Source organism: Comamonas sp. 17RB, from assembly GCF_030056555.1.
Taxonomy (GTDB): Bacteria; Pseudomonadota; Gammaproteobacteria; order Burkholderiales; family Burkholderiaceae_C; genus Comamonas; species Comamonas terrigena.
This window is the reverse complement of the sequence record NZ_JASHHY010000011.1, coordinates 1-186,950: the sequence shown is the minus strand read 5'-3', so window position 1 is coordinate 186,950 and position 186,950 is coordinate 1. Positions and strand designations below refer to the sequence as shown.

At 64.9% G+C, this 186,950-nt stretch carries 172 protein-coding genes, 1 tRNA gene, 3 pseudogenes and 1 riboswitch; of the genes and pseudogenes, 71 read left to right on the top strand and 105 right to left on the bottom strand.

The annotated features are described in order from the left end of the window. Positions 1–174: 174 nt before the first annotated feature. Positions 175–582, bottom strand: a pseudogene (locus QM470_RS19540) (LysR family transcriptional regulator); the annotation flags it as partial. A 186-nt stretch (positions 583–768) separates the two neighbouring features. Here QM470_RS19540 and lysA point away from each other — a divergent pair. Together lysA and QM470_RS19530 are read left to right on the top strand one after the other, a co-directional pair. After that, entirely contained in the window at positions 769–2,016 is a 1,248-nt protein-coding gene (gene lysA, locus QM470_RS19535; protein WP_283340412.1) for a diaminopimelate decarboxylase, read from the top strand. 317 nt (positions 2,017–2,333) lie between these two features. Then, positions 2,334–3,296, top strand: coding sequence for an aldo/keto reductase (locus QM470_RS19530; RefSeq protein WP_283340411.1), 963 nt, complete (start codon positions 2,334–2,336; stop codon positions 3,294–3,296). Between the two features lie 118 nt (positions 3,297–3,414). Here the strand turns inward: QM470_RS19530 and QM470_RS19525 are convergent, their stop codons facing one another. From QM470_RS19525 to QM470_RS19510, 4 genes are all read right to left on the bottom strand, one after another. Continuing rightward, the gene (locus tag QM470_RS19525) at positions 3,415–4,404 is read right to left on the bottom strand and encodes an NAD(P)H-dependent glycerol-3-phosphate dehydrogenase (protein WP_283340410.1); all 990 of its coding nucleotides are present in this window, start codon (positions 4,402–4,404) and stop codon (positions 3,415–3,417) included. 270 nt (positions 4,405–4,674) lie between these two features. After that, the gene (gene secB / locus QM470_RS19520; protein WP_066539427.1) at positions 4,675–5,133 is read right to left on the bottom strand and encodes a protein-export chaperone SecB; all 459 of its coding nucleotides are present in this window, start codon (positions 5,131–5,133) and stop codon (positions 4,675–4,677) included. A 128-nt stretch (positions 5,134–5,261) separates the two neighbouring features. After that, a complete protein-coding gene (gene grxC / locus QM470_RS19515; RefSeq protein WP_066539428.1) occupies positions 5,262–5,519 on the bottom strand; it encodes a glutaredoxin 3 in 258 nt (85 codons plus the stop codon). A gap of 82 nt (positions 5,520–5,601) precedes the next feature. Continuing rightward, on the bottom strand, positions 5,602–6,009 hold the full coding sequence (locus tag QM470_RS19510) for a rhodanese-like domain-containing protein (protein ID WP_283340409.1): 408 nt from the start codon (positions 6,007–6,009) through the stop codon (positions 5,602–5,604). Between the two features lie 169 nt (positions 6,010–6,178). Between QM470_RS19510 and gpmA the strand changes: the two genes are divergently transcribed. From gpmA to QM470_RS19490, 4 genes are all read left to right on the top strand, one after another. Continuing rightward, positions 6,179–6,922, top strand: a complete 744-nt coding sequence (gene gpmA, locus QM470_RS19505) for a 2,3-diphosphoglycerate-dependent phosphoglycerate mutase (protein WP_066539430.1) — start codon at positions 6,179–6,181, stop codon at positions 6,920–6,922. A 104-nt stretch (positions 6,923–7,026) separates the two neighbouring features. Beyond that, complete coding sequence (locus QM470_RS19500) at positions 7,027–8,463, top strand: S41 family peptidase (protein WP_066539431.1); 1,437 nt, start codon at positions 7,027–7,029, stop codon at positions 8,461–8,463. A 92-nt stretch (positions 8,464–8,555) separates the two neighbouring features. Further along, positions 8,556–9,299, top strand: coding sequence for a HesA/MoeB/ThiF family protein (locus tag QM470_RS19495; protein WP_280012864.1), 744 nt, complete (start codon positions 8,556–8,558; stop codon positions 9,297–9,299). Positions 9,300–9,431: 132 nt separating this feature from the next. Then, the gene (locus QM470_RS19490) at positions 9,432–9,809 is read left to right on the top strand and encodes a response regulator (RefSeq protein WP_066539435.1); all 378 of its coding nucleotides are present in this window, start codon (positions 9,432–9,434) and stop codon (positions 9,807–9,809) included. 64 nt (positions 9,810–9,873) lie between these two features. Here QM470_RS19490 and QM470_RS19485 read toward each other — a convergent pair whose 3' ends face one another. Then, entirely contained in the window at positions 9,874–10,506 is a 633-nt protein-coding gene (locus QM470_RS19485; RefSeq protein WP_066539560.1) for a response regulator, read from the bottom strand. A 143-nt stretch (positions 10,507–10,649) separates the two neighbouring features. On the opposite strand from QM470_RS19485, the gene QM470_RS19480 reads away from it, so the two are divergent. The 5 genes from QM470_RS19480 (at position 10,650) to QM470_RS19460 (ending at position 14,531) form a co-directional block, all read left to right on the top strand. Then, positions 10,650–12,005 carry a CHASE3 domain-containing protein gene (locus QM470_RS19480; RefSeq protein WP_066539437.1) on the top strand — a complete coding sequence of 452 codons (1,356 nt, stop codon included), beginning with the start codon at positions 10,650–10,652 and terminating at the stop codon, positions 12,003–12,005. A gap of 195 nt (positions 12,006–12,200) precedes the next feature. Continuing rightward, positions 12,201–12,365, top strand: a complete 165-nt coding sequence (locus tag QM470_RS19475) for a DUF1328 domain-containing protein (protein ID WP_083520533.1) — start codon at positions 12,201–12,203, stop codon at positions 12,363–12,365. Positions 12,366–12,397: 32 nt separating this feature from the next. After that, positions 12,398–12,823: a hypothetical protein gene (locus tag QM470_RS19470; protein ID WP_225608758.1), complete on the top strand. Its 426-nt coding sequence runs from the start codon at positions 12,398–12,400 to the stop codon at positions 12,821–12,823. A gap of 119 nt (positions 12,824–12,942) precedes the next feature. Beyond that, positions 12,943–13,263, top strand: a complete 321-nt coding sequence (locus QM470_RS19465) for a BON domain-containing protein (protein WP_066539439.1) — start codon at positions 12,943–12,945, stop codon at positions 13,261–13,263. A 143-nt stretch (positions 13,264–13,406) separates the two neighbouring features. After that, positions 13,407–14,531, top strand: coding sequence for a zinc-binding metallopeptidase family protein (locus QM470_RS19460; RefSeq protein ID WP_283340408.1), 1,125 nt, complete (start codon positions 13,407–13,409; stop codon positions 14,529–14,531). A 68-nt stretch (positions 14,532–14,599) separates the two neighbouring features. Here the strand turns inward: QM470_RS19460 and coaD are convergent, their stop codons facing one another. From coaD to QM470_RS19440, 4 genes are all read right to left on the bottom strand, one after another. Continuing rightward, entirely contained in the window at positions 14,600–15,094 is a 495-nt protein-coding gene (gene coaD, locus QM470_RS19455) for a pantetheine-phosphate adenylyltransferase (protein ID WP_280024056.1), read from the bottom strand. A gap of 165 nt (positions 15,095–15,259) precedes the next feature. Next, complete coding sequence (gene rsmD, locus QM470_RS19450; RefSeq protein WP_283340407.1) at positions 15,260–16,021, bottom strand: 16S rRNA (guanine(966)-N(2))-methyltransferase RsmD; 762 nt, start codon at positions 16,019–16,021, stop codon at positions 15,260–15,262. Next, entirely contained in the window at positions 16,018–17,373 is a 1,356-nt protein-coding gene (locus QM470_RS19445; RefSeq protein WP_502846861.1) for a M16 family metallopeptidase, read from the bottom strand. The genes rsmD and QM470_RS19445 overlap by 4 nt, the downstream gene beginning before the upstream one ends. 20 nt (positions 17,374–17,393) lie before the next feature. After that, a complete protein-coding gene (locus tag QM470_RS19440) occupies positions 17,394–18,851 on the bottom strand; it encodes a M16 family metallopeptidase (protein WP_283340406.1) in 1,458 nt (485 codons plus the stop codon). A gap of 28 nt (positions 18,852–18,879) precedes the next feature. Here QM470_RS19440 and ftsY point away from each other — a divergent pair, with 28 nt between their 5' ends. After that, positions 18,880–20,055: a signal recognition particle-docking protein FtsY gene (gene ftsY / locus QM470_RS19435; RefSeq protein ID WP_283340405.1), complete on the top strand. Its 1,176-nt coding sequence runs from the start codon at positions 18,880–18,882 to the stop codon at positions 20,053–20,055. Between the two features lie 112 nt (positions 20,056–20,167). Here ftsY and cutA read toward each other — a convergent pair whose 3' ends face one another. Together cutA and QM470_RS19425 are read right to left on the bottom strand one after the other, a co-directional pair. Further along, positions 20,168–20,551 carry a divalent-cation tolerance protein CutA gene (cutA, locus tag QM470_RS19430; protein ID WP_218332767.1) on the bottom strand — a complete coding sequence of 128 codons (384 nt, stop codon included), beginning with the start codon at positions 20,549–20,551 and terminating at the stop codon, positions 20,168–20,170. A 418-nt stretch (positions 20,552–20,969) separates the two neighbouring features. After that, complete coding sequence (locus QM470_RS19425) at positions 20,970–21,722, bottom strand: GntR family transcriptional regulator (protein WP_283340404.1); 753 nt, start codon at positions 21,720–21,722, stop codon at positions 20,970–20,972. A 285-nt stretch (positions 21,723–22,007) separates the two neighbouring features. On the opposite strand from QM470_RS19425, the gene QM470_RS19420 reads away from it, so the two are divergent. From QM470_RS19420 to QM470_RS19405, 4 genes are all read left to right on the top strand, one after another. After that, positions 22,008–22,988, top strand: a complete 981-nt coding sequence (locus QM470_RS19420) for a Bug family tripartite tricarboxylate transporter substrate binding protein (protein WP_283340403.1) — start codon at positions 22,008–22,010, stop codon at positions 22,986–22,988. 27 nt (positions 22,989–23,015) lie between these two features. Beyond that, on the top strand, positions 23,016–24,212 hold the full coding sequence (locus QM470_RS19415) for an amidohydrolase family protein (RefSeq protein ID WP_283340402.1): 1,197 nt from the start codon (positions 23,016–23,018) through the stop codon (positions 24,210–24,212). A 558-nt stretch (positions 24,213–24,770) separates the two neighbouring features. Further along, positions 24,771–25,721 carry an RNA polymerase sigma factor RpoH gene (rpoH, locus tag QM470_RS19410; RefSeq protein WP_218332771.1) on the top strand — a complete coding sequence of 317 codons (951 nt, stop codon included), beginning with the start codon at positions 24,771–24,773 and terminating at the stop codon, positions 25,719–25,721. Positions 25,722–25,869: 148 nt separating this feature from the next. Continuing rightward, complete coding sequence (locus QM470_RS19405) at positions 25,870–26,859, top strand: Bug family tripartite tricarboxylate transporter substrate binding protein (protein WP_376750743.1); 990 nt, start codon at positions 25,870–25,872, stop codon at positions 26,857–26,859. Positions 26,860–26,996: 137 nt separating this feature from the next. Here QM470_RS19405 and QM470_RS19400 read toward each other — a convergent pair whose 3' ends face one another. The 4 genes from QM470_RS19400 to QM470_RS19385 form a co-directional block, all read right to left on the bottom strand. Next, the gene (locus QM470_RS19400; RefSeq protein ID WP_283340401.1) at positions 26,997–28,598 is read right to left on the bottom strand and encodes a methyl-accepting chemotaxis protein; all 1,602 of its coding nucleotides are present in this window, start codon (positions 28,596–28,598) and stop codon (positions 26,997–26,999) included. Positions 28,599–28,830: 232 nt separating this feature from the next. Next, positions 28,831–29,442, bottom strand: coding sequence for an SCO family protein (locus QM470_RS19395; protein WP_218332773.1), 612 nt, complete (start codon positions 29,440–29,442; stop codon positions 28,831–28,833). A gap of 240 nt (positions 29,443–29,682) precedes the next feature. Next, positions 29,683–30,369: an SCO family protein gene (locus QM470_RS19390; RefSeq protein WP_502846860.1), complete on the bottom strand. Its 687-nt coding sequence runs from the start codon at positions 30,367–30,369 to the stop codon at positions 29,683–29,685. Beyond that, positions 30,350–31,066, bottom strand: coding sequence for an SURF1 family protein (locus QM470_RS19385; protein ID WP_283340415.1), 717 nt, complete (start codon positions 31,064–31,066; stop codon positions 30,350–30,352). The genes QM470_RS19390 and QM470_RS19385 overlap by 20 nt, the downstream gene beginning before the upstream one ends. Before the next feature lie 81 nt (positions 31,067–31,147). Here QM470_RS19385 and QM470_RS19380 point away from each other — a divergent pair, with 81 nt between their 5' ends. Next, on the top strand, positions 31,148–31,378 hold the full coding sequence (locus QM470_RS19380) for a twin transmembrane helix small protein (protein WP_098066335.1): 231 nt from the start codon (positions 31,148–31,150) through the stop codon (positions 31,376–31,378). Positions 31,379–31,548: 170 nt separating this feature from the next. Here QM470_RS19380 and QM470_RS19375 read toward each other — a convergent pair whose 3' ends face one another. The 7 genes from QM470_RS19375 to QM470_RS19345 form a co-directional block, all read right to left on the bottom strand. Continuing rightward, on the bottom strand, positions 31,549–32,430 hold the full coding sequence (locus tag QM470_RS19375) for a cytochrome c oxidase subunit 3 (protein WP_066539570.1): 882 nt from the start codon (positions 32,428–32,430) through the stop codon (positions 31,549–31,551). A 59-nt stretch (positions 32,431–32,489) separates the two neighbouring features. Beyond that, the gene (locus QM470_RS19370) at positions 32,490–32,696 is read right to left on the bottom strand and encodes a DUF2970 domain-containing protein (protein WP_066539573.1); all 207 of its coding nucleotides are present in this window, start codon (positions 32,694–32,696) and stop codon (positions 32,490–32,492) included. After that, positions 32,693–33,283, bottom strand: a complete 591-nt coding sequence (locus QM470_RS19365; protein WP_066539838.1) for a cytochrome c oxidase assembly protein — start codon at positions 33,281–33,283, stop codon at positions 32,693–32,695. The genes QM470_RS19370 and QM470_RS19365 overlap by 4 nt, the downstream gene beginning before the upstream one ends. A gap of 159 nt (positions 33,284–33,442) precedes the next feature. Next, positions 33,443–33,541, bottom strand: coding sequence for a cytochrome oxidase small assembly protein (locus QM470_RS19360; RefSeq protein WP_225608779.1), 99 nt, complete (start codon positions 33,539–33,541; stop codon positions 33,443–33,445). Positions 33,542–33,604: 63 nt separating this feature from the next. After that, positions 33,605–35,269, bottom strand: a complete 1,665-nt coding sequence (gene ctaD, locus QM470_RS19355) for a cytochrome c oxidase subunit I (protein ID WP_218332777.1) — start codon at positions 35,267–35,269, stop codon at positions 33,605–33,607. A 34-nt stretch (positions 35,270–35,303) separates the two neighbouring features. After that, positions 35,304–36,872 carry a cytochrome c oxidase subunit II gene (coxB, locus tag QM470_RS19350; protein ID WP_283340399.1) on the bottom strand — a complete coding sequence of 523 codons (1,569 nt, stop codon included), beginning with the start codon at positions 36,870–36,872 and terminating at the stop codon, positions 35,304–35,306. A 490-nt stretch (positions 36,873–37,362) separates the two neighbouring features. Further along, positions 37,363–38,274 (bottom strand): class I SAM-dependent methyltransferase, encoded by a 912-nt coding sequence (locus QM470_RS19345; protein ID WP_283340398.1) that lies wholly within the window; start codon positions 38,272–38,274, stop codon positions 37,363–37,365. Between the two features lie 83 nt (positions 38,275–38,357). Between QM470_RS19345 and QM470_RS19340 the strand changes: the two genes are divergently transcribed. The 3 genes from QM470_RS19340 to QM470_RS19330 all read left to right on the top strand — a co-directional run bounded on the left by QM470_RS19340 (position 38,358) and on the right by QM470_RS19330 (position 40,125). Further along, the gene (locus QM470_RS19340; RefSeq protein ID WP_283340397.1) at positions 38,358–39,059 is read left to right on the top strand and encodes a phosphoribosyltransferase family protein; all 702 of its coding nucleotides are present in this window, start codon (positions 38,358–38,360) and stop codon (positions 39,057–39,059) included. Positions 39,060–39,132: 73 nt separating this feature from the next. Then, a complete protein-coding gene (trmL, locus tag QM470_RS19335; RefSeq protein WP_283340396.1) occupies positions 39,133–39,618 on the top strand; it encodes a tRNA (uridine(34)/cytosine(34)/5-carboxymethylaminomethyluridine(34)-2'-O)-methyltransferase TrmL in 486 nt (161 codons plus the stop codon). Between the two features lie 186 nt (positions 39,619–39,804). Further along, positions 39,805–40,125: a DUF4148 domain-containing protein gene (locus QM470_RS19330; protein WP_283340395.1), complete on the top strand. Its 321-nt coding sequence runs from the start codon at positions 39,805–39,807 to the stop codon at positions 40,123–40,125. Between the two features lie 108 nt (positions 40,126–40,233). On the opposite strand, the gene QM470_RS19325 is transcribed toward QM470_RS19330, so the two are convergent. Further along, entirely contained in the window at positions 40,234–40,707 is a 474-nt protein-coding gene (locus tag QM470_RS19325) for a MaoC family dehydratase (RefSeq protein ID WP_283340394.1), read from the bottom strand. Between the two features lie 127 nt (positions 40,708–40,834). Next, a complete protein-coding gene (locus tag QM470_RS19320; protein ID WP_283340393.1) occupies positions 40,835–41,473 on the bottom strand; it encodes a LysE family translocator in 639 nt (212 codons plus the stop codon). Positions 41,474–41,645: 172 nt separating this feature from the next. Between QM470_RS19320 and QM470_RS19315 the strand changes: the two genes are divergently transcribed. Next, complete coding sequence (locus QM470_RS19315; protein WP_218333153.1) at positions 41,646–42,077, top strand: DUF1841 family protein; 432 nt, start codon at positions 41,646–41,648, stop codon at positions 42,075–42,077. 196 nt (positions 42,078–42,273) lie between these two features. Here QM470_RS19315 and QM470_RS19310 read toward each other — a convergent pair whose 3' ends face one another. After that, positions 42,274–42,942 carry a c-type cytochrome gene (locus QM470_RS19310; protein ID WP_283340392.1) on the bottom strand — a complete coding sequence of 223 codons (669 nt, stop codon included), beginning with the start codon at positions 42,940–42,942 and terminating at the stop codon, positions 42,274–42,276. A gap of 105 nt (positions 42,943–43,047) precedes the next feature. Here QM470_RS19310 and QM470_RS19305 point away from each other — a divergent pair, with 105 nt between their 5' ends. The 7 genes from QM470_RS19305 to QM470_RS19275 all read left to right on the top strand — a co-directional run bounded on the left by QM470_RS19305 (position 43,048) and on the right by QM470_RS19275 (position 52,348). Beyond that, entirely contained in the window at positions 43,048–43,890 is an 843-nt protein-coding gene (locus tag QM470_RS19305) for an AAA family ATPase (RefSeq protein WP_218332782.1), read from the top strand. Between the two features lie 87 nt (positions 43,891–43,977). After that, entirely contained in the window at positions 43,978–44,220 is a 243-nt protein-coding gene (locus QM470_RS19300) for a hypothetical protein (RefSeq protein WP_218332783.1), read from the top strand. A 74-nt stretch (positions 44,221–44,294) separates the two neighbouring features. Next, a complete protein-coding gene (locus QM470_RS19295; protein WP_283340391.1) occupies positions 44,295–44,906 on the top strand; it encodes a GNAT family N-acetyltransferase in 612 nt (203 codons plus the stop codon). 19 nt (positions 44,907–44,925) lie between these two features. Then, positions 44,926–46,113, top strand: a complete 1,188-nt coding sequence (locus QM470_RS19290; protein WP_283340390.1) for a vWA domain-containing protein — start codon at positions 44,926–44,928, stop codon at positions 46,111–46,113. A gap of 10 nt (positions 46,114–46,123) precedes the next feature. Beyond that, positions 46,124–48,031, top strand: coding sequence for an autotransporter assembly complex protein TamA (locus QM470_RS19285; RefSeq protein ID WP_283340389.1), 1,908 nt, complete (start codon positions 46,124–46,126; stop codon positions 48,029–48,031). A gap of 2 nt (positions 48,032–48,033) precedes the next feature. After that, on the top strand, positions 48,034–52,239 hold the full coding sequence (locus QM470_RS19280; protein ID WP_283340388.1) for a translocation/assembly module TamB domain-containing protein: 4,206 nt from the start codon (positions 48,034–48,036) through the stop codon (positions 52,237–52,239). A 34-nt stretch (positions 52,240–52,273) separates the two neighbouring features. Next, positions 52,274–52,348, top strand: a tRNA-Arg gene (locus QM470_RS19275). Positions 52,349–53,012: 664 nt separating this feature from the next. Here QM470_RS19275 and QM470_RS19270 read toward each other — a convergent pair. Continuing rightward, on the bottom strand, positions 53,013–54,701 hold the full coding sequence (locus QM470_RS19270; RefSeq protein ID WP_283340387.1) for a DUF262 domain-containing protein: 1,689 nt from the start codon (positions 54,699–54,701) through the stop codon (positions 53,013–53,015). Between the two features lie 552 nt (positions 54,702–55,253). Between QM470_RS19270 and QM470_RS19265 the strand changes: the two genes are divergently transcribed. Together QM470_RS19265 and QM470_RS19260 are read left to right on the top strand one after the other, a co-directional pair. After that, entirely contained in the window at positions 55,254–55,577 is a 324-nt protein-coding gene (locus QM470_RS19265) for a hypothetical protein (RefSeq protein ID WP_283340386.1), read from the top strand. A gap of 40 nt (positions 55,578–55,617) precedes the next feature. Beyond that, a complete protein-coding gene (locus QM470_RS19260) occupies positions 55,618–56,772 on the top strand; it encodes a DUF697 domain-containing protein (protein ID WP_283340385.1) in 1,155 nt (384 codons plus the stop codon). 89 nt (positions 56,773–56,861) lie between these two features. Here the strand turns inward: QM470_RS19260 and QM470_RS19255 are convergent, their stop codons facing one another. From QM470_RS19255 to QM470_RS19230, 6 genes are all read right to left on the bottom strand, one after another. Further along, the gene (locus QM470_RS19255) at positions 56,862–58,229 is read right to left on the bottom strand and encodes an ATP-binding protein (RefSeq protein WP_283340384.1); all 1,368 of its coding nucleotides are present in this window, start codon (positions 58,227–58,229) and stop codon (positions 56,862–56,864) included. Further along, entirely contained in the window at positions 58,226–58,885 is a 660-nt protein-coding gene (locus QM470_RS19250; RefSeq protein WP_283340383.1) for a response regulator transcription factor, read from the bottom strand. Before QM470_RS19250 ends, QM470_RS19255 begins: the two co-directional genes overlap by 4 nt. Positions 58,886–58,924: 39 nt before the next feature. Beyond that, on the bottom strand, positions 58,925–60,460 hold the full coding sequence (locus QM470_RS19245; RefSeq protein ID WP_283340382.1) for a Do family serine endopeptidase: 1,536 nt from the start codon (positions 60,458–60,460) through the stop codon (positions 58,925–58,927). A 268-nt stretch (positions 60,461–60,728) separates the two neighbouring features. Then, entirely contained in the window at positions 60,729–61,079 is a 351-nt protein-coding gene (gene arsC / locus QM470_RS19240) for an arsenate reductase (glutaredoxin) (protein WP_279999755.1), read from the bottom strand. A gap of 51 nt (positions 61,080–61,130) precedes the next feature. Then, entirely contained in the window at positions 61,131–61,526 is a 396-nt protein-coding gene (locus QM470_RS19235) for a DUF423 domain-containing protein (protein ID WP_280014153.1), read from the bottom strand. Between the two features lie 29 nt (positions 61,527–61,555). Further along, positions 61,556–63,199 (bottom strand): ABC transporter permease, encoded by a 1,644-nt coding sequence (locus QM470_RS19230; RefSeq protein ID WP_283340414.1) that lies wholly within the window; start codon positions 63,197–63,199, stop codon positions 61,556–61,558. A gap of 129 nt (positions 63,200–63,328) precedes the next feature. On the opposite strand from QM470_RS19230, the gene QM470_RS19225 reads away from it, so the two are divergent. Further along, positions 63,329–64,417 carry an ABC transporter ATP-binding protein gene (locus QM470_RS19225; RefSeq protein ID WP_283340381.1) on the top strand — a complete coding sequence of 363 codons (1,089 nt, stop codon included), beginning with the start codon at positions 63,329–63,331 and terminating at the stop codon, positions 64,415–64,417. A 62-nt stretch (positions 64,418–64,479) separates the two neighbouring features. Here the strand turns inward: QM470_RS19225 and QM470_RS19220 are convergent, their stop codons facing one another. From QM470_RS19220 to QM470_RS19185, 8 genes are all read right to left on the bottom strand, one after another. Then, positions 64,480–65,892 (bottom strand): dihydrolipoyl dehydrogenase, encoded by a 1,413-nt coding sequence (locus QM470_RS19220; protein ID WP_283340380.1) that lies wholly within the window; start codon positions 65,890–65,892, stop codon positions 64,480–64,482. Positions 65,893–66,035: 143 nt separating this feature from the next. After that, entirely contained in the window at positions 66,036–66,797 is a 762-nt protein-coding gene (locus QM470_RS19215) for a lysophospholipid acyltransferase family protein (RefSeq protein WP_283340379.1), read from the bottom strand. A 22-nt stretch (positions 66,798–66,819) separates the two neighbouring features. Next, entirely contained in the window at positions 66,820–68,115 is a 1,296-nt protein-coding gene (locus QM470_RS19210) for a dihydroorotase (RefSeq protein WP_283340378.1), read from the bottom strand. Between the two features lie 187 nt (positions 68,116–68,302). After that, complete coding sequence (locus tag QM470_RS19205; RefSeq protein WP_066539845.1) at positions 68,303–69,265, bottom strand: aspartate carbamoyltransferase catalytic subunit; 963 nt, start codon at positions 69,263–69,265, stop codon at positions 68,303–68,305. A 2-nt stretch (positions 69,266–69,267) separates the two neighbouring features. Beyond that, positions 69,268–69,789, bottom strand: a complete 522-nt coding sequence (gene pyrR / locus QM470_RS19200) for a bifunctional pyr operon transcriptional regulator/uracil phosphoribosyltransferase PyrR (protein WP_218332837.1) — start codon at positions 69,787–69,789, stop codon at positions 69,268–69,270. Beyond that, positions 69,786–70,307 (bottom strand): Holliday junction resolvase RuvX, encoded by a 522-nt coding sequence (ruvX, locus tag QM470_RS19195; protein WP_283340377.1) that lies wholly within the window; start codon positions 70,305–70,307, stop codon positions 69,786–69,788. The genes pyrR and ruvX overlap by 4 nt, the downstream gene beginning before the upstream one ends. Then, entirely contained in the window at positions 70,304–70,903 is a 600-nt protein-coding gene (locus QM470_RS19190; protein WP_283340376.1) for a YqgE/AlgH family protein, read from the bottom strand. The genes ruvX and QM470_RS19190 overlap by 4 nt, the downstream gene beginning before the upstream one ends. Before the next feature lie 242 nt (positions 70,904–71,145). After that, positions 71,146–71,319 (bottom strand): rubredoxin, encoded by a 174-nt coding sequence (locus tag QM470_RS19185; RefSeq protein WP_172591871.1) that lies wholly within the window; start codon positions 71,317–71,319, stop codon positions 71,146–71,148. Positions 71,320–71,406: 87 nt separating this feature from the next. Between QM470_RS19185 and thiD the strand changes: the two genes are divergently transcribed. Both thiD and hemL read left to right on the top strand, forming a co-directional pair. Then, positions 71,407–72,372: a bifunctional hydroxymethylpyrimidine kinase/phosphomethylpyrimidine kinase gene (gene thiD / locus QM470_RS19180; protein ID WP_218332838.1), complete on the top strand. Its 966-nt coding sequence runs from the start codon at positions 71,407–71,409 to the stop codon at positions 72,370–72,372. Then, positions 72,356–73,660 (top strand): glutamate-1-semialdehyde 2,1-aminomutase, encoded by a 1,305-nt coding sequence (hemL, locus tag QM470_RS19175; RefSeq protein ID WP_283340375.1) that lies wholly within the window; start codon positions 72,356–72,358, stop codon positions 73,658–73,660. Before thiD ends, hemL begins: the two co-directional genes overlap by 17 nt. A 57-nt stretch (positions 73,661–73,717) precedes the next feature. Here the strand turns inward: hemL and QM470_RS19170 are convergent, their stop codons facing one another. Continuing rightward, positions 73,718–74,671, bottom strand: a complete 954-nt coding sequence (locus QM470_RS19170) for a LysR family transcriptional regulator (protein ID WP_283340374.1) — start codon at positions 74,669–74,671, stop codon at positions 73,718–73,720. Positions 74,672–74,721: 50 nt separating this feature from the next. Between QM470_RS19170 and ertE the strand changes: the two genes are divergently transcribed. Next, positions 74,722–76,023 (top strand): N-carbamyl-l-glutamate amidohydrolase ErtE, encoded by a 1,302-nt coding sequence (gene ertE / locus QM470_RS19165; protein ID WP_283340373.1) that lies wholly within the window; start codon positions 74,722–74,724, stop codon positions 76,021–76,023. 69 nt (positions 76,024–76,092) lie between these two features. Here ertE and QM470_RS19160 read toward each other — a convergent pair whose 3' ends face one another. From QM470_RS19160 to QM470_RS19130, 7 genes are all read right to left on the bottom strand, one after another. Beyond that, positions 76,093–76,698 carry a DNA-3-methyladenine glycosylase I gene (locus QM470_RS19160; protein ID WP_283340372.1) on the bottom strand — a complete coding sequence of 202 codons (606 nt, stop codon included), beginning with the start codon at positions 76,696–76,698 and terminating at the stop codon, positions 76,093–76,095. Between the two features lie 66 nt (positions 76,699–76,764). Then, complete coding sequence (locus QM470_RS19155) at positions 76,765–78,249, bottom strand: amino acid permease (RefSeq protein ID WP_283340371.1); 1,485 nt, start codon at positions 78,247–78,249, stop codon at positions 76,765–76,767. 411 nt (positions 78,250–78,660) lie between these two features. Continuing rightward, positions 78,661–79,101 (bottom strand): c-type cytochrome, encoded by a 441-nt coding sequence (locus QM470_RS19150; protein ID WP_280014333.1) that lies wholly within the window; start codon positions 79,099–79,101, stop codon positions 78,661–78,663. Positions 79,102–79,209: 108 nt separating this feature from the next. Continuing rightward, a complete protein-coding gene (gene purH, locus QM470_RS19145) occupies positions 79,210–80,808 on the bottom strand; it encodes a bifunctional phosphoribosylaminoimidazolecarboxamide formyltransferase/IMP cyclohydrolase (protein ID WP_283340370.1) in 1,599 nt (532 codons plus the stop codon). A 64-nt stretch (positions 80,809–80,872) separates the two neighbouring features. Next, on the bottom strand, positions 80,873–81,130 hold the full coding sequence (locus QM470_RS19140; protein WP_066539644.1) for a helix-turn-helix domain-containing protein: 258 nt from the start codon (positions 81,128–81,130) through the stop codon (positions 80,873–80,875). Beyond that, a complete protein-coding gene (dusB, locus tag QM470_RS19135) occupies positions 81,127–82,170 on the bottom strand; it encodes a tRNA dihydrouridine synthase DusB (RefSeq protein WP_283340369.1) in 1,044 nt (347 codons plus the stop codon). Before dusB ends, QM470_RS19140 begins: the two co-directional genes overlap by 4 nt. A gap of 166 nt (positions 82,171–82,336) precedes the next feature. Beyond that, on the bottom strand, positions 82,337–82,975 hold the full coding sequence (locus QM470_RS19130; RefSeq protein ID WP_283340368.1) for a M15 family metallopeptidase domain-containing protein: 639 nt from the start codon (positions 82,973–82,975) through the stop codon (positions 82,337–82,339). A gap of 140 nt (positions 82,976–83,115) precedes the next feature. Here QM470_RS19130 and QM470_RS19125 point away from each other — a divergent pair, with 140 nt between their 5' ends. Continuing rightward, positions 83,116–83,628 (top strand): YqaA family protein, encoded by a 513-nt coding sequence (locus QM470_RS19125; RefSeq protein ID WP_283340413.1) that lies wholly within the window; start codon positions 83,116–83,118, stop codon positions 83,626–83,628. A 116-nt stretch (positions 83,629–83,744) separates the two neighbouring features. After that, the gene (locus QM470_RS19120) at positions 83,745–83,927 is read left to right on the top strand and encodes a hypothetical protein (RefSeq protein WP_066539648.1); all 183 of its coding nucleotides are present in this window, start codon (positions 83,745–83,747) and stop codon (positions 83,925–83,927) included. A 2-nt stretch (positions 83,928–83,929) separates the two neighbouring features. Here the strand turns inward: QM470_RS19120 and QM470_RS19115 are convergent, their stop codons facing one another. The 5 genes from QM470_RS19115 to orn form a co-directional block, all read right to left on the bottom strand. Then, positions 83,930–84,436 (bottom strand): RNA polymerase sigma factor, encoded by a 507-nt coding sequence (locus QM470_RS19115; RefSeq protein WP_283340367.1) that lies wholly within the window; start codon positions 84,434–84,436, stop codon positions 83,930–83,932. A gap of 494 nt (positions 84,437–84,930) precedes the next feature. Continuing rightward, a complete protein-coding gene (gene ychF, locus QM470_RS19110) occupies positions 84,931–86,025 on the bottom strand; it encodes a redox-regulated ATPase YchF (protein ID WP_066539858.1) in 1,095 nt (364 codons plus the stop codon). Positions 86,026–86,273: 248 nt separating this feature from the next. Further along, on the bottom strand, positions 86,274–86,573 hold the full coding sequence (locus QM470_RS19105) for a hypothetical protein (RefSeq protein WP_066539652.1): 300 nt from the start codon (positions 86,571–86,573) through the stop codon (positions 86,274–86,276). A 66-nt stretch (positions 86,574–86,639) separates the two neighbouring features. After that, entirely contained in the window at positions 86,640–88,718 is a 2,079-nt protein-coding gene (locus tag QM470_RS19100; RefSeq protein ID WP_283340366.1) for a DEAD/DEAH box helicase, read from the bottom strand. Between the two features lie 386 nt (positions 88,719–89,104). Further along, the gene (orn, locus tag QM470_RS19095) at positions 89,105–89,683 is read right to left on the bottom strand and encodes an oligoribonuclease (RefSeq protein WP_066539654.1); all 579 of its coding nucleotides are present in this window, start codon (positions 89,681–89,683) and stop codon (positions 89,105–89,107) included. Positions 89,684–89,712: 29 nt separating this feature from the next. Between orn and QM470_RS19090 the strand changes: the two genes are divergently transcribed. Genes QM470_RS19090 through rsgA form a run of 3 tightly spaced genes read left to right on the top strand, consistent with a single transcriptional unit; the run spans position 89,713 to position 92,365 of the window. Continuing rightward, positions 89,713–91,035, top strand: a complete 1,323-nt coding sequence (locus QM470_RS19090; protein ID WP_283340365.1) for a M48 family metallopeptidase — start codon at positions 89,713–89,715, stop codon at positions 91,033–91,035. Further along, positions 91,032–91,382 carry a 4a-hydroxytetrahydrobiopterin dehydratase gene (locus QM470_RS19085; RefSeq protein WP_283340364.1) on the top strand — a complete coding sequence of 117 codons (351 nt, stop codon included), beginning with the start codon at positions 91,032–91,034 and terminating at the stop codon, positions 91,380–91,382. Before QM470_RS19090 ends, QM470_RS19085 begins: the two co-directional genes overlap by 4 nt. Further along, entirely contained in the window at positions 91,379–92,365 is a 987-nt protein-coding gene (rsgA, locus tag QM470_RS19080) for a ribosome small subunit-dependent GTPase A (protein WP_280013782.1), read from the top strand. Before QM470_RS19085 ends, rsgA begins: the two co-directional genes overlap by 4 nt. Before the next feature lie 159 nt (positions 92,366–92,524). Here the strand turns inward: rsgA and QM470_RS19075 are convergent, their stop codons facing one another. The 6 genes from QM470_RS19075 to rpsP all read right to left on the bottom strand — a co-directional run bounded on the left by QM470_RS19075 (position 92,525) and on the right by rpsP (position 96,708). After that, positions 92,525–93,502, bottom strand: coding sequence for a CobD/CbiB family protein (locus QM470_RS19075; RefSeq protein WP_066539661.1), 978 nt, complete (start codon positions 93,500–93,502; stop codon positions 92,525–92,527). Between the two features lie 60 nt (positions 93,503–93,562). Continuing rightward, positions 93,563–94,312: a CoA pyrophosphatase gene (locus tag QM470_RS19070; RefSeq protein ID WP_283340363.1), complete on the bottom strand. Its 750-nt coding sequence runs from the start codon at positions 94,310–94,312 to the stop codon at positions 93,563–93,565. A gap of 164 nt (positions 94,313–94,476) precedes the next feature. Continuing rightward, on the bottom strand, positions 94,477–94,863 hold the full coding sequence (gene rplS, locus QM470_RS19065; protein WP_066539666.1) for a 50S ribosomal protein L19: 387 nt from the start codon (positions 94,861–94,863) through the stop codon (positions 94,477–94,479). 112 nt (positions 94,864–94,975) lie between these two features. Continuing rightward, positions 94,976–95,755, bottom strand: a complete 780-nt coding sequence (trmD, locus tag QM470_RS19060) for a tRNA (guanosine(37)-N1)-methyltransferase TrmD (protein ID WP_283340362.1) — start codon at positions 95,753–95,755, stop codon at positions 94,976–94,978. Positions 95,756–95,793: 38 nt separating this feature from the next. Next, positions 95,794–96,363 carry a ribosome maturation factor RimM gene (gene rimM, locus QM470_RS19055; RefSeq protein WP_283340361.1) on the bottom strand — a complete coding sequence of 190 codons (570 nt, stop codon included), beginning with the start codon at positions 96,361–96,363 and terminating at the stop codon, positions 95,794–95,796. A 90-nt stretch (positions 96,364–96,453) separates the two neighbouring features. Continuing rightward, positions 96,454–96,708 (bottom strand): 30S ribosomal protein S16, encoded by a 255-nt coding sequence (gene rpsP, locus QM470_RS19050; RefSeq protein WP_066539673.1) that lies wholly within the window; start codon positions 96,706–96,708, stop codon positions 96,454–96,456. A 300-nt stretch (positions 96,709–97,008) separates the two neighbouring features. Here rpsP and QM470_RS19045 point away from each other — a divergent pair, with 300 nt between their 5' ends. From QM470_RS19045 to QM470_RS19025, 5 genes are all read left to right on the top strand, one after another. Continuing rightward, positions 97,009–97,458 carry a TM2 domain-containing protein gene (locus tag QM470_RS19045; protein ID WP_066539679.1) on the top strand — a complete coding sequence of 150 codons (450 nt, stop codon included), beginning with the start codon at positions 97,009–97,011 and terminating at the stop codon, positions 97,456–97,458. A gap of 238 nt (positions 97,459–97,696) precedes the next feature. Further along, positions 97,697–98,977, top strand: a complete 1,281-nt coding sequence (locus QM470_RS19040) for a sigma-70 family RNA polymerase sigma factor (RefSeq protein WP_283340360.1) — start codon at positions 97,697–97,699, stop codon at positions 98,975–98,977. Positions 98,978–99,151: 174 nt separating this feature from the next. Continuing rightward, entirely contained in the window at positions 99,152–101,548 is a 2,397-nt protein-coding gene (locus QM470_RS19035) for a TonB-dependent receptor (RefSeq protein ID WP_283340359.1), read from the top strand. Between the two features lie 86 nt (positions 101,549–101,634). Continuing rightward, on the top strand, positions 101,635–102,795 hold the full coding sequence (locus tag QM470_RS19030) for a PepSY-associated TM helix domain-containing protein (RefSeq protein WP_283340358.1): 1,161 nt from the start codon (positions 101,635–101,637) through the stop codon (positions 102,793–102,795). Then, positions 102,792–103,007: a hypothetical protein gene (locus QM470_RS19025; RefSeq protein WP_283340357.1), complete on the top strand. Its 216-nt coding sequence runs from the start codon at positions 102,792–102,794 to the stop codon at positions 103,005–103,007. Before QM470_RS19030 ends, QM470_RS19025 begins: the two co-directional genes overlap by 4 nt. A gap of 127 nt (positions 103,008–103,134) precedes the next feature. Here QM470_RS19025 and QM470_RS19020 read toward each other — a convergent pair whose 3' ends face one another. From QM470_RS19020 to QM470_RS18995, 6 genes are all read right to left on the bottom strand, one after another. Then, the gene (locus QM470_RS19020; protein ID WP_066539686.1) at positions 103,135–104,145 is read right to left on the bottom strand and encodes an inorganic phosphate transporter; all 1,011 of its coding nucleotides are present in this window, start codon (positions 104,143–104,145) and stop codon (positions 103,135–103,137) included. A gap of 20 nt (positions 104,146–104,165) precedes the next feature. Then, positions 104,166–104,813, bottom strand: coding sequence for a DUF47 domain-containing protein (locus tag QM470_RS19015; RefSeq protein ID WP_218332853.1), 648 nt, complete (start codon positions 104,811–104,813; stop codon positions 104,166–104,168). Positions 104,814–105,457: 644 nt separating this feature from the next. Next, a complete protein-coding gene (locus QM470_RS19010) occupies positions 105,458–106,198 on the bottom strand; it encodes an ABC transporter ATP-binding protein (RefSeq protein ID WP_280013792.1) in 741 nt (246 codons plus the stop codon). A 2-nt stretch (positions 106,199–106,200) separates the two neighbouring features. Further along, complete coding sequence (locus tag QM470_RS19005; RefSeq protein WP_283340356.1) at positions 106,201–107,001, bottom strand: ABC transporter ATP-binding protein; 801 nt, start codon at positions 106,999–107,001, stop codon at positions 106,201–106,203. A gap of 23 nt (positions 107,002–107,024) precedes the next feature. Then, complete coding sequence (locus QM470_RS19000) at positions 107,025–108,104, bottom strand: ABC transporter permease subunit (RefSeq protein ID WP_283340355.1); 1,080 nt, start codon at positions 108,102–108,104, stop codon at positions 107,025–107,027. Positions 108,105–108,119: 15 nt separating this feature from the next. Then, a complete protein-coding gene (locus QM470_RS18995; RefSeq protein ID WP_066539696.1) occupies positions 108,120–109,049 on the bottom strand; it encodes a branched-chain amino acid ABC transporter permease in 930 nt (309 codons plus the stop codon). On the opposite strand from QM470_RS18995, the gene QM470_RS18990 reads away from it, so the two are divergent. Beyond that, positions 109,050–109,301 carry a hypothetical protein gene (locus QM470_RS18990; RefSeq protein WP_283340354.1) on the top strand — a complete coding sequence of 84 codons (252 nt, stop codon included), beginning with the start codon at positions 109,050–109,052 and terminating at the stop codon, positions 109,299–109,301. 129 nt (positions 109,302–109,430) lie between these two features. On the opposite strand, the gene QM470_RS18985 is transcribed toward QM470_RS18990, so the two are convergent. Continuing rightward, a complete protein-coding gene (locus QM470_RS18985; protein WP_283340353.1) occupies positions 109,431–110,855 on the bottom strand; it encodes a replication-associated recombination protein A in 1,425 nt (474 codons plus the stop codon). 313 nt (positions 110,856–111,168) lie between these two features. On the opposite strand from QM470_RS18985, the gene brnQ reads away from it, so the two are divergent. Beyond that, positions 111,169–112,488: a branched-chain amino acid transport system II carrier protein gene (brnQ, locus tag QM470_RS18980; RefSeq protein WP_283340352.1), complete on the top strand. Its 1,320-nt coding sequence runs from the start codon at positions 111,169–111,171 to the stop codon at positions 112,486–112,488. A 242-nt stretch (positions 112,489–112,730) separates the two neighbouring features. On the opposite strand, the gene lolA is transcribed toward brnQ, so the two are convergent. Both lolA and QM470_RS18970 read right to left on the bottom strand, forming a co-directional pair. Then, on the bottom strand, positions 112,731–113,363 hold the full coding sequence (lolA, locus tag QM470_RS18975) for an outer membrane lipoprotein periplasmic chaperone LolA (RefSeq protein ID WP_283340351.1): 633 nt from the start codon (positions 113,361–113,363) through the stop codon (positions 112,731–112,733). A 48-nt stretch (positions 113,364–113,411) separates the two neighbouring features. Continuing rightward, a complete protein-coding gene (locus tag QM470_RS18970; protein ID WP_283340350.1) occupies positions 113,412–115,745 on the bottom strand; it encodes a DNA translocase FtsK in 2,334 nt (777 codons plus the stop codon). A 243-nt stretch (positions 115,746–115,988) separates the two neighbouring features. Here QM470_RS18970 and trxB point away from each other — a divergent pair, with 243 nt between their 5' ends. The 7 genes from trxB (at position 115,989) to QM470_RS18935 (ending at position 123,406) form a co-directional block, all read left to right on the top strand. Beyond that, on the top strand, positions 115,989–116,939 hold the full coding sequence (trxB, locus tag QM470_RS18965; protein ID WP_066539713.1) for a thioredoxin-disulfide reductase: 951 nt from the start codon (positions 115,989–115,991) through the stop codon (positions 116,937–116,939). Positions 116,940–117,339: 400 nt separating this feature from the next. After that, positions 117,340–117,573, top strand: a complete 234-nt coding sequence (gene rpmB / locus QM470_RS18960) for a 50S ribosomal protein L28 (RefSeq protein WP_066539714.1) — start codon at positions 117,340–117,342, stop codon at positions 117,571–117,573. A 20-nt stretch (positions 117,574–117,593) separates the two neighbouring features. Then, positions 117,594–117,764 (top strand): 50S ribosomal protein L33, encoded by a 171-nt coding sequence (gene rpmG, locus QM470_RS18955; protein ID WP_066539717.1) that lies wholly within the window; start codon positions 117,594–117,596, stop codon positions 117,762–117,764. 383 nt (positions 117,765–118,147) lie between these two features. Then, on the top strand, positions 118,148–118,624 hold the full coding sequence (locus QM470_RS18950; protein ID WP_283340349.1) for an RNA polymerase sigma factor: 477 nt from the start codon (positions 118,148–118,150) through the stop codon (positions 118,622–118,624). Positions 118,625–118,645: 21 nt separating this feature from the next. Next, entirely contained in the window at positions 118,646–119,635 is a 990-nt protein-coding gene (locus QM470_RS18945) for a FecR family protein (protein WP_283340348.1), read from the top strand. Between the two features lie 115 nt (positions 119,636–119,750). Next, positions 119,751–122,207, top strand: coding sequence for a TonB-dependent siderophore receptor (locus QM470_RS18940; protein WP_283340347.1), 2,457 nt, complete (start codon positions 119,751–119,753; stop codon positions 122,205–122,207). Then, positions 122,207–123,406, top strand: a complete 1,200-nt coding sequence (locus QM470_RS18935; protein ID WP_283340346.1) for a PepSY-associated TM helix domain-containing protein — start codon at positions 122,207–122,209, stop codon at positions 123,404–123,406. Before QM470_RS18940 ends, QM470_RS18935 begins: the two co-directional genes overlap by 1 nt. A gap of 38 nt (positions 123,407–123,444) precedes the next feature. Here the strand turns inward: QM470_RS18935 and QM470_RS18930 are convergent, their stop codons facing one another. The 19 genes from QM470_RS18930 to QM470_RS18840 form a co-directional block, all read right to left on the bottom strand. After that, the gene (locus QM470_RS18930) at positions 123,445–124,884 is read right to left on the bottom strand and encodes an aldehyde dehydrogenase family protein (RefSeq protein ID WP_283340345.1); all 1,440 of its coding nucleotides are present in this window, start codon (positions 124,882–124,884) and stop codon (positions 123,445–123,447) included. Between the two features lie 122 nt (positions 124,885–125,006). Beyond that, the gene (locus QM470_RS18925; protein ID WP_283340344.1) at positions 125,007–125,972 is read right to left on the bottom strand and encodes a tripartite tricarboxylate transporter substrate-binding protein; all 966 of its coding nucleotides are present in this window, start codon (positions 125,970–125,972) and stop codon (positions 125,007–125,009) included. Between the two features lie 37 nt (positions 125,973–126,009). Beyond that, positions 126,010–127,551, bottom strand: coding sequence for a methyl-accepting chemotaxis protein (locus tag QM470_RS18920; RefSeq protein WP_283340343.1), 1,542 nt, complete (start codon positions 127,549–127,551; stop codon positions 126,010–126,012). A gap of 5 nt (positions 127,552–127,556) precedes the next feature. Continuing rightward, positions 127,557–129,473, bottom strand: a complete 1,917-nt coding sequence (locus QM470_RS18915; protein ID WP_283340342.1) for a hypothetical protein — start codon at positions 129,471–129,473, stop codon at positions 127,557–127,559. A 48-nt stretch (positions 129,474–129,521) separates the two neighbouring features. Beyond that, on the bottom strand, positions 129,522–130,703 hold the full coding sequence (locus QM470_RS18910; RefSeq protein WP_283340341.1) for a lactonase family protein: 1,182 nt from the start codon (positions 130,701–130,703) through the stop codon (positions 129,522–129,524). A 307-nt stretch (positions 130,704–131,010) separates the two neighbouring features. Further along, positions 131,011–131,955: a helix-turn-helix domain-containing protein gene (locus QM470_RS18905; protein WP_280012380.1), complete on the bottom strand. Its 945-nt coding sequence runs from the start codon at positions 131,953–131,955 to the stop codon at positions 131,011–131,013. A gap of 194 nt (positions 131,956–132,149) precedes the next feature. Beyond that, positions 132,150–133,046, bottom strand: coding sequence for a substrate-binding domain-containing protein (locus tag QM470_RS18900; protein ID WP_283340340.1), 897 nt, complete (start codon positions 133,044–133,046; stop codon positions 132,150–132,152). 27 nt (positions 133,047–133,073) lie between these two features. Then, positions 133,074–134,621: an acetolactate synthase large subunit gene (locus QM470_RS18895; protein WP_283340339.1), complete on the bottom strand. Its 1,548-nt coding sequence runs from the start codon at positions 134,619–134,621 to the stop codon at positions 133,074–133,076. 9 nt (positions 134,622–134,630) lie between these two features. Then, positions 134,631–135,491: an HpcH/HpaI aldolase family protein gene (locus tag QM470_RS18890; RefSeq protein WP_283340338.1), complete on the bottom strand. Its 861-nt coding sequence runs from the start codon at positions 135,489–135,491 to the stop codon at positions 134,631–134,633. A 2-nt stretch (positions 135,492–135,493) separates the two neighbouring features. After that, on the bottom strand, positions 135,494–136,528 hold the full coding sequence (locus tag QM470_RS18885) for a DODA-type extradiol aromatic ring-opening family dioxygenase (RefSeq protein WP_283340337.1): 1,035 nt from the start codon (positions 136,526–136,528) through the stop codon (positions 135,494–135,496). 31 nt (positions 136,529–136,559) lie between these two features. After that, complete coding sequence (locus tag QM470_RS18880) at positions 136,560–137,825, bottom strand: MFS transporter (RefSeq protein ID WP_283340336.1); 1,266 nt, start codon at positions 137,823–137,825, stop codon at positions 136,560–136,562. Positions 137,826–137,891: 66 nt separating this feature from the next. Further along, positions 137,892–138,737 carry an amidohydrolase family protein gene (locus QM470_RS18875; RefSeq protein WP_283340335.1) on the bottom strand — a complete coding sequence of 282 codons (846 nt, stop codon included), beginning with the start codon at positions 138,735–138,737 and terminating at the stop codon, positions 137,892–137,894. 12 nt (positions 138,738–138,749) lie between these two features. After that, the gene (locus QM470_RS18870) at positions 138,750–139,775 is read right to left on the bottom strand and encodes an amidohydrolase family protein (RefSeq protein WP_283340334.1); all 1,026 of its coding nucleotides are present in this window, start codon (positions 139,773–139,775) and stop codon (positions 138,750–138,752) included. Beyond that, positions 139,772–140,764: an ABC transporter substrate-binding protein gene (locus tag QM470_RS18865; protein WP_283340333.1), complete on the bottom strand. Its 993-nt coding sequence runs from the start codon at positions 140,762–140,764 to the stop codon at positions 139,772–139,774. Before QM470_RS18865 ends, QM470_RS18870 begins: the two co-directional genes overlap by 4 nt. Positions 140,765–141,101: 337 nt before the next feature. Further along, positions 141,102–143,534: an efflux RND transporter permease subunit gene (locus tag QM470_RS18860; RefSeq protein WP_283340332.1), complete on the bottom strand. Its 2,433-nt coding sequence runs from the start codon at positions 143,532–143,534 to the stop codon at positions 141,102–141,104. A gap of 16 nt (positions 143,535–143,550) precedes the next feature. After that, positions 143,551–144,678, bottom strand: a complete 1,128-nt coding sequence (locus QM470_RS18855) for a WD40/YVTN/BNR-like repeat-containing protein (RefSeq protein ID WP_283340331.1) — start codon at positions 144,676–144,678, stop codon at positions 143,551–143,553. 62 nt (positions 144,679–144,740) lie between these two features. Further along, the gene (locus QM470_RS18850; protein ID WP_283340330.1) at positions 144,741–146,111 is read right to left on the bottom strand and encodes a DUF1329 domain-containing protein; all 1,371 of its coding nucleotides are present in this window, start codon (positions 146,109–146,111) and stop codon (positions 144,741–144,743) included. 35 nt (positions 146,112–146,146) lie between these two features. Next, the gene (locus QM470_RS18845; RefSeq protein ID WP_283340329.1) at positions 146,147–147,820 is read right to left on the bottom strand and encodes a DUF1302 domain-containing protein; all 1,674 of its coding nucleotides are present in this window, start codon (positions 147,818–147,820) and stop codon (positions 146,147–146,149) included. A gap of 446 nt (positions 147,821–148,266) precedes the next feature. Further along, the gene (locus QM470_RS18840; RefSeq protein ID WP_283340328.1) at positions 148,267–149,775 is read right to left on the bottom strand and encodes an aminotransferase-like domain-containing protein; all 1,509 of its coding nucleotides are present in this window, start codon (positions 149,773–149,775) and stop codon (positions 148,267–148,269) included. A gap of 219 nt (positions 149,776–149,994) precedes the next feature. Here QM470_RS18840 and QM470_RS18835 point away from each other — a divergent pair, with 219 nt between their 5' ends. Together QM470_RS18835 and QM470_RS18830 are read left to right on the top strand one after the other, a co-directional pair. Next, the gene (locus QM470_RS18835) at positions 149,995–150,390 is read left to right on the top strand and encodes a hypothetical protein (RefSeq protein WP_283340327.1); all 396 of its coding nucleotides are present in this window, start codon (positions 149,995–149,997) and stop codon (positions 150,388–150,390) included. 92 nt (positions 150,391–150,482) lie between these two features. Further along, a riboswitch (FMN riboswitch) is annotated at positions 150,483–150,635 on the top strand. A 135-nt stretch (positions 150,636–150,770) separates the two neighbouring features. Beyond that, positions 150,771–151,298 carry a 6,7-dimethyl-8-ribityllumazine synthase gene (locus QM470_RS18830; protein WP_283340326.1) on the top strand — a complete coding sequence of 176 codons (528 nt, stop codon included), beginning with the start codon at positions 150,771–150,773 and terminating at the stop codon, positions 151,296–151,298. A gap of 347 nt (positions 151,299–151,645) precedes the next feature. On the opposite strand, the gene QM470_RS18825 is transcribed toward QM470_RS18830, so the two are convergent. Both QM470_RS18825 and QM470_RS18820 read right to left on the bottom strand, forming a co-directional pair. Next, positions 151,646–152,098 (bottom strand): GNAT family N-acetyltransferase, encoded by a 453-nt coding sequence (locus QM470_RS18825; RefSeq protein ID WP_283340325.1) that lies wholly within the window; start codon positions 152,096–152,098, stop codon positions 151,646–151,648. Between the two features lie 82 nt (positions 152,099–152,180). After that, on the bottom strand, positions 152,181–152,543 hold the full coding sequence (locus QM470_RS18820) for a hypothetical protein (protein WP_283340324.1): 363 nt from the start codon (positions 152,541–152,543) through the stop codon (positions 152,181–152,183). A gap of 362 nt (positions 152,544–152,905) precedes the next feature. On the opposite strand from QM470_RS18820, the gene QM470_RS18815 reads away from it, so the two are divergent. After that, positions 152,906–153,697, top strand: a complete 792-nt coding sequence (locus QM470_RS18815) for an alpha/beta hydrolase (protein ID WP_502846862.1) — start codon at positions 152,906–152,908, stop codon at positions 153,695–153,697. Positions 153,698–153,779: 82 nt separating this feature from the next. Here the strand turns inward: QM470_RS18815 and ftrA are convergent, their stop codons facing one another. Continuing rightward, the gene (gene ftrA, locus QM470_RS18810) at positions 153,780–154,781 is read right to left on the bottom strand and encodes a transcriptional regulator FtrA (protein ID WP_283340322.1); all 1,002 of its coding nucleotides are present in this window, start codon (positions 154,779–154,781) and stop codon (positions 153,780–153,782) included. A gap of 99 nt (positions 154,782–154,880) precedes the next feature. Here ftrA and QM470_RS18805 point away from each other — a divergent pair, with 99 nt between their 5' ends. Further along, positions 154,881–155,279 (top strand): rhodanese-like domain-containing protein, encoded by a 399-nt coding sequence (locus tag QM470_RS18805; protein ID WP_283340321.1) that lies wholly within the window; start codon positions 154,881–154,883, stop codon positions 155,277–155,279. 115 nt (positions 155,280–155,394) lie between these two features. On the opposite strand, the gene QM470_RS18800 is transcribed toward QM470_RS18805, so the two are convergent. Continuing rightward, entirely contained in the window at positions 155,395–156,666 is a 1,272-nt protein-coding gene (locus tag QM470_RS18800; RefSeq protein ID WP_283340320.1) for an RsmB/NOP family class I SAM-dependent RNA methyltransferase, read from the bottom strand. 157 nt (positions 156,667–156,823) lie between these two features. Between QM470_RS18800 and QM470_RS18795 the strand changes: the two genes are divergently transcribed. After that, on the top strand, positions 156,824–157,072 hold the full coding sequence (locus QM470_RS18795; RefSeq protein WP_283340319.1) for a DUF1653 domain-containing protein: 249 nt from the start codon (positions 156,824–156,826) through the stop codon (positions 157,070–157,072). Between the two features lie 136 nt (positions 157,073–157,208). Here the strand turns inward: QM470_RS18795 and QM470_RS18790 are convergent, their stop codons facing one another. After that, entirely contained in the window at positions 157,209–157,514 is a 306-nt protein-coding gene (locus QM470_RS18790) for a hypothetical protein (protein ID WP_218332867.1), read from the bottom strand. 342 nt (positions 157,515–157,856) lie between these two features. Here QM470_RS18790 and QM470_RS18785 point away from each other — a divergent pair, with 342 nt between their 5' ends. From QM470_RS18785 to QM470_RS18770, 4 genes are all read left to right on the top strand, one after another. Further along, positions 157,857–158,411, top strand: a complete 555-nt coding sequence (locus tag QM470_RS18785) for a hypothetical protein (protein ID WP_283340318.1) — start codon at positions 157,857–157,859, stop codon at positions 158,409–158,411. Positions 158,412–158,435: 24 nt separating this feature from the next. Further along, positions 158,436–158,984, top strand: a complete 549-nt coding sequence (locus QM470_RS18780; RefSeq protein WP_066539763.1) for a hypothetical protein — start codon at positions 158,436–158,438, stop codon at positions 158,982–158,984. A 33-nt stretch (positions 158,985–159,017) separates the two neighbouring features. Continuing rightward, positions 159,018–159,716 carry a flagellar basal body L-ring protein FlgH gene (locus QM470_RS18775; RefSeq protein ID WP_066539772.1) on the top strand — a complete coding sequence of 233 codons (699 nt, stop codon included), beginning with the start codon at positions 159,018–159,020 and terminating at the stop codon, positions 159,714–159,716. A gap of 88 nt (positions 159,717–159,804) precedes the next feature. After that, positions 159,805–160,392 (top strand): chalcone isomerase family protein, encoded by a 588-nt coding sequence (locus tag QM470_RS18770; RefSeq protein ID WP_283340317.1) that lies wholly within the window; start codon positions 159,805–159,807, stop codon positions 160,390–160,392. Between the two features lie 27 nt (positions 160,393–160,419). Here the strand turns inward: QM470_RS18770 and QM470_RS18765 are convergent, their stop codons facing one another. The 3 genes from QM470_RS18765 to QM470_RS18755 all read right to left on the bottom strand — a co-directional run bounded on the left by QM470_RS18765 (position 160,420) and on the right by QM470_RS18755 (position 163,526). Further along, entirely contained in the window at positions 160,420–161,166 is a 747-nt protein-coding gene (locus QM470_RS18765; RefSeq protein ID WP_283340316.1) for a response regulator, read from the bottom strand. Between the two features lie 411 nt (positions 161,167–161,577). Then, on the bottom strand, positions 161,578–162,822 hold the full coding sequence (locus tag QM470_RS18760) for an ATP-binding protein (RefSeq protein ID WP_283340315.1): 1,245 nt from the start codon (positions 162,820–162,822) through the stop codon (positions 161,578–161,580). Next, complete coding sequence (locus tag QM470_RS18755; RefSeq protein WP_283340314.1) at positions 162,819–163,526, bottom strand: response regulator; 708 nt, start codon at positions 163,524–163,526, stop codon at positions 162,819–162,821. Before QM470_RS18755 ends, QM470_RS18760 begins: the two co-directional genes overlap by 4 nt. 258 nt (positions 163,527–163,784) lie before the next feature. Between QM470_RS18755 and xopAW the strand changes: the two genes are divergently transcribed. Continuing rightward, complete coding sequence (gene xopAW / locus QM470_RS18750) at positions 163,785–164,687, top strand: XopAW family type III secretion system calcium-binding effector (protein WP_283340313.1); 903 nt, start codon at positions 163,785–163,787, stop codon at positions 164,685–164,687. Positions 164,688–164,816: 129 nt separating this feature from the next. Here xopAW and purN read toward each other — a convergent pair whose 3' ends face one another. Beyond that, positions 164,817–165,398 carry a phosphoribosylglycinamide formyltransferase gene (purN, locus tag QM470_RS18745; RefSeq protein ID WP_066539795.1) on the bottom strand — a complete coding sequence of 194 codons (582 nt, stop codon included), beginning with the start codon at positions 165,396–165,398 and terminating at the stop codon, positions 164,817–164,819. A 21-nt stretch (positions 165,399–165,419) separates the two neighbouring features. Here purN and QM470_RS18740 point away from each other — a divergent pair, with 21 nt between their 5' ends. The 3 genes from QM470_RS18740 to QM470_RS18730 all read left to right on the top strand — a co-directional run bounded on the left by QM470_RS18740 (position 165,420) and on the right by QM470_RS18730 (position 168,665). After that, positions 165,420–166,145, top strand: coding sequence for a YceH family protein (locus tag QM470_RS18740; protein WP_283340312.1), 726 nt, complete (start codon positions 165,420–165,422; stop codon positions 166,143–166,145). 88 nt (positions 166,146–166,233) lie between these two features. Next, positions 166,234–167,415 carry an acyl-CoA dehydrogenase family protein gene (locus QM470_RS18735; protein ID WP_283340311.1) on the top strand — a complete coding sequence of 394 codons (1,182 nt, stop codon included), beginning with the start codon at positions 166,234–166,236 and terminating at the stop codon, positions 167,413–167,415. 134 nt (positions 167,416–167,549) lie between these two features. Further along, positions 167,550–168,665 (top strand): acyl-CoA dehydrogenase family protein, encoded by a 1,116-nt coding sequence (locus QM470_RS18730; protein WP_283340310.1) that lies wholly within the window; start codon positions 167,550–167,552, stop codon positions 168,663–168,665. A gap of 120 nt (positions 168,666–168,785) precedes the next feature. Here the strand turns inward: QM470_RS18730 and QM470_RS18725 are convergent, their stop codons facing one another. Together QM470_RS18725 and QM470_RS18720 are read right to left on the bottom strand one after the other, a co-directional pair. Beyond that, positions 168,786–169,733: a bestrophin family protein gene (locus tag QM470_RS18725; protein ID WP_218333160.1), complete on the bottom strand. Its 948-nt coding sequence runs from the start codon at positions 169,731–169,733 to the stop codon at positions 168,786–168,788. Between the two features lie 189 nt (positions 169,734–169,922). Continuing rightward, complete coding sequence (locus tag QM470_RS18720; RefSeq protein WP_066539804.1) at positions 169,923–170,480, bottom strand: HNH endonuclease; 558 nt, start codon at positions 170,478–170,480, stop codon at positions 169,923–169,925. A 169-nt stretch (positions 170,481–170,649) separates the two neighbouring features. Between QM470_RS18720 and QM470_RS18715 the strand changes: the two genes are divergently transcribed. The 4 genes from QM470_RS18715 to QM470_RS18700 all read left to right on the top strand — a co-directional run bounded on the left by QM470_RS18715 (position 170,650) and on the right by QM470_RS18700 (position 177,356). Next, positions 170,650–171,699, top strand: coding sequence for a bifunctional riboflavin kinase/FAD synthetase (locus QM470_RS18715; RefSeq protein WP_283340309.1), 1,050 nt, complete (start codon positions 170,650–170,652; stop codon positions 171,697–171,699). A gap of 114 nt (positions 171,700–171,813) precedes the next feature. After that, a complete protein-coding gene (gene ileS / locus QM470_RS18710; protein WP_283340308.1) occupies positions 171,814–174,669 on the top strand; it encodes an isoleucine--tRNA ligase in 2,856 nt (951 codons plus the stop codon). 178 nt (positions 174,670–174,847) lie between these two features. Beyond that, positions 174,848–175,354 (top strand): signal peptidase II, encoded by a 507-nt coding sequence (lspA, locus tag QM470_RS18705; protein WP_066539810.1) that lies wholly within the window; start codon positions 174,848–174,850, stop codon positions 175,352–175,354. Positions 175,355–175,700: 346 nt separating this feature from the next. Further along, positions 175,701–177,356, top strand: a complete 1,656-nt coding sequence (locus QM470_RS18700; protein WP_283340307.1) for a Na/Pi cotransporter family protein — start codon at positions 175,701–175,703, stop codon at positions 177,354–177,356. A gap of 76 nt (positions 177,357–177,432) precedes the next feature. Here the strand turns inward: QM470_RS18700 and QM470_RS18695 are convergent, their stop codons facing one another. After that, positions 177,433–178,269, bottom strand: coding sequence for an NUDIX hydrolase (locus tag QM470_RS18695; protein ID WP_283340306.1), 837 nt, complete (start codon positions 178,267–178,269; stop codon positions 177,433–177,435). Next, entirely contained in the window at positions 178,266–179,249 is a 984-nt protein-coding gene (locus QM470_RS18690; RefSeq protein ID WP_283340305.1) for a quinone oxidoreductase family protein, read from the bottom strand. Before QM470_RS18690 ends, QM470_RS18695 begins: the two co-directional genes overlap by 4 nt. A gap of 160 nt (positions 179,250–179,409) precedes the next feature. On the opposite strand from QM470_RS18690, the pseudogene QM470_RS18685 reads away from it, so the two are divergent. Continuing rightward, positions 179,410–180,308, top strand: a pseudogene (locus tag QM470_RS18685) (DMT family transporter). A 117-nt stretch (positions 180,309–180,425) separates the two neighbouring features. Here QM470_RS18685 and QM470_RS18680 read toward each other — a convergent pair. The 4 genes and pseudogenes from QM470_RS18680 to QM470_RS18665 form a co-directional block, all read right to left on the bottom strand. Then, positions 180,426–182,030: pseudogene (locus tag QM470_RS18680) on the bottom strand (putative bifunctional diguanylate cyclase/phosphodiesterase); the annotation flags it as partial. Between the two features lie 1,310 nt (positions 182,031–183,340). Further along, positions 183,341–184,165, bottom strand: a complete 825-nt coding sequence (locus tag QM470_RS18675; protein ID WP_283340304.1) for an SDR family oxidoreductase — start codon at positions 184,163–184,165, stop codon at positions 183,341–183,343. 50 nt (positions 184,166–184,215) lie between these two features. Next, positions 184,216–185,115 carry a DMT family transporter gene (locus QM470_RS18670; protein ID WP_283340303.1) on the bottom strand — a complete coding sequence of 300 codons (900 nt, stop codon included), beginning with the start codon at positions 185,113–185,115 and terminating at the stop codon, positions 184,216–184,218. Between the two features lie 216 nt (positions 185,116–185,331). Then, complete coding sequence (locus QM470_RS18665; protein ID WP_283340302.1) at positions 185,332–186,645, bottom strand: DUF3422 family protein; 1,314 nt, start codon at positions 186,643–186,645, stop codon at positions 185,332–185,334. Positions 186,646–186,950: the final 305 nt, after the last annotated feature.

Sequence of the window (186,950 nt, the reverse complement as noted above, 5' to 3'; positions counted from 1 at the left end):
CCCCCCCCCCCCCCCCCCCCCCCCCCCCCCCCCCCCCCCCCCCCCCACTATTTTATTAAAAAGACGACCAACAAAAATTTATTTTTTTTTTTTGGGGGGTCGGGGTATGTTTATTATAACCCCCCCCCCCCCCCCCCCCCCCGCCCGCCCCCCCCCCCCCCCCCCCCCCCCCCCCCCGGGCAGCAGCGCATGGCTGAGCGCCGGCAGGCACAGCACGCGCACATGTGCACCCTGGGCCTGGCCCAGCTCCAGCGCCCGGTCGACCACGCGCTCCAGCCCCTGCCAGCTGCGCTGCACCTCGGCCCACAGCGCCAGCGCCCGCGCCGTGGGGCGCAGCCGGCCCTGGGCGCGCTCGAACAGCGCATAGCCCAGCAGTTGCTCCAGCCGTGCCAGCTCGCGGCTGACGGTCGGCTGGCTGGTGAACAGCAGGCGCGCCGCACCGGTGACGCCGCCGGCCAGCATCACCGCCCGGAACACCTCGATGTGGCGGTGGGCAATGCGCGGCGCCGTGCCGGTGGAATCGGGGAGCGCCGCAGGCACGGACGGTACAGACGGCACAGAGGAAGCGGGTGAACGGGTCATCGCGGCAGGCAATGCATATCAAATATGAATGATTTTGACACAACAAAGCATTAGACCAAATACATTCACTGCGGCATTCTCTGCATCCAAGGGGTGGGCCACCGTGCCGGATGGGCCATCTTGCCCGCACCGCACGCACACCCTCTTGTGCGCCCAAGCCGCTATCCATTGCAGAGTATCCAGACCATGAGCAACCCTTTTTCCCCCGCCCAGCTGTGGGCCCTGGCCGACGAATTCGGCACGCCGCTGTGGGTGTATGACGCCGCCACCATCCGCGAGCGCATTGCGCAGCTCCAGGCCTTTGACACCGTGCGCTTTGCCCAGAAGGCCTGCTCCAACATCCACATCCTCCAGCTGATGCGAGAGCAGGGCGTGAAGGTGGATGCCGTCTCGCGCGGCGAGATCCTGCGCGCTCTGGCCGCCGGTTTCACCCCGGGCTTTGGCGAGCCGGCCGATATCGTCTTCACCGCCGATGTAATGGACGAAGCCACGCTGGCCACCGTGGTGGAACACCAGGTGCCCGTGAACGCAGGCTCCATCGACATGCTGCACCAGCTGGCCGCCGCATCCAAGGGCCACCATGTGTGGTTGCGCATCAACCCCGGTTTCGGCCACGGCCACAGCAACAAGACCAACACCGGCGGCGAACACAGCAAGCACGGCATCTGGCACAGCGAGCTGGAAGCGGCGCTGGAGGCCATCAAGACCGGAGGCCTGGTGCTCGCCGGCCTGCACATGCACATCGGCTCGGGCGTGGACTATGGCCACCTGCAGGAAGTCTGCGGCGCCATGGTCCAGCTGGTGGAACGCACCAAGGCGGCCGGCGTGGACCTGCATGCGATTTCCGCGGGCGGTGGCCTGTCCATCCCCTACAAGGCGGGCGATGCCACCATCGACACCGCGCACTACCACGGCCTGTGGAATGCGGCACGCCAGCAGGCCGAAGCCATCGTCGGCCACCGCCTGGGTCTGGAGCTGGAGCCCGGCCGCTTCCTGGTCGCAGAATCCGGCGTGCTGCTGGGCACCGTGCGTGCCACCAAGAACGCGGGCAGCAACCACTTTGTGCTGGTCGACACCGGCTTCAACGAACTGATGCGCCCCAGCATGTATGGCAGCTACCACGGCATGGACGTGCTGCGCCGTGACGGCCAGCAACTGCCCGCACAGGACAGCGTGGTGGCCGGCCCGCTGTGCGAATCGGGCGATGTCTTCACCCAGGGCGACGGCGGCGTGGTGCTGCCCCGCAGCCTGGCCGGTGCCAGCGTGGGCGATCTGCTGGTGATCCACGACACGGGCGCCTACGGCAGCTCCATGTCCAGCAACTACAACACCCGGCCGCTGGCGGCCGAGGTGCTGGTCGACGCAGGCCAGGCCCGCCTGATTCGCCGCCGCCAGACTGTGGACCAGTTGCTGGCGCTCGAACTGGGCCTGTAAACCCTGACCGCCCGGCCTGCCGTGCTGCACCACCTGGTGCGGACCACAGGCTACGGCGCTGTGAACGCACTTCAGCCACCTTCGGGTGGCTTTTTTTGCATACCCCTGTCGCCCTTCGCCGCCAGCGGCTGCGGGCTGTCCTGCAGGCGATACGCACCAGGGTGGCGACAGCGCCAGAATGGCTGCAGCACCTGGATAGGAACATGGCCCACACGCCCTTGCAGCTGTGTGATCAGCTCATTTATTCATAGCTTTTGGTGGTAAGCCCCTGTGTACCATGGGTGCGCAATATCTTCCCTTCCTGACTGGAGACCCTTATGTCCTTTCCCACCCGCCCGCTGGGCCAATCGCCGCTGATGGTGTCGCCGCTGTGTTTTGGCGGCAACGTCTTCGGGTGGACGGTGGATCCGTCCACCAGCTTTGCCTTGCTGGACGCGTGGCTGGGCGCGGGCATGAACTTCGTCGACACGGCCGATGTGTACTCGCGCTGGGTGCCGGGCCATGTGGGCGGTGAATCGGAAACCCTCATCGGCCAGTGGCTGCAAAAAAGCGGCAAGCGCAAGCAACTGGTCCTGGCTACCAAGCTGGGCAAGGACATGGGCGACGGCAAGGTCGGCCTGCACCCCAAATACATCAAGCAGGCGGTGGATGCCTCGCTGACGCGCCTGCAGACCGATTACATCGACCTGTACCAGACCCATGACGACGATCCGAACATTCCGCTGGAAGATGTGCTGGGCACGCTGGGCGAACTGATCCAGGCCGGCAAGGTGCGAGCCATCGGCGCCAGCAACTACAGCGCCCAGCGCCTGGCCGAGGCACTGGACTGCAGCGACCGGCACCGCCTGGCGCGTTTTGACAGCCTGCAGCCGCTGTACAACCTGTACGACCGCGCCGTATTTGAAAAAGAGCTGCAGCCGCTGTGCGTGGCGCGCAATGTGGGCGTGATCAACTTCTACGCGCTGGCAGCCGGCTTTCTGACCGGCAAATACCGCAGCGAGGCCGATGTCGGCAAAAGCCTGCGCGGCGCCAAGACCACCAGCCTGTACCTGAACCCGCGCGGCCTGCGCATCGTCGATGCACTGGAGCAGGTGGCCGCCCAGTACAAGGCCCAGCCCGGCGAGGTGGCCATTGCCTGGCTGCTGCAGCAAGCTGGCATTGCCGCGCCGATTGCCAGCGCCACCAGCCTGGCGCAGCTGCAATCCCTGGTCACAGCCGCCACGCTGCAGCTGGATGCCACCGCACTGGCTGCGCTGGACGACGCCAGCCGGGAGGACTGAGCCGCTGGCGCTAATGCGCCGCAGCGCCCCGCCCTGGCAAAAAAGCGAACGGCCTGCGCAGATGCCAGGCCGTTCAGTCTATGGAGCGCCGTCCGCCTGCGCGGGGTCGGCCAGCGGCTCAGCGCTCCTGCTTCGGGTCGCGCTCCATCAGGCGGTGCACAGCCTGGGCCGGTGCCACCTTGCCGTCCAGCAGGTCCACCACCGTCGCCGCAATCGGCATGTCCACACCCAGCGCCTGGGCGCGGGCCAGCACGGTGCGGGCGCTGTACACGCCTTCGGCCACATGGCCCAGCGACTCCACAGCCTGGGCCAGGCCCATGCCGCTGGCCAGCAGCAGGCCCACCTTGCGGTTGCGCGACAGGTCGCCGGTGGCCGTCAGCATCAGATCCCCCAGCCCCGACAGACCCATGAAGGTGTCGGCCCGGGCGCCCAGGGCCACGCCCAGGCGTGTCATCTCGGCCAGGCCGCGTGTCAGCAGCGCGGCACGGGCATTCAACCCCAACTCCAGGCCATCGCACAGACCGGAGGCAATGGCCATCACGTTCTTCACGGCGCCGCCCACTTCCACCCCGACGATGTCATCGTTGCCGTACACGCGCAGCGAAGGGCTGTGCAGTGCATCCACCAGCGTATGGCGCACGCCGGCATCGCGGCTGGCGGCCACCAGGGCCGAAGGCTGGCTGCGCGCCACCTCCTGCGCAAAGCTGGGACCGCTCAGGGCGCCGCAGCGCAGCTGGGGCGCCACCTCGGTGCAGACCTCGTGCGGCATCAGGCCACTACCGGCTTCGAAGCCCTTGCACAACCAGGCCACGGGCGCATGCAGATGCTGCAGCCGCTGCAGCCATTCGCGCAATGCGGCCATGGGCGTGCCAATGATGACCAGCTCGGCGTCGGCCACGGCATCCAGGGCATCGCCCTGCACCACCTGCAGGCCCGGCGCAAACGCCAGGCCCGGCAGATAGCGCATGTTCTGGCGGCTGTCGTGCATCTCCCGCGCCTGCACGGCATCGCGTGCCCACAGGCACACCTGGTGGCCGGCGGGGTGGGCGGCTGCCGACATGGCCATGGCCGTGCCCCAGGCTCCGGCGCCAATCACTGTGATTTTCATAGCTGCTTGTGCAGTTTCCATAGGCTTGAGCGGCACTTTGAAGGTTTGTTCTTTCCCGGCGCTGCAGCGCAGCACGGGACATGCAGCCTGCATGGTACGCGCTGGCACACCCGCCTTGGTGCGGCGCAGCAGGCCACAGGTATCCGAAAGTTATCCGAACCCGGAGCAAGCCAGCAGGGTGACGGCATGCCCCAATGCAAAGAGGCCCCGCAGGGCCTCTTTGTCCAGAGCACATCGGCGCGCGGCACCAGAGCCGCCTGCCTGCGGTGCTTACTGGGGCAGTGCGCCGTCGGCCTGGGCGGCTTGGGCAGCGGCTTGCTGCTCGTACATGGCCTGGAAGTTGATTTCCGCCAGGTGCACGGGCGGGAAGCCGGCGCGGGTCACGATGTCTGCCACGTTGCCGCGCAGGTAGGGATAGATGATCTGCGGGCAGGCCACGCCGATCACGCCACCCATTTGTTCTTCAGGGATGCCGCGGATTTCGAAGATGCCGGCCTGCTTGGCTTCCACCAGGAACACGGTCTTGTCTTCGATCTTGGTCTGCACGGTGGCAGTCACGGCCACTTCAAAGATGCCTTCGGCCACAGGGGTGGCTTCCACACCCAGCTGGATGTCGACGCTGGGCTGGGTCTGTTCCAGCAGGATGGCGGGCGAGTTCGGTTGTTCCAGCGACAGATCCTTCAGGTACACGCGCTGGATTTGGAACACGGGGTTTTCTTGTTCGGACATGGAGTCAGTCTTTCAGGTCTAAAGCAACCGGAGCTATACAAAAAAGCCCGCCGGCGCAAAGGCTGCGCAGCGGGCGTGGCGTGCATTATGCAGTGGCGGTCTGGCTGGGCATGGGCACGCCACAGGGATCAGGCGTTGAGCAGGGGCAGCAGACCGCCCTTGGCATCCAGCGCCATCAGATCGTCGCAACCGCCCACATGGGTGTCGCCGATATAGATCTGCGGCACCGTGCGGCGTCCGGTGGACTGCATCATGTGGTCGCGGGCAACGGGGTCGGTGTCGATGCGCACTTCCTCGATCTGCTCCACGCCCTTGGACTTCAGGATCTGCTTGGCACGGATGCAGTACGGGCACACGGCAGTGGTGTACATCTTGACGGCTTGCATGAAAATCTCTCCTCGGTGGTAGGGGCTGCAACCGGTCCGCAGGGGGAACCCCGGCTGCATATCCGCTTTATGTGGGGGCGGATCAGGCCTTTACAACCGGCATGCCGGCATCGCGCCAGCCCTTCATGCCACCGGCCAGTGCCTGGGCCTTTTCATAGCCCAGCTTCTTGGCCATGGCTTCGGCACGCACGGCGCGGGCGCCCTTCTCGCAGACCAGCACCACGGGGACAGACTTGTTCTTGGCCACCTGGGGCAGGCGCTCGTCCAGCTGGGCCAGGGGGATGTTCTTGGCGTTGGTGATGTGGCCGGTCACATATTCCTCGGCCTCGCGCACATCGACGACCACCGCTTTTTCGCGGTTGATGCGCTGCACGGCGTCGGCCGGGGTCAGGCTGCCAGCGCCCACACCCTTGAGGGAAGGCACCATCAGCAGTGCGCCGGAACCAATGGCCAGCAGGAACAAATACCAGTTCTCGATGAAAAATTGCACGTCAATCCTCGGGATAGCAAACCGCGCAATTCTAGGGGGAGTTCCCCGGCCCGCCCCCGCGCACGGGCTTGACTGCTGCCAAGGGCGATCCGGGCGGCCTAAAATCGTGGTTTTTCGACGATCCGCCCACTTCTTTGTTTGCAGCGCGCGTGAAGCGCCAAGGGACCCCATGTACAAGCTCGTTTTGATCCGCCACGGAGAATCCACCTGGAACCTCGAGAACCGTTTCACCGGCTGGACCGATGTGGACCTGACCGACACTGGCGTGGAACAGGCCAAGAACGCAGGCCGTCTGCTCAAGGCAGAAGGCTATGACTTCGACCTGGCTTTCACCAGCATGCTCAAGCGCGCCACCCGCACGCTGTGGCACACCCTGGACGAGATGGACCGCACCTGGCTGCCGGTGGAACACAGCTGGCGCCTGAACGAGCGCCACTACGGCGGTCTGCAGGGTCTGAACAAGGCCGACATGGCCAAGCAGTACGGCGAAGCCCAGGTGCTGCAATGGCGCCGCAGCTACGACGTGCCGCCACCCGCCCTGGAAGCCACCGACCCCCGCAGCGAACGCGGCGACCGCCGCTACGCCGAGCTGCAGCCCGAGCAGATTCCGCTGACCGAGTGCCTGAAGGACACCGTGGCCCGCGTGGTGCCGTTCTGGAACGACGCCCTGGCCCCCGCCATCCTGGCTGGCAAGCGCGTGGTACTGGCTGCCCACGGCAACTCCATCCGTGCGCTAATCAAGTACCTGGACAATATTGCCGATGACGCCATCGTGGGCGTGAACGTGCCCAACGGAATCCCCTTGGTGTACGAGCTGGATGCCAACCTCAAGCCCATCCGCAGCTACTACCTGGGTGACGCCGAAGCCGCTGCCAAGGCCGCCGCTGCCGTGGCCGCCCAGGGCAAGGCCTGACGCGGGGCCGCACCACGCTCTAGGTATCTGCACCGGGTTCGGACCCCAGACCCCCAAAGGGCCAAGGCCCCCGGTGTATATTGCTGTGTCAAAGGTATGGATCTATGGGCCAAAAACTGAAAATTGCTGGATGGGTATCGGTGGGCGCACTGGCTGGTGCACTGACCACGGTATCGCTGCAGACCGTGGCGCGCGGCGCCATGACGCCGCTGCCGCTGGAAGAGATCCAGCAGCTGTCCGCAGTGTTCGGCATCGTCAAAACCGACTATGTCGAGCAGGTCGATGACAAGAAACTGATCACCGATGCCATCTCCGGCATGGTGGCCAGCCTGGATCCACACTCGCAGTACTTCGACAAGAAGTCCTTCAAGGAATTCCGCGAAGGCACGTCGGGCCGCTTTGTGGGCGTGGGCATCGAGATCACGCAGGAAGACGGTCTGATCAAGATCGTCTCCCCGATCGAAGGCTCCCCGGCCGACCGCGCCGGCCTGAAGACCAACGACCTGATCACCAAGATCGACGAAACCGCGGTCAAGGGCCTGTCGCTGAACGATGCGGTCAAGCGCATGCGTGGCGAGCCCAACACCAAGGTGACCTTGACCATTCTGCGCAAGGACGAGAGCCGCAGCTTCCCGGTGACCATCACGCGCGAAGAGATCAAGACCCAGTCCGTCAAGGGCAAGCTGATCGAGCCCGGTTACGGCTGGATCCGCCTGAGCCAGTTCCAGGAACGCACGGTGGACGACTTTGTGCGCAAGGTCGAAGAAATCTACAAGCAGGATCCCCAGCTCAAGGGCCTGGTGCTGGACCTGCGCAATGACCCGGGCGGTTTGCTGGATGCGGCCGTGGCGATTTCGTCTGCCTTCCTGCCCCAGGGCGTGACCGTGGTCAGCACCAACGGCCAGCTGCAGGAAAGCAAGGCCACCTTCAAGGCCGACCCCGAGTTCTACGCCCGCCGCGGCCAGGGTGATCCGCTGCAGCGCCTGCCCGCCGCACTGAAGAAGGTACCGCTGGTGGTGCTGGTCAACGAAGGCTCAGCTTCCGCCAGCGAAATCGTCGCCGGTGCGCTGCAGGACCACCACCGTGCCACCATCATGGGCAGCCAGACCTTCGGCAAGGGCTCGGTGCAGACCGTGCGCCCCCTGGGTCCGGACACCGGCCTGAAGCTGACCACAGCGCGCTACTACACGCCCAGCGGCAAATCCATCCAGGCCAAGGGTATCGTGCCCGATGTGATGGTGGACGAAACCGCCGAAGGCGATATGTATGCGGCACTGCGCATGCGCGAAGCCGATCTGGAAAAGCACCTGTCCAGCGGTCAGGGTGAGGAAGTCAAGGACGAAGCCCGCGAGAAGGCCCGTGAAGAAGCCCGCAAGCGCCTGGAAGAAGAGGCCAAGAAGCCGGCTTCCGAGCGCCGCCTGCCGGAGTTCGGCTCCGACAAGGACTTCCAGCTGCGCCAGGCGCTGAACCAGCTGCAAGGCAAGTCGGTGAAGGTCAGCAAGACCCTGACCGAGCGCCCCGCAGAAACCAAGGAAGAATGAGCACGGCAGGCTTCCCGCCTGCGCCGCTCACCCAAGCCGGGACGCCATGCTCCCGGCTTTTTCATTTCTCGCAACGATATGGGCCCACTGCCATGAATGACGATCAACTGCTGCGCTACTCACGCCACATCCTGCTGGATGAGGTCGGCATCGAAGGCCAGCAGCGCATTCTGGATGCCCACGCCCTGGTCATCGGTGCTGGCGGCCTGGGCTGCCCGGCCGCGCTGTTTCTGGCATCGGCCGGTGTCGGCGAGATCACGCTGGTGGACCACGACACCGTCGACCTGACCAATCTGCAGCGCCAGATCGGCCACACCACCGAACGGGTGGGCATGCCCAAGGTGGAGTCCCTGGCCGCCGCATTGCATGCACTGAATCCCGGCGTGAAAGTGCATTGCCTGCAACAGCGTGCCGATGACGCGCTGCTGGACCAGGCGGTGCCGCGCGCCAGCGTGGTGCTGGACTGCAGCGACAACTACCGCACGCGCCACGCCATCAACGCCGCCTGCATGCGCCACCGGGTTCCACTGGTGGCTGCAGCCGCGATCCGCTTTGACGGGCAGCTGAGTGTCTTTGACCCGCGCCAGCCCGACAGCCCCTGCTATGCCTGCCTGTTCCCCCCCGATGCCGAGTTTGAAGAGGTGCAATGCTCCACTATGGGCGTTTTTGCCCCGCTGGTCGGCGTGATGGGCAGCCTGCAGGCCACGGAAGCCCTCAAGCTGCTTTCCGGGGCCGGCACGCCCATGACGGGCCAGTTGCTGATGCTGGAGGGTCGCAGCATGGAATGGAGCCGGATGCGCGCGCACCGCAACACAGAATGCAAGGTATGTGGTTAAAAAATGTAGGATTCTGCCTACCCTTTTACATCTCAGAGGCTGGCAGAATGGTCCGTACAAAGTGCACACCGGCACTTGCCATGCCACCCTACCATGTCCGCATTGCGTCCCCCCACTTGATGGTTATCTACAGTGAAACTGCGCGCATACATCGTTGAAGACAACGCCACGATTCGCGAGAACCTGATCGAAACGCTCTCTGAGCTGGCCGATGTGGAGACCGTTGGTATTGCGGAAACCGAAGCCGAAGGCACGGCCTGGCTGTCCACCAATGGCCACCACTGGGATATCGCCATCGTGGATCTGTTCCTGCGCCAGGGCAGCGGCCTCGGCGTGTTGGCGGCCTGCCAGGAACGCTCTGCGCAGCAACGTATGGTGGTGCTCAGCAACTACGCCACGGCCGATGTCCGGGCGCGCTGCTCCCAGCTCGGCGTGGATGCGGTATTCGATAAATCCAATGAAATCGATGCGCTGGTCGATTACTGCACACAGCAAAGTGCCGCGGCATAAAACCCGCCCACAACCGCCCATAAAAAAGCTGCCTTCCGGCAGCTTTTTTTATGGGGCACAGCGTTCAATCGATGAGCTTGTTTTTCAACGCGTAGTAAGTCAGGTCGCTGTTGGAGGAGAGTGACATTTTCTCCATCAACCGCGTTCTGTACGTGCTTACAGTTTTTACACTTAGAGACAGTGACTTGGCAATATCGCCGGCTGTTTCTCCCTTGGCCAACTTCAGGAAAACCTGAAACTCACGCTCTGACAGCTGCTCATGGGGCGGCGCATCATCCTTGCGATTGAGTTGCTGCGCCAGAAGATCCGCCACCGTGGGCGTCAGATAGCGGCGACCCAGCGCAATCGTGCGAATGGCCTCTGCAATTTCCTTGGGATCACATTCCTTGTTGAGATAACCACTGGCACCCTGACGGATCAGATTGATCGCGTAATGCTCTTCGGGATAACCGCTCAGAATCAGAATTCCCATATCCGGAGCCTTGGCGCGCAACATGGCCAAGGCATCCAGGCCACTTTGCCCGGGCATGGACAAATCCATCAGCAATACATCAATTTCTTGCTCTCTCACCAGATCAATGGCTTCACGGCCATTCGAAGCCTCCCCCACCACCCGTAAATCCACATGTTCGGACAGGTATTGGCGTAAACCCTGACGAACAATCGCGTGGTCATCGACTATGCCTACTTTGATCATCGAATCTTTTCTCCTCTGAGTAAGGCACGCAGTCCGATTTCTGTCTCCAGAAACCAACTGGTCATTGCTAACGTACATCGCGTCTGAAGCAACTTGATTATGCAGAATAACTGCACCACACTCCTGACCGCAGGAGGATTTCGATGAAATGGTCCCAAATACGCCGAATGGCCATCAGCTTGCCGCTGGCCATGCTGGCAGCCATCGCCATGGTGGCGATCAATGAGGTTGGGTACCAGCGCTCCAACCAGGCGCTTGAAGCCATGGCGCACACCCAAAGCACGCGCAATGCCATCAACCATTTGATGCAGAACATGCTGGACGCAGAGACCGGGCTGAGGGGCTATCTGCTGACCAGTGACGAACGCTATCTGGAGCCCTACAACAAGGCCATCACATCGATCAACGGTGACATGGACCAGTTGCGCGAACTGTTCATCGATGAGCCCGATGACCTGACCATCTTCTCTCCCCTGTCCCGCCAGGTCTCCCGCAAGACGGCCGAGATGGAGCTGAGCCTGCGCCTGTTCCGCGAAGGAAATGAAGAAGCCTGGCGCTTCGTCATGTTCACGGACATGGGCAAGCAGAACATGGACGCCATCCGCAGCTACACCCGGCAGCTGACGGAGCGCAGCGACGCCCGTGCAGAGGCCAAACGCAGCGATGTCGAGAACGCGCTGTGGCTGTCCCGCCTGGGGATTGCCACCGTGACGGTGATCGGCCTGCTGGCGTTCTACATGTACCTGCGCCAGACCCACACCCTGGAAGATGTGCACAAGCGGGAACAGAAAATCCAGAGCGAGGAACGCAGCCGCCTGGAAGACCTGGTGCGCGAGCGCACCGCCACCCTGACCGAACTGGCCAACCACTTGCAGCAGGTACGCGAAGACGAACGCGGCCATCTGGCGCGCGAATTGCACGACGAACTGGGATCCTTGCTGACAGCGGCCAAGCTGGACGTGGCCCGCCTCAAATCCCGCATCGACATGACGGTGCCCGAAGTGGCGGACCGCATCATGCACCTGACGGAAACCCTCAACAGCGGCATCGCCCTCAAACGCCGCATCATCGAAGACCTGCGCCCGTCGTCCCTCTCCAACCTGGGCCTGACGACCTCATTGGAAATCCTGACCCGCGAATTCGCCCAGCGTTCCAACATCGAGGTGGAAAGCAGCCTGGAACAGGTGGAACTACCCGACGCCACGCAGCTGACGGTCTACCGCATCGTGCAGGAGTCGCTGACGAACATCGGCAAATACGCCAGTGCATCCCGGGTGGTGGTCAGCGTGCACAACTACCCCACCTATGTGGCGGTGCAGATTCAGGACAATGGCAACGGTTTTGACATGCACAGCGTGCGCCCCAACTCGCACGGTCTGGCCGGCATGCGCCACCGGGTGGAAGCCGCAGGCGGCCGCCTGACCGTCACCTCCGCACTGGGCGACGGCACCACCATCTCCGCGGTGATTCCCACGGCCCAGTCCTCGATTGCCGCCTGACACCCCGCCCCCCTGGCTCCCCATGGCTTGCTTCGGCAAGCCATTTTTTTTGTAGTCCTGGACTGACATGCCTGCCCCCTGTCGGCTGACACCGAGCCTTCTCCGGGACCGTCACCTCCCTGTTACAGCTGCCCCTACAGTGGTCCATCTGCCTTCCAACATTGGGAAGCGGGTTCACTCTTAGCGGAGAACGATATGCTGCACTACGCCATCGTCTGCTTGGTCATCGCCCTGATTGCCGCCGTATTCGGCTTTGGCGGCATTGCTGCCAGCGCAGTGGGCATTGCCAAGATTCTGTTCTATGTGTTCGTGATCATGGCCGTCATCACTTTTGTGCTCAGTCTTCTCAAAAAAGGATGAATGCTGCCCTCACCCTATAAAGGATCCATGACATGCCATTTTCTGAAGACACCCAAAAGCGCGTAGACCAGGCCGCAGATGCCACCCGGGATGCCGCCAAGGAAGCGGCCCACAGCGCCCAGGAATTTGCCGGCAACGTGGCCGACAGCGCTCGCGACGCCATGCGCAACACCCGTGCGGCGGCCAGCCATGCCTTTGACAAGGCCCAGGACGGTTTCAGTGCTGTGGAGCGCGAGCTCAGCCCTTCCATCGATGACTTCGCCGCCAAGGCACAGGCCATGGCGGAGCGCAGCATCCAGTTCTGCGCCGACAGCTCCGAACGTGCACGCCGCCAGTTCCAGCAGGCATCCGAAGCCACCACGCGCTATGTGGTGGAGCAGCCCGGAAAGTCCATCCTGCTGGCCGCCGCTGCGGGTGCCGCCGTCGCCGCACTGCTGATGGGCTCGCGCCGCCGCTGAGGCGGTGGCACACCACCGCCCCCATACCGTGGGTACTCGCCCTGAGGCGTCCACGGTGGCAACGGTCCCCTCACCTTCTTTTTCGTTCTCTCCCCCAACAGACCACATAAGGAGCTTCTATGCAGAAAACCACCCGTGCCATCACCTTGTCTGTCCTGATGGGCGCCGCCGTCCTGGTCACCACCGGCTGTGCCGTGGTCCGCGACCAGCAGAGCGTGGGTTCCTATGTCGATGACTCCGCCATCACCACGGCGGTGAAGGCCAAGATGGCCGAAGACAAGTCCGTGTCGGCCACCGCCATCAGTGTGGAGACCCTCAAGGGCACGGTGCAGCTGTCGGGCTTTGCCAAGAGCCAGGCCGAAAAAGACCGTGCGGAATCCATTGCACGCAACACCAAGAACGTCCGGGCCGTGCAAAACAGCATCGTGGTCCGTCCCTGACCCCCGCGCTGCGCTGCGGGCGCTCACCGCGCCTGCAGCGCAGCAGCACTTCCATGACGGGGGCCCCGAGCCCCCTGGTGCCGGCAAATGCTTGCGTTTGCCGGCATTTTTTTGGGGCTTTGCCATTCGGTAAGCTACACGCCATGCGCGCCTTCAATTGCGATCACTGCGGTCACCTGGTTTTCTTCGACAGCACATGCTGTGTGCACTGCGGCAGCACGCTGGCCTTTGTGCCCGAATGGCTGCGCATGGCGGCACTCACGCCGGCTCTGCCCACAGGTGCCGCCGCAGTGCCCGCCGTCCAGGCCCTGCCCACGGCTGCCCCTGCGGCCGAACTCTGGCAGGCCATGGATGCCGGCCACACGGGCTCCGGCCGCTGGCGGCTGTGCAGCAACCACACGGCCTACCAAGCGTGCAACTTTGCCGTGCCTGCGGACGATCCCCAGCCGCTGTGCATTTCCTGCCGGCAAACCCGCTGGCTGCCGGATCTGTCGGACCCCGCCAATCTGCGCCGCTGGAAAGTGATCGAAGACGCCAAGCGCCGGCTGTTCTACACCCTGGCCCGCTTGCACCTGACCCGCCTGGACGGCGTGGTGGCGCCCGAGTTCGAATTCCTGGCCGACCAACCCGGCCAGCCGGTGATGACCGGCCACCGCAGCGGCACCATTGTGCTGAACGTGGCCGAAGCCGATGACGACGAACGCACACGCCGCCGCATGGCACTGCATGAGCCCTACCGCACGCTGGTCGGCCATCTGCGCCATGAATCCGGGCATTTCTACTGGGATGTGCTGGTCCATGCCCAGCCGCACGCCCTGGAACAGTTCCGCGCCCTGTTTGGCGATGAGCGCCAGGACTATGGCCAGGCACTGCAGGCCCACTACCACGTGGGTCCTGCCGGCCCCTACGGCTGGGAGGAGCAGCATGTCAGCGCCTATGCCACCGCACACCCCTGGGAGGACTGGGCCGAAACCTGGGCCCACTATCTGCACATGGTGGATCTGATGGAAACCGCCGCCTGCTACCGCACGCAGCTGACCATCCCGGGAGAGCTGGGGCCGCACACCGTGCAGGACCCGTTCACACCGCAAGGCCGCAATTTCGACGCCATGCTGCGCGCCTGGGTGCCGCTGACCCTGCTGCTCAACAGCCTGAACCGCAGCCTGGGCCAGGACCATGCCTATCCGTTTGCCCTGTCCAGTGGTGCCATCACCAAGCTGCGCTTTGTGCACGACTTGCTCACGCCCTACCAGCCCGCCGCCCGCTGAGCGGCGCCCCCAAAACCAGCGACCAACGGCCAGACATCAGAGGGCATTCCGCCGCCCCCTGGCCGGTTTCAGGCGCGCCCCACCTTGGCCATCAATCGCGCCTGCACGCTGTCGGACACAAACTTGTCCACCTCACCGCCCAGCGAGGCAATCTCGCGCACAAAAGTGCTGCTGATGAACTGGTATTTGTCACCCGGCGTCAGGAACACGGTCTCCACCTCGGGCATCAGGTGGCGGTTCATCCCAGCCAGCTGAAATTCATAGTCGAAGTCGGTCACCGCACGCAGACCGCGCACCATGGCCTTGCCGCCCTTGGCCACGACAAAGTCGCGCACCAGGCCGGAGAAGCTCTCCACCGTGGCGTTGGGATACGGCGCCGCCGCCTCTCGCACCATCTCCAGGCGCTCTTCCAGCGTGAACAGCGTCTTCTTGTGGTGGCCCGCCGCCACCGCCACGATCACCCGGTCGAACAGCTGGCAGGCACGGCGCACCACGTCTTCGTGGCCCAGGGTGATGGGGTCGAAAGTGCCGGGGTAGACAGCAATCACCGGGGGATGGGACATGGACAGGCCTCCTTGTTCTGCAGGGTTGTCAAAAAAAGCAGCGCCATTATGCCGCTGCCCATCCGGCTGCCCTGTCCCCGGGAAGATGCCTGCGCACCATCAAAAAGAGGCCCCGCAGGACCTCTTGTGCAATCTGCCTGCGCGCAGCAGTGGCCGGCATCGGCATTACGCCGTTGCAGCCACCTCCGGGCGCTTGCGCAGCAAATGCGCATGCACCATGCCGGCTTTCAGGTAGCGGTGTACCTGCAGGCCGAAAGCCTCCAGCGCGGCGTCATCCCAGGCCGCAGGCGCTTCCAGGTAGACATAGCCATCGGCAGCGACCGCCTGGGCGGCCGCCTGCAGGGCGGGCTGGAACAAGGTGTCGGCGCCGAACGGCGGGTCGAGAAAGATGGCATGCCATTGACCGGGCGCCGCCTGCTTCAGCGCGGCCAGCGCATCACCACGCTGCACACGCACCGCCGTGGCCCCCAGTTGCTGTTGCAGCTGCTGGATCTGGCTGGTCAACGCCGCATCCTGCTCCACCATCCACACTTCGGCGGCGCCGCGCGAGGCAGCTTCCAGCCCGAGGGCGCCGGTACCGGCAAACGCGTCGATGCAGCGCCAGCCGCCCAGGTCCTGGCCCAGCCAGTTGAACAGGGTTTCGCGCACGCGGTCGGGCGTGGGGCGCAGCCCGGGCCGGGTGGCCACGGGCAGGCGCCGGCGGCGCCATGCGCCGCCGATGATGCGGATCTCACCACTGCCGGTGTTGCCCTGGCGCGGCGCCTTGTTGCCGCCCCCCTGCTTGGCGCGGGCCGCAGACGCCTTGGCGGCGTTCTTGACGGCAGCGCCTGCGGCCTCGGCCTCCTGCTGGGCTTTTTCCTGGCGGCGCTTGAGCTTGGCCTCCACGGCCAGGGCTTCGTCCAGGGTGCGATAACTGTTGCGGCTCACTTGTTCTTTTCTCCGAGCACCACGGTCACCATACGGTCCGGGTGCAGCACGCGCTGCACGGCAGCGCGGATGTCGTTCACGGTCAGGGCCTGAATGCGGTCGGTCCAGTGGTGCAGATAGTCCAGCGGCAGGCCGTTCCAGGCAATATTGGCCACATTGCCCAGCAGCTTGGCATTGCTGTCGATGCGCAGGGCGAAGCCACCGATCAGATTGTCCTTGGCTGCCTGCAACTCGGCTTCCGTGGGGCCTTCGGCGACGAACCGGGCCAGCACCTCGCGCGAGACCTTCAGCGCCTCTTCCGCCTGGTCAGGGCGCGTCTGCAGGCTGATGACAAAGGCACCGGCATGCAGGCCGGGCGCAAAGTCGCTGCTCACGCCATAGGTCAGGCCGCGCTTTTCGCGCACTTCTTCCATCAGACGCGAGACAAAGCCGCCACCGCCCAGGATGTGGTTGCCCACCAGCAGGGGCAGAAAGTCAGGGTCCTTGCGTGCAATGCCGGGCTGACCGATCAGCACCTGGGCCTGGGCCGACTGGAAGGGAATCTTTTCCTCCTCCGCCTTGCTCAAGGCCGGCACCTCTGCCACGGCGGGCAGGGGCTGGCAGCCCTTGCCGTCGTTGGCAGGCAGACGGGCCAGCAACTGCTGCACCAGGGTATCGGCCTGGGCACGGGTCACCGCCCCCACCACGCTGACCTTGGCACGGCAGGCCTGGAACGATCGCGCATGCAGGGCCTGCATGTCGCCCAGCTGGATATGGGCCAGCGTCTGCTCCGTGGTGCGCATGCCGTATGGGTGACCGCTGTACACCAGCTTGCCAAAGGCGCGGCCCGCCACCGTACCGGGGCGGGTGCTGCTTTCCTGGATGGCCGCGCTCCAGCGGGCGCGCTCGCGCTGCCACACCTCCTGCGGCCAGCTGGGCTGGGCCATCTGGCGCGAAGCCAGGTCCACCGAGCGGTTCAGCAGATCCGGCACCGTCAGGCTGCGCAGCGAATAGCTGAAGCTATCCTGCCCGGCGCCCGCGCCAAACGAGGCGCCCAGATCGGCCCAGGCTTCGCCCAGCCGGTTTTCGTCCAGCGCCGCCGCCTTGCCGTCGGCCTTGACGCCCTTGGAAGCCATCAGCGCCACTGCGGTGGCCAGACCGGACTTGTCCACCGGGTCGCGGCGGCTGCCGGCATCAAACGCCACCTGCACATCCACCATGGGAATGCTGGGACTTTCCACCAGCCAGACCTGGGCGCCGCTGGCCTGGGTCCAGTGCTGGATGGGCAGCAGTGCCCAGGCATTGCTCACGCCCAGACCCGCCAAGGTGCAGGCCGCATAGGCGCAGGCCGCAATGGTTTTCATCTTCTTCATGACCGAATCTCTCCTGGCGCTCAATGCAGATCGCCGCTGACAGGGGCGGCAGGGCGGGGCTTCTTGCCTGCCAGAGGCTGGGGCACCAGCACGCCCACGGTCAGCTGGTCATCGCCAAAATAGCGCCGCGCCACGGACTGCACCTGGTCGGCCGTCACGGCCATCAGCTGGCGCAGCACCTGGTCCTCGGCGTCCACGGGCATGCCCATGGTCCAGTAACTGCCCAGGCTTTGCGCCTGGGCGAAGACCGAGTCCCGCTCATACACATTCGAGGCCATCCACTGGGTCTTGACCCGCTCCAGCTCGGCCGCCTGCACACCGTCCTTGGCAATGCGCTGGATCTGGCCACGCAAGGCCTTTTCCACTTCCGCTGCCGTATGGCCCTTGGCCGGCACGCCGGTCAGCATGAACAGCGCCGGCCCACGGCCGAACACCGAAGCCGAGCTGCCGGCAGCATCGGCCACACGGCCCTTGCCCTGTACCAGGGCCCGCTCCAGGCGGGCTCCGTCGTAGCCGTCCAGCACGGCGGACAGCACCAGCAGTGCCAGTGCATCGCGGTCTTCGGCCGTGGGCTGGGCCAGGTTGCGGTAGGCCGGCGCACGGTAGGCCATGGCCACAAAGGCCTGCTCGGCCGGCTGCTTCACCTCGATGCGGCGCACGCCGATCTGCGCAGGCTCGGTGCGCGGCTTGCGTGTGGGCACGGCGCGGGCGGGAATCTGGCCGTAGGTGGCTTCCGCCCAGACCTTGACCTGGTCGGGATCGACATCTCCGGCGATCACGATGACGGCATTGGCCGGCACATACCAGGCTTTCTGGAACTGGCGCACATCGTCGGGCGTCATCGCGTCCAGATCGTCCATCCAGCCCACCACCGGGCGGCGGTAGGGCGAGGACTGGAACACGGTGGCCATCATCTGCTCCATCAGCACCGAGCGCGGCTGGTCTTCGGTGCGCATGCGGCGCTCCTCCTTGACCACCTCGATTTCCTTGGTGAACTCGGCATCCGGCCACTGGTTGCTGGCAAAGCGGTCAGCCTCCAGGGCCATCACCTCCTGCAGCTTGTTCGCCGGAATCTGCTGGTAGTACCCGGTGTAGTCACGGTTGGTGAAAGCGTTCTCACGCCCGCCCAGCGCGGCCACCTTGCGCGAGAAATCGCCCGGCGCCACCTTGGCCGAGCCCTTGAACATCATGTGCTCCACCACATGGGCCACGCCCGAAGTGCCATCCACCTCGTCCATGGAGCCCACCCGCACCCAGACCATGTTCACGGCCGTGGGAGCGCGCTTGTCCGGCTGCACGATCAGTTGCATGCCATTGGAGAGCTGGTACTGGCGCACGCTGGAAGCCGCGCCAGGGGCTGCGACGGCCCATTCGGCCAGCGAAGACGACACCGATGGTGTGGCCGGTGCATCCGCAGAACCGGCCTGCGCCAGTGCGGCACTTGCCACAAGTCCTAGGAGGGTAAGGGTACGTTTCATAGAATGGAGTGATTCTAAGAATCCACCAATGTTCAGTTTTTTCAAGAAAAAGCCCCCACACACCGAGTCTGCCGCTCCCGAAGCGGCGGATGTACGGCCCGATGCGCAGGCACCCCTGTCTGACGTGCCCGCCCCTGCCTTGCCCCAGCCGGCCACAGGTGAGCCCGCCAAAGGCGGCACCATGGGCTGGCTGCGCAACACCTTTGGCGGCGCCAAGGCGGATGCTACCCCGGCCGAAGCCGCGCCGTCGGATTTCTCCGTGCCTACCGTCGCCGAGCCCCAGGCCAAGCCCGAGGCTGCGGGCGAGCGCCAGGGCTGGATGGACCGCCTCAAGGCGGGCCTGCGCAAGACCGGCACCAGCATCACCACCGTCTTCACCGGCACGCGCATCGATGATGCCCTGTATGAAGAGCTGGAAGACGCGCTGCTGATGGCCGACACCGGCGTCAAGGCCACCCAGCATCTGCTGGAAGACCTCAAGCGCCGCGTCAAGGAAAGCAAGACCACCGAGCCGGCGGCCGTCAAAGGTCTGCTGGCCGAAGCGCTGACCGATCTGCTGGCCCCGCTGCAAAAACCGCTGACGATTGGCGAACACCAGCCCACCGTGCTGATGGTGACCGGCGTCAATGGCGCAGGCAAGACCACGTCGATCGGCAAGCTGACCAAGCACCTGGCCGACAACGGCCAGACCGTGCTGCTGGCAGCCGCCGACACCTTCCGCGCTGCGGCACGCGAACAGCTGGGCGTCTGGGCCACCCGCAACACGGTGGAAATCGTCAGCCAGGAAGGCGGCGATCCCGCAGCGGTCAGCTTTGACGCGGTCTCCGCCGGCAAGGCCCGCAAAAAGGATGTGGTGCTGGTCGACACCGCCGGCCGTCTGCCCACCCAGCTGCACCTGATGGAAGAGCTGAAAAAGATCAAGCGCGTGGTCAGCAAGGCCGATGGCACGGCCCCGCACGAGGTGCTGCTGGTGATCGACGGCAACACCGGCCAGAACGCGCTCAACCAGGTCAAGGCCTTTGACGAGGCCCTGGGCCTGACCGGCCTGATCGTGACCAAGCTGGACGGCACGGCCAAGGGCGGCGTGCTGGCGGCCATCGCCCAGGAAAAGCCGATTCCCGTCTACTTCATCGGTGTGGGCGAGAAGGTGGAAGACCTGGAAACCTTCAACGCCAGGGAATTTGCCCAGGCGCTGCTGGCCTGACGCAGGCTACACCCCTCTCTCCCCTCTGAGACCGAAAGCCCTGCCCCGCAGGGCTTTCTTGTTGGAGCACGGCCTGCACACCTGTGTCGGGCCCGTCCAGCGCAGGCCCGCTCTAGCGTTTGGCCTCCCGGACCGGCAGGGGGGCCTTCACATTCTGTGCCACCCACTGGCCGTAATCGTGCTGGGCCTGCTCACCGCGCAGCAGCAGCTGCGGCAGTTCATATGGGTGCTGGCTGCGCAGCCATTCCAGCAGTGGCTGCACCGCGTCCGGCACGGTCTTGAACACCAGGCGCCACTCGGGCGATGCCTGCAATGCCCCGTTCCACAAGTAGTGGGAAGTGATCTGGTCCACCTGCGCGCAGGCCGCCAGCTGCGCCTGCACCGCCCCCTGGGACAGGCGCTGTGCATCTTCGGCCGTGGGCACGGTCGTGGTCACCACGCTGACACCCCGAAAGGCAAAGCCCTTGGAGGGGCGGGTGGGGGGAATCTGGCTCATGCAACGCTCCGGCGGTTGGCAACAGGGGACGATGGTGCCCCACTGCGCGGCATTTGGGCATATTTTTTCCAAAGCTTGCACCACACCGCCCTGCGGCAGGAAGTGCACACTCAGCCGCCAGGGCCGCCACCCCTGCATTCCTGGCGCCCGCCATGGCATCTCGATCAAACAATGATTTACAAGGCTTTGCACCTGCCAGGCACTGGCGGCCTGAGCAGAACGTGACCAGCCTTCGTGGGCGCGTCATGGTTGCGTGCCTTCCTGCCCAGTGCACCACAGACCCCAGGTGGGTGGGCCAGACCCACGGCGGCGGCCATTTCCCCCGGTTCCTGGCCCCACCATATCTGGCCGCATACCGACTTCCCTCGCCGTGATGGCTGGGTGGCAGACCCCGGCGATGTGCCTGGACTTTTCCCTGCTAGCACCCAGGCGTGCTGGAACTGCTCGCCAGCAAGCTCACCAGATCAACCTCGCGTTCGGCCACCGCACCATGGATCACCCGCTGCTCCAGCTCGTCCAGGTGGGCCATGGCCACGGCCAATGCCTCATCACGTGCGCCACCCAGCAAGGCGTTGATGATCTCCTGGTGCTCGCGGGGCGCACATGCGGTCGCGGCCACGCTGTCAAACAAGGCCTTGTACAACTCCGTCGTGCGCACCAGGCGTTGCATGTACGACAGCAACTCATCGCTGCCCGCCATGTGTGCCAGCACCAGATGGAACTCACCGGCCAGCCGGATGGAGTCGGCGCGGCGCCCCTCCTCCATCGCCTGGTATTCCGCTTGTACATGGCGCTGCAGCGCCTCTGTCTGCGCCGCATTCAGCTGGCCGCACAGGCTGGTGACCAGACCCGCCTCGACAATGCGCCGGGCGCGGTAGATGCTGCGCATCTCCTCGACCGTCGGGTTGGGCACAAAGGCACCCCGGTTGTGCTCCAGCACCAGTCGCTTTTCAGCCCCCAAGCGGGTGAACACCTTGCGTACGGCACCACGGGTGCAACCCAGCGCCTCGGCCAGCGCCCGCTCGCGCAACGGCGTACCGGGACGCAGCTTGCCACTCAGCAGCGCCCGCGAAACCGCCTCATAGACACGTTCGTCCACACTGACGGTGTCGTCAGCTACAGGCTCTTCGCTGGGGATATGGGGAGCAAGGCGGCGGGAAGAGGCGGACATGGACAACACACAGACAACAGGCTTGAAATCTTAGCGGCACGGGCACCCCGCATTCAAGTCAGGCAGCCCGCCGTCGCCAAGCATCAGGGTTTACGCGCAATACCTGCACAAATATGGGTCGCATCTGAAATTTTGGTTAACCAAAATATAGAATTTGATTAACCATTGCATTGAACCAGCTCATGCCAATGGGGAGTGACAGGCCATATCAGCGGACGTTCTGCGTCGCCAGCCGGGCATTTGTCGGCCTGAGTCTTTTCTCTGCTCTCTAGAAAGTTTTCACCCATGGCGCAACTTCCCGCTTTTCCGCTCCAAGCCCTGGCGGCCCTGTCGCTGGCCGGTGCATCCGCCCTTGCCCACGCCGCGTGGCCTGACCGCCCCATCTCCCTGGTAGTGGGTTTCACTGCTGGCGGATCAGCCGACACGCTGGCGCGCACCATCGCCGAGCCGCTGGCCCGCCGCCTGGGCGTGCCGGTGATTGTGGACAACGTGGCCGGCGCTGGCGGCACCATCGCCACGCAGCGCGTGGTGCGCGCCAAACCGGACGGCAACACCATCATCCTGGCGTCCAACAGCGAAATCGTGCTGGCCCGCCACTTCAACAACGCCATTGCCTACGATGGCACCAAGGACCTGCGCCCGGTCACGCTGGTGGGCGTCATGCCCATGGTGCTGGTTGCCGGCCCCAAGGTGCCTGTCACCTCGGTCGAGGCCATGCTCGCGCGTGCCAAGACCCAGGCAGGTGCCGACACCTTTGCATCCTCCGGCATCGGCACGGCCTTGCACATTGCCGGTGAAATGCTGAACCAGCAGGCCAAGGTGTCGATACAGCACGTGCCCTACAAGGGCGGCGTCCCCATGCTGACCGACATCATCGGCGGCAATGTGGATTACGGCTACTTCATGGTGCCTTCGGTGCTGGCCTACCTCAAAGAGGGCAAGGTCAAGCCGCTGGGCACCACCTCGAAGACCAACTGCGAAGTCCTGCAGGGCATCCCCGCCATGTCGGCGAGCAAGGCCTTGCCCAACTATGACTTCGGCGTATGGACCGGTATCTTCGCCCCCAAGGGGGTAGCGGACACGGTGGTGACACGCCTGAACACCGAGATCAATGCGGTGATGCGCGAACCCCAGGTCCTCAGAATGCTCGACCAGGCGTGCATTGGCCAATCGGGCGGTACGCCCGCTGACTTCGCCAAGCTGATCCAGACAGACGCCCAAAAGATGCGCCAGATCGCCACGCCCGACATCGGCGCCGTGCGATAGGCTCCATCACCACAGGAAACATTCCACGTGAGCACTTCCAGCCTTTTACTGCAGAACGTTCGCCCCATGGGCGGGCCAGCCTGCGACCTGTTGATCGAGCAAGGCCGTATCGCGGCCATGGGCACCTCGCTGCCCCTCCCGGAAGGTGCTGAGCGCATCGATGGCGGGGGTCAGTTGCTGCTGCCCGGCCTGGTCGAATCCCACACCCACCTGGACAAGACACTCTGGGGCCAGGACTGGTACGTCAACGAGGTGGGCAACCAATTGGTCGACAAGATCAACAACGAGCGCGCCTACCGTGCCCAAGCCCGGCACGACAGCGCAAGCCAGTCGCTGCGCATGGCACGCGAGTTTCTCGCGTTGGGCACCACGCGCATCCGCAGCCACGCCGACGTGGATACGGACATTGGCACCAAGCATGTGGCGGGCCTGCTGCAGACCCGCGCGGACATGGCGCCCTGGCAGGATATTCAGGTGGTGGCGTTCCCGCAGTCGGGCCTGCTGCAGCGCAAAGGCACGGCACAGCTGCTGGATGAGTCCCTGGCCATGGGGGCCGACGTGCTGGGTGGTCTGGACCCCTGCGCCATCGACCTGGACCCGGCGCAGTCGCTGAACGTGCTGTTCGAGATCGCCGAGCGCCACAACAAACCGCTCGACATCCACCTGCACGAACCCGGTGACATGGGAGCCTTCTCGCTCCAGCTGATTTTGGACCGTACCGAAGCCCACGGCCTGCACAACAAGGTGGTGATCAGCCACGGCTTCTGTCTGGGCGATGTGAACGATGCCCAGCGCAGCACGCTGCTGGCGCGCATGGCCAGGTTGGGCGTGTCGCTGGTCACCAGTGCGCCGCCTTCGCGCAGCGTGCCGCCGCTGGGCGCCTGCCAGCGCGCGGGCGTGCCCATGGCCGGCGGCAACGACGGTATCCGCGATACCTGGTCGCCCTACGGCCGCCCTGACATGCTGGAACGCGCCATGTTCATCGGCATGCGCTACAACTTGCGCCGCGACGATGAAGTGGAACAAGCCCTGCACTGCGTCACCCACGCAGGGGCCGAGGTCTGTGGCTTTGCCGACTATGGCCTCACACCCGGAAGGCAGGCCGACCTGGTGCTGGTGCCGGCGCAAACGCCCGCCCACGCCGTAGCCGCCCGCCCCGTCCGCTCCCTGGTGATTGCCCACGGTCGGATCGTGGCCCGCGAGGGCACCTTGCTGCTGGAATAACCGCAACAAGAAGCGCTGTACCCGCTGACGAGCTTCTGTGGCTTCCGCCCCTTATAGCGCACAGCAATAGCAAGCACTCGCATCCACCCAGAACCCTTGGACAGATAGACCTCCCCGGTCTGTCTGTTGCACAGCAGAGGCTGGTGCTACGAGACCGGCAGCAGCCGGAGCGCAGAAACCGCTGGCACAGACGGCCAGATGCCATGGCGGTTCGCGGCAGGGGTCGAGGGCCGATGACTCCCCGCCGCACGGCACATGGGCATATTTTCCCCAGGGGTTTCACCACAACGCCCTGCGACAGGAAGTGCACACTCAGCCGCCAGGGCCGCCGCCCCGGCATTCCAGCTTCCCGCCATGAAATCTTGATAAAACAATGATTTACAAGGCTTTATACGTGCCACGCACTGGCGCCTTCCAAATCCAGTACAAACCCTGTGACGGTGTACGAAGCCTGCGACAACTTGTCACGAACCCTGGCCCTACATCGCGGGAACTTATGCCTTAGCACTCAGTCATAGAGAGTGCTAATATGGATTTATGGAAGAAAGGATCAATGCAATGACTACACAGACGGGCACCCTCACGGCTGCGACGGCTCTGGCACCTGCGAATCCTTGGGCTCTGGTGCCGCCGCTGGGCAATCTGGATGCTTACATCTCCGCTGTAAACCGCCTGCCCATGCTCACCCAGGAGGAAGAGCAGGACTATGCGCGCAAACTCAAAGAACACAACGATCTGGATGCCGCCGGGCGCCTGATCATGTCCCATCTGCGCCTGGTGGTTTCCATCTCGCGCCAGTACATGGGCTATGGCCTGCCCCACAGCGACCTGATCCAGGAAGGCAATGTGGGCCTGATGAAGGCGGTCAAGCGTTTCGACCCCGACCAGAACGTGCGTCTGGTCAGCTACGCCATGCACTGGATCAAGGCCGAGATCCACGAGTACATCCTGAAGAACTGGCGCATGGTGAAGGTGGCCACCACCAAGGCCCAGCGCAAGCTGTTCTTCAACCTGCGCTCGATGAAGCAGGAGCTCAAGGCCGATGCCGCCATTGAAACCGGCGACAACACCTTCCGCGACACCTTGACTGCACAGGAGATCGACTCCGTCGCCGCCAAGCTGAACGTCAAGCGCGAGGAAGTGATGGAGATGGAAACCCGCCTGTCGGGGGGTGACGTGCTGCTGGACCCTTCGCCCAGTGACGACGATGACAAGGCTTTCGGCCCCATCTCTTACCTGACCGACGGCGCCCACGAGCCCACGGCCATGATCGAATCGCGCCAGCGCGATGTGATGGCCACCGACGGCATTGCCCAGGCGCTGGAAGCGCTGGACGACCGCAGCCGCCACATTGTGGAAGAGCGCTGGCTGAAGGTGAACGATGACGGCTCCGGCGGCATGACGCTGCATGAGCTGGCAGCCGTGTACGGCGTGAGTGCCGAACGCATCCGCCAGATCGAAGTGGCCGCCATGAAGAAAATGAAGAAGGCGCTGGCCGAGTTTGCATAAACCTGGCCCAAACCGCACAGTGCCACACAGGCACTGCGCCCATGGCTGCCCTGCAACCTCCTGAAACCCGGATAATTTCCGGGTTTTTTATTGCCTGCCGTCACCGCCATCCGCGCAGGCAGCTATCACTTTTGCATTGGGAGAAGCCATGACCGAATCCACCCGCTCCACGCTGTGCCGCCGCAGCCTGATGAGCCTGGCCTGCGCGGCCGCCCTGGGCTGCAGCGTGGGTGCGGTCCAGGCCGAGCAGTGGCCCAGCAAGCCCTTGCACCTGATCGTGGGCTTCCCTGCGGGCTCCTCCCCCGATCTGACCGCCCGTGCGCTGGCCGAGCCGCTGGAAAAAGCCCTGGGCCAGACCATCATTGTGGAAAACAAGGTGGGCGCGGGCGGCAACATCGCCGCCGAAGCCGTGGCCAAGGCCACGGACGGCCACACGTTCAGCGTGATGATCAACGGCAATATGACCATTGCCAAGCTGCTGAACCCGGCCGTGCGCTACGACCCGGTGAAGGACCTGCAGCCCGTCAGCCTGATCGGCGTGGCGCCGCTGGTGCTGGCGGCGCCGGCCAACGCCCCGGAAGGCAAGGCCTTCTTCGCAGCCGGTGCCGCTGCCGGCAGCAAGTGGAGCTATGGCTCGCCCGGCGTGGGCACCGTGGGCCACCTGGGCATGGAACTGCTCAAGAGCCGCTCCGCGCTGCGGCCCGAACATGTGCCTTACGCGGGCTACCCCCAGGTGTACCAAGGCCTGCAGGGCGGCGATCTGCAGCTGTCCATGCTGCCGCCCGCGCTGGCCATGCAGCAGATCCAGGCCGGCAAGCTGCGCGGCATTGGCGTGACCTCCGCGGCCCGCAGCCCGCTGGCCCCCGGCCTGCCCAGCCTGAAGGAGCTGGGCGTGCAGAACTTTGACCTGGAAATCTGGAACGCTGTGGCCGCCCCCAAGGCCATGCCCCGCGCCCATGTGGACAAGCTGGCAGCCGCCGTCAGCGCCATCGTGCGCACCCCGGACATGCGTGCCAAGCTGGCCGTCCAGGGCTGGCAGGTGGTCGGCAGCAGCCCGGAAGGCCTGTCCAACCGCATCCAGCAGGATGTGAAAGCCCTGGGCACCATCATCCGTGAGCAGGGCATTCGCGGGCAGTGAGCGCGGCGCGGCCCCACGGCCTGCCCGCCAGGGGCTATCACCCGACAAAAAGGAGGCCCAGGCCTCCTTTTTTCACGCCATGCGTCCGGGAACCGGGCCTGCGGCCTTGCAGGCCATGGCCGCTGCCCGCGCCCTGGTCAGGCCGCCTCCAGGGCCCGGACTTCCAGGGTCTGCAGCGCCTGCCGCTGACGGGGAATGAACACCGCCGCTGCGCCGTGCAGGCGCTGGGCCTGTAGCGCCAGCACATCGCTGAGCTGGGCGCTTTCCTCGGCCATGCCGCGGTTCTGCTCGCTCAGGTCGCGCAAATGGGCCACGGCGTCGCTGATCTGCGCGCTGCCGGCCGCCTGCACATGGGTTTGCTCCAGAATGCGCCCCATGGACTGGGCCAGGCCATCGATGCCTTCCACCACCGAGTGCATGGTGATGCGCGCCGTCTGGGCGGCGGCGTGGCCCTGCTCCACTTGCTGGCGCGAGCCCTGGATCAGGTTCTTGATGTCGCGCGCGGCCTGGGCACTTTGCTGCGACAGCTGGCGCACCTCCGCCGCCACCACGGCAAAGCCTTTGCCATGCTCGCCCGCCCGCGCGGCTTCCACCGCCGCATTCAGCGCCAGCAGATTGGTCTGGAAGGCAATGCCATCGATCATGCCCACGATGTCGGCCACCTTTTTGCTGGAGGTGTCGATTCCCTGCATGGCCTGCACCAGCTGGTCCACACAGGTTTGGCCCTGGCTCACACCCTGCACGCCTTCGCGCGCCTGCACCATGGCGGATTCGGCCAGGCCCTGGGTGCCGGAAATCGTCTGTCCCAGCTGCGCCAGCGCCTGTGCCGCCTGTTCCAGATCGGTCGACGCCTGCTGGGTGCGCTGCGCCAGCCGCACATTGCCGGTCTGCAAGGCCCCGGCGCACGCGCTGACCTGCTCGGCCTTGCCTTCGATGTCGCTGACCAGGGAACGCATGTTCAGCCCCGCCTGCTCCACACTGCGCATCAGGCTGCCGACCTCATCGCGCCGGTTCAGGAACAGCGACTGCGCGCTTTCCCCGCTGGCCACCTGGCGCGCCTGGCGCAGCACGGCATGCAGCGGCCAGACCAGGTGGCGCCCCATCCACAGCAAGCCGCCGAACGCGCATCCGGCCCAGCCCAGGGCCATGGCCAGCAGCATGGTGTGGTCCACGCCCAGGGCGGCCGCCAGGCCCAGCGCCACGGCCCACAGCAGCATGGCCCCGGCTCCGGTGTAGAGCTTGGTGGTGACCGACACAAAGTGCAAACGGCTCCACCAGGCGCGCCAGCCCTGGGGGAACACATAGCCTCGGCGCACCTGCAACTGGTGGTTGCCGCTGTTGAGCAGGTCGTACAGCGCCTGCTGGGCCTGGGTTTCCTGCGCCGTGGGCTTGGTGCGCACCGACAGATAGCCCATCGTCTTACCGCCCGCCTGGATGGGGCTGGCATTGGCCCGCACCCAGTAGAAATCACCGTTCTTGCAGCGGTTCTTGACCACGGCCGTCCAGCTGGCGCCATGCTTCAAGGTATTCCACATGTCGGCGAACAGAATGGCCGGGGTATCCGGGTGGCGGATGATGTTGTGGGGCTGCTGCTGCAGCTCCTCGAAGCTGTAGCCGCAGGTGTTCAAAAAGGCATCATTGGCATAGATGATGTTGCCTTTGAGATCCGTGGCAGACAGCAGCGTATCGCCGTCCTGCAACTGGTGCTCTACGGCGGTGACCGGCAGATTGATGCGCATAAACCCCCTTCGCTTGTGTGCTTTGCGGGTGGATGCGGCGCTCCCGGCACTCCACCGAAGAGGTGCAATATGCGGAGCCGTCCCCGGGGCCCGGTTGATAAAAATCAACACCACCCCGCAACGCATAGCGAATACCAATCTCTGGGGATGTCCCATCGTGGCATGCACGCCGCAGATATTGACCCGCGGCAAGATGCCCTTGACCTGATGCCGCTGCCGGCGGCATCAGCCTTTATTTTTCGGCCAGCAGCACCTGGGCATCGGCGACCAGCGGCTGGGCACCGGCACCGTAGCGGTGGTAGGCACGCAGGCGGCCCTGGGGGTCGTACATGTACAGACCGGCCGTGTGGTCCAGGGTGTAGGCGCCGGGCACCTTGCCTTCCACCTTGCGGAAGAACACCTTGAAGTCCTTGGCCACGGCCGCCACCTGTTCGGGGGTGCCGGTCAGCGCCACCATGCTCGGGTCAAAATTGCCCACATAGGCCTTGAGCACTTCCGGCGTATCGCGTTCCGGATCCAGGGAAACAAACACCCCTTGCAGCTTGTCGCCCTGGGCGCCCAGCATCTGCTTGACCTCGACCAGTTCCTGCAGGGTGGTGGGGCACACATCGGGGCACTGGGTGTAGCCGAAGAACACCACGGTCACCTTGCCGGCGAAATCCTTGATGGAGCGCAGCTTGCCGTCGGCGTCGGGCAGCGGGAAGTCCTTGGCGTACTCGGCCCCTGTCACATCCACGCCCTGCAGCTTGACTTCCTGCTGGCGCGAACAGCCCGCCAGCCCCAGGCCCATGCCGGCCACCAGTCCTGCGGCCAGCAGGCCTTGCAGCATCCGTCGTTTGTCCATCCTGATCCCTCTCGCAATGGGCGGGGTCAGCGCACCGCCAGCCAACCGGGGCATGGCTGGCTGACCCACCATGAAAATACAAAATGCTGCGTGCTGCCACCACCGCCCTTGCGGCAGGCGGCGCACCCAGCCTGGATGGCAAATCCTAACCCGAGGGTCGCACCATGCTCCGTGATGGTGCGCATTTCCGGAGAGACTGGCAGCTGCGCAAGGGTTTGGACGGCCGCAGGCAGCCCCAGTTCAGCGCCCCGGCTGGTCCCAGGAGGAAGACGCCCGTAGCAGGCGCTCCAGATCGCGCTTGGCACGGCCAGCGCTGCTGCGCTCCATGCCTGCCGGCAGGCGCATCATCCAGTGGCCTTGGGGGTCGACGATGTACAGATGCTCCTCCAGCGCGTGACCCGCCTCGGGCTGCAGCCACTGCGCCACCTGCGCACGCGGCAGGCGCAGTGCGCTGCCCTGCTCCAGGGCCGGGCGCAGGGCCGCATCGGGCTCCACGGTATCGGTCACCAGCCAGACCCAGTCCAGGCGCTCCTTCTCGCGCCCCAGGCTTTCGCGCAGCTGGCGTTGCAGGTACAGATGCTCGGCACAGCGGCCTTCACAGGCGCCGCCGGCCACGCTGACCAGCAGCCACTGCCCTTGCAGGCTGGCCAGGGGCACCGTGCTGCCATCCAGGCGCTGTCCCTGCACATCGGGCATGGGGTGCTGCGGATCGATCAAGGTCCCAAAGCTGCTGCGTCCTTCGGGACGGACCACGTAGTAGGTGAAGTAGGACGCGATCACCGGGGCCGCGCAGACCAGCAGCACGGCCAGCATCTTCCAGCGGCCGCTGCGGGTGCGCGCCGGATCGGACACGCCGGCCTCCGGCAGGCTGTGCACGGTCAGGCCCAAGGGCTTGGGAGCAGACGATTCAGGGGGCATGGGCAGCATCAAAAGAAGCGCGGCGCAGCGGCCGCAGGATCTGAAACCACAGGTACAGCAGTGCGACCAAGGCGCACAGACCGAACCACTGGAAAGCATAGCCGTAGTGCTTGGACACCCCGGCATCCGGCACCGGCCATTGGCGCAGCAGGCCTTCGGAGGCAGCGCCGGTCTGCACCACGCTCCACGGGGGCAAAGCCAGCCCCGTCTGCTGCGCATAGGCCGGCAGGTCCAGGTTCTGGCGGATACGCGCAAACTCGGCAGTGGCCGGCTCGGCCCCCAGCGCATACAGCTGCGAAGGCGCTGCGGCGATGCGGCCTTGCACCTGCACCAGTCCCTCTGGCGTGGCCACCGGTGGCAAGGCCGTGCGGTCCTGGAAATTGCGCGGCACCCAGCCGCGTTGCACCACCACGGCACCGCCTCCCTCCAGCAGCAGCGGGGTCAGCACATAAAAACCCGGCCGGCCCTGCATCTGGCGGTTGTCCAGGTAGACAGTGTGTGCGGCTTGCCAGCGTCCGGTCAGCTGCACGGGGCGGTGCAGCCAAGTGGACGGTTCGCCGGCATCGTCTGCCGCAGCCCGCAGTGCCGGCCAGTCGGCATTGCGCAGCACCGGCTGCGCGGACTGCAGCGCGATGGCAGTCTGCAAGGCCTCTTTCTGCGCCGCGCGGTCCAGCTGCCACCAGCCCAGTCGCGCCGTCAGGGCCATGCACAGCACCGCGGCGAGCAGCACCACCCATCCACGTATTCCCTTGGGAAGCCACCTCACACTCACCCGATAATGCCTTTCATGGGATACCTTGTTGCACTGGCCTTTCTGGCCATCATCGCCAGCCTGGGAACAGCCCTGTTCTTCATGCTGCGCAAGGACGACGACACGCCGTCGGACAGCGAACGCGGCCGCCGCATGGCCCGTGCGCTGGCAGTGCGCGTGGGCCTGTCGATTGCCCTGTTCCTCTGCCTGCTGCTGGCCTGGAAGCTGGGCTACATCCAGCCCACCGGATTGCCCTTGCGCTCCTGAACACTGCTTGCGGCTGGGGCCTGCGCATCCCTCGCTGCGCAACGCAAGGCTGCCAGCCTTTCGCCCCGCCATTCTGAATGCGCTGTCCCTTCAAGCGACTGACAGCCCCGGCACGGACCGCACTTGCGGGCACCGCCACAGGCAGGGCGATCGCCCTGCCTGGTTCCGACTCACATCCAATACACCAGCACGTAGAGGAACAGCCACACCACGTCCACAAAGTGCCAGTACCAGGCCGCGCCTTCAAAGCCGAAGTGGCGCTGCGCCGAGAAATGGCCGTTGTGCAGCCGCAGGGTGATCACCAGCAGCATCAACATGCCCACAAACACGTGGAAGCCATGGAAGCCCGTCAGCAGGTAGAAGGTGGAGCCGTAGATGCCGGAGTTGAGCTTGAGATTCAAGTCCGAGTACAGGTGGTGGTATTCATAGCCCTGCACACACAGGAAGACAAAGCCCAGGATCACCGTGGCCCACATGAAGGCGATGGTGCGGGCACGCTGACCGGCGCGCAATGCGTGGTGGGCAATCGTCAGCGTCACCCCCGAGGTCAGCAGCAGCGCGGTGTTGATGGTGGGCAGCCAGAACGGTCCCACGGTCTGGAACGGCTCCACCGTGCCCGCCGGCGAGGTGGTGGCGCCGGGCGAGACCGAGGGCCAGGCGGCCTTGAAGTCCGGCCAGAGCAGCGAATTCTCGAAACCGCCCAGTGCCGGCACCGAATGCGCACGCGCCCACCACAGGGCGGTGAAGAAGGCGCCGAAGAACATCACTTCCGAGAAGATGAACCAGCTCATGCTCCAGCGGTAGGACAGGTCGATCTTGCGGCCGAACAGCCCGGCCTCGCTCTCGCGCGCCGCATCGCGTATCCACTGGTAGAGCACCACGCCCCACCAGACCAGGCCCAGCAGCACCGACCACATGCCCCAGCCGTGGCCGTTGATCCAGTTGCCGGCGCCCAGCACCACGAAAAACAGGCCCGCTGCCGCCCAGATGGGATGGTGCGACACGCCGGGCACGTAGTAGTACGGCGTTGTTCCAGGGGTCGATGCACTCATGACTCAGCTCCTGTCGTTTTTTGCGAAGGCCGCAGCACGCTGCAGCAGTTGTTGTTCTGTCAGCTCACCCATCTGACCAGGGCGATCAGCCCCAGCACCAGCACAAACACCGCCACCAGCCCCACGGCGATCACCTGCAGCGGCTGCAGCTGTGCAAAATCCCGCTCGTACTCGCTGCCCTTGCGCACGCCCAGCAAGGCCCAGGCCACGGCCTTGATCGAGTGCCACAGACGGTGCTGCTGTCCGGCGGGGGGCGGTACGGTCATGACTGCTCCTTGCCGGTGACCACGCTGGCCACGGGTGCGGGCGGCGTCTTGCCCCCCACTTCAAAGAAGGTATAGGACAGGGTGATGGTGGTCACATCCTTGGGCAGCTTGGGATCGATGACAAACGCCACCGGCCATTCCTTTCGCTCCCCCGGCTCCAGCACGTACTGGTTGAAGCAGAAGCACTCCAGCTTGTTGAAGTGCGGCGCGGCATTGCGCGGTGCATAGCTGGGAATCGCCTGCGCCGCCATGCGGTGGTTCTGCACGTTCTGGAATTCATACATCACCGTCGCCAGCTCGCCCGGATGCACCTGCAGCGAACGGCGTTCGGGCTTGAACTCCCACGGCCCCCGCGCATTGGCGTCGAACTCCACGGTGATGGTGCGGCTGGTGTCCACCTGGGTGTTGGCCGGCACGGCCGAGGAATTGCCCGGCACCTGCCGCTCCGACACGGCCAGCACATTGATGCCCAGCGCCTCGCACACATGCTTGTAGATCGGAATCAGCGCATAGCCGAAGGCAAACATGCCCACGGCCACCACGGCCAGCTTGCCCACCATCCGGAGGTTGTCGCGGTGCACGGCCATCATCCCTCCTGTGCGCAGTCCACTGCGCATTGACACGGCGCCTGCCGCTGCGACCACCGGCGTGCCCCCGCCACAGGAGGGCCACCCGGGACGCTCCCGCAGCGCAGGGTGGCATCCCCCCAAGGGACGGACGCGAAGCGGTGCAGCGCAGTGTGCATCTCAGTGCAGCAAGGCCATCTTGGCCACAAAACCGACAAAGAACACGGCCGCGATCGACGCCAGGATCAGCGCCATGCGCAGGTTCTTCTGGCGCTGCAGCTGGTAGGCCGTGGTGCGGTCGTGCAGACCGGCCGAAGGTTTGGAAGGAGCGGTGTGCATGGCTTATCCAATCACGCGGGTTGCGGTGGCGTCCAGTTTGGGCGGGTTTTCGAAAGTATGGAAGGGGGCAGGCGATGGCACTTCCCACTCCAGGCCTTCTGCCCCGTCCCAGGGCTTCTGTGGTGCCGGCGCACCGTGGCCGCGCATGCCGGGCCAGACCACAAAGACAAAGAAGTACACCTGCATCAGGCCAAAGCCGAAGGCACCGATGGAGGCCAGCATGTTGAAGTCGGCAAACTGCATCGGATAGTCGGCATAGCGGCGCGGCATGCCGGCCAGGCCCAGGAAGTGCATGGGGAAGAACGTGATGTTGAAGAAGACCAGCGAACCCCAGAAATGGATCTTGCCGCGCAGCTCGGAATACATCACGCCGTTCCACTTGGGTGCCCAGTAGTAGTAGCCGGCAAACATCGAGAACAGCGAGCCCGCCACCAGCACATAGTGGAAATGCGCCACCACGTAATAGGTGTCCTGCAGCTGGGTGTCGATGGGCGCCATCGACAGGATCAGCCCCGTGAAGCCGCCCATGGTGAACACGAAGATGAAGCCCACAGCAAACAGCATGGGGGTTTCGAACGTCATGGAGCCGCGCCACATGGTGGCCACCCAGTTGAAGATCTTCACGGCCGTGGGCACCGAGATCAGCATGGTGGCGTACATGAAGAACAGCTGGCCGGTGACCGGCATGCCCGTGGTGAACATGTGGTGCGCCCACACGATGAAGGACAGGATGGCAATGGCCGCCACCGCGTACACCATGGAGGTATAGCCGAACAGCTTCTTGCGGCTGAAGGCCGGCACGATCTGGCTGATGATGCCGAAGGCCGGCAGGATCATGATGTAGACCTCGGGGTGGCCGAAGAACCAGAAGATGTGCTGGTACATCACCGGATCGCCCCCGCCCGCGGGGTTGAAGAAGCTGGTGCCGAAGTGGCGGTCGGTCAGCGTCATGGTGATGGCGCCGGCCAGCACCGGCATCACGGCGATCAGCAGGTAGGCGGTGATCAGCCAGGTCCAGACGAACATCGGCATCTTCATCAGCGTCATGCCGGGAGCCCGCATGTTCAGGATGGTGACGATGATGTTGATCGAGCCCATGATGGAGCTGGCGCCCAGGATGTGCATCGCAAAGATGCTGGTGTCCATCGAGGGGCCCATCTGCAGCGTCAGCGGGGCATACAGCGTCCAGCCTGCGGCCGGTGCGCCACCGGGCATGAAGAACGAGGTCACCAGCATGATGGCCGCCGGAATCATCAGCCAGAAGCTGAAGTTGTTCATGCGCGCAAACGCCATGTCCGAGGCGCCGATCTGCAGCGGAATCATCCAGTTCGCGAAGCCCACGAAGGCCGGCATGATGGCCCCGAACACCATGATCAGACCGTGCATGGTGGTGAGCTGGTTGAACAGCTCGGGGTTGACGATCTGCAGCCCGGGCTGGAACAGTTCTGCGCGGATCAGCAGCGCCAGCACGCCGCCCACCATGAGCATGGTGAAGGCGAACAGCAGGTACAGCGTGCCGATGTCCTTGTGGTTGGTGGCATACAGCCAGCGCTGCCAGCCCGTGGGCTGGTGGTGATGGTGGTCATCGTGCGCGCCATGGTCATGGTGGCCGCCATGGACATCGACCTCGGGGCCCGGGGTGTGGGAAGGGGGGTATACGGCGCTCATAGGAATGTCTCCGGTATTCACTGCCTGCTGCGCATCACTGCGCGGCCACGATGTCCACACGACGGGCCTGCTGATCGGCCCCGGCACCTGCGGTGATGGTGGTGGGCTTGTGCAGGGCAATGCGCTCCTGTGCCACACCGGCATCCGTCAGGGCCTTGGCCACGTTCTGCGCGCGCTGCTTGGCCAGTTCGGTGTTCTGGTCGGCATTGCCTGTGGCATCCACAAAGCCCGACAGGGCCACCTTGCTGTCGGCATGCGCTTTCAGATACTCCGCAGCCTGGGCCACCACGGCCTGCGCCTCGGCATTCAAGGCCTTGTCGCCCGTGGCAAAAAACACCTGGTAGGGCTGTGGTGTGGCAGCACCCGCCCCCGTCACAGGTTCTGCCGCAGCGGGCGGTGCCGCGCCGGGGGCGACCGCTCCGCCTTCGGGGAACTTGCCGCCCCGCGCATCCTTGAACTGCGCAGGCTGGATCAGCTGCCCGGTCTTGTTGCTCCAGTGGTTCTTGGCGAAGGTCAGCACCGCGGCCAGCTCCACATCGCTGAGCGCCTTCCACGAAGGCATGGCACCGTTGTTGCGCCCTTCCAGCACCACATGCATGGCTTCCGCCAACGGCCCCAGCACCACCGGGCTGCCATCCAGTGCCTTGATGGGACCAGCCCCCTTGCCATTGGGCTGATGGCAGACCGCGCAGTTGGCGGCATAGACTTTTTCGCCGCGCGCAATCAGTTCGTCCAGCTTCCATTCCTTGTTGGGATCGTCGCGCTTGGAGGCGGCCTTCTTGGTTTCCTCCTCCACCCAGGTCTTGTACTGGTCGGACTGCAGCACCTTCACATGGATGGGCATGTAGGCGTGTTCCTTGCCGCACAGCTCGGCGCACTGGCCGTAGTAGTCGCCCGGCTTTTCCGCCTTGAACCAGGTGTCGCGCACAAAGCCGGGAATCGCATCCTGCTTGATGCCGAAGGCAGGCACCATGAAGGAGTGGATCACATCGTTGGCGGTGGTGATGATGCGCACCTTCTTGCCGGCGGGCACCACCAGCGGCTGGTCCACCTTGAGCAGGTAGTCGGGCGGCGCATCCTTGACATTGCCGCTGTTGGACAGCACCCGGTGGCTGGTGTCCAGCGTGGAGATGAAGCTCAGCCCCTCGCCCTCCCCTTTCAGGTAGTCATAGCCCCACTTCCACTGGTAGCCCGTCACCTTGATGGTCAGGTCGGCATTCGTGGTGTCTTTCTGCGCCACCAGCACCTTGGTGGCCGGCAGGGCCATCAGGATCACGATGATGAAGGGCACGATGGTCCAGGCGATTTCCACCGTGGCCGATTCGTGGAAATTGGCGGCCTTGGCGCCTTGGGAGCGGCGGTGCTTCCAGATGGAATAGAACATCACCGCAAACACGGCCACGAAGATCACCGTGCAGATGCCCAGCATCATCCAGTGCAGAAAATGCTGCTCCTGTGCGATGCGCGTGACCGGGGGGTGCAGATTGAGCTGACGCACCGCAGGGCCGCCGGGCAGGTCCTGGACCGCATAGGCCGCCTGCGCCATCCAGGCTGCAGCGGACATCATCGTGAGACGCAGGGGCCGAAAGGGGATGCTTTTCATAGTTCTCGCTCAAGTCTTAGGCCACTAGAAACAGGGAACCTGGCAGGCAGGGGGCTACAGCCGCACACCTGCGCGCACTCAACTCAGAAAAACCAACCAGCGCAGCGCCGCCCGCTCCCACGGGTGCGCCCACATCGATCCATGCCTGCACGCAGGCCGACCGCAAGCTGCAGCGCCACAGCCTGTGCCGCCGCAAAGAAAATAGTGGATGAAGCAGTGCCGACGCGTTTCCAGGAAGCTGCCTGAAAAGCCCGAGAAGACGCCCTCTGCGTCGCGTGAAACTTCAGCATGCAGGCCTGTGCGCGCGCAGGGCGCAGGCCCGACTCCAAGGCAATGCGAAACACCAATTTTTTCTCCTGACGGCATGCGGCCGTGGGGGCCCTCTCCCCAGCCTGGAGTCATGCGGTCTGGAGAAAAGCTCGTGTGTCAGTGGTTGAAAAAATTGTAGGTCGCTTTGCGTGGAATCAAAGGGGTATAAGCGCCTTTTGTGTTATCGCAAACCCGTGTTGCGACCTTGCCGCAACATCGCCCGCATATCGTCCAACGGCACACTGCTTTCCCCGGCCGCACGGACCCGGGGTGCTGGCTTGTAAGCATGGCCGTAGACCACTTCGAAGGTCAACGCCAGCTGTCCATCCTGCTCCTGTAAACGCAGCGCGCCATCCAGCAATTGATGGAGGTCAAGACGCCATTGCCGTCCACGCAGGCCAGCAAAGCGCTGCGGATGCAGATTGCACCCCAGCTCGCGCAATTCCTGCAGCAGACGCTCGGGCGAAGCAAAGGTCAGCGTGATGCGCTCCATGTCCATCACCGGCTCCGCAAAGCCGCTTTGCACCAGCATGTCGCCCCAGTCGTGCATGTCCGTGAAGCTGTGGCCCGCCGCCGGCCAGCCCGCCTGCTGGTAGGCGTCGCGCAGCTCATGGGCCGTGTCGGGCCCCAGGCAGGAAAACATCACAAAGCCATCCACCGCCAGGGCCTTGTGCCACTGCGCCAGCAGGGCCAGTGGGTCTGCCGCCATGTGCAGCTGCATATTGGCCCACAGCATGTCCACTTCCTGCCCGGCAGCCGGCAGACCAAAGCGGGGTTGCTTGCCCGCCCAGCGCTCCATGCTCCACCAGGCCTTGCCCAGCGCCTTGTGCGCCGCTTCGGCGCGCTGCGCCTGCGGCTCATGCACCCAGGACTGCGCTTGCGGATAGCGCTGTGCCACCAGTGCGTGCGCCTGCAGTCCGCCGCGTACCGGCTCCCAGTCCAGCCACGACTGCGGCGGCTTGGCCATCCACTGCAGGCGGTCCTGCATGCGGCGCGCCACCTCTTCGTGCAGCCACGGCGATGCCGCAGGCGCCTGGGCCTGCCAGCGGGCGGCGGCAACGGGGTCGATGGTGGGCGGCAGAGCAGTAGACATGGAACAACAGATGGGGAGGCAATCGGACAGTCGGCGCACATCCGGCATGACGGTGGCGCTGCGGGCGGCAGTATATTGATTCCATGCGTCTGCACATCCCGGCATGGCTATCCGCCCGCATCCCCAGCCAGTGCCTGGCCTGCGGCAGCTGGCCCGCGCAGCCGCTGTGCGCACAGTGCCAGGCGCGTTTTGCACAGCATGTGCCACGTTGCCGCAGTTGCGCCCTGCGCCTGCCGGATGCACACGCCGGCGCACACTGCGGGCAGTGCCTGCGCCACCCGCCGGTGCTGCAGCACTGCCTGGTCGCCGTGGACTACGGCTATCCCTGGGCCTTGCCGCTGACGCAGTGGAAACTCCATGCCCAGCCGGCCATCGGCTGCCATCTGGCGCAATGGCTGCAGCAGCACGCCGCCTGGCCCGCGCTGCGCGATGGCTGTGCACTCACCATCCCGATTCCGCTGTCCCCGCAGCGCCTGCGCAGCCGCGGCTACAACCAGGCGCTGCTGCTGGCCCGCGCGCTGGATTGCCCGGCCATCCAGCCGCAGCTGCTGCAACGCACGCACGACACGCCCACCCAGATGCGCCAGGGCCGTGCCGCACGGCTGCGCAACCTGCGCGGCGCTTTCCGCGTGCCACCGCAACACCGGGGCCTGTTGGATGGAAAAACCGTGCTGCTGGTGGACGATGTCATCACCACAGGCGCAACCTTGCAGGCCGCCGCACAGGCCCTGCTGGCCGCAGGGGCCGGCCAAGTGCATGCCGTGGCCCTGGCCCGCACGCCCTAGCCCCCTACCTCACACCTGCGCCATAGGGATGCGCACCACAGGGACGGCGGTCACAGCGGACAATACGCCTCTTATGTTCCACATTGTTCTTGTTGAGCCCGAGATTCCACCGAACACGGGCAACGTCATCCGCCTGGCCGCCAACACCGGCTGCGATCTGCACCTGATCGAGCCCCTGGGCTTTTCCATGGAAGACCGCCATATGCGCCGCGCCGGGCTGGATTACCACGAATACGCCCCGGTGCGCCGCCATGCCGACTGGCAAGCTTTTCTGGCCGCCATGCAGCCCGCGCCCGAGCGCATGTTTGCCATGACCACCCATGGCAGCCGCCCGGCCTTCGATCTGGCCTTCCAGCCCGGCGACTGGCTGGTCTTCGGCTGCGAAACCCGGGGCCTGCCTGCCGACCTGCGCAACAGCTTCCCCGAAAGCCAACGCCTGCGCCTGCCCATGGTCGCAGGCCAGCGCAGCCTGAACCTGTCCAATGCGGTGGCGGTCACGGTGTTCGAGGCCTGGCGCCAGAACGGTTTTGCCGCCCCCGCCGGCCAGACGGCCGGCTGAGACTGCGACAGCACCGCTTCGGTGCACGATGCCTGAAGTGGTGCAAAAGTTCCGCCTCATTGACAATGAATTCGAAACAATGAGTCGTAAATTTACATGCTTATCTTCATAAATGGAACGATCTACAGTTCATCCATACGGTAACGCCACAGCGCCACACCGGAAGTTGAACGAAAAGGACATTCCATGAAAAGCATTCACACCCTCAGCATCGCCGCCGCTCTGGCCCTGACCGCACTGGGCAGCCAGGCCGCCGGTATTTCGGCTCCCGTGGGCGAACAAGGCTGGCCTCCTGTGGTGGAAAGCCACAGCACCCTGACCCGTGCGCAGGTGCAGGCTGAATTGCAGGATGCCCGCCAGAACCACCGCATGGCCGTGGCCGAAGGCGACCAGCTGCAACTGCGTGCCGATGAACTGGCCACCCGCTCGGCCGTGAGCCGCGAGGCCGTGCGTGCCGAAACCCTGGCCGCCATCAAGGACGGCAGCATCGTGCACGGCGAGCTGTAAGCCCCAGCCCGCACATTTGCCTCCTGGCAAAAGCGCCCAAAGCAAAGCCCCGCTGCCTGCGCAGACGGGGCTTTTTCATGGGATCAGAAAAAAAGAATGCGGCGGCGTTCAGCCCTGGGCAGCACCGTGGCTGCGGCTCAGCGACTCGGCCACGCATACAGGCTTGTCACCGCCTTCACGCTCCACCGTCACGCCCCAGGTCATCTGCATGCCGTCGGGCTGCACCGGCTCGGCCGCCAGCAGTTTGATGTGGGCACGCAGCCGGCTGCCCACCGGCACGGGGGCGGGAAAGCGCACCTTGTTCAGACCGTAGTTCACGCCCATCGTGGCGCCATCCACCGTCACCGTCTGCTGCATGAACTGCGCCAGCAGCGACAGCGTCAGATAGCCGTGGGCCACCGGTGCACCAAACGGCCCCTTCTTGGCCCGTTCGGGATCCACATGAATCCATTGGTGGTCGCCCGTCGCCTCGGCGAACTGGTTGACCTGCTCCTGGGTGATGGTGATCCAGTCCGTCACGGCCACATCCTGGCCCACGGAAGCACGCACATCGGCGTAAGAGGCAAAGCGTCGTTTCGTCATGCAGCCCACTGTAGCCACCAGGCCGCGCAGGCTTTGTCGGTCACGGGACAGTTGAGGGAAAGCCCCAGGATGCGGCCTTCGCTACAGGCCAACCGCGCATGCAGCGCTGGCCTGGGTACCGGTGCGGTCAGTGGCCGGCGCCACGCTGCACAAAGAACAGGCCGATCCCCACCAGCATCAGCAAACCGCCAAAGACGCGGTTCTGCCAGCGCATGGCTTCGGGGCTGCGCATCCAGCGGCGCAGTGCACTGGCACTGCCGGCGTAGCCGTGCATCACCACCATGTCCACGCCGATGCAGGTGGCCGACATGATGGCCAGCTGCAACCACAACGGGCGCTGCTCGGTCAGAAACTGCGGCAGCACCGCCACCATGAAGATGATGCCCTTGGGGTTGGTGGCATTGGTCAGAAAACCGGCCAGCACGCGATGGCGCCAGGTCAGGGCCGGAGCGCCCTGGGCATGGCCGATGTCCAGACCGTTGCCCACGCTGCGCCACTGGCTCCAGCCCAGATAGATCAGGTAGCAGGCCCCCAGGATCTTCACCGCCGCAAACGCCCATTCCGAGGCAATCAGCAAGGTGCCCACGCCGCCGCCGGCCACCAGCAGAATCAGCAGCAGGCCCAGTTGCAGGCCACACACCGTGGCGCTGCTCTTGCGCAGACCGTAGTTCAGCCCGTGGCTCATGGACAGCACCGCGCCCGACCCCGGCGACAAGGCAATCAGCCAACACGCCATAAAGAAAGCCCACCACGTCTGCACATCCATGCCACACCTGCCCTGCCATCGCCACACCGCATTGCCACGGCAATGCACCAAAGCGGCGCATCTTACGCCTGCCCCGCATGGCGTGCTGGCGCCCGGTGCGACACGGACCCGTGCGCGGCTGAATGCCGCGGCCAGCGCGGCCCACTGCCCCCGTGCTACGCTGCCGGCCATGATCTTCAACCCTTCGCAAGCGGACGTGCGACGCTTCTTCTGCAGCGTGCGCGCCAAGATGAAGAGCGAATCCCCCATGGAAGCCATCGAGACGCTGGCCAGCCTGTGGATTGCCGAACACCCTGAATACTTTGCCGAGCTGGACGATGTGGACGCCGCCGTGGCGCGCAACTACGACGCCGAGCCCGGCCGCACCAACCCTTTCCTGCACCTGTCCATGCACCTGTCCATCAGCGAGCAGTGCAGCGTGGACTCCCCCCGCGGCATCCGCCAGGCTGTGGAACTGCTGGCCCGCAAGCGCGATCTGCATGACGCCCACCACGAAGTGATGGAATGCCTGGGCACCATGCTGTGGGAAAGCCAGCGCAGCGGCCGTCCGCCCGATGGCAACGCCTACGTGGCCGCGGTGCAACGCCGCGCCACCCAGGACTGAGCACCAAAGCACGCCCATCTGGCAACACGCTGCTGAACACCCCAAGGCAAAGGCTGCCGCGGCGCACACCAGGCGCTGCCGCAGCCTTTTTCATGCCGAGCATGCGCCGAGCGCGCCAAGACAAAGCCCGCACAAGGCGGGCTGTGGGGCTGGGGGCTACGTGGCTGTGAGCCCATGCCGCCGGGCAGCGGCCTTCTCAGCGAAAGCGTGATTCCGGCACCGTGTGCAGATCGCCTTCCAGCGAGCCGATGTAGCCCGCCAGCTGCTTCAACTCCTGCAGCGTGAACTGCTTGGCAATGCCGGCCATCACCCCGTTGCTGCGCCCCACCGTGCCCTTGCTGGCATCGCGCTGGTAGGACTTGAGGGCGGCATACACATAGTCTGCATGCTGGCCCGCCACCTTGGGATAGGCCGGATCGATGGGCTTGGCAAAGCCTTCGCCATGGCAGGAGAAGCAGGCACCCTTCTGGATCAGCGCCGCCACGGCAGGTGCCGGATCGTGCGTCTTGGCCGCGCCGGCAGAACCGGCTGCAGGCGCGTTCTGGCCGGCATAGAAAGCGGCCACATCGGCCATGTCTTGCTCGGTCAGCGAATCCGCAATGCCGCGCATGGTGGGATGGCGGCGGTCGGCCTTTTTATAGGCCGCCAGCGCGGATTCGATATAGCGTGCACTCTGGCCCGAAATCTTGGGCACTTTGTACACCTCGGGAAAACTGGCCTGGTAGCCTTCGATACCGTGGCAGCCTATGCACATGGCCACCTTGTTTGCGCCCGCCTGGGCGTCTCCCTTGATCTCCTGGGCCGATGCTGTGAAGGTCACAGAAGCGACAACCAAGACCCCTATCGTGGACAGCTTTTTGTTCATTGCGCGCACAATCCTTGGGAAGTTTTAGCTGGGATTTGGCTCACACAGATTCATTATGGCGAGAACCGTCAAGCGCCCTAATCAATGTTTACGCTGATATAGACCATGAAATTCCAAGGCACCGAGAACTACGTCGCACCCCAGGATCTGATGCTGGCCGTCAACGCAGCCATCACGCTGCAGCGTCCGCTGCTGGTCAAGGGCGAACCCGGCACTGGCAAGACCATGCTGGCCGAGGAAGTGGCCGACGCGCTGGACATGCCGCTGTTGCAGTGGCACATCAAATCCACCACCAAGGCCCAGCAAGGCCTGTATGAATACGACGCCGTCAGCCGTCTGCGCGATTCGCAGCTGGGGGATGAGAAGGTCAAGGACATCCAGAACTACATTGTCAAAGGCGTGCTGTGGCAGGCCTTCACCGCCGATCAGCCCGTGGCGCTGCTGATCGACGAGATCGACAAGGCGGACATCGAATTCCCCAATGACCTGCTGCGCGAACTCGACCGCATGGAGTTCTACTGCTACGAGACGCGCGAGATGATCCGCGCCAAGCACCGCCCGGTGGTATTCATCACCTCGAACAACGAAAAAGAGCTGCCCGACGCCTTCCTGCGCCGCTGCTTCTTCCACTACATCAAGTTCCCCGAAGCGGACACCATGCGCCAGATCGTGGACGTGCACTTCCCCACGCTCAAGAGCGAGCTGCTGACGGCAGCGATGAAGAGCTTCTACGACATCCGCAGCATCCCGGGCCTGAAGAAAAAGCCGTCGACCTCCGAGCTGATCGACTGGCTCAAGCTGCTGCTGGCCGAAGACATTCCGCCCGAAGCCCTGCAATCGGCCGACAGCAAGGTGGCCGTGCCGCCGCTGGTGGGTGCGCTGCTGAAGAACGAACAGGATGTGAGCCTGTTCGAAAAGCTGGTCTTCATGAACCAGCGCAACCGCTGAGCACGCGCGCAAAGGGCATACCCGCTGCCGCCCGTCCACCCGCCCTGCTATGGTCAAACGTTCACCATACACACAGGGAGACAGACCATGAGCACTGCCAAGAAACTGCTGCTGGAAGGCGTCAGCGACGCCGTGGGTTTCATTGCGGGCGCGCTGGCCGGCTACGGCCTGGGCCAGGCGGCGGGCTGGAACATCTTCGATGCCGGCTACGGCGCAACCAGCCTGCTGGGCATTGTCTGCGTCGGTCTGGGCGGCGGCCTGGGCCTGCAGCTGGCACGGCGCTGGCGTGCGGCCCGTGCCCAGCGCGCGCAGGCGGCGGAACGTCCCTGAGTGCACCACCCAGCCAGCTTCTGTCAGCTTCCGCGCGCGAGAATGTCTGGAACCGATTGTTGGAACCCCACACCATGAACACCACAGCCTTCGTCACCCCCGTCACCCTGCAAGCCCATGGCGTGCGCCTGGTTCCGCTGGAACTGGCGCATGAAGAAGGGCTGCGTGCAGCGGCGGCCGATGGGCAGTTGTGGAATATCCGCGTCACCTCGGTGCCCGAGCCGCAGGACACCCGCGCCTACATCGAGACCGCGCTGCAGATGCGCGCGGCCGGCAACCGCTTTGCCTTTGCCGTGCTGGACGACGCCTCCAGCGAAGTGCTGGGCAGCACCAGCTACCACGACATCCTGCCCGCCGTGCAGCGCGTGGAGATCGGCTACACCTGGTACGCCCAGCGCTGCCAGCGCACGCATGTGAACACCACCGCGAAGCTGCTGATGATGGGCCACGCCTTCGACACCCTGGGCTGCCATGTGGTGGGCTGGCGCACCGACAACTTCAACTTTGCCAGCCAGCGCGCCATCGAACGCCTGGGTGCCCGCAAGGACGGTGTGATCCGCGGCCACGCCCTGCGCCGCGACGGCACCATCCGCGACACGGTGATGTACAGCCTGCGCGCCGGCGAATGGCCGGAAAGCCGCGCCCAGTTGCTCGACAAGATGAAGCAACACCTGCGCCAGCCCTGAGCGCCCGGAGGTTCCCACCATGCTGATCGACTTCTTCTACACCCTGCGGGCGGCCAAGCTGCCGGTGTCCGTCAAGGAACTGCTCACCCTGCTGGAAGCGCTGCAAAAAGGCGTGGTCGGCCCCCAGAGCGAAGACGGCTGGAGCATGGATGACTTCTACTTCCTGGCCCGCACCACCCTGGTCAAGGACGAAAAGCACTACGACAAGTTCGACCGCGCCTTCGCCGCCTACTTCAAGGGCGTGGAAATGCTCACCGACTTCAGCAAGGAACTGCCTGCCGAATGGCTGCGCAAGATGCTGGAGCGGGAGCTGACGGACGAACAAAAAGCCGCCATCCAGAAAATGGGCTGGGACGAGCTGATGGAGACCCTCAAAAAGCGCCTGGAGGAACAGAAGGGCCGGCACGAAGGCGGCAACAGATGGATAGGCACCGGCGGCACCAGCCCGTTCGGCCACGGAGGCTACAACCCCCAGGGCATCCGCATCGGCGGCCCGGGCAAGAACCGCAGCGCCGTCAAGGTGTGGGAGCAGCGCGCCTACCGCGACTACGACGACACCCAGGAGCTGGGCACGCGCAACATCAAGGTGGCGCTGCGCCGCCTGCGCAAGTTCGCCCGCCAGGGCGGCGAGCTGGAGCTGGACCTGCCCGACACCATCCGCAGCACGGCGGCCAACGCCGGCTGGCTGGACATCAAGATGGTGCCGGAGCGCCACAACAATGTGAAAGTGCTGCTGCTGATGGACGTGGGCGGCACCATGGACGACCACATCCAGCGTGTCGAAGAGCTGTTCTCCGCCGTCAAGAGCGAGTTCAAGCACCTGGAGTTCTATTACTTCCACAACTGCGTCTACGACTTCATGTGGAAGAACAACAAGCGCCGCTTTGGCGAGAAGTTCGATACCTGGGACATCATCCGCAAGTACAACAAGGACTACAAGCTGATCTTTGTGGGCGATGCCACCATGAGCCCCTACGAGATCACCCAGCCCGGCGGCAGCGTGGAATACAACAACGAGGAAGCCGGCGCCGAATGGCTGCAGCGCCTCACGCATGCCTTCCCGCACCATGCCTGGGTCAATCCCGAACCGCAGGGCGTGTGGGAGTACCGCCAGAGCATCGACCTAATCCGCCGCCTGGTGGGCGGACGGATGTACCCTTTGTCACTGAAGGGTTTGGAAGAAACCATGAGGCTGCTGTCAAAATAGGGAAATGCCCATGCTTTCCCCCACAACGGCGCCGGCCCCAGGGTCGGCGTTTTTGTTGGCCGGCTCGCTATTGCTGAGCGGCTGCAGTCTGCTCTCCAAGGACCACTCCGCAGACGCGGCCGCTGCGGCCGTGCCTTCCGGCCCGCCCAGCTTCAGCGTCGAAGTCGAGGCCCCGGACGCCGTGCGCGAGCTGCTGGAAAAACACCTGGAGCTGGTGCGCTTCAGCCAGCACCCCGATCTGCGCCGCCGCGAAGTGGTCAGTCTGCTGAACGCCTCCGACAGCAACATCCGCGACCTGATCGGCACGCTGGGGTATTTCTCACCCCAGATCCAGCTGGAGCTCAAGGACACGCCCGACTCCAAAGAGGCGCCGATGGAGGTCACCGTCAAGGTCGATCCCGGCCCGCCCACCACCATCCGCACGGCCGACATCCGCTTCTCCGGCCTGAACGCCGAGGAAACCCACAGCGACTGGCAGCGCGACGACATCCGCAAGAACTGGGGCCTGACGCCGGGTGAACAGTTCACCCAGTCGGCCTGGGGCGGTGCCAAGAGCCAGGGGCTGCGCAGCCTCCAGGCCCAGCGTTTTCCCACCGCCAGCATTGCCAGCAGCAAGGCAGACATCGACGCCGACATCCAGAAGGCCGACCTGTCCATCGACTACGCACCGGGCGCCGCGTATTACTTTGGCCCGCTGCAGCTGAGCTACAGCACCCGGACCGAAGATGGCGAGCAGGATGTCGACGCCCCGCCGCGCTACGACCCGGAAGGCATGCGCCGCATCGCCCGCCTGCCGGTGGGCGAGGAATACAAGCAGACCTCGCTGCTGGATGCACAGCAGCGCCTGTCCAACAGCGGCTACTTTGATTCGGTATTTTTGACCCTGGACACCGATGCCGCCCAGCCCGGCCAGTCCGAAGTCCATGCCCCGGTCATCGCCCAGGTGCGCGAAGCCAAGCTGCAGAAATGGGTGTTCGGCGTTGGCGCCAGCACCGACACCGGCCCGCGCCTGTCCGTGGACCACATCCACAACCGGGTGCCCGGCCTGGGCTGGCGCGCGGTCAGCAAGCTGCAGCTCGACACCAAGAACCCCATACTGTCCACCCGCCTGGTCGACCTGCCCAACGAAGACGGCTGGGCCTGGTTCACCGGCGCCAAGGCCGAACGCGAGGAGCTGGGTGACTACAACACCAACAGCCTGCAGCTGCAGTTCGGCCGCACCAAGAGTGCCGACCGCATCGACCGCAACTACTACCTGCAGTACGACTTCACCAAGCTGCAGGGCACGGGCGCACCCACCAGCAGTTCGTCGATCACCGCCAACTACGGCTGGACCGGGCGCTACTTCAACAACCCGATCTCGCCCACCAGCGGCTTCGGCTTTGCCTGGGAAGTCGGTGCCGGCACCACCCTCACACCGGAACGCGAGCCGTTCGGCCGCGTGTCGGCCCGCTGGCTCACCTTGATCGGTCTGGGTGACCCGGACCAGGCAGGCCGGCGCCAAAGCCGTCTGGCCTTGCGTGCCGCCGGCGGCGCCGTGATTGCCAAGGATGGCGTGGACATTCCCGCCACCCAGCTGTTCCTCACCGGTGGCGACACCACGGTGCGCGGCTACCGCTACCAGTCCATCGGGGTGGAGAACGAGCTGGGCAAGCTGATCAGCGGCCGCTACATGGTGACCGGCAGCGTGGAATGGCAGCGCCCCATCACCGTGCGCGGCAACCGCTCCGACTGGGAGCAGACCGTGTTCGTAGATGCCGGCAGCGTGGCCGACAAACCCAGCCAGATGACGGTCTACACCGGCGTGGGCACCGGCATCCGCTGGGCCAGCCCGGTGGGCCCCGTCCAGGCCGATATCGCCTACGGCCTCAAAACCCAACAATTCCGCCTGCACCTGCGCATGGGCTTCACTTTCTGACCATGGCAGATCCCACAGTATCCCCCTCCTCCTCTGACCTCCCCGCTTCTGCACGGGATGGCAGCCCGCCGCCCACTGCGCCGGCACGCAGCCCCCGCCGCTGGTGGCACAAACTGCTGCTGGCCCTGGCCGCCCTGGTGCTGCTGCTGGCAGTGCTGCTGGGCGGCGGCTGGTGGTGGATGGGCCAGGCCGACTCCCTGGCCAGCACCCTCACCCGCGTGGCCGGCTGGCTGCCTTCCGGGCAGACGCTGGAAGCCAAGGAAGTGCAGGGCACGCTGCGCCATGGCGGCAAGATCGGCTGGCTGCGCTGGACCAGCCCTACCTTGCAGGTGGAAGTGGAGCAGGCCGACATCGGCTGGCAGTTGTCCCCGCTGCTGTCACGCGAGCTGCGCCTGGGCCAGGTGCACATCGGCACGGTGCGCATTCGCAGCACCCCCGACCCCACGGACCAGACGCCGACCGAACCGCTGCAGTCGCTGACATTGCCGCTGCGCATCGATCTGCCGTTCCAGGTGGACACCGTGGTCTGGCAGGGCACGCCCGAGGTGCAGGCGACCGAGCTGCAAGGCCACTACCGCTACACCGGCAGCCACCACCAGCTGGCCGTGAACTCGCTGCGCTGGGCAGAAGGCCGCTACGCCGCCCAGCTCAAGCTGCAAGGCGCGGCCCCCATGGAGCTGGAAGCCCATCTGCGCGGCAGCATCCTGACCGCCCTGCCCGAGCAGGACATGCGGCTGCAGACCCTGGCCACCGTCCAGTTGAGCGGCACCCTGGCTGGCGCCGACGCACAGATCGAAGCCCAGGCCAGCGCCTATGCCAAGGATGTGGTGCAGGAAGACAGCGCGCAAGACCTGCCGCAACCCACGGCCCGCGAAGCCGAAGACATTGCCAGCAGCCAGACGCTGCGCGCCCAGCTCAGCGCCAAGCTCCAACCCTGGCAACCCCAGCCCGTGGTGTCCGCCCACGCCCAGCTGCACCAGGTGGATGTCTCGCTGTTCTGGCCCGACGGCCCCCACACCCTGCTCAGCGGGGAAGTGCAAGCCGGCCCTTCTGCCACTGGCTGGGACCTGCGCGCCAGTGTGCGCAACGCCATTCCCGGCCCCTGGGACCTGCGCGCCCTGCCCATCCACGAGCTGGAAGCCGATGTGCAACAACAAGGCACGACCTGGCGGCTGGAAGAAGCCCAGATCAACCTGGGCACCGGCCACCTGACGGCCCAGGGCAGCTACGACGGCGCCACCCGCAGCGTGCAAGGCGATGCCGTGCTGCACCAGGTCGATCCCGCCGCGCTGTGGAGCACGCTGGACCCTGCCCCGCTCAAAGGCCAGATCACCGCACGCACCCCGGCCGCAGAAGCCGGTGCCACGCCGGTGGTGGATTTCAACGTCGACATTGCCACCACCCGCGGCCCGGCCACCGGCCGCGTGGTGCGTACCGCAGGCAACAGCAGCCCGCTGCGCATCGATGCCGTGCGCGCCCAGGGACAGTGGAGTGCCCCGGTCCTAACGCTGCGCCAGCTGCACCTGAACGCCATGCAGGCACAGCTGGACAGCAAGCAGCTGGAATTCCACAGCGACAGCCTGCTGGTGCGCACCACCGCGCAGTTGCAGGCCCCCGGCACCCAGCTGGAACTGCAAGGCCACATCAGCCCGGACGAAGGTGCCGGTCAGGCCAGCCTGCGCCTGCAGTCCGCCCCGCAGATGCTGGCCTGGCTGCAACGCCTGCCGGGCATGGCAGACACGCTGCAGGGCGCCAGGCTGGAAGGCGCGGCAGATGCCAGCGTGCAATGGAAAGGTGGCTGGGGCAAGCTGCAGCAGCGCCTGCAGCACACCGCGGCCACACCCGTCGCCTCGGGCCTGCAACTGCAGGCCAGCCTGCGCAGCGCGGGCCTGCAGTGGACACCGGCTGGCCCGGAGGCCACCACCACCCGCATTGACCAGTTCAGCCTGAACCTGCAGGGCACGCCCGAGCAGTTGCAGGCCACGCTGAGCACGCAGCTGCGCCAGGGTGCGCAGCGCATCGCCCTGGACACCCAGCTGCAAGGCGGCCTGCTGACCAACCGCGGTGCTGCCGCCCTGGACTGGCAAGGCCGCGTGGAGCGCCTGCAAGCCCAGTGGAGCCCCGGCACCGACAGCGCCGGCAGCTGGAAAGCCGAACTGGCCAGCCCGCTGACCGTCAGCCAGCGCACCGTGGGCCAGACCATCCGCAGCCAGCGCATCGACACCAGCGCCGGCCAGCTGCACGTCAGCGCGCCCACCGGCAGTGCGCCGGCCGGGCTGCAATGGCAGCCCATCAACCTGCGCCAGGGCAGCGACGGCAGCTGGCAGGTACAAAGCCAGGGCCAGCTGCAAGGCATTCCGCTGGCCTGGGCCGATGCGTTCGGTGCCGAGCCCGGCAAAGGCCCGCTGACCGCAGCCGGCATCAGCGGTGACCTGAGCCTGAACGGTCGCTGGAACATCGACACCACAGGCCGCAGCCCTGTGGCCGATGTGGTGCTGGAACGCGCCAGTGGCGACATCCGCCTGGCCGTGGTGGAAGAAGAAACCGCCGCCAATGTCACCGTCATCCGCTCGGAAGGCGTAGTGGCGCGCCGTGCCGATGGCGCCGTACAGCAGCAGCGCGTGCCGGGCCGCGGCATGCGCGCCCGCATCCAGAACCTGCGCCTGCAACTGCAAATGCGCGACAGCGAAGTCCGCACCCAGCTGCTGTGGGACACCGAGCGCGCCGGCCACCTGAGTGCCGACGTGCGCAGCTCCCTGCAACGCACGGCCGAAGGATGGACCTGGCCGGAAAACGCCCCACTCTCCGGCAATGCCAAGGCCAACCTGCCCGACATCGGCATCTGGGCCATGTTCGCGCCACCCGGCTGGCGCGTCACCGGCAGCCTGAACGCCGATGTGCGCATTGCCGGCACACGCAGTGATCCGCGCTGGGACGGCACCCTGGGGGCCGACAAGCTGTCCATCGTCTCGCTGCTCGACGGCCTGGATCTGCACGACGGCCGCCTGCGTGCACGCCTGCAAGGCACGCGCCTGGACATCACCGAACTGACGCTGCAAGGCGGCAAAGGCAGCACGGCCCGCATCCTGGGCTACAGCGGCAACCTGACACCCGCTCCGCAGGAAGGCGGCCAGCTGACAGGCTCCGGCTTTGTGGCCTGGAACCCGCAGCCCGCCGCCGGCCAGTCGGGCATGCAGATGGACATCCAGCTGCGCGCCGAACGCCTGCAGGTGCTGGTGCGAGCCGACCGGCAGCTCAGCACCTCGGGGCAGATGCAGGCCCGGCTGGACAACGGCCAGTTCGTGCTGCGCGGCGACCTGACGGTTGACCGTGCCGCCATCCTGCTGCCAGATGCCTCCGCGCCCTCGCTGGACAAGGATGTGGTGGTGCACTCGGCCGCCTCGCGCAAGGCCGAAGCGGAACGCCGCCAGCAGGAAGCCCGCCAGGCCGCGCAACAGGCCAGTGCCGGCGCCAGCCCCAACACTGCCAAGGTACCGGACATTCTGCTCAACCTGAACCTGGGGCGTGACTTTGCGCTACAGGGCTTTGGCATCACCACCCGCCTGCGCGGCCAGTTACAGGTGCGCGGCGGCAGCACGCTCAGCGCGCCCCCGCAGATCACGGGCGAGGTACGCACCGAACAAGGCCGCTACCGTGCCTGGGGACAGTCGCTGGACGTGGAAAGCGGTCTGGTCCGCTTCAACGGTCCCTACAACAACCCCTCGCTGGACATCACCGCCATCCGCCCCAACATCACGGTGCGGGCCGGCGTGCGCGTGCTGGGCAGCGCCACCGACCCGCGCGTGACCCTGTTTTCCGACCCGGAAATGTCCGACGCCGAAAAGCTCTCCTGGATCGTCATGGGCCGCGACACGGCCAGCGGCGGTGCCGAAGCCGCCCTGCTGCAACAGGCGGCACTGGCACTGCTCAGCGGCGGCGGCACCAGCGAAAACTTTGCCGGCCGTGTGGGGCTGGACGAGATCGGCTTCAAGGGTGCCAGCACCGACAGCACCGACGCCAATGCCGGTGCTGCACTCACGCTGGGCAAGCGCCTGTCCAAGGACCTGTACGTCACCTACGAACAGAGCCTGAACGGCGCCATGGGTACGCTCTACGTCTTCTACGAGATGTCCCGCCGGCTCACGCTGCGCGGCCAGACCGGCCTGCAGACCGCCGTGGACCTGATCTATACCGTGCGCAAGGATTGAAGGCCGCTGCCGGCAGGTAGAATCAACGGTTTCGCTCCCCATAGTTCAATGGATAGAACGAGCGCCTCCTAAGCGCTAGATACAGGTTCGATTCCTGTTGGGGGGACCATACCCAGGGCCGCAAGCTTTTATGAGCTTCCGGCCCTTTTTCTATTTTCCCCTCTACAGTTCAACCTTAAAGTGCGCCAAGGTTCGTCACAACGTGCTCAATCTAGGCGAAGCAGAGCGGACATCCGTTTTCCCTACTGATATGCGGTGTAACTCATATCAATTGACCACTTCTCTTGAAACATTTGTTTAAAAAAAATAGAGAGCAATCGATTTCCACATACATTAAGAAAGACATTGTTCCTACAATTTTAAACACCTTGATTTTTATATTTCTAGCTGAAAGAAATTAAAAACTCCAACTATTAATTATATATTATTAATAATTAATTATATAACAGTAACTCACCACCATTTACCTTAGTAATTTTACATTCTATACCAAACACTAATTCTGGTATTTTTTACTCCGCTGCACTTTCCTTTACTATTATTTTTTGATTCTTGGAATACTGTTGATGGAGATGCTTGCGTACCTCACATCATAAAGATATTATCTTCGTTCTTAAATTTTAATAATTAGAATTATATCTCTAAAGCAAATAACAATAACTCCATATCACTGGTGAAATATTTCCGGCAAAAAAAATTAAGCCCAAGGTTTAATCCTTGGGCTTATTCTCATACCAGAAGACAGCACCGATTTCGCAGTATTACTCTTTTCACTACTTTACAGCCCAGACATTCCGATACGCATCTCTTGCTAGTTCATCGGTCCGCGTCGAAATTTCAGTATCGTCCCATTTTATAGCTGCACTGAGCGTTGATCCTAAAGAATATCCATTAGTTGTCAGTAGTAATTTTTTATCCAAAAAATCTTTATTTCCTAAAATCGATCCATTAAATTTAGCAGGAATCAAGATTAGATTTCCTATGGAGTGAACATTTTTCACGCCTACAGACTGGGGAGATATATGTTCGAATGTGCAATCATCGCGATTAATACCAACAGCCCCGTTATTAGCCTTATATAATTTCCACAATGTATATTTAAGCACTTCTTTTCTACGGTGCTCTGAGTAACTTAACTCTTGAAATTTACTTACAAAGGTTGCTTCAGTAGGAATTTTTGATTTTATTTTTATTTTAAACTCCTGAATTGCTTTACTACACTCCGCTGCAGTAGTAGCTGCCGCCAACTCTCGTGCATGTACAGCATACATTTGGGTTACGCCACCCGAAGATGGAAGTCCACAAATGGTAGTGTATATATAATGGTAATTTTCAACTAAAGAAAATAATTCTTTAGCCTTCCCATCCTTTAAAATACCTCTTACATACTGCCTCAATGCAGTAAGCAGCAACGGATTCGCTATCTGTATATTCAAAACATTTGAAATACAATAAATTGAATCCTTTATATCCACTGTGTTTGCATTCCAGCTTTTAATAATATCCGGATTATCAATGGCTCTATATAGAATTGAATCACTCCTCAATTCTTCAAAGAAATCTTTGATATTTTGCTTATCTACATGCTCTCGGTATGCCTTGAATAACTGTCTCTCAATAACAAAAGGGAATTTTGATATCCAGAAGTGGTGCAAGAAGGTACTTATTGGAATTTTTCTCGATGCAGTCTCCAGAGCAGCCTGCATCTCCAGCCAATGATCTTTGGTTCGATCAATACCTCCCCCCTTTGCAGGCATAAGCCGCAAAACGTGATTTTTAATTAAATCAGCAGGAGTTAAATCTTTACCACGAGTATTCATTGTTTCAAAAATCGTATATGCATCATCTTGCGTAGCAAGATTAATAGATACGACTTTTAATCCAAGAAATTTATCTCGTATTTGACCTAGCCATTTTTTTACCTCTTTCGCATGCTGCTTTGGATCAGTAATTGTTGAATAAATATTCTGAATGCCATTCTCAATCTTAGCTTTCAGCACGCTATGAGCAGCAGCCAAAGCATGCTCTTCATCCCCTAATTTTAATTTTTCATTATCTTTTTCATAGCTTTGAATCTTCAACTGAAGATATGGATAAGATGATTCAGTTTTTATTATGTACTGATCTTTATTATCCAACCCAGTTGTTTCAATTAACTTATGAATACCAAGCGCCAAAGCCTCATATCCTAGCTCTTTATATTTATCACGAATAACACATAATGCAATTGTGATACTAGTTAACCGCTGCTGACCATCAACCACACCATACCGAACATCTCCCATCTCATAGGTCACGAATGACCCTATAAAATAGTCTTTCTTAATCTCAGAAGTCGCATCCCTCCATAGTTCCTCGACATTCTCCTTATCCCAGGAGAACGGGCGCTGGAAGCGAGGAATGACGAAAACACCAGAGGAAAGAACTTGCCGTATATCTCGGTCAATACATTGAATTTTCATAACTACAAATTAAATCCATTGAGATAGTTCAAATCTATTTAACTAAATTGGTTGCTTGAAACTTAATTTGAAATTCATAATCACCTATAAAATACAAACAGCTAACTTTCAAATCCACCAATCTGAAGTGATTATTTAATGCATATTTTTTGATTGAATACCGATAAGATTCAAAATACGGCTATCTAAGTTTTTAACACCTCTCTTAAAATTTCGCCTCTTCAGAGATGCTTTATATCACTCGTAACTTACTGTAACCTTAATATCACCTCTGCTATCGAAAACATAGAGTTCATTTGGCATCATTTGTTATAAAATAAGTAGATATTGATCATGCAATTTTGGCAAGCGCGAAATTAAAATCCACCCCTAATTCACTCTATAAAATATAGAAGTAGTGCTAAATCCTGAAAATCTAGTAGAGAAGGCTCAATACCAGTAAAAGCACACGGTCATCGGCCTGCAGTTTTCAGTAGCCCCAGAAAAACCTGACAACGCTGCCGCCGCCTGCAACTACAGTACAACCGGGGCTCCAGTTTTGAGAAGTCCGCCATGAGCATTGTTGTCTACTATCTGCTGAACACCTCGCCCGAAGGCGCCGAGCCGGCCTGGCAGCCGCAGTGCCTGCCGTACTCCGATGCACAGATGGGCGAAGCGCTGCAGCACTGCCAGCGGCTGCGCAGCGATACCCGCCATGCGCATGTCACGATTTCGTCCGAGCTGCGCGACATGATCGGCCCCGTCGGCGTGGCGGCGGTGGAAGGCGGCCGCACCCCGGACGGCGAGCTCTACGACTGGAGCAAGGCCGGCCGTGCCGGGGCCAGCCGCAAACATGCCCAGCAGCCCCCGGTGCAGCGCAAGGACATGGACACCTGATTCCGCTGCACACGCCCTGCCCCTTGGAGAAAGCCCTGCCATGCACCGTACCACCCGCCGCATTCTGATGGCCCTGCTGGCCGCCTTTCTGGCCTATGTGGCCGTGTTCACGGTGGCCATGGTCTCCCAGCTCGCCGACGCGGCCGACCGCGTGCATGCCGGTGCCGGGCAGTGGACCTTCTGGGGTTTGCTGGCCCTGCTGGCCGTCGCGGTGGTGGTACCCACCACCTTGCTGCTGCGCCTGCCTGCGGCACTGCAGCCACCCGCCGGCGACGAACCCGCTGCGCAGGCCGCCTACCAGACACGGTTGCGCCAGCACCTGGCGCGCAACGCCCACCTGACAGGCCAGCCGCTGCAGGCGGATACCGATGTGGCCCAGGCCCTGCAGCAGTTGCAGACCCTGGCCGACGCTGAAACCCGCCGCACCGCCGCCAGCGTGCTGGCCAGCACGGCGCTGCTGCAAAACGGCCGGCTGGACGGCCTGGTGGTGCTGGCCAGCCAGCTGCGGTTGGTGTGGCGTGTGGCACGCATCTACGGCCTGCGTCCCTCGCTGCGCCAGATGGGCTACCTCTACGGCAATGTGGGCGCCTGCATGCTGCTGGCCAACAGCCTGGACGAGATGGACTTTGCCGAACTGGCGGCCCCGCTGGTGCAGGCCACCACGCCCGCCGCCCTGGCCAGCGTACCCGGCCTGGGCGCCATGGGCAGCCTGCTGACCAACAGCCTGGCCGGCGGCGCTGCCAATGCCTTTCTGACCTTGCGCGTGGGCCTGATGGCCCAGGCCTACTGCGCGCCGCTGCAGCGCCCGGAACACGCTGCCGTGCGCCGCAGTGCCACCGTGCGCGCAGCCGGCCAGCTGGGCCAGCTGGTGCGCGAAGCGGGCAGCAACGTCAGCCAGGCGGTCTATGGCCGCATGCGCGATGCCGTCAGCCAGACCGCCCAATCCACGGTGGACAGCGTGCGCCAGAGCGGCCAGACCGTGGTGGACGCCACGCGCGATGCCGCCCGCAGCGCAGCCAGCACCTCCGGCGCCTGGGTGGACCATGCCACCGGCAAACTGCACCAGGCCACGCTGCAGGTGGCCGACCACACGGCACGCGCCGCCGATGCGGTACAGCACAGCACCCAGCAAGCCACGCAGCAGACACGCGACAAGCTGCATGCGGCCATCGTGGCATTGAAGAAAAAGCCTTGAACCAGCGCACTGACCCGCACGCTCTGCATGCCCAGGAGGCCTCCGCGCCATCCCAGCCGGTGTGACCTCCATGGCCACACCACAACCGCCTAGGCCGCCGGCACGGCCGGCCAGCACACCCGCACGCACAGCCCACCCAGCGTGACCGATTCAAGCAGTTCCACCTGCGCGCCCTGGCGCTGGGCAATGGTCTGCACAATGGCCAGCCCCAGGCCGCTGCCGGGAACGCCCGATGCAGCGGCACCGTCGGCGCGCACAAAGCGCTCCAGCGCCCGCGCACGTTCTGCGGCGGGGATGCCCGGGCCGCTGTCTTCCACCCGCAGCTCCACCTGGGCCGGGCGGTCGGGCACAGCAGGCAGCAGCGCCAGCCGCACATCCACCTGCCCACCCGCCGGCGTGTACTTGATGGCGTTGTCCAGCAGATTGCCCAGCAGCACCTGCAGGCTGGCGGACTCCGCCCGCACATGGGCGGCAGCCGCACTGCCTTCGGCCAGCCCCAGGTCCACGCCCTGGGCCTGGGCGCTGGGGGCCAGATCGGCCAGCTGCTGTGCCACCAGCGGCGCCAGATCAACCACCGGGGCCGGGCTGCTGCGCGCCCCTTGCTGCGCATCTTCGCGCGCCAACAGCAACAATTGGTCCACCAGTTGGGCTGCGCGGTCGATGCCGGCCGCCAGCCGCTGCTGGGCCCGCTGGCGCGCCGCCTCATCGGGCGCGCGCTGCAGGCCTTGCAGCTGCAGCTTCAACGCCTGCAGCGGCGAACGCAGTGCGTGGGCGGCATCGGCCACAAAATGCTGCTGGCTGGCAAACGCCTGCTGCACGCGGGCGAACAGCAGGTTCAGCTCCTGCACCAGCGGCTGCACTTCCTGGGGCAGACCGGCCTCGGCCACCGGGGCCAGCGATGCGGCGCTGCGCCCGGCCAGTTCGCGCCGCACCCGCTCCACCGGGCGCAGCGCATGGCCGACCACCCACCACACGGCCAGCGCCAGCAAGGGCGCCAGCAGCGCAATCGGCCATACCGTGCGCCAGGCCAGCGTACGTGCCATCTGGCGGCGCACCTGCAGGTTCTGCGCCACCTGGATCACCTGGGCCGGGGACTGCAGTGAAAACACCCGGTAGGTCGTGCCGCGCACCGGTACATCGGCAAATCCCAGCACCGCCATCTGCGGCAGCGCGGCCCCGAAGGCGGATTCAAAAATGCGCAGGCCCTCATTGGTCCAGACCTGGACAATGAATTCGTGGTTCTCGTCCTCCGGCGGCAGCAGGGGGGAGGCGGCACGCGCATCCACCGGCAGGCCGGCGCGCAGTGCCAGCGCGGTCTGGCGCATCTGGTAGTCGAACAGGGCATCGGCTTCCGCCAGCGCATTGCGGTAGGCCAGCGCGCCCTGCAGCAGCGCGGCCAGCACAATGGCCAGCCCCATCAGTACGATGAGGCGGATGCGCAGCGAAGTCGCCTTCATGCCTTGGGCACCATATAGCCCAGGCCGCGCACATTGAGAATGAACGCGGCGCCCAGCTTCTTGCGCAGGCCGTGGATGTACACCTCGACCGCGTTGCTGCCCACTTCCTCGCCCCAGCCGTAGAGCTTGTCTTCCAGCTGGGCGCGGCTGAGCACCTGGCCCGGGCGGGCGGTCAGGGCTTCCAGCACCGCCCATTCACGTGCCGACAGCGCCACGCTGGCGCCCTGCAAGGTCACGCTGCGGGTGCTGGGGTCCACCTCCACGCCACCGTGGCAGTACGCCGGTTCGGCCCGCCCGCTGCTGCGCCGGTGCAGTGCGCGCATGCGGGCCAGCAATTCATCCAGGTCATAGGGTTTGACGATGTAGTCATCCGCGCCCGCATCCAGCCCGGCCACGCGCTGGGCCACGGCGTCGCGGGCCGTGGCCACCAGCACCGGCGTGCGGTCCTTGCGGGCACGCAGTGCGCGCAGCACGTCCAGGCCATCCATCTTGGGCAGCCCCAGGTCCAGCAGCACCAGGTCGTAGGCGGTGGTGCGCAAGGCCGTGTCGGCCTGCGCACCGTCGCGCGCCCAGTCCACGGCGTGGCTGGCGCCACGCAGCAGGTCCTGGACGGCTTCGCCGATCATGGGATCATCTTCAACCAGCAGCAATCGCATGGTGCAAGCATAGCCGTGTGGCGTCCCGATGGATCCCGCTCAGCCCAGGTGCACGGGGACAAAGATCTTGTCGCCCCCGCGCATCACCAGCAGGGCCACGGTCTTGCCGGCCTTGGCCATGGCGGCCTGCACGGTGTCCATGCTGCTGACCGGCTGGTTGTTGATGGACAGCAGCACATCGCCGGCCACCACACCGGCCTGGGCTGCAGGCCCGGCCACCTGGCCGATCAGCAGACCGCCCTGCACGCCCACCTGCTGCTGTTCCTGCGGGGTCAGCGGGCGCAGGCCCAGACCCAGCTTGCCTTTCTCCACGCTGGCCTGTGCGGTCTTCTTGGCCTTGGCATCGTCCGCGCTGGCCAGGGTGGCGCTCAGCTGCTGCAGCTTGCCCTGGCGCCAGACGGTCAGCTGCACCTGCTGGCCGGGCCGGCGCATGCCCACATAGGCCGGCAGATCGCCGGAAGAGACAATGCGCTGACCGTCCACCTCGCGCAGCACATCGCCCGGCTGCAGGCCGGCCTTGGCAGCGGGCGAGCCGTCCTGGACCGAGGACACCAGCGCACCTTCGGGCGAGGGCAGGCCAAAGGATTCGGCAAATCCCTGGTTCACTTCCTGTACCGCCACGCCCAGGCGCGCATGTTCCACCTTGCCGTGGGCCACGATCTGTTGCTGGATCTGCGTGGCCAGCTCGATTGGGATGGCAAACGACACGCCCTGGTAGCCGCCCGAGCGGGTGTAGATCTGGCTGTTGATGCCCACCACCTCGCCCCGCGCATTGAACAGCGGGCCGCCCGAATTGCCGGGGTTGATGGCCACGTCGGTCTGCAGGAAAGGCACCAGGCTGTCGTCCGGCAGCGAGCGGCCCTTGGCGCTGACCACGCCAGCCGTCACGCTGTTCTCGAAACCAAACGGTGCGCCAATGGCCAGCACCCATTCGCCCACCTGCAGGTCCTTGGTATTGCCCAGGCGCACGGTGGGCAGGTTCTGCGCATCGATGCGGATCACGGCCACATCGGTCTTGGGGTCCATGCCCAGCACCTTGGCCCGGAATTCGCGCCGGTCGCTGAGCTTGACGGTCACTTCCTTGGCACCGTAGACCACATGGGCGTTGGTCAGAATCAAGCCATCGCTGCCCACGATGAAGCCCGAACCTTCACCCCGTGCCGGTGTATCGCGCGGCTGGGCCTGGGCACCAGGCAGGCCCGGCATGCCAAAGCGGCGGAAGAATTCAAAGAAAGGATCGTCCGGGCTGATCTGCGGGCCGGCGCCGCTGTCGTCGTCATCGTCGTCGGCTGCTGCTGCGTCGCCACGCATCTGCATGGCGCGGGCATCGCCCACCACGCTGATGTTCACCACCGCCGGTGCGTTGGCACGGGTGATGGCGGCAAAGTCGGGCATGGCCACGGTGGGCACGGAGGCCGGTGCGGCCGGGGCCACCGCAGCCGCCACGGTGGCGACCGGCGTGGCGCGTGCTTCATGGTGCAAACCGGTCACCAGACCGGCGCCCGCTGCGCCAATGGCGCCAGCGGCTACCAGGGCCAGAACCAGACGACGGGGGGTAGAGAGCAGAGTATCCATGGCGGTTCCTTTTCAGTCCTACCGGCATGCCGGCATTGCGATGGACTGCAGTGTTCCCGCCCAGACTTAAAAGTGACTTAAGAAGTGACTGAAGCCGCCGCGGCCGCCTGCGACTGCGGGCCTGGCACCTTGGTCAACGCCCTCCACAGGCCATGGCCCGACCTATGCACAGAAATGCATGCGCTGGATGGATAGACCGCAACTGCGCGCGGTGCTTCGGCCCCTTGCCTCACGCGGCCGTATCTGCACCACCGGCGGCGCGTGGTGCTTACAGTAGCTCCAGCACCTTCTCGGGCGGGCGGCACAGCGCAGCGCCCTTGGGAGTGACCACGATGGGGCGGTTCAGCAGCGCCGGATGGGCTGCCACGGCCTGGATGATCTGCACATCGCTCACGCCCGGCTGGTCCAGGCCCAGCTCCTGGTAGACCGCTTCCTTGGTGCGCAGCAGCTCCCGCACCGGCACCCCCAGGTGTTCCACCAGCTCGGCCAGCTCAGGCGCCGTCAGCGGCGTGGCAATGTAGTCGACGATATTGGGCTCGATGCCGCGCTCGCGGATCAGGGCCAGCGCGCCGCGCGAATTGCTGCAGCGGGCGTTGTGAAAAATGGTGATATCGCTCATGCAGCGAGTGTAGGGGCAGCGCAGCCGCCGCACACCCGGTCCGGCACGGATTCAAGGCCGGTTGCGCAAACCCAGTCCGGCGGCAGCCAGCACCAGCCAGCCGGCGATCAGGCAGGTGCCGCCCCAGGGCACGAACATGCGCAGGCTTTCCACACCGCCCAGAATGCGCAGATAGACCAGGCCGCTGAACAGCAGTACCCCCACGGTGAACAACAGGCCGGCCAACGCCAGCAGCCGGCTTTCCGCCCGCTGCGCCAGTGCCCCCACGCCCAGCAGCGCCAGCGCGTGGAACATCTGCTGCTGCACGGCCGTCTGCAGCGTAGCACGTGCCGCTTCGCGCAGGGTGGCGTCTTCGATAAAGCCCAGCCCGTGCGTCGCATAGGCGGCCATGCCCACGCCCACGGCGCCCAGCAGCCCTGCCACCGCAATCCAGATTCTTCCACCCATGGCTCTCGGCCCTTTCCTTGTTGCTTGGTTTACCTGCGCCCGGACCGCAGGGTGCGGCTGAGCATGATGACGGGAATCAGACCCACGGCCACCAGCGCCAGCGAAGGCAGTGCCGCCTCGCCCAGGCGCTCGTCGCGCGCCAGCTGGTAGGCCACCACGGCCAGCGTATCGCTGTTGAAAGGCCGCAGCACCATGGTGGCGGGCAGTTCCTTCATCACGTCGACAAACACCAGCAGGCCCGCAGCGGCCGTGGAACGGCGCAGCAGCGGCCAGTGCACGCAGCGCAGCAGGCCCCAGCCGCCCGTGCCCAGCATGCGGGCCGATTCATCCAGGCTCATGGGAATGCGCGAATACCCGCTTTGCACCGACTGCAGCGCCACCGCGCAAAAACGCACCAGATAGGCCCAGACAATACCCACGGCCGTGGCAGTGATCAACGCGGGCAAGCCCCATTCCGGCACCGCCTGCTGCAGCCAGCCCACCGGCAGCAGCAAGCCCACCACGATGACAGCACCCGGCACGGCGTAGCCGATGCTGGCCAGCTGCACCACGCCGCGCGTCAGCCCATCCGGGCGGCGGCGCACGGCATAGGCCAGCGCCAGCGCAATCGCCACCGCCAGCACGGCGGTGATGGCGCCCAGGCGTACGCTGTTGGCAGCCCATTCCAGAAAGCGGTTCCACGGCAGCACCGTCCAGTCGGCCGCCAGCGGGCGCAGCATGAAGGCCACCGGCGCCACAAAGCCCATCACCACGGGCAGCAGGCACACCAGCCAGGCCAGGGCGCAGCGCCAGCCGCGCAGGCGCTGGGGCTGTGCTTCGGCCGAGCCGGCACGGCCCACGCCGCTGGTGGTGAAGCGCATGCGGCGCTGGGCACGCAGCTCCAGCTGCAGCAGCAAGACCACCAGCACCAGCAGCATGGTCGACAGCTGGGCCGCGGCAATGCGGTTGTCCATGGCCAGCCAGGCTTTGTAGATGCCGGTGGTGAAGGTCTGGATGCCGAAGTAGCTGACCACGCCGAAGTCCGCCAGCGTTTCCATCAGCACCAGCGCCACGCCAGCGGCCACGGCGGGGCGGGCCAGCGGCAGGGCCACCGTCCAGATGCGGCGGCGCAGCGAAGCACCCATCAGCCGCGCCGCTTCCATCAGGTGGGCGGCGCGCTCACCCAGCGCGGTGCGGGCCAGCAGATAGACATAGGGGTAGAGCGAGAAAATGAACACCCAGACGGCACCGCCCAGGCTGCGCACCTCGGGCAGCAGGCGGCCTTCCAGGCCATAGGTGTCCCGCAGCCAGACCTGCAACGGGCCGCTGAACTGCAGGAAATCGGTGTAGGCGTAGGCGGTCACATAGGCCGGCATGGCCAGCGGCAGCAACAGCAGCCACTCCATGGCGCGGCGGCCCCGGAAGTCGAACAGCGTCACCGCCGCTGCCGTGCCGGTGCCGACAATGGCAGCGCCCAGGGCCACCAGCAGGCCCAGCCAGATGGTGGTGCCCAGATAGCCCGGCAGCACGGTGGATGCCATCTCGCGCAGGATGCTGCCGGGGGTGGCTTCGCCCTGGCCCAGGGCCTGGTCGATGGGCAACCACGAGGCCAGCACGGCCAGCACCGGCAAAGTCAGAAGCAGCGCCAGCAGCAACAGCGGGAGGGCGCGGGGAGAGAAGGAACGGAAACGCAAGAGCAGGTCCTGGCGGAAGATGGAGGTCACATCCCGGGGTCAGCGACCCACCACAAGTGTCCATTCCGCAGGGAATGGAAAGAATGCAAATGCAAATTCTACGCATTTGCCGTCTTCTACAATTTAGCCATGTTCCTCCAAGTGTCCCAACTCGGCGTGCGTTACGCCGGTCGCCCCCGCCCGGCTGTCGACGGCGTGTCCCTGAATCTGCAGGCCGGCGATATCGGCGTGCTCATCGGCCCTTCGGGCTGCGGCAAGACCACGCTGCTGCGCGCCGTGGCCGGGCTGGAGCCGGTCAGCGAGGGCACGATTGCGCTGGAAGGCCGCGTGGTCAGCTCGCCCACGGTGGCCCTGCCGCCCGAGCAGCGCCGCATCGGCATGGTGTTTCAGGACTACGCCCTGTTCCCCCACCTGAGCGTGGGCCGCAACGTGGCCTTCGGCATCCACGATCTGCCCAAGGCCGAGCAGGAGCGCCGTGTGGCCGAGGTGCTGGAACTGGTGGGCCTGGCCGGATCGGCCGCGCGCTTTCCGCACGAACTCTCCGGCGGCCAGCAGCAGCGTGTGGCCCTGGCCCGCGCACTGGCACCGCGCCCGCAGCTGCTGCTGCTGGACGAACCGTTTTCCAACCTGGATGTGGACCTGCGCGAACGCCTGGCCCACGAGGTGCGCGGCATCCTGAAGGAAGCCAAGGCCACGGCCCTGTTCGTGACGCACGACCAGCTGGAAGCCTTTGCCATCGGCGACAAGATCGGCGTCATCCACGACGGCCATCTGCACCAGTGGGACACTGCCTACCGCCTCTACCACCGCCCGGCCACGCGCTTTGTGGCGGACTTCATCGGCCACGGCGTGTTCCTGCCGGCCGAGCTGCGCCCGCACGGCGACCACGGCGTGGTGCTGCACACCGCGCTGGGCGATCTGGTGGATGGGGATGAATGTCCCCTGCCCTCGGCCTACCCAGGAGGCGAGTGCGATGTGCTGCTGCGCGCCGACGACATCGTGCACGACGACCATGCGCCGGTGCAGGCGCAGATTCTGCGCAAGGCGTTTCGCGGCTCGGAATTTCTCTACACGCTGCGGCTGGACAGCGGCCACAACGTGATGGCCCATGTGCCCAGCCACCACGACCATGCGGTGGGCTCGCGCGTGGGCATCCGCCTGGACATGGACCATGTGGTGACCTTCCCGCGCGAGGAACAGCTCAGCCCGGTGCCCTGAGCGCTGCGCAGTGCGCACTGCGTTGAAGGCTGCTGAGGGGCTGCGCTGCAGCCCCCTGCCCTTCAGCCGATTTTCTTGAAGGCCTTGCGCAGTTCCTTGAGCGCGTTGTCGATCATCTCCTCCACCGTGGGGTGGTAGTACGGCAGATCGCGCAGGCTCTCCGAGGTTTCGCCGCGCTGCACCGCCCAGGCCAGCTGGTGGGCCAGGTGCTCGCCACCGGCGCAAAAGATGCTGGCACCCAGCAGTTTGCGGCTGCTGGCATCGGCATACAGCCGCAGCACATGGTGGGGCGCCTGCATGATCTTGGAGCGCCCATTGCCGCTGCCGCGCGTGGTGGCCACCACGGCATCGGGCGGCAGGCTGTTAAAGCGCTTGCCCACCACGGCCAGGTCCGGGTCGCTGAACACGATCGACAGCGGCGCGCTGCGCCGGCGCACGGGCTGGCCTTTTTCCAGCCCCAGGTGCTGCAGCGCGCGCTGAGCGGCAATCACGCCGCCCACGGCGGCCTCGTGCATCAGCGGCCGGTCGCTGCTCACATCGCCGGCCAGGAACATGGGCACGCCCAGCACCTGCTGCGTGACCGCGTCCCAGCGCAAACGGCCCTTGTCGTCGAAATGTGCGCCGGCCTGCTCCAGCGCCAGCGCCTGGGTCCGTGGCACGCGGCCGGTCGCGGCCAGCACCCAGTCCACCTGGGCCTGCACGGCCCCGGCCTGAAAGTCCACCCGCCCGTCGCTGCGGCGCTGTGCCGTCACCGGCACCTCGAACGCCATGGGAAACTGCCTGCCAAAGTAGTCCAGCGCCGCGCTGTTCACTTCCGGGTCTTCCATCAGCCCGATACGGCGCGACCGGTTGCTGCCCACCACCTGGCTGCCCAGGCGCGACAGCGCCAGGCCCATTTCCAGGCCGATGGGGCCCAGGCCCACCACGGCCAGGCTGCGCGGCAGCGCGTCCAGATAAAATAGTTCGTCGGTGGTGATCAGCTTGTCGCCCAGGGCATCGTGCAGCGCCTGGGGCCGCGTGGCTTCGGAGCCCGTGGCCAGCACAAAGGCCTTGGCCTCCACCGTGGCGCCGCCTTCCAGCAGCAGGGTCTGCGGCCCGGTGAAGCGCGCCTGGCCGCTCAGCAGCGCATCGCCCGCCAGATCGTTGAGCTGGCGGATATTGCCTTCCACCAACTGGTCGCGTGTGGTCAGGGCCTGCTCCCACAGCAGCTGGGGCGTGGTGCTGCCTGCGGGCAGCAGGTCCAGCGCGCGGTCGCGATGGCCCGCAGGCAACAGGCTGCGCAGCATGTCCCAGCGCTTGCCGGCCTGCAGCACGGCCTTGGACGGCATGCAACCCACACGGGCACAGGTGGTGCCCAGCGGGCCCTGGTCAATGATCACGGCCCGCACGCCGGCCTTGCGCAGCGTGCTGAAGGCATTCATGCCCGCTGTTCCGGCACCGATGACGGCCACATCCACTTGCACGTTCGCTCCCATGTCTGCCCTCCTGAACTGATGACTTGCTCACCATTCTGATAGCAGAACGTGCAATCTGCAGTAGGCAAATGGCCCGATGCGCCCGGAAACCAACACGGCCCGGGATCACCGGGCCGTGTGGCAGGGGGAGCGCGCAGGCGAATTCAGTCGCCCGCCGGACCGCAAGGCAGGCCTGCCAGGGCCGCCACGCGCTGGCGCATGTCTTCGCTCCATGTGCGGCGGTCGCGCCCGCGGGCGGTCTCGGGCACACCATAGTGGACCTGGGCCACCAGATCGTCGGCGCGCAGGGTGCGCCAGATGGAGGTCAGCAGCGTGGTATCGCCTTCATAGCTGGGTGCGGTGCTGACTTCGCCGCTCGCCGCCGTGACAAAGCGCAGCGCCACGGGCTGCACCGGCACATCGGCCACCACGGCCGACTGCAGCAGATTGCTGTGGAACGGCAGCAGGCGCAGACCATCGCCCGTGGTGCCTTCGGGAAACACGGCCAGCACATCGCCCTGGGTCAGGCTGTCGGCCATGGTCTGCACCATGCGCTGCGCGTCGCGGCGCGAACTGCGTGCGATGTACAGCGTGCCCGCCGCCGTGGCCAGCCGGCCGATCAAGGGCCAGCTGCGCACATCGTCCTTGGAGACAAAGCGGCAAAAGCGTGCCGCGTGCATGACCGGGATGTCCAGCCACGAGATGTGGTTGGCCACCAGCAGGGCCGGCCCGTCCGACACCGGATGGCCGATCACTTCCAGCCGGATGCCGGCCTTGCCCAGCAAGGCGCTGGCCCAGGCCTGCACACGCTGCTGGCGTTCCAGGCTGTTGAGACGCGGAAAGCGCCACACCACCGTGGCCATGCCCTGCAGGACATGGCCCAGCATGTGCAGCGCGCGGGCGCTGGCCCGCAGATGACTGGCCATGGGGTGTGCTTTCGGCCTTGCTTTACGCGCGCTCGAAGGCGATATGGCCGCCCACCACGGTCAGCTGCACGCGTGCGGGCAGCTCGTAGCCGTTGAACGGTGTGCTCTTGCCCTGGCTGGCCAGTTCGCTGGCACCCACAGTCCAGGCCGCTTGCGGGTTGACCACGCACAGGTCGGCCACGCCGCCATCCACCAGCTGGCCCAGGCTGGCCTGCAGCGTACCCAGGGCACCGCCCAGCACGCGGGCCGGAGCCGCGGTGACCACTTCCAGGGCACGTACCAGCGGCACGTTCTGGTCCTGCGACCACTTCACGGCCAGGGCCAGCAGCAGTTCCACCCCGGTGGCACCGGGCTCGGCTTCGGCAAACGGCAGCACCTTGGCATCTTCATCCACCGGGCAGTGGTCGGAGACCAGGGCGTCGATGGTGCCATCGGCCAGTGCGGCGCTCAGCGCATCGCGGTCGCGCTGCTGGCGCAGCGGCGGGACCAGGCGGGCACTGCTGTCGAAGTAGCCGATGTCGTTTTCGGTCAGGTGCAGCGAGTTGATGGACACGTCGGCCGTCACATTCAGGCCCTCGGCCTTGGCCTTGCGCACCAGTTCCACACCGGCCGCGCTGGACAGGCGGCACAGGTGCACGCGGGTCTGCGAGCCACGGATCAGCTCGAAAATGGTGTGCAGCGCAATGGTTTCTGCCGCCACCGACACGCCGGACAGGCCCATGCGGGTGGCCAGCGGGCCGCTGGCGGCCACGCCCTTGCCCAGGTCCTTGTCCTGCGGGCGCAGCCACACGGCGTAGCCAAAGGTGTTGGCGTAGGCCAGCGCGCGGCTGAGGGTGGTGATGCTGGCCAGTGGCACATCGGCCTGGCCGAAGGCCACGCAGCCGGATTCGGTCAGCTCGGCCATTTCGGTCAGTGTCTCGCCCTTCAGGCCCACCGTCAGTGCGCCCATGGGAAACAGGCGCGACTGGTGCAGCTTTTCCGCACGGAACTTGAGCATTTCCACCAGGCCCTGCTCATCCAGCACCGGATCGGTGTCGGGCGGGCAGACCAGGCTGGTCACGCCGCCGGCCACGCTGGCGCCCATTTCGGAGGCCAGCATGCCTTCGTGTTCATAACCGGGCTCGCGCAGGCGCACGGCCAGGTCCACCAGACCGGGCAGCACCCACTGGCCCGAGGCATCGACCACACGGTCGGCCTCAAAGCCGGCCGGTGCCTGGCCCACCGCCACCACACGGCCGGCGGCCAGCGCCACATCACAGACCTGGTCAAAACCGCGGGCCGGATCGATCACGCGGCCGTTTTGAATCAAGATTTTCATGGTTTCACACCAAATGGGCCGCCCATGCGCTCTGCAGGCGCACAAGCAGCAATCAAAAACATACCCAGCAAAGCCTCACGCCACCCGCCCCTGCACACCGCCTGCGGTCGCAGTGACACCGAACCCGCTGCAACGCAGCGGGCGAAGGGCGAAGCGGCGCAGCCGCTCAGGGGGGTGGCCGGATGCATCAGGCCTCGTTGCCCGCCACGATCGACATGACCGCCATGCGCACGGCGATGCCGAAGGTCACCTGCGACAGGATCACGGCCTGCGGGCCGTCGACCACGGCGGAGTCGATCTCCACGCCGCGGTTGATGGGGCCCGGGTGCATGACGATGGCGTCGGGCTTGGCCAGCTCCAGGCGCTTTTCGGTCAGACCGAAGCTCTTGAAGTACTCCTGGCTCGACGGCAGCAGCGCACCGCTCATGCGTTCGTTCTGCAGACGCAGCGTGATGATGACGTCGCAGTCCTTGATGCCTTCTTCCAGGTTGTGGAAGACGCGCACGCCCATTTGGGCCATGTCCGACGGCACCAGGGTGCGGGGGCCGACCACACGCACCTCGGCCGCGCCCAGCGTGGTCAGGGCGTGGATGTCCGAACGCGCCACGCGCGAATGCAGCACGTCTCCAACGATCGCCACGCGCAGGTTGGAGAAATCCTTCTTGTAGTGGCGGATGGTGTACATGTCCAGCAGACCCTGGGTCGGGTGGGCGTGGCGGCCGTCACCGGCGTTGACCACGTGGACATGGGGCGCCACATGCTGGGCAATCAGGTAGGGCGCGCCGGATTCGCTGTGGCGCACGACAAAGATATCGGCCGCCATGGCCGAGAGGTTGTCGATGGTGTCCAGCAGCGTCTCGCCTTTGGCGGTGGAGCTGCGGGCAATGTCCAGGTTGAACACGTCGGCGCTCAGGCGCTTGGCCGCGATCTCGAACGTGGTGCGGGTGCGGGTGCTGTTCTCGAAGAACAGATTGAACACGCTCTTGCCGCGCAGCAGCGGCACTTTCTTGACTTCGCGGTCGTTGACGTTCACGAAGTTGCTGGCCGTGTCCAGGATGTGGGTCAGGATGTCCTTGGACAGACCTTCGGTGGTGAGCAGGTGGATGAGCTCGCCATTCTTGTTCAGCTGGGGGTTGCGCTTGTACAGCACGTTCATGCCTCTTTGACTTCAAATTGGAAGGTGCCGTCTTCGGTGCGCGCCAGCGCCAGCGACTGGCTGGCAGGCAAGGCCACGCGGGCGGCGGCAAATTCGGCGGCCACGGGCAGCTCACGGCCACCCCGGTCCACCAGCACGGCCAGGCGCACGCAACCCGGGCGGCCGTAGTCGTACAACTCGTTGAGCACGGCGCGAACGGTGCGGCCGGTATAGAGCACATCGTCCAGCACCAGAATGTCCGCGCCATTCACGTCGAAGCCCAGCTGCGTCTGGGCGCTGGAGGCCATGCCGCGCTGTGCGAAGTCGTCGCGGTGCAGGGCCGAGGACAGCACGCCGGGGGTGCCGGGCAGACCCAGGTCCTTGTGCAGGCGTTCCACCAGCCAGGCGCCACCGGAGGCCACACCGGCCAGCTGGGTGTTGGCGCCCATCAGGCTGCGCACGCCGCGCAGCAGCTCGCGGTACAGGGCCTCGGCATCCAGCACCAGGGAACCGGCAGTGCCGGCGACGGAAACGCTCATGGAAGACTCCTCAAAAATTGCTCCAGGATGATGCAGGCGGATGCGGCATCCGCATCCTTGGCGCCACCGGCCAGGGCCTCGGTGGTGCTGTAGCGCTCATCCACTTCATAAACAGGCAGGCGAAAACGCCCATGCAGCTGGCGGCCGAACTTCCTGGCCCGGGCCGTGTTCTCGTGCGCCGCGCCATCCGGGTGGTAGGGCACGCCGATCACCAGGGCCTGGGGCTGCCATTCCTGGATCAGCTTTTCCACGGCGGCAAAGCGCGCATCGGCCCCTTCGGCCTGGATGGTGCGCAGCGGGCTGGCGCCTCCCAGCACCCGGTTGCCCGACGCGCAACCGGTGCGCTTGGTGCCGAAGTCGAACGCCAGGAACTGCTGGAAATGGGCCGGAACGGCAGGCGCCGCCGGCACAGGTGCGGCGGCGGCAGGTGCTGCAGATGCGGCCGATGGGGTCGCGTCCAATTGCACGGCCGGGGCAGCAGCGCTGCCGGGCCGGTGGTCCGGGGTGGGATGGGTCATGCGTGCCCCGCGTCAGGCGAGAGCATCCACGCCTGCAGGCCGAGCAGGCCCAGGGCCTTGTCGTAGCGCTGCTCGGGCGGGGTGTCGAACACCACGTCGGCGTCGGCGGCCACCGTCAGCCAGGCGTTCTCGCCCAGCTCGGATTCGAGCTGGCCTTCGCCCCAGGAGGCATAGCCCAGCGTCACCAGCACGCGGCGCGGGCCGGCACCGGTGGACAGGGCTTCGAGCACGTCTTTGGAGGTGGTCATCTCCAGCCCGCCGGGAATGGTCAGGGTGGAGGCATAGATGGCCGTGTCGGGCGCTGCGCCCTCGACCACGATGGGATCATGCAGCACAAAGCCGCGATCGGTCTGCACGGGGCCGCCCTTGAAGACGGGGGCGGTACTCAGATCATCCCGCCCCATGGGCAGGTCGATCTTGTGCAGCAGGCCTTCCAGGCTCAGCTCCATGGGCTTGTTGATGATCAGGCCGAGCGCGCCGCGCTCGCTGTGTTCACACAAGTACACCACGCTGCGGGAAAAAGATTCATCTTCCAGACCGGGCATGGCGATCAGGAAATGGTGCGTCAGATTGATAGGCGCAGATTCAGCGGGCATGGCCCTGATTTTAGCGGGGTTCGCCCCCGCCGGTCGCAGGCCGCCCGCGGACCGCCGTGGCGCATGGGGTCATAGGACGGCAGAAAAAATGTGAGCTGCCTGTGCTTGCTTGGCAGTTATTCCCGCCATTCGGATGGCGGAATAGCTGACTTTTCTGCTCCAACAACGCCTGCCGCCAGGGCCTGGGCGGCTTGCACCGCCGCGCGGAGGGCTGCAGCGGGTGGACACGCAGTCTTCAGAATTCAGAACTCGACCATCTCGAAGTCGGACTTGCCCACACCGCACTCCGGGCAGGTCCAGTCGGCTGGCACATCTTCCCATCGCGTTCCTGCGGCAATGCCATGCTCGGGGCTGCCCTGCGCCTCGTCATACATCCAACCACACACCACACATATCCAAGTTTTAGGGTCCACCACAGCTAAAAAGGCCTTCACATAGAATGAATCATTTTATCCAGCCCTTAGCGGCGCTCGTCTTGATCGAGCCGACGCCTGGACTCGCGCATGGCCATTTCCCCTCCTTCCCCTCCACCCACCGAATCTGAGGCAGACGACGAGCTGGCGCTCACGGATCCGGTGTGTGTGCTGAGCTTCAACGCCTGCGATCCCTGCGGTGCATCGGGCCTGACCGCCGACATCACCACCATCGCCAGCGTGGGCGGTCACCCGCTGGCTGTGGTGACGGGGACCTATGTGCGCGACACCAACCGCATCTTTGACCACCACCGCCTGGACGACGAATGGGTGTCCGAGCAGGCACGCGCCGTGCTGGAAGACCTTCCGGTGCGCGCCATCAAGGTGGGCTTTGTCGGCTCGCCGGAAATCCTGACGGTAATCGCCGAGATTTCCACCGACTATCCCGACATCCCCATCATCAGCTACATGCCCGACCTGTCCTGGTGGGACAGCGACCAGATGGAGCAGTACCTGGATGCCTTCCAGGAACTGCTGCTGCCCCAGACCTCGGTGCTGGTGGGCAACCACGGCACGCTGTGGCGCTGGCTGCTGCCCGACTGGGAACACAGCCGCCCGCCCACGGCCCGCGACCTGGCCATGGCGGCCCAGGAAAAGGATGTGCCGTTCGTGCTGGTGACCGGCATTCCCTTGCCGGGCCAGTTTGTGGACAACGTGCTGTCCTCGCCCGAGACCGTGCTGGGCAGCAGCAAATACGAGCTGTTCGACGGCAGCTTCATCGGCGCTGGCGACACCCTGTCAGCCGCACTGGCCGCCCTGCTGGCCACCGGCAACGACCTGGGCGCCGCGTCCGAGGAAGCCCTGGAATACCTGGACCGCTGCCTGGACCACGGCTTTCGCCCCGGCATGGGCCATTTCCTGCCGGACCGCATGTTCTGGGCGCAGCCCGAAGACGACGAAGACACCGATGCCACCACCCCGGGTGGCACGGCAACCCCTGCAACCACTGCGCCCCTTGAGGGCTTTGTGATGCCCCCCCATGACACCAAACACTGACCTGAATATTGCCCTGTTCGAACGCGCCAAGGCCGTGATCCCCGGCGGCGTGAACTCACCCGTGCGTGCCTTTGCCGCTGTGGGCGGTACCCCCCGCTTTGTGCAACGCGCCCAGGGCGCCTATTTCTGGGACCAGAACGACCAGCAGTTCACCGACTACATCGGCAGCTGGGGTCCCATGATCCTGGGCCACGGCCACCCCGAAGTGGTGACCGCCGTGCAGGCCGCCGTGCTCGAAGGCTTCAGCTACGGCGCCCCCACCGAGCGTGAAGTGGTGCTGGCCGAACAGATCCGTGCACTCATGCCCAGCATGGACATGGTGCGCATGGTCAGCTCCGGCACCGAAGCCGGCATGAGCGCACTGCGCCTGGCCCGCGGCTACACCGGCCGCAACAAGATCATCAAGTTCAACGGCTGCTACCACGGCCATGCCGATGCGCTGCTGGTCAAGGCCGGCTCGGGCCTGGCGACCTTCGGCGCCTCCTCCTCGGCCGGCGTGCCCGCCGATGTGGCCAAGGACACCGTGGTGCTTGAGTACAACGATGTGGCCCAGCTCGAAGAGGCTTTTGCCAAGATGGGCAGCGAGATCGCCTGCGTGATCATGGAGCCCATCGCCGGCAACATGAACTTCGTGCGCGCCAGCGTGGAATTCACGCGCCGCATCCGCGAACTCACGCAGGAGCACGGCGCCCTGCTGATCTACGACGAGGTCATGACCGGCTTCCGCGTGGCCCTGGGCGGTGCGCAAAGCCTGTATGCCCAGCAGATCCCGGGTTTTGCCCCCGACATCACCGTGATGGGCAAAGTCATCGGCGGCGGCATGCCCATGGCGGCCTTTGGCGCCCGCCGCGAGATCATGGAAAAGCTCTCGCCTCTGGGCCCGGTCTACCAGGCAGGCACGCTGTCGGGCAACCCGATCGCCACGGCCTGTGGTCTCAAGACGCTGGAGCTGATCAGCCGCCCCGGTTTCCATGCCGAGCTGCACCTGAAGACCGGTCACCTGATGCAAGGGCTGAAGTCCGAAGCCAGCGCCGCAGGCGTTCCCTTCAGCGTGGACTGGCAAGGCGGCCTGTTCGGCTTCTACTTCCTGCCCGAGCTGCCCACGACCTATGCCGAAGTGATGAAGACCGACGGCAAGGTCTTCAACAAGTTCTACCACGCCATGCTGGACCAGGGCCACTACTTTGCCCCGGCGCTGTATGAAGCGGGCTTTGTCAGCGCCGCCCACACGGACGAAGACATCGACCGCACCATCGAAGCGGCCCGCCAGGTGTTCAAGACACTCTGAGCGTCCCGCACACCGCTGCACACCACGCCGGGCCTGCCCGGCGTTTTGCTGCCTGGATCAGGGTGCCGGGCGGGTCTCCAGATCCTGGTCCTGTTCCCAGGCCTGGCCATGGGCCTGGATGCTCTGGCACACCACGGACAGGGCCCGGCCCAGCGGCTTGTCCTTGCGCAGCACCATGGCCAGACTGCGCTCCAGCCGTGGCGCCAGCGGGCGCAGTTCCAGATCGTCCCGCGCCCCCCGGCCCTGCATGGCCATCCGCGGCAGCACGGCGTAGCCCAGGCCGATGGCCGCCATTTCCTTGAGTGCCTCCACACTGTCCAGCTCCATCTGGGGACGCGGCAGCTCGCCCCCTCGGCGCAGCCAGGCATCCACCACGCCCCGGGTGCTGGCCGACTTCTGCAGCGCCAGCAGCGGCAGCGGCCGCAACTGGGCCGCCGTGGCGCTTGCGCCGGCCCCCAGCAGCCCGGCACGGGCCACGGCCACCAGTTCGTCGCGCAGCACCGGGGTGGCCAGCAGGGCCCGGCGGTTCACGGGCAAGGTCACCAGGGCCAGGTCCAGGCTGTTCTCCTCCACCCGGCGCACACATTCCTCGGTATTGCCGGTGACCACCACGATGTCGATGCCGGGGTAGCGTGCCCGCACCTGGCGCAGCACGGCAGGCAGCAGGTACAGGCACACGGTCAGCCCGGTGCCGATGCGCACCTGGCCGCTGACCCCGCGCGCATGGGAGCCCAGCGCCTGCTCCAGCCCCTCCAGCGCCAGGGCCACGGCCGGCAGCTGTGCCAGCAGGGCCTGCCCTGCCGCTGTGGGCACGGCACGCCGACCCACACGTTCGATCAGGCGCGTGCCCAGCTGGCGCTCCAGCTGCCGCAGCTGCAGGCTGACCGCGGGCTGCGACAGCTGCAGCAACGCTGCGGCCTGGGAAAAGCTGCCTTCCTGCACCACCAGGCAGAAGCTGCGCAGCAGGACCAGGCTGGGGGCCTTAGCCAAAGTTTCGCTGATACCTTGCATAAGCAACCCAAGATTCCTTTCATAGCTGACGCAGGCGAAGATTAGGCCATATGCACGACGCTTCCGCCCCCTCCTCCCTCCCTGCCACCCAGCCCCCCGCCTTGCCGCCCATTGACGGCGAGCGCCTGTGGCGCAGCCTCGAGACACTGTCCGGCTTCACCCGGCCCGATGTGCCCTGGACCCGCCGCGCTTTCAGCCCCGAATACACGGCCGCGCGCGCCTGGCTGCGCCAGGCGTTTGAAGCGGCCGGCCTGCAGGTGCGTCTGGACGCCGCCGGCAACCTGATCGGCCGCCGCCCCGGCCGGCGCAATGATCTGAAGCCCCTGGCCACGGGTTCGCACACCGACACCGTGAATGCCGGCGGGCGCTTTGACGGCATCCTGGGCGTGCTGGCCGGCCTGGAAGTCGCCCATGCCCTGCAGGATGCAGGCACCATGCTGGAGCACCCGTTCGAGGTCATCGATTTCCTCTGCGAGGAACCCAGCGACTACGGCATTTCCTGCGTGGGCAGCCGCGCCATGGCCGGCCAGCTCAGCGCGGACATGCTGGCCGCCAGCGACGGCCAGGGCGACACCCTGGGCCAGGCGCTGCAGCGCCTGGGCGCCCGCCCCGACGCACTGGCCGAGGCCGACCGTCGCGCGGACGGCTTTGCCGCCTTTGTGGAGCTGCACATCGAGCAAGGTCCGATGCTGGAGCGCGCCGGGCTGGCCATCGGTGCCGTGACCGACATCGTCGGCATACGCCGCGCCCAGCTGTTCTTTGAAGGCCAGCCCGACCATGCGGGCACCACGCCCATGGAAGAGCGCAGCGATGCCCTGGTGGCCGCCGCCACCGTGATCCGCCAGGCCCAGCGCCTGGCATGCCAGTGGAGCCGCACCCGCCCCCACTATGTGGTGGCCACGGTGGGCCGCATGGCGGTGTCCCCCAATGCCAGCAACACCGTGCCCGGCCTGGTCGATCTGACGCTGGAAGTGCGCAGCAACCATGCCCCGGTGCTGCAGGAATTCTGGGAGGTGCTGGCGCGGCGCTGCGACCCGGCTATTGCCCGCCTGGGTGTGCAATGGCGGGTGGAACCTCGCACCCATGTGGACCCCGTGCCCTGCGCCCCCTTGGTCACGGCCGCCGTGGCGCAGGCCGCGCAGCGCCTGGAGCTACCCTGCCGGAGCATGCCCAGCGGCGCCGGCCACGACGCCATGTATGTGGCCCACTGCGGCCCCTCGGGCATGATCTTCATTCCCTGCCTGGATGGCCGCAGCCACAGTGCCGTGGAATGGGCCTCGCCCGCCCAGGTGCTGGCTGGCACCCGGGTGCTGGCTGCCACATTGCAGGACCTGGACCGCCAGCTGGACTGAAGCCCGCAGACGGGAATGCGCCAGTGCTCACCGCAGGTGGGGAACACCCGCCGGGCGAGGGGCGCAGCCTCAGACCGGGCGCTGCAGGCGCTGCTGGGCCTGCGCCGCAGCGGCCCGGGTGACGCAGCCCGGCGCATGGTCGTTGACCATGCCCATGGCCTGCATGAAGGCATAGACCGTGGTGGGGCCGACAAACTTCCAGCCGCGCTTTTTCAGCTCCTTGGACAGGGCCAGCGACTCGGCCGTCTGCGCCGGCACCACCTCCCCGGTGGACGGCGTGGCCGGCTGGTAGCGCCAGAAGAAGGCGGCCAGCGAGCCTTCTTGCGCCACCATCTCGAGGGCGCGCTGGGCGTTGTGGATCACCGCCTCGATCTTGCCGCGGTGGCGCACGATGCCGGCGTCCTGCAGCAGGCGCTCCACATCGGCCGAACCAAAGCGCGCCACCTGGTGGAAATCGAAGTTGGCAAAGCCGGCGCGGAAGTTCTCGCGCTTGTTCAGGATGGTGAGCCAGCTCAGCCCGGCCTGAAAGCCTTCGAGGCTGAGCTTTTCGAACAGCCTGCGGTCCTCCGTGACCGGAAAACCCCATTCGTGGTCGTGGTAGTGCACATACAGCGGCGAGCCATGGCACCAGAAGCAGCGTTCCTGCCCATCGGCAGAAGAAAGAGTGTGAGACATGGCTGCACTGTACGCAAAGCGCCATGTCCTGCGGGGGCTTCCGCCCCCGGCAAGGGGCTTTAGGCTTTACTGCGCCTGCGCCTGCGCCAGGCGCGAATGGCGCATGCCGTAGGCCAGGTAAATCAGCAGACCGATGGCCATCCAGCCGATAAAACGCAGCCAGGTCAGCGTGGTCAGGTTCAGCATCAAATAGCTGCACAGCAGCGCCGACACCACGGGCAGCACCGGCACCAGCGGCACGCGGTAACCGGTCTTCAGATCGGGGCGCTTCTTGCGCAGCACCAGAATCCCGAGGCTGACCAGCACAAAGGCCGACAAGGTGCCGATGTTGATCATCTCCTCCAGCAGCTCCACCTTGGTGAAGCCGGCCAGGCCCGCAATGCCCACGCCCACCAGCAGTTGCAGGCGCACCGGCGTCTTGTGCGTGGAAGACGTCACACTCCAGCTGCGCGGCAGCAGGCCGTCGCGACACAGGGCCAGCAGCACGCGGGCCGAGCCCATCAGCAGCACCATCACCACGGTGGTCAGGCCCATCAGCACACCCACGGCAATCACCTGGGCAGCCCAGTTGGCCCCCACGCTGACGAAGGCGGTGGCCAGCGACGGGTTCTCGGCCTTGGCCAGCTCGGTATAGGGCACCATGCCGGTCAGCGCCAGGGTCACCAGCACATACAGCAAGGTCACCAGCGCCAGCCCGCCAAAAATGCCGCGCGGCAGCGTCTTCTGCGGGTCCTTGACCTCTTCGGCCGAGGTGGCCACCACGTCAAAGCCGATGAAGGCAAAGAACACCAGCGACGCACCGGAGATCACCCCCAGCCAGCCGTACTGGCTGGGCTGGGCGCCAAACAGCCAGGCCAGCATGGGCTGACCCCAGACATCACCGGTCACGCCATGGCCGATCACCGGCGGCTGTGCCGGCGGCACAAAGGGCGTGAAATTCTTCACATCCATGTAGCTGAAGCCCACCGCGATCACAAACAGCGTAATGGCGATCTTGATCAGCGTGAACACATTGTTCACCCGTGCCGATGCCTTGGTGCCGCGCACCAGCAGCGCGGTGAAGATGGCGACGATGACGAACGGCCCCCACTCCATGGCCACCGGGCCCAGATAGAGGGTGCTGGGCACATCCCAGCCTGCGGTGGCAAAGATGGTGGACAGGTAAATGCCCCAGTACTTGGCGATCACCGCACCGGCCGACACCATCTCCAGCAGCAGGTTCCAGCCGATGATCCAGGCCAGGCCTTCGCCCATGGTCAGATAGGTGTAGGTGTAGGCACTGCCGGTGACCGGCACGCTGGAGGCGAACTCCGCGTAGCACATGGTGGCCACGGCGCAGGTGGCGGCGGCCAGGATGAAGGAGAAGATCACCGCCGGCCCGGCAAAGCTGCCTGCCGCACGCGCACCCACCGAGAAAATGCCCGCCCCGACGGCCACGGCCACGCCGAGGATCATCAGATCGAACGCCCCCAGACTGCGCTGGAGCTGGCGGCCCGGCTCATCCGAGTCGGCCAGCGCCTGTTCAATGGTTTTGGTTTTCAGCCACTGCATGCATACCCCCAGGAGCCGGACCGGCCCCAGGCACAGCGACTCCATTGAATTGTTCAAAAGCGAATCCTAGGGTTTTTACTTACTTCATGCAGAATCCTGCAGCTTTTCCTGATCAGACGCATGTTTTGTGTGCAGGCTTGCCACCAGCCCCTGCGCAAGCAGTTAGGCAGCACCCCAGCACTCACGAAGGCTGTGCTTTTCGCTCCGGCCACGCAGGCAGACTGCACAATCCTTTCAGCTGACGCCCAAAACCCTGCATGTCACACCGCGTGTGCACTGGGCCCATGCGCTCCCGGCCCCGTCCGCGCGGGATCCGGTGCGCCTCCGGACGCAAAAAAGCCTGCCCCGGGAGGCAGGCTTTTGTGACACCGGCATGCTGCCGCGCACGCCGGTGGGCGGGACAGACCGCCCTTATTTGGCCGCAGGCTCTGCTGCCAGCAACCAGCGGGCAATCTGCAGCGACTGCGCCTCGTCGACCTGCGACTGGCGCGGCATGATGACCTTGCCCCAGGCGCCCACACTGCCCTCGCGGATCTTGCGGGCCAGGTAGGCCTCGGCATCGGGCTGGCCGCGGTAGCGCTCGGCAATCGCGACGAATGCCGGGCCCACATAGCCGCGGTCCCAGCCATGGCAGCGCATGCAATCGGAAGTCTCCACCAGCTTCTTGCCGGCGGCCAGTTCCGGGTGCTGCTGCACCAGGGCCTCGGCGGCTTTTTCCGCCGGGCTCACCATCATGATGCGCCAGCCGATATTGGCCACGCCCAGAGCGGCAGCCACCATGAAGATGGCGATTGCCCAGCCTATCCAGCGCGGCTTGGGCGGGTAGTGGTCTTCGTCGTCGTGATCAGTCATTGACACTCAAAATGCCTTGTCGCATGCGCCGCAGGCACTGGCGTGCCTGCGGGATTTCGCAAACCCTCCCCGTGCAGCACAACCGCAGCGGGGAAGGCGCACGGCCTCTCAATGGCGGAAGTGGCGCACGCCGGTGAAGACCATGGCCACGCCACGCTCGTTGGCGGCGTCGATCACTTCCTGGTCGCGCATGGAGCCGCCGGGCTGGGCCACGCAGCTCGCGCCGGCATCGACCACCACATCCAGACCGTCACGGAACGGGAAGAAGGCATCCGACGCCACCACCGTGTTCTTCAGGCTCAGCTTGGCAGCTTCGGCCTTGATCGAGGCAATGCGTGCCGAGTCCAGGCGCGACATCTGGCCAGCGCCCACGCCCATGGTCATGCCGTCCTTGCAGAAGACAATGGCGTTGGACTTGACGTACTTGGCCACCTTCCAGGCGAACAGCAGGTCCTGCAGCTCGGCCGGTGTGGGTTGCTTGACGGTGACCACCTTCAGGTCGGCCAGGGCCAGTTCGTGGTTGTCGGCAGTCTGCAACAGCAGGCCGGAACCCACGCGCTTGGCGTCCATGGCGTTGCGGCCTTGCTTCCAGGCGGTGTCGCCGCCGGCAGGCAGGGCGATCTTCATCAGGCGCACATTGACCTTGGGCTTGAAGATTTCCAGAGCTTCAGCGGTGAAGTCGGGGGCCATCAGCACTTCGACGAACTGCTTGACCACGGCTTCGGCAGCGGCCTTGTCCACGGTGCGGTTGAAGGCAATGATGCCGCCGAAGGCGCTGGTGGGGTCGGTCTGGAAGGCCTTGGCGTAGGCTTCGTGCGCATCCTTGCCGATCGCCACGCCACAGGGGTTGGCGTGCTTGACGATCACGCAGGCGGATTCGTCAAAGCTCTTGACGCATTCCCAGGCCGCATCGGCATCGGCAATGTTGTTATAGGACAGTTCCTTGCCCTGCAGCTGTTCGCCGGTGACCAGCGAACCCGGTGCGGGGTACAGGTCGCGGTACAGCGCGGCCTGCTGGTGGCTGTTTTCACCGTAGCGCAGGTCCTGCACCTTGATGAACTGGCCGTTGCTCTGGCCGGGGAACAGGCCGCGCTCGGGCACATAGGTCTCGGACAGCTTTTCGTCTTCGAACTTCACGCTCGACAGGTAGTCGCTGATCGCGCCGTCGTACTGGGCGATGCGGTTGAACGCAGCCACGGACAGGGCAAAACGCAGCTTGTCGCTCAGCTTGCCGGCGGCCTTCAGTTCGCCGATCACAGCCTCGTACTGGTCGGCGGCGGTGATCACGCCCACATCCTTCCAGTTCTTGGCAGCGGAGCGCACCATGGCGGGACCGCCGATGTCGATGTTCTCGATGGCGTCGGCCAGCGTGCAGCCGGCCTTGGCGACGGTGGCTTCAAACGGGTAGAGGTTCACCACCAGCAGGTCGATGGTCTCGATGCCGTGTTCCTTCAGCGCCGCCATGTGCTCGGGCAGTTCGCGGCGGGCCAACAGGCCACCGTGCACCATGGGGTGCAGGGTCTTGACACGGCCGTCCAGCATTTCGGGGAACTTGGTGACTTCCGCCACTTCGGTCACGGGCAGGCCTTTTTCGGCCAGCAGCTTGGCGGTACCGCCGGTGGACAGCAGTTGCACGCCCAGGGCATGCAGGCTTTGTGCAAATTCGACAATGCCGGTCTTGTCGGAGACGGAAATCAGAGCTTTCATGGGAGCTTTGGAAAAGTGGATAAAAATCAGGTTCTGCAGCTTGCAGGATCAGAGCAAGCCGCTGTCAATTGGTCGTGCCGCCCTGCAGCATCTGGTGGTCCACCAGCTTCTTGCGCAAGGTGTTGCGGTTCAGGCCCAGCCATTGCGCCGCGCGCGACTGGTTCTGGTCGGCCTGCTGCATCACCACTTCCAGCAACGGCTTTTCGACCAGACGCACCAGCATGTCGTACATGTCGTTGGGGGCCTCGCCGCCCAGGTCGCGGAAGTAGATTTCCAGGCTGGAGCGCACGCACTCCTCGATGTTTTGGTTCTGCTGGCTCATGCGGCCATTTCCTCAATGTCGGTTTCCACGCCACCCTCCGGCAGGCGCTCCATCTGGCTGCCCAGTGCGTCAAAGTAGCTGGCCACGGCCTGCCACTGCGCCTGGCAGTCGTCGATGGTGTTGATGTGTCGTCTCAGTTCGTCCCCGCCCGGCAGGCTGCGCACATACCAGGCAATGTGCTTGCGCGCACTGCGCACCCCGGTCAGCTCGCCGTACAGACCGTAGTGGTCCTGCAGATGCTCCAAAAGCAATTCCCGTACCTCGGCCACGGTGGGCGGCGCCAGGTGGGTGCCGGTGTCCAGAAAATGGGCGATCTCGCGGAAGATCCACGGCCGACCCTGGGCGGCGCGGCCCACCATCACGGCATCTGCACCGGTATAGGCCAGCACATCGCGCGCCTTTTCGGGGCTGGTGATGTCGCCATTGGCCACCACGGGCAGCTTCACGGCCTGCTTGACGGCCGCAATCGTGTCGTACTCAGCAAAGCCCTTGTAGCCCTGTTCGCGGGTGCGGCCATGCACCGTCAGCATCTGGATGCCGACATCCTCGAAACGCCGGGCCAGCTGCTCGGCATTCCGGTGGGTATCGCACCAGCCGGTACGCATCTTCAGCGTGACCGGCACATCGAAGGGGCGTGCGGCCTCGACCACGGCCTGGGCAATCTCCACGGCCAGCGGCTCGTTCTGCATCAAGGCGGAGCCCGCCCATTTGTTGCAGACCTTCTTGGCCGGGCAGCCCATGTTGATGTCGATGATCTGGGCGCCGCGCTCGATGTTGTAGATAGCCGCTTCGGCCATCATGGGGGCATCGGTGCCGGCAATCTGCACGGCAATCGGACCGGGCTCACCCGCGTGGTTGGCGCGGCGGCTGGTCTTGAGGCTGTTCCACAGGTCTTTGCGCGATGTGACCATCTCGCTGACCGCATAGCCCGCACCCAGTCGCTTGCACAGCTGGCGGAATGGCCGGTCCGTCACACCCGCCATGGGAGCGACAAACAGGCGATTTGCCAAAGTGTGTTGGCCAATGCGAAGGGCAGACATGCTGGAGAAGAAGAGACGGAGAACGCGGGACGAAAGGAGGCGAGATTGTACCTGCCCATTTTTTCAGCAACAGCCGCACTGCACAAAAGCACCAACCCCACGTCAGGTACCCCGGCTGTGCCAGCCCGCGTCCGTCGGATGCGCCCACCCGCATCCCGGACAGCACTCAACGCCGGCGCTGCTGCACCGGAATGAAAGCCCACCAGGGGCCGGTGACCGAGGCATAGCCCTGCGAAGCCATCACGCTGCGCAGCCAGCGGCGGTTGAATTGCACGTCCGGCGACACCTCGCTGTCGTCCAGCGTCTCCAGATCGGCCGGCCGCTGGCCGCTGGGCCAGGGCGACGGACGGTAGTCCGAGCCCATGTCCACCAGCTCGCCATCGCCCAGCGCCCCACGCACCGTGTCCATGGCCTTGTCGCCGTCCAGCACCACGGCCGTGACGGCCAGCACGCGCTGGTTCAGCGGGGCCGGAGCCAGCGGACAGCCCAGGATGCGAATCGCCAGCCCCAGCGGATGGAGGATTTGCTGCAGTGCAGTCAATGAGGCGGCCTCCAGCCGCAGCCCTTTGCAATCGGCGGCGGCCAGGCGCGCCGCAATCTCGGCCGGCCCCTGGATGGGGATTGGCGTGACCGCCGGCTGCGCAGAGGACGGGGACAGGGCCGGGGCTGCCGCGGCACGCGCGGCAGGTTTCGCCGCGCCAGCGCCCGGCGGCGGGGCCGCATTGCCGGCCCATGCCAGCTGCGCCGCTCCCAGCCAGATCCAGACCAGGCTCCACGCACGCCAGCGGCGCAGGCGGGGCTGCATCCTCCGGGCTCTGGCGTGAAAAGCGGGCCGCAACCTGCGCACGATTCGGTTACACATTGGGGTCATAGCGGGCAGGATAGCGGGTCAATGGATGGCCTCACGCCAGCCAACACCTACACTTGCACCCCATGGAAATCTGGATGCACCAGCTGCTGCAGTGGCTGTCCCTGCCGCAATTCGGTCTGAGCACACTCTTCATCGTGGCCCTGGTGTCGGCCACCTTGCTGCCACTGGGCTCCGAGCCGGCCGTGGTCGGTTTGCTGCAGCTCAACCCCGAGCTGTTCTGGCAGGCCATTGGCGTGGCCACCCTGGGCAACACGCTGGGCGGCGCCATCAGCTGGTGGATGGGCCTGGGTGCCCAGAAGGCCTGGGCCCTGGCACGCGCACGCCGCCAGGCCGGCCATCCGGCCGACGCCGCCCACCCACCGCCCCGTACCCTGTCCCGCCATGAGCGCCGTGCCCGCATCTGGCTGCGCAAGCTGGGCCCCAAGGCCTGCCTGCTGAGCTGGCTGCCCGCCGTCGGCGACCCGCTGTGCGCCGTGGCCGGCTGGCTGCGGTTTCCCTTCTGGCCCTGCCTGCTCTACATGGCCATCGGCAAATTCCTGCGCTACCTGGTGATGACCAGCGCCATCCTGGCCGTCATCCCGGGCTGAGCATCCAGCCGGCGGGCCGTTCCCGACGGACGGTATATCGCCCTCCCTTCCGCAGTGGAACTTCACCCGCGGCCGTGTTACAGAGAGAGTTGCCACATTCTTCTCCCCCACAGCCGATGAATGATCCCGACAGCACCGATGAGATCATCGCCCAGGCCCAGGTCATGATTGCGCGTCTGCGCGCTCTGCTCCAGGCCTCGGACGAGCTACGCCGCCAGCATGGACCGGCCGTGCTGGGCGCTGCTTCCGGGCCCGCCGAGAGCGCCGCGCCGCTGCCACCCGCTGCCGAGGAGCCCTGAGCTCAGGCCACCGCCACAGGCTCCGGCATGCGCGCCCGCAAGGCACTGCGGGCACGCGACAGACGGCTGCGCACCGTCCCCTTGGGAATATTCAACGCGACAGCCGCCTCCTCATAGGACAGCTCGTCAACCACCACCATCCACACCAGCTGGCGCATATGTTCGGGAATCTCGGACATGGCCAGCGCCAGTGCCCGCAATTGCTGCCCCTGGTCCAGCACATCCATCGGTGAGGGCCCGCCGTCCTGCTCCTCCATCAGCAGCTCATCGCTGCAGAAATCGAAGCGGCGGTGGGGCGAGCGGGTGAGGTAATTGCGCACCAGATTCTTGGCAATGCCATACAGCCAGGTCGACAGCTCGGAATCCCCTTTGAAACTGGACAGCGCACGGTGTGCTTCCAGAAAGGTCTGCTGCACCAGATCCTGGGCATCGGCGACATGGCCGATTTTCTGAAGGATGAAACGGTACAGCCTGGGGCCATGCAGATGCACCACCCCATGTAAATGCATGTCTGCTGCCCGCGGCGTATGGGCCAGACTGCCGTCGCCGTTCCGAATGGGGCCATCGCCCCAATGCCTGTGGTGTATTCCCAGATCCATGATGCCTCGCTTGATCGGGCCATCACATGGTGCAGCACTGCCAGCCTTTGCGGCATCTGGCCTGTCTGCGGCGGTGCGCCCCTGTCCAACAGGGACCGACAACCACCCCAGGGATACTGCTATCTATTGCCCGGAATGCGCTATTGAAAGAGGGATGGCGCCCGGGCACCATCCCCAGAAATAACTATTTTTTACGCCTGCATGGGTTAAATAGTTTTTTTCAATAATTAATTGGACCATAAGCAATAAACCAATCTGTCATAAACAAACCGTCCGTCGGATTTATGGCCGCATTACCGATCAATGGAATAGACAGAAATAAAAAGCCCCACAGATTTTCACCTGCGGGGCTTTTAGAGGTTCCATTGCGGCGCATGGGCGCCGCAAGAACTGTCAGACGTTGGTCAGACGTTGAACAGGAAGTTCAGCACGTCACCGTCCTTCACGATGTATTCCTTGCCTTCGGCGCGCATCTTGCCGGCATCCTTGGCACCTTGCTCGCCCTTGAACTGGATGTAGTCATCAAAGGCAATGGTCTGGGCGCGGATGAAGCCGCGCTCGAAGTCGCCGTGAATGACACCGGCGGCCTGCGGAGCGGTGGCACCGATCGGCACCGTCCAGGCGCGCACTTCCTTCACACCGGCGGTGAAGTAGGTCTGCAGGCCCAGCAGCTTGAAACCGGCCCGGATCAGGCGGTTCAGACCCGGCTCTTCCAGACCCAGCTCTTCCAGGAACATGTCGCGGTCGGCGTCGTCCATCTCCGACATCTCGGCTTCGATCTTGGCGCAGATGGCCACCACCGGAGCGCCCTGCGCATCGGCATAGGCCTTCAGGCTGTCGAGCAGCGGGTTGTTCTCGAAACCGTCTTCCGACACATTGCCCACGAACATGGCGGGCTTGGCCGTGATCAGGCAGAACTGCTTGAGCAGCGGTGCGTCTTCCTTGGAAACCGGCACGATGCGGGCAGGCTTGCCTTCGTTGAGCACGGCCTGGATGGGCGTGAGCAGCGACACCAGCTTGGCGGCTTCCTTGTCGTTGCCGGACTTGGCAGCCTTGCTGTAGCGGTTGATCGCCTTTTCGACCGTGGCCAGATCGGCCAGGCACAGTTCGGTCTGGATCACTTCGATGTCGGCAATCGGATCCACCTTGTTGGCCACGTGGATCACGTTGGGGTCTTCAAAGCAGCGCACCACATTGACGATGGCATCGGTTTCGCGGATGTGGGCCAGGAACTGGTTGCCCAGGCCTTCGCCCTTGGATGCACCGGCCACCAGGCCGGCGATGTCCACGAACTCCACGATCGCGGGAACAATGCGCTCGGGCTTGACGATGTCAGACAGTTGGTCCAGACGCGGATCGGGCACTTCCACCACACCGGTGTTGGGCTCGATGGTGCAGAAGGGATAGTTCTCTGCGGCGATGCCGGCCTTGGTCAGGGCGTTGAACAGGGTGGACTTGCCCACATTGGGCAGGCCCACGATGCCACATTTGAGGCTCATGAAAATCCTTTGATGGTCAATGCGCGTGGCGGTGTCCGCCATGCCTGCATCCACATGCCCTGCGGCATACGATGGCTGCTATGAAAAATTGCTGCGTACACCCAGCCCTGCTGGTGTGAATGCATGCCGGAAGCCCTCCTCCGACGACCGGCGCATTGTAATGAGGCTGCAATGACAACGGGCACCTACAGGAAACGCCAAAGCGTTTCTGTGGTGCCCGGTGGATAGACAGCCTGAAAGCCGAAGACTCAGCGCGCCTTGCACTGGACCTGCAGCAAGCGGTGCGTGGAGCTCTCCGCCGCAGCGCCGGGCTCCCGCAAGGGGCGCACACGCAGATCGATGTACCCACGCTCGCCGCACAGCTGCTTGAGCGTGGCCTCGCATTTGCGCAAATCATCGTGGCGCAGATCACACACCAGCGCGTAGTCGTAATCCGGCTTTTCCAGATACGGCGCGGCGTCCTTGGCCATCGGGTCTTTCGGCGGGTTGCTTACACAACCGGCCAGTGCAGCGGCAGCCAAGGTGGCGGCGATCAAAGCGAACTTCATGGATGCATTCCTTGCAAAAGCGTGGAGTGCATCTTAACCGCCCCCTGCAGCACCGCTGCGCGCAGATCAGCGATCGTTGCGCGAGAAACCCTTGCCACCACGGCCAGCGCCGTGTTCGCGGTCACCGCCACGCGGTGCGTACGGCTTGGGCGCACCGGTGTGCTGCTTGCCGGCAAAACCACCGCTGCGGCGTTCGCCACCACCGAAACCACGGCTGTCGCCGCCGCCGAAGCCGCGGGCTTCGCCACGCGGGGCTTCCGAGCGGCCGAAGCCACCACGGTCGCTGCGCTCGGGAGCACGGTCACCAAAGCTCTTGCGGGCATAGCCGTCGCCAGCGCCGTCACGGCGGCCGCCGAACGAGCGCTCGTCACGCGGAGCGTAGCCACCACGGTCCTGGCCACCAAAGCCGCCGCGATCGCGATCACCACCGAAGTTGCGCTCGCCACGGTCGCCGAAGCCACCACGGTCCTGGCCGCCGAAACCGCGTTGTTCACGGTCACCGCCAAAGCGGGGGGCGCGGTCGCCACCAAAACCGCCACGGTCGCCACCGAAGCTGCGTTCACGTCCGCCGCCGAAGCCACCACGGTCACCGCCGCGGTCACCAAAGCCTTGCTTGCGGCCATAGCCGTCGCCATCACGGCGACCACCGAAGCCACCACGGCCACCGGCACCACCACCGCCACGGCGGCCATCGCGTTCACCAGCGGCAGGGAAGCGTTGCACCGGCTCCAGGCCAGGCACCACTTCGGCCTTGAACTGCTGGCGGGTATAGCCTTCGATGTCGAACACACGGCGGCGGTCGCGGAATTCCGCAAACGTCACGGCAATGCCTTCACGACCAGCGCGACCGGTACGGCCAATGCGGTGGGTGTAGTCTTCCGCCTTCATCGGCAGGCCGTAGTTGAACACGTGGGTGATGGTGGGCACGTCGATACCGCGTGCAGCCACATCGGTGGCCACCAGCACCTGCACTTGGCCGTTGCGCAGCGCCATCAGGCGGCGGTTGCGCAGACCCTGGCTCAGGGCGCCGTGCAGTGCCACGGCCGAGAAGCCTTCCTGCTGCAGGTCGGTGGCCAGGCCGTCGCATTCCACCTGGGTGGAAGCAAACACGATGGCCTGGTTGATGGAGGTGTCACGCAGCCAGTGGTCCAGCAGCTTGCGCTTGTGCTGGGCGTTGTCGGCCCAGAACAGCGCCTGCTTGATGTTGGCGTGCTTTTCCTGGGGGGTGTCCACGGTCACCTTCTTCACGCCGGCGCCGTTGTCGTGCATCACGCGCATGGCCAGTTGCTGCACGCGCGGTGCGAACGTGGCGCTGAACATCATGGTCTGCTTGCGCTGGGCGGTCATCTGGTTGACTTCGGCCAGGTCGTCCGAGAAGCCCAGGTCCAGCATGCGGTCGGCTTCGTCGACCACCAGGAACTGCACCTTGTCCAGCTTGATCTGCAGCGAGCGCTGCAGGTCCAGCAGACGGCCAGGGGTAGCCACCACCAGGTCGGCGTTCTGCAGCTTGGCGATTTGCAGTTGGTAAGGAATACCGCCCACCACATTGGCGATGCGGATGCCGCGGCAGTGCTTCACCAGCTCGATGGCGTCGTGTGCGACCTGCTGGGCCAGTTCACGGGTGGGGCACAGCACCAGGGCGCCGGGCACGGCAGCCTTGAAGTTGCGGGCGTTGGTCGGGTCCTTGCGCTTGGCACGCTTGGGAGTGGGCTCGCCCTTGGCAGTGGCTTCGGCGCACAGGCGGTCGAATTCGGCCTTGGCTTCGGCATCGGCCTCAGCGCGTTGCTGGATCAGGGTGTTGAGCACGGGCAGCAGGAAAGCGGCCGTCTTGCCCGAACCGGTCTGGCTGGACACCATCAGGTCGATGAAACCGTTGGCATCAGCGCCTTCGCCCATGGCCAGGGGAATGGCTTTTTGTTGCACGGCGGTGGGCTGGGTGTAGCCCAGGTCGGCCACGGCCTGCACCAGCTCGGGCGCCAGGCCCAGCTGCACAAAACCGTTTTCCACTTCGGGTTCGGCTTCGACTTCGGTTTCCACGGTGTCGGTGTCCTGGGCGGCCAGCATGGCGTCCAGTTGGGATTCTTCAGATTGCAAAAGAGATGCGGCAGGCGCAGCAATGCCCTGCTCAAGGAGTGTGTCGTTCATGGTTTTCTCATGCGAGCAGCGCCACAACATCGGTGTTGCGGTGGCTGCTTGACGGTCATAAAAACATCAACCGTCAAACGCTTCGGCTCTGCAAGAGCCTGGAGGGCGTGCTTCGCGGCGGAGGCTGTGGAGGTGAACCACAGTCCTGTATCGCCAAAATGGGGCCCGGTGTGTGATGGGAGATGCGCGATTGCCCTGCCATACAAAAGTGGCGGGTAATGGGGCAAGACCGCAATTGTCGCACAGTTCGGGTTTTCACGTAAACCCCTTATAGCAGATCGGAACTCCCTCTCCGACCAAACCAGGCAGAAGCGGCAGCAGCCGGCCCCCCGGTCCCCCGGTCCCCCGGTCCCCCGGTGCCCCGTAGCCCTGCGGCCCGCCCGCGCCTACAGCGCCAGAAAGTGCGCCCGGTAGTGGGCCAGCTCGTCGATGGACTCGATCACATCCGCCAGGGCCGTGTGGCGCTGGGCTTTCTTGAAACCGTCCACCACGGAAGGCTTCCAGCGGCGGGCCAGCTCCTTGAGGGTGCTGACGTCCACATTGCGGTAGTGGAAGTAGGCCTCCAGCTTGGGCATGTAACGCACCAGAAAGCGGCGGTCCTGGCCAATGCTGTTGCCACACAGGGGCACCTTGCCCTTGGGCACGTATTTGGACAGGAAGGCGATCAGCTGCTTCTCGGCATCGGCTTCGGTGATGGTCGAGGCCTTGACCCGGTCCACCAGCCCGCTCTTGCCGTGCGTGCCCTTGTTCCACGCATCCATGCCGTTGAGCAGTTCATCGCTTTGGTGGATGGCAAACACCGGCCCTTCCACACGCACCGACAAATCGGCGCTGGTGATGACCACGGCAATCTCGATCAGGCGGTCGGTTTCGGGCTGCAAGCCCGTCATTTCGCAGTCCAGCCAGACCAGGTTCAGGTCGGACTTGGGCAGCACTGGGGTTTCATGGGAGGCGGCATCAGACATCTCTAAATTGTCGCCTACACTCGCCGCACATGCCGTCTACCGACTCTTTTCCTTCTTCGCTGCTGCTGACTCTGGCCTTTGCCGCCGCACTGGCACTGCAGTTGCTGCTCAAGCTCTGGCTCAGCACCCGCCAGGTACGCCATGTGGCAATGCACCGGGGCGCCGTGCCCGCGCCGTTTGCGCAACGCATCTCCCTGGCTGCGCACCAGAAGGCCGCCGACTACACCCTGGCCAAGGCCCGGCTGGGCTTGCTGCACCTGGCGCTCTCCACGGTGATGCTGCTGGGCTGGACCTTGCTGGGCGGCCTGGATGCGCTGCACCAATTGCTGCTGACCCAGCTGGGAACCGGTTTGGCACAGCAGCTGGCGGTGCTGGCCGGCTTCGCCCTGATTTCCGGCCTGCTGGAGCTGCCGCTGTCCTACTACCAGACCTTTGTGCTGGAGCAGCGCTTTGGCTTCAACCAGATGACACCGCGCCTGTGGCTGGCGGATCTGCTCAAGTCCACGCTGGTCGGCGCCCTGATCGGCCTGCCGCTGGCTGCGACCGTGCTGTGGCTGATGCTGGCCACCGGCAGCCTGTGGTGGCTCTGGGCCTGGTGCCTGTGGACGGGGTTCAACGTGCTGCTGATGTGGATCTTCCCCAGCTTCATCGCCCCGCTGTTCAACAAATTCGAACCGCTGGCCGATGAATCACTCAAGGCCCGGGTCACGGCGCTGATGCAGCGCTGCGGCTTTGCGGCCAAGGGCCTGTTCGTGATGGACGGCAGCCGCCGCTCGGCCCATGCCAACGCCTACTTCACCGGCTTTGGCTCGTCCAAGCGCGTGGTGTTCTACGACACCTTGCTCAAGCAGCTCGATGGCGACGAAGTGGAAGCCGTGCTGGCCCACGAACTGGGCCACTTCAAGCACAAGCACATCGCAAGGCGCATGGTGCTGATGTTCGCACTCAGCCTGGCCGGTTTTGCGCTGCTGGGCTGGCTGTCGCAGCAAGCCTGGTTCTACAGCGGTCTGGGCGTGATGCCCAGCGTGCAGCTGGCCATGGGCATGCCCCAGGGGGACGACAACGCCGTGGCGCTGCTGCTGTTTCTGCTGGCCCTGCCGGTGTTCACCTTTTTCGTCTCGCCCCTGGTGGCCATGGGCTCGCGCCGCGATGAATTCCAGGCCGACGCCTATGCCATGGCCCAGGCCGACGGCTCGGCCCTGGCCAGTGCACTGCTGAAGCTGTACGAGGACAATGCCTCCACGCTCACGCCCGACCCGGTGTACGCGAAGTTCTATTACTCCCACCCTCCGGCGCTGGAGCGGCTGGCACGCATGCCGGCTCCGGCCCACTCTGCAGGAGCCGCCGCATGACCACGCCTTCCCAGCTGCAGCCCGTCGATTGGTCCCGCCTGCCCCGCCGCCAGGCCATTTCCGCCGCCGATGCCGCCCAGCGCCTGGTGCGCCACCCGGGCTGGACCATCGAGGGCGAAGGCACAGGCACCGCCCTGACCAAGACCTACCACTTTGCGAATTACTTCCAGACCCTGGCCTTCGTCAATGCCCTGGCCTGGATCGCCCACCAGCAGGACCACCACCCCAGCCTGCAGGTGGACTACGGCCGCTGCACCGTGCGCTGGAACACGCACGATGCCGGCGGCCTGTCCGACACCGACTTTGACTGCGCCCAGCGCACCGACACCCTGGTAAGCACCCTGTGAGCAAACGCCGATCCGCCCCTCCCGCCTCCAGCGCGGGCAATGCCCCCCAAGAAGGCCTGGTGGTTGGCAGCCATGGCCGCCACTGCGTGGTCGAAACGGCCGACGGCCACCGCCGCATCTGCCACCCGCGCGGCAAGAAGAGCCAGGCCGTCGTGGGCGACCGTGTGCTGTGGCAGGCGCCGCCGCCCGGCCAGGGCGAGGAAGGCACGATCGAGAAGGTGCTGGAGCGCCGCAACCTGCTGTACCGCCGCGACGAAATCCGCACCAAGATGTTTGCCGCCAACATCGACCAGGTGCTGATCCTGATCGCGGCCGAACCCGTTTTTTCCGAAAGCCAGCTGGCGCGTGCGCTGATCGCAGCCGAGGACGCACACATCCAGCCCATCATTGCGCTGAACAAGAGCGACCTGGAAGAGCCCTTCTTCGATGCCTGGATGCGCCTGTCCGCCTACCGTGCCATCCAGGACGAAGACGGCAGCGACCACTACCCCGTGATTCCGCTGAACCTGACCAGCGACGATCCCGATCAGCGCGAAGCGCTGATGGACCTGTTCGCCGGCAAGAGCACGCTGGTGCTGGGCCCGTCCGGCTCCGGCAAGAGCACGCTGATCAACCTGCTGGTGCCCGGCGCCAATGTGGCCACCAACGAGATCTCGCAGGCCCTGAACTCCGGCAAGCACACCACCACCACCACCACCTGGTACTGGATGGACGAGGCACGCAGCACCGCGCTGATCGACTCGCCCGGTTTTCAGGAGTTCGGCCTGTACCACATTGCCCCCACCGATCTGCCGCGCTGCATGCCCGATATCGGCGCCAAAGCGCAGGAATGCAAGTTCTACAACTGCACCCACCTGCACGAACCCGGTTGCGCCGTGATGGCCGAAGTGGACAATGAGGGCAGCCCGCACCACATTGACGCGAACCGCTACCGCATCTACAGCGAGCTGTTCGAGGAACTGAGCCAGTCACCCTGGCGTTGAGCCTGCCCGGCTCCGGGCAGATGCAGGCACAGAAGGCCGGCGGCACAGGCCAGGCGAGATTCAGAGTCCCTAAACGCAGGCCTCAGGGTGCCGGCAGAAAAACCGGGGATGTCCGCCAGAGCACCCGCAGCAAGGCTGCATGCGCGCCCTGCGCAACACTCAGCCCAGCAGGCGCGCCAGGGTCAACAGGGCGAGCAACAGCATCCAGACGACGACCGAGCGCCACACCAGCCCCACCACACTGCGCAGATGGCTGACCTCGGCCGCACGGCCGGGGGTGGAACTGGACCCCTCCTCATCGTCATACAAGGGGCCGGTGGCCAGCTCTTCGCGCTGGCGCAGCGCCTCGCCCCCCAGCTGCACATTGATGGCACCGGCCGTGGCGGCCAGGATCACACCATCGTTGTCATGCGGAAAGCGCTGGGCGTAGTAGCGCCAGCCGTCGATCGCCTCTTCAAAGCTGCCCACAATGGCAAAGCCCAGTGCCGTCACGCGGGCCGGCAGCCAGTCCATGGCCTGCCAGGCGGCGCGCGCGGCCTGCTGCAGGCGCTCGCTGACCGGAGGGGCCCCGGCAATCGACCGGCGCGACCAGTAGCGCGACAGGTATTCCGCCGTGCGGTAGACCACCGCACCGGCCGGGCCCAGACCCAGCATGGACAGCACCACAAACCACAGCAGCACGCCAAACACATGGCGGTGGGCACAGATCACCGAATACTCGACCACATGGCGCACGACTTCGCTGCGCGGCAGCTCGCTGGCGTCCACCTGTTGCCAGTCGGCCAGCGCTTCGCGTGCGGCGTGCTCGTCCCCGGCCTCCAGCGCATCGCGGATGCGGGTGAAATGGTGGCTGAACTGGCGAAAGCCCAGCGTGGTGTAGAGGATGGCCACATTCCACACCATGGCCGCAGGCCAGCCGATGAAATAGTCCAGCAACCAGTAGATGCCCGCCGCCAGCGCGGCCGGCACGATGGCTGCCAGCGCCCAGGCGACCCAGCCATGGTGTGCTTGGCCCGCATCGAAGTTGCGTCGCACTGACACCGTCCAGGCCCGCAGGCCGGCATGTACCGGGTTGCTGCGGGACAGCGGGCGCGCCTGCTCCAGCAGCAGGGCAATCAGGATGGCGAAAAAACTCATCCCCCCATAATACCGGCTGCAGGTAAAGCGCTGCTCAGGCCGTCAGCCTGGCGACGATTTTCATGCCAGCGGGACCTGCATGAAGCGGTAGAAATTGCGCAGCATGCCCGCCGTGGCGCCCCAGATGTAATGCTGGCGGTCGCCGTTCTGGTAGGGCATGGCAAACCATTCACGCTGCATGCCGTTCCACTCGTAGCTGTGGCGCTCGTGGTGTGCGGGGTCCAGCACAAAACGCAGCGGCACTTCAAAAATATCCGCCACCTCATAGGGATTGGGTCGCAGCGGCGCCGCAGGGTCCACCAGCGCCACCACCGGCGTGACCTGAAAACCGGTGCCGGTGGCATACACCGGCAGACAGCCCAGCACCTGGACGTAGGCCGCATTCAGCCCCACTTCCTCATGCGCCTCGCGCAGCGCGGTGGCCACCGCATCCACATCCTCCGGATCGCGTTTGCCTCCGGGAAAAGCCACCTGACCCGAATGGGTGGACAAATGCGTGGTGCGTTCGGTCAGCAGCACCGTCAATTCCTCGCGCAGCACCAGCGGCAGCAGCACGGCGGCCTGGGTGGGGGGACGGTCGGAAAAACGCGGCTCACGCCGCAGCTCGGGCTCCCACTGCACAGCCGCCGCAAAGCGCTGGCGCAGCGCCGCTTCCGTCTGCCAGGCCAGCGGCACCGCCGGCAAGTGGGCATCCACCCCCACCAGAGGAGCATGTCGCGGATCGAACGCAGAAGGCAGGCGACTTGGGGTCCCGGTCGGTGCGGTGCCACCCGTGGGGGCCGGCGCGGGTGCGGAAGAGGCAGTGGACATGGCGGGCGGTGCAGAGCGGTACAGGCAAGCGGAGTACGCAGACAAGGGGTACGCAGCAGGCATAAAAAAAGCCGCCACAGCGAACTGTAGCGGCTTTTCCGGTCAAGCTCCGGTCGCGTGGATGACCTGGCCACCGCAGCGGCCAGACCCCACACGTTCGCGCTTTACGCGGCTGCGACGGCAGCCTTGTTGACGCGCTGGGGCAGCTTTTCCTTGATGCGAGCCGACTTGCCGCTGCGTTCACGCAGGTAGTACAGCTTGGCACGGCGCACGTCACCGCGGCGCTTGACTTCGATGCCGGCGATCAGAGGGGAGTAGGTTTGGAACGTACGTTCCACGCCTTCGCCGCTGGAGATCTTGCGCACGGTGAAGCCGCTGTTCAGGCCGCGATTGCGCTTGGCAATCACCACGCCTTCGTAGGCCTGCACGCGCTTGCGGCTGCCTTCGACCACGTTCACGCTCACGATGACGGTGTCACCAGGGGCGAAAGCGGGGATGGTCTTGTTCAGACGGGCGATTTCCTCTTGCTCGAGGGTCTGGATCAGGTTCATGGTTGCATCCACTCGATCGTGTCCGCGCCAGAATTGGCAAGCGCCGGGATTGGCGCTATAGGCTGCATTCAAACCGATGCAGCGGCCGGATAGAGGATCGAAGAACCAGCCATTATAGCGGGGACGCGATTTTTGCCAAATAGGCTTCGTCTTTGGCGTTCAACAGGCCCTGGTTGCGGGCCTGGGCAATCAGCTCCGGCCGGTGGGCGGCCGTGATGCGCAGGCGCTGGTCGCGGCGCCAGCGCTCGATCTGGGCATGGTGTCCGCTCAGCAGCGCGGCCGGCACCTCCTGCCCATGCCACTGCTCCGGCCGGGTGTAGTGCGGGCAGTCCAGCAGACCATCCAGCGCCGGGTTGAAACTGTCTTGCTGGAAGCTGCCTTCGTCATTCAGCACCCCGGGCTGCAGGCGGGCAATGCTGTCGAGCAGCACCATGGCCGCCAGCTCGCCACCGGACAGCACAAAGTCACCCAGGCTGATCTGGTGTGTGACATGGGTGTCGATAAAACGCTGGTCAATGCCTTCATAGCGGCCGCACAGCAGCACGGCGCCCTGGCTCCCGGCCCAGTCGGCCACCGCCGCGTGCTTGAGCGTGGCGCCGATGGGCGAAAACAGCACCAGCGGCGCGGGCTGCGTGGCTTCCTGCGCCTGCTCTGCCACGCGCGCGGCGCGGATGGCGTCCAGGCAGTGCTGCAGCGGCTCGGCCAGCATCACCATGCCGGGCCCGCCACCGAAGGGGCGGTCGTCCACACGGCGGTAGTTGCCCTGGGCGTAGTCCCGCGGATTCCACAGATGCACCGCCACCTGCCCCGAAGCGTAGGCGCGCCGTGTGACCCCGCTCTCCAGGAACGGGGCGAACATTTCGGGAAACAGGGTAATGATGTCAAAACGCATGGTGCCATGGCGCAAGCAGCGCCCCAGTTCGCAGCCGATCAGTAGTCCAGCTGCCAGTCCACCAGAATGCTCTTGCCAGCCAGGTCGACCTTGTCCACATAGGCGTCGACAAAGGGAATCATGCGCTCACGCTCCTTGCCGCCTTCGTCATAGGCCAGCACCAGCGTGGTCTGCGGACCGGTGGCCAGCAGATCCTTGACCACACCCATGGCCACACCTTCGCGGTTGACCACGGACATTCCCAGCAGGTCCACCCAGTAGAACTCGCCTTCGTCGGGCGCCGGAAAGGCCGTGCGCGAAACAAAGATGCGCGCGCCACGCAGGGTCTCGGCCGCATTGCGGTCTCCCACGGCTGCTGCAGTGGCCACGATGGAGTCCGAGTGCGTGCGCGCCTGCTTCACGGGCAACAGCACGGTGCCGGTGAAATGCTTGGCGCCTTTTTCGGCCGGCAGCAAATACCAGTTCTTGGCGGTGAGCAGCACTTCGGCGTCACTGCTGTAGGAGATGACCTTGAACCAGCCCTTGATGCCCCAGGCATCGGCAATGCGGCCCACTTCCACGGCGTCGGCAGGCAGGGTGGTCACTTCAAGTTCGGGCATCTGGCTCATGGCAGTCACTGACAGGTTTGCACACAGAGAAAATAAAAAAACGGGTTCCGTCAGACTGGCCGACGGAACCCGTTTTAAGGGGAGTGCTGATTAAGCAGCAGCCTTGGCGGCAGCTTGCTTGATCAGGCGTTCCACGGTGTCGGAAGCCTGAGCACCAACGCTCTTCCAGTAAGTCACGCGGTCCAGCGCCACGCGCAGGCCTTCTTCAGCGCCACGGGCGCTGGGGTTGTAGAAACCCAGACGCTCGATGAACGAACCGTCGCGACGCACGCGCTTGTCGGCGGCAACGATGGTGTAGAAAGGGCGAGCCTTGGAGCCGCCGCGGGACAGACGAATAACGACCATGATTAATCCTTCGGGTGGTATAGGCAGCTTGCGCTGCCACATTTTTTGCTCCGTTTGAGACACGCGACATAGCCACCCGGCCAGCGACACGCAGCAAAGTTCGCGATTATAGCGGCTTCTGTGCAAGCTGCCTACACCCCTCGCAATCAAGGGCGCTCATCCAGTGCCGTCCGGTCGCAGTCCGCCCCTGCAGTCCGCCCCTGCAGGCCGCGGCATGCAGGCACTCGCCTGGTGCCCGGCGGCGAGCCATGGCGTAGTCCCTAGCTGGTCGCGGCGGCCAGGGACCCGAATAATCCCTGCATGCGCAAGAACAAGACCGTCGCCGCCTGGCTGGCCTTTCTGGGTGGCCCGCTGGGCCTGCACCGCTTCTACCTGCACGGCCTGGGCGATCTGCCCGGCTGGCTGCTGCCCATCCCCACCGCGCTGGGCCTGTACGGCATCCAGCGCATGCAGCAGCTGGGCCAGGACGACCAGCTCAGCTGGGTGCTGATTCCGCTGCTGGGCTTCACCATCGCCGGCTGTGCGCTGAAGGCCATTCTGTACGGACTGGCCACGCCCGAGCGCTGGAATGCGCTCCACAACCCCTCGGCCGCCCCCGATGCTGCACCCGGCCGCACGGGCTGGCCCACGATTTTTGCCATTGCCGCCGCACTGATGGTGGGGGCCGCCGTGCTGATGGCCAGCCTGGCCTACAGCTTCCAGCACTACTTCGAGTACCAGATCGAAGAAGCGCGCAAGATCTCCCAATAGCGCAAAGCCCCACCGGCGGCATCTCTGCGGCGGCCTGTTGCTATCCAAAATCGAAGCAACCCAGGCTTGCCGGGCCGTCCGATACGGCTGAAAACAGCCAGAAAGCTTTAGACACCGCGCACCCGCAGGACCGGTTTTCAGAAGCCCCAGGGGTCTGTGGCTTGGATGCACACACCCAAATAAGAATAAGAACTATTTTCTAGAATAGAAAAATCCCTGACCGCCGCCGCTGCCGCCCATGTCCTCCTCCCCCCTGTTGCACAGTGCCCTCGACAACTACCGCTCCCTGGTGGGATTTGTCGCCCGCAGGATGGGCGACCGGCAAGAGGCCCATGACCTGGTGCATGACGCCTGGGTGCGCGCCGCAGAGAGCCAGCCCACGCTGTCGCAGGAGTTGCACACCCCTTCCTCGCGCGCCTACCTGTATGCCGTGGCGGAAAACCTGGTGATTGACCATTACCGCCGCCGCAAGCGCCAGCAGGATGCGCTGCAGGGCGTGGCACTGTGGCAGCCCGCACAGACCGACGATGTGAAAGACACCCACAGCCTGCGCCAGGCCATTGCGGCCGTGGACCAGGCGCTGGCCGACCTGCCCCCCCGCTGCCGTGCCATCTTTCTGGCCGACCGGCTCGATGGCACGCCCCAGACCGACATTGCCGCGCAGCACGGCACCTCCGTCAAGACGGTGGAGCGCGAAGTGCAGCGCGCCATGGACGCCATCGAGCAGGCGCTGCACCGCTGGCGCGGCGACCCCGCTCCGGCCGCACGCAAGGGCCGGCGGCGCACGCTGGGAGCCCTGCTGTCGCTGGCGGGCATCGGTATGGGCGGCTCCAGCGCCTGGCTGGCCTGGCGCCAGTGGGTACCGTCCTGGCAGCTGACCCTCAGCGCCGCCCAGCACCAGCCGCTGCAGCAAGCCCTGCCGGACGGCAGCAGCCTGGCACTGGATGCACAGAGCCTGGCCGACGTGGCCTTCTACGCCCACCAGCGCCATGTGCAGCTGCACCGCGGCACCGCCTTTTTCAACGTGCAGCGCGATGCACAGCGAGCCTTCATTGTGGATGCGGGCAGTGCCCGCATCACCGTGCTGGGCACCCGCTTCGAGGTGGCCCTGGAAGATGCGCACACCGTGCGCGTCACCGTGGAGCAAGGCCATGTGCAAGTGGCCCAGCGGGACGGCGCAGCAGAACGCCAGGCCGTGGAACTGCACGACGGCGAAACCCTGCGCTGGACGGCGGGCCACGCCCCCCAGCGCAGCCAACCCGGCGGCGAGGTTGCCACCTGGCGCAACGGCTGGCTGGAACTGGACAACCTTCCGCTGGAAGCCGCCATCCAGCGCATCAGCCGCTATTGTTCCCAGCCCGTGCGGGTGGAGCCTTCTGCGGCGCAGTTGCGGGTGTTCGGGCGCGTACAGATCAGCCACGCCGCCGACTGGGTGCAGCTGCTGCCCGCCATGCTGCCCGTACAGCTGCGGGCCGAGCAAGCCCACGGGCAGGCGTGGATCGTCATCACCCGGTCTTGAGGCTTTTTCCAGGTGGCTACTGCTTTTCTTTGAGGGATTTGCAGCGCGAGTGCGTTGTACCGCATGAGATCTGCCGCAGCACGTCCCGTTGACTGCGGGTGGCAGATCGAGGATTCCGGCACGCCATTCCCGACGAAGACCGGAAAACGAAGCACTCTCATTTCTCTTTCCGTTATGCCCGACCGCTCTTTCGCCCCCCATCCACCCGCCACGCTGCGCCTGCTGGCCGCCGCGGCCCTGGTGGCCATGGCAAGCGCCCCTGTCCACGCCCAGCCGGCGCCCGTCTCGACCGCCGCCCAAGCCCCCATCGCCTTCCAGATCCCGGCACAGGCGCTGGACAGTGCCCTGGCCCAGCTGGCCCGCACCGCCCAACTGCAGCTGATGGCTCCTCCGGCACTGCTGCAAGGCCGCAAGACCGCAGGTGTGCAGGGCACGCTCAGCCCCCAGGCTGCGGCGCAGCAGCTGTTGCAAGGCAGCGGCTTGAACGCCCGCATCAGCGGCAACACGCTGCTGATCACCGCCGCCACCGGCGAGACAGCGCTGCAGGATGTGACCGTGCGCAGCCGCGCAGACGGCCTGCCTGAAGCCTATGCCGGCGGCCAGATCGCGCGCGGCGGCAGCCTGGGTGTGCTGGGCACGAATGACGTGATGGATACGCCTTTCAGCGTGGTCAACTTCACATCCGAGCTGCTGGAGAACCAGCAAGCCCGCACGCTGGCCGATGTGGTGGTCAACGATGCCTCGGTGCGCTCGCTCACAGCCTCGGGGGGCTTTGGGGATTCGTTCCAGATCCGCGGCTTCAACGTTGCGAACGGCGAGACCTTTGTGAACAACTTCGGCGGCCTGGCCGCCACCACCACGATCCCCCTGGAAATGGTGGAACGGGTCGAGCTGCTCAAGGGCCCGGGCGCATTGGCACGCGGCCTAGGGCCAGACGGCAGCATTGGCGGCAGCATCAATCTGGTGACCAAGCGCGCCGGCGATGCCCCCCTGACCCGGCTGACCACCACCTACACCAGCCAGGCCCAGTTGAGCACCCACCTGGACGTGGGCCGCCGCTTTGGTGAGGACAAGGCCTGGGGCATTCGCGTGAACGGCGTGCTGCGCGGCGGAGAAGGCAATATCGACGGTGGCCGCCAGAAGATGGGCATGGGCTCGCTGGGGCTGGACTACCGCTCCAGCCGCCTGCGCTGGTCGCTGGACGCCCTGGCCCTGCACGACGACACCCGGGAATTTCGCCCCCAGGCCATGGTGCTCTTCGGCCCCGGGGGCTACAGCGACACGCGGCTGCCCGCCCCTCCAGACGGCCGCCTGAACTTCTACCCCGGCACGTCCATCGACTCCACCAACAAGATGGTGACCAGCCGGCTGGAATACGACCTGACCGACCGCCTGACCCTGATGGCCGGCGTGGGCTACAACCACTTTCGCGTGAACCAGAACTTCCCGTCGGGCAACCTGCTGGATTCCAGTGGCCGCATGCTGGTGGGCAACTCCATCTACGACGATGCCCGCGAGACCACCACCGCCGACCTGGGGGTGAAGACCAGTTTCCGCACCGGCGCCGTCGACCACCGTGTCGCCCTGGTCGCCAACTGGCTGGACCGTGACAGCGGTTACTACTATGACGGCACTCTGCCTTCCACCAGCTCCACGATCTACGACCCCTTGCCCATCGTCGATGGCAGCCACGGCAAGCCCGTCAAGGACAGCAACCTGCGCCAGCAGGGCCTGGCACTGACCGATTCGCTGGCCATGCTGGACGACCGCCTGCTGCTGACCTTCGGTCTGCGCCACCAGCGCATCAAAACCCACAGCCCCTACAGCCAGACGCAGACCTCGGCGAACTCGCCGCTGGCGGGCATCGTCATCAAACCCGTGGACCACCTGGCGCTGTACGCCAACTACACCGCCGGCCTGACCGATGGCGGCACAGCCCCCGTGGGCGTGAGCAATGCCTTCCAGACCATGTCGCCCTTCAAATCCAAGCAGCTGGAGGCCGGCGTCAAGGTGGACTGGGGCAACATGGTCACCCAGGCGGCCGTGTTCCAGATCAAAAAGCCCAGCGGCTATACCGACCCGGTCAGCAATGTCTACAGCTATGCGGGTGAACAACGCAACCGCGGTCTGGAGCTGTCCACCTATGGCGAGCTGCAGCGCGGTCTGCGCCTGATGGCCAGCGCGGCCTTCACCCAGGCCAAGCTCACCCGCATCGAAGACCTCAGCGTGCAAGGCAACAACGCCCCCAATGTGGCGCGCCGCACGCTGAGCGTGGCCGCGGACTGGGATGTGCCGGGCGTGCAGGGCCTGAGCCTGAACGGGCGCGCACTGTATGTCTCGTCCGTCCACCTGGACAACGCCAACACCTTGCGCGTGCCCGGCTGGACGCGCCTGGACTTCGGCGCCCGCTATGCCATGCAGGTGGCCGGCAAGCCGGTGGTGCTGCGCGCCAACATCGAGAACCTGGCCAACCGCCGCTACTGGCTGACCACCACCGTGTCCTCGAGCTACTCCTACGCCATGGTCAGCGCGCCGCGCACCTTCACGCTGTCTGCGGCCATCGACTTCTGACACCCGTCAGAGGTTCTCCCTGGCCCTGCGCTGCCGCCCCCACCGGCCGCGCAGGGCCTTCGCGCTCCTTCTTTTCTTGAGCTGCCATGCAAAACACAACCATCAAGACCTGGGCCTGGGTGCACAAATGGAGCAGCCTGGTCTGCACCGTCTTCATGCTGCTGCTGTGCCTGACCGGCCTGCCCCTGATCTTCCACCACGAGATCGGCCACCTGCTGGGTACCGAGGTCGAAGCCCCGGCCATGCCGGCCGATACCCCACGCGCCAACCTGGACGACGTGCTGGACGTGGCCCGCGCCCAGTACCCCGACCGGGTGGTGCAGTTCGCCTCCCCCGGCGAGGACGACTACAACCTGTGGTTCGTCACCATGACGCCCACGCCCGAGCCCACCACGGACTTTCGCAGCGTGGTGGTCGATGCCCGCACCGCCGCGCTGCTGGCCGAGCCCCGCTTTGACCAGGGCTTCATGTGGATCATGTTCAAGCTGCATGTGGACCTGTTCGCCGGTCTGGCCGGCAAGCTGTTCCTGGGCTTCATGGGCTTGCTGCTGCTGGTGGCTATCGTCAGCGGCACCGTGCTGTACGCCCCCTTCATGCGCAAGCTGCAGTTCGGCAGCGTGCGCCGCGAGCGCCAGACGCATGCGAAATGGCTGGACCTGCACAACCTGCTGGGCATCATCACCCTGGTGTGGCTGCTGGTGGTGGGTGCCACCGGCGTCATCAACACCTGGGCAGACCTGGTCATCAAATACTGGCAGCACGACCAGCTCACCAGCATCCTGCAGCCCTACCAGGGCCAATCCCTGGTGCCCGCCGCGCAGCGGGCCCAGCTGCAACCCGCGCTGGAAGCGGCCCAGCGCCAGGTGCCGGACAGCCGGTTGTTCTTTGTGGCCTTCCCGGGCACCAGCTACTCCAGCCCGCACCACTACACCTTCTTCCTCAAGGGCAACGAGCCCCTGACCTCCAAGCTGCTGTGGCCGGTTCTGGTCGATGCCCGTACCGCCGAGGTGACCGCCGCCCCGTCCATGCCCTGGTATGTGAAGACCCTGCTGCTGTCCCAGCCGCTGCACTTTGGCGACTACGGCGGGCGGCCCATGCAGATTCTGTGGGCGCTGCTGGACATCGCCTCCATCATCGTGCTGGGCAGTGGCCTGTACCTGTGGCTGCGCAAGCGCAAGACAGCGCCCCGGACCACGGCTCCCGTAGCATCCACCGCCACCGCGGACAACGCAGAAAGTGCCGCATGACGCCACCTCCCAAGTACCGCCACTTTGTCTTTCTCTGGGCCTGGCCCATCGCCCTGGGGCTGCTGACCGCCACAGGCCTCGTCGCGGCCCTGTTCAGCGAGGATGGCTGGGGTGACCACCTGGCCGCACTGTGCCTGGGCATCCCGGTGCTGGTCGGCTTGTGGTTCGGCTGGCTGCGCCGCCAGACACCACGCCGCACCGATCCTAGATAGCGGCCCTTGCGCATAGCAAAAGAGAAAAAGAGGAACAAAAAAAGAGAAGCAAAAAAAAGGACTTCCAGGCGTTGCTGCCTGGAAGTCCTTTTTTCATGCGCAGCTGCAGCTATCCGCTGCCGCTTTATCAGTACAGCTGCAGGCTGACCCAGTATGCGATGGCGGCCACGAAGGCGCTGGCCGGGATGGTCAGAATCCAGGCCCAGACGATGTTGCCGGCCACGCCCCAACGCACCGCGCTCATGCGCTGGGTGGAGCCCACGCCGACGATGGCGCCGGTGATGGTGTGGGTGGTGGACACAGGAACGCCCAGGAAGGTGGCGAAGAACAGCGTCATCGCACCGCCGGTTTCGGCACAGAAGCCGCCCACGGGCTTGAGCTTGGTGATCTTCTGGCCCATGGTTTTCACAATGCGCCAGCCACCAAACATCGTGCCCAGGCCGATGGCCAGGTAGCAGCTGATGATGGTCCACAGCGGAGGCGAAGCTTCGCCTGCCGTTGAGTAGCCGGTGGCGATCAGCAGCAGCCAGATGATGCCGATGGTCTTTTGTGCATCGTTGCCGCCGTGGCCCAGCGAATAGGCACCAGCCGACACCAGCTGCAGACGGCGGAACCACTTGTCCACCTTGTTGGGACGGGTGCGGCGGCAGATCCAGGCGACCGCCACCATCATCAGCGAGCCGAACAGAAAGCCCAGCAGCGGCGAGATGAAGATGAAGGCCACGATCTTCAGGATGCCGCCGGCGATCAGCACGCTGGAGCCGGCCTTGGCAATGGCGGCACCCACGATGCCGCCGATCAGCGCATGCGACGAGCTGGACGGAATGCCGTAGTACCAGGTGATGACGTTCCAGACAATGGCCCCGGCCAGCGCACCGAACACCACATGGGTGTCGACGATGTCCGGCTGGACGATGCCCTTGCCCACCGTAGCCGCCACGCTCAGGTGGAAGACAAAGATGGCGACAAAGTTGAAGAAGGCGGCAAACACCACGGCCTGCGTGGGTTTGAGCACGCCGGTGGAGACAACGGTCGCAATCGAGTTCGCCGCATCATGAAACCCGTTCATGAAGTCGAACACCAGCGCCATCGCCACCAGCAGAATCACCACCCACAGGGCGGCTTGTACGGTTTCCATGGTGGAGAGCTCCTGCGTGCTTAGGAGTTCTCGAGGACGATGCCCTCAATGATGTTGGCCACGTCTTCGCACTTGTCGGTGACGGTTTCCAGCAACTCGTAGATGGCCTTGAGCTTGATCACTTCACGCACATCGGGCTCTTCACGGAACAGCTTGCTCATGGCGGCACGCAGCACGCGGTCGGCATCGCCTTCCAGGCGGTCGATCTCTTCGCAGGTCTTGAGTGCGGCTTCGGCCGTGCTCTGGTCGGCGATGCGGTCCAGCAGCTTGACGGCGTCGCGCACGCGTTCGCAGCACTTCACGCTCAGGTCCGTCAGGCGGTGGATTTCGGCCGTCATGTGGCGCACGTCGTACAGCGCCATCGATTCGGCACAGTCCTGCAGCAGGTCGGCCACATCGTCCATCGTGTTGATCAGCGTGTGGATGTGCTCGCGATCGATGGGGGTGATGAAGGTCTGGTGCAGGGTCTTGTTGACCTCGTGCGTCACGCGATCGGCAGCGCGCTCGGCGTTGTCCACGTCCTGGTTGTACTTGTCGCGCAGGTGTTCATCGCCATAGTTGGCGACCAGCTGGGAAAAGGCACGTCCGGCCTCCACAATGCGATCCGCATGCTGGTTGAACATTTCGAAAAAATTGCCCTCGCGCGGCAACAGCTTGCCAAACAGCATCAATGGCTCCTCATGACTGACAGATGCCAGTCACCCGAATGGCAGCTGGCGCGAAATTTCGGCGAAGTGTAACCGCCGGGTAATCGGGCCTGGCTGCCGGCCTTCTGTGCCGTCAGCCTGCGGTGCCCTTTTCCATGGGCGCCGGCAGGCCATCGCAGTACGTTTTTCGTGTGACGTGCACATGTCGGTACTGTCGATAGGCGGCAATTTTTACCCAAACCGCCTGGGGTTCGCAGGCAGTAGGGCATCACCCCCTCCTGCGTAGGGACGACTCACTTCCGTTGGCAGGCCGTGTTTTCAGAGGGGCGGGCGCCGCACCGGGCGGCAGAAAATAAATCTGCGCAAAATGTTGCGCCGCAGCGACAAAGGCCTCGCCGTGCGGCCATCCGCCGCATCCACTCCTAATAGAGGAGCTATCTATTCTTTTGCACTATGGATATGGCGGTGTTTTTATATCAAAAATAAATATAGATATGCATAGATAGCTATATTTTTAATAGCAATCATTTTATGCACCGCCAGCACTGCGGTGCATTTCCCCGCACAGAGGGCTGCAGGGAGCCAGTTACCAACCGGTTTCATGCCCTTGCCAGGGCCACCCCACCCTGCTGCGGCCACTCCGGCTGGCAGCAGAGGCTGGGCGCTTACTCGCCCAGGTAGGCAGCGCGCACGCGCGGGTCGTCCAGCAGGGTCTTGCCCTCGCCTTCCATGGTGATGTTGCCGGACTCCATCACATAGCCACGGTTGGCCAGTGCCAGCGCACGGCTGGCGTTCTGCTCCACCAGCACGATGGTCATGCCCTGGGCGTGCACATCGGCCACCACCTCGAAGATCTTGTCCACCATGATGGGAGACAGGCCCATGGATGGCTCGTCCAGCAGCAGCAGCTTGGGGTGGCCCATCAGCGCGCGCGCCATGGCCAGCATCTGCTGCTCGCCACCGGACATGGTGCCGGCCAGCTGGTCGCGGCGTTCTTTCAGGCGCGGGAACAGCACGAACATGTGCTCGATGTCGGCCGCGATCTGCGCCTTGTCGTTCTTGGTATACGCCCCCATCAACAGGTTTTCCGTGATGGTCATCCGGGCGAACACGCCGCGCCCTTCGGGCACCATGATCAGGCCTTCCTTGACCAGATCCCAGGCACCGCGCCCCTGCACGCTCTTACCCAGGTAGCTGATCTCGCCGCCATTGGCATTCAGTGTGCGGGTGATGGCCTTCATGGTGGTGGTCTTGCCGGCACCGTTGGAGCCGATCAGCGAAACCAGCTCGCCCTGGCGCACCTCGAAGTCCACACTCTTGACGGCCTGGATCCCCCCGTAGGACACCTTCAGGCCCTTGACCTGCAGCAGCACCTCCCCGGTGCGCTGTGTTGCTTGCTCTGCCATGCTCAATGCCCTCCGGTGCCCAGATAGGCCTCGATCACTTTGTCGTTCTTCTGCACTTCGGCCGGCGTGCCCTCGGCAATCTGCTTGCCGTAGTCCAGCACCGTCACGCGGTCGCACAGGCCCATCACCAGCTTCACGTCGTGCTCGATCAGCAAGATGGTGCGGTTGTCCTTACGGATGCGGTCGATCAGCTCGCGCAGCTGCACCTTCTCGGTGGCGTTCATGCCGGCGGCCGGCTCATCCAGCGCAATCAGCTGCGGGTCGGTGGCCAGTGCGCGGGCGATTTCCAGGCGCCGCTGGTCGCCATACGACAGCGTGCGCGCCTTGAAGTCGGCGTACTTGGCAATGCCCACGTACTCCAGCAGCTCGTGGGCACGCTGGCGGATGGCGGCTTCCTCGGCCTTGAAGCCAGGGGTGCGCAGCACGGCACCGATCAGACCGGAATGGGTGCGTACATGGCGCCCCACCATCACGTTCTCGAGCGCCGTCATTTCGGCAAACAGACGGATGTTCTGGAACGTGCGGGCGATACCGGCCTTGGCCACCTTGTGCACGGCCGTGGGCTCGTAGGGATGGCCCGCCAGCGAAAAGCTGCCGCTGTCGGGCGTGTACAGACCGGTGATCACATTGAAGAACGTGGTCTTGCCGGCACCGTTAGGGCCGATCAGCCCGTAGACCTGACCGCGGCGGATGGTCACGCCCACATCACTCAAGGCCTGCAGGCCGCCGAATCGCTTGGAAATGCCCGCGACCTTCAACACCACATCGGTGTCAGCAGCGGCGGGGGCCGTGGTGGCTGTCATTGCTTCAACTCCTTGCATGGCGCTCATCCCTTTTGCGCCAGGCTCTTGCCGTGTTCCGGGGTCGGCCACAGGCCGCGCGGACGCAACAGCATCACGACGATCATGGCCATTGCGATCAGCAGCTGGCGCAGGATGGCGGCGTCCAGGCGGCCGCCGGTCAACTCCTGCAGCGGGCCTGCCACATAGCGCAGCACCTCCGGCAGCGAAGCCAGCAGCACGGCGCCCAGGATCACGCCGGGGATATGGCCCAGACCGCCCAGCACCACCATGGCCACAATCATCACGGACTCCATCAGGCTGAAGGATTCCGGCGACACAAAGCCCTGGAAGCCGGCAAACATGGCGCCCGAGACGCCGCCGAAGGTGGCGCCCATGCCGAAGGCCAGCAGCTTCATGTTGCGCACATTGATGCCCATGGCCTTGGCGGCGATCTCGTCTTCGCGGATGGCCATCCAGGCGCGGCCGATGCGCGAATCCTGCAGGCGGTAGCAGATCACCACCGTGATCAGCACCAGCACCAGGAACAGGTAGTAGTACATGGTCACCGAGCTGATGTCGAAGCCGAAAATCTCCTGCCGCTTGGCCAGGTCGACACCGAACACCTGGATCGAGTCGATCTGGCTCAGGCCCTTGGGACCGTTGGTGATGTTCACCGGGTGGTCCAGGTTGTTCATGAAGATGCGGATGATTTCACCGAAACCCAGCGTCACGATGGCCAGGTAGTCGCCGCGCAGCTTCAGCACCGGAATCCCCAGCAGCACCCCGGTACAGGCCGCCAGCAGCGCTGCCAGCGGAATCACCAGCCAGATGCTGGAGTGCAGCCCGTCCGGGAACATGGACTGGAACCAGGCGAAGGTCTCGGACAGGTGGGGCGACGCCATCAGGCCGAACATGTAGGCGCCCACGGCGTAGAACGCCACATAGCCCAGGTCCAGCAGGCCGGCATAGCCCACGACGATGTTCAGCCCCAGGGCCAGCATCACATACAGCAGCGCCAGGTCGGCGATACGCACCCAGGCGTTGCCGAAGTACTGCAGCACCAGGGGCAGCACCAGCAGCACAATGCCCCACAGCGCCCATTGCACGGTTTTCTTGGATTGCATGTTGCGTTCCCTCTCTTATGCGCGGTCCGCCACACGCTCACCCATCAGGCCCGAGGGGCGCAGGGTCAGAATGATGATCAGCACGATGAACGCAAAAATGTCGGTGTAGTGGCTGCCCAGCACACCGCCGGTGAGCTGGCCGATGTAGCCAGAGCCGATGGATTCGATCAGGCCCAGCAGGATGCCGCCGATCACGGCGCCGGCCAAGTTGCCGATACCGCCGAACACGGCCGCCGTGAAGGCCTTCAGACCGGGCAGGAAGCCCATGGTGTGCTGCACCGTGCCGTAGTTGGAGGCCCACATGATGCCGGCGATGGCCGCCAGCACCGCACCGATGATGAAGGTGGCGGAAATCACCATGTCCGGGCGCACGCCCATCAGGGCGGCGACGCGCGGGTTCTCGGCCGTGGCACGCATGGCGCGGCCCAGGCGGGTGTAGTTGACCAGGTAGACCAGCGTGGCCAGGGACACGGCCGTCACGGCCAGGATCAGGATCTGCGTGGGCGTGATCACCGCACCGGCGATCTCATAGGGATCGGGCGACAGCAGCACCGGGTAGGCCTTGGGATTGGGCTTCCAGATGATCATGGCCAGGGCCTGCAGCAGGATGGACACACCGATGGCGGTGATCAGCGGCGCCAGGCGCGGGCTGTTGCGCAGCGGGCGGTAAGCGATCTTTTCGATGCAAAAGTTCAGGCAGGCCGCCACCACGCAGGCGATGACCGTGGCCAGCAGCAGGATCACCCAGCCCGGTGCGCCGGGCATGGCCTCCTGCATCAGGCCGATACAACTCCAACTCGTCAACGCGCCCACCATCAGCACTTCGCCGTGGGCAAAGTTGATGAGCTGAATGATGCCGTACACCATGGTGTAGCCCAGGGCTATCAAGGCGTACATGCTGCCGAGGACCAGACCATTGATGATCTGCTGCAGCAAGATATCCATATGTCGCTTCCCTTCAAGGTGGCAGGTTTCCAGACAAACCACCCGTTGGTCCACCCAGCCCCGCGCACGCCTTTTTCCAGTAGCAAAAAACCCGCCAGAAAGATTTCGGGCGGGCGGCCGGAAAAAGCAATGGCAGCACGTTATGGACTTGGTCAGCTCCCCAAAATGGGGGTTACCCTTGCCATTGCGGTGCACCGCCGCGCTGGAGCAGCAGCCGTGCAAGGCCGTCCATCCATGCACAGCATGCAATGAAAGTGTTTGCTGCTTCGCAGCAATTAATGCCTGCCACGCATCAATACACACTGCACCAGCAGCGTGCACACCTACGCACCACACGCGGGCTCAGGGACAACCCGCAGGCACCAAGTCTTCAGCCGCCTGTCAGCCTGGGGCAGACCCTGTGTCGCCTGGCGCAGACGGTTGCGGGTCCGTACCGGGTTCTGCCGCCTCCCGGGCCGCCGCATTCAGCGCGCGCAGCTGGGCCAGCTTGTCGCCGATCTTGATCTCCAGGCCGCGCGGCACGGGCTGGTACAGGCGCTGCTCGTCCATGCCATCGGGAAAATAGCGCTCGCCGGCGGCAAACGCGCCCTCCTCGTCGTGGGCGTAGCGGTAGCCCTTGCCCCAGTCCATGTCCTTCATCATCCGGGTCGGGGCGTTGCGCAGGTGCATGGGCACCGGACGGGTGCTGTCGCTTTTCACCAGCGCACGCATCTGGTTGTAGGCGTTGTAGCCGGCATTGCTCTTGGGGGCCACGGCCAGATAGAGCACGGCCTGGGCCAGCGCCAGCTCGCCCTCGGGGCTGCCCAGCCGCTCATAGGTCTGCGCCGCCTCATTGGTGATCTGCATGGCACGCGGATCGGCCAGGCCGATGTCTTCCCAGGCCATGCGGATCAGCCGCCGCGCCATGTAGCGCGGGTCCGCGCCGCCGTCGAGCATGCGCACCAGCCAGTACAGCGCCGCATCCGGGTCGGAGCCGCGCACCGACTTGTGCAGCGCACTGATGGTGTCGTAGAACTGCTCGCCCCCCTTGTCGTAGCGGCGCATGCGCTCGCCCAGCACCTGCAGCAGCCAGACATCGGTGATCACCTCCACCTTCGCCTGCTCGGCCGTGATGGACAGCGTCTCCAGCGTGTTCAGCAGGCGCCGCGCATCGCCGTCGGCATAGGCAATCAGGCGCTCCAGCGCATCGTCCTCGATAGGCGGCACGGCGCCCAGAGCCTGCGCCTTGGCCACGATGCGCTGCAAATCCTCGGCCGTCAGACTCTGCAGCACATAGACGGCCGCGCGCGACAGCAGGGCGGAGTTCACCTCGAACGAAGGGTTCTCGGTGGTGGCGCCGATGAAGGTGAACAGCCCGCTTTCCACATGCGGCAGGAAGGCATCCTGCTGGCTTTTGTTGAAGCGGTGCACCTCGTCCACGAACACGATGGTGCGCTGCTGCAGCAGGCTGTCCCGCGCCATCTGGGCTTTTTCCACGGCCTCGCGGATGTCCTTGACCCCGCCCAGCACGGCGCTGATGGAGATGAACTGGGCATCGAACGCATCGGCCATCAGCCGGGCAATGGTGGTCTTGCCCACCCCCGGGGGACCCCACAGGATGCAGCTGTGCGGCCGGCCGGATTCGAACGCCAGCCGCAGCGGCATGCCTTCGCCCAGCACCTGCTGCTGGCCCACCACCTCGCCCAGCGTATGCGGGCGCAGGCGCTCGGCCAGCGGCTGGTGGGCGGGCAGGGCCGCTGCGCCACCGGCGGCACCGACCGCAGGGGCGCCAAACAAATCAGTGGTTGTGGCAGGGTTACGGGGCATAGCCATATATCAGAAGTTCACATCAGGCAAAATAGGGTTTCAGCGGACACATGCTCTCCATTTGCGAGGTCACCCCTCACGCGGATGGAACAGCAGCGCCTTCTGGCCCGTCAGCCACAAGCTTAACGGCCCCTGCCCTGCCCGATTCGGTTGCCGCCTGCTGCCACCCAGTGCCTGGCAACGTGCAGCCTGCGACCGGCCTACCGCCGGCCAGTGCCAATGCACTCTACCGAATCCCCGCTTTCGTTTGGTTTGCAATGTTTTCAACGCATCCCCGGGCGCGCTTGCGCTGCCGGGGTGCAGGGCTTTTGGTATGACAACACTCAAGACGCGGGACCTGATGGCCCTCGGCTTCATGACGTTTGCGCTGTTTCTGGGCGCAGGCAACATCATCTTCCCCCCCATCGTCGGTCTGGCCGCAGGTGAACACCTGTGGAGCGCCGCCGCGGGCTTTCTGCTCACCGGCGTGGGCCTGCCGCTGGTCACCGTGGTGGCACTGGCCCGCGTGGGCGGCGGCCTGCAGACCATCACCGCCCCCATCGGCAAGGTGGCTGGCGTGCTGCTGGGCGCCGCCGTGTACCTGACCATCGGCCCGCTGTTTGCCACGCCGCGCACGGCCACCGTGTCGTTCGAGCTGGGCGTGGCGCCGTTCGTGGGCAACAGTCCCCTGGCGCTGGGGGCCTACACCGTGCTGTACTTTGGCCTGACCCTGCTGCTGGCCCTGTTCCCCGGCAAGCTGGTGGACACCATCGGCAAGCTGATCACCCCGGTGCTGATCCTGGCCCTGGTGGTGCTGGGGGGCGCCGCCTTCTTGCTGCCCGCCGGTACCTTGTCAGCCAGCCTGCCCGATTACCAGAGCAGCAGCCTGGCCCTGGGCCAGGGCTTTGTGCAGGGCTACCAGACCATGGACGCACTGGCCGCGCTGGTGTTCGGCATCGTCATCGTCAACGCCATCAAGGACAGCGGCATCACCGACACCCGCCTGCACACCCGCTACACCATCATTGCCGCCGTCATCGCGGCCACCGGCCTGGGCCTGGTCTATGTGTCGCTGATCTACCTGGGCGCCACCAGCGGCGGCCTGGTGCAAAGCGCCTCCACCGGCGTGCAGATCCTCACCACCTACGTGCAGCACACCTTTGGCGCCGCGGGCATGGTGCTGCTGGCTGTGGTGATTCTGCTGGCCTGCCTGACCACCGGCGTGGGCCTGGTCAGCGCCTGCGGCAGCTATTTCAGCCAGTTGCTGCCGTTTTCCTACCGCACGGTGGTGACTGCGCTGTGCGTGTTCAGCGCCGTGGTGGCCAACCAGGGCCTGGAACAGCTGATCGCCGTGGCTGTGCCGGTGCTGGTGACAGTCTACCCGGTGGCGATCGCCCTGGTGGCGCTGAGCCTGCTGTCGGGCTGCTGGAAGCATGCCCGCCGCGTCTACGCCCCGGTGATGGCCGTGGCCCTGCTGCTGGGCCTGCTGGACGGAGCCAAGGCCGTGGGTCTGATGGAGCTGCCCGCGTGGATCACCACCCTGCCCGGAGCTGCCATGGGCATGGCTTGGCTGACCCCGGTGCTGGCCATGCTGCTGCTGGCCGCCACCGCCGACCGTCTGCTGCCCGCCCGCAGCCACCCGGCACAGGCCTGAGCGGCTTTTCCGCCGCACCATGCCAAAGGGCGCACCTCTTGCGGGGTGCGCCCTTTTTGCTGGGAGTCTCTTTCAGCATGCCTGCAGGCTGCGGTGGACTGCATGGCAACCTTGCATGCAGCACGCCACTCAGCATGATCTTCTTCAGCTGGAACACAGATCAAAAGCGCGCGCTCACACCGAAATTTCAGGCGCAATGTTCGCGCGGTACACCTCCCGGCATACGCCGGCGTGGAACGCCGTTACTGCTTGAGCACGTCCGCCCCGGCCGGCGGGGTGAAGTGGAATGTGGATGCCGGCAGCGAAGGCAGCAGCTGCAACTGGCTGAAGCGGATCAGCGAACGCTGGCCAAAGCTGTCCACAATGTCCAGTGCCGCCAGCTTGCCGCCGGCAAAGCCCACGCGCACCTGGCGCAGCTGGTTGTCGCTGGAACGCGGTTCGGCCTGCACCCATTCCATGCCGTCGGCATCGGGGGCGTTGCCCAGGTTGAAATCCTTGCGCAGGCCATTCAGATCGGTGGCCGAGGCCAGGATGGCCGCCGGCGTGCTGGCCAGCGCCTGGCTTTGCGGACGCTGCGTGACCTGGTTCAGATCCTTGTCCAGCATCCACAGCGTCTTGCCATCGGCCACGATCACCTGCTCGAACGGCTTGATGTAGTGGAAGCTGAACTTCCCTGGGCGCTGGAACTGGAACTCGCCACTGCTGGTCTTGGTGCGGCCGGGCTGGCCGTCCCGCCCCGGGGAGGTGACCGTCTGGGTGAACTGAGCCTTGCCCGCCTGGGATTCCTTCATGAAGGATTCCAGGCTGCCCATGCCATCGGCCAGGGCCCACAGTGGCAGCACCGACAGTGCCAGGGCGGAAATCATCTTTCGCATGCGCGAACTCCTTGTCGCAATCTCAGGGGCGGCCAACGGCAGCCGCCCTCATTCGTCCCCACGGCCAGCCGGCACCAGCACTTCACGCTGGCCGCTGGATGTGAGGGAGCTGACCAGACCGGCCCGCTCCATCTGCTCCAGCAGATTGGCCGACCGGTTGTAGCCGATGCGCAGCTTGCGCTGCACATAGGAAATGCTGGCCTTGCGGTCTTTCAGCACAATCTCGACGGCCTGGTCGTACATGGGATCCTGCTCGCCATCGCCGCCACCTTCTCCGTCGCCCCCGCCGCCTTCATCGGACAGCGAAGACTCCAGCACCCCGTCGATGTAGTCGGGCTCGCCCTGCTCCTTCAGGTAGGAGACCACGCGGTGCACCTCATCGTCCGAGACGAACGCACCGTGCACGCGGATGGGCAGACCGGTACCGCTGGCCATGTAAAGCATGTCGCCCATACCCAGCAGCGACTCGGCGCCCATCTGGTCCAGCACGGTACGGCTGTCGATCTTGCTGGAGACCTGGAAAGCGATACGCGTCGGGATATTGGCCTTGATCAGGCCGGTGATCACGTCCACGCTGGGGCGCTGGGTGGCCAGAATCAGGTGGATGCCGGCGGCACGTGCCTTTTGCGCCAGGCGGGCAATCAACTCTTCGATCTTCTTGCCCACCACCATCATCAGGTCGGCCAGTTCGTCGATCACGATGACGATGTGCGGCAGGCGCTGCAAGGGCTCGGGCGATTCCGGCGTCAGACTGAACGGGTTGCCAATGATCTCGCCCTTGCTCTTGGCGTCATCGATCTTGGTGTTGTAGCCTGCCAGATTACGCACCCCCAGCTTGGACATCAGCTTGTAGCGGCGCTCCATCTCGGCCACGCACCAGTTCAGGCCGTTGGCCGCCATCTTCATGTCGGTCACCACCGGGCACAGCAGGTGGGGAATGCCTTCGTAGACCGACATTTCCAGCATCTTGGGGTCGATCATCAACAGGCGCACGTCCTTGGCCTCGGCCTTGTAGACCAGGGACAGGATCATGGCGTTGATACCCACCGACTTGCCCGAGCCGGTAGTACCGGCCACCAGCACATGGGGCATCTTGGCCAGGTCGGCCACCACAGGCTTGCCTTCGATGTCCTTGCCCAGGCCCATGGTCAGCAGGCTCTTGGCGTCGTGGTAGACCTGCGAGCCCAGCACTTCCGACAGCCGGATCGACTGGCGCCGCGCATTGGGCAGCTCCAGCGCCATGTAGTTCTTGCCCGGAATGGTTTCGATCACCCGCACCGACACCAGCGACAGCGAGCGCGCCAGATCCTTGGCCAGGTTCACCACCTGCGAACCCTTCACGCCGGTGGCGGGCTCGATCTCGTAGCGCGTGACCACCGGGCCGGGCGTGGCCTGCACCACATGCACTTCCACGCCGAAGTCCTTGAGCTTTTTCTCGATCAGGCGGCTGGTCATCTCCAGCGTGTCGGCGGACACGGTTTCCTGCTTGGCCGGCGCGGCGTCCAGCAGGTCCACCTGCGGCAAGGCGCTGTCGGCCATCTCCTTGTCCTCGAACAAGGGTTTCTGGCGTTCCTTGATGACCCGCTCGCTGGGCACCACCGGCGGCGCTGCCGGGGTGTTGATCTGCACCGGCTTGGGCTGGTAGGCCTCTTCGGCGCCCAGGTGCACGTCGTCCAGCACGTCCCGGCGCTCCTGTGCGGCCTTGCGGCCGACCGCCACATCCTTGACCTTTTCGCGGTGCTGCTGGCCAATGCGCACCAGGGTGTCGATGCGCGCGCCCAGGGTCTCGGCCACCGTGCCCCACGAGAAGTGGAACACCAGTCCCAGACCCAGGATCATCAGCATGATGCCCAGCAGCCCGGAGCCGGTGAAGCCGAACCAGCCCACACCGGCCTTGCCCAGCAGATAGCCCATCACGCCGCCGGCATGGCCGGGCAGATGGGTTTCCAGCCGGTACAGGCGCGACCATTCCAGCGCCGTGCTGGCTGCCAGCAACAGCAGCAGCCCGCCCCAGAACGTGAGGTTGTCGCGCCAGGCATGGCCTTCCAGCGTTTCACCACGCATCCAGCGGCGCAGCGAACGGCCCCAGGCGAACACCGCCGCCAGTACCGCCCACCAGACGGAATAGCCAAAACCGAAGTACGAGGTATCGGCCAGCCAGGCCCCGAAACGCCCCGCCCAGTTGCGCACGACCACGCCGTTGGCCAGGCCGCTGGTGGACCAGGCCGCATCTTGGGGAGAGTAGGTGCACAGTGCCAGCAGCCAGAAGATCAGCGCCAGCAACGCCACCACCAGGCACACCTCGTGTCCGAAACGAACAATGCCCGCTTTGGGCGGGACTTTTGCAGACGCGGTGTTCAAGGCATTCAGTGAATAAGTCATACGCAAGGCGGGTAGCTTACCGCAGCGCTCCCGGCTCCCCCAGGGTTCCGGTCGCCGGGCAAATGCAAACAGTTGCAACAAAACTTGCACTGCATCAGGCAATGCATGCAGCAACAGCCCGATTCGGCACAGGGCTCTTGCGCTTTCTACAATGCTTGCTTGTTCCGGTCCAGCACCTTGGTAGTGGTGGACCCGGGTTCCAAGGGGCAGCGCCTGCGCGCGGCCCGCTGATTGATTGCGCACATGACCACTCCGACACACGCCCAAGTCCTGATTCTCGGTTCCGGCCCCGCCGGCTATACGGCCGCCGTCTACGCCGCCCGCGCCAACCTCAAGCCGCTGCTGGTGACCGGCATGGCCCAGGGCGGCCAGCTGATGACCACCACCGAAGTGGACAACTGGCCTGCCGACGTGATGGGTGTGCAAGGTCCCGAGCTGATGCAGCGTTTTCTGGAGCACGCCGAGCGCTTCAAGACCCAGATCGTGTTCGACCACATCAGCAAGGTCGATTTCAGCAAGCGCCCCTTCACCCTGACCGGCGACAGCGGCACCTACACCTGCGACAGCCTGATCATCGCCACCGGCGCCTCCGCCAAGTACCTGGGCCTGCCCTCGGAAGAGGCTTTCATGGGCCGCGGCGTGTCGGCCTGCGCCACCTGCGACGGTTTCTTCTACCGTGAGCAGCCCGTGTGCGTGATCGGCGGCGGCAACACCGCCGTGGAAGAAGCGCTGTACCTGTCCAACATCGCCAGCAAGGTCACCCTGGTGCACCGCCGCGACAAGTTCAAGGCCGAGCCCATTCTGGTGGACAAGCTGATGGACAAGGTCAAGGAAGGCAAGATCGAGCTCAAGACCCACTTCACCCTGGATGAAGTGCTGGGCGACCAGTCGGGCGTGAACGGCATCCGCATCAAGAGCACGACGGACGGCCACACCGAAGACATCGCCCTGCAAGGCGCCTTCATTGCCATTGGCCACCACCCCAACACCGACATCTTCCAGGGCCAGCTGGAAATGGAAAACGGCTACATCGTCACCCAGGGCGGCCTCAAAGGCTTTGCCACCCAGACCAGCGTGCCCGGCGTGTTTGCCGCTGGCGACTGCCAGGACCATGTGTACCGCCAGGCCATCACCAGCGCCGGCACCGGCTGCATGGCGGCCCTGGACGCCCAGCGTTTCCTGGAACAGGAATAAGCCCTCCCAGGGAGGCGCAGTGTCCGCGCCTCCCGCTCCGGATCGTTTTCACAGCCCCGCATCCAGCCCGCGCCAGCCGGCTCGAAAGCCGCACCGCCCTGGCCCGGGCCCTGCACGGTGAGCGCCCCGCCGCGCTGGAGTCCTCCTTCGACGGCACGGCCAGCGGGGTGCAGGTGCAGCGTCTCCCCGGGGGATTCCAGGCCGCGCCCCAGGGCTTTTCCAGTTCCTGGCTATAATCCCTGGCTTTGCTGGATATGGGACTTCTGTAACTACAGACTGGGACATGGATAGCAAACGGGTTACCGCCACCCATTACAAACTGGCGAGGTGAGGTTGTCGGCACAACCTGCAGTTGCAGGACCTCAGAGCCGGCAGCCGATTCAACTATCGGAGTGTCCCAATGGCACGCGTATGTGAAGTTACGGGCAAGAAGCCCATGGTGGGCAACAACGTTTCCCACGCCAACAACAAGACCAAGCGTCGTTTCCTGCCCAACCTGCAGTACCGTCGTTTCTGGGTGGAAACCGAGAACCGTTGGGTGCGTCTGCGCGTCTCCAGCGCTGCTCTGCGCCTGATCGACAAGAACGGTATCGACTCCGTGCTCGCAGACATGCGCGCCCGTGGCCAAGCTTAATTTCCTGAAGGAGAAACACCATGGCTGCTAAAGGCGGACGCGACAAGATCAAGCTGGCATCTACGGCTGGCACCGGTCACTTCTACACCACCACCAAGAACAAGAAGACGATGCCTGAAAAGATGTCGATCATGAAGTTCGACCCCAAGGCTCGCAAGCACGTCGAGTACAAGGAAACCAAGCTGAAGTAAGTGTCGCTGGGACCACAGGAACAGCTCTTGGGCTTTTCTCGAGGTCACACCACCACATCAGCAAAAAAGGACACTTCGGTGTCCTTTTTTTTGTGCCAACCATTCCCGGCTGGGTAGCTTTCAGGTGCCGGGCGGGCCTGGGCCCTCCCACGCAGGGATCGCACAGGTTCCGGACCTGTTGCGTGGGCCTGATGGCCAGCCGTCGTGCCCTTTTCCAGGTGAACCCCGGACGCCGCAGCCCCTGCCACCCGGAACACCTGCGCCGGCATCCGGCGTTTACAAGCTCGTTACAATCCCGGCTCTCTCCTCCCCAGCAACAGGTCTGTCGCAACGATCTCAGCCAAGCCAGGAGTTCTCTTTTGTCATCCGGCTGAGGTGTCCCTGTGCCCGAGCGCTACTACAGAGAACTGCTGCGGTATTTCACACGCAGCGCAGGCGACCGTGATGTGGCCGCCGACTTGGTGCAAAGCACCTACACCCGCATCTATGCCTTGCAACGCGCAGGCGGAACGGTGCGAGATGCCCGTGCCCTGCTGTACCAGACGGCACGCAACCTGGCGGCCAGCGGTGCGACCCGGCGGCAGGCCGAGCAGCGGGTACTGGATGCGTTGCGCCTGGTCGCGCCCACAAGTGCGCCTTCCGCCGAAAGCACGGCCATGGCCCGCGAGCATCTGAACCTGTTTCTCCAACGGCTGGAAGCCATGCCACGCAAACGGCGCGATGTGTTCATCCTGGTACGCATCTATGGCTACAGCTACCGCGAAGCCGGCGAACATCTCGGCATGACCGAAACGAATATCGAACGCCACGTCATGCGGGGCATCCTGGACTGCGCGGCCCATGCGCCCTCACGCGCCTGACGATGGAAGCGAACCCACACCATGGCATCCTCTGAACCTCCTCGCAAACTGGTGGAAACCGCCTTGCTGCTGGTGGGCCGCACCCACCGGGGGGACCCGGCCTCGGCCATGGCGGCCGGGCAGGAGCTGGAGCGCTGGCGCACCGGCTCCCCGGAATGCCGCGCCGCGCTGGAGACAGCAGAGCACCTGTGGGCCAGCACCGACGGCAGCTTTCTGCAGTCGAGCGTTCCGGCACCGCAGCGCCATGATCCGCAGCGCGCCAGGCGCAACACGCTGGGGCTGCTGGGACTGGGGGGGCTGACAGCCATGCTGTGGGGAGGGGGACGTTGGTACTGGCAACAGCCTGTCTTCGAACTGGCGCTGCACACCGAACATGCACAGCAACGTGACATGCCGCTACCCGATGGCTCGGAAGTCAGCCTCGCGCCGCACACCCGTGCGCGCATCGTGATGTACCGCGACCGGCGCGAGGTCCAGCTGGAAAAAGGCGAAATGCGATTCCGTGTAGCCCAGGACGTGGACCGCCCCTTCACGGTGGCCACCGCATGGGGCTACGTGCGCGTGCTGGGCACGGTGTTCAGCGTCAGCGCCCGCACCGGCCAGATGCGCGTGGAGGTGGCCGAAGGCCGGGTCGCCGTGTGGCCAGCCGACCGGGCGGGGACCCCGACCGAAATGGGCCCCGCCCCCATCACGCTGACGGCAGGAGAGGCCGTGGAAGCAGACCAGAGCGGTCTGGGACCGCGCGCGCAGGTGCCAGCCGACAGCGTGGCCGCCTGGCGCAATGGTTGGCTGGTCTTCAACAACACCCCGCTGGACCAGGTCCTGGACCAATGGAACGACTACCTGTCACGCCCATTGCGCTTGGGCAGCCACCCGCGCCTGCGGCAGCTGCGGCTGTCGGGAAGCTTTCCGTTGCGCCAGCCACAGGCCTTTCTGGCAGGGTTGCCCGACATGCTGCCGGTGCGCTTGCAGCACAACGCTGCGGGCGATATGACCGTGGAATTGCGTTGAGACAAGCGCGACCAGCCCCACGCCGCACTGTTACAAATTAGTCCCAGATTTTTTGTCAGGGTTGAAGGCTCTTGTTGGTCTTCTGCTGGAACCCCTCCAACGGAAGCACCTTCTCATGAACCGAAATCTCCAGACAGCACCCGCTGCACGTGCGTTTGCCCTGTCGCCGCTGGCGCATGCCGCCCTGGCCTGCGCAGCCACATTGGCCATGGTCGGCATCACGCCCGGCGCCCAGGCCCAGACACCCGGCAACGAGCAGCGAGTGCAGACGTCCGTCCCCGCCCAGTCGCTGGCACAGACACTCCATGCCCTCTCCCGGCAGACCGGCATTGCCATTGGCGCCGATGCCGCGCTGCTGCAGGGTAAGTCCGCACCGGAGATTCCTGGCGGCCTCAGCCTGCAGCAGGCCATGGACCGCGCCCTGGCCGGCAGCGGCCTGGTGGCGGTGCGCAGCGGACCGACCACCATCTCCATCCGCCCTCAGCCACCTGCAGGCCAGGGCATGTCGGCACTGCCCGCGGTGACAGTCACCGCCGCCATGGACGCGGAAACAGCGATCGGCCCCCTGTCGGGCTATGTGGCGCGGCGCGCCACGGCAGGCAGCAAGACGGATACCGCCATCATTGACACTCCGCAGTCAGTGTCGGTGGTGACCAGCGATGAGCTGCGCAGCCGCCAGGCCGAGACCCTGTCCCAGGCGCTGAACTACACCCCGGGCTTCACCAGCCAGCCCACCAGTTTCAACCGCACGGCCGACCGTTTTCGCATCCGCGGCATCGATGTGGAGTCGGCCAACAGCGGCTCCATGCGTGACGGACTGCGGCTGCAAAGCAATTCCTACGATGGCATCCAGGAGCCCTATGGACTGGAACGTGTGGAAGTGCTGCGCGGTGCCGCTTCGGTGCTGTATGGACAGCTGTCCCCCGGTGGCGTGGTCAACGCCGTCAGCAAACGCCCCACGTCCGAGCCCATCCGCGAGCTGGGCCTGCAACTGGGCAACCACGACCGCCGCCAGCTCACGGCAGACTTCAGCGGCCCCGTGCCCGGCAGCGACACGCTGGACTACCGGCTGACCATGCTGGGGCGCGACAGCAACACGGCAGATCGCTACATTCCGGACGACAAGCTGTACATTGCGCCCGCCCTCACCTGGCGACCCAGCGCCGATACCTCGCTCACCCTGCTGTCCTTCTACCAGAAGACCGACACCCGCTTCTCTGCCCCCCTGCCCTACCAGCTGGTCGAAGGCGTAGGCAGCGGCCCCTACACCATCGGCCGTGGCGACTTCATTGGCGAGCCGAACTACGACAAGATGAAAGGGGAGATGTTCACGCTGGGCTATGAACTCAAGCACGCGCTGAACGCCAGCACGCGCCTGCACCACAGCCTGCGTTACTTCGAATCCAAGGTGACCTGGAACTACCTGCAGGCACAGACCGGCGCGGCGGCCATTGCCGCCGCAGCCTCCACAGGGGTGCTGCGTCGCCAGTACAGCGACCGGCAGGAACATGCCAAGGGACTGGCCTCCGACACCCGGGTGGAATGGAACGGCAAGCTGCTGGGGGCAGAGCACACGCTGCTGGCAGGTCTGGACGTCTACCGCATGGACTATGACTCGCAGAACTTCCGCGCCAACACTGCTTCGCTGAATCTCGGCAGCTACCAGTATGGCCAGCCGGTGGTGGTCAATCGCGATCCGGCGCTGAACCGCGGCTCGCGCCTGAAGACCACGCAAACCGGCCTGTACGTGCAAGACCAGCTCCACCTGGGAGACCGCTGGACCATCCTGGGCGGCCTGCGCCGCGATTGGGCACAGCAGGACCAGACCGCACACCGGGACGGCAGCAATGCCGTGCAGAAGGACGAGGCCACCACCTGGCGGACTGGCGTGGTCTACAAGGCGTCCAACGGACTGGCTCCGTACCTGAGCTACAGCGAATCCTTCTTCCCGGTTTCGGTGTCCGAAGTGTCCGGCCAGACCTTCCGGCCCACCAAGGGCAAGCAGTACGAGGCAGGGGTGCGCTACCAGCCCGATGGCAGCCGCATGCTGCTGAGCGCTGCCGTGTACGAGCTGGTGCAGGACAACGTGCTGAAGTTCGATGCGGGGCAGAACACCTACCGCCAGACAGGGCAGGTGCGCGCACGCGGCTTCGAGCTTGAAGCCAAGGCTGAAGTCTCGCGCGCGCTCAGCGTGATCGCATCGTATGCCTACACCGATGCACGGATCACCCGCAGCACCATCGCCAGCGAAATCGGCCAGCGCAGCGAGGACACGCCCTACCACCAGGCCGCGATCTGGGCGGACTACAACTTCGCAGCCTGGGGCATGCCACAGCTGCGCCTGGCCGCGGGGGCCCGCTACAAGGGTACCACCCAAGCCTCGGGCATCGCCACACCCATGCCGGCCTATACGCTCATCGACGCCATGCTGGGCTACCGCATTGACGCCCATTGGGACTTCAGCCTTAACGTCAGCAACCTCGCCAACAAGAAATTCACCTACTGCGAGTTCGCCATCTGCCGCTACGGCGATGCGCGCCAGGCCAGTGCCAATCTGACCTACCGCTGGTGATGCCGCGGCACAACGCATCGCTGCGGGGCTGGCTGGTCATCGCCCACCGCCTCGCCGGCCTGGCGCTGGCGGCTTTCCTGGTGGTGGCTGGGTTGACCGGTAGCCTCCTGGTGTGGAACACAGAGCTGGATGCGGCGTTAAACCCGCACTGGCTTCGGACCACGGGCTCCAACGCCAGCGCCCAACCCATGGACGCGCTGGCGTTGCGCGACGTGGTCCAGGCACACCATCCCCATGCCTTGGCCGTGCGTGTACCCCTGGCGCAGGAGCCCGGCCATGCCATGGTGTTTCTGCTGCGCCCGCTGCCGGGCAAGCCACCGTTGGAGAACGACCAGGTCTTCGTTGACCCCTACAGCGGCCGCATCCTGGGCGAGCGGCGCTGGGGAGACATCACCCAGACTTGGCGCAACCTGATGCCTTTTCTTTATCGCCTGCATTACTCGCTGGCCCTGGGGGCGGTCGGGACCTGGCTGCTGGGCGTAGTGTCGCTGCTGTGGATGGTCGATAGCGTGGTGGGCTTTTGCCTGACGCTGCCGGCAAGCGCGAAGAACGCCCAACGCCCCTGGCTGGGGCGCTGGGCCCGCGCCTGGAAGCTGGACATGCACAGCCGCTGGCGCGCCACCTTCGACCTGCACCGTGCCGGTGGCCTGTGGCTGTGGCCTGCCCTGTTCGTTCTGGCATGGAGCAGCTTCGCCCTCAACCTGCCGCAATGGCACGACCCCATGGTGCGGGCCTTCAGCACGCAGCAACCAGGTACGGCCGATCTGCCCCGGCGCGCCAAGCCGCTGTGGCAGCCCGCGCTCGGCTGGCAAACTGCCCACCTGCGGGCACGCGAGCTCATGCAGGAACAAGCGGCGCTGCGCGGCTTCGCGGTGCTGGCAGAAAGCTCTCTGGCCTACGACCCGTCGCGAGGGCTGTACCGCTACGACGTGCGCAGCAGCCTGGACATCAAGGACCAGGGCGGCAGCACCCGGCTGTTTCTGGACGGCGACAGCGGCACTCTGGTCGCCACCTGGTTCCCGACCGGAGCGGCAAGGGGCGATACCTTCATCACCTGGATGAGCAATCTGCACATGGCCTCGGTGGGAGGGCTGGCCTACCGGGTGGCGATCACCCTGGCCGGCGCGGGCGTCGCAGTTCTCAGCGTCACCGGCGTGCTGATCTGGCTGCGCAAGCGGCGCGCGCGGCACAAGCACTGACATCCGCCACCCCTCATGCCAGGCCTTGCCACCTGGCACTAGGCCTGGGTATAGGCGGTTTTCACCGAAGTGAAGAACTCCGCTGCGTACCGGCCCTGCTCACGCGGGCCGTAGCTGGAGCCTTTGCGGCCGCCAAAAGGCACGTGGTAGTCCACGCCTGCGGTGGGCAGGTTCACCATCACCATACCCGCCTGGGCGTGGCGCTTGAAATGGGTGGCGTGCTTGAGTGACTGGGTGGCAATGCCTGCTGCCAGACCGAAAGGCGTGTCATTGGCCAGCGCCAGGGCTTGCTCGTAGTTGGTGGCCCGCAGCACGCTGACCACCGGACCGAAGACCTCTTCGCGGTTGATGCGCATGGCTGCATCCGTATCCGCAATCAAGGCCGGACGCATGTAAAAGCCGGGCTGACCATCCTTGCTGAACGCCATGGCCTCGCCGCCACACACAACACGCCCTCCCTCTTCCCGGGCCATCGCCACGTATTCCAGGTTCTGGCGCAATTGGGACTGGTCCACCACCGGGCCGATATCCGTGCCGACCTTGCGCGCATCATCGATGGTGAGGGTCTGCATGCGCTGCGCCATGGCGGCAACAAAGCGATCGTGGATGCCGTCGGTCACGATCAGCCGCGAGGATGCGGTGCAGCGCTGGCCGGTCGAGAAGAAGCCGCTGTTGATGGCGCAGTTCACCGCCACATCCAGGTCGGCATCGTCCAGCACGATCATCGGGTTCTTGCCCCCCATTTCCAGCTGGAACTTGGCCATGCGGGCCACGCAGGATGCCGCCACCCGGTGGCCGGTGGCGACAGAACCCGTAAACGAAATCGCCGTGACGCGGGTGTCGTCCAGCAAGGTGGCGCCCACCTCCGAGCCCCGCCCCATCACCAGATTGAAAACGCCCGCCGGCAATCCGGCGCGGGAGAGGATTTCTGCCAGCGCCCATGCCGAGCCCGGCACCAGGTCGGCGGGCTTGAATACCACGCAATTGCCATAGGCCAGTGCCGGGGCGATTTTCCAGGCAGGGATGGCCATGGGGAAGTTCCAAGGGGTGATGATGCCAATCACGCCCAGAGGCTCGCGCGATATTTCCACCCCCACGCCGGCACGCACGGAAGGCACCAGCTCTCCTGTCGGGCGCAGGGCCTCACCCGCAAAGAATTTAAAGATATGGCCCGCGCGGGTCACTTCGCCCATCGCCTCGGGCAGGGTCTTGCCTTCCTCCCGCGCCAGCAGATCCCCCAGTTCCTGGCGTCGCGCCAGTATTTCCGTGCCGACGGCATCCAGAATGTCAAAGCGTTGCTGGGGGGTCGACAGGCTCCAGCCCGCAAATGCCGCCTGCGCTGCCGCAATGGCATGCTGTGCCTGGGCCACGTCGGCTTGCGCATATTCCCCCACCAGATCGCGCGTATCCGAGGGGTTGATATTGCGCGACACACGCTGGCCTTCCAGCCAGTCTCCACCGATGAAATTCTTGAACATCGCTCCCACTCTTTGCTTGTGATTGGCCTGCCAACCCTTCGGCAGGTACCGTCATCAGAATAGAGAGCCGCCTGCTTCTTGCCCCTACACAAAAAAATCAAACGCTGGCATTTTTTCAAGTCCTAGTGGCGCTGGATGCGCGCCTTGGCAATGACATCGGCCCACTTCCGGGTGTCGGCCTGCATGCGCTGCGCCATCTGTTCCGGGGTACTGGCCTGCGCGACAAAGCCCAGATCCAGCAGCTCCCGCTGCAGCCCGGGATCGGCCACTGCCTTGGCGATGGCGGAGTGAATGCGCTGCACCACCTGCGGCTGCGTGGCTGCAGGCACCGAGATACCGTTCCAGGAAGCCGCCTCGAACCCGGGCAGGCCGCTTTCGGAAACCGTGGGTACATCGGGCAACCGGGCAAAGCGCTTCAGCGCGGTGACCGCCAGCGGGTGGATGGTCCTGTTCTGGACCGGCCCCAGCACCGCGGGCAGCATCTCCAGTGCCACCTGCACGTCCCCCGCACGTACGGCACTGACCAGGTCGCCCGTGGTCTTGTACGGAACAATCAGCACATCCACCCCGGCCATGGACCGGAACAGCTCCCCCGCCAGATTCTGGGTGCTGCCCACCCGGGCCGTGCCCAGCGCCAGCTGGCCAGGGTGTGCCTTGGCAAAGGCGATCACATCCGCCACGGTCCGGAATTTCTGCTGCCTGCCCGCCACCAGCACCAGATCGAACGAGGACAAGGTGGAGATGTGTCTGAAGTCTTTCGCCAGGTCATAGGGAAGCCTGTTGAACAAGGCCGACGTCAATGCGGTCCCGCTACCGGCCATCAGCAAGGTGTGTCCGTCCGGCTTGGCACTGGCCACCAGGGCGGCAGACGCCACGGGCACGGGCCTGTTTTCAATCACGACCGGCCGGCCCAGGTCTTCACCCATCTTCCTGGCCACCAACCTGGCCACGATGTCCCCCGCACCACCGGGCGCAAAGGCCACCACCAGCTGGATGGGCTTGCTGGGATAGGCCTGCCCCAGTGCGGCCGCACACCAGAACGCAGCCATGGCTGCGCCGGCGCACAGAACTTTTCGTCTTGTGTGCATCACGATATTTCCCGAAAGAATGAACGGAACGACCGGGCTATGTCAGCAGTGCCGGCAACCTGAAAGTGGCGACCGATGCCACCAGGGTGGCCGCCTGGGATCGCAGGGAATCCGAGGTTTGTTCGCTGGTCTGCACGATCGCGGCATTGCTGCTGCTGACCTGGTCCACCTGCGCCAGCATCTGCATGACCTGCTTCAGACCATCGCTTTGTGCGACGCTGGCAGCACTGATCTGCGCCACCAGCCGCGACACCTGCTCGATCGCACCCATGATCTCCTCCATGGTCCGCCCCGCCTGCTGCACCTGCTCGCTGCCTTGCGCGATGCGGTGAACGCTGTCGTCGATCAGGCCCTTGATCTCCTTGGCTGCCCCGGCGCTTCGCTGCGCCAGCGCCCGCACTTCCGCTGCGACCACGGCAAAGCCTCGGCCCTGCTCTCCGGCCCGTGCTGCCTCGACGGCCGCATTCAGCGCCAGCAGATTGGTCTGGAACGCGATCCCGTCGATCACCGAAATGATCTCGGCAATTTGCCCGGAGCTGCTGTGGATGCCCTGCATGGCCTGCACCACCTGGGTGACCGCCACCCCGCCCGCACTGGCCACCGAAGAGGCTTGCTGCGCCAGACCGCTCACCTGCAAGGCACTGCTGGAGTTTTCCTGGGCCGCCTTGCCCAACTGGTGCAGTCCCGCGCTGGCCACCTGCAGCACCTGCACCTGCTGGCCTGTGCACACGCTCATTTCCTGATTGCCCAGGACGATCACCCCGGCAGCATCGGCGACCGCACACGAATGCTCCCGCACTTCGGAGACCACCTTGACCAGGGCATGCTGCATGGAGGCCAGCGCCGCCAGCAACAGCGAGAACTCGTCGCGCTCGCGGTCGACGATGTGCGCGGTCAGCTCCCCACGGCTGACCTGCTCGGCCACGGCACACGAGGCCTGTATACGCCGCTTCAGCACCTTGGCCACATGCCAGGACAACAGCGCCAGCCCGGCAATCGCCGCCATCACCAGCCCTCCCAGAATCAGCAAGGTGGTGTGGATCTCGTCTGCCGCTACCTCCAGCTCGGACCGCAGCGCCTCCCCCTGGCTTTTGACCGCATCGCGCAGCGCGTTGAGCAGCTCGGTGCGTGCAGGGACCGTCTTGTCCACCAGAAAGGCAAAGGCGTCGTCCTTGCGCCCCTGCTCGACCAGCGTCAGGTCCTGCTCGGCCACCGCGAAGAAGGTGTCCATCAGCCGCACTATGGACGTGAAGCTGCCTTGCTCCGCGGCATCCACCAGGCTGCCTTCATAAGCCTTCAGGGTTTGGTAGACCTGCCCGCGCTTTTCGCGAATGCCTGCCACCGCGCGCTCCAGCTCCTGCGCATTGCGCGCCAGCATGCTGTGCCTCAACAGCAGCAGCACGCGGGTCACCTCCAGTTCAATCGCGGACACCCGTTTGAGCTGCACCACCCGCACCGCCTCGGTACGTTGCACCAGATCTGCAACATGCCCGAGACTGAACCAGGTGAAGGCACCGGCACCCAGAAGTGCCAGTGCCAGACCCAACGACGCTCCATAGAGTCTTTGCGCGATGCCCATGGCGTTCAGTTGGCTCCGGGCGGTACATACTGGGGCGTCGAATCTTCCCAGATGTTGTCGGTCAACTGCCGCTTGTTGCTGCCATCGGCATCCATCACGAACAACTGGCCGTAAGGCTGGAAGGTGTTGTCGTAATGGCATGCCTCATCGCGGTAGCCGCCCTGCGCACCGTTCCACAGGATCTGCTTGCCTCCGTTGGTCCACACCGCATGCCCATCGCTGGATTCGTGGGTGGTGAGCCGTTGCAGATGGGTGCCGTCCGGGTGCACGGTGAAGATGTCGAAGTTCGACCACTTGGTACCCGGAATCTTCACGCCACGGGTGAACATGATGCGGCTGCCGTCCGGTGACCACAGCGGCAGATTGTCGTAGCCCCGGGCGATCACGCGCACCTTGCGCGACTCCAGATTCAGCACGGCAATGCCGCCCAGCGATGCGCTGTTGGGGTCCTCCTCCGCAATCCGGAAAGCGATTTCCTTGCCGTCGGCGGAATAGCTGGGGAAGCCGGCGTTGAAGATGCTCTCGTCCGTCAACTGCTCCAGACCGGTGCCATCGCGCCGCACCCGCATCAGCTTGGCACGCCCCTTGCCGCGCTGGGTGAACCACTGCCCCACACCGAACACCACCCACTCGCCATCGGGCGACCAGACCGGATAAAAAGCGCCAGCCAGACCGCGCTTGACCAGGGTGGGGTCGAGGCCACTCGACTTGCTCACGTCGTAGATGCGCCGGCGCTGGCTGCCGTCCGCACGCATGATGTCCACCGACGAGTCATCGCCCTTGGCCGTCAGTGCCATCCACCCGTCCCGGGAGAAGGCGGGCCAGACGTCGGTGTACCGGTAGTCACGGCTGGCGTCCCAGCTGTACAGGGGCTGGTTCTGCTTCCAGCCGCGCCAGGTGAACTTCTCATACACCACCTGCTGGCCGTCGGGCGACCAGCTGGGCGTGCGCAGCCGGGCGATCTTCACCGCCGCCTTGCCTTGCACCGTGGAATACAGCCCTTCGCCTTCCCCGCCCTTGCGGCGGTAGGCAATCTCGTCCTGGCTCAGGTACTGCGGACTGATCTTGAAGCCGGGGCCGCTGGTGTGGACCTGGCGTTCGCCGCTGGCCACATCGACCGACACGATCTGTGAGTCGATCTTCGGCAGCAGATCGGGGCGCAGCACCCAGTACGTGTATTCGGACAAGGTTTCATAGAAGACGATGCGCTTGCCGTCGGGTGACCACTTCGGAGACCCCTGGCTGTACTCGGGGCGTGTGGCGACCTGGCGGAAGCCGGAGCCATCCGTCCGGATGATGTAGATGCTCAATGCCTGGGTATGCTCCCAGCCCGCGCCGTCATGGTGGCCTTTCCAGGAGGTATTGCGATCGGACGAGAAAGCAATCCACTGGCCGTCCGGCGACCAGCTGGGACGGAAGAAGCCGCTGGGACTCTTGTTCAGGTCCGCGGACTGGATGCCCGCCACCCCCGTCAGATTGCGCAGCGCCTTGGTCTTCAGGTCCATCACCCAGATATTGGCCAGAAAGCCATCGCGCGTGCTGACAAACGCCACCTGGCTGCCGTCCGGCGACAGGGACGCGGCATCTTCCACTGCCGGCGAGTCCGTCAGACGCTCCACCTGCGAGCCATCGGCACGGGCCCGGTAGAGGTTCGAATTCCCCAGCCCGTCGCGCTCCGAGGTGAACACAATCCACTGGCCATCGGCGGAGAATGAGGCGTTGTAGTCCAGGCTTGCGCTGTCGATCAGCGTGCGCTCATTCGAGCCATCGGCATTGGCAATGAAGATCTGCGATGCCGACGGGCCGATGCGGTTGAGCAGCAGCGGCGGCTCCGTGGTCTGCGCTGCCAGACCGGACAGCGGCGTGTGCAGCAGTGCCAATGCCGTCACCGAAGCGCCTCCCAGGAATTTTCTACGATCCATCTTGTCTCCTCTTTTTTGAAGTTATGCCGACCTGCACCCGGTGCACAGTCAGTTCGCGAACAGGACACTGACCGGCGCGGGTGTGTCCACGGATTGCCCCATGTCGGTCAACAGCCCCGAAGTGCTGTCGATACCGAGCAAGCGAAGCTGGTTGCTGCGGTAGTTCGCCACCAGCAGCCAGCGGCCGGAGGCGTGGATATCAAAAGCCCAGGGGGCATCGCCACCGCTCGGCAGGGTCTGCAACAGCGACAGCTGTCCGCTGTCCTGGTCCACCCGGTAGACCTCCAGGCTGTTCTCACCACGGTTGGCCACGTACAGGAACCGGCCATCCCGGCTCAGCGCCATTTCCGAGGCGCTGGTGGCATTGGCGGTACTGCCTGGAGCGGCAGAGCGGGACAGCTCCAGGCGCTGCACCTCGGCGAGCTGCACGGACTGAGGGTTCCAGCTCAGCACGGAAATGGCGGCATCCAGCTCCCCCAACACGTAGACATGGCGACCATCCCGGCCGAAGAGGGCCCGGCGCGGGCCGCTGCCCTCGGGTGCGCGCCAGGACACGGGCGCAGGCGATGCGGGTGGTGCGGCCAGCAGGCTGCGGCGGTTCCGATCAAATCCATAGACCCAGACACGGTCTGACCCCATGTCCGCCACCAGCACATGGCGCCCGGAAGGGTCGACCACCACGCCATGGGCATGGGCCGATGCCTGGCGCCGGTGCGGCCCTGAACCTGTCGCCGCCAAGGTCTGCGTGAGAGCTCCCAGACGGCCATCGGTCTGCAGCGGCACGCTGGACACCGAGCCGCTGCCAAAATTGGCCACCATGACCGTCTGAGAGGTCTCGTCCAGCCAGAGATGGGTGGGACCTGCTCCACCAGATCCGGCCTCCCCCCAGGGCGCCAGCGTTCCGCTGCGTTCATCCAGCACATAGGCCTGGACCAGGCCTTGCTTCTCCCCGCCCTCGACGGCTGCATACAGCACGGGCCGCTGTGGATGGCGCAGCAGCCAGCGGACCTTGCTGGCATCCGCAGCCAGTTGCACCGGCCCGATGAAACTGCCGGTGCAGGCATCAAAACGCACCGTGCGGATGCCCGATTCGCCCGAGCCCACCACCACCATGCCATCGGCCTGGCAGGCACTGGCAACGCCGGTATCCATCCAGCACAGCAGCTCCAGCAGTGCCAGCAGCGACAGGCGAAAAGCCATCGTGCGGGGCTTGAATTTCAGCTTCTTCATTCCGTGGCCCACTTCCATTCCTGCACGGTTCGGCAATACCTGCCCACACCGCACGTCAGCCCTTCTGCCATGTCTGCTCCTCGCCCTGCGTTTGCGGGCTGCACTTTATGTACTGTCCTGCTGCAAGCATAGGAGCCCGGCATTCCGCAGCCCCTACACGAAAGGCAGATTCACTGGCACTTTTGCGCAAACGGGCTTGACGCGCGTCAATTCAGTGGTAGCCATGCCTCCATGAAAAAGCCCCTGCTCATCGGAGCAGGGGCTTGCGGGCACCCGGGGAACGGACGCTATCGGGACAGGGCGGCCATCACATCATCGGTTGGGTCTGCTCACGCGCCGTGCTGCGGAACTGGCTGGGCGACTGCCCCACTTCCTTGCGGAAAAAGCGCGTGAAATACGCCGTGTCCACAAAGCCCAGGCCATAGGCAATCTGCTCGATCGACATGTCTCCAAAAATGAGATTGCGCTTGGCTTCCGTGATGAGCCGGGCATGGATCAGCTTGGTTGGACTCAGACCTGCAGCCGCCAGGCATGCGGCACGCAGCTGGGCCAGGGACACCGCCATCTTGGACGCGTAGGTCTGCAGCCTCAGATTTTCCCGGTAGTGCTGGTGCACCAGCTCGCGAAAACGGTTGGTCAGCTTGATGGCGTTGCGCGTTGCGCCTTCCTTGTCGATCTGGTCCAGCCGGGTGCCACGCACCAGCGTCAGCAGCAGCGAGGTGAGCAAGGCCTCCATGCCCATCACATGCCCCATGGCCTTGGAGCGTGCTTCCTGTTCCATCCAGGTCACCAGCGTCTGCACGCCGGTGGCCGCCTCGGCGCTGTAGGTCAGCGGAATCACGCGGGGCTCGGTCCACAGCTGAATGAACTCCGGCAGCTTGGCATTCACCTGCGTCAGATAGGTTTCCTCGACGGTCACCACCCAGCGGTCCACATCGATCTCGTATTCCAGACCGTGCACATATTCGTTGGGCAGCAGCAGCGCGCACGGGCCTTCGAAGGGAATCTTGCGCCCCTCCAGATTCAGCACGCCCCGACCGATGCGCACAAAAATCACCTGCCCGTACGCGGGGTGTGAATGCGGTGCAGTGCGTCGGCGCCCCCCTTCGGTGACATGGCCTACGTTCACAAACCAGGTCTTCTCCTGCTCCGCACTTTCCACATACAAACGCACCTGCGGCACGGGCGCCAGTCTGGGGGCAGCAGGTGGATACCAGTCACGCTGCGATCTGGTCGTGGAAAGCTGTTTCATAGGTACACCTGCGCGTCGGAGAAATGCCAGAGATCTTGGCAAGGACTGACCTCCCCCACCCGATGCAAAAGGCCCTGGGGAGATCAAAAACACCTGCCGCAGAATGATCCCTGATGGGCATGTGCAAGGCCAGAGGGGAATCCCGGTCAGGCCCATGCCCCATGGCTTGCATCCCCGCGCAGGTGGCCTGATGGTCAGCCCAGGCAGCCGGTCACATCGTCAAAAAGCTCATCCACGCTCAGCTTGTGCGGAATGATCTTTTGGTCCAGCGCCCAGTCGATGGCCAGCTGCAGCCCCTTGCGATTGGCTTCCAGACCCATCGGCGGAAAGACGGCAGGCACGCCGCCTTCGGTCAGCGCACGGCTTTCGGCAAGCATGCGGTAGATCTCCCGCACCACGTCCGGGTGCTTCTTGGAAACCTCCTTGTGCACCACGAACATGTGGTTGATGGGCACCACGCCTTCGCGCTGGAACCAGGTCTTGGCGGCGTTCTGCGCATCGGGCACCAGGGTGCGCACACGCGGGTCCTTGGGCATGTCCTCGCCCAGCAGGGCCGCCGCCAGCTCCCCCTTCATCATCATGTCGGGGATGGAGGCGCCGGCGGGAAGCCGGACACAGTTCTCGGGGTCCTTGTACTCGGCCAGATGGCCGTCGCCCAGGGTCATCCACGTCACCTTGTCCAGATCCACACCGTATTCATGGCGCAGGATGCCGCGGATCCACAGCCCCGTGGTCTGCGCATAGGTGCGCACGCCCACCTGCTTGCCTTCGATGTCCCTTGGATTCAGATGCCCGAAGTCCAGGTTGAAGCCTGCACAGTGGTGCTGGAATCGCCCGGAGACCGGTGCCGGTAGCAGCACATAAGGCTTGCCATAGGCCTTGGCCTGCAGATAGGTGACGATGGCCAGTTCGCCCGCATCGAACTTGCTCTCGCGCACCATGGCCTTGAAACCATTGTGGGCGGGCGTGGGGCCGCAGTAATCGAGGTGGACCCGGTCGGACGCCACGCGCCCGTCCTTCATCGCCTTGGTGACGCCGTAATCGGCCAGGTTGGTGCGCAGGCTCACCACATCGGCAGCAATCGTACTCATGTTGTCTACTCCCTTGTTGTCTGAAATTCAGAGACGCACTTCGATGAGGCAGGGGCCGGGCTCCCTGGTCGAATTGCACATGGCCTGGTAGAAGCTCTCAGCGCTTTCCACCGCCACAGCGGGCACACCCATGCTCTTGGCCATGGCCAGCCAGTCAATGCGCGGCTTGTCGATGTCGATCATCGCCAGCGCTCTTTCCCCAGGGACGCCGGCACCCATGTTGGCGTACTCCGCCTTGAGGATGGCGTAGCTGTTGTTGGCAAAAATGATGGTGGTGACGTTCAGGCCTTCACGTGCCTGCGTCCACAGCGACTGGATGGTGTACATCGCACTGCCGTCCCCCACCATGCAGAACACGCGGCGGTCCGGGCAGGCCAACGCAGCGCCCACCGCCACGGGGGTGGCATAGCCGATCGATCCGCCCATGTTGTTGATCAGATCGTGCGGCCGGGCCCCCATGGTCAGGCCCATGGATTCACGCCCCGTGGTCAGCGATTCATCGACCACAATGCAGCCTTCCGGGATGGCGGCTGCCAGCGCGTGCGCAATCGTGGTGGGATTCAGGGCCCCGGTCGGTACAGCGGTCTCCACGCGCTGCTGCAACCGGGGCGCTGTGTCCTTGGCCTGCAGCAGGTCCAGCAGCATCTCCAGCGCCAGCGCGCTGTCTTCATCGGCTTCGACCAGCGGGTGCACGGCGCAGTCTTCGCGCTTCAGCAGGCTGGGCTTGTCGGGGTAGGCGAAGAATGCCACCGGCTCCCGTGTCTCCACCAGAATCAGGTGCTTGATGCCGGTGAGAAAGGCCTGGGCCTGGGGCACGGCGTAGGGGATGCGCTCGATGGGGACCCGGCCCGCACCGCGCTCAATCCGCGCAGTGAAGAACTGGGACCCCAGACGCGCCCCCGTCGCGGCGGCAACCTGGCCGGCGCGCTCCAGCGCCTGGCCCCGGGTGGCCTGGTTGGCCAGCACGATCATCGCTGGCTCACCGGACTGCAGAATGCGCGCCACATGGGCAATGCGCTCCTGCACCGGGGCTTTGCGCACCGGTGCTGCTGAGGCCGGTAGCGCGGTGGCTCCGGCCTGCTGCCAGGATGCATCGCCCGGCAGGATCAGCGTGGCAATCTTGCCGGGGTGTTCCGACGCCGTGGCCACGGCCTGGGCCGTATCCCAGGCGATGGAGTGGGCCCCGTCCACACGGCGTACCCAGTGGCTCAGCGGCCTGGCCAGCCCCTCGATGTCGGACGTCAGCGGCGGGTCGTAGCGCAGATGGGCCGCCGAATGCTCCCCCACGATGTTGACCATGCCCGACGACGCGCGCTTGGCGTTGTGGATATTGGCCAGGCCGTTGGCGAGACCGGGCCCCAGATGCAGCAAGGTGGACGCGGGCTTGTCTTTCATCCGGTACCAGCCATCGGCCGCACCGGTCGCCACCCCTTCGAAGAGGCAGAGCACGCTGCGCATCTGCGGGTTGTTCCCCAGCGCCGCCAGAAAGTGCATTTCCGAGGTTCCGGGGTTGGCAAAGCAGATATCGACCCCCTGCTCCACCAGGGTTCCGACGAGACTTTCAGCTCCGTTCATCAACGCCCCTCAGTAGCTGGTGACCGCTTCACGCGCCAGGCCCACCACACCGTAGGTGCGCTGCGGGGCCGCCATCAGGAAGCGGTAGCCTTCGTCCAGCAGACGGCGGTGGTTCTTGGCCGTCACATGGGGGTTGCCGACCACCACATGGTTGCGGTGGCAGATGTCAGCGATGCGGCGCATCGCGTCCTGCACCTCCGGGTGCTCGTACTGGCGCGGGAAGCCCATCTCCTGGCTCAGATCGCCTTCCCCGATCAGAATGAAACCGATGCCGGGCACATTCTTCAGGATGTCGTCCAGGTTCTCGATGGCCTGCGTGCTCTCGCACATCAGGCCCACCAGAATTTCGCCTTCCGGCACCAGCGGCCAGACATCGGCTTTCTTGTAGTAGTCCGCCATGCTCAGGCCCCAGTAGCGGGAGGCATTTGCCGGGCCATCGCCGCGCACCCCTTTGGGTTCGTACAGCGGTGCATTCTTCGGCCGTGCGTAGCGGCAGGAAGCCACTGCGTTGTAGGCCTGTTCCACCGTCGCCACATGGGGCCAGATCACCCCGTAGCAGCCACGGTCAAGCACCTGCTTGGCAAAGCTCTGGTTCATCTCTGCACCGTTGGCAGGGATGCGTGCAATCGGCGTCACCTTGGGTGCCACAGTGCCCCCTTCGGCGATCTGCTTGCGGCTGAGCATGTACTGCAGCGAATCGCCCAGCGCCGCCACATCGTAGGGGTTGTGCTCCATCTCGTAGACGATGCCGTCATAGGGCGAATCGCTCATCTCGATGGCGGTTTGCTTGTCCAGCTTGGCGAATGCCGCGAATGCAGGCTTGCCGGATTCAAAGGCACGGATGATGCTGTTAAGGCGTGTATCGGACATGTTCAACTCTCCTGATTGGCTGCTTGTTGCGTGCTGCCGCTGTCTGCGGCATTCCAGTACATGAATCCCATGCCTTCGCCCGTTCCCGCGGGGGTACGCCAGCAAGGCACATAGTCCACCAGCGTCATCTGTGCACCGGTGTGCTGCATGACCTTCATCACCGTGGAATAGATCTTGATTTCCGACGTGCCGGACTGGAACCAGCCATCCGGGATCGCCGCCAGACCGTCGTAGTCGTAGTCCGCCAGCTTTTTCAGAATGTCCTGGTCGAACTCTTCGTCGTTGACGAAGTGCGACAGTCCGCCCGAGGCGATGACCGCCACGCGCACGTCCTCCGGCCAGGCCAGAAGGGCGTCCCGCAGCACATCGCCGAACTCGATGCAGCGCCCCATGGACGGCTGCGTGGGCGGATAGAACAGGTTCATCAGCACCGGCACATGGGGCGGCGGGTTGTCACCCATGATCTGGTGGTAGACGAAGCTGTAGGCATGTGGCACGACCGGGTAGTCCGCCCGGCGTTTCATCTGCGACTCCATCCACACGTTCTCGGGCCACGCATAGAGGTCCGTCAGATCGAAGCCCTTGCCCTGGAAGGTGTTGACCAGATAGGTCGCCAGCTCCGGGTGGCATGCATGCGTGACATGGTGGTCCGGGGCATAGACGGAGCGCTGCGGCGGCCCGTTGTGCACCTCCTCGCCGGTGTAGATGGCAATGGACGGCGAGAAGTGGGTGAAGATTTCCTTCTGGTCCTTGCCCAGGATGATGGCCACGTCCACATTGGCGCGCCGGTAGGCAGCTGCCATTTCATCGAGTGCCGCACGGCAGCGGCCGGCGCGCCGGGTGCGCTCCTCCAATGTCAGATAGGGCTCGAAGGCGGCACCGCGGTGCTGCTCCAGCTCCGGATAGGTCCAGGTCCGGTTGCGAAACCAGAGCTCCGGATTGTTGCGGTCCCGCTCGGCGTTCTTCAGCCAGTCCTCCGGGGCCTGCCCCAGCATTCCGCTGTGGGGGACTGCCATCCCGAATACGATTTTTGCCATGTTGTTATCTGGTGTTGGTTTTTGACAAGGTTTAGGCTTGGGCCACTTTGGGCGCCCACTTGGGACGCAGCAAAACGGCGGTATTCACTGCGCCCACAAGCAGGAACAGGACGATCACTTTCATGGGCAGGTCATAGCTGCCGCTGACATGCAGCAGCCATCCGGACAGGCTGGCCGACACACCGCCCGCCAGGCTGGTGGCCAGTTGCTGCACGCCGGTGGCCAGGCCGATGGCCTGCTTGGGAATCAAGGTGAGCTTGCACAGCGCCAGGTTGTTGGCCGTGGCCAGCCCCAGCAGCGTGAGCGACAGCACATTCCAGAAAAGCGCCTGCTCCAGGCTTTGTGCGAACGTGCCCATCAGCACGGTGCTGCCACCCACAAAGCCGGCAATCACAAAGGCCTTGCGCACGAACACGGCGTCAGCACCCTTCTCGATGAAGCGGTCGGCCAGCCAGCCGGCAAAGGTCGCCACGATGGCAATGCCCGCAAAGCTGAAGAAGGTGTAGAGACCGGATTTGCCGAGCGACAGACCGCGTTGCTCTACCAGATAGGCCGGCATCCACGTCATGCAGTAGAAGGTGAAGTAGCCGTAGCAGAAGTTGTTGACCATGGCCCCCCAGATGACGGGGCTCTTCAGAATGCTGCCCAGCGTGACCGAGGAAGCACGCTTCTTCGTCGTCACCAGTTGCTCCTTGCTAGGCAGGTCGTTGCGCACCAGCTTCAGCCAGGGGATCAGCCACAGCAGTCCCAGCAGACCGGTCGCCACAAACATCCACTTCCACGAGTAGGTGACGATCAGCCAGGCCGCCACCGGCGCACCGATCGCAGGGCCGAACTTGCCGCCCATGGACAGCACACCGGCAGCCAGGCCCTTGTGGTTCTCGCTCATGTTGTTGCCGATCCAGCGGTAGCTGGCAGGAATCACCACGGCCTCGGCTGCCCCCACGATCAGGCGCATCACCAGCATGGCCGACAGCGCCGTCACCAGGCCGGTTGCAGCCGTCGCGATGCACCAGAGCAGAAAGCAGACCGTGTACGGCCACTTGACGCCATAGCGATCGACCAGCCAGCCCATGGGCAGCTGCATCAGTCCGTAGGACCAGAAGAAAGCAGAGTTGAGCCAGCCACGGTCCACACTGCTCAGGGCAAACTTTTCGATGAAATGCTTGTCCGCCAGCGCAGAGGACAGGCTGGTGCGGTCTATGAATGAAATGAGCAGACCCAGAGTGAGCAGCGCCAGAATGGCCCAGACATAGTTGCCCCCTCCCTGCGCGTGCGGTGAATTGTTTGTCTCCATTGCTTCTTCTCTTTTCTTGGTTCGGCCACCCTGCGGCGGCAGGCCCCTGCCGCCGCACCATCCCTGTCAGGCCAGCGTGGGATACAGCTTCTGCGCGGTCTTGCCAAAGACCCACGCCTGGTCGGCAGCGCTCAGGCTGGCCAGCCCCTGCTGTGCCGTCGCCAGAATCTCGGACAGCGTGCCGGGCGACGTGGGGAAATTGGACCCCCATGCCAGGCGCTGCGCCCCGAAGCGGCCTACCACCTGGGGAAAGAAGGTCTCGGCACTGGCCTCCCCCTTGGCCACATCACCAAAGATGCGAGGCGTCAGCTTCAGATAGATGTTCGGCAGATCGGCCAGCGCAAACAGCGAATCGGCGTTGCGGTAGGGAGGCCCATCCAGCACATCGGGGCGGCCCAGATGGTCCAGGATGATGTTCACCTTGGGGAATTTCCTGGCCAGCATGGCGACCTGCGGCAAGCCCACAGGCCCCGTCTGTATGCACATCGGAATGCCCAGATCGGACAGGACTTCCCATGCCTGGAAGGACTTGGGGTGGTCCAGCTCGCTGGGATCGAAGTCCTTGGTGGAGCCTCCCGTGAAAATGCGCAGCCCGGCCAGGCCCCTGGCAGCCCAGTGCTGGATCACCGCGGGCACGTCATCGGCCAGCATGTCCACGGACCCTACGGCCGCCAGCCGGTCCTGGTACTGCTTGCAGCCGTCCACCACGTAGCTGTTGTCGAAGCCGTAGGTGGTGGAGGAATGCACCACTGCGGCCTTGTGCACGCCCGCCGCATCCATGGCGGCAATCAGTGTCTCCACCGTGCAGGGGCGTTCCTGCGACCAGTCGGAGCGCTTGCCGAACAGCGGTGCCGGGGGATAGCGCTTTTCATCGTCGGAGATGATGTGCGGATGGATATCGATGATGTTCATGGTGTCCCTCGATCACAGGCCCTTGGCCTTGAGCAGTTTGTCCAGACGGGGATACACGCGGCGCGCATTGCCTTCGAAGATCGCGTGGCGGTCCTGCGCGGACAGCGCATCGCAACCTTCCACATAGCGCTTGGTATCGTCAAAGTACTGGTTGGTCAGCGGATCGCGGCCACGCACGGCGCCGATCATTTCCGAGCCGAACAGCACGTTCTTGGTCGGAATCACCTTGGTCAGCAGCTCCACGCCGGGCTGGTGGTAGACGCAGGTGTCAAAGAACACGTTGTCCAGCAGGCCTTCCAGCGGACGCTGGACCATCTCCAGCGACATGCCGCGGTAACGGCCCCAGTGGTAGGGCACGGCCCCGCCGCCATGCGGAATCACCAGGCGCAGGGAGGGGAAGTCCTTGAACAGATCGCCTTGCAGCAGCTGCATGAACACCGAGGTGTCTGCATTCAGGTAGTGCGCACCCGTGCCGTGGTGGCAGACATTGCACGAGGCGGCCACGTGGATCATGGCCGGCACATCCAGCTCGCACAGCACCTCGTACAGCGGGTACCAGGAGCGGTCGGTCATGGGCAGGCCGGTCCAGTGGCCACCGCTGGGATCCGGATTCAGGTTCGCGCCCACAAAGCCCATCTCTTCGACGCAGCGGCGCAGCTCGGGAATCGAGTTCTTGGGCGGTGCCAGCGGCGACTGGGGCAGCTGGCAGACCGGCACAAAATTGTCCGAGTACATATCGCAGACGCGGCGCACCAGGTCGTTGGAGATCTCGGCCCATTCCAGGCTGGTGCGCTCATTGCCCAGGTGGTGGCTCATCAGCCCGGCAATGGGGGAGAACAGGGTCAGGTCTCCACCACGCTCCTTCTGCAGCTTGAGCTGGCCGTTTTCAATCGCTTCGCGGATCTGGTCGTCGCTGACGTGGGCATCCCGCAGGGCGGGGGCATTGGCAGGATCGTTTGCCGCTGCAATCTGCTTGGCGCGCCAGTCGCGGAAATGGGGGGGAACGGTCGTGAAGTGGCCGTGGCAATCAATGATCATGGCTGCACCTCGCTCACGGTTTCAGCCAGCGGATCCACGAACAGCTCGTCCATGGACATGCGGCGCGGGGTCAGGCCTTGCTTGAACGCCGTGGCTTCCAGCGCCTCGATCGTCTTGCGGTTGGCTTCGATGCCATAGGGCAAGGGGTCATGGCCCACAATCTTGCGCAGCTCCAGGTACTTCTGGTCGGTGGCGCTGTTGGCCTCACCCGCATCCAGCTTGCGCAGATAGTCCTGCTTGGCCTTGTCGAATGCCTCGTACAGCGACTTGGCCACCCAGGGGTGTTCGGCCAACACCGAATCCTTGACCACAATCGTCCCGTGCATGGGGTAGATGCCGGTGCGCTCGTAGTAGCCGCGCTCCAGCTCGGCCGCATTGGGCAACAGGTCGGGGTAGTTCGCTTCCACCTCCTGCCAGCCACCGGTGGGATTGCCGGTGCGGCCAATGCCGGCCGCGCCATCGAAGCCGGCCACCAGCTCGCCGTCGGCCATCATGTCGGCCAGCGGCCGGGTGGCGTGGATCACGTTTGGTGGCAGCTGGAGCTGGGTGACATGCTCTTCGTCATCCACGACCCAGGTCACCTTGTCGTTGTCCAGCCCGAGTTCATCCATCAGCACCTGGCGGGTCCACACGCCGGTGGTGACGGAATACGCACGCACGCCCACCTTCTTGCCTTCCAGGTCCTTGGCCGTCTTGATGCCGGCGTCGGGACGCACCAGCAGACCGCCATGGTGAAAGCGGCGCACCACAAAGATGGGAAGTGCCACGAAAGGTGCGCCATAGGCGCGGGCGATGATGTACGTCGTGGGAGCGATTTCGCAGACGTCGAATTCCACATCGCGCACCATGCGGCGGAAGGCCCCAATCTGCGGCTTCACGGTGATGATTTCGGCCTCCACCCCTTCGATGGGGATGGAGCCGTTGCGAATCGCCGCAGTGTGCGGATGCTCTGCAATGGCGATTTTGAGATGTACTTTCTTGCCGGACAATTGTGTCTCCTTGAGCGCCCTGCGACCGACCACCGGATGCAGGACTTTTGACTGGACAGACTCAAGGTTAGGCGTCCGAGCTGCATGCGCCCATCGACAAAAAACAGATTCACTTGCACTTTCTGAAGTCGTCGAAACAGGTTTCGCCATCACACCGGGAACAGGTGCCGGATACCGATTTTTTTCTTTTCCGATGGCGCTGCGCCACCGAGCTTTCCCCGTGCACCAGCGATGCAATCAGCGCTACAGGCAGGTGCACAAAAACAAAAAAACGCGGGCCAGATCCTCCGGCCCGCGCAAAGACTCCCCCTACCCGCTGATCAACTCGGTTTTCGTTTCAAGCAGCAGACTGCCCCTGCCGAGGCGCTGCAGCACGGGACAGGCTGCATCCCGCCTCCGGGCGCTCGTCCTCCTTGGTCTGGGTTGCCTGCTGCCCCACGGGTTTCAACAGGAAATGCGCAAGTGCCGGCAGCAGCACCAGGGCGCCCACCATGTTGACCACAAACATGAAGGCCAGAAGCACCCCCATATCGGCCTGGAACTTGATGGGGGAAAACGCCCAGGTCGCCACCCCCAAAGCCAGCGTGATGCCGGTGAGCATCACCACCTTGCCCGTGAACCGCATGGCCCGCAGATAGGCCGTACGCAAGCTGGCGCCGGCGCGCAGCTGGGCCAGCACAACGCTCAGCACATACAGCGCATAGTCCACCCCAATCCCCACCCCCAGCGCCACCACCGGCAAGGTCGCAACCTTCAGGCCTATGCCCAGTTGCACCATCAGCGCCTCCGACAGCACCGACGTGACCGCCAGCGGAATCACCGCACACGCCACGGCGCGCCAGGAGCGGAAGGTGATGTAGCTCAGCAGCAGCACCGCGCCGTACACCCACAGCAGCATCTGGCGGTTGGCTTTTTCCACGACCGCATTGGTCGCCGCTTCAAAGCCGGCATTGCCGGCGGCCAGCAGGAACTTCACCTCCTCACCATCATTGCGGCTGGCAAAGTCTTCCACCGCCGCAGCCACCTGTTGCAAGGTGGCTGCCTTGTGGTCGGCCAGATAGACCTGCAGCTGCAGCAGGCTGAACCCGGCATCCACCAGCTGACGCGGTGCGCGGGAAGCGGCCGTGTTCAAGGCCCCCTGGTTGGGCTGCAACTCATACCAGCGCGGATTGCCTTCATTCATCGCCACCGCGGTCTGCCTGGCCAGCGAAGCCAGGGACTGCGTGCCCTCCACCCCGGGCAGCTGGCGCAGCACCCATTCCAGCTCGTCCACCTTTTCCAGCACCGCATGCGACATGGCCTGCTGGCCGGGCGTGCGGACCATCACCGTCAGCACATCGCTGCTGGTGGCGTAATGGGCCGTCAGGTAGGCGTTGTCCCGGTTGTAGCGGGAATCTGCCCGCAGCTCCGGCGCACCGGCATCCAGATCGCCGACCTGCAGCAGGCGACCGTGGTACAGCCCCCAGCCGGTGATCACCACGGAAACCGCAATCGCCGCCACCGCCCAGCGGCGCTGCGTGAATTTGCACAACAGCGCCCAGAGCCCTGCTGCCTGGTCTTCCTCGCTGTCGGCCAGCGCGGCACGGCGTGCGGCCGCGCTGCTCACCCCGGTATAGCTGAGCAGCACCGGCAACAGAATCAGGTTCGTGAACACCAGAATCACGACACCCAGACTGGCGTTGATGGCCAGCTGCCGTATGGACTGTATGTCGATCAGCAGCAGCACCGCAAAGCCCACGGCATCGCATGCCAGTGCCGTGAAACCGGCCACGAACAGACGGCGGAAGGTGAACCGGGCCGCCACCAGCTTGTGCGTGCCGCGCCCGATGTCCTGCATGATGCCGTTCATCTTCTGGGCGCCGTGGCTCATGCCAATGGCAAACACCAGAAACGGCACCAGCACGGCATAGGGATCCAGCACAAAGCCCAGCCCCGGCAACAGGCCCAGCTGCCAGACCACGGCCACGATGGAGCACAGAATGACCAGCGCCGTGCTGCGCACACACCGCGTGTACCAGAACACGATGGCCGCGGCGATCACCGCCGCCAGGGCAAAGAACACCAGCACCTGGGTCAACCCTTCGATCAGGTCGCCTGCGACCTTGGCAAAGCCCGTGATGCGCACCGCCAGCGTGGCGCTGTCATAGCGCGCACGAATGGCTTCCAGCCGCTCGGAAAGCTGGGCATAGTCCAGCGACCTGCCGGTATCCGGATCCTTCTCCGCCAGCGGGACGATCAGCGCACTGGACTGAAAATCCTTGGCCACCAGCTGCCCCACCTCCCCGGAGCGCTCGATGTTCAGGCGGACCCGCGCCAATGCGCTGCTGGAGCCGTCGTAGTTGTCGGGCATGACGGTGCCGCCCTCGAACCCACTTTCCGTCACCGCCGTCCAGCGTGTGGAAGGCGTCCACAGCGATCGCATCTGACCCCGGACCACACCCGGCAGGGCAAACAGTTCATCGTTGAGCTTGCGCAGCTGGGACAGGTATTCGGCATCCAGAATGCTGCCGCCATCCCGCCGCTCCAGCACCACGCGCAGGCTGTTGGCCTGGGAGGCCAGTTTGCTCTTTTCCGCCAGGTAGTTCTGCAGATAAGGGTGCGAGAGCGGCAGCATGCCTTCGAAACTGGCATTGGGCACCACACGCGTGGCCTGCCAGCCCAGCACCAGGGTCAGGAGCAGACTGATCACCAGCACCGCAATGCGGTGGTTGAACACCAGGCGCTCCAGGCGGCTGCCGGAGGAAAAATCAAAATCGTGGATATCAGACATAAGTGCAAGGCCGCATTCAGGCGGCCAGCGATCGGACCATGGAAGAAGTGCTGAACGGCTGCACCGTGCTGGCAAGCTCTGACGGGGCCAGCCTGACCAGACCACGCATGCCCGTCAGCAGCAGCGCACCGTCCGGAGCCTGGGTCACGCCCGTGAAAGGGAAACGCTGCCGCAGCGTCACCGGCTGGAAGCGGTTGCCACCGTCTTCGCTGAGCAGCAACTGGCCGGCCGCGCCCACCAGCACGGCACGCCCGTCACCCAGTTGGGCGCCCGCCATCAGCGCGGCATCCACCGGGGTCTGCACCATGCGCCAGGCACTGCCCGGCGCTTCGCTGCGCAACAGCTTTCCACGCAGGCCCAGCAAGAGCACCGCGCCGTCACCCAGGACCTGCGCGCCAAACAAGCTGCCATTGGAAGGGGACTCCAGTGCAGCGAATTCCGCGGCAGAGCTTGGCGCCCCCAGCAGCAGCCCCTGCTCGCCGTAGAGCAGTGTCTGCCCACGCCGCTCCACCATGCCGTAATAGCTCAACCCGTCCGGGTTGGGCCACCGGTGCATCAGCGAGGTCCAGTGCTTTCCGCCATCCTTGCTGGAGAACGCCAACCCATAGGCACCCACCACATACAGGGTGCCATCGGCGCTGTAGCGCACGCCCAGCAAAGGCTTGTCTCCGCCTTCCTCCACCAGTTGCCGTGCGGCGTCCAGCAGTTCTGTCGAACCCGCTGCCTTCGCCTCCATGAAGGCCAGGTGGGCTGCCGCCAGTCCATCCAGGCATTTGCGCCAGCTGGCCCCTCCATCTTCCGTGGCCAGCACCACCCCCATATTGCCCACGGCCCAGCCGCGCCTGTCGTCGGCAAAGCACAGCGCCGTCAAGGTCACGGACACCGGGACGGAAGCCTGGTTCCAGCTCTGCCCCGCATCGTCCGAGAAAATGACCAGCCCGCGTTCGCCCACGGCCACCAGACGCTGGCCTCCCACGGAGGTGACGGCCTGCAGCACCGCCTGCGTGGGCCGCGCCACCTTCAAGGCCTGCTGCTGCAGCGCCCTCACTTTGTGCTCTGCGGCCCCGGCCCAGGCGGGCGCAAGACCAAAGCCCAGCGCTGCGCACAACAGCGTGCGGCGCGTGGTTCCTGTTGCATTCTTCATCGCTTGTGTCTCACACGGTCGCCAGCGCTGCATGCTCCATGGCACGCAGCGCCGGCCAGCCTTTACCTCACACCACCGCTGGAGAGCGCGGCAGACGTGAAGTTGTTGAGCTGCTTGGCATCGAAGGCGCGGTAGTTCACGCCACCGGTTTCATTGACGGCACCTGCAAACACCCAGCCCCCCGAGAGCAGGTCGAACCAGGCGTAGCTCAGTGTCGTGGCCAGAGGTTGGTCGCCCGCCAGCATGGTGAACGCCTGCCCTGTCTTCCACAGCTTGCCCTGGGCGTCCCAGGTATCGGCCAGCACGGCTTGCCAAGTGTCTTCATTCAGGTAGAGACGGCGCTTGGCCGCCGTGTTGCGCTTGCCGTCCCGCAAGGTGGCTTCGACCACCCAGACACGGTGCAGCTCCCAGCGCACGGCCTCCGGGTTCAGGCTGCCCTTGCCCACCGCTTCCTTGATGGGCTTGGTCATCAGGCCGTTGTTGTTGTAGGGAATGAGCATTTCCTTCTTGCCCAGCAACTTCATCTGATAGCGGTCCTGCGCACCAATGAACAGGTTCACATCGTCAAAGTTCGCCAGACCTGCGGCGGATCCGTCCGGGGTGTCGTAGGCGATCGAAGGCGACTTGCGCACCCGGCGCTGGCCCGGCAGGTACTGCCAGCCATCCTTGGGCCGGGTGTAGTTGTCCACATAGTCGATCGTCATCAGCGCCTGACCGGCATTGGCAGGCGGCTCGGTCACATCGATGCGCGCGCGCGCCCATTCCCCGCTGAACTGTTCGGGGTTGCCCGCCGGGTCGTAGAAGGGATAGATCAGATTGGTCTTCTGGCGGCTGGTCAGCATCTGGTCACCCGACGCCGTCATGACGTACTTGTCCGCCGTGAAGCTGGTCACCTGCCCGCGGTAGCTCAGCATGTGGTTCCATACCGCTTCCTGCCCGTTCTTGGGCACGGGGAACGGAATGCCGCCGTAGGCGCCCTCCACCGTCAGACCGTCGTTGGCCAGCCTGGCGCGGCTGGCGTTCTTCAGCACCTGGTCATAGATGGACTGCGTGAAGACTGCGCTGCGATGGCTGGGGTACACCTCCAGCTTGAAACCGGGGACCTTGGCCAGCAAGGCCTTGGTGCCATCCGTCAGCAGTGCGGCGTGTTCACCCGCGTTGGCCTGCGTGATCACCAGGCGGGGCTTTTCGGCAGCAAACGGGTCGCCGCGCTTGCCGTTGGCAGCGCCTCCCGCCGCCACCGCCTTGCCATCCCAGGCAGGAATGGTGCCCTCCTTGTTGCCGGCACGCTCTGCGCCGTAGGGGGTCAGCTGACCGCCTTTGAGCACGGCCACATCTTCGGGGGCGGCATGGGCCCCTCCACCCAGCAACACCCCCACCGCAGCGGTCACGGCAGCCAGCGCATTCTGGCAGGACAGAAACATAGTACGCATGAGATCTCCTCAACTGTTTTCGTGGCTGGCGCGTTTTAGAAAGTCGTCTGCAGACTGAAACGCAGGTAATCGCGGTCTACCAACGGCTGGCGCTCTGCTTTGCCCAGGTAATTGATCCAGGACAGGCTGGCAATCCACTTGTTCAGATAGACCCCCGAGATCCCCAGAACCAGCTCACCGCCACGGCTGGGGCTGCCGCTGAACGGGAAGGAGGTATCGATCATCGAATTCCCCTTGAACGACCAGCCAAGGTTGATGGGCGTGCTCAGGTCCAGACCCGGAGCGACCTGGTACCAGGTCGGCGTGAAGATCACGCGCACTGCAGCGCTGGTCTCGTTCTTGTCGCGATTGACCTTCTCCGTCCCCACCGCATAACGGCCCGCCACGCGGGTGTTGGCGCCATCGATGCTCACGACCTTGTTCGCCGCGAACTCCCCGACCAGGCTGGAGCCATCCCAGAAACCGGCCTTGCCGCCCAGCAGGCTCCAGGACAGGTTCATGTGCGCGGTGCGCCCCTTCACGTACGACGAATCCGTGGGCGTGAAGACGCCTTCCTTCATGGCCAGTGGCTGGTTGTCTCGCATGGAGAATTCCAGACCCATGTTGGCGTCCCCGATCAGCTTGGAAACACTCATGCCCACGGCGCGGACCGGATCCTTGGGCACCACCAGCCGGTAGGTACCGCCCGTGGTATTGGTCTGAATCAGCTGCGACATATCGCTGTAGCTGATGGCATAGAAACCCAGATCCGCGTTGAGCCAATCGCTGCGGGTATTCAGTGCAAAGCCATAGTTATGCTTGCTGCCCGATTCATCCACACCGGTGTAATTGAGATAGCAGTTATTGAATCGCTGGGAAATGGGAACCGACGAGGCACCGCACCGGTTCATTGTCGGATTTCCGATAAACATGCGCTCTGCACCCGCCCCCAGCATATCGGTGCTGCTGAAATAACTCCCTGCCGGATATAAACGGGTGGAGCGGTATTTGAACTGCACATACGCTTCAACGCTGGTGTCATCCGTCAGCTGCAGCGTGGATGAAAGCTGGGGAACCGGAATGGTGGTTTCCTTGGCCTGCGTGCCCGGGATATTGAGCTTGTAGACATCCGTGGGCGCCATGCCCTTGGCAATGCCATTCATGCCGAAGAACATGCTGGTCCCCCAGACCAGCGAGTGCTGGCCCAGCCGGTACGACAGCTTTTTCCCCCCGATGTCGTTGTGCCCGAAGACAAACCAGTCCAGCATCTCGGCGTCGCGGCCGGCCGCATCCCGCGTCCCGGAAGAGAAACGGTTGTAGGCCCCCGCCCGGTTGGCGGACAGCGGCGAGTTGTTGTCGTTGCTCTGGTTGTAGGCCTGGTCGTACCAGGCGGCACCGCTCAGCCGCAGACCATAGCCGTCTTTCTGGATATCAAACTCGCTGAGCAAATCCATCCGGTTTGAAATGAATCCGCGATCAAAATTCCGATCGCCATCATCGGCATTCGCCTTGCTGGAGATGGGGTTGACCAATGACGACGACGCCGAATTGAGTCGGTATCCGCTGCTGTATTTGACCGTATTATCAAAACGTATCTGCCAGTCCCCGCCTGGATTCAGATCCATTGCCGCCACATAACCCGTGCAGCCTGCCAAAAAAGCCCCCGCCGCCAGCTGCTTATATACCGACCCGCGCGCTATATGGCTTGCCTTCAATAATGCATTTTTCACAGTTGTCTCCTCTTTTGTTTTTGCTTGGCACATTCCTCTGGGCGGAAAGTGACATCCAGCTTTTCGGGAGACTTTATTGAGAGGGCTTGCCTTAGCCTCTATACAAATTGAAGATTCACTGGCACTTTTTCATGGCAACATGGATTCCCCCAATGGGTCCTCCATGCGTGCTTCAGAGCGGCCATGCCCGCCGCGCAGAGCACACCCCGGCAGTCACCGCAGACCACCGTCGTTGCGGGCGGCAAGCGGCAGCACGGCACGCACCGATGCTGCCCGGAGGACGGGCTGGCGGGCGTGCTTTCAGCCGCAGAGCTTGCTATGGCGCAGAGGGACGGCGGGGCAACGGGCAGCGCCTCGGCACACCCACAGGGCGTGATCCTGCAGGTCCTGGCTGTTGCGCCCCCGTCCGCCGCCCAAGCATTTTTTGAGGGTCTGTTCTACCGCAGTTATCCGCCACGCGGTGCCTGGCCCAGCTGGCGGCAGGCCATGCTCCCCAGCAGCTGCATCGCCTTGTCCACCGTGGCATCCACCGGGTGGATGCAGGCCAGCCGCATGCAGTGCTCATAACGGCCGGAATTGGAAAACATGCTGCCCGGCGCAATGCGTATGCCCTGCGCCAGCGCATCGCCAAACAGCTGGGCGCTGGAAAATCCTTCGGGCAGCTCCAGCCACAGGCACAGGCCTCCGGCCGGCAAGCTCATGCGCGTGCCCACGGGAAAGTGGCGTGCCACCAGCCGGGCCATGGCTTCGCGCTGGGCCTTGAGCTGGGCCTTGAGGCGCTCCAGGCTGCGCTGGTGCGCGGGCGATCCCAGCACTTCGGCCACCACCATTTGGCCCAGGGTCTGGGTGTTGCGGCTCTGGGCAAATTTCAGCATCTGTATCCGGCCATGCCATTGGCCGCCGTTCATCCAGCCCTGGCGCAATCCGGGCGCCAGGCTTTTGTTGAAGGCCTGGCAATAGACCACATGGCCGGACACGCTGTCCCAGGCCTTCAGCGGCTTGACCGGCTGGCTGCCTTCCACAAACAGGCCATAGGAATCGTCTTCGATCAGTGCCGCACCGTACTGGGCGCACAGTGCCACCAGCCGCGCCTTGTGCGCATCGGGCATGCGCGTGCCCAGCGGCATCTGCAACTCGGGCACCACCACCACGGCCTTCAGCCGTGGCTGGGTCTGGAACGCCAGCTCCAGCGCCTCGATGGACAGGCCGGTGCGCGGACTGCAGGGGATTTCCAGCGTCTGCAGCTGCAGCGACTCCACCACCTGCAGCAGGCCGTAGTAGGTGGGCGACTCCACCGCCACCATGTCTCCGGGCCGGGCCACGGCCGCCAGCGCCAGGCTCACCGCCTCGGAATTGCCCGTGGTGGCCAGCACATCGGTGGGCGCCACGCGGATGCCCGATGCCAGTGCGCGCCGCGCCATGGCTTGCTGAAAGAGCGGGTGATTGCCCTGGTTGGCCAGCAGCGAACGCCCTTGCACCAGCAGTTGCGGGTGCTCGCGCAGCAGGCGTGCCACCAGCTGGTTCAGGTGCTTGTGGTCAAACAGTGCCGGCGGTGGCGTGCACCCGCCCACATCCAGAAACACCTCTGCCTGGCGGCCGCGCTCCAGCAGCAGCGAAATGTGTTCGTTGATGCCCACAAAATGCGCCTGCGCGCCGGGCTGCACCGGCTGGCTCAGGTCAGGCTCGCTGGTCAAGTCCAGAGCGCCACTGGCCGGTATCCGGGCATCGCGCACAAAGTAGCCCACGCGCGGCCGGGCTTCCAGATGGCCCTGGGTCTCCAGATGGCGCAGCAGCTGCAGGGCCGTGGACAGGCTGACCTGGTGGCGGCGCATCAGCTCCCGCACCGACGGCATGCGCTCGCCCACACGCAAGGTGCCCAGGCCCATGGCCTGGGCATAGTCGCCGGCCAGACGGCGGTACAGAGGAAGGGTGGCAGCAGCAGGGGCCAGGGTCATGGGCCTCGTTCCCGCAGGAACGCCGGTGGAACAAGCAAGGGCGCCATCATGCCCCAGGCATCTGTTCTGCAACAGATACAGATTGGTCTCCACAACACCAGAACAGCCATGCCGCCATCTGCACTGCTGCGGTGCACAAAGGTCGGGGCTGTGCCTGTTGCGCAAGGGCTCCTCTGCTTACGCTGGAGGCACTGTTTCACACGCTCTACAGGCCCTGGCATGCACCCCTTCTCGCCCTCTTGCACCCCCTCCTCCACATCTTCCACCGCAGCGCAGCCCACACCGCAGCTGTTCTGCATCCACCCCGGCCAGCCCCATGCCTTGGTCGTTCCTGCAGGCAGTGAACTGTTCTGCAGCCACGGCAGTCTGCTGCTGCACAGCGGCCCGCAGGGCCTGGTCGATGGTGCGCCCAGCCTGCAGTGGCAGCTGTCCACCGGCCAACGCTGGCGCGCCCCCTGCCTGCTGTGGTTGCAGGTCAGCAGCCAGGGTGGCACGGCCCGCTTGCAGTGCAGCATGGCACCCTTGCCCGCGTCGGCAGCGCCTCCTGCCACGCCATGGCAGCGCCTGCGGGCCTTGCTGCGCTCTGTGGGCGGGCGGCGCACGGCAGCAGGCTGAAGCAAGGCCATGGCCGAGTCGCCCGGTTGCCTATGCGACCGCTGGTGCCATCGGCGCCGGCCTACAATGGCACTGCCGCTTCCTTGGAGCGGCGACGTTCTCAGGGCGGGGCGAAACTCCCCACCGGCGGTATGCAGCCTCGGCTGTGAGCCCGCGAGCGCCTGGAAGGCCACGCCTTTCAGGGTCAGCAGATCTGGTGCGATGCCAGAGCCGACGGTCACAGTCCGGATGAAAGAGCAACGTGAAGACCTGTCCCCCAGCCTGGGGCGGCAGCGCATGGGCGCGGCAATCCTTTGCCCGTCGGTGCGCCGGCTGCTGCGGGCTGCCTTGCCTTCGCGCGCCCTGATTCATTTGTTCCATGTCTTTGCAAGACCAACACCATGAATCAGACCACTATCGCCAACGTTTCTTCCTCCCAGGCCACCCGTGCAGCACTGCAGCAGGCCCGCATCGCCATCGTCAGCGCCAATTGGCACAGCGATGTGGTGCACCAGGCCCGCGACGCCGCCGTGCGCCGCCTGACGGCGCTGGGCGCCGCTCCGGCACGCCTGCACCAGGTGGAAGTGCCCGGTGCCTTTGAAATCCCGCTGATGGCACAGAAGCTGGCCGCTTCCGGCCAGTTTGATGCCGTGATCGGTTGTGCCGTCATCGTCAACGGCGGCATCTACCACCATGAATTTGTCTCCGCCGCCGTGGTGGACGGCCTGATGCGCGTGCAGCTGGACACCGGCGTGCCCGTGTTCTCGGTGGCGCTCACCCCGCACAACTTCCAGCCCACGGAAGACCTGCTGGGCTTTTTCCGCAGCCACTTTGTCCACAAGGGTGAAGAAGCCGCCGATGCCTGCGCCCAGACCCTGGCCGCCCACGCCGACATCGACGCACTGCTGACCCAGGCGGTGGCGACGTAAGCCTGACGCCCTGAACCCCTGCAACGCCGTATGCCGGCGCTGCAGCCATCACCCATCCCTGCCCGGCTTCCTGCTGGTGCAGGGATTTTTGATGCCGCACAGCCGGCTGCCCCCACTGCAGCACCTGCCGGACCCATCCGCTGGCACCACCGGCAGCAGTGATGGCATCGGACCTTGCGGCAAGCGCCTTGCCAGTGCACCCTGCCTCAGCCGTCGGCGGATGGCTCCGGTCCGTTGACAGGGATGCCCATGGCCTGCCGTCCCATGCCATCGCATGCCGAAATCAGCTGCGGAGGCAAAGCAGCGCCGGATCGGCGGCCTGCAGCAGCAGCGTCAATACCGCAGCGTCAATATCGCAGCCTCAGGCGCAGCATGTCCAGGTGCTGTATGCCATCCTCGAAAACAGGCTCGGGGTAATGTCGGACGAAGAAGTCATGGTCAATGCGGGCCACCCGAAAACCATGGCGCTGGTAGAAGGCCAGCTGGTAGCCAAACGTCCCGGTACCCACCTCCAACTGGCTGGCGCCAGATGCGCGAAAGCAATCGATGACCCATTGCAGCAGTACCGTGCCGTAACCGGATTGCTGATGCTCAGGCAGCACGGCAATGCTCATAAGCTCGTGTACGCCGGCGCCGCGCGGCTGGACGACGCAAGCCCCCACCACCGCTCCGTCACGGAAAGCCGCAAAGCATCTTGACCCTGCCAAAGAGGAACGCACCTTGTCTTCCGACGGGTCCGCCAGCAGCAGCAGCGCCATGGGCGCATCGGTGCAAGCAATCTCCTGGATCAGCAGTGCCATGCCCGTTCTTCCATCAAATGTCTGTCTTCGTCTTCACGGGGAGCTGCAGGCCCGGCAAGCCATAGGGGGTGATACATGGCGCTCAAAGCCCATATTCCTGCTTCTTCGCCAGCACCCTGCGGGCAATCTCCAAGGAGTGCCCCCTATTCGGGTCCAGCGCCATTCTTTCCACTGCGGCCCATTCAAGATAGTCCGCAATCACCTGGGGTTCATTCGTGCCCATGGCAAGGCTGAATACGCGAGGCAGATATGCATGGTATTCATCCCTGGGCCAGTCCATGGTCGATATACCGATGGGGTCCCATTCGCTCCAGAGCAGATCGTCAATCGCCCGGTAAAAATCGATGTGTGCCTGCGGGAGTTTCTGACCCATTGCCTGTAAAACCTGACTGTATGGATACATCCGCCCATGGCAGCGGACATGCAGATGCAGATGAAGATCCATATGCATCCACCCCTCGCCATAAAGAGGACCGAGGGGATGATAGCTGGACGGGCCTTCCCGGAATCCCGGATCGCAGCCCGCACAGAAGCCAATGACCGCATGCCGCCTCCTGGCCGCAGTGGCAGCCCCATCTCTCTGCGCATTCGCCACCCGCGCCCACAGCCTTGCCCAAAGCCGCAGTCCCGTTCCACCCACGCGACAGCTGGCGGCAGAGCAGGCTCCCAATAATGGGGATCGCATTACAACCAACGGAGACAACAACCATGCGCATCCCCTCCCCCTGTTCCGCAGCCTTGCTGGCCTGCGCCGCCATTGCCGCCATCGCCCCGGCAGCCCAGGCCAGCGAAGTGCGCTCGGCCGAAGTGCAAAGCCCCGCCCTGGGTCGCGCCCTGACCTACAACGTCTACCTGCCCACCGGCTATGCCGAAAGTCCCAATGTGCGCTACCCCGTGATGTACCTGCTGCACGGCAATGACGGTGCGCGCAACGACTGGGCCGTCAAAGGCAGGATGCAGAAAACCGTCGATACGCTGGTGGCCAATGGCGACATTCCGCCGGCCATCTATGTGATGCCCGACGCCAACACCAACTGGTACGTGGACCTGAAGGAGAAGATGGAAACTGCCTTTCTCCAGGACCTGATGCCCCATGTGGAGAAAACCTACCGCACCATCAACGCCCGCAATGGCCGGGTGATCGGCGGCCTGTCCATGGGCGGCTACGGCGCGCTGCGCATGGTGCTGCAGTACCCCGAAAAATTCCAGGCAGCAGCCCTGCTCTCACCCGCCATCTACAACCCCGAGCCACCGGCCGACTCCTCCGCCCGCCACGTCAAGGTATTTGCCGAGCCCAACACCAACGGCGCCTACAGCAAGACGGTCTGGCAGCAGTACAACTACCCGGTGCTGATGGACGCCTTCCTGGCCAAGGGCATCAAGGTGCCCATGTACATCAACTCGGGCGACGACGATGAATTTGCCATCGAGGCCGAAGCCACCCAGCTCTATAGCCAGCTGCGCAAAGCCAAGCAACCGGCCGAGCTGCGCATCGTCAACGGCAAGCACGAATGGATGGTCTGGGAAACCACGCTGGGCGACAGCCTGAAATACGTGTTCAGCACGGTCAGCCGGCCCCAGGTCGGACCGGCGAAGTAAACCCTGCACCCACCATCTGCATCCACCAGACGCAGGTAGGGTGCTTCGGTGGACGGCCCGCCGCGCGGGCCCCTGCCCTGTGTCAGGGATGGAGCTTGAACATGCGGCGGTACTCCGACGGCGGCACGGCCAGCTTGCCCTGGAAGTGGTGGCGCAGGGCCTGCACGCTGCCAAAGCCCACCAGGGCGGCGATGCGCTCCACGGACAGATGGCTGGACTCCAGCAGACGCTGTGCTTCGGCAATGCGCTCGGCAATCAGCCACCGGCCGGGGGACTGCCCGGTGGATTCCGTGAAGCGCCGCACGAAGGTGCGCACACTCATCGCCGCCGCGTCCGCCATGCGCTCCACCGTCCATGGTGCGTCCAGCTCTGCACGCACCCGCTCCAGCACGGCCACCATGCGGTGGTGGCGGTCTGCCGGCACCGGCCGCTCAATGAACTGCGCCTGACCGCCGCTGCGGTGCGGCGACATCACCAGGCGCCGGGCCACCCGGTTGGCGGCTTCCGCGCCAAAATCCTCGCGCACGATGTGCAGCATCAAATCCATGCCGGCGGCACTGCCTGCCGAGGTATAGATGCGTTCCTCCGCCACGTACAGCACATCGGCATCCACCGCAATGCCGGGGTACAGCGCGCGCAGCTTTTCGCTGTAGCGCCAATGGGTGGTCGCCTTCCTGCCTGACAGCAAGCCGGTGGCCGCCAACACAAACGCCCCCGAGCAGATGGAAGCCAGGCGCGCTCCGCGCTGCCACGCCCGGCGCAGCGCTGCCGTCAATTCGCCCGGCACCGGGACATCGGCCCCTTTCCAGCCGGCCGCCACAATCAGATCCGCCTGCTCCAGCAACTCCATCCCCGCCGTCGGTGTGACCAGCAGGCCCCCCTGTGCGCGCAGCACCCCGGGCTCGACGCCCGCGCTGGCGAAGCGGTACCAGCCGGGTCCCATTTCAGGCCGGCTCAGCCCGAAGATCTCGGCGGCAATGGAAAACTCGAACGTGCACAGCTGGTCGTGCACCAAGGCCACCACCAGCGGGCCGTGAAGCTGCGGGAGCGATGCAGAGCTGGATGCGGGTGCGGGGTGGGTCACTCAGTTTGGCGCAAAATTGTCGATCAATGTCTTTTCTGCCAATTGTTGCAGCTTTGGTGGCAGCGCACCATCTCGGCTTCACCACCCAGAAAGCCTGATATGCCCACCGCCGTGACCGCCACTCCCGCCGCGCCCGCTGCACTTGCCGAAGCCCATTTTGCGGCCGGGTTTGCGTTTGAAACCGACTGCTGGGACGTGCATGCCGCACTGTCCGAGGGCGCCGATTTCGTTTTGCTCGATGTGCGCTCGGCCGCCCTCTTTGCCCGGGGCCACATCCCGGGCGCCACCCACCTTCCGCACGGGAAACTGGTCGCCAGCCAACTCGTGCAATGGCCTGCCGACACCGTGTTTGTGACCTACTGCGCAGGACCCCATTGCAATGGCGCCGCCCGGGGTGCACTGCGTCTGGCCAGACTGGGCCGGCCCGTCAAAATCATGGCCGGAGGCATCACCGGCTGGCAGGATGAAGGCTTTGCCCTGTCCACGTCCGCCGACTGAACGCCAGCGGGCCCGGAGCGCCCGATCCGCCGATAAAAATCCCCGCCAGCCTTTCAGCTGCGGGGATTTTTTTGCCAGCGGTGAACACCGCCGGAGTACAGGGCGGAAGCCGCGCTTACTTGCGTTCCCACACGGCGGCAAAAAAGCCGTCGGTCTGGTGGGCATGGGGCCACAGGCGCACATACTGCGTGCCGGTGTCGCCGCCAGCGCACAGGGTCGTGGCGTGCTCCACTTTCAGTTTCTCCAGCGTCTGGCCGGCATCCAGCGGAACGAAGTCGGGGTGCGCTTGCTGGAAGGCTTCGGCAATGCGCTCGTTTTCTTCGGGCAGCACGGAGCAGGTGGCGTAGACCAGGCGGCCGCCGGACTTCACCATGCGCGCAGCGCTGGTCAGGATGGACAGCTGCTTTTCGGTCAGCTCGGCCACCGCATTCTGGTCCTGGCGCCACTTCAGATCGGGATTGCGGCGCAGGGTGCCCAGGCCGGAGCAAGGCGCATCCACCAGCACGCGATCGATCTTGCCGGCCAGGCGCTTGACGCGTTCGTCGCGCTCATGGGCCAGGGCAGCAGGGTGCACATTCGACAGCCCGCTGCGCGCCAGACGGGGCTTGAGCGCCTCCAGACGGTGGGCGGACACATCGAACGCATACAAGCGACCGGTGTTGCGCATCTGCGCACCAATGGCCAGGGTCTTGCCGCCGGCACCGGCGCAGAAATCCACCACCATTTCGCCGCGCTTGGCGTCGAGCAGCAGGGCCAGCAGCTGCGAGCCTTCGTCCTGCACCTCGATGCGACCCTTCACAAAGGCTTCCAGCCGGGTCAGCGCTGGCTTGCTGTCCACGCGCAGCCCCCAGGGGGAGTACGGCGTGGCTTCGGCCTGAATGCAGGCTTCCTTCAGCTCTTTTTGCACCTCGGCGCGTTTGGCGTTCAGGGCGTTGACACGCAGGTCCAGCGGAGCAGGCTCCAGCATGCTGGCGGCCAGTGCCTCGAACTGGTCGCCCACCTGGGCTTGCAGCGCGTCGGCCATCCACTGGGGCAGGTTGTGGCGGTGCTGGGGCATCAGCTCTGCGGGCTTCACCGCATCGCATTCATCGACCCACTTGATCTCCTGCGGGCTGAGCGCGGCTTTCAGAAAGTCGCGCGGGCCGTGAAAGCCCAGGATGGCCAGGCGCCGTTCCTTGGGGCCGCTGCCGTTGCGGGCCAGGGCCTCGAACAGGGTTTTCTTGCGCAAGACGGTGTAGGCCGTTTCGGCCAGCGTGCCGCGCTCGCGCGGGCCCAGATTGCGGTGGTCACGGAAATAGCGGGACACCACGGCGTCGGCCGGGTGTTGAAATTGCAGGGTCAGCTTGACCAGTTCGGCGCAAGCGTCCAGAAGGGCTTTGGGGTGCATAGCCTGCATTGTCCCATTGCGGGCTATTCCCGGGTATGGCCGCGGCTTGGCGGCCTGTGGGTGGAGGCACCCCTACCAGACTACCGGGATCCGCCCACATCGCTTTTTTGCGGCGCGCTTTCCGTGAACCTGCGGCCCAGGCACTAGCATGGCGGCCATGGCACACCCCGAACCCCTTCCCCCTCTACCGCAGATTCCCGCCGGCCGCTACCGCCACTACAAAGGCAACTTCTACCAGGTGCTGGACGTCGCCCGGCACAGCGAGACGCTGGAGGCCTTGGTGGTGTACCGCCCCCTGTACGGCGAAGGTGCGCTGTGGGTGCGGCCCGCTGCCATGTTCACCGAGACCGTGGTGGTCGATGGCGTGGAACAACCGCGTTTTGCGCGCGTAGGCGACGGGGACTGAGCCCGGGCTGCAGCCTGTTGGAGATGCGCTCGCCGGACGGGAGCGGACACCCGGCAATGACCGCGGCACCCCAGGGATCTCGTCACTGCCCTCCGACCTTCACCACGTACTGCCCTGCGCCTGGGCAGCGCGCGCTTCAGACGAAAAAGTCCACGACCTTGCCCAAGGTCTTCATCCCGCCGCTGGTGTAGGCGGCAATGGCCTTGCCGGCCGTGGTCGTGGTATCCACCACACCGGTCACCCCCGCCACCACGCCGTCCACCACGGCAGCGGTCACGTCTTCGACCAGCCCGCTGGCAATGCTGCCCACGCCCCCCGTCTGGGCGGCAAAGGCCGTTCCCGCCACGGCCCCCACCACATCGCCCAACGAACGCTTCTGGTGCACGGCAGTGCCCAGCTGCAGGGCACCACGCACCGTCTGGATGGCCTGAAGTGCATTCATGTCGTCTTCATTTCTTTTTCATTTCTATGCCGCATTTGTATCACAAACATTCCAGAATAAATGGTGCCATACAAAATCCACACAAACTGGCTACACCGCATATACAAAACTCCAAATCAAATATCACAACATCAATCGCAATTTGTATGCATAGCGTCAGTTGTTAATTTCAAACAGCGTACATAACACATGCCGAAATAATACTTTCCTCTGCTATTTGGTATCCAAACTGTTGATTATTTGTATGCGATTTGTAGTTTGACCTGATTTTCTCCCATTCATCGCCTTATTTAATCAATCAGCACACTCCTAATATTCGCTCATCTTTTCAAGGAGATTGCGATGAGCGACATCACATCTGTTTCAGGCAGCGGCTCCAGTTCTCTCGCTGCGCTGACCAACACCAAGCGCCCCCGCGTGGCGGCAGACACCCAGGAAGCGGGCGAATCCGACTTTGCCAGTGCCATCTGCTCTTTCAGCAACGAAAGCCTGGCCCTGCTCAGCGAAGCTGGCCACTCCGGTCTGGAATGGCTGGAAGCGGGCATCGACAGCACCGTGGAAGGGGTGAGCGATCTGGGAGACGGCATTGCCGGGCTGGCAGAAGATGGCCTGGACGCCATCGTGAGCCTGGCCCAGACCGTGGAGTCCACCGCGTCCAGCGTCGCCAACTCCCTGGGCTCGGCCGCCACCAGCGTGGCCCAGTCGGTGGAATCGACGGCGTCCGGCGTGGCCGATCTCTGGGATGACACCGTGGAGATGGCTTCCACCGTGGCAGGCGCGGTCACCGACGGCGCCGAAACGGTGCTGGATGTTGTGGGCTCCGGCTCGCGCAACGTGGCCTCCTATGTGGCCCTGGGCAATTCGGCGGTACGCGCCCTTCTCAACGAACTGGTCTGAATACAGACCGCAGGACGCCCCATCATGCGAATCCCCACCCCTCTGCTCACCACCCTGGGCATTGCAGCCTGCGCACTGCAAACCGGCTGCGCCATCATCACCGTCGAACCCTTGTGGGAACTGACCAAGGCCGCCGCCGTCGTCGCCAACAGCGCCGTGGCGCTGTCGCCCCCCTCGGCATCCAACACGCTCTACAACCTGCGCACCCCGCTGAACAGCGTGTGCATTGAGTACAACCCCCAGACGCAGGTGCCCGACCTGGTGCCGGCCCTGCAGGCCGAACTGCAGAAGCACGGCATCGACAGCAAGGTGTATGACACCGCCCCCGCGGCACGCCTGTGCAATGTCTGGCTGGAGTACACCGCCTACTTCGATTGGGGCCGCCCGCCCTTCACGGGGGATTTCCGCCCCTATGTGACCTCGGTGCAACTGGCCCTGCGCTCCAAGGAAGGCGAGCTGATCTCCAGCAGCCAGTTCCAGCTGGACCCCTATCTGTCACGCGGCCAGTGGACCAGCACCCGCACCAAGGTCAGCCCGGTCGTGACCGCCCTGGTCACCGGCTACCAAGACTGATTCCCCTTTTTTCCGATTTCGCAGGAGATTCCGATGCCCATGCCTTTCCGCCCATTGTTCCTGGCCTCTGCCGCCTTGTGCGCAGGCATGCTGACCGGCTGCGTGACGCGCGACCCCTCCATCGTCAACAGCCCGGTTGCCGTGGCCGCCATGCCGCGCATGGCCAATATCGAGCGCGTCAACACCGGCAGCCTTTTCAACAACAACACCTTCACCAGCCCGTTCAACGGCCGTGCCCGGCCGCGCAATGTCGGGGATTCGCTGAAGATCGAGATCGCCGAGTCCATGAGCGCCACCAGCAAGGCCAAGACCGACGCCAGCCGCCAGAACGCCATGGCCAACAAGGGCCCAGGCAGCAATTCGGGTACCGGCTTTCTGGGCTCCATCCTGAATCTGGACGCCCAGGCCTCCGGCAGCGATTCCTTCAGCGGCGACGGCAGCTCCAGCAATTCCAGCAACTTCACCGGACAGATTGCGGCCTCGGTCATCAATGTGCTCCCCAATGGCCACCTGGTGGTGGCGGGCGAGCGCAGCATCGCCATGAACGGCGACGCCAAGACCCTGCGCTTCTCCGGTGTCGTCGATCCACGCGACTTCCGCCCCCAGAACATCGTGGCCTCGTCCGATGTCATCAACGCCAAGATGGAAGTGGTCGGTCGGGGCGATGTCTCGGAAGCAGGTCAACGTACCTGGCTGCAGCGGGTACTCACCAACACCCTGGCCATCTGGTAATCGCCACGCGGTTTTCCCCTGCCGGCGTCCCCTTTTGTTGACCCGCAGCAGTGCCGGATGCTGCACCTGTCTTTGCAAGGAGATCACCATGCCCACTCCATTCAAGACTGCACTGGCCATCGCCTCCTGTGTGGCCAGTTGCCTGCCCAGCCTGGTGCGCGCCGCCGAAGCGGAGCCTGCCCTGATCGGCGCGTCCGCCCAGGTGGCGGGGCAGCAGCTGCAGCTCAACGGCGCAGGCATCAGCAAGCGCCTGCTCTTCAAGGTCTACACGGTGGGTCTGTACCTGCGTGACCAGCGGCGCACCACCGAAGCCGTGCTCTCCAGCGATGGTCCGCGCCGCCTGGTGATCCGGCTGATGCGCGACATCTCCGCCAAGGAGTTCGAGGAAGCCGTGCTGGACAAGCTGGCCAAGGACATCGCCCAGATGGATGCCCGTGTGGCCGAGCAGATGAATGGCCTGAGCCAGGCCCTGGCACACCTGCCATCCGGACTGCGCAGCGGCGACCTGCTGACCCTGGACTGGATTCCGGGCACCGGCACGGTGGTGGAACACAACCGCCGCCGCGTGGTGAAACCGATGCAGGACATCGCCTTCTACAACACCTTGCTCAATTTCTGGCTGGGAGAGCAGGCGGATGATCCCCAGCTCAAGACCGCCCTGCTGGGTCTGAGCTGATACCGCGAAGACCTTGTGCCGGTCTGCTCAGCGCTGCCAGACCGGCTGGCCCTGGACGTTCTGCACCTCCAGCACATAGCCCACGCCGCGCACGGTCTTGAGCAGCACCGGCGAACGGGGATCGTCGCCGAGTTTGCTGCGCAGGCGCGATACCAGCAGGTCGATGCTGCGCTCGAAAGCCGCCATCGTGCGCCCATGGGCCTGCTCCATCAGCTTGTCCCGGCTGCAGACCCGCCGGGGGGTGCGCAGAAAAGTGCACAGCAGGCGCAGCTCGGCCCCCGACAGAGGCACCACCACCCCGTCGGGCGACACCAGGTGGCGCTCCATGGTGTAGAGCTGCCAGCCATCGAACTGCACCACCTCGAGCAGATCCGGAGGCAAGGTCACGGGCCTGATCGCCGCAGCCGCCGCGGCCGCGGAGTTCCGCAGCACGTTCTGGATGCGTGCCACCAGTTCACGGGGCTCGAAGGGCTTGCCCATGTAATCGTTGGCCCCCAGCTCCAGCCCCAGCACACAGTCAAAGGGGTTGGCGCGGGCGGTCAACATGATGATGGGCAGCTGGGAGCGGGAGCGCAGCTCCTTGGCCAGCCGGATTCCGTCCACGCCCGGCAGCATGACATCCAGCACCACCAGGTCGATGGGCTGGGCAGCCAGCTGGGCACGCATGGAATCTCCGTCACAGGCCGCATAAGTGGCATAACCGAAACGGGTGAGATATTGCGTGAGTAATGCGGTGATTTCCTCGTCGTCATCCACCACCAGAATATGGTGCATAGGCAAACCGTGCTGAGTCAAAATAATCGTGGTCGTTTTGACTGCGAGTGTAGGCACCCGTCGGCACTTGCGGTGAAAACTTAAGCGGTTTTTTTATACTTTTTTCACTCTTTACGTACGCAACTGCGTACACAAGCGCCGCAAGACACCTACAAAGCCCGTTTTTTGTAGGCGAACTGAAACAATATGTCACTTCTGCTATTTATGCAGAGGCAGCCGGGCGAAAACCAGCGCCGATTTTCCGCGACCAATTTTTCGGCAACACATAATGCGGAAAGGCCTATTTTCTGCATGCCCCTCAATATGCCAGCCGGCCTGAAAAACGCAAGCGGCGGCACACACAGCGCGCGCCAACCGTGGATATTCCCGCCTGCCGCAACCTTCACAGGGATTGCGGCAGGAGCGGGCGCATCACGGCTGGTTGTAGGGCAGCTCCAGCACGGCGCACAGGCCGCCGTCGTGGGCGTTGTGCAGGCGCAGTTCGCCATGGTGGCGCAGCGCAATATCGCGCGCAATCGACAGGCCCAGCCCCACCCCGCCATGGTGGCGGTGGCGCGATGCTTCCAGGCGCACAAAAGGCTGCATCACCTGCCGCAGCGCCGCATCGGGCATGCCGGGGCCGTGGTCGCGCACGGTGATGCGCACGCCCCGCGGGCTTTCTTCCAGCAACACTTCGGCCCCGCCGCCGTAACGCAGCGCATTGGCAATCAGATTGTCCACACAGCGGCGCAGCGGCCCGATCTGGGCCTGGATGATCCCGGCCGTTCCCCGCAACGGGATGTGCACCCCCGTCAACTCATGGTCGTCCACCACGCTTTCCAGCAAGGCCTGCACCTGCACGCGCACCATGGGCGTGGCCTGGGCCTGGCCGCGCAGATAGTCCAGCGTGTCCTGGATCATGGCGTCCATCTCCGCAATGTCGCGCTGGAATTCCAGGTTGGTGCGCTGGTCATCCAGCAGCTCGGCACGCAGGCGCAGCCGGGTCAGCGGCGTGCGCAGATCGTGCGAGACGGCAGCCACCAGCCGGTCACGGTCCTGCAGCTGCTGGCGGATGCGGTCCTGCATCTGGTTGAACACCCGGCTGGCCTCGCGGCATTCCACGGTGCCGGTCTCGGGCAGCGGGGGGCGGTTGATATTGCCTCCCAGCTCCCGCGCCGCCGCCGCCAGGCGCCGCATGGGAGTGGCCAGCCAGCGCGCGCCGAACCAGGTGGCGATCAGCAGCGCCGACAGGCGAAAGCCCACGTCCAGCACAAAGGCCCACAGCGAACGCTGAGGTTCTTTTTGCGGCGGCAGCGGTCGCCCTTCCGGCTGCAACTGCAGCGGCAGTCCACGGCGCACCACATAGGATTTCTCGTTGGTCACGGTGATGGGGCTGCTCAGGGTCTCGCCCTGGACCTGCTGCGGCGGCATCGGCGGCTGTGGCGGGGGCGGCGGAGGCCCGCGCAGCTCGAACATCAGCGACAGCGCCAGCAGATGGCTGGCCACGACCACCACGGCCAGCAGGCAGGCCAGCCGGCCGAACAGCGTGTCCGGGCCACGCCGCAGCCGCTGCAGCACCCTGCGCAGCCGGTCAGCCCAGCCCAGTGCCGGCGGCGCCACGCTGGGCGCAGCCGCAGGCCCCTGCCCGTCGGCGGCAGGTGCAGACACCGGACTCATGCCAGGCAGGCCTGGATCTGGCGGGCGTCCAGCATGTAGCCGGCCCCCCGCACGGTCTTGATCAGCGAAGGCCCGTCCTCGCCCAGCTTGTGGCGCAGGCGCGAGATCAACAGGTCCACGCTGCGGTCCAGGCTGTCCATGCTGCGCCCCCGGGCCTGCTCCAGCAGTTGCTCGCGGCTGAAGACACGGCGTGGCGCTTCCAGCAAGGTGCACAGCAGACGGTATTCCGCATACGACAGCGGCACCACCGTGCCCTGCGGGTCCACCACCTGGCGCTCCAGGCGCTGCAAGGTCCAGGCATCGAAACGCACATTCGCGGCCTGGCTGGTATCGGCCTGGGCCGTGGCCTGGCGGCGCATCACACTGTGGATGCGGGCCACCAGCTCGCGCGGCTCGAAGGGCTTGCCCATGTAATCGTCGGCGCCCAGCTCCAGGCCCACCACGCAGTCATAGGATTCGGCACGCGCGGTCAGCATGATGATGGGCATCTGCGACTGCTGGCGCAGCAAGCGGGCCAGGGTCAGGCCATCGACACCGGGCAGCATTACATCCATCACCACCAGATCGATGGCATGGGCCTTGAGCTGGCTGTGCATGCTGGCGCCATCGCTGGCCACATGCACCTCAAAGCCAAAACGCTCCATGTATTGGCTGAGCAGCGTCGTAATCTCTTCATCGTCATCCACCACCAAGATTCGGTACATCGCGTGCTCACTCCTTGCATTTCCGCGTCAACAGGAGGCCAGTGTAAGGACGTGCTTCGCTTTGTATGGGAGGAAAGAACGGATGCCCCATAGACAGTTCAGGGGCTTACAACGCGCTTTGTAGCGACCGCCGTACAAACAGGACAACAACGGTTTACGCGGCGGCCTCAGCATGTGCAGCGGTTCACCTCGCAGCCATGTCTGCGGCAGAGGGCATGCAGGCCGCTGGCGGGCTGGATCTTCTTGAAAGGACCTCCCATGACCAGCATTTCCAGTCTGGGCAGCAGCAATGCATGGAGTTCTGCGATACAGAGCCAGCGCAGCCAGCACAGCGCCAAGCTCGCAGAAAAACTCTCGGCCGACTTTGATGCCGACGGCGACGGCAGCCTGAATGAGACCGAGCTGCAGTCGCTGATGGATGACATCGGCAGCCGCACCGGCCAGTCCGGCGGCAGCAGCGCCAAGGACCTGTTGTCCAGCAGCGACAGCAACGGAGACGGCAGTCTGAGCACCGACGAGCTGGAAGCCGCACTGCCCAGCATGCTGCCGCCACCCCGCTCCACCATGGATTTCGCGCAATCGCGCGGCGCGGGCCAGAGCGATGACCTGTTCAGCAAGGTGGACAGCGACGGCAGCGGTGATGTGAGCAGCGACGAGCTGACGGCGCTGCTGCAGAAGATGAACGGCCAGGAGAGCGTGAGCGAGGAAGACGCAGCGGCCCTGTTCAGCCAGCTCGACAGCGACGACGATGGCAGCCTGAGCCAGGCCGAATTCGATGCCGCCCGACCCCAGAACGCCGGTGGCATGCCGCCCCCACCGCCCGCCCAGGCCAGTGCCAGCACGGAATCCGACAGCGACAGCACGGGCACGGCTGCAGCCAGCGGTGTCGGTGGAGCCGGCGGCGCAGGGGGCTCGACCACCACCGTCTACGACGAGCTGGACACCAATGAAGACGGCACCGTGTCCCTGGCCGAACGCCTGGCTGGCGCCGCCGAAGACGCCGCCGATGCGGCCCTCAACGTGGTCGATCAGCTCAAGCAATCCGCCGAGAGCTGGACCCAGAATGCCCGCAACGCCCTGTTGGACACCGCCCACCGTGCCTACCAGGCCGCCAGCGGCGAATCCGCCGCAGCCCGCAGCACCTACAGCTATACGGTCTGAGTTCTGGCTTCCCTCTGCGCCGCAGGTGAGCGGCGTGGGGGAACGCCACCCCGTTTCCGGGGATGGACCAGGGGCACAACGTGGTCGATGGCAGCGGGCTCCAGCCGGAGAGCCTCCCGACCACCGCCGTTACAGATGGCGCAGAAAGTGCGCCACGGCACGCGGGTAGATGATGTGCTCCTGCGTCAGCACCCGCGCGGCCAGGGTCTGGGGCGTGTCCTCCGGCAGCACCGGCACCACGGCCTGGTCCAGAATGGGTCCCACATCCAGCTCGGCCGTCACCTGGTGCACGGTCGCGCCGGCAAACTTGCAGCCCGCCTCGATGGCACGCTGGTGCGTGTGCAGGCCCGGAAATGCCGGCAGCAGCGAAGGGTGAATATTCAGCAGCCGCCCGGCAAAGTGGTTCACGAATCCGGGCGTGAGAATGCGCATGAAGCCGGCCAGCACCACCAGCGCCGGTTCATGGCTGTCGATCTGCTGGGCCAGCGCCGCATCAAACGCTTCGCGGCTGTCGAAATCCTTGTGGTTCAGCACGGCCGTGGCAATGCCATGCTCACGGGCAAAAACCAGGCCTTGGGCATCGGCCTTGTTGCTGATGACGGCGGCCACGCGGGCGTCCAGACGGCGCGCCCACTCCTGTTGCTGGGCAGCCCGTACGATGGCTGCCATGTTGGAGCCGCCGCCAGAGATCAAAATCACGATGTTTTTCATTTCCTGCGAATTATCCCAGCCATGCCATTCGACCACCGCGCTCAGCCTTTGTCGCCCCACGCCGCCCGTGTGCTTGCCACGCTGATGGAGAAAGCCCGCACCGTACCGGACAGCTATCCGCTCACGGTGAACAGCCTGCAATCGGGCTGCAACCAGAAGACCAGCCGCGCTCCGGTGATGCAGCTGAGCGAAGGCGACATCCAGGCCGCCCTGGACGAGCTGCGCCAGCGCCACCTGGTGATGGAAGCCAGCGGCCAGCGCGCCACCCGCTGGGAACACAATTTCGAGCGGGTGGTGGGCGTGCCCAGCCAGGCCAGCGCCATCCTGGGTCTGCTGATGCTGCGCGGCCCGCAGACGGCCGGCGAGCTGCGCATCAACACCGAGCGCTGGCACCGCTTTGCCGATATCGGCTCGGTCGAGGCCTTCCTGGAAGAGCTGCGCGACCGCAGCGACGAAAAAGGCGGTCCGCTGGTGGTGCTGCTGCCGCGCGCCCCCGGCGCCCGGGAAGCACGCTGGGCGCACCTGCTGTGCGGAGAGGTGGATGTCAGCGCCCTGGCCGCGGCCAACGAAGCCGGCAGTGCCGCCCCGTCCGACAGCGCCACCGCCCAGCGCCTGGCCGCACTGGAAGCCGAAGTGGCACTGCTGCGCGCCACCGTCCAGCAGCTGTGCAGCGCCCTGGGGGTGGAAGCACCGGTGCCCCACAGCAGCACGGATTCTGCAGAGCAGAACCCGCCAGCCGAAATCTGACTCCGGACTCACCCTAGGCTGTCGCCGCCCCGACATGGCGGCAGCGAACGACCATGCTAAAAACCTTGCATTACAAGGAGACCGCAGCATGGATTTGGCATTCACGCCCGAAGAGCAGGCCTTCCGCGAGGAAGTCCGCGCCTGGATACACGAGCACCTGGACCCCGCCGCCGCCCGCAAGGTCCGCGAAGGCCTGCGCCTGACGCGCGACGACATCCAGGGCTGGGCCAAGACCCTGGGCAAAAAGGGCTGGCTGGCCTATGGCTGGCCCAAGGAATTTGGCGGCCCCGGCTGGACCGCAGTGCAAAAGCACCTGTTCGCCGAGGAACTGGCCAAGGCCGGCGCCCCCAGCATCGTGCCCTTCGGGCCGGTGATGGTGGCCCCGGTGATCCAGGCCTTTGGCACGCCGGCGCAGCAGCAGCGCTTTCTGCCCGGCATTGCCAGCGGCGAAGTCTGGTGGAGCCAGGGCTACAGCGAGCCGGGTTCGGGTTCGGACCTGGCCAGCGTCAAGACACGCGCCGAGCGCCAGGGTGACTTCTACATCGTCAACGGCCAGAAGACCTGGACCACGCTGGGCCAGCATGGCGACTGGATGTTCAACCTGGTGCGCACCAGCAACGAAGGCAAGCCGCAGACCGGCATCAGCTTCCTGCTGATCGACATGAAGTCGCCCGGTGTGACGGTGCGCCCCATCAAGCTGCTGGATGGCGAATGCGAAGTCAACGAAGTCTTCTTTGACAACGTGAAGGTGCCTGCCGACCAGCTGATCGGTGAAGAGAACAAGGGCTGGACCTACGCCAAGCACCTGCTGGCACACGAACGCACCAATATTGCCGACGTGAACCGCGCCAAGCGTGAACTGGAACGCCTCAAGCGCGTGGCCCGGACCGAAGGCGTGTGGGAAGACCCGCGTTTCCGCGACCAGATCGCCCTGCTGGAAGTGGACGTGGTGGCACTGGAGATGCTGGTGCTGCGCGTGCTGTCGGCCGAAAAGAGCGGCAAGAACCCGCTGGACATTGCCGGTCTGCTGAAGATCAAGGGCAGCGAGATCCAGCAACGCTACACCGAGCTGCTGATGCTGGCCGGCGGCCCCTACAGCCTGCCCTTGGTCCACGAAGCCATGGAGGCCGGGTGGCAGGGCGACTTCCCGGGCGGCACGGTGGGCCTGGCCCCGCTGGCGTCCAGCTACTTCAATATGCGCAAGACCACGATCTACGGGGGCTCCAACGAAGTGCAGCGCAACATCGTCGCGCAGACGGTGCTCGGCTGATGCCCCACCGCCGTCCGCGCTGCGCACAGCAGGACGGCTCCCCCACGCCCCCTCGGGGAGGGGGCGCCAGACAAAGCTTTGCTGGACACCCCATGCGGCGGCGCCGCCCGGGATGACAGCACCAGGAGAGATTTATGGATTTCAATTTTTCCGAAGACCAGCAGCAACTGCGTGATGCCGTGCGCCGCTGGGTGGACAAGGCCTACACCTTCGAGCACCGCCGTGCGGCGGTGAAGGCCGGCGGTTTTTCACGCGATACCTGGGCCGAACTGGCCGACCTGGGCCTGACGGCCCTGACCGTGCCCGAAGCCCATGGCGGCCTGGGCCTGGGCGCCATTGACGCCATGGTGGTGATGGAAGAACTCGGCCGCGGCATGGTGCTGGAGCCACTGTCCCAGGCCTTCATCACCGGCGCCGTGCTCGGCCAGTTTGCCCCCGAAGCCGTGCAGGCCCAGTGGCTGCCGCGCGTTGCGGCCGGCGAGTCCATCGTGGTGCTGGCCCAGCAGGAACGCAGGGCGCGCTACCGCCTCGACCGCTGCGAGGCCCAGGCCACCAAGAACGGTGCGGGCTATGCGGTGACCGCCCGCAAGAGCATCGTGCCCATCGGCGACAAGGCCGACGCCTTTCTGGTGCCTGCCCTGCTGGACGGCCAGCAGGCGCTGTTCCTGGTGGAAGCCTCGGCAGACGGCGTCAGCACCCAGGGCTACGGCACCCAGGACGGCAGCCGCGCCGCCGAGCTGCAGTGCAACGGCAGCCCTGCCACCCTGGTCACCACCGACGGCCTGGCCGCGCTGGAACTGGCGGTGGACGTGGGCAGCGCCAGCGTCTGCGCCGAAGCCGTGGGGGTGATGGAGCAGGCCCTGCTGACCACGGCCGACTACCTGAACCAGCGCAAGCAGTTCGGTGTGGCGATCGCCAGCTTCCAGGCCCTGCGCCACCGCTCTGCTGATATGAAGATGCAGCTGGAACTGGGCCGCTCCATGAGCTACTACGCCAGCCTGCAACTGGGCCAGCCGGCCGAGACCCGCCGCCGCTCCATCGCCCGCGCCCGCGTGCAACTGGGCCAGTCCATGCGCTACGTCGGCCAGCAGGCCGTGCAGCTGCATGGCGGTATCGGCGTGACGGACGAATACATCATCAGCCACCACTTCAAAAAACTGACCCAGCTGGAGATGACCTACGGCGACAGTCTGCACCACCTGGGTGAAGTGTCGGCCCGCATGCGCGAGACCGCCGGCGTGATGGAATAAGCCCAGCGCCAACAGCATCCCTCGCGGCCGGCGCTGCGCACTGCAGCCCACCGGCCGCCTTTGGCACGGACCCCTTCCCCGGGGTCCGTTTTTTTATGCCGGAAAGAAGGACGCCGCCCCTCAGGTCAGCCGGTACTCCAGTGGCTGCAGCGGCTGCGGTGGCTCGGGGTCGCCCAGCGACTGGCACAGGCTGATCTCGATGCCGCGGCAGAAGGCATCCAGCGGCAGGTCGTTGCTTTCCACGCCGAAGGGCTCTTCCAGCTCGTCACCCAGCGCGTCCAGACCAAAGAAGGTATAGGCCACGATGCCCACCACAAACGGCGTCATGAAGCCCGTGGTGTCCACCAGGCCGAACGGCAGCAGAAAACAGTACATATAGGCCGTGCGGTGCAGCAACAGCATGTAAGAAAACGGAATCGGCGTGTGGCGTATGCGTTCGCAGGATGCTGCCGCAGCCGTCATCGCGGTGAAGGTGTTGTCGATCTGGGCGGCCAGCACCGGGTCGATCCAGCCCTTGCGCAGGCTGTCGCTCAGGTCATGGCCGTTGGCCAGCATCAGCGCGTCGGAGCGGAAATTCAGCGGGTGGTTGCGCATGGCAAACCATTCCTCGGCCGTCAGCCAGCGCTCCAGCGCGCCATCGTCCTGGTGACCACGCAGTTGGGAGCGCAGCGCATGGGCATGGGCAATGGCACGGTGCACCATGCGCACCCGCACATCCCCCACGCGGTTGCGGGGATCCAGCACCAGCGGCACGCGGATGAAGTTCTGGCACTGGCGCGACAGCGTGCGGGCGCAGATCACCAGTTCACCCCAGAGCTTGCGCCCTTCCCAGAAGCGGTTGTAGGCCGTGGTGTTGCGAAAGCCCAGAAAAATGGCCAAGGGCAGGCCGATCAGCGTGAACGGGATCGGCGTGACGGTGATCTTGAGATCGAACAGATTGCCATGTGCGTAGGTGACCAGCACGGCCAGCACGATGTTCAGGCACAGCACCCAGCGGATGCGCTGCAGCACGGAACCGCGCAGGATGAGGAAAAGGTTGAAGCCGGTGGGGCGGTCGCGGACGATCATGCGCAGCAGGCGATCGAGGGTAAACCCTTATTGCACCACAGGACAGACGGGCGTTTCGGCAAATGCTGAAAATTCTGTGTCCGTGGCATGCGCTCGCCCTCAGAAGCAAGGTCTGCATTGAGCGCCTGGCGTGGAGACCCTGCCCTCCTCGTGGAGATAGCGCCGCGCATGCGGGCCCCGGCACGGCGGCTACAGTGCCCAGCGCGAGCTTTTGGGCACATGGGCCAGCAGAAACTCCATCTGATCGGCCAGGATGCGGCGGTTGCGCAGGATGAAGTCTTCCCACAGGCTGGGGGTGTAGGGCGCATACAGCAGCGGCATGCGGGCCTGCTCCGGCGTGCGCGGCCCTTTGCGGTGGTTGCAGGCACGGCAGGCCGTGACCACATTCATCCAGTGGTCCTGGCCTTTCTGCGCAAACGGCACGATGTGTTCGCGCGTCAGGTCGCGCTCGTCGTGGACCCGGCCGCAGTAGGCACACAGGTGGCGGTCGCGGGAAAACAGCTTACTGTTGGTGAGGCCGGGCTTGAGCGCATGCGGGTTGATGCGCGGAATGCCTTTGGTGCCGATGATGCTGTTGATGTGGATCACCGACTGCTCGCCGGTGTGCGCGTTATGGCCCCCACGGAACACCGCGATCTGCGCGCCCGATTCCCAGCGGACCTCATCGGCGGCGTAGTGCAGCACGGCCTCCTCCAGGCTGATCCATGACTGGGGAAGTCCGTGGGCGGACAGCTTCAGAACCTTCACGATGCACCTCCTCGAATGAACGTCAACGTCCAGGACGGGTTTCGCGGCAAGCCGATAAGGCATGCGACAGGCATGCCCTATGGATGGCAATATACTCGCTTTCACTGTCAGACAGCCATCCCGTGCTGAATTGGAAAGCGCCGCGCGCTATGAAAAACAAAGCATTCCCATGAAGATTTTCAGAGGCCTTCAGCACCCCGATCGTGCCCCCGCATGCGCGGTCACCATTGGTAACTTTGATGGGGTGCACCGTGGCCACCAGGCCATGCTGGGATTGCTGCGTGCCGAAGCCGCGCAACGCGACCTGCCCACCTGTGTGCTAACCTTCGAGCCCCACCCGCGGGACTACTTTGCGCAGAAGCTGAACAAGCCCGATCTGGCCCCCGCCCGCGTGGGCACGCTGCGCGACAAGCTCAGCCAGCTGGCCATCTGCGGCGTGGACCAGACGGTGGTGCTGCCTTTCAACGATGCGCTGGCCGGCCAGTCCCCGCAAGCCTTCATCCAGAACGTGCTGGTACAGGGCCTGGGCGCCCAGTACATCCTGGTGGGCGATGATTTCCGCTTTGGCAGCCAACGGGCAGGCGACTACGCCATGCTGGACGCCGCCGGCCAGGCCCAGGGCTTCGACGTGGCCCGCATGAACAGCTACGAGGTGCATGGCGAGCGTGTCTCCAGCACCACGGTGCGGGCGGCGCTGGCCGCCGGCGACATGCCGCAGGCGGCCAAGCTGCTGGGCCACCCCTACACCATCTCCGGCCATGTGGTCCATGGCCGCAAGCTGGGCAGGCAGCTGGCGGAGTCCAGGGCCGGGGCCGCCGATGGCTTTCGCACCCTGAATCTGCGCTTTGACCACTGGAAACCGGCGGCCAGCGGCATTTTTGCGGTGCTGGTGCACGGACTGGATGAGCAGCCGCTGCGCGGCGTGGCCAACCTGGGTGTGCGCCCCTCGCTGGACCCGAACGATGTCAACGGCGGCCGCGTGCTGCTGGAGACACATTGCCTGGATTGGCCTACCCATCTGGGTGGCGAAGGCGCCTACGGTAAAATCATCCGTGTGGAACTTCTGCACAAACTGCACGACGAGCTGAAGTACGACAGTCTCGATGCCCTGACAGCAGGCATCGCCAAGGACTGCGATGACGCATGCGCGTTTTTTGCGTCCATTCCTGTGTCTTCCCACACAGAAACCCGTCGCCAGACCACGCGCGACCGAATTTGACGCTCGCCGTCCCGGCCTGGACGCGGCAGCGCTCCGGGCACCTGCACCCCATTCACGTCCTGGCCGCGACGCCAACGCGCCGGCCATGGCCTTGCCCTGCTTTCAAGGTTTTCCATGTCTGATTCGAAGTCCAACAAGCCCGAAGCGTCCGCCTACCGCGCCACGCTGAACATGCCCGACACCCCCTTCCCCATGCGCGGCGACCTGCCCAAGCGCGAGCCGGGCTGGGCCAAGGAATGGGAAGACCAGGGCACCTACCAGAAGCTGCGCGCGGCCCGCCGCGGCGCACCCATGTTCATCCTGCACGACGGCCCTCCCTACGCCAACGGCAAGATCCACATCGGCCACGCCGTCAACAAGATCCTGAAGGACATGATCGTCAAGAGCCGCCAGCTGGAAGGCTATGACGCCCGCTATGTGCCCGGCTGGGACTGCCACGGCCTGCCCATCGAGAACGCCATCGAGAAGCTGCACGGCCGCAACCTGCCCCGTGACGAGATGCAGGCCAAGAGCCGCGCCTTCGCCACCGAGCAGATCGCGCAGCAGATGGTCGACTTCAAGCGTCTGGGCGTGCTGGGCGACTGGGACCACCCCTACAAGACCATGAACTACGCCAACGAGGCGCTGGAACTGCGCGCCCTGAAGAAGGTGATGGAGCGCGGTTTTGTCTACCGTGGCCTGAAGCCGGTGTACTGGTGCTTTGACTGCGCCTCTTCGCTGGCCGAGTTCGAGATCGAATACCAGGACAAGCAGTCGCAGACCCTGGACGTGATGTTCCCCGCTGCGGACCCTGCCAAGCTGGCCGCAGCCTTCGGCCTGCCCCAGCTGGACAAGGAAGCCTTCATCGTCATCTGGACGACGACGGCCTGGACCATCCCTGCCAACCAGGCGCTCAACGTCAACCCCGATCTGGAATACAGCCTGGTCGATACCGAACGCGGCCTGCTGATCGTGGCCTCGGCCCTGGTGGAAAAGTGCCTGGCGCGCTGGAACATCACCGGCCAGGTGGTGGCCACAGCGCAAGGCAAGGCGCTGGACCACATGCCCTTCAAGCACCCGCTGGCCCATGTGGACAAGGGTTTCGACCGCATCTCCCCCGTCTACCTGGCCGACTACGCCACGGCCGACGACGGTACCGGTATCGTGCACTCGGCACCGGCCTACGGCGTGGATGACTTCAACTCCTGCATGAACAACGGCATGGGTTACAAGGACATCCTCAACCCCGTGCAGGGCAATGGCGTGTACGCGGCGGACCTGCCGCTGTTCGGCGGCCAGTACATCTGGAAGGCCGTGCCTGTCATCATCGACGCGCTGAAGGTCGCCGGCCGTCTGGTGGACACCACCCACCTGACCCACAGCTACCCGCACTGCTGGCGCCACAAGACGCCGGTGATCTACCGTGCGGCCGCACAGTGGTTCATCCGCATGGATGAAGGCGAAGGCGTGTTCACCGACCCCGCCCAGAAGCCCGAGAAGACCCTGCGCCAGATCGCACTGGAAGCCATCGACAGCACCAGCTTCTACCCGGAAAACGGCCAGGACCGCCTGCGCGCCATGATCGCCGGCCGTCCCGACTGGTGCATCTCGCGCCAGCGTTCCTGGGGCGTGCCCATCCCCTTCTTCCTGCATGTGGACACGGGCGCGCTGCACCCCCGCACCATGGAAATCCTCGACCAGGCGGCCGACATGGTCGAGCAAGGCGGCATCGAGGCCTGGAGCCGCGTGAGTGCGGAAGACATCCTGGGCGCGGACGAAGCCAAGCACTACACCAAGAGCACCGACATCCTGGAAGTCTGGTTCGACTCCGGCTCCACCTTCTGGCATGTGATGCGCGGCACCCACGCCGACATGCACCACGACCAGGGCCCGGAAGCCGACCTGTACCTGGAAGGACATGACCAGCACCGCGGCTGGTTCCACTCCTCGCTGCTGCTGGCCTCCGCCATCTTCGGCCGTGCCCCGTACAAGGGGCTGCTGACCCACGGCTTCACCGTGGACGGCCAGGGCAAGAAAATGTCCAAGTCGCTGGGCAACACCGTGGCTCCGCAGGACGTAAGCGGCAAGATGGGCGCTGAAATCATCCGCCTGTGGGTGGCTTCGACCGATTACTCGGGCGACCTGGGCATCGACGACAAGATCCTGGCCCGCGTGGTGGATGCCTACCGCCGCATCCGCAACACGCTGCGCTTCCTGCTGGCCAACACCAGTGACTTCGACGCCGCCACCGACAGCGTGCCCTACCAGGACCTGCTGGAGATCGACCAGTACGCCCTGGCCCGCGCGGCGCAGCTGCAAAAGGAAATCATCGGCCATTACCAGGTCTATGAATTCCACCCCGTGGTCGCCAAGATCCAGCTGTTCTGCTCGGAAGACCTGGGCGGTTTCTACCTGGACGTGCTCAAGGACCGCCTCTACACCACGGCGCCCAAGAGCCTGGCCCGCCGCTCGGCCCAGACCGCGCTGCACCAGATCACCCAGGCACTGCTGCGCTGGATGGCACCGTTCCTGTCCTTCACGGCCGAAGAAGCCTGGAAGATCGTGGGCCACAGCGAAACCATCTACCTGGAAAAGTTCACCGAACTGCCCGAAGGCGATGCCGCCCTGCTGGCCAAGTGGACCCGCATCCGCGAGATCCGCGACGTGGTCAACAAGGACATCGAAGCCGTGCGCGTGGAAGGCAAGGTCGGTGCATCGCTGCAGGCCGAAGTCACCATCTCGGCCCAGCACGAAGACCTGGCCCTGCTGCAGTCGCTGGCCGACGACCTGAAGTTCGTGCTCATCACCTCGGCCGCCCAGGCAGTGGCAGGCGATGCGCTGGCCGTGGCCGTCACCCCCTCGGAAGCCGCCAAGTGCGAGCGCTGCTGGCATTACCGCGATGACGTGGGTGTGAACCCCGCCCATCCCACACTGTGCGGCCGCTGCGACAGCAATCTGCACGGCAGCGGCGAAGTGCGCAGCAAGGCCTAAACTGCAGCCTGCGCCTCCCACACCGCCCACGCCCGCGTGGGCGGTGTGCTTTTGATGCAAGGACAAGAGCTGCGCATGCCTGCACACCCATGGATCCAGGACTGAATCCACCTGAAATTCATGTGGGGATAGTGCTGGCAGCTATGATTTTTTGAGTTTCACAGGATCCCCGATTGCCATGACCGCACCCCTTGCTTTGCGCACCGCCCGCATCTGGCCCTGGCTGGCCTGGGCACTGGCCATCATTGCGCTGGACCAGATCACCAAGCAGTGGATTCTGGATGTCTACCAGCTGGGCGACTGGACGCCCATCACCGGCTTCTTCAACATCGTGCGCGCCCACAACACCGGCGCGGCGTTTTCCTTTCTGGCCGACGGCAGCGGCTGGCAGCGCTGGCTGTTTGTCGGCATCGGCGTGGTGGCCACGCTGCTGATCGTCTGGCAGCTGCGCAAACACCCCGGTGACAAGCTGTTCTGCTTTGCCCTGTCCAGCATCCTGGGCGGCGCCATCGGCAATGTGGTGGACCGCCTGCAACACGGCTATGTCGTGGACTTTCTGGACTTCTACTGGGGCAGCAGCCACTTTCCCGCCTTCAACGTGGCTGACGTCGGCATCAGCGTGGGGGCCGCCTGCCTGATCCTGGACGAAATCCTGCGCAGCCGCCGGGCCAAACGCGGCGTGTAAGCCACACGCTGCCACCGGCATCCTGCCCCCCTCCCGGCCCCAGGCTGCGAGGGGTTTGCTTTTTCAGGGCCTTGTCCGGGCCGCCGGGTGTCCGCCATGCAACAGACCGGAGGGTCGCCAGCACGCACAGATACAGGCGATCGTGCTAGCGTTTCAGGTACAGGAAATGCTTGTCAGGCAGAAGCTGTGCACAGGGTGGATGGGATGCCGTTAGTACCCATTCTTTTTGTTTCGTTTTTTTTCTAAAATATTCCTATCCCGCACTGCCTTGTGCGCTATCGATGGCCACCCGGTGTCCAACACTGGGTCTCAGGGTTATATTAGTTCGCTTCCTAGCGAACCGTTCATGAAGCACTTACTCAATCTTTTGGCTGCTGTGGCCCTGCTGGTCTGGGGCACCCATATGGTGCGCACCGGTGTGCTGCGCGTGTTCGGCGCCAACCTGCGCAATCTGCTGGCCCACAGCATGCGCAACCGCTTCACGGCGGCCCTATCGGGCCTGGGCGTGACGGCCCTGGTGCAGTCCAGCACGGCCACTTCGCTAATGACTTCGGCCTTTGTCGGCCAGGGCCTGATTCCGCTGCCTGCCGCCCTGGCGGTCATGCGTGGCGCCGATGTGGGCACGGCCGCCATGGCGGTACTGTTCTCCTTCGATCTGTCCTGGCTGTCACCACTGTTCATTTTTGTCGGGGTGGTGCTGTTCATCACCCGGCAGGACACCACACCGGGACGCATCGGCCGGGTGCTGATCGGGCTGGGCGTGATGCTGCTGGCACTGCGCCTGGTGGTGGAAGCCACCGAACCGCTGCTGGAATCCGCCACCGTGCGCACCTTGCTGGGCTCGGTCAGCAGCGACATCTTTCTGGAGCTGATGCTGGGCGCCGTGCTGGCGGTGCTGGCCTATTCCAGCCTGGCCATCGTGCTGCTGATTGCAGCCATGGCCAGCTCCGGCGCCATTCCGCTGGAAGTGGCCCTGGGCCTGACCTTGGGCGCCAACCTGGGCAGCGGCATGGTGGCGGTGCTGACCACGGCCAAGGCCGCCATCGAGGTGCGTCAGGTCACCGTGGGCAATATGCTGTTCAAGATCATGGGTGTGGCCATCGTGGCGCCGTTCATGGGCCTGTGGGTCAGCTATGCCCAGCCGCACATTCCCGGCGCCGGCCAGAACGTGGTGCTGTTCCACCTGGCGTTCAACATCTTCAACAGCCTGTGCTTCATCGGCCTGACCCAGGCCGTGGCACGCTGGGTGTCCCAACTGCTGCCCAAGCCGGCCGACCACAGCGCCGGCAGCCTGCTGCGTCCGCGCCATCTGGATCCTTCCGCCCTGTCCACCCCCTCGCTGGCCATCAGCTGCGCCGCACGGGAGGCACTGCACCAGGCCGATGTGGTGGAGTCGATGCTGATCGGCCTGCAGAAAGTGGTGGAGAGCGATGACGCCAAGCTCTCGCACGAGGTGCGCAAGCTGGAAGACACGGTGGACGACCTGTATTCCGCCATCAAGTACTACATGACCAAGATTTCGCGCGCCGAACTGGACGAACGCGAAGGCCAGCGCTGGACGGAAATCATCAGCTTCACCATCAACATGGAGCAGATCGGCGACATCATCGAGCGCGTGCTGCAGGAAATCGAGGACAAGAAGATCAAGAAGGGCCGCCACTTCTCGGAAGCCGGCAAGCAGGAGATCAGCCAGCTGCACGAGCACCTGCTGAGCAATCTGCGCCTGGCCATGAGCGTGTTCCTGAACGGCAACCCGCGCGAGGCGCAGAAGCTGCTGGAAGAAAAGGCGCGCTTCCGCGACCTGGAGCTGGCCTACTCGGCCACCCACCTGAACCGCCTGGCCGACAACACCGTGCCCAGCATCGAGACCAGCTCGCTGCACATCGACCTGATCAGCGATCTCAAGCGCATCAACTCGCTGCTGTGCTCCGTGGCCTACCCGATCCTGGAATCCACCGGGGCACTGGCCCCCAGCCGGCTGCGCGAGCCGGTGGTGAAATAAAGCTTGCTGCCGCACGTTCGCGGCCATGGAAAAAAGGGCGCCTGAGGCGCCCTTTTTTTGCACCGCATTCCGTTGGCTACCAGCCCAGGTAGTCGGCCAGGATCAGGCTGGCTTCGGGGGTGAAGCAGTCCTGCACCAGCCAGACCTGCAACTGCTGCGGCGTGATGCACTGGAACTGGGCCACTTCCCCGTCCATGTTCTGCGGCTGCACGCCCTGCGGCACCACGGCATGGAACCAGTGGATGCTTTCCAGCATATAGCCTGCCCCCTCGCCGCCTTCCTCACTGGGGCAGGCAAAGTCCACCTGGCCGCCCCGGCGCAGCTGCTGCAGCGGTGCCAGGTCCAGGCCGGCTTCCTCCTGCGTTTCGCGTGCCAGCGCGGTCTGCAGGCTGTCTCCGGCAGATACCATGCCGCCCATCAGCGTGTCCCACTTGCCCGGGTGCGTGGGCTTGTTCAGCGCGCGCTGCTGCACCCACATGCGCCCGTCCGGGGCAGAGCCCAGCAGGTGCACCGCCTGGGTGGCCACACCCAGCACGCGCACGGCGCCGCGCTCCACCGTGGCCACCAGCGCACCATCCGGACCGTGCACATCCAGCTGTTCGTTGCGCCAGGGGCCGCAGCGCCCCTGCGCGCGCAGCCGCTGTGCCAGGGCATTGAGCGCTGCCGTGGGGTCGTCGGCCTGCAGCTGCCAGGCCTGCACGCCCTGTACCGTGGCGGTCTCCAGCACAAAACCCTGCTGGCGGGCCCAGGACGTGACCTGGGCCGCATCGAACACCTCTTCGGCCACGCTGCCGATGCGCTGGCCGTTGCACCACAGCGGCCAGCGCGAAGCCTGTGGCGGCTGCTGGCTGGCCCGGCGCAGCGGCTGCACCCATTGCGTTCCGGCTCCAGCCGGCATGTGCAGGCCGCTCACAGCGTCAGGATGCTGGAGCCGGTGGTCTTGCGCGCTTCCAGGTCCCGATGGGCCTGTTGCACATCGGCCAGGGCGTAGCGCTGGTCGATGTGGATGTTGACCAGCCCGCTGGACACCACATGAAACAGATCGTCCGCCATGGCCTGCGTGGCTTCGCGGCTGTGCATGTGGGCAAACAGAGTCTGGCGCGTCACATACAGCGACTTGGCGGCCAGCACGGCCGGTGCAAAAGGCGCCACCGGCCCGGAGGCATTGCCGAAGCTGACCATCAGGCCAAACCGGCGCAGGCAGGCCAGCGAACCCTCCCAGGTGTCCTTGCCCACGCTGTCGTAGACCACTTTCACCCCCTGCCCTGCGGTGATCTCCATCACCCGTTCGGCAAAGTTCTCGTTTCGGTAGTTGATAGCGTGCACCGCCCCATTGGCCAGCGCCAGCGCACATTTCTCGTCGGACCCGGCGGTGGCAATCAGCTGCAGGCCCAGCGCCCGGGCCCACTGGCAGGCGATCAGGCCCACCCCGCCGGCCGCCGCATGGAACAACACGAAATCCCCGGGCTGGATGCCCTCCACCGGCCGGCACTTCTTGAGCAGGTACTGGGCCGTCATGCCCTTGAGCATCATGGCCGCAGCGGTCTCGAAACTGATGGCATCGGGCAGATGGCAGACATGGGTGGCCGGCATCACACGGCGCTCGCTGTAGCTGCCGGGCGGGTGGCTGGCATAGGCCACGCGGTCCCCCACCTTCAGGTGCTTGACCTCCGGCCCCACGGCTTCCACCACGCCGGCGGCCTCCATACCCAGGTTCAGCGGCAGCGGCAGCTGGTACAGGCCCGAGCGCTGGTAGACATCGATGAAGTTCAGTCCCACCGCATGGTGGCGCAGCAACACCTCCCCGGCGCCCGGCGCCGGCACCTCCTGCTCCACCAGTTGCAGCACCTCCGGACCACCGTTGTGGGCGATCTGCACGACACGGGATTTCATGGCATCTCCTTGGAATTGGCACACACTCTAAACGCTTCGGCAGGGCGCTCGCCGCTGCCACGGGCATGCCCGCTGCCAGCAAAACGCGATGCCCCCACGCCTCACATGCTGCCACGCCCGGCCCTGCGGCCTGTCGCAACGGCGCTACCATGGGCCCCCTATGACTTCACCGTTGACACTGGGCACGGCCGCCATGCTGACGGCAGCGCCGTTGCTCTGGGCTGGCAATGCCATTGTGGGCCGCATGGTCCACGACCTGATCTCCCCCTTCACACTGAACTTTCTGCGCTGGGTGCTGGCCTTTGCCCTGCTGCTGCCCTGGAGCTGGTCCGTGCTGCGGCGTGGCAGTGCCCTGTGGCCGCACTGGCGCCGCTATGCCCTGCTGGGGCTGGTGGGATTGGCTGCTACAACGCGCTGCTGTACCTGGCGCTGCAGACCTCCTCGCCCATCAATGTGACCCTGGTGGGCTCCAGCATGCCGGTGTGGATGCTGGTGATCGGCCGGCTCTGCTTTGGTGCACGCATTTCATTGCGCCAGATGCTGGGCGCGGCGCTGTCGGTGCTGGGAGTGGTGGTGGTGCTGAGCCGCGGGGACCTGCGCCAGCTGCTGAGCCTGCAGTTGGTGCCGGGCGATCTGTTCGTGCTGCTGGCCACCATTCTGTGGTCGCTCTACAGCTGGATGCTGGCCGACACCCGGGAGCCCGCCAGCATCCGGGGAGACTGGGCCGGCTTTCTGATGGCCCAGCTGGTCTTCGGCCTGGGCTGGTCGGCCCTGTTTGCCAGCGGTGAACTGGCGTCAGGCCACATGAATCTGCAACTGAGCCTGCCACTGGCCGGCGCCCTGCTCTTCATCGCCCTGGGCCCGGCCATTCTGGCGTACCGTTTCTGGGGCGTGGGGGTCTCACGTGCCGGTCCGGCCGTGGCCGGCTTCTTTGCCAACCTGATTCCGGTCTTCACCGCCATTCTCTCGACCCTGGTGCTGGCCGAGCTGCCCCATGTCTACCACGGCGTGGCTTTTGTCCTGATCGTCGGCGGCATCGTCGTCTCCTCTCGGCGCTGATGCTTCCATGTGCCGGCCCAGGCCCAGCGCCGCGCCGTTGCCCAGCATGGAAGGCTGGCGTGCCGGCATCTGTTCCACAAAGCGCTCCAGCTCGGCTACCGGCAGTGGCCGGCTGAAGAAATAGCCCTGGAAACGCTGGCAGCCAAAGCGCACCAGGCTGTCGAACTGCGACTGCAGCTCCACGCCCTCGGCGATCACCGTCAACCCCAGGTTGTGGGCCATGCCGATGATGGTCTGGGCCACCACATCGTCGGTGTGGCGCTCTCCCAGATGGCGTACAAAGGACTGGTCGATCTTCAGCTGGCTTAGCGGCAGCCGGGTCAGGTAGGACAGCGAAGACTGCCCTGTACCGAAGTCGTCCATCGAGAACCGCACGCCGGCCGAGCGCAACTCGCTCATCTTGGCGATGGAGTCTTCCATGTCGTCGATCACCAGCGTCTCCGTGAGCTCCAGCTTCAGCAGGCTGGAGGGAATCGCACTCTCGGCGATGGCGCGCAGCACCTGGGAGACAAAATCCTGCTGGCGGAACTGGCGCGCACTCACATTCACCGCCAGGTGGATGCCCACCAGCCGGGGGTGGTTCTGCCACCGCGCCAGCTGCTGGCAGGCGGTGTGCAGCACCCAGTGGCCGATCTGCACGATCAGCTCGCTGTCCTCAGCCACGGCAATGAACTGCCCCGGCGGCACCATGCCTTGCTCCGGATGCTCCCAGCGCACCAGGGCTTCGATGCCGTCGATGCTGCCGTCGGCCATGAACTGGGGCTGGTAATGCAGCACAAACTGGTCGTGCGCAATGCCGTAGCGCAGGTCCGCCTCCAGCTGCGCCCGGGCGCTGAGGACCTCCTGCATGTGCGGCTCGAAGAAACAGACCCCCGCGCCCTGCTGGGTCTTGATCTGGTACATGGCAATGTCGGCCTGCTTCAGCAGCTCGCCCACCTCCACCTGTGCATCGCCGAACAAGGTCACCCCCAGGCTGGCGGAGCTGCGGTGCACATAGGACCCCAGCACATAGGGCTCGGCTAGGCGGCGCAGCATTTTCTCGGCAATCTTCTTGGTCAGCTTGGCGGCCTCGTCCATATTGCCCGGCAGGTCACAGAGCATGATCACGAACTCGTCCCCTCCCAGGCGCGCCACGGTGTCGGAGGCACGGATGGACGCATGCAGGCGCTGCCCCACCTCCTGCAACAGCAGGTCGCCCATTTCGTGACCCTGGGTGTCGTTGAGCACCTTGAACTTGTTCAGGTCCACAAAGATCAGCGCCCCCAGCCAGCCCGCGCGCTGCGCCAGGTGTGTGGCCTGGCCCAGACGGTCCAGCAGCAGGCGGCGGTTGGGCAGGCCGGTCAGCGGGTCGTAAAAGGCCAGGGTCTCGATTTCGGCCGAGGCCAGGCGGATGGCCGTGATGTCCTCGCAGGTGATGACCCGACCGCCATCGGGCGTGCGCCGCTGGCTCAGCTGCAAGGTCAGCCCCGAGGCGGTAGCCAGCTCGTTGCCCCCCTCATCCCCGTCCTCCCATGCCGCCAGCATGCGCCGCAACTGGATCACCTCGCTGTGCAGCGCAGCGTCCCCGCCGCCACCTTCGGCCGAGATCAGCACATCGCGCCACAGGCAGCCACGCACCAGCACGGTCAGCTGCCAGGGGAACATTTCCGCATACCGCTGGTTCCAGTGCACCACCTGCATCGTGTCGTCCAGCTGCAGGAAGCCGGCGGCAATGCAATCCATGGCGCGGTGCAGCGTGGCTTCCGACTCCATCACCCGCTGCTGGGCACGCTGCATATGCCGCAGGTACACCTGCATCATGCCCGCACCCGCCAGCAGCAGCAGCGAAAACACCACCACCCCGGCCAGCACCGCATCGCGCGTGCCATACCACTGGCCGAGCACGGTCGACATGGGCAAGGCCGCCGTCAGCCGCAGCTGGTCGTAATTGAGCTGCACCGCCTCCATCAAACCCGGTGCGCCATCCAGGCGCGAGGCAGCCTGCTGCACGCCCTGGTGCAGATAGCGGTCCAGGGGCGGGGCATCGGCCTGCAGGCGGGCGCTGCCTTCCAGCGGCACGCGCAGCACCAGCGTGCCATCGGCACGCTCCAGCGTCACTTCCAGGTTCTTGAGCGCCGTGCCCTGCATCAGCAGCCCCACCCAGCTGGAAACCGGCACCTGGGCCACCACCAGGTAATGCTCACCGCCCTGGCTGCTGTTCAGGTAGCGGGCAATGTGCAAGGTGCGAACCTGCGCCCAGCTTTCGTCCGGCATGCTGATGTGCAGCATGCGTTCCCGCTCGGGCGTTTGCGCCACCGCCTGCAGCCAGTTCTGCGGAATGCGCACCACACGGTAATTGCCCAGGTTGTCGGCCGCGGCCAGCACCTTGCCGTCGGACTTGACCACCACGATGGAGCTGATCAGCGCATTCTGCTTGGCCGCCAGCTGCAGCACCTGCTGCAGATAGGCGGGATCCTGTTCGGACAACGGGGCACCGTTCAGGCGCAGCATGTCGTCCACGCCGGTCAGCAACAGATCGATGGCACTCATCGACCGGTTCAGGGCGTTCTGCGCCCCCTGCACAAAGCGCGTCAGGCGCTGTTCGCTTTCCTCCCGGGTGCTGGTGTGCATGTCCTGCAGCAGCCAGAGCGCGCCCACCAGCAACACCGCCACCAGGGCCAGCACGCTGGACCACACCACCCGCGCGGCATGACGTGGAAGCTGGGGAAGTCTTTCCATGGCTCAGCGTCCGCCCGCAGCGCGCAATGCGGTGGGGCAACCTGCAACCGGGAAACCGTGGCAATCAGGGGACAGCATGCATCCAATCCGTTCGAGAGGAGAAACCCGCGGGACACGCCCGCTTCACTTCTTCGCAGCACCCTGGAGACATACCACCCAAGCCATCGCCACGCCTTGAGTTACATCATGTGACAAGCGCCGTGCAATTGGGTCAATACCCCTGCCCGTCAGGAGATGTCTGGCGACCAGCGGAGCCGGTCGCCGTGATAGGCAGCTGCAGGCCGGGCCCCCAGGCCCGACCTGCAGCCACTATCTCAGAAAGTGCCCGGATAGGCGCCACCGTCAGCCAGAATGTTCTGACCGGTCATATAGCCGGCATGCTGGCTGCACAAAAAGGCGCAGATCGCACCGAATTCGGCGGGGTTGCCGAAGCGTTTGGCAGGCACCATGGCTTCCTGCGCCTTGCGCACTTCGTCCACGGTCTTGCCGCTCTTGCCGGCATTGGCGGCAAAAGTGGTCTTGAGGCGGTCGGTGTCGAACTTGCCGGGCAGCAGGTTGTTGATGGTCACCCCCTTGGCGGCAATGCCGGAACGCGCCACGCCCGCCACAAAACCGGTCAGGCCGCTGCGCGCGCCGTTGGACAGGCCCAGGATGTCGATGGGCGCCTTCACGGCGCTGGAGGTGATGTTGACGATGCGGCCAAAGCCGCGCGCGGCCATGCCATCCACGGTGGCTTTGATCAGCTCGATGGGGGTCAGCATATTGGCGTCCACGGCCTTGAGCCAGGCATCGCGGTCCCAGTTGCGGAAATCGCCCGGAGGGGGGCCGCCGGCGTTGGTCACGACGATGTCGTAGTCCTTGCCCGGGCCGCCCGGCACGCTGAACACGGCCGCGCGACCGGCTTCGGTGGTGATGTCGCAGGCCACCGCCAGCACCTCAGGCGCCTTGCGGCCTGTCGTACTGGCCCATTGCGCAGCCGCAGCCCGCAACTGCGCAGCCGCCTCTTGCAGCGCGGCATCGGTGCGGGCATTGATGACCACATTCACGCCGTCTTCCACCAGCGCCTTGGCGCTGCCAAAACCCAAGCCCTTGCTGGCGCCGCACACCAGCGCCCATTTGCCCGCAATACCCAGATCCATGGGAAATCTCCTTGTTGTCAGTTACAAAAGTTCATTGTCGGGCCGGATGCTCAGCCTTGCGGCTTGCGGGCCATGCGGGTGAACAGCAGGATGCCGCCCACCACCAGCACCGTTCCCGCCAGCATCCAGCGGTTGAAGTCTTCATCCAGCAGCCACACCCCCATCAAGATGGTGGACAGCGGACCGATCATGCCGGTCTGCGCCGTCAGGCCCGGGCCGATGCGTTCGATGGCCATCATCACCATCAGCACCGGGGCCGCCGTGCACAGCAGCGCATTGAGCAGCGACAGCCACAGCACTTCGTGCGGCACGGCCTGCAGGCTGGCCACATCGCGCACCACGAAGTACTGGGCAATGCAGAACAGGCAGGCCACGCTGGTGGCCAGACCCACCAGGCGCAACGAGCCCAGGCGGCGCACCATCTCGCCGCTGTAGATCAGATAGACGGCATAGCTGACGGCACTGGCCAGCACCAGGAAGGCCCCCCAGGCCGCGTGACTGCCCTGGGCGCCCAGTTCATGGCCAAAGACCAGCAGCACGCCGCAATAGCTCAGGCCCATGCCTGCCAGCTGGCCCCAGGTGATGGCGCGCTTGTAGACCACCCAGCCGAACACCACCACCAGCGTGGGGTTGAGGTACAGGATCAGCCGCTCCAGCGAGGCGGTGATGTACTGCAGCCCGGCAAAATCCAGGTAGCTAGACAGGTAGTAGCCGCAGAACCCCAGACCCACCACACCCCACCAGTCGCGGCGCGACAGGGGCGGCTTGCCCCGGCCGGCCCACCAGGCCATGACCAGAAACAGCGGCAACGCAAACAGCATGCGCAGCATCAGCAGCAGCACGGCATCGGCTCCGTAGCGGTAACCCAGTTTGACAATGATGGCCTTGCCGCTGAAGGCAATTGCCCCCAGGGTGGCCAGCAGCAGCCCGCCCGCTATCCCTTTGGACACTGCGGGTGCAGATAAAGCCTGCTCAGAAGACACTTTTCACTCACATTCCTCAGCCAGAGGCGCTGCCGGTTGCAGCGCCTTGCCGAGAGCATTCTTCCACTGCCGGCGTGGCCGCGCCGACGTGGGTGAACAAGACCGCCCACGCCATGCACGCCAGCGCCCATGGCCACCACAGGCGGGCCGCCGTGCCGCAGCGGCGGCCCTGCGGCCTGTGCGTCAGTGCCTGCCGTTGAACAGCTTGTGGTGCAGGCGGCGCAGCGACCACCAGACGCTGAAGGCCACCACGGGAATGGCCACGGCCGCCGAAATCTCGGGCGACAGCGGCCAGCCCAGCTTCTGCGCCCCCTTGGCCAGGTAGGCAACCAGGCCGGTGATGTAGTAGGTGATGGCGGCAACGGACAGGCCTTCCACCGTGGACTGCAGCTTCAGCTGCATGCCCTGGCGGTCGTTCATGGTGCCCAGGATGGCCTGGTTGCTTTGCTGCTGCTCGATCTCCACCCGCGTGCGCAGCAGGTTGCTGACGCGCGAGACCCGCTGCGACAGCGCGTTCTGGCGGTGCGTGGCCCATTCGCAGGTGCTGCGTGCAGGCGACAGCCGGCGGTCCATGAACTCGTGGATGGTCAGCAAACCCGACAGGCGCTGCTCGTTCAGGTCATGGATGCGCTTGTCCACCAGCTCAAAGTAGGCGCGGCTGGCCGAAAAGCGCGAATGGGTCGCGGCGTACTCGCTCTCCACCTGGCCTGCCAGCCGGGTCAGCCGGTCCAGCAGCACCGGCTCGGACTCGCGGTCCGCCTCGCGGATGGCCTGGGCCAGATCGGCCAGCTCCTTTTCGGCCGTGGCCAGCACCGATGCGGCATGGCGTGCCACCGGCAGGCCCAGCAAGGCCGACATGCGGTAGGTTTCAATCTCCAGCAGCCTCTGCACCAGGCGCCCCAGGCGGCGTGCGCTGATGTGATCGGACGGCTTGACCAGCATGCGCGAATACCCATCGGCGTGGATAGCAAAGTCGGTACACACTTCCGTGTGCCCCACGTGCACCACCGACCCGGCCAGCGTGTCTTCGTTCAGCATCTGCAGCACCAGGCCCTTGATGCCCTGGCCTGCACACTGCGCGTCCTTGACGATCCACAGGTGGACACTGCTCAGGCACAGGCCGGGCAGCTTGGCAAACCAGGCCTGGGGCACCTGTTCGATGGCCGTTGGCGGCGTGCGGGTGTCCAGCGGCACGCCGGGCTCCAGCGGCACCATGAAAGTCCAGGTGACGAATTCGGTGTGCAGCTCCCAGCGCAGACGAAAAGTCCCCAGGTCCACCCGCAGATGGGTGGTCTCCTGGTCGGGTCCGGTCTGGTGGTGGTCGCGCATCAGCGCCGCCAGGTGCGCACGGCTGGCCTCGCGCTGGGCGGGGTCGGTGAGCATGACCACGTGGGTGATGGCCGCCGGCGCATGAATGGGCTCGGCCGGACGGGCATGGATCTCGTTGTGCAGCAGCGTGCGCTGCGGATGGGGTAGGGGCTGGAGCGGAACAGGCATGCAAACCTCAAGAAACTGCCGCTATTGTGCAGGCAGCGGCCCGGTTTCTGCGGGTTTGTACCCGGCAGCCCACACCCAGGGGCTGCCGGCCCCTGCCATGCACCCGAGCTTGGCATGGCAGGACTGCTGCGCGGCCATCCCGCCGCGCAGGCTGAAAAGCTCTGGCTTAGAAGCTTTCCCAGTCCCCATCGTCCGCCGTCGCGGAGTGGGCCACACCAGGGCGACGCAGCGCACCGCCATCGGACTTGGCTGCAGGCGACTGCGCCAACGCAGGTGCCGCTGCCGCCGCAGCCGACTTGGCCTTG

Bases quoted from the DNA above. Each gene is read 5' to 3' on its own strand.
- lysA (WP_283340412.1), top strand. From the start codon at position 769: ATGAGCAACCCTTTTTCCCCCGCCCAGCTGTGGGCCCTGGCCGACGAA.
- QM470_RS19530 (WP_283340411.1), top strand. From the start codon at position 2,334: ATGTCCTTTCCCACCCGCCCGCTGGGCCAATCGCCGCTGATGGTGTCG.
- QM470_RS19525 (WP_283340410.1), bottom strand. From the start codon at position 4,404: ATGAAAATCACAGTGATTGGCGCCGGAGCCTGGGGCACGGCCATGGCC.
- secB (WP_066539427.1), bottom strand. From the start codon at position 5,133: ATGTCCGAACAAGAAAACCCCGTGTTCCAAATCCAGCGCGTGTACCTG.
- grxC (WP_066539428.1), bottom strand. From the start codon at position 5,519: ATGCAAGCCGTCAAGATGTACACCACTGCCGTGTGCCCGTACTGCATC.
- gpmA (WP_066539430.1), top strand. From the start codon at position 6,179: ATGTACAAGCTCGTTTTGATCCGCCACGGAGAATCCACCTGGAACCTC.
- QM470_RS19500 (WP_066539431.1), top strand. From the start codon at position 7,027: ATGGGCCAAAAACTGAAAATTGCTGGATGGGTATCGGTGGGCGCACTG.
- QM470_RS19495 (WP_280012864.1), top strand. From the start codon at position 8,556: ATGAATGACGATCAACTGCTGCGCTACTCACGCCACATCCTGCTGGAT.
- QM470_RS19485 (WP_066539560.1), bottom strand. From the start codon at position 10,506: ATGATCAAAGTAGGCATAGTCGATGACCACGCGATTGTTCGTCAGGGT.
- QM470_RS19480 (WP_066539437.1), top strand. From the start codon at position 10,650: ATGAAATGGTCCCAAATACGCCGAATGGCCATCAGCTTGCCGCTGGCC.
- QM470_RS19475 (WP_083520533.1), top strand. From the start codon at position 12,201: ATGCTGCACTACGCCATCGTCTGCTTGGTCATCGCCCTGATTGCCGCC.
- QM470_RS19470 (WP_225608758.1), top strand. From the start codon at position 12,398: ATGCCATTTTCTGAAGACACCCAAAAGCGCGTAGACCAGGCCGCAGAT.
- QM470_RS19465 (WP_066539439.1), top strand. From the start codon at position 12,943: ATGCAGAAAACCACCCGTGCCATCACCTTGTCTGTCCTGATGGGCGCC.
- QM470_RS19460 (WP_283340408.1), top strand. From the start codon at position 13,407: ATGCGCGCCTTCAATTGCGATCACTGCGGTCACCTGGTTTTCTTCGAC.
- coaD (WP_280024056.1), bottom strand. From the start codon at position 15,094: ATGTCCCATCCCCCGGTGATTGCTGTCTACCCCGGCACTTTCGACCCC.
- QM470_RS19445 (WP_502846861.1), bottom strand. From the start codon at position 17,373: ATGAAGAAGATGAAAACCATTGCGGCCTGCGCCTATGCGGCCTGCACC.
- QM470_RS19440 (WP_283340406.1), bottom strand. From the start codon at position 18,851: ATGAAACGTACCCTTACCCTCCTAGGACTTGTGGCAAGTGCCGCACTG.
- ftsY (WP_283340405.1), top strand. From the start codon at position 18,880: ATGTTCAGTTTTTTCAAGAAAAAGCCCCCACACACCGAGTCTGCCGCT.
- cutA (WP_218332767.1), bottom strand. From the start codon at position 20,551: ATGAGCCAGATTCCCCCCACCCGCCCCTCCAAGGGCTTTGCCTTTCGG.
- QM470_RS19425 (WP_283340404.1), bottom strand. From the start codon at position 21,722: ATGTCCGCCTCTTCCCGCCGCCTTGCTCCCCATATCCCCAGCGAAGAG.
- QM470_RS19420 (WP_283340403.1), top strand. From the start codon at position 22,008: ATGGCGCAACTTCCCGCTTTTCCGCTCCAAGCCCTGGCGGCCCTGTCG.
- rpoH (WP_218332771.1), top strand. From the start codon at position 24,771: ATGACTACACAGACGGGCACCCTCACGGCTGCGACGGCTCTGGCACCT.
- QM470_RS19405 (WP_376750743.1), top strand. From the start codon at position 25,870: ATGACCGAATCCACCCGCTCCACGCTGTGCCGCCGCAGCCTGATGAGC.
- QM470_RS19400 (WP_283340401.1), bottom strand. From the start codon at position 28,598: ATGCGCATCAATCTGCCGGTCACCGCCGTAGAGCACCAGTTGCAGGAC.
- QM470_RS19395 (WP_218332773.1), bottom strand. From the start codon at position 29,442: ATGGACAAACGACGGATGCTGCAAGGCCTGCTGGCCGCAGGACTGGTG.
- QM470_RS19390 (WP_502846860.1), bottom strand. From the start codon at position 30,369: ATGCTGCCCATGCCCCCTGAATCGTCTGCTCCCAAGCCCTTGGGCCTG.
- QM470_RS19385 (WP_283340415.1), bottom strand. From the start codon at position 31,066: ATGGCCCTGACGGCGCGACTGGGCTGGTGGCAGCTGGACCGCGCGGCG.
- QM470_RS19380 (WP_098066335.1), top strand. From the start codon at position 31,148: ATGGGATACCTTGTTGCACTGGCCTTTCTGGCCATCATCGCCAGCCTG.
- QM470_RS19375 (WP_066539570.1), bottom strand. From the start codon at position 32,430: ATGAGTGCATCGACCCCTGGAACAACGCCGTACTACTACGTGCCCGGC.
- QM470_RS19370 (WP_066539573.1), bottom strand. From the start codon at position 32,696: ATGACCGTACCGCCCCCCGCCGGACAGCAGCACCGTCTGTGGCACTCG.
- QM470_RS19365 (WP_066539838.1), bottom strand. From the start codon at position 33,283: ATGGCCGTGCACCGCGACAACCTCCGGATGGTGGGCAAGCTGGCCGTG.
- ctaD (WP_218332777.1), bottom strand. From the start codon at position 35,269: ATGAGCGCCGTATACCCCCCTTCCCACACCCCGGGCCCCGAGGTCGAT.
- coxB (WP_283340399.1), bottom strand. From the start codon at position 36,872: ATGAAAAGCATCCCCTTTCGGCCCCTGCGTCTCACGATGATGTCCGCT.
- QM470_RS19345 (WP_283340398.1), bottom strand. From the start codon at position 38,274: ATGTCTACTGCTCTGCCGCCCACCATCGACCCCGTTGCCGCCGCCCGC.
- QM470_RS19340 (WP_283340397.1), top strand. From the start codon at position 38,358: ATGCGTCTGCACATCCCGGCATGGCTATCCGCCCGCATCCCCAGCCAG.
- trmL (WP_283340396.1), top strand. From the start codon at position 39,133: ATGTTCCACATTGTTCTTGTTGAGCCCGAGATTCCACCGAACACGGGC.
- QM470_RS19330 (WP_283340395.1), top strand. From the start codon at position 39,805: ATGAAAAGCATTCACACCCTCAGCATCGCCGCCGCTCTGGCCCTGACC.
- QM470_RS19325 (WP_283340394.1), bottom strand. From the start codon at position 40,707: ATGACGAAACGACGCTTTGCCTCTTACGCCGATGTGCGTGCTTCCGTG.
- QM470_RS19320 (WP_283340393.1), bottom strand. From the start codon at position 41,473: ATGGATGTGCAGACGTGGTGGGCTTTCTTTATGGCGTGTTGGCTGATT.
- QM470_RS19310 (WP_283340392.1), bottom strand. From the start codon at position 42,942: ATGAACAAAAAGCTGTCCACGATAGGGGTCTTGGTTGTCGCTTCTGTG.
- QM470_RS19305 (WP_218332782.1), top strand. From the start codon at position 43,048: ATGAAATTCCAAGGCACCGAGAACTACGTCGCACCCCAGGATCTGATG.
- QM470_RS19300 (WP_218332783.1), top strand. From the start codon at position 43,978: ATGAGCACTGCCAAGAAACTGCTGCTGGAAGGCGTCAGCGACGCCGTG.
- QM470_RS19295 (WP_283340391.1), top strand. From the start codon at position 44,295: ATGAACACCACAGCCTTCGTCACCCCCGTCACCCTGCAAGCCCATGGC.
- QM470_RS19290 (WP_283340390.1), top strand. From the start codon at position 44,926: ATGCTGATCGACTTCTTCTACACCCTGCGGGCGGCCAAGCTGCCGGTG.
- QM470_RS19285 (WP_283340389.1), top strand. From the start codon at position 46,124: ATGCTTTCCCCCACAACGGCGCCGGCCCCAGGGTCGGCGTTTTTGTTG.
- QM470_RS19280 (WP_283340388.1), top strand. From the start codon at position 48,034: ATGGCAGATCCCACAGTATCCCCCTCCTCCTCTGACCTCCCCGCTTCT.
- QM470_RS19270 (WP_283340387.1), bottom strand. From the start codon at position 54,701: ATGAAAATTCAATGTATTGACCGAGATATACGGCAAGTTCTTTCCTCT.
- QM470_RS19265 (WP_283340386.1), top strand. From the start codon at position 55,254: ATGAGCATTGTTGTCTACTATCTGCTGAACACCTCGCCCGAAGGCGCC.
- QM470_RS19260 (WP_283340385.1), top strand. From the start codon at position 55,618: ATGCACCGTACCACCCGCCGCATTCTGATGGCCCTGCTGGCCGCCTTT.
- QM470_RS19255 (WP_283340384.1), bottom strand. From the start codon at position 58,229: ATGAAGGCGACTTCGCTGCGCATCCGCCTCATCGTACTGATGGGGCTG.
- QM470_RS19250 (WP_283340383.1), bottom strand. From the start codon at position 58,885: ATGCGATTGCTGCTGGTTGAAGATGATCCCATGATCGGCGAAGCCGTC.
- QM470_RS19245 (WP_283340382.1), bottom strand. From the start codon at position 60,460: ATGGATACTCTGCTCTCTACCCCCCGTCGTCTGGTTCTGGCCCTGGTA.
- arsC (WP_279999755.1), bottom strand. From the start codon at position 61,079: ATGAGCGATATCACCATTTTTCACAACGCCCGCTGCAGCAATTCGCGC.
- QM470_RS19235 (WP_280014153.1), bottom strand. From the start codon at position 61,526: ATGGGTGGAAGAATCTGGATTGCGGTGGCAGGGCTGCTGGGCGCCGTG.
- QM470_RS19225 (WP_283340381.1), top strand. From the start codon at position 63,329: ATGTTCCTCCAAGTGTCCCAACTCGGCGTGCGTTACGCCGGTCGCCCC.
- QM470_RS19220 (WP_283340380.1), bottom strand. From the start codon at position 65,892: ATGGGAGCGAACGTGCAAGTGGATGTGGCCGTCATCGGTGCCGGAACA.
- QM470_RS19215 (WP_283340379.1), bottom strand. From the start codon at position 66,797: ATGGCCAGTCATCTGCGGGCCAGCGCCCGCGCGCTGCACATGCTGGGC.
- QM470_RS19210 (WP_283340378.1), bottom strand. From the start codon at position 68,115: ATGAAAATCTTGATTCAAAACGGCCGCGTGATCGATCCGGCCCGCGGT.
- pyrR (WP_218332837.1), bottom strand. From the start codon at position 69,789: ATGAGCGTTTCCGTCGCCGGCACTGCCGGTTCCCTGGTGCTGGATGCC.
- ruvX (WP_283340377.1), bottom strand. From the start codon at position 70,307: ATGACCCATCCCACCCCGGACCACCGGCCCGGCAGCGCTGCTGCCCCG.
- QM470_RS19190 (WP_283340376.1), bottom strand. From the start codon at position 70,903: ATGCCCGCTGAATCTGCGCCTATCAATCTGACGCACCATTTCCTGATC.
- thiD (WP_218332838.1), top strand. From the start codon at position 71,407: ATGGCCATTTCCCCTCCTTCCCCTCCACCCACCGAATCTGAGGCAGAC.
- hemL (WP_283340375.1), top strand. From the start codon at position 72,356: ATGACACCAAACACTGACCTGAATATTGCCCTGTTCGAACGCGCCAAG.
- QM470_RS19170 (WP_283340374.1), bottom strand. From the start codon at position 74,671: ATGCAAGGTATCAGCGAAACTTTGGCTAAGGCCCCCAGCCTGGTCCTG.
- ertE (WP_283340373.1), top strand. From the start codon at position 74,722: ATGCACGACGCTTCCGCCCCCTCCTCCCTCCCTGCCACCCAGCCCCCC.
- QM470_RS19160 (WP_283340372.1), bottom strand. From the start codon at position 76,698: ATGTCTCACACTCTTTCTTCTGCCGATGGGCAGGAACGCTGCTTCTGG.
- QM470_RS19155 (WP_283340371.1), bottom strand. From the start codon at position 78,249: ATGCAGTGGCTGAAAACCAAAACCATTGAACAGGCGCTGGCCGACTCG.
- QM470_RS19150 (WP_280014333.1), bottom strand. From the start codon at position 79,101: ATGACTGATCACGACGACGAAGACCACTACCCGCCCAAGCCGCGCTGG.
- purH (WP_283340370.1), bottom strand. From the start codon at position 80,808: ATGAAAGCTCTGATTTCCGTCTCCGACAAGACCGGCATTGTCGAATTT.
- QM470_RS19140 (WP_066539644.1), bottom strand. From the start codon at position 81,130: ATGAGCCAGCAGAACCAAAACATCGAGGAGTGCGTGCGCTCCAGCCTG.
- dusB (WP_283340369.1), bottom strand. From the start codon at position 82,170: ATGTCTGCCCTTCGCATTGGCCAACACACTTTGGCAAATCGCCTGTTT.
- QM470_RS19130 (WP_283340368.1), bottom strand. From the start codon at position 82,975: ATGCAGCCCCGCCTGCGCCGCTGGCGTGCGTGGAGCCTGGTCTGGATC.
- QM470_RS19125 (WP_283340413.1), top strand. From the start codon at position 83,116: ATGCACCAGCTGCTGCAGTGGCTGTCCCTGCCGCAATTCGGTCTGAGC.
- QM470_RS19120 (WP_066539648.1), top strand. From the start codon at position 83,745: ATGAATGATCCCGACAGCACCGATGAGATCATCGCCCAGGCCCAGGTC.
- QM470_RS19115 (WP_283340367.1), bottom strand. From the start codon at position 84,436: ATGCATTTACATGGGGTGGTGCATCTGCATGGCCCCAGGCTGTACCGT.
- ychF (WP_066539858.1), bottom strand. From the start codon at position 86,025: ATGAGCCTCAAATGTGGCATCGTGGGCCTGCCCAATGTGGGCAAGTCC.
- QM470_RS19105 (WP_066539652.1), bottom strand. From the start codon at position 86,573: ATGAAGTTCGCTTTGATCGCCGCCACCTTGGCTGCCGCTGCACTGGCC.
- QM470_RS19100 (WP_283340366.1), bottom strand. From the start codon at position 88,718: ATGAACGACACACTCCTTGAGCAGGGCATTGCTGCGCCTGCCGCATCT.
- orn (WP_066539654.1), bottom strand. From the start codon at position 89,683: ATGTCTGATGCCGCCTCCCATGAAACCCCAGTGCTGCCCAAGTCCGAC.
- QM470_RS19090 (WP_283340365.1), top strand. From the start codon at position 89,713: ATGCCGTCTACCGACTCTTTTCCTTCTTCGCTGCTGCTGACTCTGGCC.
- QM470_RS19085 (WP_283340364.1), top strand. From the start codon at position 91,032: ATGACCACGCCTTCCCAGCTGCAGCCCGTCGATTGGTCCCGCCTGCCC.
- QM470_RS19075 (WP_066539661.1), bottom strand. From the start codon at position 93,502: ATGAGTTTTTTCGCCATCCTGATTGCCCTGCTGCTGGAGCAGGCGCGC.
- QM470_RS19070 (WP_283340363.1), bottom strand. From the start codon at position 94,312: ATGTCCACTGCCTCTTCCGCACCCGCGCCGGCCCCCACGGGTGGCACC.
- rplS (WP_066539666.1), bottom strand. From the start codon at position 94,863: ATGAACCTGATCCAGACCCTCGAGCAAGAGGAAATCGCCCGTCTGAAC.
- trmD (WP_283340362.1), bottom strand. From the start codon at position 95,755: ATGCGTTTTGACATCATTACCCTGTTTCCCGAAATGTTCGCCCCGTTC.
- rimM (WP_283340361.1), bottom strand. From the start codon at position 96,363: ATGAGCCAGATGCCCGAACTTGAAGTGACCACCCTGCCTGCCGACGCC.
- rpsP (WP_066539673.1), bottom strand. From the start codon at position 96,708: ATGGTCGTTATTCGTCTGTCCCGCGGCGGCTCCAAGGCTCGCCCTTTC.
- QM470_RS19045 (WP_066539679.1), top strand. From the start codon at position 97,009: ATGCGCAAGAACAAGACCGTCGCCGCCTGGCTGGCCTTTCTGGGTGGC.
- QM470_RS19040 (WP_283340360.1), top strand. From the start codon at position 97,697: ATGTCCTCCTCCCCCCTGTTGCACAGTGCCCTCGACAACTACCGCTCC.
- QM470_RS19035 (WP_283340359.1), top strand. From the start codon at position 99,152: ATGCCCGACCGCTCTTTCGCCCCCCATCCACCCGCCACGCTGCGCCTG.
- QM470_RS19030 (WP_283340358.1), top strand. From the start codon at position 101,635: ATGCAAAACACAACCATCAAGACCTGGGCCTGGGTGCACAAATGGAGC.
- QM470_RS19025 (WP_283340357.1), top strand. From the start codon at position 102,792: ATGACGCCACCTCCCAAGTACCGCCACTTTGTCTTTCTCTGGGCCTGG.
- QM470_RS19020 (WP_066539686.1), bottom strand. From the start codon at position 104,145: ATGGAAACCGTACAAGCCGCCCTGTGGGTGGTGATTCTGCTGGTGGCG.
- QM470_RS19015 (WP_218332853.1), bottom strand. From the start codon at position 104,813: ATGCTGTTTGGCAAGCTGTTGCCGCGCGAGGGCAATTTTTTCGAAATG.
- QM470_RS19010 (WP_280013792.1), bottom strand. From the start codon at position 106,198: ATGGCAGAGCAAGCAACACAGCGCACCGGGGAGGTGCTGCTGCAGGTC.
- QM470_RS19005 (WP_283340356.1), bottom strand. From the start codon at position 107,001: ATGACAGCCACCACGGCCCCCGCCGCTGCTGACACCGATGTGGTGTTG.
- QM470_RS19000 (WP_283340355.1), bottom strand. From the start codon at position 108,104: ATGCAATCCAAGAAAACCGTGCAATGGGCGCTGTGGGGCATTGTGCTG.
- QM470_RS18995 (WP_066539696.1), bottom strand. From the start codon at position 109,049: ATGGATATCTTGCTGCAGCAGATCATCAATGGTCTGGTCCTCGGCAGC.
- QM470_RS18990 (WP_283340354.1), top strand. From the start codon at position 109,050: ATGTCGCTTCCCTTCAAGGTGGCAGGTTTCCAGACAAACCACCCGTTG.
- QM470_RS18985 (WP_283340353.1), bottom strand. From the start codon at position 110,855: ATGCCCCGTAACCCTGCCACAACCACTGATTTGTTTGGCGCCCCTGCG.
- brnQ (WP_283340352.1), top strand. From the start codon at position 111,169: ATGACAACACTCAAGACGCGGGACCTGATGGCCCTCGGCTTCATGACG.
- lolA (WP_283340351.1), bottom strand. From the start codon at position 113,363: ATGCGAAAGATGATTTCCGCCCTGGCACTGTCGGTGCTGCCACTGTGG.
- QM470_RS18970 (WP_283340350.1), bottom strand. From the start codon at position 115,745: ATGACTTATTCACTGAATGCCTTGAACACCGCGTCTGCAAAAGTCCCG.
- trxB (WP_066539713.1), top strand. From the start codon at position 115,989: ATGACCACTCCGACACACGCCCAAGTCCTGATTCTCGGTTCCGGCCCC.
- rpmB (WP_066539714.1), top strand. From the start codon at position 117,340: ATGGCACGCGTATGTGAAGTTACGGGCAAGAAGCCCATGGTGGGCAAC.
- rpmG (WP_066539717.1), top strand. From the start codon at position 117,594: ATGGCTGCTAAAGGCGGACGCGACAAGATCAAGCTGGCATCTACGGCT.
- QM470_RS18945 (WP_283340348.1), top strand. From the start codon at position 118,646: ATGGCATCCTCTGAACCTCCTCGCAAACTGGTGGAAACCGCCTTGCTG.
- QM470_RS18940 (WP_283340347.1), top strand. From the start codon at position 119,751: ATGAACCGAAATCTCCAGACAGCACCCGCTGCACGTGCGTTTGCCCTG.
- QM470_RS18935 (WP_283340346.1), top strand. From the start codon at position 122,207: ATGCCGCGGCACAACGCATCGCTGCGGGGCTGGCTGGTCATCGCCCAC.
- QM470_RS18930 (WP_283340345.1), bottom strand. From the start codon at position 124,884: ATGTTCAAGAATTTCATCGGTGGAGACTGGCTGGAAGGCCAGCGTGTG.
- QM470_RS18925 (WP_283340344.1), bottom strand. From the start codon at position 125,972: ATGCACACAAGACGAAAAGTTCTGTGCGCCGGCGCAGCCATGGCTGCG.
- QM470_RS18920 (WP_283340343.1), bottom strand. From the start codon at position 127,551: ATGGGCATCGCGCAAAGACTCTATGGAGCGTCGTTGGGTCTGGCACTG.
- QM470_RS18915 (WP_283340342.1), bottom strand. From the start codon at position 129,473: ATGGATCGTAGAAAATTCCTGGGAGGCGCTTCGGTGACGGCATTGGCA.
- QM470_RS18910 (WP_283340341.1), bottom strand. From the start codon at position 130,703: ATGAAGAAGCTGAAATTCAAGCCCCGCACGATGGCTTTTCGCCTGTCG.
- QM470_RS18905 (WP_280012380.1), bottom strand. From the start codon at position 131,955: ATGAAACAGCTTTCCACGACCAGATCGCAGCGTGACTGGTATCCACCT.
- QM470_RS18900 (WP_283340340.1), bottom strand. From the start codon at position 133,046: ATGAGTACGATTGCTGCCGATGTGGTGAGCCTGCGCACCAACCTGGCC.
- QM470_RS18895 (WP_283340339.1), bottom strand. From the start codon at position 134,621: ATGAACGGAGCTGAAAGTCTCGTCGGAACCCTGGTGGAGCAGGGGGTC.
- QM470_RS18890 (WP_283340338.1), bottom strand. From the start codon at position 135,491: ATGTCCGATACACGCCTTAACAGCATCATCCGTGCCTTTGAATCCGGC.
- QM470_RS18885 (WP_283340337.1), bottom strand. From the start codon at position 136,528: ATGGCAAAAATCGTATTCGGGATGGCAGTCCCCCACAGCGGAATGCTG.
- QM470_RS18880 (WP_283340336.1), bottom strand. From the start codon at position 137,825: ATGGAGACAAACAATTCACCGCACGCGCAGGGAGGGGGCAACTATGTC.
- QM470_RS18875 (WP_283340335.1), bottom strand. From the start codon at position 138,737: ATGAACATCATCGATATCCATCCGCACATCATCTCCGACGATGAAAAG.
- QM470_RS18870 (WP_283340334.1), bottom strand. From the start codon at position 139,775: ATGATCATTGATTGCCACGGCCACTTCACGACCGTTCCCCCCCATTTC.
- QM470_RS18860 (WP_283340332.1), bottom strand. From the start codon at position 143,534: ATGTCTGATATCCACGATTTTGATTTTTCCTCCGGCAGCCGCCTGGAG.
- QM470_RS18855 (WP_283340331.1), bottom strand. From the start codon at position 144,678: ATGAAGAATGCAACAGGAACCACGCGCCGCACGCTGTTGTGCGCAGCG.
- QM470_RS18850 (WP_283340330.1), bottom strand. From the start codon at position 146,111: ATGCGTACTATGTTTCTGTCCTGCCAGAATGCGCTGGCTGCCGTGACC.
- QM470_RS18840 (WP_283340328.1), bottom strand. From the start codon at position 149,775: ATGACCCTGGCCCCTGCTGCTGCCACCCTTCCTCTGTACCGCCGTCTG.
- QM470_RS18835 (WP_283340327.1), top strand. From the start codon at position 149,995: ATGCACCCCTTCTCGCCCTCTTGCACCCCCTCCTCCACATCTTCCACC.
- QM470_RS18830 (WP_283340326.1), top strand. From the start codon at position 150,771: ATGAATCAGACCACTATCGCCAACGTTTCTTCCTCCCAGGCCACCCGT.
- QM470_RS18825 (WP_283340325.1), bottom strand. From the start codon at position 152,098: ATGGCACTGCTGATCCAGGAGATTGCTTGCACCGATGCGCCCATGGCG.
- QM470_RS18820 (WP_283340324.1), bottom strand. From the start codon at position 152,543: ATGGATCTTCATCTGCATCTGCATGTCCGCTGCCATGGGCGGATGTAT.
- QM470_RS18805 (WP_283340321.1), top strand. From the start codon at position 154,881: ATGCCCACCGCCGTGACCGCCACTCCCGCCGCGCCCGCTGCACTTGCC.
- QM470_RS18800 (WP_283340320.1), bottom strand. From the start codon at position 156,666: ATGCACCCCAAAGCCCTTCTGGACGCTTGCGCCGAACTGGTCAAGCTG.
- QM470_RS18795 (WP_283340319.1), top strand. From the start codon at position 156,824: ATGGCACACCCCGAACCCCTTCCCCCTCTACCGCAGATTCCCGCCGGC.
- QM470_RS18790 (WP_218332867.1), bottom strand. From the start codon at position 157,514: ATGAATGCACTTCAGGCCATCCAGACGGTGCGTGGTGCCCTGCAGCTG.
- QM470_RS18785 (WP_283340318.1), top strand. From the start codon at position 157,857: ATGAGCGACATCACATCTGTTTCAGGCAGCGGCTCCAGTTCTCTCGCT.
- QM470_RS18780 (WP_066539763.1), top strand. From the start codon at position 158,436: ATGCGAATCCCCACCCCTCTGCTCACCACCCTGGGCATTGCAGCCTGC.
- QM470_RS18775 (WP_066539772.1), top strand. From the start codon at position 159,018: ATGCCCATGCCTTTCCGCCCATTGTTCCTGGCCTCTGCCGCCTTGTGC.
- QM470_RS18770 (WP_283340317.1), top strand. From the start codon at position 159,805: ATGCCCACTCCATTCAAGACTGCACTGGCCATCGCCTCCTGTGTGGCC.
- QM470_RS18765 (WP_283340316.1), bottom strand. From the start codon at position 161,166: ATGCACCATATTCTGGTGGTGGATGACGACGAGGAAATCACCGCATTA.
- QM470_RS18760 (WP_283340315.1), bottom strand. From the start codon at position 162,822: ATGAGTCCGGTGTCTGCACCTGCCGCCGACGGGCAGGGGCCTGCGGCT.
- QM470_RS18755 (WP_283340314.1), bottom strand. From the start codon at position 163,526: ATGTACCGAATCTTGGTGGTGGATGACGATGAAGAGATTACGACGCTG.
- xopAW (WP_283340313.1), top strand. From the start codon at position 163,785: ATGACCAGCATTTCCAGTCTGGGCAGCAGCAATGCATGGAGTTCTGCG.
- purN (WP_066539795.1), bottom strand. From the start codon at position 165,398: ATGAAAAACATCGTGATTTTGATCTCTGGCGGCGGCTCCAACATGGCA.
- QM470_RS18740 (WP_283340312.1), top strand. From the start codon at position 165,420: ATGCCATTCGACCACCGCGCTCAGCCTTTGTCGCCCCACGCCGCCCGT.
- QM470_RS18735 (WP_283340311.1), top strand. From the start codon at position 166,234: ATGGATTTGGCATTCACGCCCGAAGAGCAGGCCTTCCGCGAGGAAGTC.
- QM470_RS18730 (WP_283340310.1), top strand. From the start codon at position 167,550: ATGGATTTCAATTTTTCCGAAGACCAGCAGCAACTGCGTGATGCCGTG.
- QM470_RS18725 (WP_218333160.1), bottom strand. From the start codon at position 169,733: ATGATCGTCCGCGACCGCCCCACCGGCTTCAACCTTTTCCTCATCCTG.
- QM470_RS18715 (WP_283340309.1), top strand. From the start codon at position 170,650: ATGAAGATTTTCAGAGGCCTTCAGCACCCCGATCGTGCCCCCGCATGC.
- ileS (WP_283340308.1), top strand. From the start codon at position 171,814: ATGTCTGATTCGAAGTCCAACAAGCCCGAAGCGTCCGCCTACCGCGCC.
- lspA (WP_066539810.1), top strand. From the start codon at position 174,848: ATGACCGCACCCCTTGCTTTGCGCACCGCCCGCATCTGGCCCTGGCTG.
- QM470_RS18700 (WP_283340307.1), top strand. From the start codon at position 175,701: ATGAAGCACTTACTCAATCTTTTGGCTGCTGTGGCCCTGCTGGTCTGG.
- QM470_RS18690 (WP_283340305.1), bottom strand. From the start codon at position 179,249: ATGAAATCCCGTGTCGTGCAGATCGCCCACAACGGTGGTCCGGAGGTG.
- QM470_RS18675 (WP_283340304.1), bottom strand. From the start codon at position 184,165: ATGGATCTGGGTATTGCGGGCAAATGGGCGCTGGTGTGCGGCGCCAGC.
- QM470_RS18665 (WP_283340302.1), bottom strand. From the start codon at position 186,645: ATGCCTGTTCCGCTCCAGCCCCTACCCCATCCGCAGCGCACGCTGCTG.